The 224,878-nt window shown below is 60.3% G+C and carries 220 protein-coding genes, 1 tRNA gene and 3 riboswitches (2 of these 224 cut by a window edge); of the genes, 126 read left to right on the top strand and 95 right to left on the bottom strand.

Features of this window, described 5'->3' with window-relative positions:
* Positions 1–282 carry the 5' portion of an FdhF/YdeP family oxidoreductase gene (locus ACQY8Q_RS11375; protein ID WP_428426680.1) on the bottom strand. 2,028 nt of this gene lie to the left of the window's left edge, so the window shows 282 of its 2,310 coding nt (coding positions 1–282); the start codon lies at positions 280–282; its stop codon lies beyond the left edge, outside the window.
* A 268-nt stretch (positions 283–550) separates the two neighbouring features.
* On the opposite strand from ACQY8Q_RS11375, the gene ACQY8Q_RS11370 reads away from it, so the two are divergent.
* On the top strand, positions 551–1,465 hold the full coding sequence (locus ACQY8Q_RS11370) for a DMT family transporter (protein WP_428426679.1): 915 nt from the start codon (positions 551–553) through the stop codon (positions 1,463–1,465).
* Between the two features lie 6 nt (positions 1,466–1,471).
* Here the strand turns inward: ACQY8Q_RS11370 and ACQY8Q_RS11365 are convergent, their stop codons facing one another.
* From ACQY8Q_RS11365 to ACQY8Q_RS11345, 5 genes are all read right to left on the bottom strand, one after another.
* Positions 1,472–2,383, bottom strand: a complete 912-nt coding sequence (locus ACQY8Q_RS11365) for an SMP-30/gluconolactonase/LRE family protein (RefSeq protein ID WP_428426678.1) — start codon at positions 2,381–2,383, stop codon at positions 1,472–1,474.
* 154 nt (positions 2,384–2,537) lie between these two features.
* The gene (locus ACQY8Q_RS11360) at positions 2,538–4,139 is read right to left on the bottom strand and encodes an ABC transporter ATP-binding protein (RefSeq protein ID WP_428426677.1); all 1,602 of its coding nucleotides are present in this window, start codon (positions 4,137–4,139) and stop codon (positions 2,538–2,540) included.
* Position 4,140: 1 nt separating this feature from the next.
* The gene (locus tag ACQY8Q_RS11355; RefSeq protein ID WP_428426676.1) at positions 4,141–5,268 is read right to left on the bottom strand and encodes an ABC transporter permease; all 1,128 of its coding nucleotides are present in this window, start codon (positions 5,266–5,268) and stop codon (positions 4,141–4,143) included.
* Complete coding sequence (gene oppB / locus ACQY8Q_RS11350; RefSeq protein ID WP_428426675.1) at positions 5,261–6,184, bottom strand: oligopeptide ABC transporter permease OppB; 924 nt, start codon at positions 6,182–6,184, stop codon at positions 5,261–5,263. The genes ACQY8Q_RS11355 and oppB overlap by 8 nt, the downstream gene beginning before the upstream one ends.
* Before the next feature lie 58 nt (positions 6,185–6,242).
* Positions 6,243–7,841, bottom strand: a complete 1,599-nt coding sequence (locus tag ACQY8Q_RS11345; protein ID WP_428426674.1) for a peptide ABC transporter substrate-binding protein — start codon at positions 7,839–7,841, stop codon at positions 6,243–6,245.
* A 642-nt stretch (positions 7,842–8,483) separates the two neighbouring features.
* On the opposite strand from ACQY8Q_RS11345, the gene fba reads away from it, so the two are divergent.
* The 4 genes from fba to ACQY8Q_RS11325 all read left to right on the top strand — a co-directional run bounded on the left by fba (position 8,484) and on the right by ACQY8Q_RS11325 (position 11,803).
* A complete protein-coding gene (fba, locus tag ACQY8Q_RS11340) occupies positions 8,484–9,530 on the top strand; it encodes a class II fructose-bisphosphate aldolase (RefSeq protein WP_428426673.1) in 1,047 nt (348 codons plus the stop codon).
* Positions 9,531–9,584: 54 nt separating this feature from the next.
* On the top strand, positions 9,585–10,352 hold the full coding sequence (locus ACQY8Q_RS11335; protein ID WP_428426672.1) for an SDR family oxidoreductase: 768 nt from the start codon (positions 9,585–9,587) through the stop codon (positions 10,350–10,352).
* Entirely contained in the window at positions 10,327–10,872 is a 546-nt protein-coding gene (locus tag ACQY8Q_RS11330) for a gluconokinase (RefSeq protein WP_428426671.1), read from the top strand. The genes ACQY8Q_RS11335 and ACQY8Q_RS11330 overlap by 26 nt, the downstream gene beginning before the upstream one ends.
* A gap of 91 nt (positions 10,873–10,963) precedes the next feature.
* Positions 10,964–11,803, top strand: a complete 840-nt coding sequence (locus tag ACQY8Q_RS11325) for a fumarylacetoacetate hydrolase family protein (RefSeq protein ID WP_428426670.1) — start codon at positions 10,964–10,966, stop codon at positions 11,801–11,803.
* A 58-nt stretch (positions 11,804–11,861) separates the two neighbouring features.
* Here ACQY8Q_RS11325 and phnF read toward each other — a convergent pair whose 3' ends face one another.
* Complete coding sequence (gene phnF, locus ACQY8Q_RS11320; protein WP_428426669.1) at positions 11,862–12,599, bottom strand: phosphonate metabolism transcriptional regulator PhnF; 738 nt, start codon at positions 12,597–12,599, stop codon at positions 11,862–11,864.
* 84 nt (positions 12,600–12,683) lie between these two features.
* Here phnF and phnG point away from each other — a divergent pair, with 84 nt between their 5' ends.
* The 15 genes from phnG (at position 12,684) to phnN (ending at position 25,340) form a co-directional block, all read left to right on the top strand.
* Entirely contained in the window at positions 12,684–13,151 is a 468-nt protein-coding gene (gene phnG, locus ACQY8Q_RS11315; protein WP_428426668.1) for a phosphonate C-P lyase system protein PhnG, read from the top strand.
* A complete protein-coding gene (gene phnH, locus ACQY8Q_RS11310) occupies positions 13,151–13,771 on the top strand; it encodes a phosphonate C-P lyase system protein PhnH (protein WP_428426667.1) in 621 nt (206 codons plus the stop codon). The genes phnG and phnH overlap by 1 nt, the downstream gene beginning before the upstream one ends.
* 3 nt (positions 13,772–13,774) lie before the next feature.
* Positions 13,775–14,887: a carbon-phosphorus lyase complex subunit PhnI gene (locus ACQY8Q_RS11305; protein WP_428426666.1), complete on the top strand. Its 1,113-nt coding sequence runs from the start codon at positions 13,775–13,777 to the stop codon at positions 14,885–14,887.
* Positions 14,884–15,303: a FosX/FosE/FosI family fosfomycin resistance hydrolase gene (gene fosX, locus ACQY8Q_RS11300; protein ID WP_428426665.1), complete on the top strand. Its 420-nt coding sequence runs from the start codon at positions 14,884–14,886 to the stop codon at positions 15,301–15,303. The genes ACQY8Q_RS11305 and fosX overlap by 4 nt, the downstream gene beginning before the upstream one ends.
* The gene (locus ACQY8Q_RS11295; protein ID WP_428426664.1) at positions 15,300–16,178 is read left to right on the top strand and encodes an alpha-D-ribose 1-methylphosphonate 5-phosphate C-P-lyase PhnJ; all 879 of its coding nucleotides are present in this window, start codon (positions 15,300–15,302) and stop codon (positions 16,176–16,178) included. The genes fosX and ACQY8Q_RS11295 overlap by 4 nt, the downstream gene beginning before the upstream one ends.
* Positions 16,179–16,359: 181 nt before the next feature.
* Positions 16,360–17,136, top strand: a complete 777-nt coding sequence (gene phnK, locus ACQY8Q_RS11290) for a phosphonate C-P lyase system protein PhnK (protein ID WP_428426663.1) — start codon at positions 16,360–16,362, stop codon at positions 17,134–17,136.
* 2 nt (positions 17,137–17,138) lie between these two features.
* On the top strand, positions 17,139–17,846 hold the full coding sequence (gene phnL / locus ACQY8Q_RS11285; RefSeq protein WP_428426662.1) for a phosphonate C-P lyase system protein PhnL: 708 nt from the start codon (positions 17,139–17,141) through the stop codon (positions 17,844–17,846).
* Positions 17,843–18,460: a DapH/DapD/GlmU-related protein gene (locus ACQY8Q_RS11280; RefSeq protein ID WP_428426661.1), complete on the top strand. Its 618-nt coding sequence runs from the start codon at positions 17,843–17,845 to the stop codon at positions 18,458–18,460. Before phnL ends, ACQY8Q_RS11280 begins: the two co-directional genes overlap by 4 nt.
* A gap of 141 nt (positions 18,461–18,601) precedes the next feature.
* The gene (gene phnC, locus ACQY8Q_RS11275) at positions 18,602–19,438 is read left to right on the top strand and encodes a phosphonate ABC transporter ATP-binding protein (RefSeq protein ID WP_428426660.1); all 837 of its coding nucleotides are present in this window, start codon (positions 18,602–18,604) and stop codon (positions 19,436–19,438) included.
* An 88-nt stretch (positions 19,439–19,526) separates the two neighbouring features.
* Positions 19,527–20,432, top strand: coding sequence for a phosphonate ABC transporter substrate-binding protein (gene phnD, locus ACQY8Q_RS11270; RefSeq protein ID WP_428426659.1), 906 nt, complete (start codon positions 19,527–19,529; stop codon positions 20,430–20,432).
* A gap of 67 nt (positions 20,433–20,499) precedes the next feature.
* Positions 20,500–21,477, top strand: coding sequence for a phosphonate ABC transporter, permease protein PhnE (gene phnE / locus ACQY8Q_RS11265; RefSeq protein WP_428426658.1), 978 nt, complete (start codon positions 20,500–20,502; stop codon positions 21,475–21,477).
* Entirely contained in the window at positions 21,477–22,829 is a 1,353-nt protein-coding gene (gene phnE / locus ACQY8Q_RS11260; RefSeq protein WP_428426657.1) for a phosphonate ABC transporter, permease protein PhnE, read from the top strand. The genes phnE (ACQY8Q_RS11265) and phnE (ACQY8Q_RS11260) overlap by 1 nt, the downstream gene beginning before the upstream one ends.
* A 96-nt stretch (positions 22,830–22,925) precedes the next feature.
* Positions 22,926–23,624 (top strand): DUF1045 domain-containing protein, encoded by a 699-nt coding sequence (locus ACQY8Q_RS11255; RefSeq protein ID WP_428426656.1) that lies wholly within the window; start codon positions 22,926–22,928, stop codon positions 23,622–23,624.
* A 1-nt stretch (position 23,625) separates the two neighbouring features.
* Complete coding sequence (locus ACQY8Q_RS11250; protein WP_428426655.1) at positions 23,626–24,765, top strand: alpha-D-ribose 1-methylphosphonate 5-triphosphate diphosphatase; 1,140 nt, start codon at positions 23,626–23,628, stop codon at positions 24,763–24,765.
* Positions 24,765–25,340: a phosphonate metabolism protein/1,5-bisphosphokinase (PRPP-forming) PhnN gene (gene phnN / locus ACQY8Q_RS11245; RefSeq protein WP_428426654.1), complete on the top strand. Its 576-nt coding sequence runs from the start codon at positions 24,765–24,767 to the stop codon at positions 25,338–25,340. The genes ACQY8Q_RS11250 and phnN overlap by 1 nt, the downstream gene beginning before the upstream one ends.
* 2 nt (positions 25,341–25,342) lie before the next feature.
* Here phnN and ACQY8Q_RS11240 read toward each other — a convergent pair whose 3' ends face one another.
* The 6 genes from ACQY8Q_RS11240 to hglS form a co-directional block, all read right to left on the bottom strand.
* Positions 25,343–26,335 carry a lysophospholipid acyltransferase family protein gene (locus tag ACQY8Q_RS11240; RefSeq protein ID WP_428426653.1) on the bottom strand — a complete coding sequence of 331 codons (993 nt, stop codon included), beginning with the start codon at positions 26,333–26,335 and terminating at the stop codon, positions 25,343–25,345.
* 2 nt (positions 26,336–26,337) lie between these two features.
* Positions 26,338–27,756, bottom strand: coding sequence for a cytochrome P450 (locus ACQY8Q_RS11235; RefSeq protein ID WP_428426652.1), 1,419 nt, complete (start codon positions 27,754–27,756; stop codon positions 26,338–26,340).
* 171 nt (positions 27,757–27,927) lie between these two features.
* Positions 27,928–29,160 carry a pyridoxal phosphate-dependent aminotransferase gene (locus tag ACQY8Q_RS11230; RefSeq protein WP_428426651.1) on the bottom strand — a complete coding sequence of 411 codons (1,233 nt, stop codon included), beginning with the start codon at positions 29,158–29,160 and terminating at the stop codon, positions 27,928–27,930.
* A gap of 15 nt (positions 29,161–29,175) precedes the next feature.
* Entirely contained in the window at positions 29,176–30,708 is a 1,533-nt protein-coding gene (amaB, locus tag ACQY8Q_RS11225; RefSeq protein WP_428426650.1) for an L-piperidine-6-carboxylate dehydrogenase, read from the bottom strand.
* A 33-nt stretch (positions 30,709–30,741) separates the two neighbouring features.
* Positions 30,742–32,163, bottom strand: coding sequence for an FAD-binding oxidoreductase (locus tag ACQY8Q_RS11220; RefSeq protein WP_428426649.1), 1,422 nt, complete (start codon positions 32,161–32,163; stop codon positions 30,742–30,744).
* A gap of 10 nt (positions 32,164–32,173) precedes the next feature.
* Positions 32,174–33,574 carry a 2-oxoadipate dioxygenase/decarboxylase HglS gene (gene hglS / locus ACQY8Q_RS11215; RefSeq protein ID WP_428426648.1) on the bottom strand — a complete coding sequence of 467 codons (1,401 nt, stop codon included), beginning with the start codon at positions 33,572–33,574 and terminating at the stop codon, positions 32,174–32,176.
* A gap of 115 nt (positions 33,575–33,689) precedes the next feature.
* Between hglS and ACQY8Q_RS11210 the strand changes: the two genes are divergently transcribed.
* The 3 genes from ACQY8Q_RS11210 (at position 33,690) to ACQY8Q_RS11200 (ending at position 44,839) form a co-directional block, all read left to right on the top strand.
* On the top strand, positions 33,690–34,583 hold the full coding sequence (locus ACQY8Q_RS11210) for a LysR family transcriptional regulator (protein WP_428426647.1): 894 nt from the start codon (positions 33,690–33,692) through the stop codon (positions 34,581–34,583).
* 475 nt (positions 34,584–35,058) lie between these two features.
* A complete protein-coding gene (locus tag ACQY8Q_RS11205; protein ID WP_428426646.1) occupies positions 35,059–43,548 on the top strand; it encodes a GH36-type glycosyl hydrolase domain-containing protein in 8,490 nt (2,829 codons plus the stop codon).
* Positions 43,549–43,678: 130 nt separating this feature from the next.
* On the top strand, positions 43,679–44,839 hold the full coding sequence (locus ACQY8Q_RS11200) for an OpgC family protein (protein ID WP_428426645.1): 1,161 nt from the start codon (positions 43,679–43,681) through the stop codon (positions 44,837–44,839).
* Between the two features lie 49 nt (positions 44,840–44,888).
* Here ACQY8Q_RS11200 and ACQY8Q_RS11195 read toward each other — a convergent pair whose 3' ends face one another.
* On the bottom strand, positions 44,889–46,646 hold the full coding sequence (locus ACQY8Q_RS11195; RefSeq protein WP_428426644.1) for a glucan ABC transporter ATP-binding protein/ permease: 1,758 nt from the start codon (positions 46,644–46,646) through the stop codon (positions 44,889–44,891).
* A gap of 459 nt (positions 46,647–47,105) precedes the next feature.
* Between ACQY8Q_RS11195 and ACQY8Q_RS11190 the strand changes: the two genes are divergently transcribed.
* Both ACQY8Q_RS11190 and pyc read left to right on the top strand, forming a co-directional pair.
* Positions 47,106–47,846 (top strand): LuxR family transcriptional regulator, encoded by a 741-nt coding sequence (locus ACQY8Q_RS11190; RefSeq protein ID WP_428426643.1) that lies wholly within the window; start codon positions 47,106–47,108, stop codon positions 47,844–47,846.
* 115 nt (positions 47,847–47,961) lie between these two features.
* Positions 47,962–51,420, top strand: coding sequence for a pyruvate carboxylase (pyc, locus tag ACQY8Q_RS11185; protein ID WP_428426642.1), 3,459 nt, complete (start codon positions 47,962–47,964; stop codon positions 51,418–51,420).
* Between the two features lie 99 nt (positions 51,421–51,519).
* Here the strand turns inward: pyc and ACQY8Q_RS11180 are convergent, their stop codons facing one another.
* Positions 51,520–52,536 (bottom strand): MBL fold metallo-hydrolase, encoded by a 1,017-nt coding sequence (locus ACQY8Q_RS11180; RefSeq protein WP_428426641.1) that lies wholly within the window; start codon positions 52,534–52,536, stop codon positions 51,520–51,522.
* Positions 52,537–52,860: 324 nt separating this feature from the next.
* Here ACQY8Q_RS11180 and ffh point away from each other — a divergent pair, with 324 nt between their 5' ends.
* The 5 genes from ffh (at position 52,861) to trmD (ending at position 56,506) form a co-directional block, all read left to right on the top strand.
* Positions 52,861–54,423 (top strand): signal recognition particle protein, encoded by a 1,563-nt coding sequence (gene ffh / locus ACQY8Q_RS11175; protein WP_428426640.1) that lies wholly within the window; start codon positions 52,861–52,863, stop codon positions 54,421–54,423.
* A 13-nt stretch (positions 54,424–54,436) separates the two neighbouring features.
* Positions 54,437–54,739 carry a chorismate mutase gene (locus tag ACQY8Q_RS11170; protein WP_037097220.1) on the top strand — a complete coding sequence of 101 codons (303 nt, stop codon included), beginning with the start codon at positions 54,437–54,439 and terminating at the stop codon, positions 54,737–54,739.
* Between the two features lie 64 nt (positions 54,740–54,803).
* Positions 54,804–55,166 carry a 30S ribosomal protein S16 gene (gene rpsP / locus ACQY8Q_RS11165; RefSeq protein WP_113247035.1) on the top strand — a complete coding sequence of 121 codons (363 nt, stop codon included), beginning with the start codon at positions 54,804–54,806 and terminating at the stop codon, positions 55,164–55,166.
* Positions 55,167–55,258: 92 nt separating this feature from the next.
* On the top strand, positions 55,259–55,822 hold the full coding sequence (gene rimM / locus ACQY8Q_RS11160; RefSeq protein ID WP_428426639.1) for a ribosome maturation factor RimM: 564 nt from the start codon (positions 55,259–55,261) through the stop codon (positions 55,820–55,822).
* Between the two features lie 3 nt (positions 55,823–55,825).
* Positions 55,826–56,506, top strand: a complete 681-nt coding sequence (gene trmD / locus ACQY8Q_RS11155) for a tRNA (guanosine(37)-N1)-methyltransferase TrmD (RefSeq protein ID WP_428426638.1) — start codon at positions 55,826–55,828, stop codon at positions 56,504–56,506.
* A gap of 66 nt (positions 56,507–56,572) precedes the next feature.
* Here trmD and ACQY8Q_RS11150 read toward each other — a convergent pair whose 3' ends face one another.
* Entirely contained in the window at positions 56,573–57,796 is a 1,224-nt protein-coding gene (locus tag ACQY8Q_RS11150; protein WP_428426637.1) for an MFS transporter, read from the bottom strand.
* A 150-nt stretch (positions 57,797–57,946) separates the two neighbouring features.
* Between ACQY8Q_RS11150 and ACQY8Q_RS11145 the strand changes: the two genes are divergently transcribed.
* Positions 57,947–58,534: a TetR/AcrR family transcriptional regulator gene (locus ACQY8Q_RS11145; RefSeq protein WP_428429753.1), complete on the top strand. Its 588-nt coding sequence runs from the start codon at positions 57,947–57,949 to the stop codon at positions 58,532–58,534.
* Positions 58,535–58,542: 8 nt separating this feature from the next.
* Here ACQY8Q_RS11145 and ACQY8Q_RS11140 read toward each other — a convergent pair whose 3' ends face one another.
* Positions 58,543–59,289 (bottom strand): sulfite exporter TauE/SafE family protein, encoded by a 747-nt coding sequence (locus ACQY8Q_RS11140; protein WP_428426636.1) that lies wholly within the window; start codon positions 59,287–59,289, stop codon positions 58,543–58,545.
* A gap of 306 nt (positions 59,290–59,595) precedes the next feature.
* On the opposite strand from ACQY8Q_RS11140, the gene rplS reads away from it, so the two are divergent.
* Both rplS and ACQY8Q_RS11130 read left to right on the top strand, forming a co-directional pair.
* On the top strand, positions 59,596–60,156 hold the full coding sequence (gene rplS, locus ACQY8Q_RS11135) for a 50S ribosomal protein L19 (protein ID WP_113315997.1): 561 nt from the start codon (positions 59,596–59,598) through the stop codon (positions 60,154–60,156).
* A 91-nt stretch (positions 60,157–60,247) separates the two neighbouring features.
* Positions 60,248–61,072, top strand: a complete 825-nt coding sequence (locus ACQY8Q_RS11130; protein WP_428426635.1) for a class I SAM-dependent methyltransferase — start codon at positions 60,248–60,250, stop codon at positions 61,070–61,072.
* On the opposite strand, the gene ACQY8Q_RS11125 is transcribed toward ACQY8Q_RS11130, so the two are convergent.
* Entirely contained in the window at positions 61,073–61,657 is a 585-nt protein-coding gene (locus tag ACQY8Q_RS11125) for a hypothetical protein (protein ID WP_428426634.1), read from the bottom strand. It abuts the gene before it with no gap.
* A 218-nt stretch (positions 61,658–61,875) separates the two neighbouring features.
* Here ACQY8Q_RS11125 and ACQY8Q_RS11120 point away from each other — a divergent pair, with 218 nt between their 5' ends.
* From ACQY8Q_RS11120 to ACQY8Q_RS11105, 4 genes are all read left to right on the top strand, one after another.
* Positions 61,876–62,673, top strand: coding sequence for a transporter substrate-binding domain-containing protein (locus ACQY8Q_RS11120; RefSeq protein WP_428426633.1), 798 nt, complete (start codon positions 61,876–61,878; stop codon positions 62,671–62,673).
* A gap of 10 nt (positions 62,674–62,683) precedes the next feature.
* Positions 62,684–63,499: an amino acid ABC transporter permease gene (locus ACQY8Q_RS11115; protein ID WP_428426632.1), complete on the top strand. Its 816-nt coding sequence runs from the start codon at positions 62,684–62,686 to the stop codon at positions 63,497–63,499.
* A gap of 431 nt (positions 63,500–63,930) precedes the next feature.
* Complete coding sequence (leuC, locus tag ACQY8Q_RS11110; protein WP_428426631.1) at positions 63,931–65,340, top strand: 3-isopropylmalate dehydratase large subunit; 1,410 nt, start codon at positions 63,931–63,933, stop codon at positions 65,338–65,340.
* 134 nt (positions 65,341–65,474) lie between these two features.
* Positions 65,475–66,287, top strand: coding sequence for a class I SAM-dependent methyltransferase (locus ACQY8Q_RS11105; RefSeq protein ID WP_428426630.1), 813 nt, complete (start codon positions 65,475–65,477; stop codon positions 66,285–66,287).
* A gap of 38 nt (positions 66,288–66,325) precedes the next feature.
* Here ACQY8Q_RS11105 and ACQY8Q_RS11100 read toward each other — a convergent pair whose 3' ends face one another.
* Positions 66,326–66,877: a L,D-transpeptidase family protein gene (locus tag ACQY8Q_RS11100; RefSeq protein ID WP_428426629.1), complete on the bottom strand. Its 552-nt coding sequence runs from the start codon at positions 66,875–66,877 to the stop codon at positions 66,326–66,328.
* 142 nt (positions 66,878–67,019) lie between these two features.
* Between ACQY8Q_RS11100 and ACQY8Q_RS11095 the strand changes: the two genes are divergently transcribed.
* From ACQY8Q_RS11095 to ACQY8Q_RS11080, 4 genes are all read left to right on the top strand, one after another.
* A complete protein-coding gene (locus tag ACQY8Q_RS11095; protein ID WP_428426628.1) occupies positions 67,020–67,703 on the top strand; it encodes a response regulator transcription factor in 684 nt (227 codons plus the stop codon).
* 45 nt (positions 67,704–67,748) lie between these two features.
* Positions 67,749–68,204 (top strand): cyclic nucleotide-binding domain-containing protein, encoded by a 456-nt coding sequence (locus tag ACQY8Q_RS11090; protein ID WP_428426627.1) that lies wholly within the window; start codon positions 67,749–67,751, stop codon positions 68,202–68,204.
* Positions 68,205–68,241: 37 nt separating this feature from the next.
* Positions 68,242–68,808, top strand: coding sequence for a GNAT family N-acetyltransferase (locus ACQY8Q_RS11085; RefSeq protein ID WP_428426626.1), 567 nt, complete (start codon positions 68,242–68,244; stop codon positions 68,806–68,808).
* 143 nt (positions 68,809–68,951) lie between these two features.
* The gene (locus ACQY8Q_RS11080) at positions 68,952–69,974 is read left to right on the top strand and encodes an LLM class flavin-dependent oxidoreductase (RefSeq protein WP_428426625.1); all 1,023 of its coding nucleotides are present in this window, start codon (positions 68,952–68,954) and stop codon (positions 69,972–69,974) included.
* Between the two features lie 60 nt (positions 69,975–70,034).
* Here ACQY8Q_RS11080 and ACQY8Q_RS11075 read toward each other — a convergent pair whose 3' ends face one another.
* The gene (locus ACQY8Q_RS11075; protein ID WP_428426624.1) at positions 70,035–70,841 is read right to left on the bottom strand and encodes an exodeoxyribonuclease III; all 807 of its coding nucleotides are present in this window, start codon (positions 70,839–70,841) and stop codon (positions 70,035–70,037) included.
* Positions 70,842–71,207: 366 nt separating this feature from the next.
* On the opposite strand from ACQY8Q_RS11075, the gene ACQY8Q_RS11070 reads away from it, so the two are divergent.
* The 5 genes from ACQY8Q_RS11070 (at position 71,208) to ACQY8Q_RS11050 (ending at position 74,138) form a co-directional block, all read left to right on the top strand.
* Positions 71,208–72,194, top strand: coding sequence for a TerC family protein (locus ACQY8Q_RS11070; RefSeq protein WP_428426623.1), 987 nt, complete (start codon positions 71,208–71,210; stop codon positions 72,192–72,194).
* Between the two features lie 37 nt (positions 72,195–72,231).
* On the top strand, positions 72,232–72,528 hold the full coding sequence (locus tag ACQY8Q_RS11065; RefSeq protein WP_428426622.1) for a hypothetical protein: 297 nt from the start codon (positions 72,232–72,234) through the stop codon (positions 72,526–72,528).
* Entirely contained in the window at positions 72,528–72,878 is a 351-nt protein-coding gene (locus tag ACQY8Q_RS11060; RefSeq protein ID WP_428426621.1) for an ATPase inhibitor subunit zeta, read from the top strand. Before ACQY8Q_RS11065 ends, ACQY8Q_RS11060 begins: the two co-directional genes overlap by 1 nt.
* Positions 72,879–72,882: 4 nt before the next feature.
* Positions 72,883–73,515 carry an exopolysaccharide biosynthesis protein gene (locus ACQY8Q_RS11055; RefSeq protein ID WP_428426620.1) on the top strand — a complete coding sequence of 211 codons (633 nt, stop codon included), beginning with the start codon at positions 72,883–72,885 and terminating at the stop codon, positions 73,513–73,515.
* A gap of 116 nt (positions 73,516–73,631) precedes the next feature.
* A complete protein-coding gene (locus tag ACQY8Q_RS11050) occupies positions 73,632–74,138 on the top strand; it encodes an N-acetyltransferase family protein (protein ID WP_428426619.1) in 507 nt (168 codons plus the stop codon).
* Positions 74,139–74,172: 34 nt separating this feature from the next.
* Here the strand turns inward: ACQY8Q_RS11050 and ACQY8Q_RS11045 are convergent, their stop codons facing one another.
* The 5 genes from ACQY8Q_RS11045 to tesB all read right to left on the bottom strand — a co-directional run bounded on the left by ACQY8Q_RS11045 (position 74,173) and on the right by tesB (position 80,793).
* Entirely contained in the window at positions 74,173–74,841 is a 669-nt protein-coding gene (locus ACQY8Q_RS11045) for an outer membrane lipoprotein carrier protein LolA (protein ID WP_428426618.1), read from the bottom strand.
* Positions 74,842–74,990: 149 nt separating this feature from the next.
* Entirely contained in the window at positions 74,991–77,669 is a 2,679-nt protein-coding gene (locus tag ACQY8Q_RS11040; RefSeq protein ID WP_428426617.1) for a DNA translocase FtsK, read from the bottom strand.
* A 273-nt stretch (positions 77,670–77,942) separates the two neighbouring features.
* Positions 77,943–79,307: an ammonium transporter gene (locus ACQY8Q_RS11035; protein WP_428426616.1), complete on the bottom strand. Its 1,365-nt coding sequence runs from the start codon at positions 79,305–79,307 to the stop codon at positions 77,943–77,945.
* Between the two features lie 29 nt (positions 79,308–79,336).
* Positions 79,337–79,687, bottom strand: coding sequence for a P-II family nitrogen regulator (locus ACQY8Q_RS11030; RefSeq protein WP_162743947.1), 351 nt, complete (start codon positions 79,685–79,687; stop codon positions 79,337–79,339).
* A 221-nt stretch (positions 79,688–79,908) separates the two neighbouring features.
* The gene (tesB, locus tag ACQY8Q_RS11025) at positions 79,909–80,793 is read right to left on the bottom strand and encodes an acyl-CoA thioesterase II (RefSeq protein ID WP_428426615.1); all 885 of its coding nucleotides are present in this window, start codon (positions 80,791–80,793) and stop codon (positions 79,909–79,911) included.
* Positions 80,794–80,895: 102 nt separating this feature from the next.
* On the opposite strand from tesB, the gene ACQY8Q_RS11020 reads away from it, so the two are divergent.
* A complete protein-coding gene (locus ACQY8Q_RS11020; protein ID WP_428426614.1) occupies positions 80,896–82,110 on the top strand; it encodes a ubiquinone biosynthesis hydroxylase in 1,215 nt (404 codons plus the stop codon).
* A 92-nt stretch (positions 82,111–82,202) separates the two neighbouring features.
* Positions 82,203–83,153 carry an IS481 family transposase gene (locus ACQY8Q_RS11015; RefSeq protein ID WP_428426613.1) on the top strand — a complete coding sequence of 317 codons (951 nt, stop codon included), beginning with the start codon at positions 82,203–82,205 and terminating at the stop codon, positions 83,151–83,153.
* Positions 83,154–83,408: 255 nt separating this feature from the next.
* Here ACQY8Q_RS11015 and ACQY8Q_RS11010 read toward each other — a convergent pair whose 3' ends face one another.
* Positions 83,409–83,495, bottom strand: a complete 87-nt coding sequence (locus ACQY8Q_RS11010) for a DUF2180 family protein (protein ID WP_113313656.1) — start codon at positions 83,493–83,495, stop codon at positions 83,409–83,411.
* Between the two features lie 8 nt (positions 83,496–83,503).
* Between ACQY8Q_RS11010 and ACQY8Q_RS11005 the strand changes: the two genes are divergently transcribed.
* Positions 83,504–84,460, top strand: coding sequence for an IS110 family transposase (locus ACQY8Q_RS11005; protein WP_428423744.1), 957 nt, complete (start codon positions 83,504–83,506; stop codon positions 84,458–84,460).
* A 36-nt stretch (positions 84,461–84,496) separates the two neighbouring features.
* Here the strand turns inward: ACQY8Q_RS11005 and ACQY8Q_RS11000 are convergent, their stop codons facing one another.
* From ACQY8Q_RS11000 to ACQY8Q_RS10985, 4 genes are all read right to left on the bottom strand, one after another.
* Entirely contained in the window at positions 84,497–84,685 is a 189-nt protein-coding gene (locus ACQY8Q_RS11000) for a Trm112 family protein (protein WP_037097280.1), read from the bottom strand.
* Between the two features lie 9 nt (positions 84,686–84,694).
* Positions 84,695–85,378: an LON peptidase substrate-binding domain-containing protein gene (locus ACQY8Q_RS10995; RefSeq protein WP_428426612.1), complete on the bottom strand. Its 684-nt coding sequence runs from the start codon at positions 85,376–85,378 to the stop codon at positions 84,695–84,697.
* 129 nt (positions 85,379–85,507) lie between these two features.
* Positions 85,508–86,509, bottom strand: coding sequence for a thioredoxin (gene trxA, locus ACQY8Q_RS10990; RefSeq protein WP_428426611.1), 1,002 nt, complete (start codon positions 86,507–86,509; stop codon positions 85,508–85,510).
* Between the two features lie 58 nt (positions 86,510–86,567).
* Positions 86,568–87,077 (bottom strand): prolyl-tRNA synthetase associated domain-containing protein, encoded by a 510-nt coding sequence (locus tag ACQY8Q_RS10985; RefSeq protein ID WP_428426610.1) that lies wholly within the window; start codon positions 87,075–87,077, stop codon positions 86,568–86,570.
* Positions 87,078–87,329: 252 nt separating this feature from the next.
* Between ACQY8Q_RS10985 and ACQY8Q_RS10980 the strand changes: the two genes are divergently transcribed.
* A tRNA-Gly gene (locus ACQY8Q_RS10980) sits at positions 87,330–87,404 on the top strand.
* A gap of 62 nt (positions 87,405–87,466) precedes the next feature.
* Here ACQY8Q_RS10980 and ACQY8Q_RS10975 read toward each other — a convergent pair.
* The 8 genes from ACQY8Q_RS10975 to ACQY8Q_RS10940 all read right to left on the bottom strand — a co-directional run bounded on the left by ACQY8Q_RS10975 (position 87,467) and on the right by ACQY8Q_RS10940 (position 93,061).
* Positions 87,467–88,234 carry an SDR family oxidoreductase gene (locus ACQY8Q_RS10975; RefSeq protein WP_428426609.1) on the bottom strand — a complete coding sequence of 256 codons (768 nt, stop codon included), beginning with the start codon at positions 88,232–88,234 and terminating at the stop codon, positions 87,467–87,469.
* A 229-nt stretch (positions 88,235–88,463) separates the two neighbouring features.
* Complete coding sequence (locus ACQY8Q_RS10970; RefSeq protein WP_428426608.1) at positions 88,464–89,480, bottom strand: aldose epimerase family protein; 1,017 nt, start codon at positions 89,478–89,480, stop codon at positions 88,464–88,466.
* 139 nt (positions 89,481–89,619) lie between these two features.
* The gene (locus ACQY8Q_RS10965; protein WP_428429752.1) at positions 89,620–90,012 is read right to left on the bottom strand and encodes an N-acetyltransferase family protein; all 393 of its coding nucleotides are present in this window, start codon (positions 90,010–90,012) and stop codon (positions 89,620–89,622) included.
* Positions 90,013–90,068: 56 nt separating this feature from the next.
* Positions 90,069–90,995: a homoserine O-acetyltransferase MetA gene (gene metA, locus ACQY8Q_RS10960; RefSeq protein ID WP_428426607.1), complete on the bottom strand. Its 927-nt coding sequence runs from the start codon at positions 90,993–90,995 to the stop codon at positions 90,069–90,071.
* Between the two features lie 74 nt (positions 90,996–91,069).
* A riboswitch (SAM riboswitch) is annotated at positions 91,070–91,147 on the bottom strand.
* A 75-nt stretch (positions 91,148–91,222) separates the two neighbouring features.
* Positions 91,223–91,693 (bottom strand): SRPBCC family protein, encoded by a 471-nt coding sequence (locus ACQY8Q_RS10955; RefSeq protein ID WP_428426606.1) that lies wholly within the window; start codon positions 91,691–91,693, stop codon positions 91,223–91,225.
* Between the two features lie 23 nt (positions 91,694–91,716).
* Complete coding sequence (locus ACQY8Q_RS10950) at positions 91,717–92,190, bottom strand: SRPBCC family protein (protein WP_428426605.1); 474 nt, start codon at positions 92,188–92,190, stop codon at positions 91,717–91,719.
* Between the two features lie 26 nt (positions 92,191–92,216).
* Entirely contained in the window at positions 92,217–92,690 is a 474-nt protein-coding gene (locus ACQY8Q_RS10945; RefSeq protein ID WP_428426604.1) for an SRPBCC family protein, read from the bottom strand.
* Positions 92,687–93,061, bottom strand: coding sequence for an ArsR/SmtB family transcription factor (locus tag ACQY8Q_RS10940; RefSeq protein WP_428426603.1), 375 nt, complete (start codon positions 93,059–93,061; stop codon positions 92,687–92,689). Before ACQY8Q_RS10940 ends, ACQY8Q_RS10945 begins: the two co-directional genes overlap by 4 nt.
* 143 nt (positions 93,062–93,204) lie before the next feature.
* Here ACQY8Q_RS10940 and ACQY8Q_RS10935 point away from each other — a divergent pair, with 143 nt between their 5' ends.
* From ACQY8Q_RS10935 to ACQY8Q_RS10925, 3 genes are all read left to right on the top strand, one after another.
* Positions 93,205–93,636, top strand: coding sequence for a DUF4345 domain-containing protein (locus ACQY8Q_RS10935; protein WP_428426602.1), 432 nt, complete (start codon positions 93,205–93,207; stop codon positions 93,634–93,636).
* Between the two features lie 485 nt (positions 93,637–94,121).
* Positions 94,122–95,960: a methyl-accepting chemotaxis protein gene (locus tag ACQY8Q_RS10930; protein ID WP_428426601.1), complete on the top strand. Its 1,839-nt coding sequence runs from the start codon at positions 94,122–94,124 to the stop codon at positions 95,958–95,960.
* A gap of 930 nt (positions 95,961–96,890) precedes the next feature.
* On the top strand, positions 96,891–97,118 hold the full coding sequence (locus tag ACQY8Q_RS10925) for a glycine zipper 2TM domain-containing protein (RefSeq protein ID WP_428429751.1): 228 nt from the start codon (positions 96,891–96,893) through the stop codon (positions 97,116–97,118).
* 175 nt (positions 97,119–97,293) lie between these two features.
* Here the strand turns inward: ACQY8Q_RS10925 and ACQY8Q_RS10920 are convergent, their stop codons facing one another.
* A complete protein-coding gene (locus tag ACQY8Q_RS10920) occupies positions 97,294–98,085 on the bottom strand; it encodes an SDR family NAD(P)-dependent oxidoreductase (RefSeq protein WP_428426600.1) in 792 nt (263 codons plus the stop codon).
* Positions 98,086–99,054: 969 nt separating this feature from the next.
* Here ACQY8Q_RS10920 and ACQY8Q_RS10915 point away from each other — a divergent pair.
* Positions 99,055–100,017, top strand: a complete 963-nt coding sequence (locus ACQY8Q_RS10915; RefSeq protein WP_428426599.1) for a sterol desaturase family protein — start codon at positions 99,055–99,057, stop codon at positions 100,015–100,017.
* A 244-nt stretch (positions 100,018–100,261) separates the two neighbouring features.
* Here the strand turns inward: ACQY8Q_RS10915 and ACQY8Q_RS10910 are convergent, their stop codons facing one another.
* Complete coding sequence (locus tag ACQY8Q_RS10910) at positions 100,262–102,088, bottom strand: ABC-F family ATP-binding cassette domain-containing protein (RefSeq protein WP_428426598.1); 1,827 nt, start codon at positions 102,086–102,088, stop codon at positions 100,262–100,264.
* A 2-nt stretch (positions 102,089–102,090) separates the two neighbouring features.
* Positions 102,091–102,741, bottom strand: a complete 651-nt coding sequence (locus ACQY8Q_RS10905; RefSeq protein ID WP_428426597.1) for a thiamine diphosphokinase — start codon at positions 102,739–102,741, stop codon at positions 102,091–102,093.
* Positions 102,742–102,903: 162 nt separating this feature from the next.
* On the opposite strand from ACQY8Q_RS10905, the gene ACQY8Q_RS10900 reads away from it, so the two are divergent.
* From ACQY8Q_RS10900 to ACQY8Q_RS10890, 3 genes are read left to right on the top strand one after another with little or no spacing between them, the layout of a single operon-like run.
* On the top strand, positions 102,904–103,533 hold the full coding sequence (locus ACQY8Q_RS10900) for a TetR/AcrR family transcriptional regulator (protein WP_428426596.1): 630 nt from the start codon (positions 102,904–102,906) through the stop codon (positions 103,531–103,533).
* 8 nt (positions 103,534–103,541) lie between these two features.
* Positions 103,542–104,081 (top strand): GFA family protein, encoded by a 540-nt coding sequence (locus ACQY8Q_RS10895; RefSeq protein WP_428426595.1) that lies wholly within the window; start codon positions 103,542–103,544, stop codon positions 104,079–104,081.
* Complete coding sequence (locus tag ACQY8Q_RS10890) at positions 104,074–104,370, top strand: DUF6958 family protein (protein ID WP_428426594.1); 297 nt, start codon at positions 104,074–104,076, stop codon at positions 104,368–104,370. The genes ACQY8Q_RS10895 and ACQY8Q_RS10890 overlap by 8 nt, the downstream gene beginning before the upstream one ends.
* A gap of 42 nt (positions 104,371–104,412) precedes the next feature.
* On the opposite strand, the gene ACQY8Q_RS10885 is transcribed toward ACQY8Q_RS10890, so the two are convergent.
* The 3 genes from ACQY8Q_RS10885 to ACQY8Q_RS10875 all read right to left on the bottom strand — a co-directional run bounded on the left by ACQY8Q_RS10885 (position 104,413) and on the right by ACQY8Q_RS10875 (position 106,737).
* Complete coding sequence (locus ACQY8Q_RS10885) at positions 104,413–105,174, bottom strand: amino acid ABC transporter ATP-binding protein (RefSeq protein ID WP_428426593.1); 762 nt, start codon at positions 105,172–105,174, stop codon at positions 104,413–104,415.
* Complete coding sequence (locus ACQY8Q_RS10880; protein WP_428426592.1) at positions 105,171–105,851, bottom strand: ABC transporter permease subunit; 681 nt, start codon at positions 105,849–105,851, stop codon at positions 105,171–105,173. Before ACQY8Q_RS10880 ends, ACQY8Q_RS10885 begins: the two co-directional genes overlap by 4 nt.
* 109 nt (positions 105,852–105,960) lie before the next feature.
* On the bottom strand, positions 105,961–106,737 hold the full coding sequence (locus ACQY8Q_RS10875; RefSeq protein WP_428426591.1) for an amino acid ABC transporter substrate-binding protein: 777 nt from the start codon (positions 106,735–106,737) through the stop codon (positions 105,961–105,963).
* Between the two features lie 307 nt (positions 106,738–107,044).
* On the opposite strand from ACQY8Q_RS10875, the gene ACQY8Q_RS10870 reads away from it, so the two are divergent.
* The 4 genes from ACQY8Q_RS10870 to ispG all read left to right on the top strand — a co-directional run bounded on the left by ACQY8Q_RS10870 (position 107,045) and on the right by ispG (position 110,806).
* Complete coding sequence (locus ACQY8Q_RS10870; protein WP_428426590.1) at positions 107,045–107,827, top strand: DeoR/GlpR family DNA-binding transcription regulator; 783 nt, start codon at positions 107,045–107,047, stop codon at positions 107,825–107,827.
* Entirely contained in the window at positions 107,824–108,207 is a 384-nt protein-coding gene (locus ACQY8Q_RS10865; RefSeq protein WP_428426589.1) for a VOC family protein, read from the top strand. The genes ACQY8Q_RS10870 and ACQY8Q_RS10865 overlap by 4 nt, the downstream gene beginning before the upstream one ends.
* Positions 108,208–108,237: 30 nt before the next feature.
* Positions 108,238–109,431, top strand: coding sequence for an MFS transporter (locus ACQY8Q_RS10860; RefSeq protein WP_428426588.1), 1,194 nt, complete (start codon positions 108,238–108,240; stop codon positions 109,429–109,431).
* 121 nt (positions 109,432–109,552) lie between these two features.
* Positions 109,553–110,806, top strand: a complete 1,254-nt coding sequence (ispG, locus tag ACQY8Q_RS10855; RefSeq protein WP_426125753.1) for a flavodoxin-dependent (E)-4-hydroxy-3-methylbut-2-enyl-diphosphate synthase — start codon at positions 109,553–109,555, stop codon at positions 110,804–110,806.
* 1 nt (position 110,807) lies between these two features.
* Here the strand turns inward: ispG and ACQY8Q_RS10850 are convergent, their stop codons facing one another.
* The 3 genes from ACQY8Q_RS10850 to ACQY8Q_RS10840 form a co-directional block, all read right to left on the bottom strand.
* Positions 110,808–111,446: a LysE family translocator gene (locus ACQY8Q_RS10850; protein WP_428426587.1), complete on the bottom strand. Its 639-nt coding sequence runs from the start codon at positions 111,444–111,446 to the stop codon at positions 110,808–110,810.
* 107 nt (positions 111,447–111,553) lie between these two features.
* Positions 111,554–112,111 (bottom strand): manganese efflux pump MntP family protein, encoded by a 558-nt coding sequence (locus tag ACQY8Q_RS10845; RefSeq protein ID WP_428426586.1) that lies wholly within the window; start codon positions 112,109–112,111, stop codon positions 111,554–111,556.
* A gap of 78 nt (positions 112,112–112,189) precedes the next feature.
* Positions 112,190–112,288, bottom strand: a riboswitch (yybP-ykoY riboswitch).
* 210 nt (positions 112,289–112,498) lie between these two features.
* Positions 112,499–113,407, bottom strand: coding sequence for a polyprenyl synthetase family protein (locus ACQY8Q_RS10840; protein WP_428426585.1), 909 nt, complete (start codon positions 113,405–113,407; stop codon positions 112,499–112,501).
* Positions 113,408–113,566: 159 nt separating this feature from the next.
* On the opposite strand from ACQY8Q_RS10840, the gene mtgA reads away from it, so the two are divergent.
* From mtgA to ACQY8Q_RS10815, 5 genes are all read left to right on the top strand, one after another.
* Positions 113,567–114,316: a monofunctional biosynthetic peptidoglycan transglycosylase gene (gene mtgA / locus ACQY8Q_RS10835; protein WP_428429750.1), complete on the top strand. Its 750-nt coding sequence runs from the start codon at positions 113,567–113,569 to the stop codon at positions 114,314–114,316.
* A gap of 106 nt (positions 114,317–114,422) precedes the next feature.
* The gene (locus ACQY8Q_RS10830) at positions 114,423–115,175 is read left to right on the top strand and encodes a DUF1868 domain-containing protein (protein WP_428426584.1); all 753 of its coding nucleotides are present in this window, start codon (positions 114,423–114,425) and stop codon (positions 115,173–115,175) included.
* Complete coding sequence (locus tag ACQY8Q_RS10825) at positions 115,172–115,819, top strand: glutathione S-transferase family protein (RefSeq protein ID WP_428426583.1); 648 nt, start codon at positions 115,172–115,174, stop codon at positions 115,817–115,819. Before ACQY8Q_RS10830 ends, ACQY8Q_RS10825 begins: the two co-directional genes overlap by 4 nt.
* Before the next feature lie 159 nt (positions 115,820–115,978).
* Positions 115,979–116,164: a 50S ribosomal protein L32 gene (rpmF, locus tag ACQY8Q_RS10820; RefSeq protein WP_037097119.1), complete on the top strand. Its 186-nt coding sequence runs from the start codon at positions 115,979–115,981 to the stop codon at positions 116,162–116,164.
* A gap of 232 nt (positions 116,165–116,396) precedes the next feature.
* The gene (locus ACQY8Q_RS10815) at positions 116,397–116,804 is read left to right on the top strand and encodes a hypothetical protein (RefSeq protein WP_428426582.1); all 408 of its coding nucleotides are present in this window, start codon (positions 116,397–116,399) and stop codon (positions 116,802–116,804) included.
* A 54-nt stretch (positions 116,805–116,858) separates the two neighbouring features.
* On the opposite strand, the gene phaR is transcribed toward ACQY8Q_RS10815, so the two are convergent.
* A complete protein-coding gene (phaR, locus tag ACQY8Q_RS10810) occupies positions 116,859–117,440 on the bottom strand; it encodes a polyhydroxyalkanoate synthesis repressor PhaR (protein WP_113241726.1) in 582 nt (193 codons plus the stop codon).
* A gap of 223 nt (positions 117,441–117,663) precedes the next feature.
* Between phaR and ACQY8Q_RS10805 the strand changes: the two genes are divergently transcribed.
* The 7 genes from ACQY8Q_RS10805 (at position 117,664) to gfa (ending at position 126,480) form a co-directional block, all read left to right on the top strand.
* Complete coding sequence (locus ACQY8Q_RS10805) at positions 117,664–118,845, top strand: acetyl-CoA C-acetyltransferase (RefSeq protein ID WP_113241727.1); 1,182 nt, start codon at positions 117,664–117,666, stop codon at positions 118,843–118,845.
* Between the two features lie 118 nt (positions 118,846–118,963).
* On the top strand, positions 118,964–119,689 hold the full coding sequence (locus ACQY8Q_RS10800) for a beta-ketoacyl-ACP reductase (RefSeq protein ID WP_428426581.1): 726 nt from the start codon (positions 118,964–118,966) through the stop codon (positions 119,687–119,689).
* A gap of 915 nt (positions 119,690–120,604) precedes the next feature.
* Positions 120,605–123,736, top strand: coding sequence for a helicase-related protein (locus ACQY8Q_RS10795; RefSeq protein WP_428429749.1), 3,132 nt, complete (start codon positions 120,605–120,607; stop codon positions 123,734–123,736).
* 15 nt (positions 123,737–123,751) lie between these two features.
* The gene (locus ACQY8Q_RS10790) at positions 123,752–124,165 is read left to right on the top strand and encodes an RNA-binding S4 domain-containing protein (protein WP_428426580.1); all 414 of its coding nucleotides are present in this window, start codon (positions 123,752–123,754) and stop codon (positions 124,163–124,165) included.
* A 218-nt stretch (positions 124,166–124,383) separates the two neighbouring features.
* Positions 124,384–124,722, top strand: a complete 339-nt coding sequence (gene fdxA, locus ACQY8Q_RS10785) for a ferredoxin family protein (protein ID WP_428426579.1) — start codon at positions 124,384–124,386, stop codon at positions 124,720–124,722.
* Between the two features lie 407 nt (positions 124,723–125,129).
* On the top strand, positions 125,130–125,699 hold the full coding sequence (locus ACQY8Q_RS10780) for a CarD family transcriptional regulator (RefSeq protein WP_428426578.1): 570 nt from the start codon (positions 125,130–125,132) through the stop codon (positions 125,697–125,699).
* A gap of 205 nt (positions 125,700–125,904) precedes the next feature.
* Complete coding sequence (gfa, locus tag ACQY8Q_RS10775; protein WP_428426577.1) at positions 125,905–126,480, top strand: S-(hydroxymethyl)glutathione synthase; 576 nt, start codon at positions 125,905–125,907, stop codon at positions 126,478–126,480.
* A 99-nt stretch (positions 126,481–126,579) separates the two neighbouring features.
* On the opposite strand, the gene typA is transcribed toward gfa, so the two are convergent.
* A complete protein-coding gene (typA, locus tag ACQY8Q_RS10770; RefSeq protein ID WP_428426576.1) occupies positions 126,580–128,409 on the bottom strand; it encodes a translational GTPase TypA in 1,830 nt (609 codons plus the stop codon).
* A 137-nt stretch (positions 128,410–128,546) separates the two neighbouring features.
* Positions 128,547–130,139, bottom strand: coding sequence for an alkaline phosphatase D family protein (locus ACQY8Q_RS10765; RefSeq protein WP_428426575.1), 1,593 nt, complete (start codon positions 130,137–130,139; stop codon positions 128,547–128,549).
* Between the two features lie 168 nt (positions 130,140–130,307).
* Between ACQY8Q_RS10765 and ACQY8Q_RS10760 the strand changes: the two genes are divergently transcribed.
* Positions 130,308–130,559 (top strand): ribbon-helix-helix domain-containing protein, encoded by a 252-nt coding sequence (locus tag ACQY8Q_RS10760; protein ID WP_428429748.1) that lies wholly within the window; start codon positions 130,308–130,310, stop codon positions 130,557–130,559.
* A gap of 1 nt (position 130,560) precedes the next feature.
* Positions 130,561–130,917 carry a type II toxin-antitoxin system RelE/ParE family toxin gene (locus ACQY8Q_RS10755; protein WP_428426574.1) on the top strand — a complete coding sequence of 119 codons (357 nt, stop codon included), beginning with the start codon at positions 130,561–130,563 and terminating at the stop codon, positions 130,915–130,917.
* Positions 130,918–130,921: 4 nt separating this feature from the next.
* On the opposite strand, the gene ACQY8Q_RS10750 is transcribed toward ACQY8Q_RS10755, so the two are convergent.
* The 3 genes from ACQY8Q_RS10750 to ACQY8Q_RS10740 all read right to left on the bottom strand — a co-directional run bounded on the left by ACQY8Q_RS10750 (position 130,922) and on the right by ACQY8Q_RS10740 (position 134,147).
* The gene (locus ACQY8Q_RS10750) at positions 130,922–133,009 is read right to left on the bottom strand and encodes a M3 family metallopeptidase (protein ID WP_428426573.1); all 2,088 of its coding nucleotides are present in this window, start codon (positions 133,007–133,009) and stop codon (positions 130,922–130,924) included.
* Between the two features lie 114 nt (positions 133,010–133,123).
* The gene (locus tag ACQY8Q_RS10745) at positions 133,124–133,765 is read right to left on the bottom strand and encodes a LysE family translocator (RefSeq protein ID WP_428426572.1); all 642 of its coding nucleotides are present in this window, start codon (positions 133,763–133,765) and stop codon (positions 133,124–133,126) included.
* A 118-nt stretch (positions 133,766–133,883) separates the two neighbouring features.
* Positions 133,884–134,147 (bottom strand): hypothetical protein, encoded by a 264-nt coding sequence (locus tag ACQY8Q_RS10740; RefSeq protein ID WP_428426571.1) that lies wholly within the window; start codon positions 134,145–134,147, stop codon positions 133,884–133,886.
* Positions 134,148–134,391: 244 nt separating this feature from the next.
* Between ACQY8Q_RS10740 and ACQY8Q_RS10735 the strand changes: the two genes are divergently transcribed.
* Both ACQY8Q_RS10735 and ACQY8Q_RS10730 read left to right on the top strand, forming a co-directional pair.
* Complete coding sequence (locus ACQY8Q_RS10735; RefSeq protein ID WP_428426570.1) at positions 134,392–134,871, top strand: MarR family winged helix-turn-helix transcriptional regulator; 480 nt, start codon at positions 134,392–134,394, stop codon at positions 134,869–134,871.
* An 8-nt stretch (positions 134,872–134,879) separates the two neighbouring features.
* A complete protein-coding gene (locus ACQY8Q_RS10730; protein WP_428429747.1) occupies positions 134,880–136,076 on the top strand; it encodes a multidrug effflux MFS transporter in 1,197 nt (398 codons plus the stop codon).
* Positions 136,077–136,333: 257 nt separating this feature from the next.
* On the opposite strand, the gene ACQY8Q_RS10725 is transcribed toward ACQY8Q_RS10730, so the two are convergent.
* The 3 genes from ACQY8Q_RS10725 to ACQY8Q_RS10715 are packed head-to-tail and all read right to left on the bottom strand — an operon-like array spanning position 136,334 to position 138,261.
* Positions 136,334–137,551: an argininosuccinate synthase gene (locus ACQY8Q_RS10725; RefSeq protein WP_428426569.1), complete on the bottom strand. Its 1,218-nt coding sequence runs from the start codon at positions 137,549–137,551 to the stop codon at positions 136,334–136,336.
* Entirely contained in the window at positions 137,536–137,781 is a 246-nt protein-coding gene (locus ACQY8Q_RS10720; protein WP_428426568.1) for a hypothetical protein, read from the bottom strand. Before ACQY8Q_RS10720 ends, ACQY8Q_RS10725 begins: the two co-directional genes overlap by 16 nt.
* A gap of 24 nt (positions 137,782–137,805) precedes the next feature.
* Positions 137,806–138,261 carry a BA14K family protein gene (locus tag ACQY8Q_RS10715; protein ID WP_428426567.1) on the bottom strand — a complete coding sequence of 152 codons (456 nt, stop codon included), beginning with the start codon at positions 138,259–138,261 and terminating at the stop codon, positions 137,806–137,808.
* A gap of 207 nt (positions 138,262–138,468) precedes the next feature.
* Here ACQY8Q_RS10715 and ACQY8Q_RS10710 point away from each other — a divergent pair, with 207 nt between their 5' ends.
* Positions 138,469–139,110: a LysE family translocator gene (locus ACQY8Q_RS10710; protein ID WP_428426566.1), complete on the top strand. Its 642-nt coding sequence runs from the start codon at positions 138,469–138,471 to the stop codon at positions 139,108–139,110.
* Here ACQY8Q_RS10710 and ACQY8Q_RS10705 read toward each other — a convergent pair whose 3' ends face one another.
* The 5 genes from ACQY8Q_RS10705 to ACQY8Q_RS10685 form a co-directional block, all read right to left on the bottom strand.
* Positions 139,111–139,905, bottom strand: coding sequence for an ABC transporter ATP-binding protein (locus ACQY8Q_RS10705; protein WP_428426565.1), 795 nt, complete (start codon positions 139,903–139,905; stop codon positions 139,111–139,113).
* Positions 139,902–140,780, bottom strand: coding sequence for an ABC transporter permease (locus ACQY8Q_RS10700; RefSeq protein ID WP_428426564.1), 879 nt, complete (start codon positions 140,778–140,780; stop codon positions 139,902–139,904). Before ACQY8Q_RS10700 ends, ACQY8Q_RS10705 begins: the two co-directional genes overlap by 4 nt.
* Before the next feature lie 144 nt (positions 140,781–140,924).
* Positions 140,925–141,878, bottom strand: a complete 954-nt coding sequence (locus tag ACQY8Q_RS10695) for an ABC transporter substrate-binding protein (RefSeq protein WP_428426563.1) — start codon at positions 141,876–141,878, stop codon at positions 140,925–140,927.
* Positions 141,879–141,971: 93 nt separating this feature from the next.
* Positions 141,972–143,204 carry a 23S rRNA (adenine(2503)-C(2))-methyltransferase RlmN gene (gene rlmN, locus ACQY8Q_RS10690; RefSeq protein ID WP_428426562.1) on the bottom strand — a complete coding sequence of 411 codons (1,233 nt, stop codon included), beginning with the start codon at positions 143,202–143,204 and terminating at the stop codon, positions 141,972–141,974.
* A gap of 288 nt (positions 143,205–143,492) precedes the next feature.
* The gene (locus ACQY8Q_RS10685; protein ID WP_113241799.1) at positions 143,493–143,996 is read right to left on the bottom strand and encodes an invasion associated locus B family protein; all 504 of its coding nucleotides are present in this window, start codon (positions 143,994–143,996) and stop codon (positions 143,493–143,495) included.
* Positions 143,997–144,430: 434 nt separating this feature from the next.
* Between ACQY8Q_RS10685 and ACQY8Q_RS10680 the strand changes: the two genes are divergently transcribed.
* Positions 144,431–145,003 carry a sigma-70 family RNA polymerase sigma factor gene (locus ACQY8Q_RS10680; protein ID WP_428426561.1) on the top strand — a complete coding sequence of 191 codons (573 nt, stop codon included), beginning with the start codon at positions 144,431–144,433 and terminating at the stop codon, positions 145,001–145,003.
* Between the two features lie 6 nt (positions 145,004–145,009).
* Here ACQY8Q_RS10680 and ACQY8Q_RS10675 read toward each other — a convergent pair whose 3' ends face one another.
* Together ACQY8Q_RS10675 and ACQY8Q_RS10670 are read right to left on the bottom strand one after the other, a co-directional pair.
* Positions 145,010–145,387: a YkvA family protein gene (locus ACQY8Q_RS10675; RefSeq protein ID WP_428426560.1), complete on the bottom strand. Its 378-nt coding sequence runs from the start codon at positions 145,385–145,387 to the stop codon at positions 145,010–145,012.
* A 76-nt stretch (positions 145,388–145,463) separates the two neighbouring features.
* Positions 145,464–145,781, bottom strand: coding sequence for a 4a-hydroxytetrahydrobiopterin dehydratase (locus tag ACQY8Q_RS10670; RefSeq protein ID WP_428426559.1), 318 nt, complete (start codon positions 145,779–145,781; stop codon positions 145,464–145,466).
* 104 nt (positions 145,782–145,885) lie between these two features.
* Between ACQY8Q_RS10670 and ACQY8Q_RS10665 the strand changes: the two genes are divergently transcribed.
* Positions 145,886–146,347, top strand: coding sequence for a low molecular weight protein-tyrosine-phosphatase (locus ACQY8Q_RS10665; RefSeq protein WP_428426558.1), 462 nt, complete (start codon positions 145,886–145,888; stop codon positions 146,345–146,347).
* Here ACQY8Q_RS10665 and thpR read toward each other — a convergent pair.
* Together thpR and ACQY8Q_RS10655 are read right to left on the bottom strand one after the other, a co-directional pair.
* Positions 146,302–146,874, bottom strand: coding sequence for an RNA 2',3'-cyclic phosphodiesterase (thpR, locus tag ACQY8Q_RS10660; RefSeq protein WP_428426557.1), 573 nt, complete (start codon positions 146,872–146,874; stop codon positions 146,302–146,304). The two genes, ACQY8Q_RS10665 and thpR, sit on opposite strands and share 46 nt — an antisense overlap.
* A 140-nt stretch (positions 146,875–147,014) precedes the next feature.
* Positions 147,015–147,656, bottom strand: coding sequence for an arylesterase (locus tag ACQY8Q_RS10655; RefSeq protein WP_428426556.1), 642 nt, complete (start codon positions 147,654–147,656; stop codon positions 147,015–147,017).
* Between the two features lie 72 nt (positions 147,657–147,728).
* Here ACQY8Q_RS10655 and ACQY8Q_RS10650 point away from each other — a divergent pair, with 72 nt between their 5' ends.
* The 4 genes from ACQY8Q_RS10650 to ACQY8Q_RS10635 all read left to right on the top strand — a co-directional run bounded on the left by ACQY8Q_RS10650 (position 147,729) and on the right by ACQY8Q_RS10635 (position 152,661).
* On the top strand, positions 147,729–148,454 hold the full coding sequence (locus tag ACQY8Q_RS10650; protein WP_428426555.1) for an ABC transporter ATP-binding protein: 726 nt from the start codon (positions 147,729–147,731) through the stop codon (positions 148,452–148,454).
* Positions 148,451–151,003, top strand: a complete 2,553-nt coding sequence (locus tag ACQY8Q_RS10645) for an ABC transporter permease (protein WP_428426554.1) — start codon at positions 148,451–148,453, stop codon at positions 151,001–151,003. Before ACQY8Q_RS10650 ends, ACQY8Q_RS10645 begins: the two co-directional genes overlap by 4 nt.
* 224 nt (positions 151,004–151,227) lie before the next feature.
* Positions 151,228–151,971 (top strand): Bax inhibitor-1/YccA family protein, encoded by a 744-nt coding sequence (locus ACQY8Q_RS10640; RefSeq protein WP_113241751.1) that lies wholly within the window; start codon positions 151,228–151,230, stop codon positions 151,969–151,971.
* A 132-nt stretch (positions 151,972–152,103) separates the two neighbouring features.
* The gene (locus ACQY8Q_RS10635; RefSeq protein WP_428426553.1) at positions 152,104–152,661 is read left to right on the top strand and encodes an N-acetyltransferase family protein; all 558 of its coding nucleotides are present in this window, start codon (positions 152,104–152,106) and stop codon (positions 152,659–152,661) included.
* A gap of 1 nt (position 152,662) precedes the next feature.
* On the opposite strand, the gene ACQY8Q_RS10630 is transcribed toward ACQY8Q_RS10635, so the two are convergent.
* The 3 genes from ACQY8Q_RS10630 to acnA all read right to left on the bottom strand — a co-directional run bounded on the left by ACQY8Q_RS10630 (position 152,663) and on the right by acnA (position 157,119).
* Positions 152,663–153,070, bottom strand: a complete 408-nt coding sequence (locus ACQY8Q_RS10630; protein WP_428426552.1) for a DUF2794 domain-containing protein — start codon at positions 153,068–153,070, stop codon at positions 152,663–152,665.
* A gap of 388 nt (positions 153,071–153,458) precedes the next feature.
* Positions 153,459–154,163 (bottom strand): DUF1223 domain-containing protein, encoded by a 705-nt coding sequence (locus ACQY8Q_RS10625; protein ID WP_428429746.1) that lies wholly within the window; start codon positions 154,161–154,163, stop codon positions 153,459–153,461.
* Between the two features lie 262 nt (positions 154,164–154,425).
* Positions 154,426–157,119 (bottom strand): aconitate hydratase AcnA, encoded by a 2,694-nt coding sequence (gene acnA / locus ACQY8Q_RS10620; RefSeq protein ID WP_428426551.1) that lies wholly within the window; start codon positions 157,117–157,119, stop codon positions 154,426–154,428.
* Between the two features lie 269 nt (positions 157,120–157,388).
* Between acnA and ccmA the strand changes: the two genes are divergently transcribed.
* The 5 genes from ccmA to ACQY8Q_RS10595 all read left to right on the top strand — a co-directional run bounded on the left by ccmA (position 157,389) and on the right by ACQY8Q_RS10595 (position 160,548).
* On the top strand, positions 157,389–158,024 hold the full coding sequence (gene ccmA, locus ACQY8Q_RS10615; protein ID WP_428429745.1) for a heme ABC exporter ATP-binding protein CcmA: 636 nt from the start codon (positions 157,389–157,391) through the stop codon (positions 158,022–158,024).
* 211 nt (positions 158,025–158,235) lie between these two features.
* Positions 158,236–158,895 carry a heme exporter protein CcmB gene (gene ccmB / locus ACQY8Q_RS10610; RefSeq protein ID WP_428426550.1) on the top strand — a complete coding sequence of 220 codons (660 nt, stop codon included), beginning with the start codon at positions 158,236–158,238 and terminating at the stop codon, positions 158,893–158,895.
* A gap of 108 nt (positions 158,896–159,003) precedes the next feature.
* On the top strand, positions 159,004–159,765 hold the full coding sequence (locus ACQY8Q_RS10605) for a heme ABC transporter permease (protein ID WP_428426549.1): 762 nt from the start codon (positions 159,004–159,006) through the stop codon (positions 159,763–159,765).
* A 4-nt stretch (positions 159,766–159,769) separates the two neighbouring features.
* Entirely contained in the window at positions 159,770–159,940 is a 171-nt protein-coding gene (gene ccmD, locus ACQY8Q_RS10600; protein ID WP_428426548.1) for a heme exporter protein CcmD, read from the top strand.
* Positions 159,937–160,548, top strand: coding sequence for a DsbE family thiol:disulfide interchange protein (locus tag ACQY8Q_RS10595; protein ID WP_428426547.1), 612 nt, complete (start codon positions 159,937–159,939; stop codon positions 160,546–160,548). The genes ccmD and ACQY8Q_RS10595 overlap by 4 nt, the downstream gene beginning before the upstream one ends.
* A gap of 121 nt (positions 160,549–160,669) precedes the next feature.
* Here the strand turns inward: ACQY8Q_RS10595 and ACQY8Q_RS10590 are convergent, their stop codons facing one another.
* The 7 genes from ACQY8Q_RS10590 to ACQY8Q_RS10560 form a co-directional block, all read right to left on the bottom strand.
* Positions 160,670–161,824 carry an IS4 family transposase gene (locus ACQY8Q_RS10590; RefSeq protein ID WP_428426546.1) on the bottom strand — a complete coding sequence of 385 codons (1,155 nt, stop codon included), beginning with the start codon at positions 161,822–161,824 and terminating at the stop codon, positions 160,670–160,672.
* Positions 161,825–161,981: 157 nt separating this feature from the next.
* Positions 161,982–162,566: a DUF2585 domain-containing protein gene (locus ACQY8Q_RS10585; RefSeq protein ID WP_428429743.1), complete on the bottom strand. Its 585-nt coding sequence runs from the start codon at positions 162,564–162,566 to the stop codon at positions 161,982–161,984.
* A 5-nt stretch (positions 162,567–162,571) separates the two neighbouring features.
* Positions 162,572–163,204: a septation protein A gene (locus ACQY8Q_RS10580; protein ID WP_428426545.1), complete on the bottom strand. Its 633-nt coding sequence runs from the start codon at positions 163,202–163,204 to the stop codon at positions 162,572–162,574.
* Between the two features lie 216 nt (positions 163,205–163,420).
* Positions 163,421–164,995, bottom strand: a complete 1,575-nt coding sequence (gene ftsY / locus ACQY8Q_RS10575) for a signal recognition particle-docking protein FtsY (protein WP_428426544.1) — start codon at positions 164,993–164,995, stop codon at positions 163,421–163,423.
* A 15-nt stretch (positions 164,996–165,010) separates the two neighbouring features.
* Complete coding sequence (mtaB, locus tag ACQY8Q_RS10570; RefSeq protein WP_428426543.1) at positions 165,011–166,285, bottom strand: tRNA (N(6)-L-threonylcarbamoyladenosine(37)-C(2))-methylthiotransferase MtaB; 1,275 nt, start codon at positions 166,283–166,285, stop codon at positions 165,011–165,013.
* Positions 166,282–167,193, bottom strand: coding sequence for a diaminopimelate epimerase (gene dapF, locus ACQY8Q_RS10565; protein WP_428426542.1), 912 nt, complete (start codon positions 167,191–167,193; stop codon positions 166,282–166,284). Before dapF ends, mtaB begins: the two co-directional genes overlap by 4 nt.
* Before the next feature lie 144 nt (positions 167,194–167,337).
* Positions 167,338–167,862, bottom strand: a complete 525-nt coding sequence (locus tag ACQY8Q_RS10560) for a MarR family winged helix-turn-helix transcriptional regulator (RefSeq protein WP_428426541.1) — start codon at positions 167,860–167,862, stop codon at positions 167,338–167,340.
* A 119-nt stretch (positions 167,863–167,981) separates the two neighbouring features.
* Here ACQY8Q_RS10560 and ACQY8Q_RS10555 point away from each other — a divergent pair, with 119 nt between their 5' ends.
* Complete coding sequence (locus ACQY8Q_RS10555; protein ID WP_428426540.1) at positions 167,982–169,484, top strand: MDR family MFS transporter; 1,503 nt, start codon at positions 167,982–167,984, stop codon at positions 169,482–169,484.
* A gap of 18 nt (positions 169,485–169,502) precedes the next feature.
* On the opposite strand, the gene ACQY8Q_RS10550 is transcribed toward ACQY8Q_RS10555, so the two are convergent.
* Positions 169,503–169,838 (bottom strand): hypothetical protein, encoded by a 336-nt coding sequence (locus tag ACQY8Q_RS10550; protein WP_428426539.1) that lies wholly within the window; start codon positions 169,836–169,838, stop codon positions 169,503–169,505.
* 154 nt (positions 169,839–169,992) lie between these two features.
* Positions 169,993–170,113, top strand: a riboswitch (TPP riboswitch).
* Between the two features lie 40 nt (positions 170,114–170,153).
* Here ACQY8Q_RS10550 and thiB point away from each other — a divergent pair.
* The 5 genes from thiB (at position 170,154) to ACQY8Q_RS10525 (ending at position 175,841) form a co-directional block, all read left to right on the top strand.
* The gene (gene thiB / locus ACQY8Q_RS10545; protein ID WP_428426538.1) at positions 170,154–171,164 is read left to right on the top strand and encodes a thiamine ABC transporter substrate binding subunit; all 1,011 of its coding nucleotides are present in this window, start codon (positions 170,154–170,156) and stop codon (positions 171,162–171,164) included.
* Positions 171,165–171,348: 184 nt separating this feature from the next.
* Positions 171,349–172,992 carry a thiamine/thiamine pyrophosphate ABC transporter permease ThiP gene (gene thiP, locus ACQY8Q_RS10540; protein ID WP_428426537.1) on the top strand — a complete coding sequence of 548 codons (1,644 nt, stop codon included), beginning with the start codon at positions 171,349–171,351 and terminating at the stop codon, positions 172,990–172,992.
* Positions 172,979–173,701, top strand: a complete 723-nt coding sequence (locus tag ACQY8Q_RS10535) for an ATP-binding cassette domain-containing protein (protein WP_428426536.1) — start codon at positions 172,979–172,981, stop codon at positions 173,699–173,701. The genes thiP and ACQY8Q_RS10535 overlap by 14 nt, the downstream gene beginning before the upstream one ends.
* Before the next feature lie 283 nt (positions 173,702–173,984).
* Positions 173,985–175,496 (top strand): M48 family metalloprotease, encoded by a 1,512-nt coding sequence (locus tag ACQY8Q_RS10530; RefSeq protein ID WP_428426535.1) that lies wholly within the window; start codon positions 173,985–173,987, stop codon positions 175,494–175,496.
* 12 nt (positions 175,497–175,508) lie between these two features.
* Positions 175,509–175,841, top strand: a complete 333-nt coding sequence (locus tag ACQY8Q_RS10525; protein WP_428426534.1) for a hypothetical protein — start codon at positions 175,509–175,511, stop codon at positions 175,839–175,841.
* A gap of 275 nt (positions 175,842–176,116) precedes the next feature.
* On the opposite strand, the gene ACQY8Q_RS10520 is transcribed toward ACQY8Q_RS10525, so the two are convergent.
* The 4 genes from ACQY8Q_RS10520 to ACQY8Q_RS10505 form a co-directional block, all read right to left on the bottom strand.
* Positions 176,117–177,856 carry a peptidoglycan D,D-transpeptidase FtsI family protein gene (locus tag ACQY8Q_RS10520; protein WP_428426533.1) on the bottom strand — a complete coding sequence of 580 codons (1,740 nt, stop codon included), beginning with the start codon at positions 177,854–177,856 and terminating at the stop codon, positions 176,117–176,119.
* Between the two features lie 246 nt (positions 177,857–178,102).
* On the bottom strand, positions 178,103–179,575 hold the full coding sequence (locus ACQY8Q_RS10515) for a diguanylate cyclase domain-containing protein (RefSeq protein WP_428426532.1): 1,473 nt from the start codon (positions 179,573–179,575) through the stop codon (positions 178,103–178,105).
* Between the two features lie 151 nt (positions 179,576–179,726).
* The gene (locus ACQY8Q_RS10510) at positions 179,727–180,227 is read right to left on the bottom strand and encodes a hypothetical protein (protein ID WP_428426531.1); all 501 of its coding nucleotides are present in this window, start codon (positions 180,225–180,227) and stop codon (positions 179,727–179,729) included.
* A gap of 173 nt (positions 180,228–180,400) precedes the next feature.
* A complete protein-coding gene (locus ACQY8Q_RS10505; protein ID WP_428426530.1) occupies positions 180,401–181,267 on the bottom strand; it encodes an RNA polymerase factor sigma-32 in 867 nt (288 codons plus the stop codon).
* 520 nt (positions 181,268–181,787) lie between these two features.
* Between ACQY8Q_RS10505 and ACQY8Q_RS10500 the strand changes: the two genes are divergently transcribed.
* Positions 181,788–182,294: a GNAT family N-acetyltransferase gene (locus ACQY8Q_RS10500; protein ID WP_113241773.1), complete on the top strand. Its 507-nt coding sequence runs from the start codon at positions 181,788–181,790 to the stop codon at positions 182,292–182,294.
* A gap of 14 nt (positions 182,295–182,308) precedes the next feature.
* On the opposite strand, the gene ACQY8Q_RS10495 is transcribed toward ACQY8Q_RS10500, so the two are convergent.
* The gene (locus tag ACQY8Q_RS10495; protein ID WP_428426529.1) at positions 182,309–182,926 is read right to left on the bottom strand and encodes a hypothetical protein; all 618 of its coding nucleotides are present in this window, start codon (positions 182,924–182,926) and stop codon (positions 182,309–182,311) included.
* Between the two features lie 151 nt (positions 182,927–183,077).
* On the opposite strand from ACQY8Q_RS10495, the gene ppa reads away from it, so the two are divergent.
* Together ppa and ACQY8Q_RS10485 are read left to right on the top strand one after the other, a co-directional pair.
* Positions 183,078–183,611: an inorganic diphosphatase gene (gene ppa, locus ACQY8Q_RS10490; RefSeq protein WP_113318059.1), complete on the top strand. Its 534-nt coding sequence runs from the start codon at positions 183,078–183,080 to the stop codon at positions 183,609–183,611.
* Positions 183,612–183,827: 216 nt separating this feature from the next.
* Positions 183,828–184,730, top strand: a complete 903-nt coding sequence (locus tag ACQY8Q_RS10485) for a hypothetical protein (protein WP_428426528.1) — start codon at positions 183,828–183,830, stop codon at positions 184,728–184,730.
* A 171-nt stretch (positions 184,731–184,901) separates the two neighbouring features.
* On the opposite strand, the gene ACQY8Q_RS10480 is transcribed toward ACQY8Q_RS10485, so the two are convergent.
* The gene (locus tag ACQY8Q_RS10480) at positions 184,902–185,195 is read right to left on the bottom strand and encodes a YggT family protein (RefSeq protein WP_113241811.1); all 294 of its coding nucleotides are present in this window, start codon (positions 185,193–185,195) and stop codon (positions 184,902–184,904) included.
* A 129-nt stretch (positions 185,196–185,324) separates the two neighbouring features.
* On the opposite strand from ACQY8Q_RS10480, the gene ACQY8Q_RS10475 reads away from it, so the two are divergent.
* A complete protein-coding gene (locus tag ACQY8Q_RS10475; RefSeq protein WP_428426527.1) occupies positions 185,325–186,572 on the top strand; it encodes an MFS transporter in 1,248 nt (415 codons plus the stop codon).
* A 153-nt stretch (positions 186,573–186,725) separates the two neighbouring features.
* Here the strand turns inward: ACQY8Q_RS10475 and ACQY8Q_RS10470 are convergent, their stop codons facing one another.
* The 6 genes from ACQY8Q_RS10470 to hemC all read right to left on the bottom strand — a co-directional run bounded on the left by ACQY8Q_RS10470 (position 186,726) and on the right by hemC (position 192,739).
* On the bottom strand, positions 186,726–187,469 hold the full coding sequence (locus tag ACQY8Q_RS10470) for a glutamine amidotransferase (RefSeq protein ID WP_428426526.1): 744 nt from the start codon (positions 187,467–187,469) through the stop codon (positions 186,726–186,728).
* A 1-nt stretch (position 187,470) separates the two neighbouring features.
* Positions 187,471–187,956 carry a TerB family tellurite resistance protein gene (locus ACQY8Q_RS10465; RefSeq protein ID WP_428426525.1) on the bottom strand — a complete coding sequence of 162 codons (486 nt, stop codon included), beginning with the start codon at positions 187,954–187,956 and terminating at the stop codon, positions 187,471–187,473.
* 26 nt (positions 187,957–187,982) lie between these two features.
* Complete coding sequence (locus tag ACQY8Q_RS10460; protein ID WP_428426524.1) at positions 187,983–189,650, bottom strand: heme biosynthesis protein HemY; 1,668 nt, start codon at positions 189,648–189,650, stop codon at positions 187,983–187,985.
* A 10-nt stretch (positions 189,651–189,660) separates the two neighbouring features.
* A complete protein-coding gene (locus tag ACQY8Q_RS10455; protein WP_428426523.1) occupies positions 189,661–190,941 on the bottom strand; it encodes a COG4223 family protein in 1,281 nt (426 codons plus the stop codon).
* Between the two features lie 141 nt (positions 190,942–191,082).
* On the bottom strand, positions 191,083–191,844 hold the full coding sequence (locus ACQY8Q_RS10450; RefSeq protein WP_428426522.1) for a uroporphyrinogen-III synthase: 762 nt from the start codon (positions 191,842–191,844) through the stop codon (positions 191,083–191,085).
* Positions 191,810–192,739, bottom strand: coding sequence for a hydroxymethylbilane synthase (hemC, locus tag ACQY8Q_RS10445; protein WP_428426521.1), 930 nt, complete (start codon positions 192,737–192,739; stop codon positions 191,810–191,812). Before hemC ends, ACQY8Q_RS10450 begins: the two co-directional genes overlap by 35 nt.
* 76 nt (positions 192,740–192,815) lie before the next feature.
* Here hemC and tsaD point away from each other — a divergent pair, with 76 nt between their 5' ends.
* The 5 genes from tsaD (at position 192,816) to ACQY8Q_RS10420 (ending at position 196,554) form a co-directional block, all read left to right on the top strand.
* Positions 192,816–193,913: a tRNA (adenosine(37)-N6)-threonylcarbamoyltransferase complex transferase subunit TsaD gene (gene tsaD, locus ACQY8Q_RS10440; protein ID WP_428426520.1), complete on the top strand. Its 1,098-nt coding sequence runs from the start codon at positions 192,816–192,818 to the stop codon at positions 193,911–193,913.
* Entirely contained in the window at positions 193,913–194,911 is a 999-nt protein-coding gene (locus ACQY8Q_RS10435; RefSeq protein WP_428426519.1) for an NAD(P)H-dependent glycerol-3-phosphate dehydrogenase, read from the top strand. The genes tsaD and ACQY8Q_RS10435 overlap by 1 nt, the downstream gene beginning before the upstream one ends.
* Positions 194,912–194,929: 18 nt before the next feature.
* Positions 194,930–195,223, top strand: coding sequence for a YciI-like protein (locus ACQY8Q_RS10430; RefSeq protein WP_428426518.1), 294 nt, complete (start codon positions 194,930–194,932; stop codon positions 195,221–195,223).
* A 2-nt stretch (positions 195,224–195,225) separates the two neighbouring features.
* Positions 195,226–195,657, top strand: coding sequence for an EVE domain-containing protein (locus ACQY8Q_RS10425; protein ID WP_428426517.1), 432 nt, complete (start codon positions 195,226–195,228; stop codon positions 195,655–195,657).
* Positions 195,658–195,894: 237 nt separating this feature from the next.
* The gene (locus tag ACQY8Q_RS10420) at positions 195,895–196,554 is read left to right on the top strand and encodes a class I SAM-dependent methyltransferase (protein ID WP_428426516.1); all 660 of its coding nucleotides are present in this window, start codon (positions 195,895–195,897) and stop codon (positions 196,552–196,554) included.
* Positions 196,555–196,610: 56 nt separating this feature from the next.
* Here ACQY8Q_RS10420 and ACQY8Q_RS10415 read toward each other — a convergent pair whose 3' ends face one another.
* Positions 196,611–197,009 carry a DUF1801 domain-containing protein gene (locus ACQY8Q_RS10415; protein WP_428426515.1) on the bottom strand — a complete coding sequence of 133 codons (399 nt, stop codon included), beginning with the start codon at positions 197,007–197,009 and terminating at the stop codon, positions 196,611–196,613.
* A complete protein-coding gene (locus tag ACQY8Q_RS10410) occupies positions 196,993–197,610 on the bottom strand; it encodes a hypothetical protein (protein WP_428426514.1) in 618 nt (205 codons plus the stop codon). The genes ACQY8Q_RS10415 and ACQY8Q_RS10410 overlap by 17 nt, the downstream gene beginning before the upstream one ends.
* A 312-nt stretch (positions 197,611–197,922) precedes the next feature.
* On the opposite strand from ACQY8Q_RS10410, the gene sdhC reads away from it, so the two are divergent.
* The 19 genes from sdhC to ACQY8Q_RS10315 all read left to right on the top strand — a co-directional run bounded on the left by sdhC (position 197,923) and on the right by ACQY8Q_RS10315 (position 217,321).
* On the top strand, positions 197,923–198,315 hold the full coding sequence (sdhC, locus tag ACQY8Q_RS10405) for a succinate dehydrogenase, cytochrome b556 subunit (RefSeq protein ID WP_037097347.1): 393 nt from the start codon (positions 197,923–197,925) through the stop codon (positions 198,313–198,315).
* Between the two features lie 15 nt (positions 198,316–198,330).
* Entirely contained in the window at positions 198,331–198,711 is a 381-nt protein-coding gene (gene sdhD, locus ACQY8Q_RS10400; RefSeq protein WP_426233471.1) for a succinate dehydrogenase, hydrophobic membrane anchor protein, read from the top strand.
* 6 nt (positions 198,712–198,717) lie between these two features.
* On the top strand, positions 198,718–200,562 hold the full coding sequence (gene sdhA, locus ACQY8Q_RS10395) for a succinate dehydrogenase flavoprotein subunit (protein WP_428426513.1): 1,845 nt from the start codon (positions 198,718–198,720) through the stop codon (positions 200,560–200,562).
* A 12-nt stretch (positions 200,563–200,574) separates the two neighbouring features.
* Positions 200,575–201,354, top strand: coding sequence for a succinate dehydrogenase iron-sulfur subunit (locus ACQY8Q_RS10390; RefSeq protein WP_428426512.1), 780 nt, complete (start codon positions 200,575–200,577; stop codon positions 201,352–201,354).
* Positions 201,355–201,669: 315 nt separating this feature from the next.
* Positions 201,670–202,215: a protease inhibitor Inh/omp19 family protein gene (locus tag ACQY8Q_RS10385; protein ID WP_428426511.1), complete on the top strand. Its 546-nt coding sequence runs from the start codon at positions 201,670–201,672 to the stop codon at positions 202,213–202,215.
* 65 nt (positions 202,216–202,280) lie between these two features.
* On the top strand, positions 202,281–203,435 hold the full coding sequence (gene zapE / locus ACQY8Q_RS10380) for a cell division protein ZapE (RefSeq protein ID WP_428426510.1): 1,155 nt from the start codon (positions 202,281–202,283) through the stop codon (positions 203,433–203,435).
* A gap of 195 nt (positions 203,436–203,630) precedes the next feature.
* Positions 203,631–204,593 (top strand): malate dehydrogenase, encoded by a 963-nt coding sequence (gene mdh / locus ACQY8Q_RS10375; RefSeq protein WP_428426509.1) that lies wholly within the window; start codon positions 203,631–203,633, stop codon positions 204,591–204,593.
* 46 nt (positions 204,594–204,639) lie between these two features.
* The gene (gene sucC, locus ACQY8Q_RS10370) at positions 204,640–205,833 is read left to right on the top strand and encodes an ADP-forming succinate--CoA ligase subunit beta (RefSeq protein ID WP_428426508.1); all 1,194 of its coding nucleotides are present in this window, start codon (positions 204,640–204,642) and stop codon (positions 205,831–205,833) included.
* Between the two features lie 11 nt (positions 205,834–205,844).
* Positions 205,845–206,156: a hypothetical protein gene (locus ACQY8Q_RS10365; protein WP_428426507.1), complete on the top strand. Its 312-nt coding sequence runs from the start codon at positions 205,845–205,847 to the stop codon at positions 206,154–206,156.
* Entirely contained in the window at positions 206,156–207,058 is a 903-nt protein-coding gene (gene sucD, locus ACQY8Q_RS10360) for a succinate--CoA ligase subunit alpha (protein WP_428426506.1), read from the top strand. Before ACQY8Q_RS10365 ends, sucD begins: the two co-directional genes overlap by 1 nt.
* Positions 207,059–207,226: 168 nt before the next feature.
* Entirely contained in the window at positions 207,227–210,223 is a 2,997-nt protein-coding gene (locus ACQY8Q_RS10355; RefSeq protein ID WP_428426505.1) for a 2-oxoglutarate dehydrogenase E1 component, read from the top strand.
* A 75-nt stretch (positions 210,224–210,298) separates the two neighbouring features.
* Positions 210,299–211,540, top strand: a complete 1,242-nt coding sequence (gene odhB, locus ACQY8Q_RS10350; RefSeq protein WP_428426504.1) for a 2-oxoglutarate dehydrogenase complex dihydrolipoyllysine-residue succinyltransferase — start codon at positions 210,299–210,301, stop codon at positions 211,538–211,540.
* Between the two features lie 12 nt (positions 211,541–211,552).
* Positions 211,553–211,966 (top strand): MAPEG family protein, encoded by a 414-nt coding sequence (locus ACQY8Q_RS10345; RefSeq protein WP_428426503.1) that lies wholly within the window; start codon positions 211,553–211,555, stop codon positions 211,964–211,966.
* Positions 211,967–211,994: 28 nt separating this feature from the next.
* Entirely contained in the window at positions 211,995–212,636 is a 642-nt protein-coding gene (locus tag ACQY8Q_RS10340) for a LysE family translocator (protein WP_428426502.1), read from the top strand.
* Between the two features lie 2 nt (positions 212,637–212,638).
* Positions 212,639–213,133 (top strand): hypothetical protein, encoded by a 495-nt coding sequence (locus ACQY8Q_RS10335; RefSeq protein ID WP_428426501.1) that lies wholly within the window; start codon positions 212,639–212,641, stop codon positions 213,131–213,133.
* Positions 213,130–213,888, top strand: coding sequence for an SDR family oxidoreductase (locus ACQY8Q_RS10330; RefSeq protein ID WP_428426500.1), 759 nt, complete (start codon positions 213,130–213,132; stop codon positions 213,886–213,888). The genes ACQY8Q_RS10335 and ACQY8Q_RS10330 overlap by 4 nt, the downstream gene beginning before the upstream one ends.
* A 23-nt stretch (positions 213,889–213,911) precedes the next feature.
* Complete coding sequence (lpdA, locus tag ACQY8Q_RS10325; RefSeq protein ID WP_428426499.1) at positions 213,912–215,318, top strand: dihydrolipoyl dehydrogenase; 1,407 nt, start codon at positions 213,912–213,914, stop codon at positions 215,316–215,318.
* 119 nt (positions 215,319–215,437) lie between these two features.
* On the top strand, positions 215,438–215,935 hold the full coding sequence (locus ACQY8Q_RS10320) for a DUF2867 domain-containing protein (RefSeq protein ID WP_428426498.1): 498 nt from the start codon (positions 215,438–215,440) through the stop codon (positions 215,933–215,935).
* Between the two features lie 117 nt (positions 215,936–216,052).
* Positions 216,053–217,321 (top strand): CHASE3 domain-containing protein, encoded by a 1,269-nt coding sequence (locus ACQY8Q_RS10315; protein ID WP_428426497.1) that lies wholly within the window; start codon positions 216,053–216,055, stop codon positions 217,319–217,321.
* 41 nt (positions 217,322–217,362) lie between these two features.
* On the opposite strand, the gene ftsZ is transcribed toward ACQY8Q_RS10315, so the two are convergent.
* From ftsZ to ACQY8Q_RS10295, 4 genes are all read right to left on the bottom strand, one after another.
* Positions 217,363–218,388 carry a cell division protein FtsZ gene (gene ftsZ, locus ACQY8Q_RS10310; protein ID WP_428426496.1) on the bottom strand — a complete coding sequence of 342 codons (1,026 nt, stop codon included), beginning with the start codon at positions 218,386–218,388 and terminating at the stop codon, positions 217,363–217,365.
* 334 nt (positions 218,389–218,722) lie between these two features.
* Positions 218,723–219,814, bottom strand: coding sequence for a TraB/GumN family protein (locus tag ACQY8Q_RS10305; RefSeq protein WP_428426495.1), 1,092 nt, complete (start codon positions 219,812–219,814; stop codon positions 218,723–218,725).
* Positions 219,815–219,912: 98 nt separating this feature from the next.
* Entirely contained in the window at positions 219,913–220,968 is a 1,056-nt protein-coding gene (locus ACQY8Q_RS10300) for a TraB/GumN family protein (RefSeq protein WP_428426494.1), read from the bottom strand.
* Between the two features lie 67 nt (positions 220,969–221,035).
* Complete coding sequence (locus tag ACQY8Q_RS10295; protein ID WP_428426493.1) at positions 221,036–221,977, bottom strand: tyrosine recombinase XerC; 942 nt, start codon at positions 221,975–221,977, stop codon at positions 221,036–221,038.
* A 131-nt stretch (positions 221,978–222,108) separates the two neighbouring features.
* On the opposite strand from ACQY8Q_RS10295, the gene ACQY8Q_RS10290 reads away from it, so the two are divergent.
* The 3 genes from ACQY8Q_RS10290 to ACQY8Q_RS10280 all read left to right on the top strand — a co-directional run bounded on the left by ACQY8Q_RS10290 (position 222,109) and on the right by ACQY8Q_RS10280 (position 224,577).
* Positions 222,109–223,035, top strand: a complete 927-nt coding sequence (locus ACQY8Q_RS10290; RefSeq protein WP_428429742.1) for a GNAT family N-acetyltransferase — start codon at positions 222,109–222,111, stop codon at positions 223,033–223,035.
* 8 nt (positions 223,036–223,043) lie between these two features.
* Positions 223,044–224,177, top strand: a complete 1,134-nt coding sequence (locus ACQY8Q_RS10285; RefSeq protein ID WP_428426492.1) for an AAA family ATPase — start codon at positions 223,044–223,046, stop codon at positions 224,175–224,177.
* A gap of 76 nt (positions 224,178–224,253) precedes the next feature.
* Positions 224,254–224,577: a hypothetical protein gene (locus ACQY8Q_RS10280; protein WP_428426491.1), complete on the top strand. Its 324-nt coding sequence runs from the start codon at positions 224,254–224,256 to the stop codon at positions 224,575–224,577.
* Positions 224,578–224,653: 76 nt separating this feature from the next.
* Here the strand turns inward: ACQY8Q_RS10280 and fsa are convergent, their stop codons facing one another.
* Positions 224,654–224,878 carry the 3' end of a fructose-6-phosphate aldolase gene (gene fsa / locus ACQY8Q_RS10275; protein WP_113246442.1) on the bottom strand. Its footprint extends 429 nt past the window's final position, so only the last 225 of its 654 coding nucleotides appear in the window; the start codon falls outside the window, past its right edge; it ends in the stop codon at positions 224,654–224,656.

The following is a 224,878-nucleotide window of genomic DNA, read 5'->3' as shown; positions in this document are numbered from 1 at the left end:
GACGGTGTGGGCGGCAAAGAAATCCGGTGGCGTACGCTTGTCGGTCGCTTCCCAGGCCACGGCCTTGACGCCGTTTTCGCAGAATTCGAACGAGGAGCCGTGCGCGGGGTCACCCCAGGCGCAGCCGGGGCAGTCGAAACCATCGGGCTGATTGGCCTTCAACAGGGCGCGGGCGCCCGAAATCGGTGACCCGCTTTCTAGAAGCCGCTTGCCGCAGCTCTTCAACGCTCCCCAGCCGCCGGCAGCATTGGAGGCTTTGCCGATGAAAACAGTCTTGCCCATGAACGCAGCGATCCCTGGCGCGCAGCCGATAGAAGAAACCCGATCAAAAATGCGGTGTATGGAGGCTTCTGAGCGAATTTCTCTTTCTGTTCAAGGGGGCATGTCGCATGTGGCGATAGAGGATTTCTATCGATCTGACGCGTAGCAGGCCGCCGGATACTGCCGCGCAGGACTGGCATTCCAATTGTTGATGGACCTATGCCTTTTCGCGACTGGATCGTCTGGCCGGAATGTGCGACTGCGACGCATCTCCGCCGGAACCGCCGCAATGACCGCCGAAACCACATCTATTGCCCACTCATCGAACGCCGCGCGCAATGGCGTGCTGATCATGCTGCTTGGCATGCTGATGTTTTCGCTCAACGACGTCATGGGCAAATGGCTGGTCTCGACCTATTCCGTTCCCCAGCTAATGACCATCCGCAGCATCGCGGCGCTTGTCGTGCTGACGCCGTTTTTCATCAAGCGCGGCTGGCGCAGCCTGATCCAGGTCGATCGGCCTTGGCTGCATGCGCTGCGCTCGCTGCTGTTCGCCGTCGATGCGTCGGCCTTTTATTATGCCGTCGCCTATATGCCGCTTGCCGATGCGATGACCTATTGGCTGGCAGCGCCAATCTATGTGGCTGCGGCCTCGCCGTTTCTATTGGGTGAAAAAGTCGGTTGGCGGCGGTGGACCGCGATCCTGATCGGCTTTGCCGGGGTGATCGTGGCGCTGGAACCTTCGGCCAAGAGCTTTTCGCTGCCAGCGCTGATTGCGCTGGTTGGTAGTGCCGCCTTTGCCTTCGCGTTGCTTCTCGGGCGGACCTTACGCTCGACGCCGGATACGACGCTGATCTTCTGGCAGCTGAGCGGCGCGCTGATCTTTTCGCTGGTCGGCGTCGGTGCCAATACCGCCGGCTGGGCACCGATGGATATGCAGGCGCTGTTTGCGCTGTGCCTGCTCGGTATCGTCGCGATGATGGCCCATCTGCTGGTCAGCCGCTCGCTGAAGCTTGCGGATGCAGCAACCGTCGTGCCGCTGCAATATACGCTGCTGTTCTGGGCGGTGGTGTTCGGCTGGATGTTCTTTGGTGATACACCACGCTGGACCGTGATCGTCGGCGCAGGGCTGATCATCGCCTCCGGCCTGTTCATCTTCTTCCGCGAACAGCAGCTGAAGCACCGGGGCGAGATCAAAGAATAGAAATCATCACGGCCGCTGGACGCCGGTCGCCGTCACGTAGATCGAGTAGACCGATTGCGTCGCAGTGATGAACAGCCGGTTGCGGCGCGGGCCGCCGAAGGTAAGGTTGGAAACGCCCTGCGGGATACGGATCTTGCCGAGCAGCGTGCCGTCCGGGGCGAAGCAATGCACGGCATGGCCGCCGCTGGTCCACAGATTGCCGTTGGTATCGAGGCGAAATCCATCCGGGCGGCCTTCATCGAGATGGCAGAAGACACCGGAATTGGTCAGGCGCGTGCCTTCGACATCATAGACCCGGATATGGGCCGGCGCCGTATCGTCGGGATTGGTGCCGCTGTCGGCAACATAGAGCTTGGTTTCACCCGGCGAGAAGGCAAGGCCGTTCGGCTGGAGGAAATCGCTGGCGGCGGCGGTCAGTGCGCCGGTCACAGGGTCGAGCCGGTAGATGCTGCGCTTGTCCTGCTCCGGGGCTGATTTGTAGCCCTCATAGTCTGACAGGATGCCGTAGGTCGGATCGCTGAACCAGATGCTGCCATCGGAGCGCACAACGACGTCATTGGGCGAATTCAGCCGCTTGCCCTCAAAGCTGTCGGCCAACACTGTGATCGAGCCATCCGCCTCGGTGCGGGTGACACGGCGGGTGCCGTGTTCGCAGGAGACCAGCCGCCCCTGCCGGTCGCGCGTGTGGCCATTGGCGAAATTCGAGGGCGCACGAAAGACCGAGACGCCGCCGTCCGGCACCCAGCGCAGCATGCGCTGATTGGGAATGTCGCTCCACAACAGCTGCTGGGCATCATCGAACCAGACCGGACCTTCGGCCCAGCGGCAGCCGGAATACAGTTCTTCGAGGACGGCGCTGCCGACGATCAGCGCGCGAAAGCGGTGATCGTGGATTTCGTAAAGCGATGGGCTGGTCATGGTCCGTCCCCGTATTCCCGTTGTTTCTTACCCGCCCGGCAGCGATCGCTTCGGGAGGCTCCCCTGGTGTGAGCCTAGGCTGTCGAGATTGAAACCACAAGAACGTGCGGTGAAAGCGGTGGGAGCCCGGCGGGTTGGCCGGGCTCTTGAGATGTCACGCCGTGAAGGCAGCGCTCATCAGGGTCTGGGTGTAGTTTTCACGCGGCGCCTCGAAGATCGCGTCGGTATCGCCTTCCTCGACAATCTTGCCGTTCTTCATCACCACCACATAATCCGACATCGCCTTGATCACCGACAGGTCGTGGCTGATGAAAATGTAGGACAGCCCGTGCGCCTTCTGCAGGTCGCGCAGAAGGTCGATGACCTGGCCCTGGACCGAGCGATCAAGCGCCGAGGTCGGTTCGTCGAGGATGACGACCTTGGGCTTCAGGATGATGGCACGGGCGATGGCAATGCGCTGGCGCTGGCCACCGGAGAATTCGTGCGGATAACGGTTACGCGCCGCCGGATCGAGCCGAACCTCCTTCAGCGCCTCGATGGCGCGCTTGTCGCGTTCGGCCCTGCTCAGCTGTGGCTCGTGGACATAGAGGCCCTCGGTGATGATTTCCCCGACCGTCTGGCGCGGCGACAGGGAACCGTATGGATCCTGAAAGACCAGTTGCAATTGCCGGCGCAGCGGTCGCATGGCGGAACGGCCGAAGTCGGAAATATTGGTTGTTCCGAACTGATAGCGGCCGGTACTTGGCACCAACCGCAGCAGTGCGCGGCCGAGTGTCGATTTGCCGGACCCGGATTCACCGACAATGCCAATGGTCTGGCCTTCCTTCAGCCGGATGCTGACCCCATCGACGGCGCGGAAGATGCCTGCCGAACTGCCGAACAGGCCGCCGCCAGTGGCATAGTCAACGGCGACATTCGTACCTTCGAGAATGATCGGTGCCTTGTCGCCGGGAGAAAGCTTGCGGCCATGCGGCTCGGCGGCGAGCAGCATCTTGGTATAATCAGCCTGCGGGCGTTCGAAGATATCCGCCGTCGTTCCCGTCTCGACCACTTCGCCGCGGCGCATGACCGCGACCCGGCTGGCGAAATGCTTGACGATGCCGAGATCGTGGGTGATCAGCACCACCGCCATGCCGAACTTGGCCTGCAGCGAATTGAGCAGGTCGAGGATCTGCGCCTGGATGGTGACGTCGAGCGCCGTCGTCGGTTCGTCGGCGATCAGGATGTCGGGATCGTTGGCAAGCGCCATGGCGATCATCACGCGCTGACGCTGGCCGCCGGACATTTCGTGCGGATAGCTGTCGATGCGGCGTTTGGCATCGGGAATGCCGACCAATTCCAGCAATTCAAGCACGCGGGCGCGGGCCTGTTTAAAATTGCCGCCCCGGTGATGGACTATCGGTTCGGCGATCTGCCGGCCGATCGTGTAGAGCGGATCGAGCGAGGTCATCGGCTCCTGGAAGATCATAGTGATCTTGGCGCCGCGTACTTTATTGAGCGCTTTCAGCGGCAGCCCGACCAGTTCCTGGCCGCGATACTTTGCCGAGCCGGTGACCTGGCCGTTGCCGGCCAGCAGGCCCATGATGCCCATCATCGTCTGGCTCTTGCCGGAGCCGCTCTCGCCCACTACGGCCAGCGTTTCGCCGGCCTTGATGTCGAGATCAATGCCCTTGACTGCCTTCACGTCGCCATCCGGCGTCGTGAAGGTGACCTTGAGGTCGCGGACAGCGAGAATTGTTTCCCGTTTATCATTCATGTCAGCGGTCCTTCGGGTCGAGCGCATCGCGCAGGCCGTCACCGGCGAAATTGAGCGAGAACAGGGTGAGGACGAAGAAGATCGCCGGGAAGATCAAAAGCCAGGGTGCCGACTGGATGTTGTTGGCACCTTCGGCAATCAGCGCGCCCCAGCTGGTCAGCGGCGCCTGAACGCCAAGGCCGAGGAAGGACAGGAAGCTTTCGAGCAGGATGACCTTCGGCACGACGACGGTGACGAAGACCACGACCGGCCCAATCGTATTCGGAATGATGTGGCGGCGGATGATCTGCCAGTCGGTTAGCCCGAGAGCCTGTGCCGCACCGATGAACTCACGCCGCTTCAGGGCCAGCGTCTGGCCGCGCACGATACGGGCCATGTCCAGCCATTCTACCGCGCCGATGACGAGAAAGATCAGGATGAACGAGCGCCCGAAGAACACCACGAGCACGACGACGAGGAAGACGAAAGGCAGTGAATAGAGGATTTCGACAAACCGCATCATCACATTGTCGACGCGGCCGCCAATATAACCCGAGGTCGCGCCGTAGAGGACACCGATGCTGAGCGAAACCAGGCTGGCGAGCAGGCCAACGGCGATCGAAATTTGGCCGCCGAGCATGACGCGGGCCATCAGATCGCGGCCGTTCGAATCCGTGCCGAACAGGAAATACTCCCGCGAGACCTGGCCGGTCAGCTTCAACGTTTTGCCATCGTCTTCAGTAGCGACGACCTGCGTGCTGTCGAATTCGTTAGCCCGGTCGAAATAGCGCGTGGTGCGTGGATCGATCTGCGTGTCGGAGGTCACAGTGGCCGTGAACGTCTGGCCTTCGACGGCAAACTCCTTCAACTGGACGCGGGCGCGTCCGGCAACACCCTCCATGACGTCCTGCAGGCTGGACGCATCCGGCCGTGGCTCCAGGCTGGGCGGCACCGAGACGTAGGACGGGAACACCTGGTCATAGGTGTGGCTGATGAAATAGGGGCCGAGGAACGAAAACAGGGTGATCAGCAGCAGCGTCACGCAGCCGGCCATGGCGGCACGATTGCGCCGAAAGCGCAGGGTGGCAAGCTGGAACAGGCTTCTGCTGGCTGTTTCCGGCGGCAGTTCCGTGGTGACAATATCAGTCATGGCGAACCCTCGGATCGAGAAGGCCGTAGAGAATGTCGACCAGGAGATTGAAAACGATGACGAAGATGGCGATCAGCACGACGGTGCCCATGACCAGCGTGTAATCGCGGTTGATTGCGCCGAGCACGAAATAACGGCCGACGCCGGGAATGGTGAAAATGGTCTCGACCACAGCTGAGCCGGTGAGCAAGGCCGCTGCGGCTGGTGCCAGATACGAAACAACCGGCAACATCGCCGCGCGCATCGCATGGGTGATGACCACCGTGCGCGACGGCAGGCCGTAGGCGCGCGCTGTGCGGATATGGTCGGTGTGCAGCGCCTCGATCATCGAGCCGCGTGTCAGCCGGGCAAAGACCGCCAGCTGCGGCAGCGCAAGGGCAATCATCGGCAGGATCAGGAAGCGCAGCGAACCATCACCCCAGCTACCGGCGGGGAGCCAGGACAGCGTGATAGCAAAGATCAGCGTCAGCACGGGGCCGACGACGAAGTTCGGTATCGTGACGCCCATGGTCGAAACAGACATGATGAGAAAGTCGAGGGCGCTGTTTTGCCGAAGCGCCGCGATTGTACCGGCAAGAACGCCGCCAAACAGTGCAAGCAAGAGGGCATAAAAGCCGAGTTCCATCGAATAAGGCAGGCCCTTGCCGATCAGCTCGGCGACCGTGTTGTCCTTGTAGACATAGCTCGGTCCGAAATCGCCGGTGACGGCATTGCTGATATAGGTGAGGTACTGGTTCCAGAGCGGCTGATCGAGATGGTAGGTGGCCATCAGGTTCGCCATCGTCTGAGGCGGCAGCGGGCGCTCGAGATTGAAGGGACCGCCGGGGGCGAACCGCATCAGGAAGAAGGAAATCGTGACGACGATAAACAGCGTCGGCACGGCGCTCGCAAGGCGGCGCAGGACAAAGGAAATCATGGCTTTACTCTCTGACCGTGATACGCGGCGGCAACGGGCCGCCGCGTATCAGAATCCGTTATTCGGAAACGCTCAGGAAGCGGCTCAGGTGCTGGTTTGCAGCATTGTCCTGCCAACCCTTCACCCTGCTGGACACCAGCCAAAGGTCAGCCTGGGTCAGGAACGGTGCAATCGGCTGTTCCTTCATCAGCAACGCTTCAGCTTCGTGAAGCGTCTTGGAACGGGCAGCCGGATCGGTTTCCTCGTAGGACTTCTTCATCAGAGCGTCGAACTCGGGGTTTTCGAAATGGCTGTAGTTGAAGGTCTTGTTCGAAGAGGCGCTGAGCGCCAGGAAGTTCTCGGCATCCGCATAGTCGGCAACCCAGCCGGCGCGGGCGACGTTGAACTTGCCGCCTTCCTGCAGGTAGGCGTAGTGCGAGGAAACGTCGAGATTGACCAGTGACACCTTGGCGCCGAATGTGTTCTTCCACATGTCGGCAACGGCGGTTGCCACGCGCTCGTGGTTCGGGTTGGTGTTGTAGCGGATTTCGATCGCCAGCGGCTTGCCGCCTTCGCCGTAACCGGCTTCCTTCATCAGCTTCAGCGCTTCGTCTTCGCGGTCGAGCTGAGATTTGTCGGCGAAATCAGCCTTGGATGGATCGCCGTAACTTGCCATGCCCGGAGGTACCATCGAGTAGGCCGGCAGCTGCGAGCCCGAGTAGATTTCCTTGGCGAGGAAGTCGCGATCGACGGCCATGGACAGCGCGCGTCGAACGCGAACGTCGTTATACGGCTCCTGGCGGGTGTCGAAGTTGTAGTAGTAGGTGGCGAGCGTCGGCGAAACGTGAACCTGGTCGCCATGGGCTGTACGCAGGCGCTCCAGCTGGTCGGCCGAGAAGTTGTAGGCCAGGTCCATTTCCTTGGCCTCGAAGCGGCGCACGGAGGCTGCCTGGTCGTCGATCGGGTAGAAGATCACCTTGTCGATCTTGACGTTTGCCGCATCCCAGTAGGACGGGTTCTTTTCGGTTGTCAGGCTGTCGTTTGGCGTATGGGCAACGAGCTTGTAGGCTCCGTTGGAGACCATCACGCCCGGCTTGACGAAATCGGCGCCGTTCTTCTCGACACTGGCCTTGGAAACCGGCAGCGCGGTCTGGTGGGCAAGGAGCTCAAGGAAGAATGGGGTCGGGCGCTCAAGGGTGATTTCCACCGTCTTGTCGTCAACGGCTTTCACACCGAGCTGGTCGAGAGGCAATTCGCCCTTGTTGATCTTCTGGGCATTCTTGATCGGGAAAAGGATATTGGCATAACCGGCCGCAGTCTTCGGGTCTTCGACACGCTGGAGCGAGAAGACGAAGTCGCCAGCGGTAACCGGCGAACCGTCGGACCAGTTGGCACCGGCGCGCAGCTTGAAAGTGTAAACGAGACCGTCGTCAGACAGGGTCCAGCTTTCAGCGGCACCGGGAACGATCTTGCCGGCGGCATCATAGATCGTCAGGCCTTCATAGAGGTCCTTCAGAATGAATTCTTCGATGTTGATCGAGGTGTGGGCCTGGTCGAGCGTCTGTGGCTCGCCGGCATTGCCGCGGTGGAGGACGGTTTCTGCCAGCGCGGGGCTCGCACCGATGAGAATTGATCCAAGCAGCAGCGCTGCGCGGAGGTTGATTTTTGCCAGTGTCATTGTGTTTTCCGTCCCCTTTTTTTGGTTGTGAAGCGGCGATAGAATGCCAAAAATTTTCCAGTGGCAAGGCTCTTTATGTCGTCCATGGCGTCGCCATGTCGCTCGCGGACGGGTAATTATAGCGCCTTGGTTGCATTTCAATCTCGTCATTTTCCAGTCGAGTTGTGTCGTCTTGTACGGTCCTCAGAGGACCGCCCTGACAGTCCGCGCAAGCTTCCTGATTTTTTGCGGCGGTTTACGTAATATGCGTGCGCGAGAGGGCGCCTTGCGAAAGTGATCGTGCACAACGGCCTCGGGAACGTTTCGAAAAGCTGCCAAGATGAGCGCACGTAGGGACCGGGTGATGCGGTTGTATTTCAATTTCAGGTTGTTTTTCGTGCGTCAGCAAAAAAATGCAGGATAATTTGCCAGAACACGCGACCTGTAACGTTTCCGGATGCCCAGTGGCTGCATTTCCGCCGTTGTAGCGGTTGCCAAACCCGGATCATCAATTATGGTGCCCTGGAAAAACCACGCACATTCGCCAGGAGGCCTGGTCGCGATACCAGTTGGCTTTTGTGGAGAGCACTTCTGCTCATGTGGAGAATAAGGTGTGCATCGTGATCAGGAACGATGTGCTGAGATAACGGGAGACTTCTGACGATGGCATTGATCACCTTGCGGCAGCTTTTGGACCATGCCGCTGAAAACAATTACGCGCTGCCCGCGTTCAACGTGAACAATCTGGAATATATCCAGGCTGTCATGCGCGCCGCCGATGCCACGGATTCTCCGGTCATCCTGCAGGCAAGCCGTGGTGCCCGCGCCTATGCAGGCGATGCGTTCCTGCGTCATCTGATCCTCGGTGCCACCGAAGAATATCCGCATATCCCGGTCTGTCTGCATCTCGACCATGGCGACCAGCCCTCGACCTGCATCTCGGCGATCACCAACGGCTTTACCTCCGTCATGATGGACGGGTCGCTTCTGGCTGACGGCAAGTCGATCGCGTCCTATGAGTACAATGTCGGCGTCACCGCCGAAGTGGTGAAGATCGCCCATGCCGCCGGCGTTTCGGTCGAAGGTGAACTTGGCTGTCTCGGCAATCTGGAAACGGGTGCCGGCGAAAAGGAAGACGGCCACGGCTTCGAAGGCAAGCTGTCCCGCGAGGAATTGCTGACCGATCCGGAACAGGCTTTCGATTTTGTCGAAAAGACCGGCGTCGATGCGCTGGCCGTCGCCATCGGCACGAGCCACGGTGCCTACAAGTTTACCCGCGCGCCGGACGGCGAAATCCTGTCGATCGACACCATTGCCCGAATCCACAAGCGCCTGCCGAACACCCATATGGTCATGCACGGCTCGTCCACGGTTCCGCAGGATCTGCAGGACCTGTTCAACGAATTCGGCGGCCAGATGAAGCAGACCTGGGGCGTGCCGCTCGCAGAAATCCAGAAGGCCATTCCGCTGGGGGTCCGCAAGGTCAATATCGATACCGACCTGCGCCTCGCCTTCACCGGTGAAATTCGCAAACATCACCTGCAGAACCCCGATAACTTTGATCCGCGCAACTACCTGAAGCCTGCGACCGCCCGCATGGTCGAAGTCTGCAAGGAGCGTTTCATTGCCTTCAACACAGCCGGCCAGGCATCGAAAATCCGCGTCAAGCGTCTGCCCGATATGGCAAAGGCCTATTCAAAGGCTGGCTGAAGACGCATTGTGGCGGGAGGTTTTTCCGCCACATCCCGCCTCGAGGGCAATCGCATGAGCTTCCCGCTGTTTGATCTGGCCGGCCGGCGCGCGCTGATTACCGGCTCCAGCCAGGGTATCGGTTTTGCCTTGGCGGAGGGCCTCGCTGCCCATGGCGCCGAGATCGTCGTCAATGGCCGTGATGTCGAAAAGGTCGAAGCGGCTGTCTCCGCTCTCAGGGGTAGCGGCCATGTCGCCAATGCTGCTGCATTCGATGTGACCAGCAGGGATGCCGCTGCTGAGGCTGTCGATATCATCGAGAGCGAAATCGGCGCGATCGATATCCTGATCAACAATGCCGGCATGCAGTTCCGCTCGCCGCTGGAAGATTTTCCGGCCGACAAATGGGAGCAATTGCTGGCAACCAACATTTCCAGCGTCTTTTATGTCAGCCAGGCCGTTGCCCGCTTCATGATCGGCCGGGGGCGGGGAAAGATCGTCAATGTCGCCTCGGTTCAGAGCGAGCTCGCCCGTCCCGGGATTGCGCCCTACACCGCGACCAAGGGTGCAGTGCGCAACCTGACGCGCGGTATGTGCGCCGATTGGGCGCGTCACGGATTGCAGATCAACGCGATCGCACCCGGCTATTTCAGGACACCGCTCAATCAGGCGCTGGTCGATAATCCGGAGTTTTCAGGCTGGCTGGAAAAGCGTACACCCGCAGCGCGCTGGGGAAATGTCGAGGAGCTGGTTGGCTCGGCGGTGTTCCTGGCGAGCAACGCTTCTTCTTTCGTGAATGGACACACGCTTTATGTCGATGGCGGTATCACCACCTCTCTCTGAAATTCCGGGCCTGCCGGTGATCGTCATGGGCGTCAGCGGCTGCGGCAAGACTTCGGTCGGTGAGCGTCTGGCGTTAGCGTTGAACTGCCGGTTTATCGAGGGCGACAGCCTGCACCCGGCTGCCAATATCGAGAAAATGTCGGCCGGCATTCCGCTTGGAGACGACGACCGGTGGCCGTGGCTCGATCATATTGGCAGCCTGATCGGTGATAGCGTCGCGCGCGGCGAACGGGTTATCGTCTCCTGTTCGGCGCTGAAGAAAGTTTATCGTGACCGCTTGCGGATTGAGGCCGGTGGCCGTCTGGCCTTCGTTTTCCTGGAGGGATCACGCGCCGTTTTCGACAAACGCATGAAGGCCCGCGCCGGTCATTTCATGCCCGCATCGCTGCTCGACAGTCAGTTCGCGACGCTGGAGCCGCCAACTGGCGAGCGTGATGTCGTGACTGTCGACGTTGATCAGACCGTCGAAGAGATTGCCGGGAAGGCCCTGACCGGACTGCAAGATTTGCCGACGCGCTGAGGTCAGCCCAAGGGCAAAAGCGCTTTACATCGCCGCCCGCCTTTGATCTGTCAGACGGCAAGATTGTCTGGATTTCAAGGGAAGAGGAAAGATGAAACTTTTGCGCTACGGGCCGTTGGGCTCCGAAAAGCCGGGTATTCTCGACAAGGACGGCCAGATCCGCGACTTGAGCGGCATCGTTGCCGATATTGGCGGTGACGCAATCAGCGACATGGGCTGGGCGAGGGGGCTGGATATCGACAGCCTGCCGGTGGTTAGCGGCAGTCCGCGTCTTGGTGCCTGCGTTGCCGGGACCGGGAAATTCATCTGCATCGGCTTGAACTATGCCGACCATGCCGCCGAAACCGGTGCCACGGTGCCGCCGGAGCCGGTCATCTTCATGAAGGCGACCTCGGCTATTGTCGGTCCGAACGACGACGTCCTCATTCCGCGCGGTTCGGAAGCGACCGACTGGGAAGTCGAGCTCGGTGTGATCATCGGCAAGAATGCCAAATATGTTTCCGAAGCGGATGCGCTGGAGCATGTTGCCGGCTATTGCGTCATCAACGACGTCTCCGAGCGCGATTTCCAGACCAAGCGTTCGGGACAGTGGACCAAGGGAAAATCCTGCGACACGTTTGGCCCGACAGGCCCGTGGCTGGTGACCAAGGACGAGGTTGCCGATCCGCAGAACCTCAAGATGTGGCTGACCGTCAATGGTGTCAGCAAGCAGAACGGGTCATCCAAAACCATGGTCTACGGTGTCGCCCATGTGGTCAGCTATCTCAGCCAGTTCATGAGCCTGCATCCCGGTGACATCATTTCGACGGGAACACCGCCCGGCGTCGGCATGGGCTTCAAGCCGCCGCAATATCTGAAAGACGGCGATGTCGTCGAGCTGGGTATCGAGGGCTTGGGCACGCAGAAACAGACCTTCGTCGCCGACATCTGATTGCTGCCGCAAATTCGGGGAGGGCGCGTGTTTTGGCATTGCGCCCTTTTTCGTGCCGTCAGGTTTCGAGCTTCAGCTTGACGCGGTCGGCGGCAAAGCGGGTGCGGGAAAACTGCACAGGAACCCCGTCCGGATCGGCATTGATCGCCGTTGCCGCGATGACGATGGCGCCGGGCGAAAGCCGGAGCAGCACCAGTTCATCGGCATCGGCGTGGCGGGCGACGAGTTCCGTCGATACCCGCACGTAGTCGGCCAGGCCCTGCGCTGCGAAAGCCTTGGTGATCGAGCCGAGCCTTTCGAACTGTTCGGCCATCTGCCCGAACCGTTCCATCGGGAAATAGCTGGTAGAGCAGGATAACGGGCGTCCATCGGCGCTGCTGACAAGGTCCAGCTGAACACAGGCCGTTCCCGGCGCGATCTGCAATCCGCTCGCAACGTCTCCCACGGCTGGCAACGTCGCATGGGCGAGCAATTTGGCTTCGATATCGCGCGCCTGATCGCCAAGCCCCTGTGAAAACCGCGTGCGTCGCGAAATCGGAAAACTCAGCCGCTCCTTCCGTTGGATCATCGTGCCCCGGCCCTGGATGGCTTGAACCAGTCCCTCGTCGGCAAGAGCGGCAAGGGCGCTGCGCACGGTATGGCGGTTGACGCCGAACTGCGCGGCGAGCACAGTTTCGGGCGGAACCATGCCTGTCTGGTCGTGATCGCCATTGCTGATCGACAGCCGTATCAGATCGGCGATCTGCCGCCACAGGGCAACGCCGGTCTGCCGTTCGACTGTCTTTTTCGCATTCATGTCACAAGCCCGTCACGTTGTGGTTCTAGAAGAAAGCATCAGATGTATAGTTGTCTAGCGTAATAGACATTTCGGACGGAAGCAATGGACGCGATCAAACAAAATACCGGCACGGCGGTGAACGGGCGCAAACGGATCATGGGCCTTCTGGCCCGAGCCTCCGGTGAGGAGCTGCAGGCCAGCTGGCTGGCCATCGAGCCCAAACCGGATGTGCATCCGGTCCGTGGTCCCGAAACCGGTCTCGTCATGGTGCGCGGCCGCATCGGTGGCGGTGGCGACCCGTTCAATCTCGGAGAGGCAACCGTCAGCCGCGCTACGGTGCGGCTCGGTTCCGGCGAAATCGGCCATGGCCAACTGCTTGGCAACGACCGGGAAAAGGCGCGTCTCGCCGCCATCTTCGACGCGCTTCACCAGCGGCCGGAACATCGTAGCGCTGTCGATCAGCTGATCGATGCGGTGGAAAGCCGCATCGAAGCGGATGACCGCAAACATGCCGAACAGACTGCGGCAACACGGGTCGATTTCTTCACCATGGTCCGGGGAGACAACTGATGGGTGCTCACACCGAAATCCACGCCAGCGCCTATGCCGGCGCGTTCACCGATCCGGTCTTCCAGTCGCAGTCGGTTTTCCGCGCACTGATGGATGCCACGGCCCGGCCGGGCACGATCCTGCAGCTCGGCGCCTCTGCCACGCCGCCTGCACCGCTTGGGGCCGGTGCTGGTGCGATTGCCCTCACGCTTTGCGATGACGGTACGCCCGTATGGTTGACCAGTGCGCTCGCTCAATCCTCCGTTCCTGCCTGGCTGTCCTTCCACACCAGCGCACCGGTGACCGATATCAAGCCGGACGCCCGTTTTGTCTTCATCGAAGCCGGTGGCATCGTTCCGGGTTTCGACCAGTTCGCTCTCGGCACGCAAGAATACCCTGATCGCTCGTCCACGCTGGTGATCGAGATCGCTTCGCTTAACGGCGGACCAGAATTCGTGGCCGCCGGCCCGGGGATCAGGGACGAGATCATCGTTGCCCCTCAAGGCCTGCCGGACATCTTCCTGACGCTCTGGGCCGAAAACCGGGGTCTGTTTCCCCGTGGCATCGACCTGATCCTCGTTGCCGGCACGGATGTCCTGTGCCTGCCGCGCACCACCAAACTTCGCCGCCGGGAGGTCTGATCCATGTATGTTGCTGTCAAGGGCGGCGAAGCCGCTATCGCCAACGCGCACCAGCTCCTCGCCGACCGCCGCCGTGGTGACCGGTCACTGCCGGCCATTTCGATCGACCAGATCGTTGCCCAGCTGGGCCTCGCGGTCGATCGCGTCATGGCGGAAGCCTCGCTCTATGATCGTGAACTCGCAGCTCTTGCCGTGCGCCAGGCGCGCGGAGACATGATTGAGGCGATCTTCATCCTGCGCGCCTATCGCACCACCCTGCCGCGTTTCGGCATGTCGGTGCCGGTCGATACGGCCAAAATGAAGATCGAGCGCCGTATCTCGGCGACCTACAAGGACCTGCCGGGCGGCCAGCTGCTCGGGCCGACATTCGACTACACCCACCGCCTGCTCGATCCGTCGCTGCTGACCGACGAGCCTGTGGCCGAGCCGCTGCGCCGGACGGCGGATGAGAGCTCGATGATGCGGGTCTCCGACATCCTCGCCGGCGAAGGCCTGATCGAGAGTGACGGCCAGATGCCGGAGGATCATGTTCCAGGCGACCTTACCCGCGAGCCGCTGGAATTTCCGCTGAACCGCGACCTGCGTCTGCAAGCTTTGGCGCGCGGCGATGAAGGCTTCCTGCTGGCACTCGCCTATTCCACCCAGCGCGGCTATGCCCGCACCCATCCCTTCGTCGGCGAAGTGCGTATCGGCGAAGTCGAGGTCGAACTCGATATTCCCGAACTTGGTTTTTCCGTATCGCTTGGCCCGGTGCAGGTGACCGAATGCCAGATGGTCAACCAATTCCAGGGCTCGGCCAAGAACCCGCCGCAGTTCACCCGCGGTTATGGCCTGGTGTTCGGCCAGAGCGAACGCAAGGCGATGGCGATGTCGCTGGTCGACCGGGCGCTGCGTGCCGAGGAGTTCGGCGAGGATATCGTCGCTCCGGCGCAGGACGAAGAATTCGTCATTTCGCATTCCGACAACGTCCAGGCGACCGGTTTCGTCGAGCACCTGAAGCTGCCGCATTATGTCGACTTCCAGGCCGAGCTCGATCTCGTCCGCCGCATGCGCGCCGAATATGATGCACGAAACGGGGTGGAGAAAAACGACCCCATTCGGGATGCGGCCGAATGATCGAGGACCTCTCCCACATCACCTTCGTCGTCAGCGATCTCGAGCGCATGACCGACATTCTGCAGACGGTCTTCGGCGCGAAACAGGTCTATGCCAGCGATGAGATGCAGTTTTCGCGTTCGGCGGAAAAGTTCTTCACGATCGGTGACCTGTGGATCGCCATCATGCAAGGCGAAAGCCTCAGCGAGCGCACCTACAACCACGTCGCGTTCAAGATTCGCGACGAGGATGTCGACATCTATCTGGAGCGCATCCAGTCGCTGGGCCTCGATCTCATGCCGCCGCGTCCGCGCGTCGAAGGCGAGGGCCGCTCGATCTATTTCCACGATGCCGACAACCACCTGTTTGAGCTTCACACCGGCACCCTTGCCGAGCGGCTCTCCACCTATTCCCGTTTGAAGGAGGCAGCCGAATGACGGACCTTGCCACATACAACTTCGCTTACCTCGACGAGCAGACCAAGCGGATGATCCGCCGGGCGATCCTCAAGGCGATTTCGATACCCGGCTATCAGGTTCCGTTCGCATCGCGCGAAATGCCCATGCCTTACGGCTGGGGGACCGGCGGCGTTCAGGTGACGGCGGCGATCCTTGGGCCCAAGGATGTTCTGAAGGTCATCGACCAGGGCGCCGACGACACCACCAATGCCGTGTCGATTCGTGCCTTCTTCCAGAAGGTCGCCAATGTGGCCGTTACAACCAAGACCCGCGAAGCGACGATCATCCAGACGCGCCACCGCATTCCGGAGGAGGCACTGACCGCCGGCCAGACGCTGGTCTACCAGGTTCCGATCCCTGAACCGCTGCGTTTCCTCGAGCCGCGCGAGACCGAAACGCGAAAAATGCACGCGCTGGAAGAATACGGCCTGATGCATGTAAAGCTTTACGAGGATATTGCCCGCAACGGCCATATCGCCACGACTTATGCCTATCCGGTCAAGGTCGAGGGCCGCTACGTCATGGACCCTTCGCCGACGCCAAAATTCGACAATCCGAAAATGCATATGTCGGAAGCCTTGCAGCTGTTCGGTGCCGGCCGCGAAAAGCGCATCTACGCGGTTCCGCCCTATACCGACGTCGTCAGTCTCGATTTTGAGGATCATCCGTTCGAGATCCAGCATTTCGACAAGCCCTGCGCGCTGTGCGGCGCCGAGCAGGTCTATCTCGATGAAGTCGTTCTCGACGACAAGGGCGGGCGCATGTTCGTTTGCTCCGATACCGACCATTGCGAGGATCGCCGCGAACATGGGCATGCGGGCGAGATGCTGGCACGCCAGGAGGCTGCGGAATGAGGCGGTCGGCAGATGACTTTACCCTCCCCTTGAGGGGGAGGGTCGGACCGCAGGTCCGGGGTGGGGTGATCCTTTTTCCGTCCGTGATCATCACCCCCACCCGCCGCTTTGCGGCGACCTCCCCCCTCAAGAGGGAGGTAGATACGAGCCTGCAGCCATTTTCAAACATGGAAACCGCCCCATGACCCAGACACCGCTTCTCAAAGTCAACGACGTGTCAAAATTCTACGGTAGCCGCATCGGATGCCGCAACGTCTCCTTCGAACTTTGGCCCGGTGAAGTTCTTGCCATCGTTGGTGAATCCGGATCCGGCAAGACGACGTTGCTGTCCTGTCTCTCCACCCGGCTGATGCCCAGTTCCGGCATTGTCGAATACCATATGCGCGACGGCCATTACCGCGATCTTGCCCGCATGGGCGAGGCGGAGCGCCGCTTCCTGATGCGCACCGATTGGGGTTTCGTGCATCAGAACCCGGCGGATGGCCTGCGCATGACCGTGTCGGCAGGCGCCAATGTCGGCGAGCGGCTGATGGCGGTCGGCGACCGGCACTATGGCAATATCCGCGCCACGGCGGCTGACTGGCTGCGCCGTGTCGAGATTGAGGAAGACCGCATCGACGATCAGCCCCGCGCCTTTTCCGGCGGCATGCGCCAACGCCTGCAGATCGCCCGTAATCTGGTGACGTCCCCACGTCTCGTGTTCATGGATGAGCCAACCGGTGGTCTCGATGTTTCGGTTCAGGCCCGTCTGCTCGACCTGGTGCGCGGCCTTGTCCATGACCTCGGTCTCTCGGCGATCATCGTCACCCACGACCTTGCCGTCGCCCGTCTTCTCTCGCACCGGATGATGGTGATGAAGGATGGTCTGGTGATCGAGCAGGGGCTGACCGACCGGGTGCTCGACGATCCGCGCGAGCCCTACACCCAGCTTCTCGTATCCTCGATCCTTCAGGTGTAACCATGGCCACTCCCCTCGTTGTTTCCGAAGTCGCCAAGAGCTTCACCATGCACCTGCGCGACGGTATCCGGCTGCCGGTCGTCAATGGCGTGTCGTTTTCCATCAAGAAAGGCGAATGCGTCGTACTCGGCGGTCCGTCCGGCGTCGGCAAGAGTTCGATCCTGAAGATGCTGTATGGCAATTACGGCGTCGATGCCGGCCAGATCCTGATCGAGCATCAGGGTCATCTGGTCGATCTTGCCCAGGCAGCACCGCGTGCTGTGCTGGAAGTCCGGCGCGATACGCTGGGTTATGTCAGCCAGTTCCTGCGGGTTGTTCCGCGCGTGTCGGCACTCGATGTCGTTGCCGAGCCGCTTGTGGCGCGCGGCGTTGATCAGGCTGTCGCGCGTGAAAGAGCGTCCGAACTGCTGGCGAAACTCAACCTGCCGCGCGAACTCTGGCAGTTGCCGCCGGCGACCTTCTCGGGCGGCGAGCAGCAGCGCGTCAACATTGCCCGTGGCTTCATTACCGATCATGCGATCCTTCTGCTCGACGAGCCGACGGCATCGCTCGACGCCACAAACCGTCGTGTCGTCGTCGAGATGATTGCCGCCAAGAAGGCTGAGGGTGTTGCCCTGCTCGGGATCTTCCATGACGAGGAAGTCCGCGACGCCGTCGCCGACCGCATTCTCGATGTCTCCGCGTTCTCGCCGAGGAAGGCTGCCGCATGAGCCAGAAACTCAGCGAAGAGCCGACGATCCATCCAACCGCCACCGTCAATCAATCGACCCTTGGACGGTATACGGAAGTGGGCGATCGTTGCCGCCTCGACGAGGTCGAGTTCGGCGACTACTCCTACATTGAGCGCGACGGGATGATCTGGTGCGCAACGATCGGAAAGTTCGCCAATCTGGCGGCATCCGTTCGTATCAACGCCACCAACCATCCGACCTGGCGGGCAACGCTGCACCATTTCACCTACCGCGCCTCGAACTACTGGCCGGATGCCGATATGGAGCAGGATTTCTTTGCCTGGCGCCGCGAAAACCGTGTCGTCATCGGTCACGACGTCTGGATCGGCCATGGTGCGACGGTGCTGCCCGGTGTGACGATCGGCAACGGTGCGGTTGTCGGTTCGGGGGCCGTCGTCTCCAAGGATGTGGCGCCCTACACCATCGTCGGTGGCGTTCCGGTCAAGCTGATCCGCGAACGCTTCGGCAAGGAGATTGCCGGCCGCTTCGAGAAACTGGCCTGGTGGGACTGGGATCACGCCAAGCTGCGCGATGCCCTCGACGACTTCAGAATGCTGAATGCAGATGCATTCCTTGCCCGTCACAATGCCTGATCTTTAGCCCGCTAATCCCCGCCTTTGCGGGGATTGTGGACTGTAACAAAAACAACATCGAACTGACATTCCCCCTTCATCAACCGCCATTATGGCAAGGGCATACCGGTGACCGGTGCCACTGCCAGAGGACGACTGCTCATGTTTCAGCTGAAGAATGTAACCCGTCAGTTCGGCAAGAAGATTGCCGTCAACTCGGTTACTTTCAACATCCCGCAGGGCCAGATGGTCGGCATCATCGGCCGGTCCGGTGCCGGCAAGTCGACGTTGCTCAGGATGATCAATCGTCTCAACGATGTCTCGTCCGGCTCCATCCATTTCGGTGATCTGGAAGTGTCGTCGCTGCGCGGTGCAGCCCTCCGCAACTGGCAGCGCGATTGCGCCATGATCTTCCAGCAGTTCAATCTTGTGCCGCGCCTTGATGTTTTGACCAATGTCATGCTGGGTCGGCTCAATCACCGCTCGACGCTGTCATCACTTTTTGGTTTGTTTACGCAGGACGAGCGTCTTGCCGCACTGGCAGCCTTGGAACGATTGGGCATCGAGCAGACGGCAATGCAGCCGGCCGGTACGCTGTCCGGCGGCCAGCAGCAGCGCGTGGCTATCGCGCGTGCTCTGATGCAGCAGCCGAAGATGCTGCTCGCGGACGAGCCGATCGCATCGCTCGATCCGCTCAACGCCAAGATCGTGATGGATGCGCTGCGCGATATCAACGAGCGCGAGGGCATCACCGTCGTCACCAACCTTCATACGCTGGATACCGCCCGTTCCTATTGCGAGCGCATCATCGGCATGGCGCATGGACGCGTCGTGTTCGATGGACCGCCGCGCGCGCTGACGGCAGAGGCTGTCGCCGAAATCTACGGCAGCGGCGCCGAAATCGAGGAATCGATGACATCGACCAGCATCAATCTTCCGCCGTCGCAAGACAATCGGAAGGCAACCCATCCTTCACCGGTGGCACTTGCGGGTCTTTGAGGGGCCGCCCGGGGATCGTTGGCCCGCGTCAAGGGCAAAGTATTTCAGAAAAGAACTCCGGCCAGGCCGGAAACCAGGAGACTATCTCATGTTGAAGAAAGCCCTTCTTGCTGCCGTGGCGCTGAGCGTCATCGCAGGGTCCGCAATGGCCCAGGACGTCAAGGTCCTGCGCATCGGTCTCGACGGTTCGGAAAACGAAGCCGACCAGATCCGCAACACGCAGTGCGTCGCTGATGGCCTCAAGGCCGCGACCGGCGTTCCGGAAGTCCAGATCTTCCCGTCGCCCGATTATAACGGCGTCATCCAGGGCCTGCTCGGCGGCACGATCGACATCGCCACGATGGGGGCGTCCTCCTACGCCGCCATCGAGCTGCAGAAGCCAGATGCGGTCGATCCGATCCTCACCTATACCGGTTCGGACGGCTCCAGCGGCTATTACTCGCTCATGGTTGCCCGCAAGGATTCCGGCATCAAGACGCTCGCCGACCTGAAGGGCAAGAAGCTCGGCTTCGCCGATCCGGATTCGACCTCGGGCTATCTTGTTCCGAACGTCTCGTTGCCGGCTGATATCGGCGCTCCGGTGAAGGAATATTTCTCCGAAACCGGCTTCGGCGGCGGTCATGAAAACCTTGTTCTCGCCGTTCTCGACGGCAAGTTCGATGCCGGCACGACCTTCGGTTCGGGCGTTGGCAAGTGGGAAGAGGGCTATACCGGCGGCAACCTCCATCAGATGGTCAACAAGGGCAATCTGGACATGGACGATATCGTCGAAATCTGGCGCTCGCCGCTGATCCCGAACGGCCCGCTGATGGTCAACAACGCTGTTCCGGCTGACATGAAGGCCAAGGTCAAGGCCTATTTCCTGGAACTGCCGAAGAAGGACCTCGCTTGCTTCCAGGCCTACACGCAGGGCCAGAACAAGGACTATATCGAAGTCAACAAGGCCTTCTACCAGACGATCATCGACGCTCGTAAGTCGGTCATCGGCGGCTGATCTCCTCTTGACCTCATTTCGCGGCGGCGCCTTTTAGGCGCCGCCGTTCTGCAGCGAGAACAGGCACATGACGGCGATCAGCAAACAGAATAATGGCGGGCTCGGTCCGGCCGCATCCCTGGTGATGCAGCATTATCAGCAGCAGTTGCGCACCCGCCGCATCTATACGATCATTTCGGTCGTGGTGTTTTTCATCGTGCTGTGCGCATCGCTGAAATTCGCCAATGACGCGAATGCCGGCAAGTTTTTCGATCGCCTGCCGTATTTCTTCGATTTCATCCTTAATTTCGTGCCGAACAGCCCGCTGGAAATCATCCGCGCGATGTTCGATCTGCCGTCGCCCTATGCCGACGGATCGCTGAAATACAATTATACTGCCGACCGGGTCTATCTGACCGATGGCTTCTATATTCCCCATTTCTTCTATCAGCTGGCGATCACCATCAATATCGCGCTGGTTTCGACCATAGTCGGCGCGGCGCTAGCATTCCTTCTGTGTTTCTTCGCCTCGACGAACCTCATCGGCTCCGGCGTGACGCGCTGGTTCGTGCGGCGCGTCATGGAAGTGATGCGCGCCTTTCCTGAAATCGTGATTGCCGGATTGCTGACCGCCATTCTCTCGATCGGGCCGATCGCCGCCATCATCGCGATCACGGTCCATACGATCGGCGCGCTCGGCAAGCTGTTCTTCGAAGTGGTCGAGAATGCCGACATGAAGCCGGAAGAGGGGCTGCGTGCCACCGGCGCCAACTGGTTCGAGCGGGTGCGTTTTGCCATCGTGCCGCAGGTCATGCCAAATTTCGTGTCCTATGCGCTGTTGCGCGCCGAAATCAACGTGCGCGCCTCGACCATCATCGGCGCTGTCGGCGGCGGTGGCATCGGCGAAGTCTTCCGGCTGGCGATCGGCCGTGATCATGCGGCCCAGACCTATGCGATCATCATTCTTCTCTTGATCAGCATTATCATCATCGACCAGTTCTCGGGTTGGCTGCGCCACCGGCTTACCGGTCAACAGTCTTTTGAATTCGGCAGAGGAGCGGCCTGATGTCCTTGGTTCCCTCGATCAATCCGTCCGAACGCGCGCGCCTGCTCACCACCTATCCGCAGGCCTTCCACCGCAGCTTCATGCAGCGCTATGGTCTGGCGCTCATCGCCGGCGGTATCCTTCTCTATCTCGTCGCCTGCTTCTTTGCCTTTCAGATCGGTCCGGCTTTTGCCAATGGCCGCTGGGATCGCGCCTCGCTGTACTTGCAGGACTGGTATTCCTGGCGTGCCCAGCCGCGCTTGCGTTTCGAGGACGGGGGCACGGTGCGCCCGCAATGGTCGAGCCGGGGCCAATACCCGGCCGGCGCCAATATCGACTGGCTGCAGCCTGCAGCTAACGGCGGCTATAGCGTGACCTATGGCAGCCGCGACGACCGCCTTGAGATCACGCCTTCGAAGGTCGATGTCTATCTTGGCGGCACGGTCTATCCTGTTACCATCACCGCAGAGGCCGTTACCGCGCCAGCCGATGCACCGGCCGCCATCCAGCAGGACGGGACAAAAGTCATCGTCAGCTACGGCTTCGAGGGCCAAGCGGAAATCCGCACCGGCCAGGTGTTTGTTCAGCGCCGTTTCCTCGGCTGGTCCAACTTCTTCTTCGACACAAAATCACAGTTTTGGGGCAGGAGCTGGGGTGACCTCATTCATCTCGTGATCTTCGGCGATCGCCTCGATCCGGCCCGGTCCAACCTGTCCCACATGCGTGACGACTTTCTTGGCAACGGCGTCTGGCAGCATGCGGATATCCTGTCGAAACTGATGCAGACGCTGGTCATGGCGTTTGTCGGCACGCTGCTCGGGACCATCTTCGCTTTTCCGCTGGCCTTCATAGCGGCGCGCAACATCACGCGCAATCGTGCTGCCAACTGGGGCATGAAGCGGACATTTGACTTCCTGCGTTCGATCGACATGCTGATCTGGGCGCTATTCTTTACCCGGTCCTTCGGCCCCGGCCCGATCCCCGGTATCGCCGCTATTTTCTTCACCGATGCCGGAGCGCTCGGCAAAGTCTATGCGGAGGCTTTGGAGAACGTTGACGACAAGCAGCGCGAAGGGGTGAAATCCGTTGGCGCCAGCCCGATCGCGGTCAATCGCTTTGGCGTCGTACCGCAAGTCCTGCCGGTGTTCATTTCGCAGTCGCTCTATTTCTGGGAATCCAACACCCGTTCGGCCACAGTCATTGGTGCCGTCGGCGCCGGCGGCATTGGGTTGAAGCTGTTGGAAGCCATGGGCACCAATGCGGATTGGGACAAGGTTGCCTATATGGTGCTGTTGATCCTCATCGTGGTCTTCCTGTTCGACAATCTCTCAACCTTCCTTCGTCAGCGTCTGATCGGAGAAAGGGCTCATTGATTTTTGTGACCGGGAGAGGGGATTTCACGTTATGGTCACGATGAATCGCTAAGCCTTGCGGCTCTCCCGTTTTTTTACTGCCCTCATGGAATGAACATGCGTTACACCTTCTATTTCACCCCTCCCGCAGACGACCCGCTGACGGACGCTGCGGCGCGCTGGCTGGGCCGGGATGCCTTTACCGGCACGGTGCTGGCGCCGGACGGCCAAAGACCAGATGGGTGGGAGAGCCTCGTCGCCGAACCGGCGCGCTATGGGTTTCATGCGACACTGAAGGCACCGTTTCATCTTGCCGGCGGCCGCACGGAGGCGAACCTTCTCAGCGCGCTCGACGTTTTTGCCGCCGAAACGCCGGCCTTCACCATTCCGCGTCTGAAAATCGGCCGGCTCGGTTCGTTTTTCGCTCTCGTTCCCGATGGGGATGCTGATGCGCTCGATAGCTTCGCTGCCGATGTTGTACGCGCCTTCGAGCCATTCCGCGCGCCGCTTTCGGCTGCGGATATCGCCCGGCGCAAGCCCGAAACGCTGCCCGAACCGGAACGGACCTATCTCCACGATTGGGGATATCCTTACGTCTTCGATGCCTTCCGCTTCCACATGACGCTGACCGGGCCCGTGCCGGCCGAGCGGCAGGACGAGGTCGTCGCCCATCTGGATGCGCGCTTTTCATCGCTAATCGGCGGCGCGCTGCCGGTGCGTGGCCTTGCGCTGTTCACCGAGCCCGAACGCGGCGCGCCTTTCACAATCCACTCGCTTTTGCCGCTCGGCGGCACGTCCAAACGAAAGATGGCATGACATGACCGTTGAAACCGTTCTCTCCAACGCCCGCATCGTCCTTGAGGACCAGATTCTCAACGGCTCGGTCCTCATCCGTGACGGCAAGATTGCCGATATCTCGGAAGGTGCCAGCCGCACCGGCGAGGATTTCGAATGCGACTATCTGATCCCCGGGCTGGTCGAGCTGCACACCGACCATCTGGAAGCCCATTACTCACCGCGCCCCGGTGTCCGCTGGCTGAAAATGGCGGCGATCCAGGCGCATGACGCCCAGATCGTCACATCCGGCATCACCACTGTGTTTGACTGCCTGCGCATGGGCTCGGACGAGGATGGCGGCTTCGAGCAGGGCGAGATGCGCGACATGGCAAATGCTTTGGCACAGGCCGCAAAGGAAAATCGCCTGCGCGCCGACCACCGTATTCACCTGCGCTGCGAGGTCTCGACCGACAATGTGATGGCACATTTCGTGGAATTCGAGAACGATCCGCAGGTCGGTCTCGTTTCGCTGATGGATCACGCCCCAGGGCAGCGTCAGTTCCAGACGATGGAGCAGTACACGCTCTACTACAAGAACAAGCGCGGCCTTTCCGACGAGGCTTTCGCGGCGTTCTGCGCCCGCCAGCAGGCGTTATCGGCCAAATACGCTGGCCCACATCGCACCGAGATCGCCAAGGCCTGCGCCGAGCGCGGCATCGCCATTGCCAGCCATGACGACGCTACCCTGGCTCATGTCGAGGAATCGGTCGGCTTTGGTATTCGCCTTGCGGAATTCCCGACCAGCTTCGAGGCAGCCGAAGCCTCGCATGCGGCTGGCCTGAGCGTCCTCATGGGGGCGCCGAACATCGTGCGCGGCAAATCGCATTCGGGCAATATCGCCGCAAAGGACCTCGCCGAGCGGGGCGTCCTCGACGTGCTGTCGTCCGATTATGTGCCGTTCAGCCTGATCCAGGCACCGTTCGTTCTGTCCGATGAACTGGAAGGCGTCAGCCTGCCGCAGGCGCTCGCCATGGTCACCGCGACCCCGGCCCGCACCGTCGGTCTCGATGACCGTGGCCGCATTGCCACCGGCCTGCGTGCCGATATCGTCCGGGTTCAGCGCCAGGAAGGCATTCCGATCGTTCGCTCTGTCTGGCGCGAAGGCAGGCGGGTCGCCTGATGCACGGACAGGGCCAGACGGGCGCGATCATCGTCGTGGTCGGCCCCAGCGGTGCCGGCAAGGACAGCGTCATCGGTTTCGTGGCGCAGCACTTTGCCGATCGCGAAGATATCGACTTCGTCCGCCGGGTCATCACCCGACCTTCCGATGCGGGCGGTGAGGATCACGAGAGTATTTCCGGCGATGTTTTCGATAGCCGGTTATCGGCCGGCGATTTCGCGGTTGCCTGGCAGGCGCACGGGTTGAAATACGGAATTCCCAAGGATGCGCTTGAAAAGGTGCGGGCCGGCCGGATTCTGATCGCCAACGGTAGCCGGGCGGTGCTCGGCCAGTTCCGGCAGGCCTTTCCAAGGGTGGCGATCGTCAACATCACGGCCTCGCCGCAGGTACTGGCAAGCCGGCTCGTGGCGCGGGGACGGGAGAGCGAGCAGGATATCCTCAACCGGCTGAAGCGGCAGGTACCGGATATTTTCGATGAACCAGACGTGACGACGATCGACAATAGCGGTCCGCTTGAGATTGCGGGCTCGCGATTTGCCGCGCTGGTCACTGAGCTGCATGGCTCTGCGAGCTGACCTCAAAGTGCGTTGTCGATAAAATACCATTGGTCGAGATGGGCGCGGATGACCGGCTCGATCACCGAGTTGAGCAGCAAAACATCGTCGATCAGGCGTTCGCCATGTTTGGCCTCCGGCGGCAGGATGACCGGCGGAAGTGCAAAACCGTCAAACGACGCGCCATCGCGCCGCACCGCATAACACGGGCAGATGGTTGCCCCGGTTAAACGGGCAAGCCGGGCGACGACAGCAAGATTGCCTTCTAGATGGGGCGGGCGGCCAAAAAACGGCCCGCGGATTTTTCCGGCAAAACCCTCGTCGCAAAAGACCGAGATCGCACCGCCTTCTTTCAGGATGTTCAGCGCTGGCCGTATGCCGTCCTTGCCGGGGGGCAGTAGGCCATATCCGAGCTTCAATCGCACCCGTCTGGCGATCCAGGCGCGTGCCCTGCCGGCGGGCGGGGTATAGTTGGCGGACGGGGAAAGCCCGAGCTCAACCAGTTTGGGCGCGAATATCTCCCAGTTTCCGAGATGCATGCAGACGACGATCACCGGTCCTTTTGCGTAGGCATCAGTAAAGTGATGCAGATCGTGCCAGCTTGCGTGGCGCCACAGGCGCCCGATGATGGAAAACTCCGTCATGATGCGGCCCTGGTTCTGCCAGCTCCGCTTCATAACCTTGTCGCGCTCCTCTTCGGTCGCGTCCGGCAGAAGACGCTTCAGGTTCCTCTGCGTTTTCTTGACGGATGAAGTGTGCCAGCGCGGAATGACGAAGGCCCCAAGCCGGGCGCCTGCCGCCGAGCAGATACTGGCCGGTACGGCTTTCAAACCGAAGTGAACGGCCAGGTCGAGCAGGCTCTTGATATTGCCGGTCACGTGATAGCGAAAGGCCGCCTTGTGCCGGTCGCTATCCTTGAATAGGTCTCCGAGCGGCGGCCTCGCGGGCGTGCGGTAAACCCAGGCAGACCTTTTCGCTGGACCGTTTTTGGAGCTGTTTTCTGGCTTGGCCGTCAAGGCTAAACCCTTTCGCGCCGATGCAGCGTCACGGGCAGGCCGCCGCGCGGGCGCAGCGTCAGGCGGCACTGCGGCTCGACCTTTGCGTTTTCCGCCACCCGTACCGTGAACTTCTGCGCAAGGATTGCCAAGCACAGGATCGCTTCCTGGAGACCGAATTGCAGGCCGGGGCAGACACGCGGGCCGCTGGCGAAGGGAATGTAGCTATAGGGAATGGCCTTGCCACCATTCATGAAGCGCTCCGGCTTGAAGAGATGCGCGTGCTTGTAGAAGGCTTCCGTCCGGTGCAGCAGCCACGGCACGATCAGGACCAGAGATGCCGGCTTGACGTCGATATCGCCAATCCTGTCGGCCTCTTTTGCCTGGCGGGCAAGAATTGGTACCGGCGGATAGAGCCGCAGCGTTTCTTCGATGATCGCTCGGCACCAGTCGAGTTGCGGGATGTCGTCGAGCGTTGGGGTGCGATTACCGCAGACGCGGGCAATTTCCTCATGCAGTGATTTTTCGACCCATTGTGCCCGCGACAACAGATACCAGGCCCAGGTCAATGTTGCAGCCGTCGTCTCGTGGCCGGCCATGAAGATGGTCGCGGCTTCGTTGCGAAGCGCCACCACGTCAAGCTTCAGTTCCGGATTGCGCTTCTGCCGCCTTACCAGCAATTCCACCATCGAATTGTCGTCGCCGCGTCCGGCCAGATGGTCTTCGACCACCTTGTCGATGATCCCGTGAATGCGGGACACGGACCGGCGCAGCTTGGGCGTTCGCAGCACCGGAAGACCCTCGTCGAAGCCGAGGAAATAGCCGATGTTGACGGAATCGATCAGCGACTGGTAGCTCTCGAAACCCTCGCTGACGGCCTTCGCGCCGTCTTCCCCGAGGTCATTGCCGAAGACGGCGCGGGAAATGATTTCCGCTGTCAGTCCAGCCATTTCGAACAGCGCATTGACGGACGCGCCGTCGGGAAGGGATTCCCAGCGATGCACCAGTTCGCTTGTGGTATTTTCCATGATCTTGCCGAAGGCCGGCACGCGGTTCTTGTGGACGATATCGTTGACCAGTGGCCGCCGCTGCTTCCAGGTCTCGCCATCGGAAATGAACAGCCCGTCGCCGAGCAGGAACTCCAGCGCGCGCCGCATCTGCGGCGTCTTGCGCTCGAAATTCTCGTGACGCTTGGCGACGACATAGCGGATCGCGTCCGGCGAATTGACGACGACGATCTGCCGTCCGAGGACGTTCATCGTCGTTACGCGGTCGGTGTAGTCGCCCTTGCGCCAGACCGAGAGAAAGTCATGGCGGGCCTTGAGAATGAGATTGAGCGGGCGGCCGGGCTTGCCTCGGTAATAATCGGCATGCGCGGGCTCGAACGAATTCTTCCGCAGCTTTTCAATGATGTCGGTCGATTGCCGTAAACTGGAGAACATGCTCCGGTTGCCCCTGTCTGTGTCCGGTGCCGGCACTATGCGTGCTGATGGTCGCGACTACCGGATAGCAGCAATTTCCGGTGGTGCAAAATTCTTTCGACAGAGAAAACCCTGCCGTTTGGAACGGCAGGGTTGATCGTGTTTCGCGATTGCGACGCTGGCTGGTCCGGCTTAACGCAGGCCCGCGCAGGCCTTGGTGATCCGCTCCAGCGCTTCGCGCAATTCTGCTTCCGAAGTGGCGTAGGAGATGCGGAAAAACGGCGAGAGGCCGAAGGCCGAACCCGGCACGACGGCGACATGGACATCATCGAGCAGGTAGGCGCAGAAATCTGCGTCCGTCTCGATACGCTTGCCACCGGGCGTGGTCTTGCCGAGCATGCCGGCACATCCCGAGAAGGTGTAGAACGCGCCTTCCGGCGTGCGGCAATCCAGGCCCTCGATGGCATTGAGGGTCGAAACGACCAGATCGCGGCGGCGCTGGAAGCTCTCGGTGCGTTCCTTTAGGAAATCCTGCGTACCGTTCAGCGCGGCGACCGAGGCGGCCTGGCTGATCGAGGAGGGGCAGGAGGTTGCCTGGCTCTGCACCACTGCCATCGCCTTGATCAGCTCGCTTGGGCCACCGGCATAGCCGATGCGCCAGCCGGTCATGGCATAGGCCTTGGAGACACCGTTGACGGTCAGCGTCCGGCTTTTCAGGGCCGGTTCAAGAGCGGCCGGAGTGACGAACTTGAAGCTGTCATAGACGATATGTTCATACATGTCGTCGACCAGTAGCCAGACATGCGGATGTTTCAGCAACACGTCGAGCAGCGGGCGATAATCTTCGGCGCTGTAGGCGGCACCTGACGGGTTGGACGGCGAATTGAGCATCACCCAGCGTGTCTTCGGCGTGATCGCTGCTTCGAGCTGTGCAGCCTTCAGCCGGAAGCCGGCTTCTGCATCGCAGGCGATCAGGACAGGCTTGCCCTCAGCGATTTCGACGATATCGGAATAGGAGGTCCAATAGGGTGTCGGGATGATCACTTCGTCGCCGGGGTTCAGCGTCGCCATCATGGCGTTGAAGAGAATCTGTTTGGCGCCGGTCGCCACCGTGATCTCGTCGAGCTCGTAGGAGACGCCGTTTTCGCGGGAGAACTTGTCCCGGATCGCCTGTTTCAGCTCCGGCGTGCCGTCGAGCGCGGTGTATTTGGTCTTGCCGCTCTGGATGGCATCGCAGGCAGCCTGCTTGACGTGATCGGGCGTATCGAAATCCGGTTCGCCGGCGCCTAGAATGATCACCGGCTTGCCGTCTCGTTTCATGGCTTGCGCCCGAGCACCGATCTTCAGGATCTGCGAGACGCCGATCGTGGAGATCCGCGAGGCGGGCGCGAAGCCCGCCTCCTCAACCTTGGTATTGATGGTCATGACCGATCCTATCGATTATTCGATGTCGAACGAGACGCCCTGTGCCAGCGGCAGGGCCTTCGAATAGTTGATGGTGTTGGTGGCGCGGCGCATGTAGGCGCGCCATGCGTCCGAGCCGGATTCACGGCCGCCGCCGGTTTCCTTCTCGCCGCCGAACGCGCCGCCGATTTCAGCACCGGATGTGCCGATGTTGACATTGGCAATGCCGCAATCGGAACCGTCAGGCGACAGGAAGCGCTCGGCTTCCTGCAGGTCGAGGGTGAAGATCGACGAGGAAAGGCCGGCGCCGACAGCGTTGTGATCGGCAACGGCAGCGTCGAAATCGCTGTACTTCATGACGTAGAGGATCGGTGCGAAGGTTTCTTCGGTAACCGGGCCGTCCTGCTTCGGCATTTCGACGAGTGCCGGCTTGACGTAGTAGCTGTTGGCATGGCCGAGATCGACGCGTTCGCCACCGGTGACGGAGCCGCCGTGGGCTTTAGCCTCGCCAAGTGCCTTCTGCATGTTGTCGAAGGCCGGCTTGTCGACCAGCGGGCCGACGAGGGCTGCCGATTCCAGCGGGTTGCCGACCGAAACGCTGGTGTATGCCTTCTTCAGGCGCGGAACGAGCTGGTCGTAGACGCTTTCATGGACGAACAGGCGGCGCAGTGTCGTGCAGCGCTGGCCGGCCGTGCCCATGGCGCCGAAGGCGATGGCGCGTAGCGCCATGTCGAGATCGGCCGAGGGGCAGACGATGCCGCCATTGTTGCCGCCGAGTTCGAGGATGGCGCGGGCAAAACGCTTGGCAAGGCGCGGACCGACGTCGCGGCCCATGCGGGTCGAACCGGTGGCCGAAACCAATGGCACCTTCGGGTGATCGACCATGACTTCACCAATGGTGCGGTCGCCGATCAGGACGTGTGTCAGGCCTTCCGGCGCGTCGCCGAAGCGGGCGATGGCACGATCAAGGATAGCCTGGCTTGCAAGGGCAGTGAGCGGGGTCTTTTCCGACGGCTTCCAGACGACGGCATTGCCGCAGACCAGAGCAAGCGCCGAGTTCCAGGCCCAGACGGCGACCGGGAAGTTGAAAGCGGAGATGACGCCGATGACACCGAGCGGATGCCAGGTTTCCATCATGCGGTGGCCGGGACGCTCGGTGGCGATCGTCAGGCCATAGAGCTGGCGGGAAAGACCGACGGCGAAATCGCAGATGTCGATCATTTCCTGAACTTCGCCGAGGCCTTCCGAGGTGATCTTGCCGGCTTCGATCGAAACCAGACGGCCGAGATCGGCCTTGCTGGCGCGCAGCTCTTCGCCGAGCAGGCGGATCAGTTCGCCGCGCTTCGGGGCAGGGACCAGGCGCCAGGCGCGAAACGCTGCATCGGCCTTTTCGATCTTGGCTGCTGCTTCAGCGGCAGAAACCGTCTTCAGGCTGGCAATCTGTTCGCCGGTGACCGGCGAGAAGGAGGCCATGTCGCCGCCCGTGTAGAGGTCCTTGGAGACGCCGAGCTTCTCCAGAAGGGCGGCCGTTTCCTGAACGATATTTACCGACTTCGTTGCAATGTTCATGATGAGCAAACTCCCGTTTTCTTGGTCGAAGGACTATCCAAAGTGCACCGCACCGAGATCTCCCGGCGAGGTGATGGCTTTGAGGCCCTGGGCCATGTCCTTGATCTTCTGTTGCGTATAAAGGTCGTAATAGGCTTGGTTCTTGCGGCCGATGGCATGTTCGGCACTGAAACTGCCATGGAAATCCTGAACAGCGATGGCAAACACCCAGTCGCGCAGCCGCCGCTCGAAATTCGCGTCGGATGCCGAAACGCTGTCCTTCGGCACCACGAGATTGAAATGCACGCCGCCATCGCCGATATGGCCGAAATCGCAGATCGTCACCTCCGGAAAGGCTTGCGGCATATCGGCCTTCATGCGGTCGCAGAAGGCCATGATATCACCTCTGCGGAAGGAAAGGTCAAAGGCGATCAGTTTTCCCGAGTGCTTGACGCCTTCCGACAGGGCATGGCGCAGCGACCACATTTCATGGGCCGGGCCAACGAAGGCATCGGCGAGAGGCGCTTCGTCCGTTTCCCAAATCTCGGCAAGCACCGCTTCCAAGACCGCATCGAGCGATTGTTCACCCTCGCGCGGTTCCCAGGTACGGGAAATTTCCGCGAGGATCACATAGTCGGGGACGTTGCCGCCCTGAAAGGGGTTTTTCAGCGATGGCACGTGATCGAGCGCCGCCGTCACCGAGTTTTTCGAGATGCCCTCGAAGGCGGAGAGATAGGCGCCGAGCCGGTTTTCCATCGCCCTCAGCAGCGGCATGACATGGGCGCCGGTGGTGGGCACTAGATAGGCGGTCGCCACCTGTTTCGGCAGTTGTTCTAGGTTGACGACGCATTCGGTGATAACGCCGAAAGCGCCGGACGTGCCGATGAAGACCTGCTTCCAGTCGATGCCGGTGTTATTCTTGCGCAGCTCCGAGGTCAGATCGAGGATCGTGCCGTCTTCATCGGCCAGGACCACCTTGATGCCGAGCGTGTTGCGGCGGACGTCACCGTATTTCAGGAAGCGCGAACCGCCGGTATTGGTGGCCAGCATGCCGCCCAAACGCGGATCGGCGCCAAGATCGATCGGGAAGAAAAGGCCATGTTTTTCGAGCTTCTGGTTTACGTCGGAGAGCCGGAAACCGGCATCGGCACGGAGCGATCGGTTGTCGAGATCAAGCTCGAAGCGCTGGGTCATCCGGTCGAGGCTGAGAACAGCCTGAGCGCCGGTCGAATCCGGCGTCGAACCGGACACAAGACCGGTGTTGCCGGATTGCGGAATGAGAACGATGCCGTTCTTCACGCAATAGGAAACCGCCGCCGACACTTCTTGTGTAGTCTGCGGACGCAGGACGATCGCGGCGCGGCCCTGATCGTAGCGCGCGCCGGTCTGGTAAGACGCCACATCGCTGCCTTCGGTGACAATGCCCTTGTCACCGAGGAGTGCGGTCAGTGCTGTGACGTGGTTCTGGTCGATCATCGTTTCAGCTTTACTCCGCTGCCTGCGCAGACGAAAGCATCTGTCTGATATCGGCGATCGAAGCCTGTTCGATACCGGCATAATGATCGAACTCGTTCAGCACCTTGGCGCCGAGATCAAGCTCGAAGCGCTGCTGGTTCGGGCTTGCCACGAATTCCTGAGCGGCATCATCGCCGAGATTGGACTGGAATATGCCGGCGGCGCTGACGGGCAGGAAGTCTTCGTAAACGATCGGGTCGAACCGCACGAGGCCATCAGCAATCAGGACGTCGAGGCTCCTGGAAATATCGGCCTTGGCCTTGCGGCCCTTGGCAGTCAGCGAATAGGCGAAATAGCCGAGGCCTTCAGCGCGGATACCGGCCCAGGTGTCGGGGAACGGAGTGAAGGCATCCGAAAGTGCTTTTTCATATTCCGCCGCATTCGAACCGTCAGCAGCCGGGCGGACGATCTTGCGCGATGCGTTGAGCAGGTCGTCATACAGCGTCCGGCCCTTCGGGGTCAGTGCAATGCCACGCTGCTCGATCTCGCCAAAGCGGGCGGTGTGCGACCCTTCATGCCAGCTGCCATCTGCAGCCTGGAAGGAAACCGGTTCTTCCAGCGCCTTGAACGACGTCTGACGCAGAAGGATCGCGCATTTGCGGGTCGGCGGGCCTTCGATCGTCGCCTTTGGGGCGATCTTGTAGTCGGGCATGCGTGCCTGGACGGCATCGATATCCAGCGTGCGCGGCGTCAGGTGGTTGATATGGGGGCCCTTGAACGAAACGACATCGGCGATCAGCCGGTGGGCGTCGTGCAGGCGGCGGTACATGTCGGGGCTGACATTGGCCCTGTCGTGCCAGCGGAAGGTTTCCAGCGCCTCGGCAACGAAGCGCTCGGCATCCGCCTTGTCGAGACCGCCCCGCTTCTCTGCCTCTTCCGTCAGCGCGATCGCGCGATCGGTGAAGATCTGGCGCTTGGACAGGATCTGCTCGGCTTCATCGCGCAAAGCTTCGTCTGCAATCAGGTCGAGCCGCAGCAGCGAGGTGAAAACGCGAAACGGGTTTTTCTTCAAGGCCGCATCGCCGACCGGGCGGAAGGCCGTCGAATGAACCGGGACGCCGGCAGTCGACAGATCGTAGTAGCCGACCGGCAGCATGCCCATGACGGCAAAGACGCGGCGCATCATCGACAGCTCGGCAGGCGTGCCGAGCCGGATGGCGCCGTGGCGCTCTTCGGAGATGCGTACCAGCGAATCCGTGTCTTCCAGACGCGCCTGCAGTTCCGGGTCGGCGGCGAGGGTTTCGGCGTTCACCTTGCCCACCAGTTCCATCAATGTGCCATAGGCTGGCACCTCGGTACGGTACATGGCCGACATCGCTGCGGAAAAGGCCGAGCGGATAAGGTCGGTGGATACGAAACTATTCTCTTTCACGGCAACGCGCCTCGCAGTATGGAAGGGATAACGGTGATCATTCTCAATTCGTATCATATATGGTGCGAACGGGCATTGATTGCGACGGTTATGACTATGATCATGCGAGGCTGGAATGAAGTTGAGCAGAAGACTGGTCCCGGATGTCACCACGCTGCAGGCATTCGAATGTGCTGCGCGTCATGGCAGCTTCACGCAGGCCGCCGCCGAGCTGAACCTGACCCAGAGTGCTGTCAGCCGCCAGATCAAGGACCTCGAAAGCCAGATCGGCGTGCTGCTGTTCGAGCGCATCCGCCAGCGGGTCATTCTGTCCGATGCCGGCCAGAAGTTTTTGCCCGAGGTGCGCCGGCTTCTGACCCAGTCGGAGGAGTTGATGGTTCGCGCCATGGCATCGGCGCGTTCGGAATCAACGCTCTCCGTTGCTTCGCTGCCGACCTTCGGCAGCCGCTGGCTGACGCCGCGCCTACCGGACTTTCTCAATCAGCATCCCGGCACGGTCATCAACATCGCCTCGCGGTCGCAGCCGTTTGACTTTGAAGAGCAGAATTTCGATCTTGCCATTCATTACGGCCAACCGGTCTGGGCGCATGCCACCTGTAGCTACCTCTGCAGCGAGATCATCGTGCCCGTGGCAAGCCCGGCCCTTCTGGCCCTCAACCCGATGAAGGATCCGGGCGAACTGGAGCACAAGCCGCTGCTGCACCTCGCCACGCGTCCGAAAATGTGGGCGCAATGGTTCGAAAGCAATGGTGGCGAGATGAAGTCGGCCTATCGCGGCAACCGGTTCGACCAGTTTTCAATGGTCATCGAGGCCGCCATCGTCGGTCTCGGTTTTGCACTGTTGCCGCGCTATCTGATCGAGCAGGAACTTGCGGCCGACCGGCTACGTGTCGTCTTCGACCGGCCGATGCAGACGGAAAACAGTTATTATCTCGTCGTGCCGGAGGGCAAGCTGGAAAATCCGGTCAGCCAAGCGTTTCGGGAGTGGATCGTCAAGCAGGTAGGGTGATCGCACGCGTGCGCCCTAAGTTATTGTTGCGATGCGATATCAAGGGTGGAACCTTTTTCATCCAGGCGCGTTCCGGTCTGGATGAACAGCCTCAAAGATGCAGTTGCGCACCATTTCCCGGGATTGGTTGAGACGAAAAAAGTGTATGCTGCGCTTTCTTTTGCGCGGCACACGCGAATTCGCCCCGAACGTTGGCCGCGCTTCTTGCAACATATTGGCACTACGGCTAAAAAATGCCAATTTCTTGCACCACGCAGCCTTGTTAGCGAAGCGACTGTCGTTTTCACACCTTCCAAAGCCCGTCCGGGCAATGCCAAACTTTTCGGTTTCCCGTTTGCGAGAGACATGATGGCTTTCGGCAGAGCGCAGACGGACAGCTAGGATCGTGGAAGCGCAGAACCAAAAATCAGGGCAGCCGCCCATCCGGCACGACCACCGGACCCTTCAACACCGCCTGGATCCAGAACCCGTACCCATGCCCCTTCATAACACGCCGTCCACGCCGCAACGCGAAGCCGAGATCGAGCCGATCGATTACAACGATTCGATCCGCTCGACCTATTTCACCATCGACGAGCTTCATGAATGCGGTGCAGCGCTCGCCCGCGACAGCGTTTCGTCCCTTCCAGGGTTCTTTCCCTTCGAGTTCCGTCCCCGCCATCGCGAGAACGAAGACGAGATTTTCCGCGTCTACAAGGTAACGGCGACCGATGTCGAGGCTGGTGCTTCGATCACGCCTGCCGCCGAATGGCTGCTCGACAATCACTATCTGGTCGAGGAATCGATCCAGGAAGTGCGGCGCGATTTTCCGCGGAAATTCTATCGTCAGCTGCCCACCCTGTCCGTGGCGGGGACGACCATCCCGCGCACCATGGCGCTTGCCTGGCTCTATATCGCCCACACCCACAGCACTGTTTCACGCGAAAGCCTGACGGCGATGGTCGCCGGCTTCCAGGAGCATGAGACCTTCAAGATCGGCGAATTGTGGGCGCTGCCGTCCATCGTCCGGTTCGTGCTGATCGAAAATCTGCGGCGCATCGCCATTCGCGTCGACCGGTCGCGCAATATGCGCAACAAGGCAAATGACGTCGCCGACCAGATCGTCCGTCTGGGCACGCCCGAGAAATTCAAGTCGGTGCTGGCGGAAGCCGAGCAGCTCTGTGCGGATAATACCTTCGCCGCCCAGCTGCTCTACCGGCTGCGGGACGGATCGCAGACCTCCGGCTTTGTCATTACCTGGCTGGAAGAACAGCTGGAAAAGCGCGGCAGCGACGTCGAGGAAGCTCTGGTTGCCGAGCAGAACCGGCTGTCGTCGGGCAATGCGACAATGAGCAATATCGTCCGCAGCCTGCGTGAAATCGACGACAACGACTGGGCCGTCTGGTTCGAAAGCGTCAGCAAGCTCGATGACGCTCTTCGTGAGGGCTCGGACTACTCCTCCCTCGATTTCGGGTCACGAAACAAGTACCGCAACACCATCGAACGCTTGGCGCGCCGTTCCGGTAGCTCCGAGCTTGAAGTCACCAAGATCGCCCTTGCCATGGTCAAGGCCGATGCTAGCACCATCGATATGCCACACGAGCCGAATGTCGGCGGTTTCCTCGTCGGCAAGCAGCGCCGGCTATTGGAGGAGAAGATCGGCTATCGTCCGTCCATCCTCCAGACCATCATCCGGCTCGGCCGGAAGCTGGACTGGTTTGCCATTGCCGGACCGAATATCTTCCTGACCATTCTGGCGATGATCGCGGTTTATGTCTTCGTCAGTCCGATGGAAATCCCGACCGGCGCCAAGCTGATCATGCTTTTGCTGTTTGCGCTGCCGGCTTCAGAAGGTGCGGCCGGTCTCTTCAACACGCTGGTCACGCTCTTCGTCACGCCATCGCGGCTGGTCGGATACGAATTCCTTGAAGGGATTCCGGAGGATGCGCGAACCCTCGTGGTCGTCCCCTGTCTGATCGCCAAGCGCGATCATGTCGATGAGCTGGTGCGCAATCTCGAAGTTCACTACCTCGCCAACCCCAAGGGCGAAATCTATTTCGCGCTGGTCAGCGACTGGGTCGATAGCGCTGAAGAGGAAACAGCTGCCGATATCGATGTGCTGGAATATGCCAAGGCCGAGATCGAAACGCTGAGCGCCCGCTACGCCCATGACGGCCGCACCCGCTTCTACCTGCTGCATCGTCGCCGTCTCTACAACGAGGCTGAAGGCGCTTGGATGGGCTGGGAGCGCAAGCGTGGCAAACTGCACGAGCTGAACCTGCTTCTGCGCGGTGACAGCGACACCAGCTTCCTTGCCGGCGCCAACACCGTCCCTGAAAACGTTCAGTATGTCATGACGCTCGATTCCGACACGCGCCTGATGCGCGATGCGGTGACCAAGCTGGTCGGCAAGCTCTATCACCCGATTAATCGCCCGGTCGTCGATCCGGTCACCCAGAAGGTCACGGCCGGTTACGGCATCCTGCAGCCGCGCGTCACCCCGTCGTTGACAACCGGCAGCGATGCGTCGGCATTCCAGCGCATCTTCTCGGTTAACCGTGGTATCGACCCCTATGTCTTCACGGTGTCCGACGTCTATCAGGACGTCGCCGGCGAAGGCACGTTTACCGGCAAGGGCCTCTATCACGTCGATGCCTTCGAGGCAGCGCTGAAGGGCAAGATCGAGGAGAATGCGGTTCTCAGCCACGATCTGCTTGAAGGTTCGCTGGCGCATTGCGCGCTGGTCAGCGATGTCGAGCTGGTCGAGGATTTCCCGATCCGCTACGAGGTCGAGATGTCGCGCCAGCATCGCTGGGCACGTGGCGACTGGCAGCTCCTGCCGTATATGTTCAATCTGTCCAACGGCGTCAGCATGCTCGGCCGCTGGAAGATGTACGATAACCTGCGCCGTTCGCTGATCCCCTGTGCCTGGCTGATCGCCTCGGTCATGGGTTGGTATTACATGGAGCCGACGCAGGCGCTGGTCTGGCAGTTTGTGCTGATCTTCAGCCTGTTCGTTGCCCCCACCCTGTCGCTGATTTCCGGCATCATGCCCCGCCGCAACGATATCGTCGCGCGCGCCCATCTGCACGCCGTTCTCTCTGAAATCCAGGCCGCCAACGCGCAGGTCGCCTTGCGTATCGTCTTCATCGCCCATTCGGCTGCGATGATGATAGACGCGATCGTGCGTTCGATCTACCGGACCTTCGTCAGCGGCAAGCTGATGCTGGAATGGCGCACGGCCGCACAGGTCCAAAGTTCGGCCGGTGGCAGCATTCTCGATTATTACCGGTCAATGTGGATCGCACCGGTCCTGTCGGTCATTTCGCTGCTGCTGGCGGCAATTTCCGATACCGGTCTTCCCTTCATCGGTATTCCGTTCGCCCTGCTCTGGGCCCTGTCACCAGCCATCGCCTGGTTTGTCAGCCAGTCGGCCGAAACCGAAGACCAGCTGGTCGTGCCGGATGAGGTCGTCGAGGAATTGCGCAAGATCGCGCGGCGGACCTGGCTCTATTTCGAACAGTTCGTCACCGCCGAGCAGCATTTCCTGCCGCCGGACAACTTTCAGGAAATTCCGCATCCGATCCTCGCCGAGCGCACCTCGCCGACGAATATCGGCGTCTATCTCCTCTCGGTCATGTCCGCCCGTGATTTCGGCTGGATCGGCTTTGAGGAAACCATCCGCCGGCTGGAAGAAACGGTCGCCACGGTCGACCGCATGCCGAAATATCGCGGCCATCTGTTCAACTGGTACAAGACCGATACGCTGGAAACGATGGAGCCGAAATACGTCTCCGCCGTCGATAGCGGCAATCTTGCCGGCCACCTGATCGCAGTATCCTCGATGTGCCGTGACTGGGCTGAAGCCCCATCCGCGCATGTGCAGGGAAATCTGGACGGTATCGGCGACGTGGCCTCGATCCTGTCGGAAATTCTGGCCGATCTGCCGGATGACCGTAAGACCGTGCGGCCGCTGCGCCGCCTGATGGAAGAGCGGATCACCGGCTTCCAGAACGCGCTTGCTGCCGTCAAGCGTGAGCATGAATTCGCCTCCATCCGGGTGATCAACCTCGCCGTTTTGGCGCGCGACATTCACAAGCTGACCGTCAATCTCGATCATGAGGTGAAGAGCGCGCAGAGCGGCGAAGTGACGAAATGGGCAACCATGCTCGTCAACACCTGTGAAGCGCACATTGCCGACGGCGTCTTTGATCTCGGCGCTATCGAAACGTTGCGCCAGCGCCTGATCGTCATCCGCGACCGGGCCCGCGATATCGCGTTTACGATGGATTTCAGCTTCCTGTTCCGTCCGGAACGGCGCCTGTTGTCGATCGGCTATCGTGTCAACGCCAACGAACTGGACGAAGCCTGCTACGACCTTCTGGCATCCGAAGCCCGTCTCACCAGCCTGTTTGCCATCGCCAAGGGCGACCTGCCGACCGAGCACTGGTACAAGCTTGGCCGTCCGATCGTGCCGATCGGTGCGCGTGGCGCGCTGATCTCCTGGTCCGGTTCGATGTTCGAATACCTGATGCCGCCACTGGTCATGCAGGAGCGTCAGGGCGGTATTCTCAATCAGACCAACAACCTGATCGTTCAGGAGCAGATGAACCACGGCCGCCGCCTCGGCACGCCGTGGGGGATTTCGGAAGCGGCTTTCAATGCGCGCGACCATGAACTGACCTATCAGTACACCAACTTCGGGGTTCCGACGCTGGGCCTGAAGCGCGGTCTCGGCCAGAACGCCGTCATCGCCCCCTACGCTTCGATCCTCGCCAGCATGTACGATCCGAAGGCGGCCATCGCCAATCTGGAGCGTCTGCGTGGTCTAGGCGCGCTCGGCGTCTATGGCTTCCATGATGCCGTCGACTTCACCCCGACTCGCGTGCCGGAGGGCAAGACCTGCGCCGTTGTGCGCAACTACTATGCACACCATCATGGCATGTCGATCGCGGCCGTCGCCAACGTCGTCTTCAATGGACGTCTGCGCGAATGGTTCCACGCCGACCCGGTCATCGAAGCCGCCGAACTGCTGCTGCAGGAAAAGGCACCGCGCGACATCCCGATCATCAACACCAAGAAGGAACCGGAATCGCTCGGCAAGGGCCAGGAAGATCTGCTGCGTCCCGAAGTTCGCGTCATCACCAACCCGCTGGCCAAGGACCGCGAGACGGTGTTCCTGTCGAACGGCCACTATGCGGTGATGCTGACGGCGACCGGTTCGGGCTATTCCCGCTGGAATGGCCAGACCGTTGCCCGCTGGAAGGCCGATCCGACCGAGGACCGCTCCGGCACGTTCATCTTCCTGCGCGACACGACCACAGGCGACTGGTGGTCGGCGACAGCGGAACCGCGCCGTGCCGAAGGTGAAAAAACCACGACCCGCTTCGGCGACGACAAGGCCGAGTTCATCAAGACCGTCGGGGATCTCACCAGCGAAGTCGAATGCATCGTTGCCACCGAGCACGATGCCGAAGGCCGCCGGGTGATCCTGCTCAACACCGGCGCCGAGGATCGCTTCATCGAAGTGACATCCTACGCCGAACCGGTTTTGACCACGGATGATACCGACAGCGCCCACCCTCTGTTTGCCAAGATGTTCCTGAAGACGGAAGTCGATCCGAAGGGCGACGTCATCCGCGTCACGCGCAACAAGCGCAGCCCCGGCGAACCGGATATGCAGGTTGCGCATCTGATCGTCGATAATGCCGCCAGCACCCGCCATACCGAGGCGGAGACGGACCGCCGCCGCTTCATCGGCACGGGCCGTACGCTTGCCGAAGCGCAGGCCTTCGATACCGATGCCAAGCTTTCCGGCTCGGACGGCTATACGCTCGACCCGATTGTGTCGCTGCGCCGTGTCGTGCGCGTTCCGGCGGGCAAGAAGGTCAGCGTGATCTTCTGGACCATTGCTGCGCCAAACCGTCAGGATATCGACAAGGCTGTCGATCGCTATCGCCATCCCGACAGTTTCAACCATGAGCTCATCCACGCCTGGACCCGTTCGCAGGTACAGATGCGCCATGTCGGCGTGACCTCGCAGGAAGCCGCAAGCTTCCAGATGCTTGGCCGCTACCTTGTCTATCCCGACATGCAGCTGCGCGCCGATACTGCCACGGTGCAGGCCGGTCTTGCGCCGCAATCGGCGCTCTGGCCGCTGTCGATCTCGGGCGATTTCCCGATCTTCGCCGTCCGCATCAATGACGACATCGATCTCGGCATCGCGCGGGAAGCCTTGAGGGCGCAGGAATACCTGCGCTCGCGTGGCGTCACCGCCGATCTGGTGATTATCAACGAGCGTGCCTCGTCCTATGCACAGGACATGCAGCACACGCTGGATGCGATGGCGGAAAACCTGCGCCTGCGGGGTCTGTCAGACGGCCCGCGCCAGCATATCTTTGCAGTTCGCCGCGATATCATGGAGCCGCAGACCTGGTCGGCGCTTTTGTCGGCGTCGCGTGCCGTGTTTCATGCCCGCAATGGCAAGATCTCGGACCAGATTTCGCGCGCCGAAAATCTTTTGGCGAAACCGTCACCCAAGGAAGACATTCCCGCAGCTCCATTGCTGGCGGTCATCCCTGAAGATAGCGGCGCCAAGACTGTCGAGATCAACGGCGATGGGCTGGACTTCTGGAACGGCTATGGTGGCTTCTCCGCCGATGGCCGTGAATATGTCACCCGCCTGCGCGGCGGCGAAGCGACGCCGCAGCCCTGGATCAACGTGATTTCCAATGAGGCTTTTGGTTTCCACGTTGCCGCGGAAGGCGCCGCCTTCACCTGGGGCCGCAATTCTCGCGACTATCAGCTGACACCCTGGACCAACGATCCGGTCATCAACCGTCCCGGTGAAGCCATCTTCATCCGCGACATGGACAGCGGTGCCGTCCTGTCGCCCTATGCTGCCCTGTCCCGCCGCAAGTCGGTCCAGTTCGAAACGCGGCATGGCCTCGGTTATTCCGTCTTCCAGAGTGTTCAGGACGGGCTGGAGATCGAAGTTGGCCAGGCGGTACATCGCACTGCGCCGGTCAAGTATCTGCGGCTGCGGTTGAACAACACCACCAGCGAAGCCCGTAGCCTGAAAATCTACGGCTATGCGGAATGGGTGCTCGGCAACAACCGGGCAAAGACGGCGCCGTTCATCCTGTCGCATCAGGATGAAGCGAGCGGTGCGGTGCTGGCGACCAATCCATACAGCATCGACTATTCCGGCCGTACCGCCTTCCTTGCGGCCAGCGACATGCCGTCGGGGTTCACCTCCAGCCGCCGCGAGTTCCTCGGCCAAGGAGGCAGCATCTACGCACCACAGGCTGTGCTTGATGGCGGCGTATTGTCGGGAGCGATTGAGGCCGATGGCGACCCTTGTGCCGCGATTGTTGTCGATGTGACGCTGGAGCCGGGTGCTGCCCGTGAACTGACTTTCTATATCGGCGATTCCGACAATGCCGGACAGGCGCTCGAGCATCTGGCGGAGGCTCGCAAGAGTACGTTCGAAACGGTTCTCGAAGCCTCCAACAGCTACTGGCAGGACTTTACCGGTGTGCTGCAGATCGAAACGCCCGACAAGGCGTTCGATAACATGGTCAATGCCTGGCTCCCCTATCAGAGCCTTGGCTGCCGGATATTGGCACGCTCGGCCTTCTATCAGGCCAGCGGCGCCTTCGGCTTCCGTGACCAGTTGCAGGATACGCTTGCCTTCATCGTGCACCGTCCGGAGCTTGCCTGGTCGCAGATCCTCAATGCTGCCGCACGGCAGTTTATCGAGGGCGACGTGCTGCATTGGTGGTTGCCGAATACTGGCGCTGGCGTTCGCACGCTGATTTCCGATGACGTCGTCTGGCTAGGTCATGCCGTCCAGCACTATTGTTCGGTCACTGGAAACAAGGACATTCTCGACGAGCAGATCGCCTTCATCGAAGGGGCTGCTCTCGAGCCCGGCCAGCACGACAGCTTCTACCAGCCAACCGTGTCGGAGCATCGTGCCAGCCTCTATGAGCATTGCGCCATCGCACTTGACCTCGCAATTGCCCGCAAGGGCGAAAACGACCTGCCGCTGATCCTCGGCGGCGACTGGAACGACGGCATGAACCGTGTCGGTATCGAAGGGCGCGGTACCAGCGTCTGGCTCGGCTGGTTCCTCGCATCGACGCTGCGCTCCTTCCTCGTCATTGCGCGTGAACGTGGCGATACCAAGCGGGTTTCCGTCTGGGAGGCACATCTTGTCAGCCTGAAGAAGGCGCTCGAAACAGCCGGCTGGGATGGCAATCACTATCGCCGCGGCTACTATGACGACGGCACGCCGCTGGGTTCTGCCGAAAGCAGCGAGTGCCGGATCGATTCGATTGCCCAGTCGTGGAGCGTGCTTTCCGGCGAAGGTGACGCTGCCCGTTCGGCCGAGGCCATGGATGCGGTGCTGGCGGAACTGGCTGACGGCGATCACCAGATCATCCGCCTGTTCACCCCGCCGCTATCGGGCACCGCGCAGGACCCGGGCTATATCAAGGCCTATCCGCCCGGTGTTCGCGAAAATGGCGGACAGTATACCCACGCGGCAACCTGGGTGGTGCTGGCGCTGGCGGCACAAAACCGCACGGAAGACGCCTGGCGTGCCTTCGAGATGCTCAATCCGGTCAATCATTCCAAGGACCGCGAAAGTGCCGATCACTACCGGGTCGAGCCCTATGTGGTCGCCGCCGATATCTACGGCGACGGCACCCTGACAGGACGTGGCGGCTGGACCTGGTACACCGGGTCTGCGGCCTGGCTTTACCGTGCTGCGGTCGAGGGTATTCTCGGTATCCGCCGGCAGGGAGACAAACTGATCGTCCAGCCGGTCCTGCCGAAGGACTGGGATGGGTTCTCGGCCACGTTGACCATCGACGGCAAGGCACACGTCATTTCCGTGACAAAAAACGCGGAAAACGGCGAGCCGATCGTCAGCGTCAATAATACTGTCACAAAAAACGCGCATGAAGGCGTTTTGCTATAACTGCCGGCGACTGATCACGAATGAAACCGGCTTTGCACCCAAAGGCGCAAAGCCGGTTTTGTTTTGATCGGCGGCATCCATATCGCGTCAATGGGGGCAGGGGCACTGAACCCGGACGAGACCATTCTGAATGCTTCAAAAACTGCAACTCCAGTCTCCCGGTGATGGGCAGATGGGAGAGACCCAGACTGTACCCGCCCAGCGTGACACCCGCCTCGACGTCTTTCGGGCGCTCTGTTTGCTGACGATCTTCGTCAATCACGTGCCGGGACAATATCTCGAATACCTGACCACCAAGAATTTTGGCTTCTCGGACTCGGCCGAGGCGTTCGTGCTGATCTCGGGTCTATCGGCGGGTCTTGCCTATGGAGGGAAGTTCACGATCGGCAACCGCCTGGCGCTCAGCCTGAAAATCTGGCGGCGAGCGTTCACCCTCTACATCGCCCACATCATGACCAGTATCATCACGCTGGCGATCTTTGCCGGTGGGGCACTCTATTTCGGCCGCCAGGACCTGATCAGCGAGATCAATATCCGCCCGCTGGTCGATCGTACCGAACAGGGTTTTGTCGCCATGGTTCTGCTCGGGCACCAGCTGGGTTACAACAACATCCTGTCGATGTATGCCGTCGTCTTTCTGCTGTTACCCGGAATGCTCTGGCTGCACGGGCGCAGTCCCTTCCTGCTGTTCATGGCATCGGCGGCACTGTGGCTTGCTGCCGGCATCTTCACCATTGTGCCGATCAACTTCCTCGATGAGGGCTACTGGTTCCTCAATCCGTGGTCCTGGCAATTCCTGTTCGTTATCGGGATGATCTGTATGATTCGGTCGCGCGCCGGAAAGCCGATCGCGCGTCATCCGGCACTTGTAGCGATATCGGCTGGCTATGTGACGCTGTCATTGTTCTGGGTGCTTCTGTCGTGGTGGAACCTCGACTTCTCCTATGGGCTGCCGTCGGTCCTGACGGGTTTCGACAAGACCTTCCTCTCGCTGACGCGCTTGCTGCATGTTCTGGCGCTCGGTTACCTGTTGACTGTCTTTCCGATGTTCAGCCGCATCACACGCCTGCGCATCGATCACCCGCTTGTTCTGATCGGCCGGCATTCGCTACCGGTGTTCATCTTCGGCACGATCCTGGCGATGGTCGGGCAGGTGCTGCTGTTCGTGACGGGTCGCGATCCGCTCTGGGGTTCGCTGTTTGTACTTGCCGGCATCGGTCTGCACTTCGCCTATGCCCGTTACCTCGACTGGGTCAGCGGCCTCTCCCGGTCCGCTCCGGCGAAGGCATAAAAAAGGCCCCGGAGCGGGGCCTTTTCTCGTTCGTTTGGTTGGTCTGCTATCAGGCTGCGGCGTGGCTCATGCGGACGTCTTCGTCCGTCAGGATGCCGCTTGCGCGCAGGAGCGAGGCAAACCGGCCGTTGCTCTGGCTCAGCTCGTTGAAGCCACCCATCTCGACGATCCGGCCGTGATCCATGAAGATCACCAGATCGGCCTCACGTACCGTCGACAGGCGGTGGGCGATAATGAAGGTGGTGCGATCCTTGCGTAGATTGTCGATCGCAGCCTTCACCCGGTTCTCGGTTTCCACGTCGAGCGCACTGGTCGCTTCGTCAAGCACGAGGATCGGAGCATTCTTCAGGATCGCCCGGGCAATGGCGATACGCTGGCGTTCGCCACCGGACAACCGGTTGCCACGTTCGCCAACGCGGGTATCGTAGCCACCCTGGCGGCCTTCGATGAAGTCGGCAGCAGCGGCAGCTTCGGCAGCGGCCATGACTTCGTCCAGCGATGCATCTTCACGGCCGAGGCGGATGTTCTCGCAGATCGACCGGTTGAGCAGGCCCGCATCCTGGAACACGGTAGCGATCGAGCGGCGCAGCGACTTGCGGGTGACGGTCGAGATATCGACGCCATCGACAAGGATCTGGCCACCAGCCGGCTCATGGACGCGCTGCAGGAGGTTGACCAGCGTCGTCTTGCCAGCACCGGTCGGGCCGACGATGGCAATCGTCTGGCCGGCCTTGGCGGTGAACGACACGTTGCGCATACCTTCGGTCGAATTGGCAAAGTTGAAGGATACGTCGCGGAATTCGACTTCGCCGCGTACATTGTTCAACTCGCCGGCATCGGCAGGCTCTTCACGTTCACGGACCGAGTCTTCCAGCACGAAGAAGTCTTCAAGCTTGGCGCGGGCTTCGAAAATCTGCGTCACAAAGGCTTTCATCTGGTCGAGGCGGCCGATCAGCAGGCCGGCAAAGCCGATGAAGGCAATGACGTCGCCGATACCAAGTTCGCCCCTCTGTACCAGTACGGTGCCGATGACGAGGATAGCCATCATCGAGATGGTCGAGGCCATGCGGTTCAGCGCGCTGGCCAGCGCCCACCAGTCAAGGACCGGCAGCTGGGCAGAGATCAGCTTCTGGGTAAAGTTCTTCAGTTCGCGGGTTTCAGCCTCGATGCGGTTGTAGCTGTGAACGACCGAAACGTTGCTGATCGAGTCGGAGACGTGCGAGAAAACTGTGTGGTAATGGTCTTCGACCGAAGCTTGGCCTTCCTTGGTGCGGGTCATGACGAACTTGCCGACAACGACATAGAGCACGCCGAGGACGACGAGAACGAGCGACAGGCGAACGTCCATGGCAAAGGCTGTCGGGATCAGCAGCGTCAGCGCAACGGCGGTTGCCAGATGCTGGCGCATGAATTCGAGCCAGAGGCCAAACAGCGTTTCACAAGCGCGCAGCAGGGTGTGCAGCGCATTGGAGGTGCCGCGCTGGGTGTGCCAGGACAGGGGCATCGAGATGATACGGCCGAAGGCTTCGGTGATCAGCGTCGAACGGCGCGTATGCGCCAGCCGGTCTGCCTCACGGGCAACCAGAACGAAGGCGACCGTATTGAAGACACCAAGGCCGGCCCACATCAACAAAAGGGGCGTAACGGTCTGTTTGGTGGTGATCGCGTCGATGATGCGGCCGAACAGAATGGGCTCGGCAATCGTGATGACAGCCAAGACCACGTTGGCGACAACGATGGCGGAAACACGGAGCTTATGGACCGCAAGATACTGAAGCGCTCTTACATAGACCTGGAACAATGACACTGTCTTATCCCTCTTGGGCAGTTGGTTTGCGGTGCAATGAAAAAGCAACTGAGCATTTGCATCGCGGGGAATGGTCCGGGAAGAAAAGAACCGAGTGGAAAGTATTCATTCTCTCATCTTTGGTTGATGGAATGAAAATTCCAAAACTGAGCGTCTTCTTCCCTCCATCGTAATTCTCTTGAACCACAGACGCGGAACACCATCTTTTTAACTTCGCCGCACAAACCTGATTATGATAAACCGGCGGGGTGATTGGAAATTCCAGACACCGTAAGTTGACCATTCATAGCTTGCTATTTTTCGCGCCTTGCAGTTCGTAGATGATGCGGTGTTAGGTGGTTTCACGACTGATGCAGCGATTATCGCGATTGCAACATGAATGGGTGCTGAACGGCACATTCATGTTGCGCCGCAATGGGCGCGGTCGGAGACTGAAAGCAATTTTTTGAAGGGGTGTTTATGAATATTACTTTGCTGGTGCAATTTTTGGCACTGATTGACGAGATGCGAAGCAGGGACGAGATCGTTCAGGAATTTGAACGGCTTCTGGACCGCTACGGTTTCGACTTTTACGGGATTGTCCGCCAGCCGAAGCCCGACGAAAATCCGCTGAGCCTTCTGCTTGCCGGGCGGTGGCCGGACGGCTGGCCGCAGATCTATATCAAGAAAAAATACGTCATCATCGATCCGACCATCCGTTATCTTGGTCACGCGCAACGTGGCTTCCGCTGGCGCGATACGCTGGTCGCCTTCCGATCCGATCCGCATCGCAAGCGTATGGAACGCATGATGGTCGATGCGCGCGGGCATGGCCTCCATGACGGTTATATTTTCCCTATCCACGGACGGCGCGGGCTGCTTGGCAATATGACCCTGGGTGGGCGTGTCGTTGATCTCAGCTCTGTCGAAATGAGCCTCTTCGACGGCATTGCCAAGAAGTTGTTCTGGCGCCTTCTGGAGCTTTCCGATCCGACCGTGCTTGCCGACATGGTTTCCAATGTCGACGTGCAGATGACCCGCCGCGAGATGGAAGCCCTGCATTACCTTGCAGATGGCATGACCTCCAATGAGATCAGCAAGATTCTCGAAATCTCCACCCACACCGTCGATTGGTACATGAATGGTATCCAGGACAAACTGAACGCGAAAAATCGCCATCACGCCGTGGCTCTGTCCTTCCGTCTGGGGCTGATTTCCTGATGGGAAAATGAATCTTTGCCCGGCGTCACTCTGAAATTGAACTTCAAGTCATGAAACGCTAATAATTCTTTTCGCGGTGCAGCATTACCGTGTTTCAAGTCTTGAGGAGTCCGACTTGCCCATTTCCAAAATCCTTGTCGCCAACCGGTCTGAAATTGCCATTCGCGTCTTTCGCGCTGCAAACGAACTGGGAATAAAAACGGTTGCGATATGGGCGGAAGAGGACAAGCTGGCGCTCCACCGGTTCAAGGCGGATGAGAGCTATCAGGTCGGGCGTGGGCCGCATCTGGCTCGCGACCTCGGGCCGATCGAAAGCTATCTGTCGATCGAGGAAGTCATCCGGGTCGCCAAGCTCTCGGGCGCCGACGCCATCCATCCCGGTTACGGCCTTCTGTCTGAAAGCCCGGAATTCGTCGATGCCTGCAAGGCTGCCGGTATCATCTTTATCGGGCCGACCGGTGATACGATGCGCCGGCTTGGCAATAAGGTTGCTGCCCGCAATTTGGCTATCGAAATCGGCGTTCCCGTCGTTCCGGCAACCGAACCGCTTCCGGACGACATGGCTGTGGTGGCAAAGATGGCCGAGGAGATCGGCTATCCGATCATGCTCAAGGCCTCGTGGGGCGGCGGCGGCCGCGGTATGCGGGCGATCCGCGACCCGAAGGATCTGGCGCGTGAAGTGACGGAAGCCAAGCGCGAGGCGATGGCCGCCTTCGGCAAGGATGAAGTCTATCTCGAAAAACTGGTCGAGCGCGCCCGTCACGTTGAAAGCCAGGTTCTCGGCGATACCCATGGCAATGTCGTGCACCTGTTCGAGCGCGACTGTTCAGTGCAGCGCCGCAACCAGAAAGTCGTGGAGCGTGCCCCGGCACCGTATCTGACGGAAGACCAGCGCCAGGAGCTTGCCAACTATTCGACGAGCATTGCCAGGGCGACGAACTATATCGGTGCAGGCACCGTCGAATATCTGATGGATATGGACTCGGGCAAGTTCTACTTCATCGAAGTCAATCCGCGTATCCAGGTCGAGCACACGGTCACCGAAGTCGTCACCGGTATCGACATCGTCAAGGCGCAGATCCATATTCTCGACGGCTTTGCCATCGGCACGCCGGAATCGGGGGTGCCCAGGCAGGAAGATATCCGGCTCAACGGCCATGCGCTGCAGTGCCGCATCACCACGGAAGATCCGGAGCACAACTTCATTCCCGATTATGGCCGTATCACCGGCTATCGTTCGGCATCGGGCTTCGGTATCCGCCTGGATGGCGGCACGGCCTATCCGGGCGCGGTCATCACCCGCTACTACGATCCGCTGCTGGTCAAGGTTACGGCCTGGTCGCCGAGCCCGCAGGAGACCATCGCCCGCATGGACCGCGCGCTGCGAGAGTTCCGTATCCGCGGCGTCGCCACCAACCTGACCTTCCTTGAAGCGATCATCACCCATCCGAAATTCAAGGATAACACCTATACGACCCGGTTCATCGATACGACGCCGGAACTGTTCCAGCAGGTCAAGCGCCAGGACCGCGCCACCAAGCTGCTCACCTATCTCGCCGACGTCACCGTCAACGGCCATCCGGAAGCGAAGGGCCGCCCGAAGCCGAGCGCCGATGCCGCAAAACCGGTCATTCCGCGTCTGCAGCGCGAGATCGTTGATGGTACCAAACAGAAACTCGATGCGCTCGGCCCGAAGAAGTTTGCCGAATGGGTACGCGCCGAAAAGCGGGTGCTTCTGACCGACACGACTATGCGCGACGGCCATCAGTCGCTGCTTGCCACGCGCGTGCGCACCTATGATATCGCCCGCATCGCCGGAACCTACGCCCGCGCCCTGCCGAACCTGTTTTCGCTCGAATGCTGGGGTGGTGCGACATTCGACGTGTCGATGCGCTTCCTCACCGAAGACCCGTGGGAGCGCCTCGCCAAGGTGCGCGAAGATGCGCCGAACCTGCTGCTGCAGATGCTTCTGCGCGGCGCCAATGGCGTCGGCTACAAGAACTATCCCGACAATGTCGTCAAATACTTCGTCCGCCAGGCGGCCAAGGGCGGCATCGACGTCTTCCGCGTGTTCGATTGCCTCAACTGGGTCGACAACATGCGGGTCTCGATGGACGCGGTAGCCGAAGAGAACAAGATCTGCGAAGCGGCGATCTGCTATACCGGCGATATCCTCAACTCCGCCCGTCCGAAATACGACCTGAAATACTATACCGCGCTGGCTGCCGAACTGGAGCGCGCCGGTGCCCACATGATCGCGCTGAAGGATATGGCCGGTCTGTTGAAGCCGGCTGCGGCAACGGTGCTGTTCAAGGCTCTGCGCGAGGCAACCGATCTGCCAATCCATTTCCACACACATGATACGTCGGGCATCTCTGCGGCGACCGTTCTTGCTGCTGTCGATGCCGGCGTCGATGTCATCGATGCGGCGATGGACGCATTTTCCGGCAACACGTCGCAGCCCTGCCTCGGTTCGATCGTCGAAGCCTTGCGCGGTTCGGAACGCGATCCGGGCCTCGATCCTGAATGGATCCGCCGTATCTCGTTCTACTGGGAAGCCGTGCGCAACCAGTACGCTGCCTTCGAAAGCGATCTCAAGGGACCGGCATCCGAAGTCTACCTGCATGAAATGCCGGGCGGCCAGTTCACCAACCTCAAGGAACAGGCCCGGTCTCTCGGCCTCGAGACCCGCTGGCACCAGGTGGCGCAGGCCTATGCCGATGCCAACCAGATGTTCGGCGATATCGTCAAGGTGACGCCGTCGTCCAAGGTGGTCGGCGACATGGCGCTGATGATGGTCTCCCAGGACCTGACGGTTGCCGATGTCAAAAACCCGGCCAAGGATGTCTCCTTCCCGGAATCGGTCGTATCGATGCTGAAGGGCGATCTAGGCCAGCCTCCGGGCGGATGGCCGAAGGCACTGCAGGAGAAGGCGCTGAAAGGCGAAAAGGCCTACACGGAACGTCCGGGTTCGCTGCTTGCCGACGCCGACCTCGATGCCGAGCGCAAGGTGATCGAGGAGAAGATCGAACGCGCCGTCAGCGACTACGAGTTCGCCTCGTATCTGATGTATCCGAAGGTCTTCACCGACTACGCGCTGGCCGCCGATACATACGGTCCCGTCAGCGTGCTGCCGACGCCTGCCTATTTCTACGGGCTTTCGGCCGGTGAGGAACTGTTGCCGGAGCTCGAAAAAGGCGTCTCGCTGGTGGTTCAGCATCAGGCCATGAGCGAGCCGGACGAACAGGCGATGGTCAAGGTGTTCTTCGAGATCAACGGCCAGCCGCGCCTGATCAAGGTTCCGGATCGTAATCGTGCGGCCTCCAGCACCGCCCGCCGCAAGGCCGATCTCGGCAATGCCGCCCATCTCGGCGCCCCGATGCCCGGCGTCATCTCGACGGTCACGGTATCAGCCGGCCAGACGGTAAAGTCCGGCGACGTGCTGCTCTCGATCGAAGCGATGAAGATGGAAACGGCGCTGCACGCGGAAAAGGACGGCAAGATTGCCGAAGTCCTGGTGAAAACCGGCGACCAGATCGACACCAAGGATCTGCTGATCGTCTACGAGGCTTGATAAGCTCTTGGGCGAGGCGGTCAGCTACAAAGCTGGCCGCCTCGTGCGCGCAAACCTTTGCGCTGCCACTACATAGGCCGCCTCTTAACGTGACCCACATCAGCCAACCGGCACGTCGAATACCTCGCCCGCCCGCAATGCGCGAAACCGCTCCGGCGTAACTCCCTGATCCTTCAAGGCAACCTCCAGCGCCCGAACCGGTGCTTCGATCGCCTCATCGGTTAGCTGCACCGTGCCGAAATGGTGGCCGGCGGCATAGGATGCATTGCAGAGCTGCAGGCCCTCAACGGCTTCCTGCGGATTCTGGTGCTGGGCCTTCATGAACCAGCGCGGCTCGTAGGCGCCAATCGGCAGGTTGGCGAGGCGGAAAGCGCCGTGTTTTGCTGCGGCCGCCTTGTAGTTGATGCCATCGTGGAAGCCGGTGTCGCCGATATGGTAGATCTTTCCCGCTGGCGTCGAGATCACGAAGGCTGCCCAGAGTGCCATGCGGCGATCGCGGGCGTTGCGGGCCGACCAGTGATGGCACGGTTCGCAATCGATAGTGATATCGTCCCAGAAGGAGATCTTCTCACCCCAATCCATGTCGGAGATTTTTGCGTCGGGGAGGGCGCGGTGGATGATCGTATCGTTGCCGAGCGGGGTGATGATGTGGGGACCATGTTCCTCGTGAAGCCGCTTCAGCGTGGCGAGATCGAGATGGTCGTAGTGGTTGTGGGTGACCAGCACGATATCGATCGGCGGCAGATCGTCGAAGGCTATTCCCGGCGCGACCACGCGCTTGGGGCCAATGAAGGAAAACGGGCTGGTGCGCAGTGACCAGACGGGATCGGTGAGGATATTGAGCCCGGCGACCTGGATCAGCAGCGTGGCATGGCCAACCATCGTGATACGCAACCCGTCGCCATCGACGTGGTCATCGGGCTTTGCCGGCGGGAACGGGCTTGGGGCACTCTTTGGCCAACCGATGCGGCCGCCGCCGAACTGCCAGCGCATGAACTCACGAAAGCCAAGCGGCGCTTCGCCTTCGGGATTGAAGAAGACGGTGCCGTCGAAGTGATCGGAGATGGGGCCGGTATAATACGGATTGCGGGGCTTTCGGGGCGGCGTCTGGGGCATGGGGAACCGATCGGTGGGGGGCGTTCGTATGATCTGGGATCATCTGGTGCTTTTTGGAAGGGCTTCCGGCCGGCAATCCGGCAAAATCCGCCGCTATCCTTGACTTTCCCGCCCATATCGTGTTTACCGCCCGCAATCTGCGACAAGAACAAGACTTGTAGCCACCGACCCGGACCCATTGCGGAGATCCCGGAGGTCAACACCCGACAGCGCGCTGCGCCCTCGGGTGCTTTTTGGCTTTGCGTCTTGTTTTCGTCAAGGAAAAGCACAACGTTTCGGGCATCCGGGTAAAACCAGACGCCATGAAACGACAAGGATGAAGCAATGTTTGAAAGTCTCCAGGACCGCCTTGGGTCAATCCTGAATGGATTGACCGGCCGTGGCGCGCTGTCGGAAGCCGATGTGGCTGCCGCCCTGCGCGAGGTTCGCCGTGCGCTCCTGGAAGCCGACGTCGCGCTCGAAGTCGTGCGTTCTTTCACCGACAAGGTGCGTGAAAAGGCCGTCGGCGCCGAAATCCTGAAGTCGATCAAGCCTGGCCAGATGGTCGTCAAGATCGTCCATGACGAGCTGATCAATATGCTTGGCTCCGAAGGCGTGCCGATCGATCTGAATGCCGCAGCCCCCGTCGTCATCATGATGGTCGGCCTGCAGGGCTCGGGCAAGACCACGACGACGGGCAAGATCGCCCTTCGTTTGAAGACGCGGGACAAGAAGAAGGTCCTGATGGCGTCGCTCGACACGCGCCGTCCGGCAGCGCAGGAGCAGTTGCGCCAGCTCGGTGTCCAGGCCGGCGTCGATACGCTGGCGATCATTGCCGGCCAGTCGCCGACCGATATCGCCGCGCGCGCAGTCCAGGCTGCCAAGCTCGGCGGCCATGACATCGTCATTCTCGACACAGCCGGCCGCACCCATATCGACGAGCCGCTGATGCTCGAGATGGCCGAGATCAAGCGCCGTTCCAATCCGCATGAAATCCTGCTCGTCGCCGATGCGCTGACCGGTCAGGACGCCGTCAACCTTGCCCGAAATTTCGATGAGCGCGTCGGCATTACCGGCCTCGTCCTGACCCGTATGGACGGCGATGGCCGCGGCGGTGCAGCGCTTTCGATGCGCGCTGTCACCGGCAAGCCGATCAAGCTGATCGGTGTCGGCGAAAAGATGGCGGAGCTGGAAGAGTTCCACCCGCGCCGCGTCGCCGACCGTATCCTCGGAATGGGCGATATTGTTTCGCTGGTTGAGAAGGCTGCCGAAAACATCGATGCCGAAAAGGCAGCGGCCATGGCCGCCAAGATGAAGACCGGCAAGTTCGATCTCAACGATCTCGCCGATCAACTCGGTCAGATGCAGAAGATGGGCGGCATGGGCGGCATCATGGGGATGATGCCCGGCATGGCCGGCATGAAGGACAAGATGGCTTCGGCTGGTCTCGACGACAAGATGTTCGGCCGCCAGATGGCGATCATTTCGTCGATGACCAAGGCCGAGCGCGCCAACCCGGATATTCTCAAGCATTCCCGCAAGAAGCGCATCGCGGCCGGTTCCGGTACCGATGCGGCCGAAATCAACAAGCTTCTGAAAATGCACCGTTCCATGGCCGACATGATGAAAATGATGGGCGGCAAGGGCAAGGGCGGCATGATGAAGCAGATGATGGGCGGCCTTGCTGGCAAGATGGGCCTTGGTGGCATGGGCGGCGGAATGGGCGGCATGCCTGATCTGTCGAAGATGGACCCCAAGCAGCTCGAAGCCCTGCAGAAGCAGGCTGAGGCCGCTGGCCTCGGCAAGGGTATGGGCGGCGGTTTGCCCGGTTTGGGCGGTGGCGGCCTGAAGCTGCCTGGTCTCGGTGGCGGATTCCCGGGGCTTCCCGGCCTGCCGAAGAAGAAGTGAGGACTGGACGGGTATGATTGATCCAGCAGTCAAACAGGAACTTTCGGGCTATCGCCAGTCGATCGACAATATCGACGCGGCGCTCGTGCACATGCTGGCCGAGCGCTTCCGCTGCACCAAGGCAGTGGGCGTGCTGAAAGCCAAATACAATTTGCCGCCGGCGGACCCGGCGCGCGAGGAATACCAGATCGAACGCCTTCGCCATCTGGCGCGGGATGCCAATCTGGATCCGGATTTCGCGGAGAAGTTCCTGAACTTCATCATCCACGAAGTCATCCGGCATCATGAAGCCATTGCTGCCGATCTCAAGGATTGATCAGCTTTAACGCATACACAAAAACACCGTCCCAGACGGTTTGATATCTCAAGGAGTACAAAACATGGCACTGAAAATTCGTCTCGCCCGCGGTGGTTCCAAGAAGCGCCCGTTCTACCAGATCGTTATCGCTGACGTGCGTTCGCCGCGCGACGGCCGTTTCCTGGAAAAGGTCGGCTCGTGGAACCCGATGCTCAAGAAGGAAGACGCAAAGCGCGTTGAACTGAACCTCGAGCGTATCCAGTATTGGATGTCGAATGGCGCGCTGCCGACAGACCGCGTCTTGCGCTTCCTCAACGAAGCCGGCGTTGCAACCCGCGAAGCACGTGTCAACCCGACCAAGGGCCTGCCGGGCAAGAAGGCTGTCGAGCGTATCGCCGAAGCCAAGCAGAAGGCTGAAGACGCAGCCGCTGCTGCTGCCGAATAAGCCAGGCAATAGCCTATTTTTGAAGCGGGCGGCGTTTTCATGCCGCCCGTTTTCGTTTATGCGAGTGGCATGATCTGGAGAGTGACCCGGCAATGAGCAAACTCAAAAACCCTGTCCTGATGGGGACGATCGGCGGCGCGCAAGGGTTGCGCGGCGAAGTTCGCGTCAAATCCTTTGCCGAGGAACCGACCGCGATCGGCGATTACGGCCATTTGCATGCCGAGGACGGACGCACGTTCGAGGTTCTGGAAGTGCGCGAGATGAAGAACGTCGTCGTCGTGCGGTTTCGCGGCGTCAACGACCGCAATGCCGCCGAAGCGTTGAACGGGCTGGAACTTTATGTCGAGCGTGACAACCTGCCGGATGACGATCTCGACGAAGATGAATTTTTCTATGCCGATCTCGAAGGCCTTGAAGCGCTCGACGCTGGCGGCAAGAGCTATGGCACCGTCACCGGTGTATTCGATTTTGGTGCGGGCGATCTGCTCGAGCTGAAAGGTCCCGGCAAGCGGCCGGTGCTGATTCCGTTTACCGAATGGTCGGTGCTGGAAATCGATCTGGAAGCCGGCACCATGCTGGTCGATCCGCTCGCCGCTGGTTTGACCGACGACAAGGATGAGGACCCGACCAGCCAGTTCAAGCCGAAGGCGAAGTAATCCTTGCCCTTCCGCGCCACCATCCTGACGCTCTATCCGGACATGTTTCCGGGGCATCTCGGCCATTCGCTGTCCGGCAAGGCACTGGAGCGTGGCCAGTGGGCGATCGATACGCTGCAGATCCGCGACTTTGCCGAGGACAAGCACCGCACCGTCGATGATACCCCAGCCGGCGGCGGAGCCGGCATGGTGCTGCGGGCCGATATTCTGGCCAAGGCCATCGACCATGCGTCTGATGGCGACGATCGTCCACGCCTATTGATGAGCCCCCGCGGCAAACCGTTGACGCAGGAGCGGGTGCGCGAACTGGCTGATGGTCCGGGCGCAATCATCGTCTGCGGACGGTTCGAAGGTGTCGACCAGCGGGTGATCGACGGGCGGAGGCTCGAAGAGGTTTCGATCGGCGATTATATTCTCTCCGGCGGGGAGCCTGCGGCGCTGATCCTGCTCGACGCTATCGTGCGCATCCTGCCCGGGGTCATGGGCAATGATCTTTCCGGCGTGCATGAAAGTTTCGAAGGCGGACTGCTTGAGCATCCGCACTATACGCGGCCGCCGGTGTTCGAAGGACGGGAAATCCCGGCCGTGCTGACCTCCGGCCATCACGGCGACATCGCCAAATGGCGTGAGGCGGAGGCAAAGCGGCTGACAGTTGAACGCAGACCGGACCTTTTGAAGAAATAAGTCATGCTCTGAGCCGCATCCTAGAGGGCATGGCGCGCAGGTTCAGCGCGCCATGCTGTTTCCGGTTTACTCCGCCGCCTGGGGCAGCGCGTCGCCGGTTGTGTCCGGTCTGCCACCGGCAAGGGTCTTCTGGCCAAGGGCGATGGTGACGACCACTGCGACACCGGCCGCCACGGACAGCCAGAAGCCGTTCTGCGCGCCGAAATTATCCACGACCCATCCGGCCAGAAACGCGCCCAGAGCCATGCCGATGCCGATACCGGTGGTGACCCAGGTAATGCCTTCCGTCAGCATCGATTCCGGAACCCGGCGCTCGATCAGGCCAAAGGCCGTGATGAAGGTGGGCGAGATGGCGATGCCGCTGACGAAGACGGCGAGAGCCAGAAACGGAACTGTCCCGGCGATCAGCAACGGCAAGGCAGTGATAGCCAGGACACTGACGGCGATCAGCAGCTGCTTTTGCAGCGGCGTGCGCAGGTTCAAGGCGCCCAGCACAAGGCCAACGACGAAGGATCCGATCGCGTAGACGCCGATGACCAAGCTGGCGGCGCCCGGTTGGCCGAGTTCTTTGGTCATGGCAACGGTGGTGACCTCGGCTGTCGCAAACATAGATCCGACGAAGATCAGCGCCAGTGTAATGATCTGCACGGACCGCAGGCGAATGGCCGATGTCCGGACTGTTCCGGCTACGCCCGGACGCACAGCCGGTTCGGTCGAGCGTTGCAAGGCAAAGGCGGCAGTTCCAATAGCCAGGAAAACCGTTGAGATCAGCATGCCGGCTTCGGGAAACAACGAGACTGCCAGCCCGACCGACAGCGAGGCACCGGCGATATACACCAGTTCATCGGCTGCGGATTCAAACGCAAAGGCAGTGTTCAGCTCGGGGCGGCCGCGAAAAATCTCCGTCCAGCGTGCGCGCAGCATGGCCGGCATGCTGGGCATGGCTGCAGCAAGAAGGGCTGCGGCGAACAAGGTCCATTCCGGCCAGTTCTGATTTGCCGACAAGATGAGCAGGGCAAACGCGATCACCGAGACAATCGTGCTTGGCACAATGATGGCGGTTTGCCCGAACCGATCCACCAGGCGCGAGACCTGCGGCGCGACGAGAGCGTTGGTGAGGGCAAAGGTTGCCGAAACCGCGCCGGCGATCCAGTACTCGCCGCGTGTCTGCGACAGCATCGCGACAATGCCGATCGGCGCCATGGCAATCGGCAGGCGGGCGAAGAAGCCGGCGGCGGAGAAGGCCTTGGCCCCCGGCACGCTGAATATTTCCTTGTAAGGGTTGGACATGGAATGCTCCTACAATCACGCTGAGAAACCACTTACATACGTGGCGTATGAAATAACATGGTTGCGTACGCGGCGTATGTCAATTAAAATACGGTGCGTATGTAAAAATAAATACGCTGCGTATGCGAACCAGGAGCTCTGTCGATGAGGATAATCAGGCCTCGCCCGGAAATGATCGCCGAAACGCGTGCCAAACTGCTGGCCGCTGCCCGCCATGCCTTCGGCACGGTCGGCTATGCGGAATCGTCGATGGATGATTTCACGGCGGCGGCGGGGCTAACGCGCGGCGCGCTGTACCACCATTTCGGCGACAAGAAGGGCTTGCTGCAGGCGGTCATCCAGGAAATCGACGCGGAGATGACGACGCGATTGCAGGTGGTTTCGGCTGGCGCCCCGACACGATGGCAGGGGTTTGTCGATGAGTGCTCGACCTATATCGAGATGGCGCTGGAGCCGGAAATTCAAAGAATCATGTTCCGCGATGGTCCAGCCGTACTGGGCGATATCTCGCAATGGCCGACCACAAACGGTTGCGTCGCCGCGCTGAAGCAGAGTCTGAGCCAGCTCAAGCAGGATGGCGTCATCATCGATATCGACGAAGAAGTGACCGCACGCCTGATCAATGGCGCCAGCAGCAATGCCGCCCTGTGGATCGCCAACTCCGATGACCCGCAGGCGACGTCCAGACGCGCGGTGCAGGGCTTTCGTACCTTGCTGGAAGGATTGCGGGTGAAATAGGGGGTGCCTTACCCCGTGACGAAATAATAGACCGCCAGAAGCAGGCCAACGGCGACGACCAGGCCGCGGATCAGCGCTTGCGGTACACGGCGGGCAAGCCAGACGCCGGCGTAGCCACCGAGCGCGCCGCCGGGGATCATCACGGCGGCCTGCAGCCAGCCGACGACATTGCCACCGGCAAAGACGACGATGGCGACGGCGGCGATGACCATGGCAAGAAAGTTCTTGAGCGCGTTCAGCCGGTGATAATCGCCGCCCTTGGAGAGGCCGAGCACGGCGAGCATCATGATGCCCATGCCGGCACCGAAGAAGCCGCCGTAGATGGCGGTGGCAAACTGGCCGAGCAGTCCGAACGGACCCATCGGGGCGTCGTCATCGGCTGATTTCGGCCGCAACAGCGGTCCGGCGGCAAAGATCACCGTTGCGGCAATCAGCAGCCAGGGGACCATAGCCCGGAAGGACGGGTTGGACAGCGACAGAAGGATCAGCGCACCAGCCAGGCCGCCGATGAGCGACAATGCGCCGAGGATGGCCGCCTCGCGGCGGTCCGCCCAGATCTCTTTGCGATAGGCGAGTGCCGAGGTGACATAACCCGGAAACTGGACGATGGAGGAGGTGGCATTGGCGACGATCGGCGGCAGGCCCGCCAGCGTCATGGCGCCGAAGGTCAGAAAGGTGCCGCCACCGGCCACCGCGTTGACGGCGCTCGACAGGAAACCTGCGACAAACAGCATGATGGCAGTCGATATGGACATGACGCTCCTCCAGCGGTAGAATCGGACATAGCCTGCAGGTTCACTGGCGGCAAGGCGTGGAAATGATCCTCCGCAGGCTTGCTGCATGGAGAATTTTTGCCGTCCGGGGATGACAAACGCTGTGCTTTGGTGTATTCGCCCGACCGGTTCGGGAAAAATCCCGTCAGCCGAAAACAAAGAATGGTGAATTCGCTCCTGTTTTTCTTCACGAGAAACAAAACCTTGAGGCGCCTCATCTGAGGATTGGTCCAACAGGTTCGATCGAGCGCTCTGGCTGTTGCAGAAGAACTTGAGAAGGTTAGACCCATGAACATCATCCAGCAGCTGGAAGCCGAACAGGCCGCCAAGATTGCCGCCAAGCGTACGCTTCCGGAATTTTCGGCAGGCGACACCCTCCGCGTCAACGTTCGCGTGACGGAAGGTACCCGTACCCGTATCCAGGCCTATGAAGGCGTTTGCATTGCCCGTTCCGGCGGCGGCATCAACGAAAGCTTCACAGTTCGCAAGATTTCCTACGGTGAAGGCGTCGAGCGCGTATTCCCGGTTTACTCGCCGATGGTCGAAGGCGTCGAGATCGTTCGCCGCGGTAAGGTTCGTCGCGCCAAGCTGTACTACCTGCGCGATCGTCGCGGTAAGTCGGCTCGTATCGTTGAAGACACCGGCGTTCGCGCCCGCAAGCTGAACGATGCCGAGCGCGCCGCTGTTGCCGAAGAAAAGGCACGTCTGGAAGCTGAAAAGGTCGCAGCAGCACAGGCTCTGGCCGCCGAAAAGGCAGCAGCCGAAGCAGCAGCAGCTGAAGCCGCCGCAGCAAAGGCCGCTGAAGAAGCCGCCGCTGCAGCCGCAGCCGCTGAGCCGGCAGCAGAATAAGCTTCGATCTCCCGGGATTGCTTGGAAAAGGCGGCCTTCGGGCCGCCTTTTTCTGTTTGAGGGCAACGGAATTCTTTGGGGGGAGAAGACGATGAACGACTATATCGAAACCAACCGGCTGAACTGGGACGACCGGGCGGGGCTGCATGCGACGGACACGACGGGCAGCTACCGGATCGGCCGGGTGATTGCGGGTGGCTCGTCGCTGCATGCGCTGGAGGCCGGCGAGATCGGCGATATCGCCGGTAAGGACATCGTCCATCTGCAATGCCATATCGGGCTGGATACGCTGAGCCTCAAGCATCTGGGCGCGCGCTCGGTCACTGGACTGGATTTTTCCCCGGTTGCCATCGCTGCTGCGCGGGATTTTGCCGAAAGAGCTGGGACGGAGGCAATCTTCGTCGAGGCCTCGGTCTATGATGCGGCAGCGGCGCTGGAACACCGCACCTATGACATCGTCTTCGTCACCTGGGGCGCCATCCACTGGCTGCCGGATATCTTTAAGTGGGCCGAAGTCATTGCCAGCCTGCTGCGCCCCGGTGGCCGGCTCTACCTGCTCGACGGGCATCCGCAGATGTATCAATACGAAGGCACTGAGCATGGCAGCCTGTCGCTCGCCTATGGCTGGCGCACGCCGGTCGATGCGCCGCTTCTGTTTGAAGAAACCCATACCTATACCGGCGACGAGCGGCCGCTGACCCACCAGCGCATGTACGAATGGCTGCACCCGGTCAGCGATACCGTCAACGCGCTGCTGAAGGCCGGGTTGACACTCGATTTCCTCAACGAGCACGAAATCCTCGTCTGGCGGCATTATCCGGGCATGATCGAGACCGGCGAGGACCAGTTCGAACAGGCGTGGGGCCTGCCGCGCATTCCGTTGTCGTTCTCGATCGGGGCGACGAAGGCGGGGTGATCAGCTATGGGCAGCAACGCGATCGGCGCCTATTTTTCTGTACATCATCATACCGGCCCATAACCACATATAAAGTGAAGCCTGCAGGCCGCCAATCAATCCGAGTGTTTGTAAAAATTGTTGTTTCGCTTCGTTTGCGGTCTCGACTTCCCTGAACCACGAACAATTTGGCCCTGTTGCCGAACTGTTTGGCAAGATCGATAAGGCAACGAAACTCCCGATTGCCATGAAGAGGAGGAGCAGCACCCTCAAGTTTGTATGGGAGGGCATCGGTTGGTTGTGAATTTTCGTTCCGGAAAATGCGCTCCATGGAACAAATAGCAAGGCTAAGGCAAAGGGGATTGAAAGGAGCAGCGCTGCCATGCCCGAAAAATACGCTGTCGCATAAAGCAATGGGTCGACTGCCAGATGCGTTTCGATGAATGTTAGATCGCACTCGAGCCTTGCGAACAGAGCGCCTCTCACCGGCAACGGTATCGTGGAAAGAGGAATCACGAAGCCCAGCATATAGGATGCGAAGGGTGTTATCGCGATAAGAAACAATGGGAGGCAGAGGCGGTCAAACAGAAAAACGTACAGCCGCATATGCACTCCTCACTTGCGACTTGCATGTCGCTTCTATCGTTTCACCGCAGTTAGAAGCTAGTCCGGATCTAAGCCAAGGTGGAAGCTGAAACGGTTTTGCTGAAAAACCTCCTGCAGGGTACCATCTTTTCTGGAATTGCGCGGTGGATGCCACGGTCGCCCTTGCCACCCCCTCTTGAGATGTGACAGGTTCGGTCGCCACAATTCAGGAGCCACCCATGTTTTCCCGCCGCACCCTTCTCGCCGGTCTGACCGCCCTTGTTCTTGCCCCTTTGAGCGTTGCCGCTGCGGATCTGCCGGATCTTGGCGGGCGATCTGTCATTGTGGTCACTGAGAACGCTTATCCGCCGCTGCAGTTCGTCGATCCGAAGAGCGGCAAGGCGATCGGCTGGGAATATGACGCGATGGAGGAAATCGCCAAGCGGCTGAATTTCAAGCTGGAAATCCAGAACACCTCTTGGGACGCGATGATCCAGTCGGTTTCCGACGGCCAGTACGATATCGGCATGACCGGCATCACCATCAAGGACGAGCGCAAGGCGAAGGTGGATTTCTCCGATCCTTACATGCGCTCGCAGCAGTTCATGCTGGTGCGCAGCGACGAGACCCGCTTTGCCGACGCCAAGACATTTGGCGCCTTTGCCGATGGCCTGGTTGGCGCCCAGCCCGGAACCTCGCCGTTCTACACGGCAGTCTATGAAATGCTCGACGGCAATGAGCAGAACCCGCGGGTAAAGCTGTTCGAAACATTTGGCGCGACGGTGCAGGCCCTAAAGGCGGGTGATGTCGATGTTGTTTTGACCGACAGCGTCGCCGCGAAGGGTTATGTCGATTCGTCGGCCGGTGGCCTGAAGGTTGTTGGGGGAGCGCTCGGCACCGAGGATTTCGGCTTCATCTTCAAGAAGGGCTCCGATCTGGCCGCCCCGGTCAATGCCGCGATTGCGGCACTGAAGGCAGACGGCACGCTCGACAAGCTGAACCAGAAGTGGTTCGTCGATTACAAGATGGGCGAATGATCGCCACCCGATGACGCCTGCGCACGACACTTCTCAAAAGGGCGACTATCCCTGGTGGCTGGTCGCCCTTGCCGTGATCGCCGTGGCGCTGGCCGTGGTGATCACTTCGAGCGGTGTCTACCGTCAGGTCTTCAGCATCGTTTCGGCAGGTATCGGCATCACCATTTTCGTGACGCTGGTCGGCTTCTTCTTTGCCACAGCTTTGGGGCTCGGCATTGCGCTGATGGCGCTGTCGGACCGGGCACCACTACGCCAGATCGCCCGTTTCTATACCGAGGTGATCCGCGGCATTCCGATCCTGGTTCTGTTGTTCTACATCGCCTTTGCCGGAGCCCCGGCGCTGGTCGTCGCGATCAACTTCCTGCTGTCGCCGCTGATTTCGGCTGGCGTCATCGAACCGATGGTGGTGCGCGACCTCTCCTTGATGTGGCGGGCAATTATCGCGCTGTCGATCGGCTATTCCGCCTTCATCGCCGAGGTTTTTCGCGCCGGCATCCTGTCGGTCGACAAGGGGCAGATCGAGGCGGCCAAGGCGCTTGGCCTGTCGCGCACTCAACGCTTCCGGCTGGTGGTTTTCCCGCAAGCCATCCGCGTCATCCTGCCGCCGCTCGGCAATGATTTCGTCGCGATGGTGAAGGACTCATCCCTCGTATCGGTACTCGGCGTCGCCGATATCACCCAGGCCGGCAAGATCTATGCCTCCGGCTCGTTCCGGTTCTTCGAGACCTATTCGATTGTTGCCTATATTTATCTGATTTTGACGGTCGGGCTGTCGCTGGGTCTGCGGCGGCTGGAACTGAGGTTAAGGCAGGGGCAGAGGGCATAGGTTGACTGCGGCTCCCTCTTCTCCCCCGGCGGGGAGAAGGTGGCCCAAAGGGGCCGGATGAGGGGGCGGTACGCTTCGGGTTCGCGGAAAGACCCCCTCATCGCCTAACTCCGTTCGGCACTTCTCCCCGCTGGGGAGAAGAGGGAGGTCGCGGCGTCGCCGTCGCCGCCCATCTCGCCAATTGCCGAACCTTCACAAAACTGCTATATCCCCGCTCATGGAATCCAAATTCGGATGTTTTGAGCAGAAAATCGTCGTGCTGCAGGACCACAAGCGTCTGCCGGCACGGTTTTTCGCGTGCGTTTCCGGCGCCCTCAGCAGCCGGCTTATCTGATCGTCGGGGCTCGATCCCCGACCCGGTCACCGGCGCCTTTGCCGGACTTTTTTCCTAAGCTTTTCATATCGCCCGAACTTCAAATGGATGCACAGCCATGAGCGCACCGCGTACCCTCTACGACAAGATCTGGGACGACCATCTGGTCGATCAACAGGATGACGGAACCTGTCTTCTCTATATCGATCGCCATCTCGTTCACGAAGTGACGAGCCCGCAGGCGTTCGAAGGCCTTCGCTTGACGAACCGTCAGGTCCGGGCTCCGCAGAAGACCCTTGCCGTCGTCGATCACAACGTGCCGACCTCGCCGGATCGCCATCTTGGCATCAAGAACGAGGAAAGCCGCATCCAGGTTGAAGCGCTCGCCCAGAATGCTGCCGATTTCGGCGTCGAATATTATTCGGCCAGCGATATCCGCCAGGGCATCGTCCATATCGTCGGGCCGGAACAGGGCTTTACCCTGCCGGGCATGACCATCGTCTGCGGCGATAGCCACACCTCCACGCACGGCGCTTTCGGCGCGCTTGCGCACGGTATCGGCACGTCCGAGGTCGAGCACGTGCTCGCCACCCAGACGCTGATCCAGAAGAAGGCCAAGAACATGCTGGTGCGTGTCGATGGTATTCTGCCGGAGCATGTCACCGCCAAGGACATCATTTTGGCCATCATCGGCGAGATCGGCACGGCCGGCGGTACCGGTAGCGTCATCGAGTTTGCCGGCGAAGCCATCCGCGCGCTGTCGATGGAAGGCCGCATGACGGTCTGCAACATGACGATCGAAGGCGGCGCCCGTGCCGGCCTGATCGCGCCGGACGAAAAGACCTTCGAATATATCAAGGGCAAGCCGCGCGCGCCGAAGGGCGAAGACCTCGAAAAAGCAATCGCCTACTGGAAGACGCTGCAGACCGACGAAGGCGCGCATTATGACCGCGTCGTCGTGCTGAATGCCGCCGACCTGCCGCCGATCGTCTCCTGGGGTTCCTCGCCGGAAGATGTCATCTCGGTTCAGGGCATCGTGCCGAACCCTGATGAAATTGCCGACGAGAACAAGCGCACCTCCAAGTGGCGCGCACTCGATTATATGGGCCTGAAGCCGGGCACGAAGATCACCGATATCAATATCGATCGTGTCTTCATCGGCTCCTGCACCAATGGCCGCATCGAGGACCTGCGCGAAGTCGCCAAGGTCGTCGAAGGCCGCACGGTTGCCTCAACAGTCTCGGCGATGATCGTTCCGGGCTCCGGTCTCGTCAAGGAACAGGCGGAAGCCGAAGGTCTTGACGTGATCTTCAAGGCGGCCGGTTTCGACTGGCGCGAGCCGGGCTGCTCGATGTGCCTGGCCATGAACGACGACCGCCTGAAGCCAGGCGAACGCTGCGCCTCGACCTCCAACCGCAACTTCGAAGGCCGCCAGGGTTTTAAGGGCCGCACCCATCTGGTGTCGCCGGCCATGGCCGCTGCGGCAGCAGTCTCCGGACACTTCGTCGATATCCGCGATTGGAAGTAGGCTTCGGCGGGGACCTCGTGGCCCCGGCGTCCTTGCGATCCGATCTCAGATCCAGCTAAGGCGGAAGCAGTGCTTCCGCCTTTTCGTTTGGGCGCGTATACTCGACCGTGGCCTCGCGGTTTGGGAGTTTCATCATGACCGGTGCGGACAAAGTCTTTGCTGGCGGCATGCCGGCGATCTACGAGAAACTTTTCGTGCCGATGATCTTCGAACCGTATGCACAAGAGATGGCGCAGCGGATTGCGGCGTTGGCGCCGCGCGACGTGCTCGAGATCGCCGCTGGCACCGGCGTGTTGACTCGCGCCATGGCGTCCCGGCTCGGTGCCGGAGCGCGGATCGTCGCCACGGATCTCAACCAGCCGATGCTCGACCTGGCGATAGCCAATCAGGGCGTGGACAACCGCATCACCTGGAAGCAGGCAGACGGCCAAGCGTTGCCATTCGATGACCAGACCTTCGACGTTGTGGCCTGTCAGTTCGGCGTGATGTTCTTCCCAGACAGGATCGCGGGCTATCGCGAAGCCCGGCGTGTTCTGAAGCCCACCGGGCGCTATCTCTTCAACGTCTGGGATGCCATCCAGAACAACGCGTTCGTGATGACTGTCGCGCGAACGCTGACAGAGATGTTTCCGAACGATCCGCCGCGTTTCATGGAGCGGACGCCGCATGGGTACCATGATCTTTCGGCGATCACGGCGGATGTGAGGGGCGCCGGATTTTCATCGGCGCAGACCGAGACGGTCGACCGTGTCAGCCGCGCCAGATCAGCACTCGATGCGGCGACGGCCTATTGTCAGGGCAACCCGCTGGCAGTCGAGATTGAGACACGTGCGCCCGGAAAACTGCAGGACGTCACCGAAACTGTTGCTGAGGCGCTGAGGCGACAGTTCGGTGACGGAGCCATCGAAGGTTCCATTCGGGCGTATGTCGTCACCGCACTGCCCTAACCAGTCTGCCCCTGGTGATGTAGAAATTCGCCCACACCTCAACGGACCACCCGCACCACCGTTCCCCGCCGCATGAACCGCAGCAACCGCTTTATCGCTGGCAGGCTCACTGCGACGCAGCCTTCTGTTGGCGGGTAGCCCGGTTTGGCGAGGTGGAAGAAGATCGCCGAGCCGCCATAGCGCTTCCGGCTGCGCAGATTCCAGTCCATCACCAGGCAGACATCGTAGAGGCCGTCATCACGCCGCATCTTTTCGTGGCTCGGCTTGAACGGCGCGTGGACGGGGCGATTGTAGAGCGCGTGGCGAGGCTCGTCGCACCAGAGCAGCTTTTCCGGCGTGAAGCGCAGCGGCAGCGCGGTTGGTGGCTGGGTGACGCGATCCTGGCGGACATAACCGCCGATCAGCCGCATAGCAGCGATCGGGGTGGCGCCATCGCCTTCGCGCTTGCGTGCGGTGATGCCGCTGCGGCCGATGGCGGCCTCCTCGGTGCGTCCGGAAAAGCTCACCAGCGCCCGGGTTCGGCTGCCGGGCTTTGGCCTGACGGTGATGATGCCGGCTGGAATTGCAGCCTTGCGGAGTTTCAATCGCATTTTGCTCACAGTTTTTTGCGTTGTGCGTGATCTGAAACATAACAATAGCACTACACAATATGTAACAACCGGGTGAGTGCTGCACAGCTTGTTTAAGGCAGCGATTGCGCTAGTTTAAGACCGCAAGCAAGGAGAGAATACCATGTCGGCCCGCACCATTCTTCTCGTCGATGACGACAACGACCTGCGTGAAACACTGGTGGAGCAACTTGCCCTCTATGAAGAGTTCACCATTCTCCAGGAATCGACGGCCGCCAAGGGCATCAACACTGCCCGCAACAACCAAATAGCCCTTCTGGTGATGGATGTCGGCCTGCCGGACATGGATGGCCGCGAGGCTGTCAAGCTCTTGCGCAAGGGCGGTTTCAAGTCGCCGATCATCATGCTGACCGGCCATGATACCGATTCGGATACGATCCTCGGTCTCGAAGCCGGCGCCAACGATTATGTCACCAAGCCGTTCCGTTTCGCGGTGCTTCTCGCCCGCATCCGGGCGCAGTTGCGCCAGCATGAGCAGAGCGAGGACGCCACCTTCACCGTCGGTCCCTACACGTTCAAGCCGGGCCAGAAGCTTTTGACGCTGGAAAACGGCCAGAAGATTAGGCTGACCGAAAAGGAAGCGGCGATCATCCGCTATCTCTACCGCGCCGACCAGAAGGTCGTGACCCGGGATGTGCTGCTGGAAGAGGTCTGGGGCTACAATTCCGGCGTCACCACCCATACGCTCGAGACCCACGTTTATCGCCTGCGTCAGAAAATCGAACGCGACCCTTCCAATGCGGAGATTTTGGTGACAGAGAATGGCGGCTACAAGATAGTTCCCTAACGACATGGGGCGTGACCGGGGTCATGCCCGCTCAGAGGTATCCCTTTGTCGCTGAACGACGATATCGCCCTTCTGTCCCTCGTGCCGCTGTTTGCGGATATCGATGACGACAAATTGCGGCTGATCGCATTTGGTGCCGAGCGCCGCCGGCTGAACAAGGGACAGCAGCTGTTTCGCGAGGGCGCGCCAGCCGATTGCGCCTTTGCCATTGCCAGCGGCTCCGTCACGCTGACGCGCAATCTCGTCGATGGCAGTGTCGAGGTGGTGGATACCGTCGGGCGCGGCACGCTTCTGTCCGAACTGGCGATGATCTCCTTCGTCGAGCGCAAATTTACCGCAACCGCCGAGGAAGACAGCGAAGTCATCCGCATCAATCGACCGCTGTTCCGCCGCATGCTGGAGGAATATCCGGAAGTGGCCGTCGTCGTCGAAGGCCGGATCAAGGCAAACCTGCAGGCGATGATCAGCGCCATGCAGAGGCTGGCGCCGAAATTCGGGTAGCCGCCGCCACTTTTTTCTTTCTCCAAAGGGACCGTTCATGTCTGCAACGTCTGTTCTAAAGGCTGGAGATATCGTGCTCCGGCCCGCAACAGAGGCCGATATCGACGCCCGCCTTGCGTTCGGCAACGATGCTGATATCGCTGAAATGTACGGGAAGAACAGGTCCGATATCCGGCCATTGACCCGCGACGGTGTCCAGGATTGGGTTGGTTGGCTGATGTCGCACCCCCATGCTTGGATTATCGAAAAAGATGGATCGCCGATTGGCGAGATCCGGCTCGACAACATGAATAAGACCGATCGGCGCACCTTGCTGGCACTTGGTATTTTCGACCCCTCGAGGCTCGGGCAGGGCATCGGTCCAGTGGCGATCGCGCTGGTTCTCGCCCATGCCTTTGGGACCCTCAACTTGCATCGTGTCAGCCTACGGGTGCTCGCCTACAACAGCCGCGCTATCCGGGCCTACGAGAAATGCGGGTTTCGGGTGGAGGGGCGCGAACGTGAAACGGCATTCGTCAACGATGTCTGGCACGACGACCTGATGATGGGAATTCTGTGTCATGAGTTCGCCGATCCTTTCAGGCTGAAAAGCGGGCCAGATTGAGTCGTCAACTTCGGATCGACGTTTCTCCCTGGAGACAGTGTGTTTCGAACACAGGAGGACTGCGGCTGATCTCCGCTCTTTCCTGTAGCGTGTTTTTTCCCCATCTATGCTGCAACACATCGCCATCATCGGGATAGAAAACAATGAAAAAAATCGGCTTCCTTTCGTTCGGACATTGGACACCTTCGCCGCAATCGGGGACCCGGTCGGCCGGAGACGCGCTTCTGCAATCGATCGATCTGGCCGTTGCCGCCGAAGAGCTTGGCGCCGACGGCGCCTATTTCCGCGTCCACCACTTTGCCCGGCAACTCGCCGCTCCCTTTCCGCTTCTGGCCGCCATCGGCGCCCGTACCAAGAAGATCGAGATCGGCACGGCGGTTATCGACATGCGCTACGAGAACCCGCTCTACATGGCTGAGGATGCCGGTAGCGCCGATCTCATCTCGAATGGACGCTTGCAGCTTGGCATCAGCCGCGGCTCGCCCGAACAGGTGATCGATGGCTGGCGCTATTTCGGTTACGCGCCGCAGGAAGGCTTGAGCGATGCGGACATGGCGCGCAAGCACACCGAAGTCTTTCTCGAAACGTTGAAAGGTGAGGGCTTTGCCCAGCCGAACCCGCGCCCGATGTTTCCCAATCCGCCGGGCCTGCTGCGGCTTGAGCCGCATTCGGAAGGCTTGCGCGAACGCATCTGGTGGGGCGCCAGCTCGAACGCCACAGCCGTCTGGGCAGCCAAGCTCGGCATGAACCTGCAGAGTTCGACGCTGAAGAACGACGAAACCGGCGAGCCCTTCCACGTTCAGCAGGCCGCGCAGATCCGCCTCTACCGGGATGCCTGGAAGGAAGCCGGCCATGCGCGCACGGCACGTGTGTCGGTCAGCCGCAGCATCTTTCCGCTCGTCGATGACCGTGACCACGCCTATTTCGGCGGCGGCAGCAAGGAAAGTGACTCGATCGGCTATATCGATGACCAGACACGGGCGATTTTCGGCCGCTCCTATGCCGCAGAGCCTGACGTCCTCATCCGGCAACTGGCCGAGGACGAGGCGATTGCCGAGGCCGATACCCTGCTCCTGACCGTGCCGAACCAGCTGGGTGTGGACTACAACGCCCATGTGATCGAAGCGGTTCTGAAGCATGTCGCGCCAGCGCTCGGCTGGCGATAAATTCGACGTTGATCAGGTGCGGCGTATCCAGCCGGAAGGCCGCGCCAGCTTCAGTCGCCCTTAGATATCGAAATGGGCGATGACGGGGACGTGGTCTGACGGACGTTCCCAGCCGCGGGCTTCCTTGAGGATTTCGACGCGGGTGAGGTGCGGCGAGAGGTCGGCGGATGACCAGACATGGTCGAGGCGGCGGCCCTTGTTGGCACCTTCCCAATCCTTGGCGCGGTAGCTCCACCAAGTGTAGAGCTTTTCCGGCGACGGCGTGTGCTGGCGCATCAGGTCGACCCAAGCGCCGCCGTTCAGTACAGCGGTCAGGCCCTCCGTCTCGACCGGCGTGTGGCTGACGATCTTCAAGAGTTGTTTGTGCGACCAGACGTCGTGCTCCAGCGGTGCGATGTTGAGATCGCCGACCAGCACCGATGAAATGCCGGCCTCACTTTCGGCATGCAGCATTTTCATCTCGTCGATGAAATCGAGCTTGTGGCCGAATTTCTGGTTGATCGTCCGGTCCGGCTCGTCGCCGCCGGCGGGCACATAGAAATTGTGCAGGCGGATCTTCTTGCCGGATTTTTCAAAGACGACCGAGAGATGGCGGGCATCGCCGACGCCGCAATAGTCGCGCCGGTCGCTCAGCTCATGCAGCGGCAGGCGGGAGATGGTGGCGACGCCGTGATAACCCTTCTGGCCATGGATGGCGATATGCTCGTAGCCCAGCGCCTTCAGCGGCGAAAAGGGGAAGAGATCGTTGGCAACCTTGGTTTCCTGCAGGCAGAGAATATCCGGCGCCCAGGTCTTCAGTAGGTGCTCGACCAGCGGCATGCGCAGGCGCACCGAGTTGATGTTCCAGGTCGCGATCGACAATGCCATGCAGAGGGTTCTTTCATGAAAACTGGTTGGGGCGGACGCAGCCCGTACATTTCGTCATAAGGGCTTTTTATTGGCTTGGCCATTGGATTTGCGGCGATATTGCCAGCCTTGTGCGCCGCCTTCCGGGCTCATTCGCGGCGGCCTCGGGCCCTCATGACAGACAACGGCGCTGCCGTGTTGCACATGCCAAAACGACCCCATCATCAGAGATTTCAAAATCGAAAATAAATGCGCTCGCCCCTTGAACGGCCCGGCGTGCACCTCCACTTGGGGCGAGACCCGTGGTCCGGGCCCCTCTGGTAGAGCCGCCGGCGCTCTACGATGTCGGACCTTCTTCGACATTGTATGCCGGCGAAGGAGAAGGCTTTGGACCTTTCGTTTATGCTCGTCCACTGGATGGGATCCCCACTCTGGATGTGGGCTGCGTTCATTACGCTGGTCGCGACCATTCTGACATTTGACCTCGGTGTCCTGCACAAGGAAAACCGGGAAATCGGCGTCAAGGAAAGCCTCAAGCTTTCGGCGCTCTACATCTCGCTCGGCCTCGCCTTCGGTGCCTGGGTGTGGTGGTATCTCGGCGCTGAAGCCGGGATGAACTATGTCACCGGCTTTGTCGTTGAAAAGACGCTGGCTCTCGACAACGTCTTCGTTATCGCCCTGATCTTTTCCTTCTTTGCCGTCCCGCGTATCTATCAGCACCGCGTGCTGTTCTGGGGTATTCTCGGCGTTATCGTCCTTCGCGCCATCATGATCGGCCTTGGCGCAACGCTCGTCACCGAGTTCTCCTGGGTGCTCTATATCTTCGCGGCCTTCCTGGTCTTTACCGGCCTGAAGATGCTGTTTGTCGGGGAATCCGATCCGGATATCGCTGGCAATCCGCTGGTGTCGTTCATGCGCCGCAAGTTCAACGTCACGGACACGCATCACGGCGAGCGGTTCTTCGTCAAGTTGCCACATCCGCAGACCGGAAAAATGGTGTTGTTCATCACGCCGCTGTTCATGGCGCTGGTGCTGATCGAAATTGCTGACGTGATCTTTGCTGTCGACTCGGTTCCTGCGATCTTCGCAATCACCACCGACCCGTTCATCGTCTACACCTCGAACATCTTCGCGATCCTGGGCCTGCGCGCGCTGTACTTTGCGCTGGATGCGATGATCCACCGCTTCAAATATCTGAAACCGGCCCTTGCCATCGTGCTGGTGTTCATCGGTTCCAAGGTCTTTGTCGCCGACCTGCTTGGCCTCGAGAAATTCCCGGCTGCCCTGTCCTTGTCGATGACCTTTCTGATCATCGCGAGCGGCGTGGTCTGGAGCCTCATAAAGACCCGCAAGAGCGATACGGCTGCCCATTAAGGGCAGCCCCACCCCTCACTCAATATGGATGTAAAAAATGCTTCTCGAACTCATGTCCTCTGTTATTGCTTCAATGGTCGTCGAACCCGCCAAGGCCGACCTGCGTGAAGCGCTTGCCGGTGCACAGGCATCACCTGCAATCGTCGAACAGGCCGAAACCTGCCTGCGTGAAGGTGCACCGCTTCTCCTCACCAAGGCGGGTGAGCGGCCTGCCTGGGCCTTGACCTCTGCGATGGGTGTCACGATTGGCTGGTATCAGCCGGAAGACTTTCTGCAGGGCATCCATCCGGCCTGCGATGCCACTTTGGCTCAGCTTCGGAAAGAAGAGTCCTGATGTCCTCCATCGGGAAGGAACAGAAAATGAGTGCGGTGATGAAAAACAACAGCGGGACAGAAACCAACGAGCCGTTCGACTCGGCGCCACTTGATGAAATCCGCGCGAGACGCAACCGTCTCGCCGGTTACTGGGCGGGGCAGAAGCTCAACCTCTCGGGCGATGCCTTGTCCACCTACGCAACGGAAGTGCACGAGAGCGATTATAAGATTGCTGGCGATGCCGATATCATCGCCAAATTGACCCACGACCTCGAAGCCCACGGCATCATCGTCAGCGAGGGAGAGTTGAGCAAAATGCTCAAGTCGTTCCACCGTCAATCATTGCTCGACAGTCATTCGACGGATTGATGGTTTGAGTACGGATAGTAGCGAAAACCGGATCGAGGAAGAAACGACCAAGGGGTCAGAGTTCCTGCTGGAACTTCTCGATCGGGCCAGACAGGACAACGGGCTGGAATTGAAATGTGTTCTGGGACGCGAGGGCCGGATCGGTGCGGCGTTCACGCTTCTCATTCTGGCCCTGCCAACCATCATTCCGATGCCGGGCCCGTTTGGCTTCTTTCTTGGAACCTGCCTTGCCTTTGTTGCCGTTCAGATGCTGGCGGGAGCAGATCGGTTGTGGTTGCCCAATTTCATCGGGCGCCGCGTTCTGCCGCTGAAAGTTGTCGAGGCAACCATTTCTGCGACACGGCCGTGGGTGTTGCGATTCGAGGCTTGGTTGACCCCGGGGCGGCTTGGCGCGTTGACCGGGCGCAAGGCGCGGATCGTGCTGGCTCTACCCATCTTGCTGCTTGCGATCCTGATTGCTCTGCCAATCCCGTTCGGAAACACACTTCCGGCGCTGGCGATCGTCTTGATCGCGATCTCGCTGGCCGAAAGGGATGGACTGATGGTGATCGTGGCGATGGCGGCATTCGTCGTCGCTTGCATTGTCTCTTATCATCTCGCTATCGCTGCCGGATCAGCTTTTGCGTCGCTGATCTGAGTCGGAGCGAAGACGTGCTGAATCCGATTCCCATGCGCTTGGCCATTGGATCGATTGCCTTGTAGATAGCTGAGTGGCAGCAGCTTGTAATTTTGTTGCTGATAGGAGATCGACACATGATCCGGCATCTTGGCCCAGACGATACGCAAGTGTTTCGCCAGATTCGGCTTGAAGCCCTGCGCAGTGAGCCGGCGAATTTTGCCAGCAGCGCTGCGGATTGGGAAGCCTTGCTAGATGCGGAGTGGACACGGCGATTGACCGTCAATGCCGTTTTCGTGGATTTTCATGAAGGCGAGCCGGTCGCCATCATGGGCCTGATGCCGCAGACTGCCAGCAAGATGGCGCATCGCGGCACGGTGATCATGGTCTATGTGCGCAAGGACCGGCGCGGTGGCGGGCATGCAAAGGCAATCCTCGATGTGCTGGTCGCTCATGCCCGGCAGGCCGGTATCCGGCAGCTGGAGCTTGCCGTCAGCGCTGAGAACCCGGCAGCTATCCGGTTTTACCAGCGCGAGGGATTTGAACAGGCCGGCCGTATTCCCGGCGGAACCATTCACGAGGGTAGGGAGATCGACGAAGTCCTGATGACGCGCCGCATTGATCGCGGCGCGGTGGCTCAGTGACCGCAGCGGCGTTCAATCTGCCGCCGGTGGGGCCTTACTTGCCGCGATTGTTGATATCGTCGTAGGGGATCTGGAAGACCTTGTCGTCCATCGGCACGCCGTTCTTGACGTTGAAGATCATCACCGACGTGTCCTTCTTCTGCGCATCGGTGATTGTCCACTGGCGCAGGTCGTAGGTCTTGGGGTCGAACATCAGGGTGATCGTCGCATCACCGAACACGGTGCGGTCGCCCAGCACGATGGTGGTGAGATCAGCCTCTTCCTTGACGCTGCGCACCATCTTGCCTGTCAGGTCGATATTGTCTGATAACAGCAGCTTCAGCGGTGTCTTCGACAAGGGATAGATATCCCATGTCTTCATTTTCTGGTTGCCGATGACAACGGACTTGCCGTCGGCGATCACCCGCATCGGTGACGGCGCTTCATAGTTGAAGCGGATCTTGCCGGGGCGGCTGATGAAGAACTTGCCACCGGTCTGTTCGCCCCGCGGGCCGAACTGGACGAACTCGCCGCTCATGGTCTTGACCGAGGCGAAATGGTCGGCGATTTTCTGGGCAATGGCCGTCTGGGCCTGGGCATGCTCAAGGGGCAGGCCGATGAAGGTCAGGGCAGCGAAAACAGCAAGACCGCCGACGAAGGCACGGCGCGACAGGGACGGAAATTTCGTATCCTGTTCAAAATGGCCGGTTTCGGTGTCTGTCATCGTTATCTCCTTCATTTCCAGTCTCATGTGGAGCGCAAGTGCGGCGCCTTCAAGGCCTGTCCTGCGCCCGTCTTCAATTCCCCGTGAAGGGCGCCCGGGCCATATTCATCCGGGATTCTGGAGCCTGCCGCTAACGGCTTTCTCAAGGGTTATCTGCCGGTGATGTCGCTTTCGGTCGGCACCAGGATTTCGCGTTTGCCGGCGTGGTTGGCAGCACCGATGATGCCCTCCTGCTCCATGCGCTCGATCAGCGAAGCGGCACGGTTGTAGCCGATGCCGAGGCGGCGCTGGACATAGGATGTCGAGGCCTTGCCGTCGCGCAGCACGATGGCAACCGCCTGGTCGTAAGGGTCCTCGGATTCGGCGAGATTGGAGGTGCCGGCCGGGCCGCTGCCGCCTTCATCATCCTCGTCGTCATCTTCGGTGATGGCATCGAGATATTGCGGCGAGCCCTGGGTTTTCAGATATTTGACGACATCCTCGACCTCGGAGTCGGAGACGAATGGGCCGTGCACACGCTGGATGCGGCCACCGCCGGCCATGTAGAGCATATCGCCCATGCCGAGCAGCTGTTCAGCGCCCTGTTCACCCAGAATGGTGCGGCTGTCGATCTTCGAGGTCACTTGGAATGAGATACGGGTCGGGAAGTTGGCCTTGATCGTACCGGTGATGACATCGACGGACGGACGCTGCGTTGCCATGATGACGTGGATGCCGGCGGCGCGGGCCATCTGGGCGAGGCGCTGGACGGCACCTTCGATATCCTTGCCGGCCACCATCATCAGGTCGGCCATTTCGTCGATGATGACGACGATATAGGGCATCGGCTGCAGGTCGAACTCTTCCGTCTCGTAGACGGCCTCGCCGGTCTGGCGGTCAAATCCGGTCTGGACGGTGCGGCTGATCTGCTCGCCCTTGGCCATCGCCTGCTCGACGCGCGAATTGAAGCCGTCGATGTTGCGCACACCGATCTTCGACATCTTCTTGTAGCGCTCTTCCATCTCGCGCACGGTCCATTTCAGCGCAACAACGGCCTTCTTCGGATCGGTGACCACGGGTGAGAGCAGATGCGGAATGCCGTCATAGACGGAGAGTTCGAGCATCTTCGGGTCGATCATGATCAGGCGGCACTGTTCCGGCTTCAGCCGGTAGAGGATCGACAGGATCATGGTGTTGATGGCGACGGATTTACCCGAGCCGGTGGTGCCGGCAACGAGCAGATGTGGCATCTTGGCGATATCAACGATGACGGGTTCGCCGCCGATCGTCTTGCCGAGCGCCATGGCAAGCTTGGTCTTGCTGGTCTCGAAATCCCTCGAGCCGATCAGTTCACGCAGATAGACGGTTTCGCGGCGCTGGTTGGGCAGTTCGATGCCGATGGCGTTACGGCCGGGCACGACGGCGACGCGGGCAGCGATCGCCGACATCGAGCGGGCGATATCGTCGGCAAGGCCGATGACGCGCGAAGACTTGATGCCGGGTGCCGGCTCCAGTTCGTACATGGTGACCACAGGGCCAGGCCGGACATGAATGATCTCGCCCTTGACGCCAAAGTCCTCCAGCACGCCTTCCAGCATGCGCGCGTTCTGTTCGAGCGCATCGGCAGACAGTGTTGTGTCGCGGGCAACGTTTTTCGGCTCGGCGAGGAAATGCAGCGGCGGCAGAGTGAAGCCGTCATCGTCGGACACAAGAGATGTCTGCGCTTCGCGGTCGATGCGCTGGCCGGTCTTTGGACGCGGCGCTGCAGGCACAACGCGTGCGGTGGCCGACGGTATAGCCTGCTTGCGCGGGGCCGGGACCGGAGCCCAATCGGCAGCCGGGTCGATGTCGTCCTCGTCATCGCCGGGCAGAATGTCGGTGGACGCACGACGGTTGTCGACGGCGGGGAAATCGCCGTCTTCGTCGTCCATCGACATCGGTGGCGCTGCGACAGTGCGGCGTTCGCTGCGGTCCAGCGACGGCTCGACGCGCTCGGAGCGGGCAACGGCTTTGGGGCGTGACGGTTCGTTCAGCGTGCCGAATTCGTCACCGTTGAAATCATAGGGCTCGTCATAATCGCGCGATACCAGCTTGCGGCGGCCTGTGAGGCCGAACAGGCGGCGGATACGGGCCTGCGCGGTAAAGCGCATGTGGGTCAGTGCGCCGGCCATCACCATGATGATGCCTTCGGATTCGTCGTCTTCGGATTCGTCGCTGACAGTGCGGGCCTTGCTCGGTGCCGGTACAGGCACGTCGGTATCGTCCTCAGGGTCGGATACGCCGATCAGCCCGGCGCTGTAGATCAGGAAATAGGCGGCGGGAAGCGTGAACAACACGGCAAGCACGGTGCCGAACGTGCCGGTCGGGTAGGTGCCGGTGAACAGGGCTGGAAAGCGCAGGATCATGTCGCCGAAGACGCCGCCAAGGCCGTTGGGCAGCGGCCAGGTGACGGGGGCGGGAATGCAGCTCAGCGCAGCCGAGGCCAGCACCGAACCGAGGAACCAGGCTCCGGCGCGCTTGACGATGTGATCGAAGGGTTTTCCGATGATCAGCACCAGGCCCCAGGCAACGACCGGAAGAAGCGCCACGACGCTGGCAATGCCGAAGAACTGCATGAAGATATCGGCGAAGGCAGCACCGGTGTAGCCGAGCAGGTTGGTCGGGGCATCGGCGGTCGCGTATGAGAAGCTGGGGTCGGCGACGTTCCAGCTCGACAAGGCGGCTATCGCGAAACCGAGAGCAACGAATACCGCAAACCCGCCCAGAGCGGCGATCTGTTTCCAGACGAATGTGGAAAGCACAAACCGGTTGGAACGGTTGTCGTATACCGCCTGATTGCTTCTGCTCATGATGACCTGCTGCCTGTTATTCCCGGAAAACGCCATGCGCGCATGCTTGGAAGGTAAGCAGAGGAGGGTTAAAGCCCTATTAACCTTGACGCTTCCTTTACGCGAAACGGCTCTGTAAGGCCGGTTTTCCCCATTGAAAGTGCTTTTGCGGCAGTCAAAGGCATACGAAAGCGCAAAAAAGACCCGGACGAATCCGGGTCAAAAGCGGTTCCGCACGAGGCAAAACCGCGACGGGACTGGATGCGGAGCCGGTTTTCCGGCTCCGCAAGTTCCTTATGAGTGGTAGGCGGCTTCGCCGTGCGAGGAGAGGTCGAGACCTTCGCGTTCAGCTTCGACGGGCACACGCAGACCGACGATGACATCAACGATCTTGTAGAGGATCGCCGAGCCGATGCCGCACCACAGAATGGTGATGATGACAGCGGTGACCTGGGTGGTGAACTGGCCGCTCATGGTGACGCCTTCGGCATAACCGATGCCGCCGAGCGAGGCGCTGGCGAAGATGCCGGTCGCCAGGGCGCCGAAGATACCACCAACGCAGTGAACGCCGAACACGTCAGCCGTGTCGTCATAGCCGAACTTGTTCTTCACCACGGAGACGAAGAAGTAGCAAAGAGGCGAGACGATGAGGCCGAGAACGATCGCACCCATCGGGCCGACGATACCGGCTGCAGGCGTGACGGCAACGAGGCCGGCAACCATGCCGGATGCGCCGCCGAGCATGGAAGCCTTGCCGCGGGTGAAGGTTTCAACCAGCGACCAGGAAACGATGGCAGCAGCCGTTGCAATGAAGGTGTTGACGGTTGCGAGCATCGCGCCGCCCGAAGCTTCAAGGTTGGAACCGGCGTTGAAGCCGAACCAGCCAACCCAGAGCATCGATGCGCCGACCATGGTCAGCGTCATTGAATGCGGAGCCATCATGTCCTTGCCGAAGCCGGTACGCTTGCCGACCATGATTGCGCCGACGATGCCAGCAATACCGGCATTGATGTGCACGACCGTGCCACCGGCAAAGTCCAGCGCGCCCATCTTGAAGAGCAGGCCGTTTGCATCCCAGACCATGTGGGCAACCGGGAAGTAGACGAAGGTGACCCAGAGTGCGCAGAACAGAACGGCTGCCGAAAACTTGATGCGTTCGGCAAAGGCGCCGACGATCAGGGCAGGGGTGATGGCTGCAAAGGTCATCTGGAACATCACGAAGATGTATTCCGGAATAACGACGCCGGCCGAGAAGGTTGCTGCGGTCGTATCCTTGCTCACGCCGGAGAGAAAGAGCTTGGCAGTGCCGCCCCAATAAGCGCTATCCGAGCCGCCGAAGGCGAAGGAATAGCCGTAGACGACCCAGATCAGCATGACGACGGCGCCGATGACCGTGCACTGCATCAGGACCGAGAGCATGTTCTTGGCGCGGACGAGGCCGCCGTAGAACAGGGCAAGACCCGGAACCAGCATGAACAGGACGAGAATGGTGCAGATGAACATGAAGGCGGTATCGCCCTTGTCCGGCACCGGTGCGGCGGCAACGGCTTCGGCTGCTGCCGGGGCTGTTTCCTGCGCAAAGGCGATGGCCGGTGCAAGAAGGGCTGCGGCTGCAGCGCCCACGCGTCCGAGAGAGGTAGAAAGTTTAAATGAAGACATTGACATGTAGCTCCCTGAACGGCCGTAACTTACAGCGCTTCTGTGTCGGTTTCGCCGGTACGAATGCGCACCGCATGGTCGATCGAGTAGACGAAGATCTTGCCGTCACCGATCTGGCCGGTCTTGGCTGACGTGGCGATCGCTTCGACGGTCTTGTCGACGATCTCCGTGGCAACAGCGATTTCGATCTTCAGTTTCGGCAGGAAGCTCACGGCGTATTCGGTGCCGCGGTAGATTTCCGTATGTCCCTTCTGACGTCCGTAACCCTTCACTTCGGTCACGGTCAGGCCTTGGATGCCAACAGCAGTGAGGGCTTCGCGAACCTCATCGAGCTTGAACGGCTTGATAATGGCCATCACAATTTTCATCTGGTTTCCCATCCTTGTTCATCTTCGGCTCGGGGCCGTCTCCTTGCCGCCGAGCACAATCCCCCAACGACTGCTCCTAGCTATTCAAGGGGCGTGCCAGTTTGAGACCGAACGGATAAGTCCATGAAAAGACACGGAAATGCCATATTCCGCCGAATTGAAACGACGGAATGGCAAAAAATTACGGATTTAAATGATGAAAAATTAAGCAGAATACAAAAAGCGGCGTTTTTTTATTCAGATGCCCTTTTCCGGATCAGGCCTTCCTGGGCAACGGAGGCGATGAGGGTACCAGAGCGATCAAACAGGCTGCCGCGCGTCATGCCGCGTGCACCAAAGGCGCTGGGGCTGTCCTGGGTATAAAGCAGCCAGTCGTCCATGCGGCAGGGGCGATGGAACCACATGGCGTGATCGAGGCTTGCCACCTGCAGGTCGCGGTCGAACACCGAGGTGCCGTGCGCATAGAGCGCTGTGTCGAGCAGGGTCATATCGGAAATATAGGCGAGGACCGCCGCCTGGATGTGGCGCTCGTCCGGAACAGCGCCGACGGCCTTGACCCAGACGTCCTGCGACGGCTCCAGCTTGTCGCGTGAAAAGTAGTGTTTGAGCGAAACCGGGCGGATCTCGATCGGCCGGGGGCGCTCCCAGTAACGGCGGATCGCTTCCGGCGCATTGACCAGGAATTTCTCCTTGATGTCCTGCTCGCCCATCAGTGTTTCGGGGGCTGCGACATCCGGCATGGTGATCTGGTGGTCAAAGCCTTCCTCGTCGAACTGGAAGGAGGCCGACAGCGAAAAGATCGCCTTGCCGTGCTGGATGGCGACGACGCGGCGGGTGGCAAAGCTTGCGCCGTCGCGGATACGGTCGACATCGTAGATGATCGGCACGGACGGATCGCCCGGCCGCATGAAATAGGCGTGCAGCGAATGCACGTAGCGGCCTTCGCTGACGGTGCGCTGGGCTGCCACCAGCGCCTGTCCGATGACTTGCCCGCCGAACACGCGTTGCCAGCCGACCTGCGGCGAGCGGCCGCGAAACAGGTTCTCTTCCAGCTTCTCCAGATCCAGCGTCTGCAGCAGCACATCCATCGGGGCGGGGTTTTCAGCGGGGCGCGACATTTCGGCAATCTCCTGAGGTCGAACGCTCAAGCGGTAGGAACGAGCGCATCAATGATCTATATAGGCCATAAGCAATGCTCAAGAGCGACGGGAGAATGAGAGATGATCGATGTGCTGATTGCGGGCGGCGGTTATGTCGGGCTGTCGCTGGCCGTATCTATTAAGAAAGCCGCGCCGCACCTTGCCGTGAGCCTAATCGACGGCGCTCCGGACACTGCCTGGAAAAAGGACGAGCGGGCTTCGGCAATCATCGCCGCCGCTTCGCAGATGCTCGATGTGCTTGGCGTGTGGAGCGAGATCGAGCCGGAGGCCGAGCCGATCAAGCGCATGGTCATCACCGATTCCAAGACCGCCGATCCGGTGCGCCCTGTGTTTTTGACGTTCGAGGATGAAAAGGTCGAAGGCCGTCCGTTTGCCCATATGGTGCCGAATGTCGCTTTGGTCGGTGCGCTGCGCAAGGCAGCCGGTGAACTTGGCGTCGAGATCCGGCAATCGACGGCAGCGGCCGATTTCAAGAGCGGCGATCATTCGGTTTCCGTCGCTTTGGCCAATGGCGAGACGATCGAGGCGCGGCTGTTGATCGCCTGCGATGGCGTGCGCTCGAAACTGCGCGATGCCGCCGGCATCAAGACCGTCGATTTCGATTATGGCCAGTCCGGGATCGTCACCACCGTCGAGCATGAACGGCCGCATGACGGCACGGCGGAAGAACATTTCCTGCCCGCTGGCCCGTTCGCAACGCTGCCGCTCAAGAACAACCGCTCCTCGCTGGTCTGGACGGAGCGGACACGCGATGCCGACCGGCTGATCGCCATCGACGATCTGGTGTTCGAGGAAGAACTGGAGCGCCGCTTCGGCCACAAGCTCGGCACGCTGAAGGTTGTCGGTGGACGCCGCGCCTTTCCGCTGGGGCTGACGCTGGCACGCGATTTCATCGCGCCGCGTTTTGCCCTTGCCGGTGACGCTGCCCATGGCATTCACCCGATTTCCGGCCAGGGCCTCAATCTCGGCTTCAAGGACGTGGCGGCGCTGGCAGAAACCATCGTCGATGCCGACCGCCTCGGCCTCGATATCGGCTCGCTCGCCGTACTCGAACGCTACCAGAGCTGGCGCCGCTTCGACACGTTCCGTATGGGCGTGACCACCGATGTGCTGAACCGGCTGTTTTCCAACGACGTCACGCCGGTCCGGGCATTGCGCGATTTCGGGCTGGGCATCGTCGATCGGATGCCTTCGGTGAAGTCATTCTTCATCCGCCAGGCATCGGGTCTTGGCGGCCAGAGCGAGCCGAAGATGCTGGGCGGGCAGGCGATTTGATTTAAGAGCCGACCGCGCACGTGGCGAACTGCTAGCTGTTTGATCCCGGGTTTTGATGGTGCATTATTTTCCCATGCCTGGAGGGATGCACTATGGGACAGATTTTACACGGCAGCGCCACGACGACTGAGGCAGTCCGTCGAGCAATACAAAATAGTCAAGAGAGCCTGAGGGCGCTTTCGAAGCACTACGGGATCAATCAGAAGACTGTTGCGAAGTGGAAGAAACGGACTTTTGTTTCCGATCTGGCCACGGGCCCCAAAGAGCCGAAGTCGACAGTCTTGTCACGTGAGGAAGAGGCCGTGATTGTCGCGTTCCGCAGACATACTCTGCTGCCACTCGACGATTGCCTCTATTCTCTTCAGCCGACCATTCCTCACCTGACGCGCTCATCGCTGCACCGATGTCTGCAACGGCACGAGATTTCCAGACTGCCAGAGGTCGAGGGTGACAAGCCGGCCAAGAAGAAATTCAAGTCCTATCCCATCGGCTATTTTCACATTGATATTGCTGAGGTTCAGACCGCCGAGGGCAAACTCTACCTCTTCGTCGCCATCGACCGGACGTCCAAGTTTACCTACGTCGAACTGCACGGGAAGGCAGGCAAGATGGCCGCAGCCCAGTTCCTGCGCAATCTGGTCAAAGCCGTTCCTTATGCAATCCATACCGTGCTGACAGACAACGGAATTCAGTTCACCAATCGCACCCGTGACATCTACGATTTCGGCCACATCTTTAATCGGGTCTGCGACGAAAACGGTATCGAGCATCGGTTGACCAAGGTGAAACACCCCTGGACGAATGGTCAGGTCGAGCGGATGAACCGCACCATCAAGGACGCAACCGTAAAACGCTTCCACTACGATGACCATGCCCAACTGAGAACGCACCTCAAAGACTTCGTCGCAGCCTACAATTTCGGGCGCCGCCTCAAGACACTCGAAGGCCTCACTCCATACGAATTCATCTGCAAATGCTGGACAATGGAACCCGAACGTTTCAGGTCAAGTCCGATCCATCAAATGCCGGGACTGAACAGCTAGCCTCCGTCATCCCGGCCTTGTGCCGGGATCCAGCCGTCGCGCGTCCGCGCGACGAGAGGACTCTTCACCCATAGTGCTTTGAGTCTTTCACGCGACGGACGTCGCGTGGCTGGATTCCTGTGACAGGCACAGGAATTGTCTGTGACTTTCGTGCTTTACTGCTCTTGAGGTTGGCGATGCGATCCCCGGGATGGCCATCCCGGGGATCGCCGCGGCAGGCGCCCGTACAGGAATAGGTCCTTGCGACCGCCGTCATCAGGGGACACTGCCGCTCCAGCCTCGCATCGCTTGCTGACTTGAATGGGCCATCGCGACGATGCGCCCGCAGACAATGCAAAGCATGGAGCATCATGATGACAGACGATGACAAAATCCAGTCCGTTCTCGGTCTCGACGTGTCCTGTGACAGCGTCACCCTGTTCGACAGCCTGACTGGCCACCCCCTGACGATCGGCAATACCCGCGACGCCCTGCATTCTGCCCTTCAGGCCTATGGCGGACGGACAGACATTCTGGCGGTCTGCGAGGCAACCGGGGGATATGAGGACCAGGTACTTGCCGTGCTGATGGCGCTTGGAATTTCCGCCCACCGCGCCGACGCCGCCAAGGTCAAGGCCTATATCCGTTCCTTCGGCAAGCGGGCCAAGACGGATGCCATCGATGCGCGCTGGCTGGCGCAGTATGGCCTCGACCGCAGTCAAACCCTGGTCCGCTGGCAGCCGCCGCAGGCCAGCCAGAGCCAGGTGCGGCTGTTGAGTGCCCGCCGCACCGATCTCGTTGCCATGCGGGTTCAGGAAAAAAACCGGCTCAAGGCGCCCCGCAGTGCCATGATCGCAGCCGATATCGAAGACCATATCGCCGAGCTCGACCGACGCATTGCTCTCATCGAGGCGCAGATCGAAACTCTCATCCGCGATGACACCGGGCTGCGGCGCCGTGAAAAGGCTTTGCGCTCCGTGCCCGGCATCGGCGCCACCATCGCAGCACTTCTGATCGCCGCCATGCCAGAACTCGGCAGCATCAACCGCCGGCAGGCGGCCAGTCTGGCCGGATGCGCGCCGCATCCCAGAGACAGTGGAAAGCTGAATGGCTATCGGGCAGTTTGCGGCGGACGCCGGCATCTCCGGCCAGCACTGTTCATCGCAGCCCTCACTGCCATCCGTGGCGACAACCCGCTCGCCACCGCATACAAGGCCTTCCTGTCCGCCGGAAAACCAAAGCGCCTGGCGCTCGGCGCCATCATGCGGAAGATCATCACTATCGCAAATGCAAGAATACGTGACGCCCAAGCGGCCCCCGACAACTGACTTGATGACGGAGAGATTATGCGATTTATCGCAGCCTCAATCCTCGATCTTGCGCGCCTCGGAGATCAGCATGATCGGGATGCCGTCGCGGATCGGGTAGGCGAGGCGGGCCTTTTCCGAGATCAGTTCGTTTTCCGCCGCATGGTAGCTGAGGCGGCCCTTGGTGAGCGGGCAGACCAGCAGTTCAAGCAGTTTGGGATCGACCCGGCTGGTTCTGTCTTCCATCTTTTCCGCCTATTGCAGCATGGTTTCGATATCGCCGAACGTGCGGGCGAGGACGATTTCGGTAATCGCGATCAGTGTCTCGGCGCGGGTCTTCAGGTCCGGTGCCTCAAGGAGCGCCTGCTTTTCCGCCGGTCCATAGGGCGACATCATCGCCATCGAATTGACCAGCGTGACGTTGCTGGCGCGCTCGACGCTCTCCCAGTCGGCTTCCAGCTTGTTGGCGTCGAGATAAGCCTTGAAGGCGGCAAGCAAAGCTTGGCGATCGACCTGCGCCTCATCGTCTGGCCCGGTGAGGTCGGTGGCGAAGGGGGCGATCCTGAAGGAGCGATAACCCTTTTTTGTGAGATGCACTTCGTCGAACAGACGGAACCGGCAGATGCCGGTCAAAGAGACGATATAGCGGCCATCCTCCATCTCGGCGAACGAGGTAATGCGGCCGACACAGCCGACCTGACAGAGCGCCTGCACATGCGCCTGACCTGCCTCCTCGCGAATTTCGCCGAACGACGGTTGGATCATGCCGATCAGGCGGTTCCCGGCCAACGCATCGTCGAACATCGAGAGATAACGCGGCTCGAAGATGTTGAGCGGCAGCTGCGAACCTGGAAGCAGCAGCACGCCCGTCAGCGGGAATACCGGAAGCGTTTCCGGCAGGTCCTGAGGCCTCAGATAACGTGCATTACCAACTTGCATGTCTCAATTCACCCCGTCGCTGTAGGCGTTTTTGGCAGCCGCTGTGGCGCCGCGCCGCTTATCGACAAGAAATGGGGCACCAACGGCAAATCTCAAGGGAGATTGTCACAAAGGCGCCCCGTGAAAGTATCACGAAAACAGGATCGATGACAGTTTGCGCCGCGCCGACAGCGTTGCCGGGTCCATCGGACCCCAGACATCGAAGAACTGCAGCAGCTCGCGCCGCGCGCCGTCATCCTCGAACGTCCGGTCGCGCTTCATCACCTTGAGCAGGTGATCGGCCGCCGCCTCGCGGTCGCCCTCGACATTGCGAATCTTGGCGAGCTTGATGCGGGCGCCGTGATCGTCGGGATCGGCAGCAAGGATCTGTTCCAGCGCATTCGGGTCGCCGAGCTTGCGGGCTTCCTCGATCTGGTCGAGTCTCTTCACAACGGCGGCGATGCCGGTATCCTTGGCCAGTTCTTCCGAGAGATCGGCCAGCACTTCGCGCGCCTGCTCCAGTTCGCCGGCGGTGACCAGGCAATTGGCGAGCCCAGCCAACGCGATAGCATTGTCCGGGTCCGCCTGCAGCACGGCGCCGAAAAGGCCGGCGGCGTTCTCGATGTCGCCTTGCTCAACCAGGGCTTTTGCGTCTGCGAGCGCCGCATCGATCCCGGCCTGCTGGTCATCGACCATCGGACCGGCGACCTTGTCGATGAACTCGCGGATCTGGCTTTCGGGCACGGCGCCCATGAAACCATCGACCGGCTTGCCGGCGACAAAGGCGATGACGGCCGGGATGGACTGGATGCCGAGTTGGCCGGCAATCGAGGGGTGATCGTCGATATTCATTTTGACCAGCCTGACGCGGCCCTGTGCCTCGGTCACGACCTTTTCGATCACCGGGGTCAGCTGCTTGCACGGGCCGCACCAGGGCGCCCAGAAATCGACCAGCACCGGTTGTTCACGGGAGGCTTCGAGCACGTCGCGGGTAAAATTGGCGGTCGTGGTTTCCTTGATCAGCTCGCCGGCCGGCGCGAGTGCTGGCGCTGTCGCCGGAACTTGCGCCTGTGCTGGGGCGCCGCCATAGCTGGCAGTTGCCGTCATCTGGTTGCCGTAGGATGCTGCATAGGGATTGTCGTTGCCGCTCATCGTGTCTCCTCGCGGACATCCTCGTCCGTCTGACTGTCTTCCCGTCAAAGATCGTATGTCAGGACGTCACTTTCAAGACAAGGGCTTCATGTCCCGTCGCCTCGATAAAGCGCAGCAGGTCCTTCGACGCGATGGATGTCGTTGCATCATTGGAGAGCGGATGACAGTTGATGATCTCGTCCTTCATCAGGTCCTTGTCGATGATGATCTTCACGTTCCGCCCCATATCGTTGATTACGCCGAAAGCGGTGACGGCGCCGGGAATGACGCCCAGATATTCCATCAGCTTCTCCGGGCGGCCAAACGAGACCTTGCTGGCGCCGCCGATGAGCGTGTGCACTGTCTTCAGGTCCACCGTGGCGTTCTCTTCGACGGTGAGCAGGAAATAATTGTCCTTCTTGTCTTTCACGAACAGGTTCTTGGTGTGCCCACCGGCAATGGCGTCGCGCAGCGCCACCGATTCGGCGACGGTGAAAACCGGCTCGTGCCGCATGGTCTTGTGGACGATGCCGAGGCTGTCGAGAAACTGAAATAATTCATCCGGCGTTTTCGGCTGCATTTCACTCATGACGGCTTCCTTGGCTTGAAAATGATGGTCTTCCTTAAGGCGAAGGGCAAAAAACCGCAATCTTCCACGGAATGCAGGCTGCAAAACGCCTTGTTTTCAGGGGGTTGCGACATTTCTTCAAAAAATTATTGGGTCAGCCGTCATTTCCCTGTTGCATTTGAAAATCGTCTGGGCCATATAGCCGTCGTCGCAGCAAACAACAAACGCAGCGGCGCCACGGTCCACCGACTACCCCCGGACCTTGGATGATGAGCGGGTGTAGCTCAGGGGTAGAGCACAACCTTGCCAAGGTTGGGGTCGAGCGTTCGAATCGCTTCACCCGCTCCATTTTCTCTCTACTGAGATTAAAAGTTGAAAGTCGCCTAGGCGGCTTTTCTTTGCGTTTTTCCCTATCCTCTTCCCACATACGGCATCTGCGTTGCCATCACGGTCATCGTCAGCACATTGGCGTCGAGCGGCAGTCCCGCCATGTAGACGACGGCGTCAGCGACGAGGTTTGCCGGGATGGTTGGTTCGGATGCGATTTCGCCATTGGCCTGCAGGACGCCTCCGCTCATTTTCGATGTCATTTCAGTGGAGGCATTGCCGATATCGATCTGGCCGCAGGCGATGTCAAAGTGGCGGCCGTCGAGGGCTGTCGATTTGGTGAGGCCGGCAATGGCGTGTTTGGTGGCCGTATACGGCGCTGACATCGGCCGCGGCGTGGAGGCGGAGATCGAGCCATTGTTGATGATTCGCCCACCACGCGGCGTCTGTGCCTTCATCAGCTTCATCGCCTGCTGGGTACAGAGGAAGGCGCCGGTCAGGTTGGCGCTGACGATGGCGTTCCACTGTTCGAAGGTGATGTTTTCCATCGGAACGGCGGGCAGGCCCATGCCCGCATTGTTGACGAGCAGGTCGAGGCGGTCGAAATCGTGGCGGATGGTCGAAAACAGGGTGGCGACCGCCTGCGGATCGCCGACATCGGCAGCGAACGCCCGTGCCGTGCCGCCGGTCTCGGCGGACAGCTCCTTTGCGGCGTGCTGGAGAATATCAAAGCGCCGGCCTGAAAGGACGACCGTGTAGCCGTTTTTCAATAGCGCCTCGGCAATGGCGCGGCCGATACCGGTACCGCCGCCTGTGACCAGGGCAATCTTCGATCCGCTTGTTTCAGCCATGCCCAAGTCCTCCTCGTGCCGCATCCTTGATAGGGCATCAAATCCGGTTTTGCTGCAAAAGCCCAGCGGATTTGCTTTCGGTTTTTTGGGATCAGCCAATCGGCGATGACGAGGGAGCGGCTTGCGCCGCGCCAACGTTGGATGAGCATTTTAAGGTGGATTCGTCCTATATCGTGCCTGTGCTGCCGGGAGGCGTTGTATTGGCGTGGGCGAGGAAGGCCGGCGCCGATCAGCTCCGGGTAAAGACGTAATCGGTTTCCTGCCGCAGCGTTTCACCGGGCCGCAAGACGGCTTGCGGGAAATTGGCGTGATTGATCGCATCCGGCCAGATCTGAGTTTCCAGGCAGAAGCCGGCGAAAGGCCCGTATTGGCGGCCTTCGAGGCCGGGTGCTGCTATATTCATCTTGAAGCCGGTGTAGAACTGTACGCCGGGCTCGGTGGTGCGCACTTCCAGCGAGATGCCGGAATTGATGCTGCGCACCAGGGCAACGGACTGTTTGGGGCCACGAGCCTCTGCCAGGCAGAAATTGTGGTCATAACCGATCTTGTCGCCTTCCAGCTGACGGCGCAGCGGCGTCATGGCGCGCAGATCGAAGGCGGTGCCCTCGACGGAGCGGATCTCGCCGGTCGGGACCTGCAGATCGTTGGTCGGCAGATAGCTGTTGGCGGCGATCATCGCATCGTGGCCAAGCGCATCGGCAGTGCCATCGAGGTTGAAATAGCTGTGCTGGCAGACATTGCAGATTGTCGCGCGGTCAGTCGTGCTCTCATAGAGGACATTAAGGACACCGCCGTCGCTGACCGTATAGGTGCAGGTGATGGTGCAATTGCCGGGATAGCCGGCGCGGCCATCGGGATCGACAATCTGCAGCACGACGCGGTTCTCCGCCGTCTCGATCAGCCTCCACAGGCGCTTGGCAATGCCGTCGCTGCCACCGTGCAGGTGGGTTACGCCCTTTTCGTTGCATTCGAGCTGGTAGGGCACGCCATCGATGGCAAACCGCCCACCGCCGATGCGATTGGCGTTGCGGCCGGGCGTTGCGCCGAAATAGGGGGAATGCGAGAGATAGTCGGAAAAATTCTCGAAGCCGAGAACCAGTGGCGCCGCATGGCCATCAAGGCGCAGGTCCTGGATGACGGAGCCCCAGGTGAGGATATGTGCGGTCAGCCCGCCGCCCTTTATGACGATGCGATGAACGGGTTCGCCGGACGGCATATGGCCGAACACTTCAGTCTCTGTCTGCACGATTACTCTTCCTCCACTCTTTCGGCGGCAAACTGCGTCATTTCGCGGATGGCAGCAACCGAAAAGTCATACAATTTAAGGCGCCCGGACGCTCCAGCCGTTCAGGCACCTTCCTCAGTAAAGACAGAACAGATTCGCCTTAAAACGTCTTCTGATAGATGATGAAAGGCGTCTTATCGGCGATCCGGTCGTAAAGCTTGCGGGCATTGGCGTTGAAGTCCTGAGTCATCCAGTAGACTTCCTCTGCCTTTTCCGCATTGGCCCGGGCATAGACAGCTTCGATCAGCGCCCGGCCGATTCCCTGTCCGCGCACCTCCGGATCGGCAAACAGGTCCTGCAGGTAGCAGATGGAATTCTTGTGCCAGCAGGACCGGTGAAAGAGGAAATGCGCAAGACCGACCGGTTTGCCGTCCAGCACGGCGAGAAATCCCGCATATTCATGCGCCGCGCCGCTCAAGAGCCGCGAGAAGGTGAGGGCGTAGATGTCCTCTGGCAGAGTGGTCTCGTAGAAGGCGAGATACGCCTTCCACAGGCGGCGCCAATCCTGCTCGTCGCCGGGCTCGATGGGGCGGATGGTGAGGGTTGCGGTCAGCGTCTGTCCTTCCCGATATCGGCGAGATCATAGGATGTCGTCTGATAGATATCGTTGATCCAGTTGCCGAACAACAGGTGCGCGTGGCTGCGCCAGCGGTTCTGTGGCGTCAACGTCGGATCATTGTGGGGAAAATGGTTGTGCGGCATCTTGATCGGCACGCCGGCATCGACATCGCGGAAATATTCATCCGACAGCGATGTCGAATCATATTCGACATGGTTGAAGACATAGAGCCGGTTGCCGGCCTTCTCATGCACGAAGCACACACCCATTTCCTCGGATTCCATCAGGATTTCCAGCGCGGGTTTTTGCTCGATATCGGCGCGGCGCACCTCGGTCCAGCGCGATACCGGTATCTGGAAATCATCGGAAAAACCGCTGAGATAGGGCGAGGACGGGTTGAGATTATGGTGGCGATAGACGCCGAACGCCTTTTCCTTCAGCGTGTATTTCGGCACGCCGTGGAAATGGTAGATCGCCGCCATCGCACCCCAGCAGATGTTCAGCGTCGAATGGACATTGGTGTGGGTCCAGTCAAGAATCTGCTGCATCTCGTTCCAGTAGGTGACGTCTTCATAATCCAGCGTCTCGACAGGGGCGCCAGTGATGATCAGGCCGTCGAACTTGCGGTGCTTGACCTCTTCCCAAGTCTCGTAGAAGGCCAGCAGATGCTCTTCCGGCGTATTCTTGGCCTTGTGGCCGCCCAGCCGGATCAACGAGAATTCGACCTGCAGCGGCGAGGCGCCGACAAGGCGCGCCATCTGCACTTCGGTTTTGATCTTGTTCGGCATGAGATTGAGCAGGCCGATCTGCAGCGGCCGGATGTCCTGGCGGATTGCGGCAGTTTCGGTCATCATCCGCACCCCCTCTTTGACGAGGGTTTCATAGGCGGGCAGCGTATCAGGAATCTTGATTGGCATGGGACAACACTCGGCTCAACGAACACGCCGGTACAAAAAAACCGGCAACGATAGAATCGCAACCGGCCCCGCTTGCTTGCGCATGCACGGCCCTTTAGCGACTTATTTAACGTGGCTGCAAGCCGGCCGGCCAAATCACCACGAGTGCTTAAATAGCGCCTGTTGGCGCGCGAATCAATATGCTGCGCCCGTGTGCGTAAAACGGTCGCCACGACTGGTTGCTATCGTCAGGCAGGCTCTCCTTTTGCCAGAAAGGCTGCCACACTGTCGAGCAGGGAACGCGTTCCCGTTTCGCGCTGGCTGACAGTGTCATGGCCGTCAAGAAAGGCGTCCTGTTCGGTGAAGACCAGCTTCGTTCCAGCGCCGTCTGCCTTGAGTTCAACCGTGGTCAGCGAGACGGAGATCCGCGTGCGATCCAGGTGGATGTCGTAGCTATAGATGATGCGCTCGTTTGGCACGATGTCCTGATATTGCCCATCGAAGGTATGCACTACCCTATCGGGGGAGGTGATCGACAGGTGCTCGCGGCCGCCGATGCGGAAATCAATAGTGAAGTCCTGCGATGTCCAGCCGGCATGGCTGGCGTACCACCGGGCCTTGTTATCCTTCTTGGCCCATGCGGCAAAGACACGGGACGGAGAGGCATCGTAGTGGCGGACGATGGTGAAAGCGGCATGGGTTACCGAATGCTGGGTCATGGCGGTTCCTCTCCGGTGTTTCGTTAGGTGGCGGCCTGATCGCGGTTGAGTTCCGTTCCAAGATTGTCGAGCATCTGGTCCCACCCGGCCTCATGGTTTTCCGGCCTGTCATGGCCGTCGAGGAAGACGCCCTGCTCGGTGAGAATAACGCGGCAGCCGTGGCTTGCTGCGATGAACTCGACGGTCAGAAGTCCGGCGAAAAGCCGTTTGCCTTCCGAGGTCATGTTGCCCGCTGAGATGATGCGCACATTGGGCACGATGTCCTGATAGGTGGTTTCGTTGATGAAAACCGGACCGCCCTTCGGCCCGAAGCGGCTGACATCGCTGCCGCCGGTTCGGAAGTCGAAGCGTTCATAGGCCACGTCCCATCCCTCGCCCGGCGATCCCCAGCGCAGAAGGGCATCCGGATCGGACCAGGCGGCAAAGACGCGCGGCGGTGCTGCCGCGTACGTGCGTTCAAGGACGATGGTGGAGTGCCTCGTGGATCGTTCGGTCATCACACTCTCCTTGTTTGCCTGTGGGGTCAGGCGACGGCGGCACTGCGTTCGAGTTCGATGGCCAGTTGTTCGTAGAGGTCGCGGCAGCCTTTTTCGCGATCGGCGACCTTGTCGAGGCCGTCGAGAAAGGCGCCCTGTTCGGTGTAAAACAGCCGGGTCTTTGCGCCTTCGGCCTTTAGTTCCACCGTGGCGAGCGACGAGGAAATGCGTTTGTCGCCGATCAGCATCGAATAGGCGAAAATCATCCGGTTGTCCGGTACGATGTCGTGGTAAATGGTTTCGTTATAGACCATCATCGTGCCATCCGGGCTGAAGCGGCCGGTCTCGCGGCCACCAACGCGGAAGTCGAAGGTGTATTCGGCAATCGGCCAGTTGTCGGCCTTGACGAACCAGCGGTTACGGGCAGCCGGGTCGGAAAAGGCCTTGAAGACGCGGGCCGGCGAAGCGTCGTAAACGCGCTCGATGACGAAAGTGGCATGGGTCACGCTGCGGTCGGTCATTGTTCACCCCCTTGAGATGTTTCGGTTTGAATGGTGTCGGGCTCTTCCGGGTTGTCGGCGAGATAGTCGCCCAGCGCGTCGAGGCGGCGGCCCCACAGAGCGCGGCGATCGGAGATCCATTGTTCTGCAAGGCTCAGCACCTCCCGGTCGATGGTGCAGGTGCGCACCCGCCCGACCTTCTGCGACTGGACGAGGCCGCTCAGTTCCAGCACCTGCAGGTGTTGCATGACGGAGGGCAGGGACATGGTGAGTGGGCCGGCCAGTTCGCTGACAGAGGCCGGTCCATGGCAAAGCCTGTTCACCATCATGCGCCGTGCCGGATCAGCGAGCGCCTGGAACATGAGATCGAGCTGGTTTGATTGGTTAAGCATATGCCTAACTATCATGGCATGGCGACGAGCGCAAGAGATAGTTAAGTAAATTGCTAAGTGTTGTGTTCACGCCGATGTGTTCGAAAACCTGAAACTCGCCCGTTCCGGCACGCGTACCCCTGATGACTTCAGGAGGAAACGCGATGCCCAGTCTTGCCTACCAGATCAGCCCGGCCGATTTCCGCCAGCGGCGCCTGTTGCAGGCAACCATCGCTATCCTGGCGATGCTGCCGGTGTTTGCCGGGCTGGCGGGTGTGGTGATGGGACCCGGCTTTCTCGGCGAGACGACACCGCCTGTGGATCTCAGCAGTCATGTGCGGTTCCTGTCGGGTCTGTTCCTTGCTTTTGGCATCGGCTGGTACAGCTGCATTCCAGCGATCGAGAAGAAGACCGAACGCATCCGGCTTCTGGCGATCCTGACATTCAGCGGTGGGCTGGCGCGGCTGTATTCGCTGGTTATCGATGGTGTGCCTTCGGCTGGGCATCTGCTCGGGCTTGGCATGGAACTGGTCGTCGTGCCGTGTCTGGTTCTCTGGCACGGACAGGTTGCGGCCCTGAGCCAAAGCCGGAGTTGAGCGAGGTCGCGCAGCAATCGGCGTCTTCCGCCCGATCAGCAAACGGGTGGAGGCGATTGCCGCAAGCGGCGGGTGGGGCGATCCTAGGCGTGGCTGGGAGGATCGTCTCACCCTTCTGTCCTTCCGGCATTGGCCCGAGGCTGTGCCGAGGTTTCGCGCCGTAACCTGGTGTTTTGCGAATTCCGTCGCACCGTTTCGTCCGTCTCGCAAAGCATGCCGGTTTGAAAAGCCAGCCAAGCAGAGTGTTTTGCGTCTCCATCGCGAGGAAAATGGAACAATCCAAGATATTCGGGATTGCAAAAAACAATCCTGAGATGTGAATATCTTTTTATTTCAAGGGTTTGCGCGTCACATTATGGAATCCTTAATTACATTGCGCGCTAAATTCTCGCTAACTCCGAGATGCCCGTCGGATGGTCTGCCACCGGAGCTGACATGATGTCGCGGTACGGTTGCATGTTGATCGACCCCATCAGGAGGCCATCGTGTCCCGCCCAAAGATCAAGACTGCATTGACCGCCGTGTTAATGCTTATCGGTGTCGTGTTCCTATCCTTTGCCGGCTTTGCCATTCAAAGCATGAACACGTTGAATAAGAACGTCGCTGAAATGGCGACGGACTGGTTGCCGGGCGTCTCCGTCGCCAAGGAAATGAACCTGGCGCTGTCTTCGATGCGCCGCAATTATCTTAATCATGTGATGGCCCTGGATGACGCCAGCCGCAAGACCGTCGAGCAGGCGCTGGATGCGGATGCCACTCATTTTCGCGAGCAGTTGAAATTGAACGAGGCTGCCAGCGACGATGCGTCCGAGCAAGCTGTGGCGAAGGACATCGAAACGAAGTTTGCCGCCCTCCAGCAATTGGCACAGCCGATGCTCGCCCTTTCGCGTGCGGGCAAGACAGAGGAGGCGAAAGTCGCCCAGCAGACGCAGATCCGCCCGGCCGCTGCCGAGCTGACGGATATCGTCGACAAGATCGTCCGGATTAAAACGGAGGGATCGCAGCACTCTTACGAGATCAGCAAACAGGTCTTCCAGACGACGATGACCATTGCGATGGTGGCCGTCGCTGTTGGCCTTTCGGTGATTGCAGGCGGCATCTATTTTGCCCTTTCCGGGATCGCCAGGCCGATCGAGGCCATCACCGGCTCGATGAAGGCGCTGGCAGCAGGCGACACGACAGCGGCCATTCCGTTCCAGGGTCGCGCCGACGAAATCGGCGCCATGGCAGCGGCGGTTGCGGTGTTCAAGGCCAATGCGCTGGCCAACATCCAGCTGGAAGCCGAGGCCGCAAGCGAGCGCAACATGACCGAGAGCGAGCGGCGGCAGAATGCGCAAACTGCGCGGATCAAGGCGGATGAAATGGAGCTGGCGACGGCTGGGCTGGCGGATGGCCTTTCGCATCTGGCTGCAGGCGATCTTTCCTTTCAGCTCAACCAGACTTTTGCGCCCGACTTCGAAACGCTGCGGAAGAATTTCAATGCGTCCGTTCTTCAACTGGCACAGACGCTGCAGTCCGTGACCACGGCGGCACAGTCGATCGACAGCGGATCGCGGGAAATCAGCCAGAGTTCCGACGATCTCTCCAAGCGCACCGAACATCAGGCCGCATCGCTGGAAGAAACGGCCGCCGCCCTCGATCAGATCACCGCGAACGTCGCCAACTCCTCGCAGCGGGCCGAAGAGGCACGGCAGATTGCCATCCAGGCCAATGCCAGCGCCACCCAGTCGGGCTCGGTCGTCGCCAATGCGGTCAATGCCATGGAGCGCATCGAGCAGTCGTCGGGGCAAATTTCCAGCATCATCTCGGTGATCGACGAAATCGCCTTCCAGACCAATCTGCTGGCGTTGAATGCCGGTGTCGAAGCGGCGCGTGCCGGTGAGGCCGGCAAGGGGTTTGCGGTGGTCGCACAGGAAGTGCGCGAACTCGCCCAGCGCTCTGCCAAGGCGGCTAAGGAAATCAAGGAGCTGATCCGAAATTCGAGCGTGGAAGTCGACAGCGGAGTCAAGCTGGTACGCGACACCGGCAATGCGCTGAAAGTCATTGGCGACTATGTGGTGACGATCAACCAGCACATGGACGCGATCGCGCTTTCATCGCGGGAGCAATCCGTCGGGCTTGCCGAGGTCAACACGGCGGTCAACCAGATGGATCAGGTGACGCAGCAGAATGCGGCAATGGTCGAGGAGATGAATGCGGCGGGCGCCACCCTTGCGCAGGAATCCAACCAGCTCCGGGAGCTGATCTCGCAGTTCATGCTGGCCGCCGACAACCGATCGGCTGTACGGGACGGCGCGGCCCACAAGTCCCGCCGGGCGGCATAGGTTTTGCCGGATAAGGGCCTCGCCGAAAGGCGGGGCCTTTTTGTTTGTGACGCGCCTGTGCAACGCATGGGCTCTACAGGACAATCCCCGCGAGCGGCTGTCTTCCGATCAATGCCAGAGAGACACGTGGCACGCATGGGCGCTGACGTTTGGCAATTGCATCCGCCCACGCGCGAAAAATTCGCCGTGGTTTTCAAAGGACAGAGTCGGCCGGGGCACATCGGGTGCCGCAGTAAGTAGTAATAGGTGACACGCGATGTGCCCCGTTTCAGTGTCTTTTGCCGCGCTTCTCAGGTTCTTCTGCGCCTCTCCCTTGTGAGGAGAAGCCTCCAATGCCCCAGCCCGGCCGCTTATCCGCTGGGCTTTTCAATGCGGCGGGGTTTAGCCCTGGGCCGTCCAAAGACGGCGTGGCCACCCGGCACGCCCGGTCCGCTTTCGCAAACCGGAGGAGAACCGCCTTTCACGCAGCCCCGGGGATTTTGCGCGCGTTCCGCCAAACCATCCGGGCACCGGCCCCACCTCGCCGGCAACGCAAACCGGTGTATCCGTGGTGGGACGAGGTGAGTATGGCACGGGTTTTGAGGGCGGGGATTTGCGGGGATAATTTTTTTTGGGGGAGCCACTATTAGCCCAAAGCTGGCATGGAACGTTTGCCTATTCAGAGGCGGCTTTGCGCCTTCCTTCCGGCCGTTTGTACCGCTTGCTGGAATTGCTGAAAATTATCCTTTCAGCCACGCAGGTCACCTTTGAAAGCGGGCAAAAGCAGACCTGCCACCGTCACCACACATGGAACAAAACCCAATTCTCTGAGTTTTAGGCTATTCGACCAACGCGGTGGTGGCCTTGGCGATGTCTGCGCTGGTCGAACTTTCAGGACGAAGCAAAATTCCAAACCAACGATAGGAGGAAGAAATGTCTTATTATTCCACTATGGTCGTCGTCGCGGCATCATGCGTTGCATTGGCCGGATGTCAAACAGCGGGCATGAATTCCGGCGGTGGCCCGGCGACACCCGGCTGTGTGGCCGGGACGGTTGGAGGCGCAGTCGTGGGCGGTGTGGCGGGGTCGGCAATCGGGTCCGGTACCGGCCAGCTCTGGGCCGTTGGCGCCGGAGCAACGTTGGGCGGCGCTGCCGGTTCTGCAATAGCTTGCCGCTAATTGTTGACGACAAGGCAGGTGGCGAAATACAGGCGTCACTTGCCTGACAAACAATCTGATTTGTCCATTTACTAATTACGACCTCGAAGGCCCTCGGCGTGTAAAGGCTTGTCGCACCGAGGGCTTTTCTGCGTCATTTGGCAGGGCCATTTCCCCAAATGATGCTGCGCTCGCCTCAGAGCGTGTCGATCAGTCCTCCGTCCACGCGCATGGAAGCCCCGGTGGTCGCGGATGCCAAAGGCGAGGCGAGATAGGTGACGAGGTTGGCAACCTCTTCGACGCTTGCCGCGCGCTGAATAATCGAACTGGCGCGATGCGTCTTGACGAAGTCGGCGGCAAGCTCCTCGATCGGCTTGCCGGTCTTCGCCCGCTCGTCGGCAAGCATCGCCTCGACCCCTTCCGACAATGTTGGACCGGGCAGGACCGAGTTCACGGTCACGCCCGTGCCCGCCATGCGCTTGGCAAGTCCGCGGGCAACCGCGATATCTGCGGTCTTGCTGACGCCGTAGTGGATCATTTCCACCGGAATATTAAAGCCGGATTCCGAGGCGATGAAGATCACGCGGCCCCAGTCGACCTTCTGCATGCCGGGAAGGTAGGCGCGCGAAAGCCGGACGGCCGACATGACGTTGACCTGCCAGTGGCGATCCCACACCTCGTCGCTCGCCTCGAAAAAGTCGAGCGGCTGAAAAATGCCCGCGTTGTTGATGAGGATGTCCACATGAGGAACCTTGGCGACGAGAGCGTCACAGCCTTCAGCGGTCGCGACATCGGCAGCGACGGCAGCAACTGTGCCCCGCGCACCTTCGCCTCTCAAGCGTTCGGCGGCCTTTGCGGTCTTGTCTTCGGACCGCCCATTGATCACCACATCCGCGCCAGCTCGCGCGAGCTGGCGGGCGATCGCGTAGCCGATGCCTTCGGTAGATCCAGTAATCAGAGCGGTTTTGCCTGTAAGGTCGATCTGCATCTGCTGCTCCTTGTGAGGGTGAACACGCAAGGTATGGCCTTGCGGCCGGTCTCGCAACAGCTGGCGCCGTCGCGTTCGATCTGCGCGCCATTGATCACGTCCGAAAAGCGCCGTCATGCCGGTCTTGGATTGAGCCGCGCGATGTGCCCCGTTTCGGTGTCTTTTGCCGCGCCTCTCTTGTCAGGAGAAGCCTCCAATGCCCCTAGCCCCACTGCCTATCCGCGAGGCCTTCCAATAGGGCGGGGTTCAGCCCTGGGCTGTCCAAAGACGGCGTGGCCACCCCGCACTCCCGGCCCACTTTCACGAACCGGAGGGGAACCGCCTTTCACGCAGCCCAGGGGATTTTGCGCGCGTTTCGCATAACCATCCGGGCACCGGCCCCACCTCGCCGGCAACGCAAACCGGTGTATCCGTGGTGGGACGAAGTGAGTATGGCACGGGCTTCAAGGGCGGAGATTTGCGGGGATGAAATTTTTTGGAAGCCACTATTGGCCCAAAGCCGACATGTAACGTTCGCATACTCAGCGGCGGCTTCGCGCCGTCAATATCGCCCGTCCGAGAGGGTATGCTTATCGGCTTTATAGCCGATCTCCCGGTTCGCCGATCAGCGCGGCCAGCCGTCCCGGATATCGAACACCAACTTTCGCAAGAAACCGGCGTAGGAGAAAGTGCCGTACCATTCGCGCTCATCGTTGCTTTGCGTGACAAGCTCTCACGGCTACTGCGCTGCGGATCGTCACGGTCGCATTTGCTGTCGCCTTTCGAAGCCCCACGGCCATGCTCCGACGCGGGTGGACGCTGCGTTCAGTAGTGTGCACCTTGTTCACAAGACGATTGATCGGCGGTCGATGGCTCTACGCTTCCACCGCCGGTAATAGATCAAAAGGATGCCCCGATCGTCCTTGAGCAATCTGGTAAGAGCGCATCGTCAGGACTAAGCTGCACGGGTTCGTGTTTTGGAGCAGTGCCATGGAGCTGGTCGAATACTGCCTGCACAAGCTTGGAGGCTTTTTTTACAACACTTACTATCTGAATGGTGGGGCAATGGCGCTCAGTTTCGCCATTTCCATTGGCCTGGTTCTGACGGTTTTCGCGGTGGAACTCACCTATGTGGGGTTCGGCAATTCCGGGTTCCGTCGGGTTTTCTTCGAACGCAGCAAATCCACAATCACCGACATCGTCTATTTCCTCCTTCATGCGACGGGAATGATTACGCTATTCGCGGCGCTCTCATCATTTGGTCTGTCCTATGCCATCACCCGCGCGGCTCAGGATGCCCCGCACCTGGACCTTGCCGGGAGGCTGCCAGGCTGGGCACATGTTCTCTTGTTCCTGGTGCTGTCAGACTTCTTGAGCTACTGGCAGCATCGGTTGATGCACCGGCTGCCCGTACTATGGCGGCTGCACGAATTTCACCACGCAGCCGAAGAGTTCAACGCGCTGACTGCGACGCGGGAGCATCCGCTCGAGAGGGCCATAAACATGGCCATCATGGTCGTTCCGGCGCTGCTTATCGGCCTGCCAACGGCCGAATTCGCCCTCGTGATGATCACCTTTGGCGCCATTGGTCTGGTCAAGCACAGTGCCATTCCCTGGCATGGCTGGTTTGGCAAATACGTGATCCAGTCACCACGCGACCACTTCATCCATCACTCCCGGGTGCGGGAACATCACGACAAGAATTTCGCCAATTATTTCCCGATCTGGGATCATTTGTTCGGCACTTATTACGAGGGCGATGTAGACGGTGCAAAGCTCGGTCTGGACCGCGACTACTTCAACCAAACCGATCCGTTCCGCGAAAGCATCGCCACAGAAATCCGTTTCTTCCAACGCGCGGGGCAAGCTGTTAAGGCCACCTGCGGCATAAGCCCCATAAGCGGAAAATCTGCCTCGCCGCAGGGGCTGTCGGGCCCGGAGAGGCGCCGGTAGCGCGAAGCTGGCATCGCTCTGTTGTGATAAGCGGCGGCTTTCGGGAATCCACGAACTAGCTCCGAATGACAGAAATGGGTCGGGAGCTACCTGCCTCTGATCGGTTGATGAATGGCCGCTATCGCAGTTTGGGCCTTGAAAGCGGACAGACCGCTCTCGGCCGAAATCGGCCACTTCTCACAATCGAACCGACGTCCACCAACGGCGCAAAGCGATCGCTCTGCGGGCTCCGTTACCGCGTGCCTCACCCCTCAATTTCTTCCCGCAGCATTTCCAGCTCCAGCCATTCCTCTTCCATCTTCGTGATCGAAGCCCGCAGTTTTTCCAGCTCGGTGGCCAGCGCCGAGAACCGGGACGGGTTCTTGGAAAACAGGTTGGGGTCGGCCATTTCCCTTTCGTGTTTGGCGATCTGGGCTTCGGCTTTTTCCATCTCCTTCGGCAGGTTTTCCAGCGCGAATTTCTGTTTGAAGGAGAGTTTGCCCTTGCCGGTCTTTTGGGCCGAGGAGGAGCCGCTATCGCCCGCGGATTTGGCTTTTTCGGCTTTTTCCGCGCGCTTCCTTTCGTCGGCAACGCCCTTGCGCTGCGCCATCATGTCGGAATAGCCGCCGGCATATTCGATCCAGCGGCCGTCGGGCGCGTCGGGGTTGGCAGGCGCTATGGTCGAGGTGACGGTGCGGTCGAGGAAGTCGCGGTCGTGGCTGACGAGGATGACGGTGCCGGGGAAGCCGGCGACGATTTCCTGCAACAGGTCGAGCGTTTCGATATCGAGATCGTTGGTCGGCTCGTCGAGGATCAAAAGGTTGGTCGGGCGCGACAGGATGCGGGCGAGCATCAACCGGGCGCGCTCGCCGCCGGAGAGGTTCTTGATCGGAGTGCGGGCCTGTTCGGGCTGGAACAGGAATTCTTTCATATAGCCGGTGACATGGCGCTGCTCGCCATTGACGAGCAGGTTATCGCCGCGGCCGTCGGTGAGGTAATGCGCCAGCGTATCCTCAAGGTTCAGGTCCTCGCGGCGCTGGTCGAGCGTGGCGATTTCGAGGTTGGTGCCGAGCTTCACCCAGCCGCTGTCAGGCTTGATCTGGCCGGTGAGCATCTTCAGGAGCGTGGTTTTGCCGGCACCATTCGGGCCGACGAGGCCGATGCAATCGCTGCGGTGAACGCGGATCGAGAAGGGGGCGACGATGGTGCGGTCGCCATAGGTCTTGGTGATCTGGTCGGCCTCGATCACCAGCTTGCCGGATTCACGGGCGTCGGAGACGGTGGCCTGAACCGAGCCTTGCGGGCCGTTATGGCCGCGATGTTTTGCGCGCAGGTCCTGCAGCGCGCCGAGACGGCGCATGTTGCGCTTGCGCCTTGCGGTGACGCCATAGCGCAGCCAGTGTTCCTCGCGTTCGATTTCCTTGCCGAGTTTGTGCTGTTCGAGCTCTTCTTCCTCCAGCACCTTGTCGCGCCAGGCCTCGAAGAAGGCAAAACCCTGGTTGAGACGGCGCGACTGGCCGCGATCGAGCCAGACGGTGGAATTGGAGACCTTTTCGAGGAAGCGCCTGTCGTGGGAGATGACCACGAGGGCCGAGCGGCTCTTGACCAGCTCGCCTTCCAGCCATTCGATGGTCGGCAGGTCGAGATGGTTGGTCGGCTCGTCGAGAAGCAGGATGTCCGGCTCCGGCGCCATGACGCGGGCGAGCGCCGCACGGCGGGATTCACCGCCCGAAAGCTGGTTGGGGTCCTCGTGGCCGGTCAGGCCCAGATGTTCGAGCAGGTAGGCGACCCGGTAGGGATCGTCGCTGGGGCCAAGGCCGGCTTCGGCATAGGCCTGCACGGTGTCGAAGCCTTCGAAATCGGGGGCCTGATTGAGGTAGCGGATGGTGACGGACGGGTGGCGGAAGATTTCGCCCGACTGTGGCTCGGCAAGACCGGCCGCCATCTTCATCAGGGTCGACTTGCCCGAGCCGTTGCGGCCGACGAGGCAGATGCGGTCGCCCGGCTCCACCTGCAGATTGGCACCGGCCAACAACGGCGTGCCGCCGAAGGAGAGGAAGATATCGTCGAGTTTCAGAATGGGTGGCGCCATGGTCAGGCTCCCGAAAGGTCTTGCGGACGGGCAAGGATGAGCGCCCGGCCGGAGGAAAGGGTAAAGCGGACGGTGCCTTCGGCGACATTGGAAACAGTGCGCGAGGAGCCGAACGGCAGATGAAAATTGGTGAGTGGATACCGGGCGTTGGCGATCGACAGGCCGGTCAGCGTATCGAGCCCGAGGATGGAAAACAGGCTGCCCTTCGGCAGGTCGATCTCGACCGTGCCGGGCAGGAGCGGATAGGCTTCCTCCTCGCCGGAGGTGAGCAGCAGCTCGACGCCCTGTTCGGCAAGTTTGGCGGCATAGAGTAGGTGCATGAAGGCATGGTCGCTGCGTTCGCCGCCCAAGGCGCCTGCCAGCACGAGTTTTTTCGCGCCACGCTCAAGCGCTGTGGCAACGGCGATTTCGCCGTCGGTCTCGTTTTTGGCTGAGGGATAGGGCTCGCGGTGGACATCCGGCCATTCGGCGATCAGGGCATCGGGCGTGGAATCGAAATCGCCGACCCAAAGCTCTGGCGTCAGGCCAAGCGGCCTGGCATGCCGCATGCCGCCATCGGCCGCGATGACGCGGGCGCCGGACAGCTGGGCCAAAAGCCTGTCCGTCGGCGTCAGCGGCCCGCCCATCAAGATTACAAAAGCCTGTTTGCTCATGGCGCAAGGCCATAGCGTAAACAGGGGGAGGAGGGGAAGGGGCGGGCGCGCAATTGCTGCGATGGGTCGTGGCGTTGGGCAAACGGATGGGCAGGCGATGGTCATAGCGTTCCGCGCCGGTTTTATCTTGAATACATACCGTACGTACGGTATCTTACTTCTATGTCGAGAACAACGAAGCACAATCCGGAACGGGGCGATGCCAGGACACGGCTCTTGGATGCAGCACTCTGCGTCATCCGTGCCAAGGGCTTTGCGGGCACGTCGGTGGATGACCTGTGCCGGGCTGCTGGGGTGACAAAGGGCGCCTATTTCCATCATTTCAAAAGCAAGGACGCACTGGGCGTTGCCGCCGCGCAGCATTGGGCGGAGACGACGACGGCTTTTTTCGCCGGGGCGCCCTATCATGCGGCGGAGGATGCGCTTGACCGGGTGCTTGCCTATGTCGCCTTTCGCCGGTCGATCATTGCGGGAGAGCTGGCGGACTTCACCTGCCTTGTCGGAACGATGGTGCAGGAAGTCTATGCTACCTCTCCCACTATTCGCGATGCCTGCGGTGCCAGTATTTTTGGTCACGCTGAGACGCTTGAAGCCGATATCGCTGCGGCAATGCGGGATCGTGGCATTTCCGCGGATTGGACCGCCGCGAGTTTGGCGCGGCATATGCAGACTGTGACCCAAGGCGCGTTCGTGCTGGCCAAGGCGGGAAACGATCCGGCACTGGCGCACGAGGCGCTCGATCATCTCGACCGCTATACCCGTCTTCTCTTCGATTGCACCCACAAGGAGTGAGCGCCTTCATGACACAGAATGTCCGTCTGGCCTGTTCGTGCGGCAAGGTCCATATCGAGGTCGAGAAAGAGCCAATCATCAGCACGGAATGCCATTGCAACAGCTGCCGGACGGCCGGTGCCCGGTTGCAGTCCCTTGGTACCGGGTCAGCGGTTCTGGCTGAAAACGGCGGAACGCGCTTTGTCCTTTATCGCAAGGATCGCGTCCGTTTCGTGGAAGGCACCGAGTATCTCCGCGAATTCCGCCTGAAGCCCACAGCCGGCACCCGCCGCGTTGTTGCCACGTGCTGCAATACACCGGTTTTCCTCGAATTCGAAAACGGCCATTGGCTCAGCCTTTATGCCGGCCTTTGGCCTGACGATGCACTGCCGCCGCTTGATCTGCGCACGATGACAGGCGACCGTGCCGATCGCGCCGCACTTTCCGGCGATGTCCCGAGCGGGACGATGGCAACGGTGTCGTTTTATGCCCGGCTGCTGACCGCCTGGATTGCGATGGGTTTCAAGAGCCCGAAGATCACCGTCGTCAAGGGAGTGATCCATGCCTGATACCGATGACAAGATCACCATCGAAAGCGTGACGTCGTCGCATGTCCAGCGCGTCGACCGTCGGAAATATACCGCGATGCGCGACGCGCTGCTGAAGGTCCTGCCCGCCGGAGCGCCGGGGATCACCATCGCCGAGGCCAAGGCGAAACTGCTGCCGCATCTGCCCGAAGACATGTTTCCGGGCGGTGACAAGGCCGGGTGGTGGCTCAAGGCGGCGCAACTCGATCTGGAAGCAAAGCGCGTGATTGGCCGCACCGCAGACAAGCCGCTGCGGCTTTTCAAGCTTTAGGTTCAGCGGAAGGGAAACCGTCCTCCCTTCCGAAACTCGCTATCAAATATCGTAATTGTTGCCGGCGCTCAGCGACGAGATGAATTTCTTCGTCCGCTCCCGCTCCGGCGTCTGGAAGATGTTTTTCGGGGCGCCGCTTTCGACGATCAGGCCGCCGTCGAGGAACAGGACCTGATCGGCGACTTTCGACGCCAGCCGCAGGTCGTGGGTGGCCATGATCATCGTCGTGCCTTCGCCGGCAAGCCGGTTCAGCACTTCAACGACTTCTTCAGCCAGTTCCGGGTCGAGCGCCGAGGTCGGTTCGTCGCAGAGCAATACGCGGGGCGAGGGGGCAAGGGCGCGGGCGATGGCGACGCGTTGCTGCTGGCCGCCCGAGAGCGTTGATGGCCAGGCGTCGGCCTTGTGCGACATGCCGACCTTTTCAAGCAATTCCTGCGCCTGGGTTTTGGCCCTTTCTTTGGGCCATTTCAGGACCGTGACCAGTCCTTCCATAACGTTTTCAATGGCGGTCTGGTGTGGGAAGAGCTGGAAGTTCTGGAACACCATGCCGGTCTGACGGCGCAGGCGCTGGATGGCGTCCCAGCCGGTCTTCTTGTTGGGCTCGAAGGTTATCTCTTCCTCGCCCAGCCGGATCGTGCCAGCCGTCGGGATTTCCAGGAGGTTGACGCAGCGCAAGAGCGTGCTCTTGCCGCCACCGGAGGGGCCGACCAGCGCGGTCACCGTGCCTTCGGCGATGCGCACGCTGATATCCTTCAGGACGACATTGTCGCCGAAGCGTTTTTCGATATGGGTGAGCTCGATCATGTGCGCGCCTCCAGGAAGCCGCCATAGCGGGCGAAGCGTTTTTCGAGCCGCACCTGCAGCGAGGAGAGAACTGAACTCAGCGCCAGATAGAGCAGTGCTGCCTCGATATAGAGGATCAGCGGTTCATAGGTGGTGGCAACGATGCGCTGCGCGGTCTGGAACAGCTCCGGCACCGTGATGGCGGCGGCAAGCGAGGTGTCCTTCACCAGCGAAATGAACGTGTTCGACAGGGGCGGCACGGCAACGCGGGCTGCCTGTGGCAGTATGGTGCGGCGCATTGCCTGACTCCAGCTCATGCCGATCGAATAGGCAGCTTCCCACTGGCCGCGCGGCACCGAGGAGATGACGGCGCGGATGATCTCGGACGTATAGGCGCCGATGTTGAGTGTGAAACCGATCAGGGCTGCCGGGAAGGCGTCAAGCAGGATGCCGAGGCTCGGCAGGCCGTAGAAGATGACGAACAGCTGGACGAGCAGCGGCGTGCCACGAATGACCCAGACATAGAACCGCGCCACGGCGACCAATGGCTTTGGCCCAAACAGCCGCGCCACGGCGGTCAGGAGACCCAGACCCAGGCCCAGCGTGAAGGAGAGTAGCGTCAGCGGAATCGTGAAAATCAGCCCGGCCCGCACGAGCGGCCAGAGCGAATCGAGCATCAATTGAAGCCAAGGGGGCACGGGCGGGGCCTTTCAAACGGCATGATCCGCCCCGGATGCCGGAACGGATCATGCCTTATAGTTCAGAGAACGGCGCGGCGAAACCTGTCCGGCCGTGCTGTTTCAAAGGTTATTTCGAAACGTCTGCGCCGAAATACTTCTGCGAGATCGCGTCATAGGTGCCGTCGGTCTTGATCTCGGTCAGCGCCTTGTTGATGGCGTCAAGAAGTTCAGGCTCGCCCTTGCGCACGATGATACCGGAATAGTCGGCATTGGCCTGCTCGGCAGCGATCTTGACCGGCGCATCTGGCTTCTTCTTCTTGAAGTCGAGGAAGGACAGGCTGTCGTTGATCGTGGCATCGGCGCGGCCGGTGAGAACCAGCTGGATCGACTGGTCGAAGCCATCTGTGCCGATCAATTCAGCGCCGGAAGCCTGTGCGAGCTTGCCGAAATTGCTGGTCAGCGACTGGGCAGCGTTCTTGCCCTTCAGGTCCGGAAAATCCTTGATATCGGCATTATCCGACTTGATGATCAGGACGGCCTTCGAGGCGATGTAGGGCTCGGAGAAATCATACTTCTTCTTGCGCTCTTCGGTGATGCCGACCTGATTGATCACGGCATCGTACCGGTTGGCGTCGAGGCCAGCGATCAGGCCATCCCACTTGCCTTCGAGGAACTCGGCCTTGACGCCCAGCTTCTTGGCCACGGCTTCACCGATTTCAACGTCGAAGCCGACGAGCTTGCCGCTTTCATCGTGATAGGTGAACGGGGCGTAGGTGCCTTCCGTGCCGATCTTCAGCGCGCCAGCCGACTTGACGGCTTCGAGGTTTTCACCGGCTACGGCCGAGCCGAACGATACCAGCTGGGCAAAGGCGGCAGCGGCGAGAAGTGTGGGAACCCATTTCATTTTGTTTTTCCATCTTTTTTGGTCCGGCCCGTCTGCCGGTGTGAGGACACAATCGCATAACGCTCGACGCATGGCAGCGCACAAAACTTCAATTGCGCACCGCAACAGCGAAGGTTTTTCTCAAATTCCTGCCATTTCAATGCAAAATTGTCGCCGGACGGCTAAAATCAAGGCGGAGTGCTGATTTTTACGGCAATTCGGGTGCCATTTTCAATAATCACTACATAAATCGATTGAAATTGCCATTGAAACGGTTTATGCACGTTTATGCCGATTTGCACCCATTCATGCGTGATCTGATTTTCCGATGCAGACAGAACTCCTTCTACGACAGAGACAAAGCCTGATTCAGGAGCGCCTGCGGACGTCCGGCCGCGTGCTTGCGGTCGATCTGGCGCAAGAATTCAATGTTTCCGAGGACACGGTCCGCAGGGACTTGCGCGAACTGGCGGCGGCGGGCCTGTGCGAGCGGGTCTATGGGGGCGCGCTACCGATTGCCCCCGGCCGCACGACGCTCTCCCAGCGTGTCGGCGAAGCGCCCGAGCGCAAGGCAGCGCTTGCCGCCGCAGCCCTGCCCTTCATTACGCCGGGCATGACTGTCTTCTTCGATGCCAGCTCGACCAATCTCGCGATCGCACAGGCGCTTCCTGCCGGGCTGGAGCTGACGGCGGTGACCAATACGCCGCTGATTGCCTCCGCATTGATGGAAAAGCCGGGTGTCGATATCATCCTGATCGGCGGCAAGATCGACCGGCTGGTCGGGGCTGCCATCGGCGCCAAGGCACAGCGCGATGTTTCCGTGCTGCGGCCGGATCTCTGTATTCTCGGGGTTTGCGGCGTCGATCTCGATGCCGGACTGACAGCCATTGAATATGAGGACGCGGAGTTCAAGCGGCTTGTCGCCCGCAACAGCGCCTCCGTTCTGGCGGCGGTGACCAACGACAAGCTGGGCACATCGGCACCGCATGCGGTCATTGCGGCGCGGGAATGCACGACGCTGATCGTCGAGCATGATGCGGCCCGCAACACCGCCGATCTCTATAGTACCCAAGGCATCACAGTCGTTTACGCAGGAGGAACAAGAGCATGAGGATCGCCCATGTCGCACTCTGGACCACGGACCTCGATCGCCTCTGCCGCTTCTGGGCGGATATCTTTGGCGCTACCGTGGGCGATCTTTATGAAAGTGCCCGGCGCCCCGGGTTTTCTTCGCGGTTTCTGTATTTGAAGGACGGCCCCTCGATCGAGGTCATGCAGGGGCCGTGGATCGATGCGCAGGGTGAGCAATCCGAGCGCCGGGGTTACGCGCATCTCGCCTTGTCTCTCGGTAGCCGCGAGGCTGTCGATGCCTTGGCAACGAAGGCCGTCGCGTTGAGCATTCTTCTGTCACCCGCCCGCATGACGGGCGACGGCTTCTACGAGGCGGTCCTCAGCGACCCCGACGGCAACCCCATCGAAATCACGGCCTGACGCCGCCACCGAATTCTACAGGAAAAAACCATGGATCAGCATACCATAACCCCGCCGCAAGCCGCCGTCCGGCAAGGCTATATGCCCAAAAGCCGGCTCGCCGTTTCGCTGCTCTTCCTGATGAACGGCTTCGTCACCGGCAGCTGGGCGCCAAAAATCCCGGAATTCAAGGACAGGCTCGGTATCAGCGAAAGCGTGCTGGGTCTGCTGATCCTCGCCTTCGGCCTCGGCTCGCTGATCCTGATGCCGATTGCCGGTGGTTTCATCGCCCGGATGGGGTCGCAGAAGGTGGTAAAAGTGACGGCGATCCTGCTGTCGCCGATGCTTCTGCTGTTGACGCTTCTTCCCAATGTCTGGACGGCCGTGATCGGTATGCTGCTGCTTGGTGGTTTCGTCGGCGCCATGGACGTGGCGATGAACGCCAATGCGGTTGAAGTCGAAAAATCGATGCGCCGGGCGATCATGTCGTCCTGCCATGCCTATTGGAGCCTCGGTGGCCTGATCGGTGCTGCGAGCGGTGGTCTGATCATGGCGCATTTCGGCGTCTATGTGCATGTCATACTCGTCACGCTGGTCTGCCTTTCTGTGCTGGCCGTTGCCTGGCCGATGATCCTTGCCGATCAGCCGCATCCGGATACCGCCAAGCAGAAGCTGCGGCTGCCGTCCAATCCGCTGCCCTGGCTGATCGGCCTGGTGGCGCTGTTCTCGATGGTGCCGGAAGGCACGGTGCTGGATTGGGGCGCTCTTTACCTGCGCAACGAACTCGGTGCTTCTGTAGCGATGTCTGGGTTCGGCTTTGCCGCCTTCTCGGCCACGATGGCGATCATGCGCTTTGCCGGCGACCACGTCCGCGACCGCTTCGGTGGCGTGAGAACCCTGCGTGTCTGCACGCTGACCGCACTGGTCGGCCTCGTGCTTGCCGGTATGGCGCCGAATGCGCCGCTGGCCATTCTGGGTTTTGCGCTTGCCGGTGTCGGCATTTCCAACATGGTGCCGATTGCTTTCTCCGCCGCCGGCAACATGCCGGGCCTGGCACCCGGCATCGGGCTGTCTGTCGCCACCTTCATGGGCTATTCCGGCATGCTGTTTGCACCGTCATTGATCGGTTTTGTCGCGGAGCATACCGGTTTCTCGATCATCTTCACCTGCGTGCCGATCCTGTTCATCGTCGTTCTGGCGCTGTCGCATCACGCCGTGCATGCCGATCCGAAGGGGCACGACTGAGCTGCGTTGACGGCGACCTGTCATCAATTCGCCGTCAAACCATGAATGTTGCCGTTGACAAGGCGGCTTTCCTCATCCACCTCAGGGAAAGTCGCCGCAACAGCACGTGCAAGGGGCTTTCATGTCTTCCGCCTTCGATTACGAACCGCAACCCCGCAGGGCCTCCGTTGCCGTCGATGTTGGCGGGGTGATCGTCGGGGGATCCGCGCCCGTGGTCGTCCAGTCGATGACCAATACCGATACGGCCGATATTGATGCGACCGTTGCACAGGTTGCCGCCCTCCACCGGGCAGGCTCGGAGCTGGTGCGCATCACTGTCGATCGCGATGAAAGCGCTGCCGCCGTGCCGAAGATCCGCGAGCGTCTCGAACGCCTCGGTCTCGATGTTCCGTTGATCGGCGATTTCCATTATATTGGCCACAAGCTTTTGGCCGACCATCCGGCCTGCGCCGAGGCGTTGGCGAAATACCGCATCAATCCCGGCAATGTCGGCTTCAAGGCGAAGAAGGACAAGCAGTTCGTCGAGATCATCGAACGGGCTATCCAGTTCGACAAGCCGGTGCGCATCGGCGTCAACTGGGGTTCGCTCGACCAGGAACTGTTGACCCGCCTGATGGATGACAATCAGGCCAAGGGGTTTCCGCTGACGGCACAACAAGTGATGCGCGAAACCATCGTCCAGTCGGCGCTGATTTCGGCTGAGCTCGCCGAAGAAGCCGGTCTGCCACGCAACCGCATCATCCTGTCGGCCAAGGTTTCCAACGTGCAGGATCTGATCGCCTGCTATGCGATGCTGTCTGTCCGCTCCAACCACGCCCTGCATCTGGGGCTGACCGAAGCCGGCATGGGCTCGAAGGGCATCGTCTCGTCCGCCGCCTCACTCGGTATCCTCATGCAGCAGGGCATCGGCGATACCATTCGTATTTCGCTGACGCCCGAGCCCGGCGGCGACCGAACCCGCGAAGTGCAGGTGGCGCAGGAACTGCTGCAGGTCATGGGTTTCCGCCAGTTCATTCCGGTCGTTGCCGCCTGTCCGGGCTGCGGGCGCACCACCTCGACGGTGTTCCAGGAACTGGCGCAGAAGATCGAGGCCGATATCCGCCGCAATATGCCGGTCTGGCGCGAAAAATATCCGGGTGTCGAAGGCCTGAAGGTCGCGGTGATGGGCTGCATCGTCAATGGCCCCGGCGAAAGCAAACATGCCGATATCGGCATTTCGCTGCCAGGTACCGGCGAGCTTCCGGCCGCCCCGGTCTATATCGATGGCAAGAAAGCGCTGACCATTCGCGGCACCAATATTGCCGGGGATTTCGAGACGCTTGTCGGCGAATATATCGAAAGACGCTTCGGCCAGGGCCAGGCTGCGGCCGAATAGGCTAGAGCTTCACCGTCAGCAGCTTGAGGCCTGCGAAGGCGAAGAAGCCCGCCATGGCGCCTTCGATCCAGCGGCGGGCTTTCCTGTAACCGCGGTGCACGGGCTCGATGGAGAACAGCAACGCAAAGCCCATGAAGATGATGATGCCGAGCAGCATGCAGCCGCCGATCAGGACGGGCATGACCTGCGGCGCATCCTGCGGCGTGCCGAGCGACACCAGCGTCAGCCAGGAAAAGATCGCCTTCGGGTTGGTCAGGTGGATGCCGAGCCCCTTGAAGTAGAGACGGCGCAGGGAGGGCGGCTGCTTGTCAAGCAGCACTACGGCTTCGGGTTCCTTCCGCATCGCCGATTTCAGCGCCTTGAACGCCAGCCAGAGCAGATAGAGCCCGCCGGCAATCTTTAGAATGAACAGTGCGTTGCCATAGGTCCTGATCAGCGCCGACAGCCCAGCAGCGGCCAACATCGCCCAGGTGTAGGATCCCGTCAGGACGCCAAAGGCCAGCGCCAGCCCGGCATTGCGGCCACGGCTGATCGACGTGGAGATGATCGCGACCACAGCTGGCCCCGGCGAGGCGGTGGCGATGATATAGGCGCCCCAGGCGACCATCAGCTGCGGCAGGTAGGGTAGAAGGGTCGACATGCGCAATCTCCGATGCGGCACTGTCACGTGCCGCTGGCGCCATCATGCCGGGCGCGAATGGAAAGAGAATGCGCATTCTTGTTGCGGTGACAATTTTGGCCGGATGATCAAGCCGAAAGATGCTCGATCAGGATGGAGATCCCGAGCCCGACCAATGCCACGCCCGCCACGGCCTCGGCGATGCGCCCAAAACGCTCGCCGATCAGACGGCCGATCAGCATGCCGCCCGAGGACATCAGGAAGGTCGCGATGCCGATGGCTGCCGCGATCACGAAGATATTGACGTCGAGAAACGCCAGCGAAACCCCGACGGCCATGGCGTCGAGGCTGGTTCCGATCGCCGTTGCCATCAAAAGCGGCAGCGACAGTTGCGCCGATCCCGACGTCTCGCTCTTCTGCGTTGCGGCGTACATCATGTGAATGCCGACAGTACCCAGCAGTCCAAAGGCGATCCAGTGGTCGATCGCCTGGACAAACTGGCTGGCGGCGACGCCAGCAGCCCAACCGATGATCGGGGTGATCGCCTCGATGATGCCGAAGACGAGACCGGTGCGCATGGTTTCGCGGAATTTTGGCCGGCCGATCGCAGCGCCTCTGCCCACAGCAACAGCAAAAGCATCGACGGACATGCTGAATGCCAGCACGAGAATGGTAAACGGGGACATGATTTGGCTTTCGAAACGGACGTGGGAAACCGGGCGTTGATTGCCTGTCCGACAGGGCATCTTCGCCACGGTCTTGCCGGGCCGATTGTCTCGGCCGATCGTACCATGCGCATGGGCGCAAGCATGTTGATACGATCCTGCAGGGATATGCAGTGGCTACTCCCCGATGCCGGTGGAGATAGTCGACACCGCTTAATCTGTCAACAAGGACAAGTTAAAATACCTTTTATTACAGCAGGTTAAAATATTCATGCGTGCATAAATCCAAGACTGTTGATGCAATATCAGGCGCATCTATGCCGCCCGGCGGGCAAGCGGTTTCAGCGCATTCCTGCGTCTCTTTTGAACAAAAAAATGCGATAAAAGACCGCGCGCTGCCCGCTGATATCAGTGGCTGCGGTTGGCGATAAAGCGGGCGGTCTGGTTGAGAATATCGGCGCGTGAGCCAAATGGTTCGAGCAGCGCGGCTGCATCTGCAACCAGCGCTGCCAGCCGGGTTTCCGCCCAGGCCTGCCCATGCAGTGACACCAGCGTGCCTTTGCCTCGGGCTGCATCCTTGCCGGTCGCCTTGCCCATTGTCTCGGCGTCCGCCGTCAGGTCGAGCAGATCGTCGGCCAGCTGGAAGGCAAGGCCGATGGTTTCGCCATATTGGCGCATCAACTGCCGGTCACTGGTGCTGCCGCCGGCGATGATGGCGCCGGCTTCGCAGGCAAAGCGGATCAGCGCGCCGGTCTTCATTGCCTGCAGCGTGACGATTGCCGCCTCGTCCGGTGCCGAGGTTTCGGCTGCCAGATCCAGCGCCTGCCCGCCGGCCATGCCGCCGATGCCGGAGGCGCGTGCAAGGGCCAGCACCAATTCGGTTTTCTGACGATCGGAAAGGTTGGTTTCCGGGGCGGCGATAATGTCGAAGGCGAGCGTCAAAAGGCTGTCGCCGGCAAGGATCGCATTGGCCTCGCCATAGGCGATATGCACCGTCGGCTGGCCGCGCCTGAGATCATCGTCGTCCATGGCCGGAAGGTCGTCATGCACCAGCGAGTAGCTGTGCACGCATTCAAGCGCTGCACCGACCCGCAGGGCCGCCTGCCGGTCACCACCGAGGAAGGCTGTGCTTTCCATGACCAGGAAGGGGCGCAGGCGCTTGCCGCCATTCAGGAGGCCGTGGCGCATCGCAGCGATGAGGGATGCCGGCCGTGCGATCTCGTCTGCCTGCGGTTGTTCGTGGAGAATACCGATGAGGCAGGCCTCGATCTCTGTGGCGCTGCTCTTCAGGCGAATTTCGAAGGATGTCTCGCTCATGCGGCGTTGTTTGGCATGACTGCGCGCCCGCTGGCAACGGGATTTTACCATATCGGCAGTCGTGCCCATGGCTTGCTGTGGAGCCTTGAGAAAACCATTCAAATTTATTCGCGCTTGCTCTATGAAAATCGGATGGATCATCAGGCGGGCGTTTCAGGCGTGGACATCGTACCGGAAACTCGTGGGGAGGAAGCAGATGTGTCTTCCAGCCGTTCGCGAGGATGGGGTCAGGCCTTGCGGCGGCGCTGGCGGCAGATCGCATTGATCGCGATCGTCATCGTCGCATTGCCCTATGTCCTGATCGTCCTTTATGCACCCAGCTTCATCCATCCGATTTCGACACTGATGCTGCGCGATCTCCTGCTTTTTCGCGGCTATGACCGCCAGTGGGTCGCCTTCGAGGATATATCGCCCAATCTGGTGCGATCGGTGATGATGTCGGAGGATGGCCAGTTCTGTATTCATGACGGCGTCGACTGGGTGCAGATGCGTGGCGTCGTCACCGATGCACTGGAAGGGGAAGCAACCCGTGGCGCCTCGACGATCCCGATGCAGACAGCCAAGAACCTGTTCCTGTGGAATGGCCGCTCGTTCATTCGCAAGGGAATGGAGCTGCCTCTGGCGCTAGCGGCGGATTTCGTCTGGAGCAAACAGCGGATGATGGAGCTCTATCTCAACGTCGCCGAGTGGGGTCCCGGCATCTATGGCGCAGAAGCGGCAGCAAAACACCATTTCGGCGTTCCGGCCGCAAAACTGACCCGGCGGCAGGCAGCTCTTCTTGCCGTATCCCTGCCCAATCCGATCGATCGCAATGCCGGAAAACCGGGCCGTGGCCTGCGCAGCCTGGCTTCGCTGATCGAGCGCCGCGCCAGCCGGTCGGGCGAATATATCAAATGTCTTTATGAGTGAGATCAGGCCTTTTCATTGGAGCCTCTCTGGGAACGGTGTCATTCTGTCGTTGTGAAACTCTGCCATCCGGGCCTCATTCCTATTCTTGAAAAGGCTCGATTGTCCCATGGTCCCGATTGATTCATCCCTTATCGCGTTTGCGCGGAGTGCCAACGATGTGCCCCCACGGCATTTGGGAACCCGCTACGATGCCGATGGCCGTTTTCTGAAGGAGCCCGGCAACACCATCGTTTCCCACGTTGCTGCAGGGACGTCTTCGCATGATGCCATCCTGACGGTACGCGATCGTTTGATGGCGATGCCGGAAGCCGGTCAGTTCGCCTTCACACATGCGTCCAGCCTGCACATGACCATCTTCCAGGGTATCATCGAATATCGCCGCAGCCCGCCCTATTGGCCAGCCGATATGGCTTTTGATACGCCAATCGATGTGATGACGGATCACTATCGTGAAAAGCTGAAGAATTTCGCGGGGCTCTCGCCTTTCCGTGCACGCATTACCGCGGTGACGCCGCTTGGGCTGACGCTTGAAGGTGATAGCGCGGATGACCGGCGGTGCCTGCGGGAATGGCGGGACGCCTTTGCCGGAGTTTTTGGCTATCGGCATTCGGACCATGACGATTACGTGTTCCACATCACTTTCGCGTATATCATCGACTGGCTCACTGACGCGGCGCTGCCACGTTGGCAGGAGATGCTGACGCAGCAACTGGCCTATCTCAAGGAACATTCGCCTGTCGTCGATCTCGATCCGCCGGCCTTCTGCTCGTTTGAGGACATGAACCATTTCGAAGAACTCGTTGTCTTCGGATACCAATCAGAGACAGTCCAATCCAAGACAGCAAGGAACGCGCCATGACCAAGCTGACGCTCTATGTCGGTAACAAGAACTACTCGTCGTGGTCGCTTCGGGCCTGGCTGGCGCTGGAAGCGTGCGGCATACCGTTCGAGGATGTTCTCATCCCGTTCGATTTTCCGGCTGGCAATCCGAAGTTCAAGGATATTTCCCCGACAGGGCAGGTTCCCGTTTTGCATCATGGCGATGTCCGCGTCTGGCAGTCGTTGGCGATCATTGAATATGTCGCAGAACTTTTTCCCGAAGCCGGGTTGTGGCCGGAAGACCCGGCTGAGCGCGCTGCGGCACGGTCTTACTCGATGGAAATGCTCTCCGGCTTTCGGGCATTGCGCAATGCCTGCCCGATGAACATTCGCCGCGACAAGCGGGCGATCGATCTGCCGGATGGGGTGATGGACGATGTCGAGCGGATCGAGACGATCTGGCGCGAGGCGGTGGCCCGCTCCGGCGGTCCGTTCCTGTTCGGTAGTTTTACGGCTGCCGATGCGATGTTTGCCCCGGTGGTCAATCGTTTCGAGATCTACGACCTCACCCGCAATCCCGGCTCGCTGGAATACATGGATGCGGTGAAGACCCATCCGGCCTTCCGCAAATGGCAGGAGGCGGCATTGAGCGAACCCTGGATCGTGCCGGAAGACGAGGCCTGATGCTTTTCCCGGATGAGCGTTGCGAAAAAATGCCCGCAGGGACTGGTCAAACGCCTGTGGGGCATGTATAAGCCCGGCAAATTCCGAGATTGACATCTGTTTTTCCCGGCCAACGGTCTGGCCGCGAAACAGAGTTTCGCCCGATAAGTGGAGTATGAAATGGCTGTACCTAAAAGAAAAACAAGCCCGTCCAAGCGTGGCATGCGCCGCTCCGCTGATGCGCTGAAGACACCGACCTACATCGAAGACAAGAACTCCGGCGAACTGCGCCGCCCGCACCACATCGACCTGAAGACAGGCATGTACCGCGGCCGTCAGGTTCTGACCCCGAAGGCTTCCGCTTAATCAGCGGGCCGTCAGGCTGTTATTGGAAGGGCTGGCTTTTCGCCGGCCCTTTTTCTGTTGTCCGCTTCTATGCGGCGCGGTGAGTTTGCCTTTTCCCACCGCTATGGTTTCCCCAGATTTCTGCCCTATCTGCCAGCCACAGCCGTTTTGTTGACGCTTGCCGCGCCGTAAGGCACATATCGATCAATGCCCGGCCGGAAAGGCTGGCGCGAGAAATTTGGAGCCGTTGCTGATGATTGCCGCCATTCCATTGCTGATCCTGCCGTTCATTCTCTACAATCTCGGAATGATGGGCGTTTTGGGAAGCGGCGGTGTCGGAGTTTTCGAAAACACCGTTTTCTCGATGACCATGCTGTCCGGTGCCGTCTGGACAATGAGCATGGGCGACCTGATGATCGTCATCGCGCTGGTGTTGCTCTTCGTCGAAATTCTCAAGGCAACCCGCATCAGCTCCAAGGCGCTGATGGATCACCTTTTGTCGATGGTTCTGTTCATCGTCTTCCTGGTGGAATTCCTGCTGGTCGCCAATGCCGCGACTCACGTCTTCTTCATCCTGATGACGATCTGCTTCATCGACGTCATCGCCGGTTTCTCCGTGTCAATGCGCACGGCCGGGCGGGATGTCTCTATCGGTCTCTGACAAATCCTGAGTGGTGCCGCAGGCCGTTCAAAACGGCGCGCGGCACAAGGCTTGTCAGCCGAGATTTTCCAGCTTCGTCTGCAGGGCGCGCAGCTGTTCCTTCAGTTCATCGATGTCCTTGGCTTCCGCCTTGCGCGGTTCCTTGACAGCGGGTGTTGCCGCCATGAAGGGCGAAAACATCTGCATGGCCTGATGGAAGAGGTCGGTATTGCGCTTGACCTGTTCTTCCACCAGTTGCAGCGGAACAGACAGGTTCTTGCCGAGCGGCGTATCGCCGAAGGCCTTGTTGATCTGCTCGCGCATCGTCACCTGCTGGTCGGTGAAGGCCTGCATCGAATGCTCGAGATAGCTCGGGACCACCATCTGCATCTGGTCACCGTAGAACGAGATCAGCTGGCGCAGGAACGAGATCGGCAAAAGCGTGTTACCGGTCTTGGATTCCTGCTCGAAAATGATCTGGGTGAGCACTGAATGGGTGATGTCGTCGCCTGACTTCGCGTCCTGAACGGTGAACTCTTCTCCCTTTTTCACCATGACCGCGAGATCGTCGAGCGTCACATAGGTGCTTGTTCCGGTATTGTAGAGCCTCCGGTTGGCATATTTTTTGATTACGATCTGACCGTCGTGTTTAGCCATCAGGGTCTCCTCCCATGCTCCCGTCTTTATTATGTTTTTCAGAGTACCCGCAAAAAACGGGTTCTGACAATCTCTTTGTGCGTTGCGTGGACGCAGGTGCAAAATTTAGTGGCATGTTTCGATTGTCCCGCGAAAGGACGGCCGCCGCATCAAGGCGTTTGACTTGCGCGGTGACCTTTGCCAGTCTTTAGCAATTGCGAGAAGAAGAATGAGGAAACATCTGATGAGCACTCCCTCCATTGTCATCGCCAGCGCCGGCCGCACTGCGGTTGGATCGTTCAATGGCTCCTTTGCCAACACGCCTGCCCATGAGCTTGGCGCTGCGGTTATCAAGGGCGTGCTTGAGCGCGCTGGCGTCGCGGCGGCTGAAGTTGATGAGGTGATCCTCGGTCAAGTTCTGTCGGCCGGCGAAGGCCAGAACCCGGCGCGTCAGGCGGCGATGAAGGCGGGTATCCCGCAGGAAGCGACGGCCTGGGGCATGAACCAGCTCTGCGGCTCGGGCCTGCGCGCTGTCGCGCTCGGCATGCAGCAGATTGCAACCGGCGATGCCAAGATCATCGTTGCCGGTGGCATGGAATCGATGTCAATGGCCCCGCACTGCGCGCACCTGCGCGGCGGCGTCAAGATGGGCGATTTCAAGATGATCGACACCATGATCAAGGACGGCCTGACCGACGCTTTCTACGGCTATCACATGGGAACGACCGCCGAAAACGTTGCCAAGAAGTGGCAGCTTTCTCGTGAGGACCAGGACGTGTTTGCGCTCGGGTCGCAGAACAAGGCCGAAGCCGCCCAGAAGGCCGGACGTTTTGCCGACGAGATCATTCCCTTCATCGTCAAGGGCCGCAAGGGCGATGTCACCGTCGATCAGGACGAGTATATCCGCCACGGCGCAACGCTGGAATCGATGACGAAGCTCCGCCCGGCCTTCGATAAGGAAGGCACGGTTACCGCTGCCAACGCGTCGGGCCTGAATGATGGCGCTGCCGCAACGCTTTTGATGACCGAAGCGGAAGCCGGACGCCGGGGCATCCAGCCGCTTGCCCGCATCGTCTCCTGGGCAACAGCGGGTGTCGATCCGCAGATCATGGGCACCGGCCCGATCCCGGCTTCGCGCAAGGCCCTGGAAAAGGCTGGCTGGTCGGTCGCCGATCTCGAGCTTGTCGAAGCCAACGAGGCTTTCGCTGCCCAAGCTTGTGCCGTCAACAAGGACCTCGGCTGGGATACCTCGATCGTCAACGTCAATGGCGGCGCGATTGCCATCGGCCACCCGATCGGCGCGTCGGGCGCTCGCGTGCTGAATACGCTTCTGTTCGAAATGAAGCGTCGCGGCGTCTCCAAGGGGCTGGCAACGCTCTGCATCGGCGGCGGCATGGGTGTCGCCATGTGTGTCGAACGGCTGTAACCGTCGCACGAAAAATCGTTCCGGCTCGCGGGCCGGGACCAACTCCACGGCAACAGCCTGAGCTATGTTTGCATCTCAGGGCGCAGGCGAAAAGACAAAACGGAAAATGGGGGAAACCATGAGCAGAGTAGCATTGGTCACTGGTGGTTCACGCGGTATTGGCGCCGCGATATCCATCGCCTTGAAGACGGCCGGTTACAAGGTCGCTGCAAATTATGCTGGCAATGACGAGAAGGCCAAGGCCTTCACCGAAGTCACCGGTATTCCGACCTACAAATGGGACGTTTCCGACTACTCAGAATGCACCAAGGGTATTGCCCGGGTGGTGGATGAACTGGGACCTGTGGAAGTGCTGGTCAACAATGCCGGCATCACCCGCGACGCCATGTTCCACAAGATGACGCCGGAGAGCTGGGGCGCGGTTATCGACACCAACCTCACCGGTCTTTTCAATATGACCCATCCTATCTGGACCGGCATGCGCGACCGCAATTTTGGCCGGGTGATCAACATTTCGTCGATCAACGGGCAGAAGGGACAGATGGGGCAGGTCAATTATTCGGCGGCCAAGGCAGGCGATCTCGGCTTCACCAAGGCTTTGGCCCAGGAAGGTGCTGCCAAGGGCATCACCGTCAATGCCATCTGCCCCGGCTATATCGGCACGGAAATGGTGCGGGCGATCCCGGAAAAAGTGCTGACTGAGCGGATCATTCCGCAGATTCCCGTTGGCCGCCTCGGTGAGCCGGAAGAAATCGCGCGCTGCGTGGTATTTCTTGCTTCAGATGATGCCGGGTTCATTACCGGCTCGACGATTTCCGCCAATGGCGGTCAGTTCGTCGTCTGATACTCTGTCTGTTTTGTCACCAGCGGCGCCTTCACGGGCGCCGTTTTGCGTTCGGGGAAAGATTAACGCGGCGGATGCAGTTTGGTGCGGCGCATCAGGTTATCCACCGTTTCATATGGTTAACAATTTGTTTTTACACAATATATTGCGGTGAACAAACCGGGAAATCATCTGCGTCCGTGATTCGTCTCCGATTCGTTCTCGCTTTGGTTGAGTCGTTAACGGCTGACGCAAAAAGGGTGCAAAAGACAGTTGGTGGCGGGCGGTATCTGGTTTCTGGAACTCGTTGAAGGCCAGATAGCGAAAGGCAAGCAGCCAATGCGGATACAGGTCCGAATCTGGCGAAGGGTATCGGATCTTGAATCGACACAAGAGGTCGATCACTACTATATGTTGTGCGACCTCGGCGACCGGAAATAGTTGCCTTGGAACTCGTACCGGTTTCATTTTGTCCATTATTTCGTTTATTGCTAATATTATGGACTGTTCTACAGCATCGAGGAACCAGTCGATTTTTCCTCAATATTCAGTTGTTTGGATTCTGAATCTCAAAACGGCCCGGATTGCTGTGCTGCTCGATACGTTCATTTTTCGGCAAAATCCGCCGGGAAAAACGCGATTCAGCATCTGGTGAGAATCCGGCTCAGAAAATCAATATCTAGCAGTGAACAAAGCCTGAATCCATGCGAGTCAGCGATTCGTCGCTGATTCGTTCCACCGCTGTTCCGGATTCTGGCGATGGAGGGTGGAAGTCTAGGCCGAAAGCCCCATTTGCACGTTTCATGACCTTACGCCCCTTGCGTTTGGGCTTTGGCGTGGGCATGTGTTGTCCGCCGGTTGAAACGGCTTTGAAACGCCGTGAATGGCCTTCACAGACTGAAAGTGCGCAGGATCCATATAGTGCCTGACCAACCGATGATCTTGAGCGGCCGCGGCGTGATCGCGGTGCTCGGCCCCACCAATACCGGCAAGACGCATTACGCGATCGAGCGCATGATTGCGCACGAAAGCGGCGTCATCGGGCTGCCGCTGCGCCTTTTGGCGCGCGAGGTCTATACGCGTGTCGTCGAAAAGGTCGGCGCCCACAATGTCGCGCTGATCACCGGCGAGGAAAAGATCACTCCGCATATGGCGCGCTTCTCGGTCTGTACCGTCGAAGCCATGCCGCGCGAGACCAAGGCCGCCTTCGTGGCGATCGACGAGGTGCAGCTGGCTGGCGATCTGGAGCGCGGCCACATCTTCACAGACCGGCTGATGCATCTACGTGGCCGCGTCGAGACGTTGCTGCTGGGTGCCGCGACCATGCGGCCGATCCTCGAACATCTGCTGCCGGGCATCACCGTCGTCGAGCGTCCGCGGCTGTCGCAGCTTCTTTATGCCGGCTCCAAGAAGATCACCCGTCTGCCGCAACGTACCGCCATCGTCGCCTTCTCGGCCGAGGAAGTCTATGCGATTGCCGAACTGATCCGCCGCCAGCGCGGCGGGGCCGCTGTCGTGCTCGGTGCCCTGTCGCCGCGCACGCGCAATGCCCAGGTGGCGCTCTATCAGGCCGGCGATGTCGAATATCTGGTGGCGACCGATGCGATCGGCATGGGGCTCAACCTCGATGTCGATCACGTCGCCTTTGCGCAGGGCCGCAAATATGACGGTTACCAGTTCCGCGATCTCAATCCCGGCGAGCTGGCGCAGATTGCCGGACGCGCCGGACGTCACCTGCGCGACGGCACCTTCGGTGTCACCTCGCGGGTCGAGCCGTTCGACAACGAGCTGGTGCACCGGATCGAATCGCATCATTTCGATCCGGTTCGCGTCCTGCAATGGCGCTCCAAGTCGCTCAACTACGCCTCGATCCAGGCCCTGAAGAAGAGTTTGGATGCTGCACCCGCCGTTCATGGGCTCACACGGGCCCTGCCGGCGGTGGATCAGCAGGCTTTGGACTATCTTTCGCGCTATCCGGAGGTTACCAGTGTCGCAACGACACCGGAGCGTGTAGAAAAACTCTGGGAGGCCTGTGCGCTTCCCGACTACCGGCGTATAACGCCGGCGCAACATGCCGATCTGATTTCGACAATCTATGCCGATCTCGTCCGGCGTGGCACAGTGAATGAAGATTTCATGGCCGAACAGGTTCGCCGCGCGGACCATACGGATGGTGAAATCGACACACTGTCCGCGAGAATTGCACAAATTAGGACATGGACCTATGTGTCCAACCGTCCGGGATGGCTTGCCGATCCGACACACTGGCAAGAAAAGACGCGGGAAATCGAAGATCGATTGTCTGACGCGTTACATGAAAGGTTGACGAAACGCTTTGTTGATCGCAGGACATCTGTGCTCATGAAGCGCCTGAGAGAGAATGCGATGTTGGAAGCTGAAATCAGTGTAAATGGCGATGTCTTCGTTGAAGGTCATCATGTGGGACAATTGGCCGGGTTCCGTTTCACGCTGGCAACAGTGGCAGATGGTCTTGACGCGCGCGCCGCTCAAGGGGCAGCGCAAAAGGCGTTGGCTCTCGAGTTTGAAGCGCGTGCCGCACGATTGCATGCGGCGGGCAATGCCGATCTGGCCTTGTCGTCGGATGGTCTCGTGCGCTGGCTGGGCGATCCCGTGGCCAAGCTGACAGCCAGCGATCACATCATGCGTCCGCGCGTGCTGTTGCTCGCCGACGAGCAGCTGCAGGGCAATGCCCGCGAGCATGTGCTCGCCCGCATCGAGCGCTTCGTCAATCATCACATCTCGACGGTGCTGAAGCCGCTCGACGATCTGTCGCGCGCCGAAGACCTCGAAGGTCTCGCCAAGGGCCTGGCTTTCCAGCTGGTGGAAAACCTTGGCGTGATGTTCCGTCGCGATGTTGCCGATGACGTCAAGTCGCTGGATCAGGAGGCGCGCGCCTCCATCCGCCGCCACGGCATCCGTTTCGGCGCCTATCATATTTTCATGCCGGCGCTTTTGAAGCCTGCTCCGGCAGAACTCATCACGCTGCTCTGGGCGCTGAAGAACGACGGTCTCGACAAGCCAGGCTACGGCGATCTGATCCCGGTTCTGGCCGCTGGCCGCACCTCGGTGGTCACCGATCCGACCTATGAGCGTACCTTTTACAAGCTGGCCGGTTTCCGGTTCCTGGGAAAGCGTGCCGTCCGTATCGACATTCTCGAGCGTCTGGCCGACCTGATCCGTCCGCTGCTGCAGTGGAAGCCGGGTACGACGGCGCGTCCGGACGGTGCCTATGATGGCCGCCGCTTTACCGCGACGACAGCGATGCTGTCGATTCTCGGCGCGACGCCGGATGATATGGAAGAGATCCTCAAGGGTCTCGGTTACCGTGCCGATGCCGTGAAGGTCGAGGAAGCTGCGGCTTTCCTCGCTGCACAGTCCGGATCTGCCGCACCGGCAACCGACGCTGCAGCGTCCGACGCACCGGCTGAAACCGCCGATCACGATGACGCGGATGCAGCGGGCGAAGAGCCGCATGCTGCTGAAGCGGCACCGGAACAGGCAGCAGAGCCTGCTGCCGTTGTTGCGGAAGTCGAGGCCCCCACAGACGTCGATACCCCCGTAGAAGCCGATGCGACGGCGACCGAACAGGTTGTCATCGCCGAGCAGGTTGGCGAACTGGCCGAGCCTGTCGAAGCCAAGCCTGTTCTTCTGTGGCGCCCAGGCAGCCGCAACGACAATCAGCGTTCGGGTGGACGCCCGCAGGGCGATCGCCGTGGTGGCAACAATCGTGCGCCGCAGGGTGAAGCCCGCCGCGAAGGTGGCGAGCCGCGCCGTGAGGGCGAAGGCCGGCGCGAAGGCCGCGATGACAATCGCAAGCCGGGTGGCGGTGGCAGGCCGGACCGCAATCGCGGCCGTGACGGTGGCAAGCCCCAGGGCGGCCAGCGGAATGAGAAGGGCGACCGCCAGGATCGTCCCGATCGCAACGACCGCGGCGGAAAGCCGCAGGCGGCCAAGTTCGAAGCCCGTCCTCCGCGCAAGGAAAAGCCGATGGATCCGGATTCGCCTTTCGCCAAGCTCGCTGCTCTCAAGGAGCAGATGAAGAAGTAAGGCCAAGGTATCAGTATGGGTGGAAAACAGCCTCAGCCCCTGCCGGTTCTCCGCCAGCGTCTCGACAAATGGCTGTTCTTCACCCGTCTGCAAAAGTCCCGCTCGATCGCCCAGAAGGCGATCGAGTCCGGCGATATCCGGGTCAACGATGCCCGCATCACCCAACCATCCTACGCGTTGAAAGCCGGCGATGTCGTCGTCGTTTCGTTCGACCGGCGCGACACCGTTGTGCGTGTTTTGCTTCCCGGTGTCCGTCGCGGCCCCTATGAGGAAGCCTGCCTTCTTTATGAGGACATCACGCCTGCGGTTGTTCCCGGAGAAAAGCCGAATGCCTTTGACCAGGCCACACGCGAGCGTGGCAGTGGACGGCCGACCAAGAAGGAGCGTCGCGACGTCGACAGGTTCAAGCAGGGTTGGCATCAGGAATAGAAAACAGGATTAGAAAACTGTCCCGCCGGACGCCCGTTTTGCGCATGGAATATTCTTGCAAAGCCCCCGCAAAGCCTTTACCTCACGGGGTAAATGAGCAGCCGTGTTGCGTCACGAGAGACGTTGGCGAGCTGGTATCCCCGAACGGATGCGGATAAGCGGACCTCTCTCTTCCGGTCCCTATTCGTTGTCAACGTGAGAAATCGCTGGAGTACCTCATGACGTATGTCGTGACCGACAATTGCATACGCTGCAAATATACCGATTGCGTTGAAGTGTGCCCGGTGGACTGCTTCTATGAAGGCGAGAACTTTCTGGTCATTCATCCAGACGAGTGCATCGACTGCGGTGTCTGCGAGCCGGAATGTCCGGCCGGGGCCATCAAGCCGGATACCGAGCCGGGTCTCGACATGTGGCTGAAGGTCAATGCAGACTTCGCCACACAATGGCCCAACATCACCGTCAAGCGTGACGAGATGCCGGAAGCCAAGGAAATGGACGGCGAGGAAGGCAAGTACGAAAAATACTTTTCGCCGAAGCCCGGTCAGGGCGACTGACGCAGGCAAGCGTCTGGCAACCGGTTGATTCCCGGTTGCAAAAGATGGCGGAATTTGGAGAATCATGGCTTAACCATGTCCGTGACGGGCTGGTTGACCTTGATGGCCGTTGTAAAGCAAATTATTGATTTCCGCAGTTTTTTATGATAGGGTCTAAAAACTGATCCACATCGTGGCACTTGCGTGTGCCCGAAAAACCATCACGAAAGCAAAAAAATCCCACTGCGCGGCTGACCCCAAATACGCAACGCGAGTTGCTTGTGTGTGATCGCCCCGCAGAAGATCGATTTGATGACCGTTGGAACGGATCAGCATGGAGTCACCCGACGGTGCCCCCGTCCATCCCGGGCCTGACTGACCCGGCCCCGGCTCTTTGCCGGGAGCGTAACAGGGAGTTTTTGAAACGAATGACGACCCAGCAGAAAAAACCTTCAACACGCCATGGATTCAAGACCGGTGAATCGATCGTTTACCCGGCCCACGGCGTTGGACAAATTGTAGCAATTGAAGACCAGGTGGTTGCGGGCATGTCGCTCGAACTGTTTGTCATCGATTTCGAAAAGGACAAGATGCGTCTCAAGGTGCCGGTAGCAAAGGCCGTCTCCATTGGCATGCGCAAGCTCTCTGAGACCGATTTCGTCGAACGTGCATTGAAGGTCGTCCAGGGCAGGGCACGCGTCAAGCGGACCATGTGGTCGCGCCGTGCGCAGGAATATGATGCCAAGATCAATTCCGGTGACCTGATCTCGATCGCCGAAGTTGTTCGCGACCTCTATCGTGCTGAAAACCAGCCGGAGCAGTCCTATTCCGAACGTCAGCTTTACGAAGCTGCGCTTGACCGCATGGCGCGCGAAATCGCAGCCGTGAACAAGATGTCGGAAACCGAAGCTGTCCGTCTTGTCGAAACGAACCTCAACAAGGGTCCGAAGCGTGGCAAGGCTATCGAAGAAGACGAAGCGCAGGAAGAAGCTGCGTAAGCATTCTTCAGCACTGCTTTCATCTCAAAAGCCCTGTCAGCAATGACGGGGCTTTTTTGTGTCTGCTGTTTGGATCGCGGGTACACCCGGATGAGACGGTGCGAGGAGACTCTGTCCGTCATCGTGATATGCTGCCGCTTGAGGCGCCTTGCCGCGATCTGCCGGCACGGGGAGGCGAAGGAGATAACCGGCACGGGAGGAGAATATGCCTGTTACCGTTTCTCTACATCCATTGCTCGACAAGGGCGCGCTGAAGGGCTCGCCCGGCTTCACTGGCGGTGTTCTGGTCTGCGCCTGTGCCGACAGGCCTGTGCGGGTCAAAGTCGAGGGTGACGTCGCCCATAACCACGCCTGTGGCTGCACCAAATGCTGGAAACCGGCCGGAGCGACGTTTTCGATTGTTGCCGTTGCTGCGCATGACAAGATTGCCGTGCTGGAGAATGGCGACAAGCTCGAAGTCGTCGACAAGACTGCCCTGATCCAGCGCCATGCCTGCAAGGGCTGTGGCGTCCACATGTATGGCCCGGTGGAGCGGGAGCATCCTTTTCAGGGTCTGGATTTCATTCATCCCGAACGCTTTGATAAGGATGGCTGGTCGCCGCCTGGTTTCGCCGCTTTCGTGTCCTCGGTCATTGAAGCTGGAACGGATCCCGCCGACATGCCGGCCATCCGCGCCCGGTTGACCGAACTTGGCCTGACACCATCAGATTGCCTGAACAATGCGCTGATGGACTACATGGCCACCTGGACGGCGAAGAAGAGTGGTGTGCTGAAATCCTGAAGCAGATGACTGTAAACCGATAAACACATCGGTCAGAATCAAAAAGGGCGCAGCGATCGATATCGCTGCGCCCTTGTCTATCTGTCCTGAACGGTCTGCTTATGCAGCGCCGCGCGACTTTTCGAAACGCTTGCGGTCGTTGCTATCGAGGTACATCTTGCGCAGGCGGATGTTCTTCGGCGTCACTTCGACCAGCTCGTCGTCCTGGATCCAGGACAGCGCACGGTCGAGCGTCATGCGGATCGGCGGCGTCAGCTTGACGGCTTCGTCCTTGCCGGAGGCTCGCATGTTGGTGAGCTTCTTGCCCTTCAGCACGTTGACTTCGAGATCGTTGTCACGCGTGTGGATGCCGATGATCATGCCGGCATAGACCTTCTCGCCGACGTCGATGATCATCGGGCCGCGGTCTTCCAGGTTGAACATCGCGTAGGCAACGGATTCGCCAGCGTCGTTGGAGAGCAGAACGCCCTGAACGCGGCCGCCGATATCGCCCTTGTAAGGCTGATATTCATGGAACAGACGGTTCATGATCGCCGTGCCGCGCGTGTCGGTCATCAGTTCCGACTGGTAGCCGATCAGGCCGCGGGTCGGAGCGAAGAACTTCAGGCGAACGCGGTTGCCGCCGGACGGACGAAGCTCGGCCATTTCAGCCTTGCGCTCGGACATCTTCTGGACGACGACGCCGGAATATTCTTCATCAACGTCGATGACGACTTCTTCGACCGGTTCCAGCATCTGACCGGTTGCTTCGTCCTTGTGCATGACGACGCGCGGACGCGATACGGCAAGCTCAAAACCTTCGCGGCGCATGGTTTCGATGAGAACGGCGAGCTGCAATTCGCCACGGCCGGACACGTAGAACGAGTCCTTGCCTTCGGCTTCTTCGATCTTCAGCGCGACGTTGCCTTCGGCTTCCTTGAACAGGCGGTCACGAATGACGCGGCTTGTTACCTTGTCGCCTTCAGTGCCGGCAAGCGGGCTGTCGTTGACGATGAAGGACATGGTGACGGTCGGCGGGTCGATCGGCTGGGCATGCAGCGCCTCGGTGACCGACGGATCGCAGAACGTGTCGGCGACCGTGCCCTTGGATAGGCCGGCGATCGCGACGATGTCGCCTGCATGGGCTTCGTCGATCGGCGTACGCTCGATGCCGCGGAAAGCGAGGATCTTCGAGATACGGCCGTTCTCGATCAGCTTGCCGTCTTGACCCAGAACCTTGACGGCCTGGTTCGGCTTGATCGAGCCGGAATGAATGCGGCCGGTGATGATGCGGCCGAGGAAGGGGTTGGCTTCCAGGATCGTGCCGATCATGCGGAACGCGCCGTCTTCTTCGCCGACGCTTGGCTCCGGAACGTGCTTGAGAACGAGGTCGAGAAGCGGCGCGAGGCCTTCTTCCTTCGGACCTTCCGGGTTGAGGTTCATCCAGCCGTTACGGCCCGAACCGTAGAGGATCGGGAAATCGAGCTGCTCGTCGGTCGCGTCAAGGTTTGCGAAGAGGTCGAAGACTTCGTTGATGACTTCTTCATGGCGGCCGTCCGGACGGTCGATCTTGTTGATCGCGACGATCGGGCGAAGGCCAACCTTCAGCGCCTTGGAGACGACGAACTTGGTCTGCGGCATCGGGCCTTCAGACGAGTCGACCAGAACGATCGCGCCGTCCACCATCGACAGGATACGCTCGACTTCGCCGCCGAAGTCGGCGTGGCCGGGGGTGTCGACGATGTTGATGCGGACGCCCTTCCACTCGATCGAGGTAGCCTTCGCCAGAATGGTGATGCCGCGCTCTTTTTCGAGGTCGTTCGAATCCATCATGCGCTCGGTCGTGCGCTGGTTGTCGCGGAAAGAACCCGACTGCTTCAGAAGTTCGTCGACAAGCGTGGTTTTCCCATGGTCAACGTGTGCGATGATCGCGATGTTGCGCATTTTCATGTGTGAATACTCGGAGGTTTCGGGGCGTATGTGAGGGACGCCGCATCTTCAATTGCGCGGCTCATACAGGTTTTTTTGCATTTGCGAAAGGGGGGAGGGCGGCAAAGTCTTGAGAGAGAGTGAATCCGGCAGCTGTTTCATACGGAATTTCCAGCGGGGTCGAGGGTGATCTGCCACAACTCGCGGTCGTCCCGATCCATCAGCCGGACGGTCATCTGCTCGGTCTGGCCGTTGATATCGACAAGGCCGAAGAATTGCAGGCCGGCAGACGGCGGCAGGTTCTGGTCGATGCCGGTGCCCGCGGCCTTTATGAAGCGCACATCCGGCCCGAAGGTCATGTCCAGCTCTTTCGGGCCATAGGTACCGGAATGCAGCGGTCCGGAGACGAACTCCCAGAACGGCAGGAAATCCTTGAAGGCGGCGCGGGCCGGATCATAGTGGTGGGCGGCGGTATAATGGACGTCCGCCGTCAGCCAGATGGTGTTCTGGATGGCGTTGTCACGGATGAAGGTGAGGATATCGGCAAATTCGGTCTCGCGGCCTGCCGGCGGGCCATTGTCGCCATTGGCAATCGCATCGGAGCCGCGCCTGTTGGCGAAATCATCCCAGACGACGAGGCCGATCGGCATGTCGCAGGCAATCACCTTCCAGGTGGCTTTCGAGGCCGCCAGTTCGCGCTTCAGCCAATCCGCCTGCCGCCAGCCGAACAGCTCGTTGCCGCCACCCTGATTGGCTTCGCGGTAGGAGCGCAGATCGACGAAGAACACGTCGAGCAGCCGGCCATAGGGGATCTTGCGGAAGATGCGGCCAGGCTGGGCCGGAATGGCGCGGATCGGCGTCATCTCCTGGAAGGCTTGCATGGCGCGGGCCGCATAGACCGCGACGTCCTTGTCCGGATAGCGGTTGTCTTCGCGCAGATCGGTTGAGGGTGACCAGTTGTTCAGAACCTCGTGGTCGTCCCACTGGTAGAAGGTGGGACACGTGGCATTCAGGGCGCGAACATGATCGTCGAGAAGATTGTATTTCCACTGGCCGCGATATTCATCGAGCGTGCGCGCCACCTCGCGTTTTTCCGGCGTGACGATCCTGTTTTTCCAGACGGTGCCATCCAGGAGCGGAATTTCATCGGGGATCGGGTTGTCGGCATAGATCGTATCGCCGGAATGGATAAAGAAATCCGGTTCGTGCAGTTGCATGGTCGAATAGGTCTTCATGCCGGTATCGTCGATGCCCCAGCCTTGGCCGGCGGTGTCGCCCGACCAGACGAACCGCACCGAGCGGCGTCGCAAGGGTGCCGTGCGGAAGCGGCCGATGATAGGCTCGGAAATGCTGTTGCTGTCGTAGAGATCGGTCGCGGTGAAGCGATAGAAAATGTCCTGATCGGGCAGCAGGTTGTCGAGCGCACATTTCACCGTGAAGTCACGGCCGGGCAGCGCATCGATCGACGGCAGCCGTACGGGGGAAGAAAAACTCTCGGTCGTCGAATATTCCACCGCAATACGCGACGGGCGATCCGCCCGTGTCCAGATCATCCCGGATTTGGTGTCGACATCGCCGGACTGGACGCCGTGAGTGAAGGACGGTCTGCCGGAGCTTCGGGAATAAAACGGCGTGGCCAGAACGGATGTGGCGGCAAACCCGGCGGCACCTGCCGACAGCAGGAAGGAGCGGCGGGTCAGCGTATCCTGAATATCGACCAAATCGGCCTCCGGTACCGTCTCGGGAATCATGTGAAACCCGAGGCGGACCTTTGGCGAAAGCGATGTCAGTTCGTTTACAGTTGGATGAATCTATTCCAACGGTTTGGCGACAGTTCCGTGACGCAGCGCCATTCCGTGGTGAATATTGACAATATTCCTCACAAGTTTCATTTTGAAAGCTGTAATTGGGAGATCAGCATGGCATCGGAGAGCATTCACGTCCGGGTCACAGGCCCCTTGCAGGATCATGTCCAGCAACAGATCGGTCAGGATGGCCTCTATGAAAACGCCAGTGAATATATTCGCGCCCTGATCCGCCGCGACCTTCAAGGCCGGACTGAGGCATGGGAATGGCTTCAAAAGAAGCTGGAACCCGGCTTGAGAGCGGACGAGAGCGAGTTTGTCGCGGTTTCCGCCGAAGACGTCATTCGCCGCAATACAAGCCGATAGGATGAGCGGATATCTCTTCTATCGTCCTGCCGACGTGGCACAGGACCGTATCTGGAAGGACACTGTCGTGCAGTGGGGCGAAGCCCAGGCGGTCACCTATATCACGGTCCTTCACGTGCATCTGCAGACGCTATCGGAAACCAAAGCCCTCTGGCGCCGGTTACCGAGCGATCTTGCTATACCTGCCGATCTGAAAGTGCACGCCTACTTCAGCCGCTACGAGCGGCATTATCTGTTCTTTCGAGCGCTCCCGAGCGGCAAGATCGGGGTGATGGCGATCCTTCACGAGCGAATGGATATCCCCGTGCGGCTGCACGAGGATTTGAGTGCTATCGCTGACAAGTTCGAAGACTTGTAGCTGGTCAGGCGTCGGAACCCGAAAGTTCTTCCGTGACCGCCAGCCCTTTCTTGGCCAGCATCGCATCCGGGCTTGGCAGTTTGCCACGGAACGCCTTGTAGGCGTCTTCCGGGTCGATCGAGCCGCCAACGGAATAGATGTGGTCCTTCAACTTGCCTGCCATCGCCGTATCGAAGGCGTCGCCGGTTTCCTCGAAGGCGGCGAAGGCGTCGGCGTCGAGCACTTCCGACCACATGTAGGAATAGTAGCCGGCCGAATAGCCTCCGGCGAAGATGTGCTGGAAGTGCGGCGAGGCGTGGCGCATGACCAGCGATTTCGGGATGTCGAGTTCGCTGAGGATTTCCGCTTGTACCGCCATCGGATCGTCGATCGGGCCACGGGTGTGGAATTCCATGTCAACGATTGCCGAGGAGGTGAATTCCACCGTGTTGAACCCGGCGTTGAAGGTGCGGGCGGCCAGAACCTTGTCGAGCAGGGCCTGCGGCATCGGTTCGCCGGTTTGGAAATGCACGGCATATTGCTTGAGAATCGCCGGAACCGTCAGCCAGTGTTCGTAGAGCTGCGAGGGCAGTTCGACAAAATCGCGGGAAACTGCGGTGCCGGAGACGGAGGGATAGGTTACATTAGACAGCATGCCATGCAGCGCGTGGCCGAATTCGTGGAACAGGGTGCGGGCATCGTCGAGCGACAGCAGCGCCGGCTTACCTTCAGCGGGCTTTGCGAAGTTGCAGACATTGTAGATGATCGGCATTTCGCCGGTCTTGCCGTTCTTCAGCGGCAGCTTGTGCTGCGACTGGAACGCGCTCATCCAGGCGCCGGAGCGTTTCGAGCTGCGGGCAAAATAGTCACCGAGGAAAAGGGCGACAAGCTTGTCATCACCATCGCGGATTTCGAAGACGCGAACGTCCGGGTGATAGGCGGTAATGCCTTTCTTCTCGACCGCCCGGATGCCGAACAGCCGGTTGGCGACGTCAAAACAAGCCTCGATGATCTTTTCGAGTTGCAGGTAAGGCTTCAGTTCGGCTTCGGAGAAATTGAATTTTTGGGCGCGGATGCGCTCCGAATAGAAGCGCCAATCCCAGGGCATGACGTCGTGGTTCTTGCCATCGTCAGCGATCATGCTTGCGATGTCGGCTTCTTCCTCGCGGGCGCGTTTCAGGGCTTTTGTCCAGACCGTGCGCAACAGTTCGTTCACGGCAGCCGGTGTCTTCGCCATGGTGTTGTCGAGCTTCATTTCGGCGAAGTTGCCGTAGCCAAGCAGTTTGGCAACTTCGCTGCGCAGCGCAAGCGTCTCGCGGATGATGCCGCGATTGTCGGTCTCGCCCGGATTTTCACCACGGGCAACCCAGGCCTTGAAAGCCTGTTCGCGCAGATCGCGGCGTTCGGAGAAGGTCAAAAAGGGCTCGATGATTGAGCGCGACAACGTGACGGCAAACTTGCCGTCCTCGCCGCGTTCACGCGCCGCCGATGCCATGGCGTCCTTGAGGAAATCCGGGAGGCCGTTGAGTTCCGGACCGTCGGCGAGAATGAGCGACCATCCTTTTTCGTCGGCAAGGACGTTCTGGCCGAATTGGGTGCTGAGACCGGCGAGATTTTCGTTGATTCCAGCGAGGGTTTCCTGCTCGGGCTTCGGCAGCTTGGCACCGGATTTGACGAAACCCTTCCAGTGACGTTCCAGCACGCGCAACTGCTCGAGCGAGAGGCCGAGAGCCTCGCGCTTCTCCCACAGCTGGTCGATCCGCTGAAACAGCACGGCGTTCATGCCGATCTTTGAATAATGGCGCGACATCTTTGGCGATATATCCCGCTCCAATGCCTGGATGGCGTCATTGGTGTGGGCACCGGCGCGGTTCCAGAACAGCGACGAGACACGCGATAGCGCCTCGCCAGCGGTCTCAAGGGTTACGATAGTGTTTTCGAAGGTGGCAGGCTGTGGATTGTTGGCGATGGCGTCGATTTCGGTTTCGTGTTCGGCCAGGGCCGCCTCGAAGGATGCCGCAAAATCGCTGTCGCTGACCGCCTCGAAGCGCGGCAGCCCGTCCGGGCCGTTCCAATCGGTGATGGCAGGGTTCAGCGCGGGGTTCGACGTCATAAGGCAGTCCTTTCGCATTCCGGTATGTCCCGCTTACAGCGGGTGCTGCCAAGCGTTGTCGGCAGCGATTGTGGAAATATCAAGATTGTCAGGTGGGCGCTTGCAGGCCGCCCGTCAAGGCTTGCGCAATCCCAAAAGTCCGGGTGCGGCATGCCAGATGGCCTGGACGGCAAAACCCATGAAAAGCACGCCGGACAACCGCACGATCGCCAGTTCATGGCGGCGGTAAAAGCGCCGCACCACCGATGCGCCGATAATGCCGATGAGGATGATGTCGGCGACCAGGAATCCAAGGAAGGAAACTGCGAGAAGCGCGGGAAGTGCATGGAAATCGAGCGCGTTGGAGGATCCGGCGAGCAGCGCGGTAAACGTCGCCAGCGCCACCGGATAGCCCTTCGGGTTGGTGAGGCCGAAGATCAGGCCGCGGCGATACGGCCGCTCCACGGTCATCAATGGCTGGTTTTCGCCGCGTGGCTTGGCCCGCAGCGCATTCCAGCCGATCCAGGCGAGATAGAAGCCGCAGAGCAGGCCGAGAACGTCGAACACCGTGCTGCCGATGGTCTTTGCGCCGACGATCGCGACGAGCGCCAGTGCCGACCAAAGCAGGTCGCCAGCCAGATGTCCGCCCATGAACATCGCGCCTGCCTTGCGGCCTTGCCCTGCACCGATGCCGAGAAGCGCGAGGAAAGCCGGGCCGGGAATGAGGACATAGAGAAGGGCGGCCAGGAAGGCGCCGAAAAGCAGGGTCTGCGTCATGGAATCTCCTTGCGCGTGAAGGCTCATTCGACCTTGCGCAGGTGATTCCGTCAAGATGCGGCGGGCGGGACGCGGACAGGGCCAGGCAAAGCTCCGCCCGCGCGAAAAGCGACGAAGTTTACTTCGCTTCGGTTGCCTTCATGGCGTTGTCGAGATGCATTGAGCAGGCTTCGGTCTTGCCGTCCTTCATCGCCATCTTGGCGCTGTCGACTTCCTTCATGGCCATCATCATTGAATCCTTCTTCATCGGATCTGTCATGCCCTTGGCCATTGCTTCTGTCTTCATGATGGATGCGTCGTCACAGGCCATCATGCCGGCGGCGAAAGCTGGAACCGAAAGGCTGGCAATAAGGGCTGTGGCGGCGAAAATTGTCTTGAACATGGTCTCTCTCCCAGTGAGCCGGGAACGTGATTGCTCCCGCTACGAACTCTGCTCCCAGGTTATGGACACGTTCAATTCACGCATTCGCGATGCACGCCGTTGTCATAACGCGTGTTTTTCATTGCTATTTTCGTGATCGGTTTATTACCAATTTTGAATATTTTAAATCAGTCCCGGGTGAAACTTGCCGGTGCCGCCGGCTCTTGGTAAGTAAAACTTACGATTACCTCAAAGGCGAACTTCCATGCCGGTCAGACTGGAAACCGATACGATCGGCATGTTGCTCACCGATGTGTCGCGGTTGCTGCGCGGTGCATTCGATCGCCGCATTATCACATCGGCTCTGGGCGTGACGCCGGGCGAGGCCCGGGCGCTGATCCAGGTGGCGGCGACAGAGAGCATCAAGCAGGCCGAGATCGCCATCAGGATGGGCATCGAGCCAATGACGCTCTCCACCTATCTCGACCGTCTGGAAGGACTGGGCCTCGTCGAGCGTGTTCCCGACCCTTGCGACCGTCGGGCGAAAAATGTCGTGGTGACCGACAAGGCCGATACGCTGCTTCTCGACATTCGCAGGGAGGTTCGCGACCTGATGGATGAGGTGACGTCGGGGCTCGATGCGGAAGGCCGCGAGGCGCTACGGGCAAGCCTTAAGGGCCTGCGTGAAAATCTGCAGCAGCTGGACCGCAGCGTTTCCTCCGACAAGAAAAGTGTCTCCGAATGAACCTGCGGATGAGCGAACGGCGCACCAGCATGCTCGGTGCCTTGCTGGCAACTCTCGGGCCGATCTCCATGTCGATCTACACGCCGGCCATGCCCGACCTGGTTCAGGCTTTTGCCACCACGGAATCGATGATCAAGCTGACGCTGTCGGTCTATTTCGGCGGTTTCTCGGTGGCGCAGCTGATTGCCGGTCCAATGTCGGATGCGTTCGGCCGTAAGAGGGCGACGCTTGCCTTCGTCGGCATCAATCTTCTGGGCAGCCTCGTCTGCGCCTTTGCGCCGACGGTCGACTGGCTGCTGGCCGGGCGGCTGATCCAGGGCATCGGCGCTTCCGTTGGGATTACTGTGGCGCGGGCTATCGTGCGCGACCAGTTCACCGGTGCTGAGGCATCGCGGATCATGAATCTGATCGGCATCATGCTGGCCATCGGCCCGGCCATGGCGCCGACGCTCGGCGGGCTGGCGCTGGCGGCCTTTGGTTGGCAATCGATCTTCTTCGTGCTGGTCGGTTTCGGATTGCTCGCCATTTTTGCCGTCATCGTCTTCATGCGCGAAACCACGGTGCCGGATCGCTGCCGCGCCAGGCCGGGGCCGCTTGTGGCAGCCTATGGCGAACTCATCCGCGATCCACGCTTTGTGGCCGCCGCCATCGTGCTCGGCGGCTCGGTCGGCGCGCTCTATGCGCAGTCGACCATGCTGTCCTTTATCCTGATTGATAACGTCGGCATGACGCCAACCGCCTTCGGGATCGGCATGCTGATGCAGAGTGGGTCCTATTTTGCAGGCTCGGTCTGTCTGAGGTTGATGGCAGCAAAACTGGGCGGCGAAGGCTCGGTTCGTGTCGGGCTCGCTCTTTGCGCCACCGGCGGGTTGCTGATCGCCCTTTCCGTTCTTTTCGTCGAGCCAACCTATCTGTCGGTGATGCTGCCGGTCGCATTTTCCAGCTTCGGCATCGCCTTCCTGACACCGCATATGACGACGGCAGCGCTGCATTCCTTCCCGCATATTGCCGGTTCGGCTTCGGCGATGATGGGGTTCATCCAGATGGCCGGCGGCTTTCTCGGTGGTCTTGCGGCAGCACTTCTCGGCACGCCCTTCACCGCCTTCGGCGTGATCATTCCGGTGATGCTGTTTGCCTCGGTGGCCAGCTATGTCTGGTTTCAGCATTCGACGCGGCGGCTGGTGCTGGAAGTGACTGGCGAATAGCCGGCGTAGTTTCCGAAGGACCGCGAGCTATCACCCGCCGTCATGCTCGCCCTCGTGGCGGGCATCCAGCGACCCGACGTCTGTCGGGTCAAAGACTCTTATCGCCCAATGACTTGGGCGGCTGGATTCCTGTGACGGACACAGGAATGACGGAGATTTGGGTTGCCGCGCAGTTTCCCAAATGGTCTGTCGAAAAGAATAAACGAAAAAGCCCGCCTCCGTGCGGAAACGGGCTTACTCCATCGCTATCGATGTCTTTACTTGTCGCGGTTGCGGGCGGCCAGAGTGCGCAGGCGCAGGGCGTTGAGCTTGATGAAGCCGGCGGCGTCCTTCTGGTCGTAGGCGCCCTGGTCGTCCTCGAAGGTCACCAGCTTGTCGGAATAGAGAGACTTGTTGCTCTCGCGGCCGGTGACCATGACATTGCCCTTGTAGAGCTTCAGCGACACTTCGCCTTCGACATGCTCCTGGCTCTTGTCGATCAGTGCCTGCAGCATTTCGCGTTCCGGCGAGAACCAGAAGCCGTAATAGATCAGCTCGGCGTAGCGCGGCATGATGTCGTCCTTGAGGTGGGCTGCACCCCGGTCGAGCGTGATCGATTCGATGGCGCGGTGGGCGGCCAGAAGGATGGTGCCGCCTGGGGTCTCGTAGACCCCGCGCGACTTCATGCCGACGAAGCGGTTCTCGACGAGATCGAGACGGCCGATGCCGTTGTCGCGGCCAAGCGCGTTGAGCGCAGTCAGGATCGAGGCTGGGCTCATGTCCTTGCCGTCGATCGAAACGGCGTCACCCTTGCGGAAGCCGATCTTGACGGTGGTTGCCACATCCGGTGCTTCTTCCGGAGAAATTGTGCGCATGTAGACGTAATTCGGAGCTTCGACGGCTGGATCTTCGAGAACCTTGCCCTCGGACGACGAGTGCAGCAGGTTGGCATCGACCGAGAACGGCGCTTCACCCATCTTGTCCTTGGCAACCGGAATCTGGTGCTCCTCGGCAAAGGCGAGCAGGTCGGTGCGGCTCTTGAACGACCAGTCGCGCCAAGGCGCGATGATCTTGATGTCGGGGTTCAGGGCATAGGCGGAAAGCTCGAAGCGAACCTGGTCGTTACCCTTGCCGGTGGCGCCATGGGCGATGGCATCAGCGCCGGTTTCGCGGGCGATCTCGATCAGGTGCTTGGAAATCAGCGGACGGGCGATCGAGGTTCCGAGCAGGTAGACGCCTTCGTAAACGGCATTGGCGCGGAACATCGGGAAAACGAAATCCTTGACGAACTCTTCGCGCACATCGCGGATGTAGATATCCTTGATGCCCATCATCTCCGCCTTCTTGCGGGCCGGCTCGAGCTCTTCGCCCTGGCCGAGATCGGCGGTGAAGGTGACGACTTCAGCGCCGAGTTCGGTCTGTAGCCATTTCAGGATGATCGACGTGTCGAGACCGCCGGAATAGGCGAGAACGACCTTTTTCACTTGCTTTGCCATGTTTGTCTGTCCGTCTTGTCAGAGAAAACGCGGGCTTGTCCGAGAAAATGCGGGATCGCGCCCAAGAAAAATTCTGCGGCACTTTTAGCGAGATTGCCGGGTCGCGCAACCCTTTCGGCCAGAGAATAGCGCACTTGCTGACTTGGTAAGGTTTGAAGCTCAGGCAATCTGGACTGGAAACGGAAAGCCCGCCGTCCCTTGCGGGCGGCGGGCTTGATGGCAGTTGTCATGACGGGTGGTTGACCCGTTATCGCCTAGTTGCACTGGCGACGTGGTCCGTAATTCGGCTGGTATGTGTTGTCGGACGCCCGGTATGAGCGATAACGCGCATAGCAAGCCTGGGTGTGGGAATTGCCATTGGAATAACGCGGCTGCGATGCGATGGCACCACCGATGATGGCGCCGGCAGCCAAGCCGCCAATGATGGCGCCAGCATTGTTGTTCCTGTAGCGGCGATCGTTCCGGTAATAGCCATGACGATCATTGCGGCGGTCGCGATCCCACCGGTCGCGACGGTGGTTGTTCCGGTTACGGTCCCAACCGTTGCCGCGATGATTCTTGCGGATGATCTGACGACCGGCATGGTCGCCAACCTGGACAATATCGGATTGTGTGGTCTGTGTTCTCACCACGGTCGGAAACGCCTGGGCGGGAACAAAGCTGGTCAGCGCAGTGACGGCTGAAATGAAGAAGACGGCAATTTTTCTCATGAATTCTTTCCTTGTGTCATGGCGAAAACGGTTCAATCGCGCATTCGTTCCAGCCGGGCGTCATCACCATTTGGTGATGCTTGTATTCGGGTGTCATTTCCCATCAGGGGGCTGGCGAAATGCCGAATTGCTTTCAGCCGGCATTTGGGACATTCAATAGGCGGGCATCGAACGGATGCGCGGCCTCACCTTCCATAGGATCGAACAATGGATTTCCTGCCGAGCCTGCCAACACTTCTGGCTTTCACCGCAGCGACGCTGCTTTTGGCGGCAACGCCGGGTCCCGATATGACGCTGTCGATCAGCCGGGCGCTGTCGCAGGGCAAGGCGGCCGCTTTCTTCGTCGTTGTCGGAACCAGCCTTGGCTGCGTCGTGCACACGCTGCTCGTCGCCTTCGGCATCTCGGCGCTGATCACGGCCTCGCCGACAGCCTTCATGATTTTGAAGACCGGTGGTGCCGCCTATCTGTTCTGGCTGGCCGTGCAGGCGATCCGCTATGGATCGACGCTGACCGTCAAGAAGGTCGATGATACGAACGCCTCGGCACTGGCAAATATTTCGACGGGGCTGGGGGTTAATTTGCTCAATCCGAAGGTCATCATCTTCTTCATGACCTTCCTGCCGCAGTTCGTCACCGCCAACGACCCGGCCGTGACGCAGAAACTGTTGTTCCTCGGCTTCTTCTTCATCGTCGCGTCGATACCCGTCAGCGTGCTCGTGATCCTCACCGCCGACGGCCTTTCCGGTTGGCTGCAGCGGCGCAAGGGCGTCATGCGCGGCATCGACTATACGTTTGCCGGCGTGTTTTCGATCTTTGCGGTGAAGATCCTGTTCACGCAGACGCGCTGATCAGCCGATCAGCAGTGCGTCGTCATCCAGCGTCTGGCCGCGAATCTTGCGGAACATGGCGATGAGGTCTTCGACCTGCAGTGTCTTGCGGCTATCGCCGGAGACGTCGAGTACCACTTCGCCGCCATGCAGCATAATGGTGCGGTGACCGAAATCGAGCGCCTGGCGCATTGAATGGGTGACCATCAGCGCCGTCAGCTTGCGCTCGGACACGATCTTCTGGGTCAGGTTCATGATGAATTCGGCCATGCCGGGATCGAGCGCTGCCGTATGTTCGTCGAGCAGCAGCACTTCGGAACCGGCAAGCGTCGCCATGACCAGCGAGACAGCCTGCCGCTGGCCGCCTGACAGCAGGTCCATCCGGTCTTTCATGCGGTTTTCGAGGCCGAGGTTGAGTTCGGCGATGCGACCGCGAAAATGCTCGCGGCGCTTGGGGCCGAGCGCGGGTGTCAGTCCCCGGCTTTCGCCGCGCCGTGCGGCAAGGGCAAGATTTTCCTCGATGGACAGCGCACCACAACTTCCGGCCAGCGGGTCCTGGAAGACGCGGGCGACGAGCCCGGCGCGGGCGGCTGTGCCCTTGCGGGTGACGTCGGTATTGCCGATCATCACCTGGCCTGCGGTCGGGATGACGTCGCCGGCGAGCACGCCGAGCACGGTGGATTTTCCGGCACCGTTGGAGCCGATGACGGTGACGAAGGTGCCTTCCTCGATGGTCAGGCTGACCCCGTTTAGCGCCTGCTTCTGCAGCGGCGTTCCCTTGCCGAAGATGACCTGGATATTGTCGAGCTTGATCATGCGGCACCTCCGCGGCGCAGGCGGGGAAGAACGAGGGCGACCGTGACCAAGGCTGCGGTAACCAGATTGAGATCGGAAGCCTGCAGGCCGAGTATATCGGTCGAGAGCGCCAGCTGGATGGCGATGCGGTAGAGGATCGAGCCGAGGACGCAGCCGATCAATGCAATGAGGATGCCGCGCGCGCCGAGCAGGGTTTCACCGATGATGACGGCTGCGAGACCGACGACGATGGTGCCGACACCGGAGGTGACATCGGCAAAGCCGTTGGTCTGGGCAAACAGCGCACCGCCAAGGGCAACCAGTGCATTGGACAGTGCCATGCCGAGGTAGATCTGGCGGCTGGTGTCGACGCCTTGCGCCCGTGCCATGCGCGCATTGGCGCCGGTTGCCCGCATCGCCAGACCGGCGTCGCTTTCAAGGAAGCGCCAGACGGCGATAACCGCGACGACGACGAGAAGCCCAATGAACAGCGGGCGAACGTAAAAGTCCCGGAGACCTAGACCGAAGAAGGGCGACAGCATCGTATCAGCATTGATCAGGGCGACGTTCGGCTTGCCCATGACGCGCAGGTTGACCGAGAACAGCGCGATCATCGTCAGGATCGATGCCAGAAGATTGAGGATGCGGAAGCGGACGTTGAGGATGGCGGTGACGATGCCGGCGGCAGCGCCAGCGATCACGGCGACGCCCGAGGCGATCCATGGATTGAAGCCGGCTATGATCAGCACCGCGGCAACGGCTGCACCCAGCGGAAAGGAGCCGTCAACGGTCAGATCCGGAAAATCGAGCACGCGGAAGGCAAGGAATACGCCGATGGCGACGAAGGCATACACGAGCCCAAGCTCGACTGCTCCCCAGAAGGCAATTTGGCTCACCGCTGTCGGTCCTCTTCTCAAATTCGTCAAGCCCGGTCCGGCTTAGCCGGTAAAGCGAGGCTTGTTTTACAGATGAACCGCCCCCGTATGAAAGGAGGGCGGTTCAAAATCAATCAGATTGTGCAAATATAAGGCGGCTTGGCGTTATTCGATGACGCGGGTGGCGCGGCTCAGAACGCTTTCCGGGAAGGTGACGCCCATCTTGACGGCAGAGCCCTTGTTGATGACCAGATCGGTACCGGCAGCAACCTTGACGGCGATATCGCCCGGCTTTTCGCCCTTCAGGATGCGAACGACGATGTCGCCGGTCTGCTTGCCGACATCATGATAGTTGAAGCCGAGAGCGGCAACGGCGCCACGCGAAACGGAATCCGTGTCGGCGGTGAACAGCGGCAGCTTGGCTTCGACGGCTACGGCAACAGCGCCTTCCAGCGCCGAAATGATGGTGTTGTCGGTGGGCACGTAGATAACGTCGGCGCGGCCGACCAACGCGCGGGCAGCACCCTGGACTTCGGCAGACTTGGTGGCGGCGGATTCAACAACGGTCAGGCCGGCCTTTTCGGCTTCGACCTTCAGGACGGCGAGCAGCGATACGGAGTTTGCCTCGCCGGAATTGTAGAGATAGCCGATCGACTTCACGTTCGGCAGGATTTCCTTGATCAGCGCCACATGTTCGGCAACCGGCGACAGGTCGGAAAGGCCGGTGACGTTGCCGCCTGGCTTGTCCATATCCTTGATCAGTTGGGCGCCGAGCGGGTCGGAGACTGCGGTGAAAACAACCGGAATGTCGCGGGTCGAAGAGACGACGGCCTGGGCCGACGGTGTCGAGATCGGAACGATGACGTTCGGGGCTTCGCCGGCGAACTGGCGAGCGATCTGGGCTGCCGTTGCCGGGTTGCCTTGCGCGGATTCGTAGAGGAACTTGAGGTTCTCGCCTTCCTTGTAGCCAGCAGCGGCCAAGGTTTCCTTGACGCCGTCACGCACGGCATCCAGTGCCGGATGTTCGACGATCGCGGTGACCGCAACCGTGACATTTTCCGCCCGGGCGGGCAGGGTGAGGGCGACGGTTGCCGCAAGAGCGATAAGAACTGAACGCATGAGTGTCCTCCAAGACTGATTTTTAGGCAGTCTTAGGAAGGCTCGACACTTAAATCAATCCAATTGCAGACCAGCATCCATCAAATTTGCTGATCAATCCTCGCCGTGATTGGCAATCATCATCGCTTCAAACGCCATGCGGTCGACTTTGCGCATGCGCTCGGAGTCCGATTTCAGCTGGCCGCAGGCGGCGAGAATGTCGCGGCCGCGTGGGGTGCGGATCGGCGAAGCATAGCCGGCCGCATTGATGAAATCGGCAAATTTCTCGATCTGTTCCCATTTCGAACACTGGTAGTTCGTGCCCGGCCAGGGATTGAACGGGATCAGGTTGATCTTCGCCGGAATGCCCTTCAACAGGCGAACCAGCTCCTTGGCATCTTCCAGCGTGTCGTTGATGCCTTCGAGCATGACATATTCGAAGGTGATGCGGCGGGCATTCGACAGGCCGGGATAGTTGCGGCAGGCGTCGAGCAGGTCCTTCAGCGGATATTTCTTGTTGATCGGCACCAGCATGTCGCGCAGATCGTCCTTCACCGCATGCAGCGAGATCGCCAGCATGACGCCGATTTCGTCGCCAGTGCGGAAGATTTCCGGAACGATGCCGGAGGTCGACAGGGTGACGCGGCGCTTCGACAGCGACAGGCCGTCGCCGTCGGTTGCGATCAGAAGCGCCGTCTTGACGTTCTCGAAATTGTAGAGCGGCTCGCCCATGCCCATCATCACCATGTTGGTGACCTTGCGGCCCTCATTCGGGACGACGGCGCCGACCGGCGTGTCGCGGTCGGGGAAATCGCCGAGCCGGTCGCGGGCAAGCAGCAGCTGCGAAAGGATTTCTTCAGCCGTCAGGTTGCGCACCAGCTTCTGGGTGCCGGTATGACAGAAGGAACAGGTGAGCGTGCAGCCGACCTGGCTGGAAACGCAGAGCGTGCCGCGGCCTTCCTCGGGAATATAGACGGTTTCGATCTCGACGGGGCGGCCGGCGCCGCGCGGCGGAAAGCGCAGCAGCCATTTGCGGGTGCCGTCGGTGGAGACCTGTTCTTCGACGATTTCCGGGCGGGCGATGGTGAAATGCTTCTTCAGCAGTTCGCGCATGTCCTTCGACACATTGGTCATGTGGTCGAAATCGGAAACGCCGCGCACATAGAGCCAGTTCCAGAGCTGGCTGGAGCGCATCTTGACCTGTTTTAAGGGAACGCCGACTTCGGCCAGCGCCTTGCCCATGTCTTCGCGCGAAAGGCCGATCAGCGTCGGCTTTTCTGCCATCATAGCCGGGCGGACGGGCGCCTTGACGGGGCGGTCCAGATCGAGTGCTTCAGTCGCGGCCATTCTCGCCATTTCCCATGTTTGCGATACGCAAGGTCTGTTCAAGCGCTTTTGCCTGCAGCCGGTCGCGTAAATGCTGAGATCAGAGTTCGTTTGCCGCGCATGGGGATCACCAGCAATCCCGGGATCGTCAACGATCCACGCGGCTATCGTTGAGCGGGCCTTTAGCACGGTTTTCGCCCGGCGTCACCCTCCGGTGCTTCAGGGCAGATCTGCAAAAAGACGCAGGGCTCGAACGCCAAAAGGCCGGACGAACCGGCCTTTTGAAATAGTAGTGAAGCGGAGGACTGCTTATTTGCAGTTTTCGATCTGCTTCAGCGCGGCCGAAATGCCAGACAGCGAATAGGAATAGGCCGTTGGCGTGCCCTTGCGCGACTTGGCGGCAACGGACATTGCCTTGCCGGTCTTCATCGCAGCTACGAGTGCCGGCTCTTCAGCGGCGTTCTCCACCCAGGCCGAGTTGCCCTTGGTGAACATCGTGAAGTTCTTGGCATCGATGGTGACGACGACTTTCGAGCTTTCCTGCAGCGGATAGCCCATCATCGCCTGCGGTTCATAGGAGATGTTCTGGCCGGGGCGCTGCGACACGAGGAAAAAGACATCGCCGTGATCAACATTGGCCGGGCTCTTGTCCTTCGGGACGGAGAGCACATAGCAGACCTTGCCAGCGCCGGCCTGATAGGAATAGGCGCCCCAGGCATTGAACTGCTGAATGCGGGTCGGCGACTGAGCCGAAGCAACGCCGGCGAATGCCAGCACGAGTGCGATTGCGAGGTTAAGCTTTCTTACAAACATCTTGTCCTGCCGGTTTCTTGCTGCCAAAGCCCGATCAGCATCAGCCGGGCCACGCATGGTCATGATTTCATTGATTTTGACTTAATTCAGGTTACCAAACCGTCAACATTCCCGGAATTCTCTGCGTTTCCGCTTTAATACGGAACAGAGTACGGCGCAAACGGGGCTCGAGTTTCAGGTTGGCGGTGAAGCGCCTGAACGAAACAAGCTTGGTCTGTCCATCGTGTGCGAAAACCCAGGAACGGTGCGTCGGATGCTGCCGAATTCCGTCTGCCCTGCACGTTTCGCTTGCCGGGCCACCGCCCGATCCGCCGACACGTGCCCGGCGCCGTTTTATGTCACAAAGAATCAGGCAAGAGTTTGACCTTTGACAAAAGCGCTGTACCTGTTGTGAAATACTGCGAAAATCAGGCGGGGAGGCGATCAAAAGCGGAATGAATGTTGAAGTCAGACAGCATTTCGCCACCCTTGCCGTGGCCGTCGCACGCAATCGTGACCAGGCCGCCTTTTCGGAACTCTTCGACTTTTTCGCGCCCCGGCTCAAATCCTTCTTGATGCGGCAGAATGCCAGTGTCGCGGAAGCGGAAGAGGTCGTGCAGGAGGTGATGGTCATTCTCTGGCAGAAGGCCCATCTCTACAACCCGCAAAAATCCTCGCTTTCGACCTGGCTGTTCCGTATCGCCCGCAATCGCCGCATCGATGCGGCCCGCAGGCATCGCAACGGAACGCTCGATGCGCATGAGCCACTGCTCCTGCCGGTTGCGCCACAGGCGCCGGATGCTGTGATTGAAAGCGAGAATCGCGAACAGATCGTCCGGATCGCGCTGACACAACTGCCTGTCGAGCAGGTTACCCTGATCCAGATGGCATTTTTCTTGGGTCAGTCGCACTCGGAGATTTCCGCCGCCACCGGCCTGCCGCTCGGAACCGTCAAGTCCCGCATCCGCCTCGCCTTCGGCAAGTTGCGGACGCTGCTTGAAGCGGGTGGTGTGGACAGTGCGTATTGACGTTGCTTAATCGGGAAGCTTGTCCTTCAAGGTCTCGTCTGCCTTGATATAATGTTTTTCCTTGATCTGGCCGCTGATGGCGGCAAAAGCGGCCGTCAAAACGGCGATGTCGTCGGAAAAGCCGACCATGGCCAGAACATCCGGGATGAGATCGAACGGCATGACGAAATAGGCGAGCGCCCCGAGCAGGATGCCGCGCGTGCGCAGCGGCGTCGTGGGGTCCATGGCGCAGTAATAGGCGGCAACGACGTCGCGGCTGAACGGCACCTGCCGCATCGCCCGCTTCAGGGTCGGCCAGAACCGGCGCTGCACCTTGCGGGCCTTCGCCTCCTGCTCGCTTTCCTCGCCTGGCAGCAAAATCTCGCCGATCTTGATGTCATCCATCTTGTTTGTCCCATCCGTCATGGAAAATCATATGGTGAGCAGGGCGCGGATTTCAAATGGCGCTCTTTCAAAAGCCCTATTTAAGGTGGTCGGGCATCCGGCCCGCCGCTGCCCTGTCCATCCTGGCGGCAAGCTTGAAGTCCAGCTCGGTCAGCCCTTGTGAATCATGGGTGGTGAGCGTGACGTCCACCTTGTTGTAGACATTGAACCATTCCGGGTGATGGTTCAGTTTTTCGGCCGAGATCGCGCTTTCGGTCATGAAACTGAAGGCTTCGACGAAGGTCTTGAAGCGGAAGGCTTTCCAGATCGACAGCCCATCGTCGGAAAGCACCCAGCCCTCCATTTTCGAAAGGTTTTCGGCAACGGCCTCCTTGGCGAGCTTTTCCTGTTTCATGGCACAATCCCTCCAGTTCTTTTGACAGCGGCAACCGGTATTTCCAGTTCCACAACGCGGCAGCCGGATATAGGTTCAACCTTTTCCCGGGCCTGTTGGATAGCATGAAACCTGTCAGAATTCTGTTCGTCTGTCTCGGCAATATCTGCCGCTCACCCTTGGCCGAGGGTATTTTGCGGCATGTCGCAGGGGATGGTCTGGTGGATGTTGATTCGGCCGGTACCGGTGGCTGGCATACCGGCGATCCGCCGGATCGCCGCTCGATCGCCGTTGCACGCAAACATGGGATCGATATTGCCGGTCAGCGCTGCCGGAAGGTCCAAGCCGGTGATTTCGAAGCCTTCGATCTGATCTTTGCGATGGACCGCAGCAATCTGGCCAATCTTCGCGCGCTGGCTCCGCCCGAGGCACAACACAAGCTGCACCTGTTTCTCGACTATACGCTGGGGACTGCCCGCGATGTGCCCGACCCCTATTATGAGGGGCCGGAAGGCTTCGAGACCGTCTACGAGATGCTTCTTCAGGGATGCAGGTCGCTGACCGGCAAGCTGGAAGAACGCTCGTAGAGCGGAAAGACTTCTTCGGTGACATACGGGCCGCCACCGACGGAATCGCGGGACGATAGAAGCACGAAGCGCGAGACGGTGAACGGGTTGGTGTAGAAGCCACCGCGGCCGGAGAGATAGCCGACCACATCCTCGACCCGCGAAGACCGCAACCGCCCAAGCGTCACATGCGGGGTGAATTTGCGGGGATCGGCGGGCAGACCGAGCCGCTGGCAGATGCGCTCGATTTCGGCCTGGAGGGCATAGAGTTCCGGCGGGTTGCTGACACCAGCCCAGACAGAATGCGGTTTTTTCGAACCGAAGGCGCCGGTGCCGGTCAGTTGCAGCTGGAACTCCGGGCGTTCGATGCGGTCGAGCCGGTCGACGATTTCGTCGGCTGTGCGGTTTTCGACGTCCCCGATGAAGCGAAGAGTGATGTGGTAATTCTCCACATCGATCCAACGGGCACCGGGAAGACCACCACGCAACAATGAAAGGCTCATTGCGGCATTACGCGGTATCTCGAGGGCGGTGAAAAGTCTCGGCATAACGAGCTCCCCGAATCTCTTGAAGATAACCCAGCGAATCATGCTTGCCATCTGGAAGCAATTATAATTTCGCACCTGCAATATTTATCCAACGCCATTAACAGATGCTGAACAAGACAATCGTTCCTGGTTGGTTGGCGTCAGCCTCCTGTCGACAGTGATTGAAGGAAGCGTTCCGCGGATGGCAGGAAGCGTTCGACCATGACGCCGATGCCGTCACCGTTCGGGTGCATGCCGTCCTCGATTTTCAGCTTGGCGTCCTCGACAACGCCGTCGAGGAAGAACGGATAAAGCTCAAGGCCGTTGGTCTTGGCAAGTTCCGGATAGATCGGATTGAACCGCGCGGCATAGTCGGCGCCCATGTTCGGCGGCGCCATCATGCCGACCAAAAGCACGGCAATGCCGCGCGACTTCAGCTTTTCAATCATGGCGACAAGGTTCTTGCGGCTTTCCTCGGGCGCGATACCGCGCAGGGCATCGTTGGCGCCAAGTTCGAGAATGACGCCCTTGGTGCCATCCGGAACCGACCAATCGATCCGCGCCAGACCGCCGGATGTCGTGTCGCCGGAGACGCCTGCATTGCTGATCGTCACGTCGTGGCCCTTTGCACGCAAGGCTTTTTCCAACCGGGCCGGGAAGGCATCTTCGGCCGGAAGCTGGTAGCCGGCCATCAGGCTATCGCCGAAGCCGACGAGGTTAATCGGTTCGGCGCGGCTGATTGCCGGCACGATCACAATCGCCGTGATCGCCAACAAAAATGTACAGAAACCTTTTATTCGCATGAACGTGCCCTTAAATCGGTAAAAGTCAGCCGCTCCGGCAACCTTCATATTGTACATATAGGACAGTTTCCTTTGGCAAAAACCATGATCGAACTGAAAAATGCGGATCTGACCCTCGGCCAGGCCGCTGCGTCCGTTCATGTGCTCAAGGGTATGGATCTCGTCATCGATGCGGGAGAATCTGTCGGGATCGTCGGTCCGTCCGGATCCGGAAAGTCGACCTTGCTGATGGTTTTGGCGGGGCTGGAACGCCTCGACAGCGGCGAGATCGTTATCGACGGCACGCCTTTGCATGGCCTGAGCGAAGACCGGGTGGCGGAGTTTCGCGGCCGCAATATCGGTATCGTCTTCCAGTCCTTCCATCTTATCCCCAACATGACGGCGCTGGAAAACGTTGCCGTGCCACTTGAACTTGCCAATGTCCGCGATGCGTTCGAGATCGCCCGGCAGGAACTGATCTCCGTCGGCCTGGGCGAGCGGCTGTCGCATTATCCCGGCCAACTATCGGGTGGCGAGCAGCAGCGCGTTGCCATTGCCCGGGCGCTTGCACCATCGCCAAAACTTCTGATCGCCGACGAGCCGACAGGCAATCTCGATGCCGAAACCGGCAAGCAGGTCGCCGATCTGATCTTCTCCAAGCAGGCCGAGCGCGACATGACCCTGGTTCTGGTCACCCATGACACGTCGCTTGCGGCCCGCTGCTCGCGCCAGGTGCGCGTCCGTTCCGGCGAGATCGTGTCCGGCTCCGGTCATGAGCCATCCGCTTCCGCTTCGCTGTCCAAGGTCGCGTCCGCATGAGGGCCGCTGCTTTCGGCGGTTTCCGTCTTGGACTGGCCTTCCGCTTAGCGCTGCGCGAAATGCGCGGCGGTCTGCGGGGGTTCTATATCTTTCTCGCCTGCGTGGCGCTGGGAACGGCGGCGATCGCCGGGGTCAACTCGCTGTCGCAGTCGATCACCGGCTCGATTGCCAGCCAGGGCCGCGAGCTTCTGGCGGGCGATATCCGCTTCGAACTCAACAACCGCGTCGCAACCGACGAGGAAAAAGCGTTCATCGATAGCCTTGGCGCGGTCTCCGTCTCGTCTGGCCTGCGCTCGATGGCCCGGCTTCCGGATGGCTCAAACCAGGCGCTGGTCGAGCTGAAAGCCGTTGACGGTGCCTACCCGCTTTACGGCACGTTTGACAGCGAACCGGCGGCACCGCTTGGCGATATGATCGCTGAAGACAATGGCGTTTACAAAGCACTTGCCGCGCCGCTTCTGCTTGAGCGTCTTGGCATCCAGACAGGCGATGAGATCCTGCTCGGGACCGCGCGCGTCCGTGTCACTGGCACCATTGTGCGCGAACCGGATGCCCTTTCGGACGGTTTCGGGTTTGCGCCGCGCCTGCTGATCTCCAAGCAGGCCCTTGACGCCTCCGGTCTCGTACAGACGGGCAGCCTGGTCGAGCATACCTACAAGGTGAAGGTCGCCGACAGCTCCAGCGTGCCGGCCTTGCGCAGGCAGGCGGAGGAAAAGTTTCCGCAGGCCGGATGGTCTGTTCGTACCAGCCAGAACGCCGCCCCTGCACTGACTGCCAACATCACCCGCTTTTCGCAATTTCTCACCCTTGTCGGGTTGACAGCTCTGATCGTCGGCGGCGTCGGTGTCGCCAATGCCGTGCGCTCCTATCTCGATTCCAAGCGCGGCGTCATCGCCACGTTCAAATGTGTCGGCGCCCCGGCCTCGATGGTCACGACCATCTATCTTATCCAGATCCTGCTGATTGCCTTTATCGGCATCGCTATCGGGCTGATACTTGGCGCGCTCATTCCGTTCATCGCGGCGCAATTCCTTGCGGGTGTGCTACCGGTATCGACGGCGTTTGAGCTCTATCCGGGCGCACTTGGTCTTGCCGCCGTGTTCGGCCTTTTGACGTCGCTCGCCTTCGCCATCCTGCCGCTCGGCCATGCGCGCGAAGTGCCGGCGACCGCACTGTTTCGTGAACAGGGGTTCGAGCGCGCGCGTCTGCCGTCCTGGCCCTATCTGGTGGCTGCTGCTCTTTGCCTCGGGGCTTTGGCAGGCCTTGCGATCTTTACGGCCTATGACCGCAAGATTTCGCTGACCTTCCTGGGTGCCATCGCCTTTTCGTTCGTCGTGCTGCGCGGTGTCGCCATTCTGGTCGCCATGCTTGCCCGCCGCGCGCCGCGCGTCAGTTCGCCGGCCCTTCGGCTTGCCATCGGCAACATTCATCGCCCCGGCGCGCTGACACCCTCGGTGGTGCTGTCGCTCGGCCTTGGCCTGGCGCTTCTGGTGACACTGGCGCTGATCGACGGCAATCTACGCCGCGAACTGACAGGCAATCTGCCGGAACGGGCACCGAATTTCTTCTTCGTCGATATCCAGAGCGCCGAGGTCGAGGGTTTCCGCTCCCTGCTGCAGACAAGCCTGCCGGAGGGCAAGGTCATCGAAGTGCCGATGCTACGCGGTCGTATCCTCGCCTTCAACGGCCAGGACGTGACCAAGATGAACGTTCCGGCTGCCGGTCAATGGGTGCTGCGCGGCGACCGAGGCATCACCTATGCCAAAAACAAGCCCGAAAATTCGACATTGACCGAGGGCGAATGGTGGGCACCGGATTATACCGGCGAGCCGCTGGTGTCGTTTTCGTCGGAAGAGGCCGGTGAACTCGGCCTGAAGATCGGCGATACCGTCACCGTCAATGTACTTGGCCGCAGCCTGACGGCCCGGATCGCCAACTTCCGCAAGGTCGAGTGGGAATCCCTGTCGATCAACTTCGTCATGGTGTTCTCGCCCAACACCTTTGCCGGTGCGCCGCATGCCTGGCTTGCCACCGTGATCGATCCGGGTGCGACAGCGCAGGAGGAGGCAGCCACTCTGAAGGCCGTCACCAATGCTTATCCGACGATCACCAGTGTCCGGGTCAAGGATGCGCTTGATATCATCAACGTGCTGGTCGGCCAGCTGGCGACAGCCATCCGCGCTGCCGCTGCTGTCGCCCTCGTCGCGTCGATCCTGGTGCTTGCCGGGGCGCTTGCGGCCGGCAACCGGGCACGCACTCACGATGCCGTGGTCTTGAAAACACTGGGTGCCACACGCTCGACACTGATCCGCGCGTTCTGCTACGAATATGCCATCCTCGGGCTGTCGACGGCGATCTTTGCGCTGTTTGCCGGCGGGGTCGCGGCATGGTTTGTGGTTAGCAAAATCATGAGCTTGCCGTCGTCCTTCCTGCCGGATGTGGCGCTGATCACCATGGCTGTCGCCTTGATCGTCACGGTCGGTTTCGGCCTTGCAGGCACCTGGCGGGTGCTCGGGCAGAAGGCCGCACCCGTGCTGCGCGAGCTCTGATTGCCCAGTTAACCGTTAACGCTAACCCCCGAAAGCCCTGAGAATCCGCTTTTCGACGGATTCTCAGGCACGTCGGTCTTGTGCAAGTCGTATTTCGACATCATATTCACCACAGGCATGCTGGAGCCCCGCAGCGGCGCCTGGGTTAAGTGGCTGGCACCCTCGAGGATGCGCCTTTACCGCCCGACACCGTAAACTTAACCGGGGCTTTTAAAGAGGAAACAATGGCTGATCTTAGAAACTACCAAACCCGAATGTCGCCTGCCGGCGCACAGGCGGGGGCCGTAATCGACGAAGGTCTGCGCACCTATATGCTCAAGGTGTACAACCTGATGGCCCTCGGTCTGGCAATCACCGGTATCGCTGCCTATGCTGCGTTCCAGTTCGCGTTTGCGGACGGGCAACTGACAGCGTTCGGCCAGGCGATCTATGTGAGCCCGCTGAAGTGGGTCGTCATGCTCGCACCGCTGGCTCTGGTGTTCTACATGAGCTTCCGCATTAACTCGATGAGCGTATCCGCCGCGCGGACGACCTTCTGGGTCTATGCCGGCCTGATGGGTCTCTCGCTGTCGTCGATCTTCCTGATCTACACCGGCCAGAGCATCACCCAGACGTTCTTCATCACCGCCGCTTCGTTCGGCGCTCTGTCGCTCTACGGCTACACCACCAAGCGTAGCCTGTCGGGCATGGGTTCGTTCCTGATGATGGGCCTGTTCGGCCTGATCATCGCCTCGATCGTCAATATTTTCCTCGCCTCCTCGGCGCTGAACTTTGCGATCTCGGCTATCGGTGTTCTGATCTTCGCAGGCCTCACCGCCTACGATACCCAGAAGATCAAGGAAATGTACTTCGAAGCAGACAGTGAAGATGCTGCTGGCCGCAAGGCCATCATGGGCGCGCTGACGCTGTACCTCGACTTTATCAACCTGTTCCTGTTCATGCTGCGCTTCCTCGGAAACCGCAATTAATCGGGAACTAGGTACTTCTGAAAAGGCGGCTTCGGCCGCCTTTTTTGTTGCCTGCATTTTGGCAAAGCCGCACGCTTGAATGGCTGAATGCGATATGGCAGAGGAGGGACACTCTTCCAGACAGGTCTGCCCATGTCCTTTATCCTGCGCGATGCGACCCTATCGGACATCCAGGCCATCACCGCGATCTATCAGGACTCCGTCCTGAACGGAGTCGCCTCCTATGAGATGACGCCGCCGGGCGAAGCCGAAATGGCCTCGCGCTTTTCTGTCATCACCGGCAATGGTTATCCTTATATCGCTGCGGTCGATGCGGACGGCATCCTCCTGGGTTACGCCTATGCCTCGGCATTCCGGACCCGCACCGCCTACCGGTTCATGGTCGAGGATTCGATCTATTTGGCGCCTGATGCACGCGGCCGTGGCGTGGGCAGAGCCTTGCTTGCCGACCTGATCCGGCGCTGCACGATGCTTGGTTTCCGGCAGATGGTCGCCGTCATCGGCGGCGCGCATCCGGCATCGGTCGCGGTCCATCGTGCAGCCGGTTTCGAGCATGGCGGGTTGATGAAGGGTACGGGTTTCAAGCACGACCGCTGGCTGGATACGATCATCATGCAATTGCCGCTCGGCGAGGGGCTGACGACCGATCCTGAGCCGGGCGTCTACCCCGATACGCTCTACCGGGGCTAACTCAGGTCTTGATAACCTTCAGCATCTTGTCGAAAACTTTGAGGACCTGCTGCAGGTCGTGGCCACGCTTCAAGATCATGCCGTGCGTATTGGCGACGCTGAAGGCGCCTTGCTTGGCTGAAAGTTTCGGGTTCTTTTCGATCCGGAACAGCGGCATTTCACCCGAGCGCTTGAATACCGAGAAGACCGCCTTGTCGCGCAGATGGTCCATCGCATAGTCGCGCCATTCGCCTTCGCCGACCATGCGGCCATAGACCCTGAGGATCATATCCAGCTCGCGGCGGTGGAAAGTGATGGGAAGTGTGTCCTGATTGCTGCTGCGATATTCGTGCAGATTAACAACCACATCGGACGATTTCTGCCTTTCGGAACGGGTCTCGCCTTGCGGCAAATCCGGCTGATCAGTCATCGGTACTCCGGCCTTTTATTGTGACAGGACGGTTACAGTTTGCCTGACCTTGGCTGAAATGCAAGCAGCAGGCCGGGCGAAATAGGGGATGGCTTTTTTCACCGTGCCGCATTTCAAACAAACCGACGCCCCATTTGACAAGGAAACTCGCGCTTGCTGGCACGAGGGAGTCCTTCCGAGTGTCGGCCTGCATGTCTGTTTGGGATTTTCTGTCTCGAGCGTGTGCAGCAATGGAGCGGCTAGCCAAAGCGTCCTTCGGGCGCGGTTGCTCCGGACGCCATGTCGATCGGGTGCTGTCTGCGCCTGCAAAACATGGCCGGTTCGGTCCGGCATCTTCGAACCCTCAGCCCCAGCCCCTCGATGCTGCCGGGCCGAACCAGATTATCCGTCAGTTGGCGGTTTTATCCGCCATGACGGTCGTGGCGCCGACGATGGCGCCGGGCGTTTCACTGTCCTTCATCTTCTGCAGCAGCACGGCACAGCCGCCGTTTTCGCCCTCATTGAGGATGGAAGCGGGCAGTACGAAACTGGCAGGCTTGCCGTCCCACATGCCGATCGTCTGGATGTCTCGGACGGAGTGCCAGTAGGAAATCTTCTTGCCGCTGTTTTCGCCCTTCTTGACGTCGACAAGCTGCTGCCGGTTGAAATAGACGACGACGACATTGGCCTTGCCCTCGCCCGCGCCTATCTTGATGTCGATCTCGTCCTTGCGGACGCTGGCGGAGACCGGAACGGCGAGACCTTTTCCTGCATCATTCATCGCCGAAAGGCGATTGTTGATGCCGTCTATATCGGCGCCATTGATGTGGTCGCGGCCGTTGAGCACCGCCTGTGGCGTATAGACACCGCTGCGGCCGAGCATTTTCGCATAGGCATATTGCCGGGCTGTGTTGTCCTTAGAAGCCAGCGTATCGGTCCAGCCGAGATAATTCCAGTAATCGACGTGATAGGACAGCGCCACGACCTTGCCGTCGTCGATCAGCGTCTTCAATGCCGCGTCCGCCGGCGGGCAGGAGGAGCAGCCCTGGCTGGTGAACAGTTCCACGACGCCTGCCGGCTTCACCATATCTTCGGCCACAGCTGGCATCGCCATGAGGCCAAGGCCACAGGCGAGCATGATGCGGCGAACGGTGCTTGATCCAGACATCGGGACTTCCATTTCAAGGGTGTAGCATTTCAACGGGCGGTATCTCAGCGGTGTTGTACATCTGTACAGTCTCTGTTGGCATCCTTCATACGCCGCTCCCCTTTCAACGGAAAATCACGTTGGAGTGAGGCTTGCGGCTCCGGTAATCACAAAAAAAGCCGGGGCTTGTGAAAGCCCCGGCTCCATTCATGCCTGCATCAAAGATGCATCAAGCAGCAGCCAGGTCGCGCAGAACAGTCTGCAGGATGCCGCCATTGTTCATGTAGGTGACCTCATCGAGCGTATCGATGCGGCAGACCAGCGGAACATCCTTCACCGTGCCATCGGCATAGGTGATCCTGGCGACGCGCTTTTCGCGCGGCTGGACATTGGCGAGACCGTCGATCGTGACGCTCTCGTCGCCCTTCAGGCCGAGCGATTCCCAGGTCGTGCCTTCCTCGAAGACGAAGGGTACGATGCCCATGCCGACCAGGTTGGAGCGGTGGATACGCTCGAAGGACTGGGCGATCACGGCCTTGACGCCGAGCAGGTTGGTGCCCTTGGCGGCCCAGTCACGCGACGAGCCGTTGCCGTATTCGACACCGGCGAAGATGACCAGCGGCACACCTTCGGCCTTGTACTGCATGGCGGCGTCGTAGATCGACATCTCTTCCTTCGAAGGATAGTGGATCGTGTAGCCGCCTTCCTTGCCGTTCGGTCCCATCATGTGGTTGCGGATGCGGATATTGGCAAAGGTGCCGCGCATCATCACTTCATGGTTGCCACGGCGCGTGCCGTACTGGTTGAAGTCGGCAATGCCGACGCCATGGTTGATCAGGTAAGCACCGGCAGGCGACGCTGCCTTGATCGATCCAGCCGGCGAGATGTGGTCGGTGGTGATCTTGTCGCCGAACAGGCCAAGGACGCGGGCGCCCTTGATGTCGGAGATGCCCGAACCGGTCTTGCCCATGCCGACGAAGTAGGGCGGGTTCTGGACGTAGGTCGAGTTGTCATCCCAGGCGTAGGTCTGGCCTTCGGGAATCTGGACGGCCTGCCAGTTGGCGTCGCCCTTGAACACGTCGGCATATTTCGATGCGTAGAGTGCGCGGGTGACGTATTTCAGGATGTATTCCTGGATTTCCTGCGATGTCGGCCAGACGTCCTTGAGGAACACCGGCTGTCCATCGCTGCCGATGCCGAGCGGCTCGGTGGTCAGGTCCTTCTGGACCGTACCGGCGAGCGCATAGGCAACGACCAGCGGCGGCGAAGCGAGGTAGTTCGCCTGAACGTCCGGCGAGATACGGCCTTCGAAGTTGCGGTTGCCCGAGAGAACGCCGGACATGATCAGGCCCTTCTCGTTGATCGTCTTCGAGATCGGCGCCGGCAGCGGGCCGGAATTGCCGATGCAGGTCGTGCAGCCGAAACCGACGAGGTTGAAGCCCAAGGCATCCAGCGAATCCTGCAGGCCGGACTTGGACAGATACTCGCCGACAACCTGGGATCCAGGTGCGAGCGATGTCTTGACCCAAGGTGCTGTCTTCAGGCCCTTGGCAACGGCGTTGCGGGCGAGAAGGCCGGCAGCGATGAGAACGCTAGGGTTGGACGTGTTGGTGCAGGACGTGATGGCGGCAATCGCCACGTCGCCGTGACCGATATCGTAATCCGCGCCTTCGACGGCATAGCGCATGTCGAGCTGGCCCGGCTTCTTGTATTCGCCTTCGAGCGAACCGGCGAAACCGGACGCGATGTTTTCGAGCGGAATGCGGCCTTCCGGACGCTTCGGGCCGGCCATGGCCGGAACGACCTGACCGAGATCAAGCTCGAGCGTGTCGGTGAAGACGAGGTCGGCACCGTCATTGTCACGCCACATCCCTTGCGCCTTGGAATAGGCTTCGACCAGCGCGATGCGCTGTTCTTCGCGGCCGGACATGGTGAGGTAGTTGATGGTTTCCGAATCAACCGGGAAGAAGCCGCAGGTTGCGCCATATTCCGGACCCATGTTGCCGATCGTCGCACGGTCGGCCAGCGTCATGTTGTCGAGGCCGGAACCGAAGAATTCGACGAACTTGGAAACGACGCCCTTCTTGCGCAGCATCTGCACGACCATCAGCACGAGGTCGGTCGCGGTGACGCCTTCCTTGAGCTTGCCGGTCAGCTTGAAGCCGATGACTTCAGGCAGGAGCATGGAGACGGGCTGGCCGAGCATGGCCGCTTCCGCCTCGATACCACCGACGCCCCAGCCGAGAACGCCCAGGCCATTGATCATAGTCGTGTGGCTGTCTGTGCCGACGCAGGTATCCGGATAGGCGGTGATCTCGCCGTCTTCTTCCTTCGTCCAGACGGTCTGGCCGAGATACTCAAGATTCACCTGGTGACAGATACCGGTGCCCGGAGGAACCACGCGGAAATTCTTGAAGGCCTGCTGGCCCCATTTCAGAAAGCGGTAGCGCTCGCCGTTGCGCTCGTATTCGAGCTCGACATTGCGGGCAAAGGCCGTTGGCGTGCCGAATTCGTCGACGATGACCGAGTGGTCGATGACGAGGTCGACAGGAACCAGCGGGTTGATCTTTTCCGGATCACCACCGAGCGAAACCATGGCGTCGCGCATCGCGGCCAGATCGACAACGGCGGGAACGCCGGTGAAGTCCTGCATCAGCACGCGGGCCGGGCGGTAGGCGATTTCATTTTCTTCGCGGCCCTTGTTGTTCAGCCACTCGGCAACGGCCAGGATGTTCTCCTTGGTGACCGTTCGGCCGTCTTCGAAGCGCAGCAGGTTCTCAAGCAGAACCTTCATCGAATAGGGAAGCTTTGAAACGCCGGCGAGGCCGTTTTCTTCCGCCTTTGGCAGGCTGTAATAGACATAGTCTACGCCGTTGACGGAAAGCGTCGAACGACAATTAAAACTGTCTAGGGATTTGGACACTGGAATACCCCGTTCCGTTAGATCGCCAAAACGTGACGCACGAACGCCCGAACGCATTTAAAGCGCGATATGGGATGCGGGTACGGCCATTTCCGCTGTCCGTACGTGGAAATCATTCCAAGTTCGGCGCTAGGATGAAATTCACGCCGACCGCTGGCGTGTTGGGGCGGTTATAGATAATTTCTCCGGAACGTGCCAGACCATCCGTCCTCAATTTGAGACAATTTTTTTGCGCTGCGACGAACGTCGTAAAGGGAATGTGAATGCCGATCCGCTTGCGTGTCGAAGGCCTCAGTGCGAAACGCGGTGAGGACCTGATTTTCCACGATATTTCGTTCGTTCTTGCGGCCGGAGAAGCGTTGATTGTCACCGGTCCGAACGGGTCGGGCAAGTCGACATTGCTGCGCGTTCTGGCGGGGCTTCTGGCGCCCGAATCCGGCGCTGTGCGGCTGGATGATACAGCCGCCGATATCGGTCATCCGCGCGAGCTTTGCCACTATCTCGGTCACCGCAATGCAATGAAGCACGAGCTGACCGTTGAAGAAAATCTCTCCTTCTGGAAATCCTTCATGGGTGATTCGGCAGGTGGCTCCGGCATCGGCATTGAGGAGGCCACCGAAGCACTCGGCCTTGGCGGAATTTCGCATCTTCCCTTCGGTTACCTCTCGGCCGGACAACAGCGGCGCATGGCGATGGCCAAGCTGCTGGTCGCCTACCGGCCGGTCTGGATCCTCGACGAGCCGACGGCCGCACTCGACGCGGCGGCGGACCGGCTGTTTGCGGGCCTGGTGGAGCGGCATCTGGAGGCAGGCGGTCTTGTCGTTGCCGCGACGCATCAGCCGCTGGGGGTGACTGCGCGGGAGTTGCGGATGACGGGGTTTGCGGGTGTGGGGGAATTGGTTTGAGTATGGTTTGCCTGATGAAGACCCCTCCCCAACCCCTCCCCACAAGGGGGAGGGGTTCCTGCGCTGAAACCCCTCGCTCAAATTTGTGGGCTTTCGCCGCAAATGTGCGCGATTGTCTGGCGAGGCCGGTGCTCCGGGTTAGTCCCTCCCCCTTGTGGGGAGGGGTTGGGGAGGGGCCTTTGCCACGCGCACGATCCGAACAGGCCGCATTATGATCGCCCTCTTCCTCCGTGACCTCAAACTCTCCATGCGCGCCGGTGGCGGTGCGCTGATCGGCGTCCTGTTCTTCATGACGGTCGTTGCCGTGGTACCTTTTGCCGTCGGTCCCGATCTCAATCTTCTGTCCCGCATCGGCCCGGCAATCCTCTGGATCGGTGCGCTGCTTGCCTCGCTGCTGGGCCTCGACCGGCTGTTTCAGGCGGAACGCGAGGATGGGTCGCTGGACCTGATGCTGATGCAGGAAACGCCGCTGGTGCTGACGGTGCTGGTGAAGTGCCTGGCGCACTGGACGGCGAGCGGGTTGCCGCTGGTGATTGCTGCACCGCTACTCGGGCTGTTCATGAATATGAGCGAGGTGGCCATCGGCGCAACCATGCTGACGCTGCTGGTGGGCACGCCTGCCATCACGTTCATCGGCGCGACTGGCGCTGCCGTCGCTGTAACCTTGCCGCGTGGCGGGCTGCTGGTGTCGATCCTGGTTCTGCCGCTGGCGATCCCGGTGCTGATCTTCGGCGTCAGTGCCGCCTATGCCGCCGTTCAAGACCCGGCGCCATTTCTGCCGCCGCTGCTGATCCTGATCGCCATTACGCTGTTCTTTGCTGTCATCGGGCCCTTAGCGGCTGCCTTGGCGCTGCGGTCTGCATCGGACTAGGTGGACGCCGGTGCGACCTGCGCGCCCTTTGAACGCGCGGCGCTCTGACGCAAATGTGATTGATACCCCTTTATTGAAGAGAAGCCCGTTGCACGCTAAAGAACCATCATGAGCGAAAACAGTCTGGCCATTCGAAAATTCAGCGATCTTGCCAACCCGACCCGGTTTCTGGCCTTGGCGGCCCGTCTCCTGCCGTGGTTTGCCGGTTTGACGGTGCTGCTGTTTGCCGCTGGGCTCTATCTGTCCTTCACCACCGAAGGCGATTACCAGCAGGGCGAGACGGTGCGCATCATGTATGTGCATGTGCCGGCCGCCTGGCTGTCGATGATGTGTTATTCGGTGATGGCGCTTTCGGCACTCGGCACGCTGGTTTGGCGCCATCCGCTGGCTGACGTTGCCGCCCGGGCTGCGGCTCCGATCGGCGCGTCCTTCACCTTTCTGGCGCTGGTCACCGGTTCGCTCTGGGGCAAGCCGATGTGGGGCACCTGGTGGGTCTGGGATGCGCGGCTGACCTCGGTCTTCGTGCTATTCCTGATGTATCTCGGGCTGATGGCGCTCAACCGTGCGATGGACGAGCCCGGCAAGGCCGCCAAGGTTTCGGCCGTCTTGATCCTCGTTGGCTTCGTCAATATCCCGATCATCAAGTTCTCGGTCGAATGGTGGAACACGCTGCACCAGCCGGCAAGCGTTCTGAGGCTCGGCGGCTCGGCGATCGATCCGGAGTTCCTGCGGCCGCTTTTGGTGATGGCGGTTGCCTTCACCATGCTGTTCTTCACGCTGCACATCGCCGCCATGCGCAACGAGATCTGGCGCCGCCGGGTGACCTCGATGCGCCGTCAGGCCGCCCGCGGCGCCGGCCGGGAGGTTTGAGCCGATGATGACCCACACCACCTATGTTCTTGCCAGCTATGGCATCGCCACCGTTACCGTGCTTGCCCTGATCCTCTGGGTCTGGACCGACGGGCGGGCGCGGCGCCGCGAATTGCAGGCGCTTGAAGCCGCCGGTATCCGCCGCCGCTCAGCGCAAGCCGGAGACCTACAATGAGTATCGAGACCCCCGCCACGCCCGAAGCCACCCGGCCGGGCAAGTTGCGTATCGTCTTTGCGCTGTTGCCGCTGTTGATCTTTGCCGGGCTTGCCGTGATTTTCTGGAGCCAGCTCGATTCCGGCCGGAGCATCAGTGAAATTCCGTCTGCGCTGATCGGCACCAAGGCGCCATCGCTCGATATGCCGCCGCTCGAGGGCGCGACGTTCAAGGGCGCGCCGATGCCGCCGCTCACCGATGCGGCGATCAAGGGCAAGCTGACGCTGGTCAATGTCTGGGCATCTTGGTGCGTGCCCTGCCGCGAGGAAAATCCGATCATCCTCGAACTGGCCAAGGATTCCAGACTGACGGTGGTCGGGATCAACTACAAGGACCAGACCGAGAATGCGCTGCGGTTCCTGGGCGAACTCGGCAACCCCTTTTCCGCCGTCGGCGTCGACCCACGCGGCAAGGCGGCTATCGACTGGGGTGTCTACGGTATTCCGGAATCCTACCTCGTCGATGTGTCGGGAGCGATCGTCTATAAACGGGTGGGGCCGTTCGATGAGCGAAGCCTGAAGGAAGGCCTTTATCCGGCGATCGAGAAGGCTACGGCTGAGAATAAGTAAATAGGGTTCTGTTCCCCAGTCTCCGTCATGCTCGGGCTTGACCCGAGCATCCATTCGCCAAAGATGTTCAACGTGAATGGTTGAAGTATGGATCCTCGGCTCAAGGCCACTGCTGTCCGGTTTAAAATCCCAACCCGCTCAAGGTCATCTGTCCTGTGTCGTTTGATGGGCTGGGTGGTGGCTTTGTGAGGCTGTCGGTTCGGCGGCGATGCATGAGATTGGCGCGCACGAGGCGGGCGAAGGCGAGCGGACTCTGGACGTTTGTCTGATCGGCCTGGGCCATGCGCAACAGCAGATAGGCGATGAGGGCGGCGGCAATCTGGATACGGACCGCGTTCTCGCTATTGCCGAGAAAATGCCGGATCTTTAGCGTCTGCTTGACCCAGCGGAAGAACAGTTCGATCGCCCAACGGCGCTTGTAGAGATCGGCGATCTCGTCCGCTGGCGCATCGAGATCGTTGGTGAGCAACCGCAAAACCTTGCCTGTTTGTGTCCTGACACTGATCTCGCGCACGGGATCGCCAAACGGGTTCTTGCGGTTTTTCGCCTGGCGGGCTGGCAACAGGCCGATGCGGTCGGACAGGATGGTGCCGTTGCTGTTGAGCGGTTGTTCGCGCGTTACGGCCAGCGGCGTATGCGACTTGAACCGCGTGACGATCCGGCATCCGGCCTTGTCCATTCTGGCCCACCAGCCGAAATCATAATAGCCGAGATCGAAGACATGGGTGGCGCCCGCTTCGATCGGCATGACCTTGGCTGCGGTGATGTCATTGACATTGGCAGGCGTCACCGCCGCGTAGATCGGCCGTTCGGCCAGCGCATCATAGACGATATGGACCTTGGCACCGCAGGCCTGATGGGAAAACTGCGCCCAGTCGCTTCCCGCTCCACTCAGGCGGACCCCAGTCGCGTCGATCAGATAGGTGGCCTCACCGGCCGCCCGGCGCAGGCCGCGTCCTGCCCTTGCCACCAGTTCAGCAAACAGGCCGGCAAACACCGCGCTTGAACGCTTCGCATTGGCGTCGGCAAGCGTCGAGCGCGAGGCCGGACGCGCACCGAGATGGTAAAGACGCGCCGCATGACTTTCCAAACCGCCGGCGATCTCGCGCAAACTCACCGCACCGGCCAATTGGCCGTACAAAAGGGCGATCAACTGTGTCCGCGTCGAGAGCCGCCGAACATGTTTGTCGGCCCCATGTTCCTCCACAAGCCTGTCAAAAGCCGACCATGGAACGCGCTTCAAAAGATCATGAAAGACGCTATTGTGATGCCGCACGGGGTTGCTCCTCCTTCGTGTTCGAGATCGTCGCCAAACGCTCGAATACGAGTAGAATCAACACCGTGCACTATGTCTACAAAATTTAAACCGGACAGCAGTGGCTCAAGGCCGAGGATGACATGAGCGTGTTGTCGGTCTCAGCCGGGCGATAACATCAAAGCGCGCCTTGCCACGCCTTCACCGCGTCCAGCGGATAGACCAGCATTAGCACGTTGAGCGTCAAATTATCGCGGATCAGCCAGCCGGTGAAAATCTCGAAGAAGATGGCGATGGCGACCGTGACTGCGACCGGTGCACGGCGGGCGAAGAAGAAGCCGAGCGCCATGAACACCGTGTCCATCGCCGAGTTCAGAATGCTGTCGCCGTAATAATCGAGCGAGATGGTCGCGGTGCGGTAGCGGTCGATGATAACAGGGGAGTTTTCGAGAAGCTCCCAGCCGGATTCGATCACCAGCGCCAAAAGCAGCTTTGCCGCCAGTGGTTTGCCGCGCAGGGTCAGATGGGCAAGCCCGTAGAACAGGAAGCCGTGGATAATGTGCGACGGCGTGTACCAGTCGGCCAGGTGCTGCGAATTGCCCGGGCCGTTGGCATTGGGCTCGAACAGCTTGATATAGCCGCATTCGCAGATCGGCGTGCGGCCCATCCAGTATTCGATGACGATCTGGAGGATGAGGACGCCAGCGCAGGCGGCAAGCCAAAAGGTGGCGGCACGCGGCGAACGGTTTTCGGCCGGTACCAGGGTGGTCACTTCGGCGTATCCTGATCCAGCGAGTGCTTCATGATGATCGGCATCTGCGACAGGGTGAACAGCACTGTGATCGGCATCGTGCCCCAGACCTTGAAGGCGACCCAGAAATCAGTCGAGAAATTGCGCCAGACGACTTCATTGAGGACGGCGAGAACCAGAAAGAAGATGCCCCAGCGAATGGTCAGCTTGCGCCAGCCTTCCTCGTCGAGCTTGAAGGCGGAATGGAAGACATAGCCGAGCAGCGACTTTCCAAACAGCAGGCCGCCGAGCAGAATGACGCCGAACAGGGTATTGATGATGGTCGGCTTGATCTTGATGAATGTGTCGTTCTGCAGCCAGAGAGTGAACGCGCCCATGATGAAGACGACAATGCCGGAAATCAGCGGCATCATCGGCAGGGTGCGGGTCAAAATCCAGGACGCGGTGAGCGCAATCGCGGTCGCCGCCATGAACAGGCCGGTGGCGATGAAGATCGGGCCGCCCAGTTCCGTCAGCGCCGGAAATTCCCGCGCCAGCCACTCGCCGCGCGAATTGGCAAAGAAAAAGACCACCAGCGGCCCCAGCTCCAGCACCATTTTCAGAAGCGGGCTGATTTCCTTGCGCGGCTTGACCGCCTCGATCGATGACATAGTGACGTCCTTAAAGCGGTTATCGTGCATGCCCGGTATGCGGGCTATTCGTCTCTCTCGTCGTCATCCTCGGGCTTGACCCGAGGATCTACCCGCAGTGCGACGCATGATCGTCGGCATTTCAGCCCAGCGTTTTGGTCCTCGGGTCAAGCCCGAGGATGACGGAGTGCTGGGTGGCCCCTATAACATCAGCAAAAAGGCAAAATGATATCCGGGTCAATGGGGAATCCCGGCGATGGCCTCGGCAAAGTCCTTGGCCTCGAACGGTTCCAGATCGTCCACGCCTTCGCCGACGCCGATGAAATAGACCGGCAGCTTATGCTTGGCGGAGATCGCGACGAGGATGCCGCCGCGCGCTGTGCCGTCGAGCTTGGTCATGATCAGGCCGTTGACGCCGGCAATATTGCGGAAAATCTCGACCTGGTTCAATGCGTTCTGGCCGGTGGTGGCGTCCAGCGTCTGCAGCACCGTGTGCGGCGCATCGGGATCGAGCTTGCCGAGCACACGGACAATCTTTTCCAGCTCCGCCATCAGTTCCGTGCGGTTCTGCAGGCGGCCGGCGGTATCGATAATGAGCACGTCGCTCTTCTTCAGCCGTGCCTGTTCGAATGCCTCATAGGCAAGACCTGCGGCATCCGCGCCGAGTTTCGAGGAAACGATGTCGGACTTGGTGCGCTCGGCCCAGATTTTCAGTTGCTCGATGGCGGCGGCCCGGAACGTGTCGCCGGCCGCGAGCATGACTTTGAGCCCGGCGCCCGAAAGTTTGGCCGCGAGCTTGCCGATGGTGGTGGTTTTGCCGGTGCCGTTGACGCCGACGACGAGGATGACGTGTGGCTTATGCGACAGATCGAGCTGCAGCGGCTTAGCGACAGGCGCCAGAACCTTGGTGATTTCGGCAGCCATGATGCGGGAAACGTCCTCGCCGCTCACATCCTTGCCATAACGCTCGGAGGCCAATGTGTCGGTGATGCGCAGGGCCGTTTCGACACCAAGGTCGGCCTGGATCAGCAGGTCTTCCAGATCCTGCAACGTCTCGTCGTCGAGCTTGCGCTTGGTGAAGAGCGCGGTGATCTGGCCGGTCAACTGCGACGAGGTGCGGGAAAGACCCTGGCGCAGGCGCTGGAACCAGGTGAGTTTCTGCTTGGGCGCTTCCGGCGCTGGCTCGACCGCGCGGCCGGTGGCAAAGCCCTTGGGGAGGATGGGGGCTGCAACCGGTGTTTCGGAGATCGGCTGTGACGTGGTTTCGGTGAGGTCAGCGGCTCCCGAGAGCGCGGAAAGTTCCTGCATTTCATCAGCCGCATCAGGCTGCAGTGGCGGAGCATCAGCCTCCATCTGATCTCCCCCCTTGTGGGGGAGATGTCCCGAAGGGACAGAGGGGGGTGTCACGTTTTCCTCAGTCGCAGACGCTTCGGCTTCCGCCTCCAGCAAAGACAGCGGGATCAGGCCGATATCGCCGATCTCTTCGACAGCAGGAAGAATCGCCGGTGTGTCGTCCACGTTCTCGGCAGAGGTAACCGTCTCATCCACGAATTCAGGCGCATCGTGGGTATCAGCAGACGGCCCTCCCGCCGTATCCATTTCTTCCGGCAGGACGGGATCTTCGGCGACCGGCAGATCTTCGGTGCGGGAATGCGGTTCCAGTTCGGCTTCGATCGCCCGGGTTTCTGCGGGGCTGAACGTCGATTCCGCCTGGTCCATGACCGCATCTGCCGCTGGCGTCGCAGTTGGCTCGCCTTCGACCGGCTTGTCCTTGCCGAACGTGAAGACCTTTTTCAGAAAGCTGAGCGCCATTTGAATTCCGTAAACTCAGGCCGCGTTGGCAGCCGTCAGTTGCATGTCGAGATACTTGCCGTTGTGACCGGTGATCTCAGCCTGCACGATAGCGCGCGGGGTGAGGCCGGGGACGGCGACAAGCGTGAAATTTTCCGTATGCGCCAAGCCGTTGTTCTCGACGAGCAGGCTTTGCTGCGTTCCGATCATGCTGTCAAGATGGGCCTGATGGAGCGCAAGTCCAGTGGCGCGCAGCCGGGCGGCCCGTTCCTTGACCAGCGCCCGGTCGAGTTGCGGCATGCGGGCGGCGGGCGTTCCCTCACGCGGCGAATAGGGGAAGACATGCAGATGGGCGATATTGGCCTCTTCGGTCAACCCAATCGCATTGGCAAACATCTCTTCTGTCTCGGTCGGGAAACCGGCGATCATGTCGGCGCCAAAACTGGTTTCCGGCCGCAGGCGGCGTACATCCGCAATGAATGCCAGGGCGTCTGCGCGGGAATGACGGCGTTTCATCCGCTTCAAAATCATGTCGTCGCCATGCTGCAGCGACAGGTGCAGATGCGGCATGAAGCGTGGCTCATCGGCGATCAGATCCATCAGATGGCTGTCGGCTTCGATGCTGTCGATCGAGGAAAGGCGCAGGCGCAGGATTTCGGGAACCTGTTTCAGAAGCGTTTTTGCCAGCAGGCCAAGCGTCGGGGCTCCCGGCAGATCGCTGCCATAGCTGGTTGCATCGACACCGGTCAGTACGATCTCGCGGTAACCGCTGTCAGTCAGTTTACGCGCCTGATCGACGACAGCGCCCATCGGCACCGAGCGGGAATTGCCGCGGCCATAAGGGATGATGCAGAAGGTGCAGCGGTGGTCGCAGCCGTTCTGCACCTGGATGAAGGCGCGCACATGGCCCTCGATCAGCTTGACCATCTGCGGCGCCGTTTCGCGCACGCTCATGATGTCGTTGACACGCAGCTTTTCTTCCGCCGAGACGCCAAAATCCGGCAGCGACCGGTAGAAGGCGCTTTTCAGCTTTTCCTCGTTGCCAAGCACGGCATCGACCTCGGGCATTGCGGCAAAGGTCTGCGTTTCGGTCTGGGCGGCACAGCCGGTGACGATGATGCGGGCATGCGGGTTTTCGCGCCGGGCGCGGCGGATCGCCTGGCGGGCCTGGCGCACGGCCTCGCCGGTGACGGCGCAGGTGTTGACGAGGATGGCGTTGTTCAGCCCGGCCTTCTCGGCCTGCGCCCGCATCACTTCGGATTCGTAAGTATTGAGCCGGCAGCCGAAGGTTATGACATCGACGCCACTCAAAGCGCAGCGCTTTCCGTCTGCGGTTCGTCCTCGCGTGACCAGAGGCCAGTGGTGGGATCGACGGTTCCGGACCATTCCCATTCGGCAGGGCCGGTCATGACGACATGATCGTCGCTTTCGCGCCATTCGATGGCGAGAATGCCTGGCGGGGTGGCGCTGGCGACCTTGATCGCCACGTTGCGGCCGGTGCGGCCGGTGCGGGCAGCCGAGACGGCGGCGGAACAGGCGGCGGAACCGCAGGCGAGCGTCAGGCCGGCGCCGCGTTCCCAGGTACGGGTGGTCAGCGACGAGGGCGAGGTGACCTGAGCCAGCGTGATATTGGCGCGCTCGGGAAACATCGGGTGGTTTTCCAAGAGCGGGCCGAAACGTTCGAGATCGAATGACATGACGTCGCGGTTGACCCAGAAGATCGCATGCGGATTGCCCATGGACATGACGGAGGGCGAGTGCAGGATCGGGTCGTCGATCGGACCGATCTGCAACTCGATGCGGCTTGTATCGTAGAATTCTTCAGAGAGCGGGATCTTGTCCCATTCGAACACGGGTGTACCCATATCGACGGAGATCGTTCCATCCGCATGTTCCTGCGCATTCAGGATGCCGGCGACGGTCTGGAAGGTGAACACCTTCTTGCCGGTCTCGGCCGCCAGTGCCTGGACGACACAGCGGGTGCCGTTGCCGCAGGCCTGCGCCTTCGAGCCGTCGGAATTGAGGATGTCGATCCAGGCATCGGTGCCTTCGGCCCTCGGATCGTGGATGGCCATGATCTGGTCGAATTGGGTGTCCGGATGCGCATTCAGCGCAATTGCGGCTTGCGGCGTCACCTTGTCCGTGCGGCCGCGCATATCGACGACCAGGATCTTGTTGCCAAGCCCGTTCATTCTCGCGAATTCGACCGTTGTGTTCATGACGTCTAGTTCCATCGTTTGTTGGGCTGTATATGGCGGAAATGGGTTGAAATTACCAGTGGGGCGATGGTCCTCCGCGTGAGGGAGGGGTTGGGCTTCTTTCCCGGGATCTTGCCGCTTCCCGAGGAGAAGTGAGGCCGCAGCTCAACCTGTATCCTTGTCGCGGGTGGTGCAGACCTGTTCGAACGAGGTGACGAACCTGTCGAAGAGGTGGGAGAAGGCGGCGACGTCTTCTTCCGGCCACTCAGTCAGCACGCTTTCGATGACGTCACGCTTGACCGCCTGGATCTTGGTCATCAACTGCTGGCCAAGCTCGGTCATGACAACGATAATTCGGCGGGCATCGGCCTGCGAAGCCTCGCGGCGCAGGGCACCGCGCGTCACCATCTCGCCGACGATGCGGCTGGCGCGCGACGGGTCGATGCGCATCATCTCGGCAATGGTGCCGACGGTCACTTCGCCCCCCGGCGCGGCGCGGCGGACGGCATCGAGGACGTCGAGATGGGTGATTTCCAGGCTGGGAGCGACACTGCTGATCGCCAGACGTGCGAGCACCCGCCGACCGATCATCGTCCGCCAGCGGCCCATCGAATTGCTGATCAAGGCGCGGTGGTTCTCCGGCTCTCCGGTTTCAGCGATGTCTTCCAAGGGTAAATGTGCGTGATCCATGGCTTATCCTAGCAAAACGGGCGCGTTCCATAAAGCATGAATATGCCATCGGCATAAATATGCTGTTGACAATTATATGCTAATGGCACATAAATTGGCCAACGCAATTGGAATTCCCCATGGATATGCAGGTCACCCCGGCGCCGCTGGTTTCAAACCCGGCGCTCCGCCTTACGCTTTTCCTTTTCCTGATGACGGCCTTGTTCATGGCGACGCTGGATAACCAGATCGTTGCCACCGCGTTGCCGACGATTGTTGGCGAGTTTGGTCAGATGGAGCGTTTCGGCTGGATCGGTTCGGCCTATCTGCTTGCCACCTGCGCCGTCATGCCGCTCTACGGCAAGCTCGGCGATCTGTTCGGCCGCAAATATGTGATGATTACGGCGGTGACGATCTTCACAATGGGGTCGATCGCCTGTGGGCTGGCGGTGTCGATGAACACGCTGATTGCGGCCCGCGTGCTGCAGGGCCTTGGCGGCGGCGGCATCATGGTATCGATCTTTTCGATCACTGCCGACCTGTTCGAACCGCGCGAACGGGCGCGATACCAGAGCTATTCCAGTCTTGTGCTGATGGCATCCGGCGCTGTCGGCCCTGTCATCGGCGGCGCGATGAGCGATCATTTCGGCTGGCGCTCGATCTTTCTCATCAATATCCCGATCGGCATCGCGGTACTGATCGGTCTGTTCGTCTTTCTGCCGTTCCGCCGTCCGACGCGCCGCCCGACGATCGATTATGCCGGGGCGCTGCTTCTCGCCGCCACTGTGACCTGCGTCGTGCTTCTGGGCGATGGTGCCGAACTGTTCGGCTCGCTGTTTTCGCTCGGCAGCTTGGCGATTGTCGTGCTTGGCGCTGTTTGCGCCACGGCATGGGTGTTTGTCGAGCGCCGCGCGCCGGAGCCGATCGTGCCTTTGACGCTGTTTCGCAATCCGACTTTCAGTCTTATGCTGGTGATTTCGCTGGCGAGCGGTGCTGTCGGCATCGGCATGGTCAACTATTTCGCACTGTATCTGCAGACGACGACGGGGCTGACGCCGTCGCTCGCCGGGCTGCTGTTCATCATGTTGACCGGCGGCATCGTCTGCGGCGCGCTGACGGCGGGACGGCTGATTTCACGCTCGGGCCGCTACAAGCCGTTTGCGATCGTCAGCGCCAGCCTGACGGTTCTGGCCCTGTTTATCTTCACGCAGATCCAGCCGGGTACGCCGCTCTTTGTTATTTGCGCGATCATGGCGCTGCATGGCATCGGCATCGGTTTTGGTCAGCAGGTGCCGATCGTCGCCGTGCAGAATATCGCCTCGCGCGGCGATGTCGGCGCGGCCACCGGCGCGGTCACCTTGTCACGCATGGGCGGCGCCTCGATCGCCATTTCGATCTACGGCGCCATCATCGCGGCAGGCCTCGCACGCGGCACCACCGCGATCCCGGGCATTGCCGATATCGAAAAGCTAACGCCACTGGTGCTGTCGACCCTGCCGGAAGCAACGCGCCAGCTGGTGGCGCAGAGTTATACGGCCGCCTTCCTGCCGCTGTTTCTGACGGCCGGCGGCATCTCGCTGATCGCGCTGACGGCAGCCATCAGCCTGAAGGCGGTGCGGTTGCCACAGAAGCCGGCGGCGTGAAGGGGCAGGCCGTTACCTTCAGGCCGGCACTTCAGCCTTCTTGCTCCAGTAGTGGTCGGATATGTTTTGATTGTTGTTGATGATCTGGGCGGCGACTTCGGGATCTCCGCCCTCAAACGTTTCAGGGTTGGCGCCGCATAGCGACAGAAAGAGTTGCTGGTGTGCGGTGGCAGCAAAGTAGCCATATGGTGGGGGCTCGGCCTGCGCGCCGATTGAATGCAGCTCTTCGGCAGTCTGCCGGGTGGCATCCTCAACAGCTTTGTAAATGGCCGCCATCATTGCTTGCTCGGATTGTTCCATGATGTCGCTGATTTTCTGTTCGGTGGGCGTAAGGATGCGGCAGCTCTCAGTCATCGGGGTATCTCCAATATAAATTCAAATTGCTCAATCAATTGGCCCGATGTCATGGAATTATGTCCGCTTTAGGTCAATCGGGCGCGGCGATAGGGCGGCATCCCCACGTCCTCTTGCCCCCTTGCCAAGTATTTCCCTCAGGTCTAAACCTCCTCCTGCTCTAACGGGGTGCCGGGCGTTCTTTTTTGGAACGTTTGGCTGAGAGGCTTTTGAAAAGCCAACCCGAAGAACCTGATCCGGTTTGTACCGGCGGAGGGATTAGACGGCACATTCCAGCGCCCTATTCCCAATTTTTGGATTTATAAGGAGGCGCGGATGCGCAAGGCAATCATTCCATTTTTCGCGGCAGTTGCTGCATTCACCATCGCGTTTTCCGCCTCGGCTGAAGACAAGGTGCTGACGGTCTATACTTACGAGAGCTTTACCAGCGAATGGGGCCCCGGCGCCAAGGTCGCGGAAGCGTTTGAAAAGACCTGCGCCTGCAAGGTCTCCTATGTCAGCGTCGCCGATGGGGTCGAACTTCTGACCCGGCTGAAGCTCGAGGGCGCGTCTTCCAAGGCCGACATCGTGCTTGGCCTCGATACCAATCTCGTCTCTGAAGCCAAGGCGACCGGTTTCTTTGCGCCGCACGGCGTCGATACCTCGGCCGTCAAGGTTCCCGGCGGTTTTACCGATGATACGTTCGTTCCCTATGACTACGGCCATTTTGCCGTGATCTATGACACGCAGGTGATGAAGGAACCGCCGAAGAGCCTGAAGGAGCTGGTCGAGGGTGACCCGAAACAGAAGATCGTCATCGAGGACCCGCGCACATCGACGCCGGGGCTCGGGCTGCTGCTCTGGATGAAGTCGGTCTATGGCGATGAAGCGCCTGCCGCCTGGGCAAAACTCAAGGATCGCGTGCTGACCGTCACCCCCGGTTGGTCGGAAGCCTACGGCCTGTTCACCAAGGGCGAAGCGCCGATGGTTTTGTCCTACACGACCTCGCCGGCCTATCACATGGTCGCCGAAAATACCGACCGTTATCAGGCGGCGTCCTTCTCCGAAGGCCATTATATCCAGATCGAAGTGGCTGGGATGACCAAGGCTGCCAAGGATCCGGCGCTCGCCAAGGAGTTTCTGTCCTTCGTCACCGGGCCTGAGTTCCAGTCGATCATCCCGACCACCAACTGGATGATGCCGGTTGCGGCTACCAAGGAACCGTTGCCGGAGGCTTTCGGCAAGCTGGTGACGCCGGAAAAGACGTTTCTGATGTCATCGGACGAGGTTGCCGCCAATCGTAAGGCCTGGATCGACGAGTGGCTGGCTGCGATGAGCAAGAACTGATCGGGCTGGGACGATTGTTTCCTCTCCTCCCCGGCGGGGAGAAGTGCCGAGCGACTGCGAGGCGATGAGGGGGCGGTTCGGCACAGTCTGAGTGTTTGGCCCCTCATCCGGCCCTGCGGGCCACCTTCTCCCCGCTGGGGAGAAGAGGGGACGGGGCGACGCCCGTAAACGAGACAAGGGCATCATGATCAACCGCATGGAACGTCGTCTGACGCTGACCGCCGGGGCGCTTTGCCTTGGCGGCATTGTGCTGTTCGTCTGTCTGGCGGCTGCTGCTCTTCTTGCCTTCGACGAGCCGGGCTCTGCCAATGACGGCGTGGTGTTTGATGCCTATGTCTGGCGGGTTGCCCGTTTCACCCTGCTGCAGGCGTCGCTTTCGACAGCTCTTTCCATCGCCTTTGCCATCCCCGTTGCCCGGGCGCTGGCGCGGCAGGCTGCCTTTCCCGGCCGAGTTTGGATCATCCGGTTGATGGCGTTGCCGCTCGGGCTGCCGGCGCTGGTCGCGGCGCTCGGGCTGATTGGCATCTGGGGGCGGCAGGGGATGCTGAATACCGCGCTGGTGGCCATCGGCCTCGACCAGCCGGTTAGTATCTATGGCCTGTCGGGCATTCTTGTCGCTCATGTTTTCTTCAACATGCCGTTGGCCGCACGGCTGATGCTGGGCGGGCTGGAGCGTATTCCCGGCGAATACTGGCTGGTCGGGGCCAATCTCGGCATGCGGCCGGTTTCGTTTTTCCGCTTTATCGAATGGCCGGCGATCCGGGGGCTTCTGCCGGGGATCGCCGGGCTGATCTTCATGCTCTGCGCCACCAGTTTTACCCTGGTCCTGACGCTCGGTGGCGGGCCGGCGGCCAGCACGATCGAGGTGGCGATCTATCAGGCGCTGCGTTTCGATTTCGATCCGCCGCGGGCCATCGCGCTGTCGCTGCTGCAGATTTCGGTGACAGCAGCGCTGCTGATTGCGACCCGGCTGCTGACGCCCACGGCAGACGACGGCCATGGCGGTGGGCGCAGGGTGCGCCGGTTCGATGGCCGCAGCCGGTTTGGCCGGGCAGGAGACGGATTGGTGATTTCGCTCGCGGTTCTGTTCTTGGCCCTGCCGCTCGGCTCCGTTGTGTCCTCCGGCCTTCGCGCCGATCTCGTCAAGCTTGCCTTCGATCCGATGGTGCAGCGGGCCTTGCTTACCAGTGTCGTTATCGCGCTGGTTTCGGGGCTGCTTTGTGTTTTCTCTGCCTCCGTGATGATCCGCGCGCGGCAGGCAGCGCTTTCGCCAAGGCGGCCTGCGATGGTTCAGCGCGGGCTGGCGGCGGGCATCTTTGCCAGTTCGTCGCTGGTGCTGTTGGTCCCGCCGGTCGTTCTGGGGGCAGGCTGGTTTCTGTTGTTGCGGCCGCTCGGCGATGTCGCCCGTTTTGCGCCGCTGCTGGTGATCCTGATCAATACGCTGATGGCGCTGCCTTTCGTCTACCGCGTGCTGGAACCCGCAATAGCCACCCATACCGCCCGCACGGCGAGGCTTGCGGTGAGCCTCGGTCTCAGCAGCTGGCATCGTTGGCGGCTGATCGACTGGCCGGGGTTGCGCAGGCCGTTGCTGATGGCGCTGTCTTTTGCCTGTGCGTTGTCGCTTGGCGATCTCGGTGCCGTGGCGCTGTTCGGTTCGCAGGATATGGTGACGCTGCCCTGGCTGCTCTACAGCCGCATGGCCGGTTACCGTTCGACAGATGCGGCGGGGCTGGCGCTGTTTCTCGGCCTTGTCTGCCTGGTGCTGACGATCGCCGGTACGCCGCAGACACGGACCGATGATACAAGGAGTAAAGATGTCACCGCCTGAAACGGATATTGCGGTTCGCCTCAGTGGTGTGCACGTGCAGTTCGGCCAGACCCAACTGCATTTCGATTGCGCCATCGGTAAGGGGCAGATCGTCGCTGTGACCGGCGCATCCGGCTCCGGCAAATCAACGCTGCTCAATGTGATTGCCGGGTTCGAGACGCCGGATGCGGGCACGGTCGAGATTCTCGGGGCCGATGTTGCCGGGCGCGATCCCGCCGAGCGGCCGGTCTCGGTGATCTTTCAGGAGCACAATCTGTTTGCGCATCTCGACGTCGCTACCAATATCGGTCTCGGTATCGATCCGGCGTTGAAGCTGGGCGTTCCGGAGAAGGCGAAAATCGATAGCGCGCTGTTGCGCGTCGGGCTGGAGGGTTTTGGCAAGCGCCTGCCGCCGACCTTGTCCGGTGGCGAACGCCAGCGGGTGGCGCTCGCCCGGGCGCTGGTGCGCCGCAAGCCGGTCCTTTTGCTCGACGAGCCGTTTGCCGCGCTCGATCCGGGCCTGCGCGCCGGCATGAGCAGCCTCATTCTCGATCTGCACTGCCAGGAAGGCAATACGATCCTGATCATCACTCATCATCCCGACGATGTCCGGACGCTGGCCGACAGCGTGCTCTTTCTCGACGAGGGCCGCATTCTCCTGCACAAGCCAACGGCGCAGTTTCTTGAGCATACCGATCTTCCGGCTGTCGCCCGGTTTCTCGGCCGGTGAGGATCGCCTGCGATGCTTTTGCCACAATTTGAACGACAGCCTATGCGACGGCGCTTTTGCTGTCCGGTGGCGTGCGTTCTCGTATGCGTTGCCGGGATATCACGGGGCAACTATTTCTATCGGTATAAGCTAGGCACGCATGGCGCGAATAGGCTACAGCAGGTCATTGCCGTAAACTCTGTCTGACCTATTTATACGGCTGTAAAGAATACTGAATTTGCACGCGTGTTATCACCGGAATGGTTTACACGGCTGGCCTGAAGACTGGAAATGAGCTGAGGCGATGAGCACGACGACAGGCACGCAGAGGCGGGTTTCACGAACAGGCTCCGGCGTGTCCGTGCGTGCTGTCGCGGCGCTGGCTGTCAGTCTGTTTCTGTCCAGCTGTCAGTCGGTGATCGAGCAGACCTACGAGCCCAAGGTCTCGCCGTCGTCCAATCCGCAGATCGTCGAGGAAGTCCAGAAGAATGACCCGCGCGCCCAGGTCGGTGCCCGCGAACATCCGCGTATCGTTGCAAGCTATGGCGGCGAATATCAGGACGAAAAGACCGAACGGCTGGTCGCCCGCATCACCGGCGCGCTGACGGCGGTTTCGGAAAATCCGAACCAGTCCTATCGCATCACCATTCTCAATTCGCCCGCCATCAACGCCTTTGCGCTGCCGGGCGGCTATCTCTATGTGACACGCGGCCTGCTGGCGCTGGCCAACGATGCCTCGGAAGTGGCAGCCGTGCTCTCCCATGAAATGGCGCACGTCACCGCCAACCACGGCATCGAGCGGCAGCAGCGCGAAGAGGCAGAGGTCATCGCCAGCCGCGTCGTGTCAGAGGTGCTGTCGAGCGATATTGCCGGCAAGCAGGCCCTGGCACGTGGCAAGCTGCGCCTGGCGGCGTTCTCGCGCAATCAGGAATTGCAGGCCGACGTCATCGGCGTGCGCATGCTCGGCGAAGCCGGCTATGACCCCTATGCGGCAGCGCGCTTCCTCGATTCGATGGCGGCCTATAGCCGTTTCTCCTCGGTCGATCCCGACAGCGACCAGAGCCTGGACTTCCTGTCGAGCCATCCGAGCGCGCCGCAGCGCGTCGATCTCGCCCGCCGCCATGCCCGCGCATTCGGCGCGGAAGGGTCCGTCGGCGATCGTGGCCGTGACTATTATCTGGCCGGTATCGACGGTCTGCTCTATGGTGACAGCCCGCAGGAGGGCTATGTCCGTGGCCAGACGTTCCTGCATGGCAAACTCGGCATCCGCTTCGATGTGCCCAACGGTTTCCAGATCGACAACAAGGCCGAGGCAGTGCTTGCGACCGGGCCGAACGAGACCGCGATCCGCTTCGACGGCGTCGCCGATGCCCAGAAGCGCAGCCTGACCGACTATATCGGCAGCGGCTGGGTCACCGGCCTGCAGCCGGACACGATCCATGCCGTGACGATCAACGGGCTCGAGGCCGCAACGGCCCGCGCATCAGCCGAGCGCTGGGATTTCGATGTGACCGTGATCCGCATCGACACGCAGATCTACCGCTTCCTGACCGCTGTGCCGAAGGGCGCGCCGAGCCTGGAACCGACCGCCGATGTGCTGCGCTCCTCGTTCCGCCGCATGACGCCGCAGGAGGCCGCTGCTCTCAAGCCGTTGCGTGTCCGCGTCGTCACCGCCAAGCCGGGCGATACACTGGCTACGCTCTCGGCCCGGATGATGGGCACTGACCGCAAGCTCGATCTGTTCCGCCTGATCAATGCGATGCAGGTGACCTCGACGGTGAAGCCGGGCGACAAGGTGAAGATCATTTCGGAGTAGGAGGCGAACGTCTTGGACGTCTCGAGTTGGAAGCGTATTGGCGATGATGAGTTCGCCAGTTTTGGAAAGCGCACGATTTCCTTTTCATCACCTGCAGGGAATTATGCAATTTTCATAGATGAAGATGATCAAGGTTCCGTGTATGCCCTCATGGGAGACGAAACCCTTCGCTGGGGAGTTGACGTCAAGATGGAATACAACGGCGTCTTTTTACTTTCGGGAATGACGTTTGGGACAAATGTATTTCTCGCAGATTGGTATTGGTACGAAATAATTCTCTCTTCGCCGGCCGTTATAAGCTATTGGGGGGATCGGATTTTGTTTCGCAAAGATTATGAAATTTAGCGGGGCTTAGGCGATTTCATTTACACGAGTGAAATCAGATGCAGGCTATGTGTCTCATTTCAATGAGGTGGTATCTCCAGCGCGTTTGTCTCTGCTCTCGGCGCAACCCTCGGCATTCGCCTGCCGTCACGACGTTCGGCGAGCCATACGCTGGCAACGCTCTCGGCCCGGATCGATCTCTTCCGCCTGATCAAAGTCAGCAGATCACCTCAACGGTGAGGCCGGGCGACAAGGTGAAGATCATTTCGGAGTAGGCTGCGGCGATCTGCCGTTCGTCAGTAGTCGGCAAGCGTTAAGGCCCCATCTTCCCCGAAACGCGGCTGGACGCCGAGCAAGGCGCCGGCGCGGCTGATGATCTCCTTGATCATTGGGGCTGCGGTGGATCCTGCCGTGCGGCCGCCATTCACGCCGGTCCGGGGCGCATCGACAATCGTGAGAACAATGTATCTCGGCTTGTCCATCGGGAAGGCTGCGACAAAGGCGTTGAAGTTGATATCGCTGGCATATCGGCCGTTGATGACCTTGTCGGCCGTTCCAGTCTTGCCGCCGACATTGAAACCGGCGACCTGGGCATTGCGTCCGGAGCCCTTCATTCCATTCCAGTCAAACAGGTAGCGCATATCGGCGCTGGTCTTTTCCGCCACGACAGTGCGGGCGATCGATTGTGCCTCGTCGCGCGACCGGGGAAGAAACGTCGGCGGGATCAGATTTCCACCATTGATGAGCGATGCGGCGGCGACTGCGGTCTGCAACGGCGTGGTCGCGACCCCGTGGCCGAAGGAGATAGTCACCGAATTGATTTTCTTCCAGGCTCTCGGCTGCGTTGGTGTCGCCACGCCCGGCATTTCGGTTTCCATTTTGGACAATAGCCCCAACCGGGTCAGGAATTCCTGGTGCCCTTCGATGCCGACCATGTCTGCGACTGCTGCGGTGCCGATGTTCGATGAATATTGGAACACCTCGATTATGGAGAGAGGCCGGTTCTTGCCTTTGAAATCCTTGATCGTGAACCCGCCCATGCGGATCGGGCGGGAGGCGTCGACAACCGAATTGAGGTTGATCTTTCCGGCGTCGAAACCCATGGCGAGGGTAAAGCTCTTGAATGTCGACCCCATCTCGAACGTGGCGTTGCTGATACGGTTGAACCAGCCCTTTTCATATTCCTTGTCGACGCTGCCGTCCGGCAGTGTGCGGGATGGCTGATTGGGGTCGTAGTCAGGCACCGAGGCCATGGCGAGAACCTCGCCAGTTTCCATGTCCAGAACCACCGCGCCTGCGGCTTCCGCCTGATAGTCCGTCATTGCCCGTGCGGCGACCTCGCGGACGATATGCTGAACACGAAGGTCGATCGACAGCTTGACGGGCTCCAGCGGCACATCGGCGGTCAAGCCGGCGGCGCGCAGATCAGCCAGCCCCTGCTGGTCAATATACCGCTCCATGCCGGCAAGGCCCTGATTGTCGACGTTCACATGGCCGAGAATATGCGATGCGGTGGGGCCGCCGGGATAGAAGCGCCGTTTCTCCGGCCGAAAGCCGATGCCGGGTATGCCGAGCGCCAGAATATCCGACTGCTGGCGCGGCGTCAGCTGCCGCCGCAGCCACTGAAACGCAGAGCCGGATTGCAGTTTCTTGTGAGTGTCGCTCCAGTCGAGGTTGGGAATGACGGTCGCGAGTTTTTCGACCGCCTCATCGGCATCGACGATCCTGCGCGGCTCGGCATAGAGCGACATGGTTCGAAGATCCGTTGCCAGCAGTTGTCCGTTGCGATCGATGATATCCGGCCGGGAGGCGATTGCGCCAGTGATGTCGTTGATCGATGCAAGTGCGATGGGATCGGAAAGCCCATACTGGACAAGGCGGCCAAGGGTCACAAGAAAGACAATGGCAAACCCGGCGATGATAACACCGAGCCGCTGCCTGGCGTCCATTCTGCGTTGCGCGGTGCCAATGAAGGCTCTGTTCTTGCAGGTGCTGAAATGTGTTCGGCTGCGGAGCCGCATGACAAAAGCAATCATTCCGAACGGCCCCTCCGTACGCCGGAGAGCGCGCCCTGAACAAGCTTTTCCGGTCACCAAGATGGCAAATTGCACGCAGTTGGAGGGGAAGCCAACGGGAGAGTGGGTGGAGGGTCGTGTATGATTAAAATTGGATTAATATACACTTAAAGTTGAGAGTATTACTTGAATCTTCATTAACTTTTGCTTTCAATGCCGGTCCCGATCGCTTTCGTGGCCATCGCAACGCCCAGCATTTGCCCCAAGTCACGATGTCCTGCGGGCAATGCGGCCGCCGGTCACCCCCATCGTGCCCTTGGCTTCGTAGAATGCTCTCTTATGCTCGTACATCAGAGTGTCGGCGCGCTGGACGAGGGATTCCATGGATTCGCCCTTTTCACTGGTCGCGACGCCGAAGGACATGGTGAGGGGCGCGCTCGAGTAGAACTGGTTGTTGATCTTCAGAAGTTCGTTGATGGTTTCCATCATGGCGCCGGCCGCCTTGTTGTCTGCACCGGGCATCAGAACGGCGAACTCGTCGCCCCCGATCCGGGCTGCGTGGTTGGGCTGCGAGACGGCACCATTGAGGATTTCGCCGAAGCGCCGCAACAGGGCATCGCCGGCGTCGTGGCCGAGTTGGTCATTGGCCTCCTTGAGACCGTTCAGATCGATGATGATTGCCGAAATAGGGCGCAGCGACTTCCGCTCCAGCCGGTTGATTTCTTCGGCGTAGAAGGCGCGATTGTAGAGTTTCGTCAGGACATCATGCTTGCCGAGATATTCCAGATACGCTTCGGCTTTTTTGCGTGCCGTGATATCGGCCAGGGCAACCTGAACGCGGGACCAATCGTTTTCGTGCCCGGGAAAGACCGAAAAATGCAGAAGGATGTGGCGTTCAGAGCCATCCAGCGCGTAATTGACGACTTCGCGGTGGTGGAACAGGTTTCCATTCCATAGCTCGATGAGCTGCTCGCGAAACGGCTTCTCCATATCGCCGCGGAAGATATCGCTGATACGCTGCAGCAGCGTCATGCGATCCGGAGCGCAGAAGAGGTCAAGCGTCGCCTGGTTGACGTCGATGACACGGATTTCGCTCATACACTGGGTGACGAACTCCGGATGAACATCCATGAATGTTCGAAAGTCGCTGATGCCGCGTGCGCGGATATCCTCGATCAAGACCTTGATGCGGCTGAAATCCTCGATCCAGAGCGACACGGGCGAATGCTCGAAAATGCCTTCGGCATACTTTCTCTGTGTGATCTCCGCCCGGCGTGCATCCTCGCGCGTGGTGATGTCTTCCGTCGTCAGAAGCACTTTGGCGAGAGTGCCTTCATGGCCCGGCATGACTGCACCGCGCAGCTGGATATCGAGGCGCCTGCCGGAGAGCGTGTAGTTGACGGTGGTGCTGAAGAACGCCAGCTTGCCGTCGAAAAGATCGGCCAGCTCATTGACGTGCGTTTCGAGCATGTCGTCCCGAAAGATCTGCGCGACGCCGGCCCGAAGCTGCTCGACGTCGTCGGCCTCAAAAAGCTCAAGCGTCTTCCTGTTGACGTCCAGCACCCGGATTCGCCTGGAGCATTCGGCGATGCGCGAGACGTCATCCCGCAGGAATGCGCGAATGTCGGTGATACCCTGTGCGCGCCAGATGTCGAAAAGCGCTTTGACCTCACTGAAATCCTCGATCCACATGGCAATTGGCGCAAGGTTGAAGACGCTGGAATCGAATGTCTCTTGCATTATGTCACCTGAAAAGGAGCTGAGACCAAGATGCGCCACTGGCGCAGATTTCGCATATCCTGAGTATTAACTCCGAAAGGTAAACCACGCATGACCGCCGCTGGACAGCTGCGGGAAATGGAGGGCGCTCGGCGCAAAGCTATCAACAGTTTCAGTGCGTCCCGCTTGACCCGCGAAGATCCCATTCCGCCGTTACGTCGATTCGCTGATCAATAGATGTTTTGATAGCCGACATCACGCAGAGCATCGTATCTCGATCGTGAAAGCCACTTTCATCTTTAGTGAGTGCTATGAAGCTCTGCTGCTGTTGAGCAGAGAGGCCTTCTGCTTCTTTGATGATGAAAGATATCAGTTCGCTGGATGTTCGTTCAGGTGATCTGTTTTCTGCCATCAGCGTCATCGATTTCATGAAGGTCTTTGCCCCCAGGTTCAGAACCGCTGGGTCGGTCACATACATATGGGCATTTTCGGGGAGACATGACGGCATGATCCCTGCGATATGCCGGGCTATCGTATCCGGATCACGATGCGCCGCGGATAAAAACCGTGCGGGAAATGTGTCATCGGATATGTCAGGAGATATGGCATAATGTGCACCAATGCCTCCGCCCGCTATCAGGACAATTGTAGCTAGAATGATGGCTGATCGCATGCATCCACTCCCGTGATCCAGGAAGATCATACGGCAAGGGTGATAAAATCCATTTAAGGGTAACGGATCGAACCGCGCTTTCGCAGTGGTGCGATGATGCAACGCGTTTGAAGGAATAGAAAAACCCGCACGAAGCGGGTCTTTCCTGTCTGCAGTTCAGTGTTTCGGCATGCTCAATGCCGCATTGCCAGCACAGGAGCTTCTGCGACAAGCGCGATCTTCAGCTTTTCCAGCGCCCGGGTTTCGATCTGACGGACGCGTTCCTTGGAGATGCCGAGGTCGGCACCGAGTTCTTCAAGGGTGGCGCTGTCTTCGCAGAGGCGGCGGGCGCGGATGATCTTCATTTCGCGCTCGTTCAGCTGGCAGAGCGCGTGGTTGAGCCAGGTGCGGCGGCGCTCGCTGTCGATCATTTCGGAGACCTGTTCGTCGGGCAGGGGGGCGTCGCAGGCAAGAAGGTCGAGGCGCTCGCCGCCATCGGATTCGCCCGACGAGGAAATCGGGGCTTGCAGCGAGGCGTCGTTGCCGGACAGGCGGGCATCCATTGTCTGCACATCGGCAAGGCTGACGCCGAGCGCCACGGCGATTTCCTCATGCACGGCGCGGGCCGTCAGCTGGCGGTCGCCCTGGGCGAGTTTGGCGCGCAGGCGGCGCAGATTGAAGAACAGCGCTTTTTGGGCTGACGATGTGCCGCCGCGCACGATCGACCAGTTGCGCAGCACGTAATCCTGCATCGAGGCGCGGATCCACCAGCTGGCATAGGTCGAGAAACGGACGTCGCGGTTCGGCTCGAAGCGAGCTGCAGCTTCCAGCAGGCCAATGTGACCTTCCTGAACCAGATCGCTCATCGGCAGGCCGAAATTGCGAAACTTGGAGGCCATGGAAATCACCAGCCGCATATGGGCCATGGCAATCTTGTTGCGGGCGTCCTGGTCCTGATGGTCCTTCCACGCCAGCGCCAGCGCGTGCTCTTCATCCCGTGCGAGATAGGGAGCCGCCATGGCGATCTTGATCATGCGCCTGTCTGCTGAGAGATTTTTCATCGGCTACTCCATGACGGGCACAAGGGCGTGCCGCTGAACGATAGGTCGATAGGGTATTTCGGGATTTCCGCTGCCTGGAGCTTGACCAGAATTCGAACCGCCCTACTTCCCATTCAGATCCGGGGCCGGAAGATGTGGCCGCGGCAGTCTGGATTTGCGCAACAGCGCTCAGCCAGACATTCTCAAACGCGCGACCGATCAAAAGGTTCCCTGCTGCGTCGCCATATTCTGCGGCGGTGGCTGAAGATTTGCGTTTGAGGCCTTGTTTGCGATCTACAAGGCGGCTGGAGAGCGATATCCGCCGGGTCGAATCAGCACAGTGACTAGAAAAGAGAAAGTTACCCGCGTGTTAGGTTTGCTGCGGGCGCCAAATCCTGTGTGCCGCGATGAAAGCCGCTTGCCGGAAAAGTTAAAAAAGCGTTAACTTTGGGTGGTTGTCCCCATAAGTTGCCTGTGAGTTAGTTAAAGACAGGGCTTGGACGGGATTCCTGTTTGCCCGGCACGAGTCTAGAGTCGCGTTATGAAAACACTATCAATCGAGGTGCGTCCGGGCGAGCCGAGGGACGCCATGTCCATCTCGGATGTGCACCGCGTCTCGTGGCTGCAGGCCTATGGTGGCCTCATTCCGCACAAGCCGTTGACCCAGATGGTTCACCGGCGGGATCATGCGTGGTGGCGCAAAGCCACGCGCGGACCCTCGACATTGCTGGTCGTCGAAGTTGCCGGTGTGATCGCCGGCTACGCGACGCTTGGCCTCAACCGGTCTCGATCGCTACCGCAGGAAGGCGAGGTCTATGAGATCTACCTGCGCCCGGAATACCAGGGTATCGGCCTTGGCCGCATCCTGTTCGGCGAAGCCAAGAGCCTGCTGAAATCGCTGGGCTGCCAAGGCCTGGTCGTCTGGTGCCTGGAAGACAGCCACCATGCCGACCGCTTCTTCCGTATGGCCGGCGGCCGCGATCTCTGCGAGGGCATGGAAGATTTCGGCGAAAAGAACCTCAAGAAAATCGGCTATATTTGGGATTGATATCCCGATTGCCTTCAGCGCTGCGGGAAGGAATGGGTGGGGTCGGTTGCAAGCGGGCCGCGCACCCCATGAAAAACCGCCTTATCCGCCGCGCAGACGAACCCAGCAGGTCTCGTATCGGCGACCTGACGTGCCAGGCGATTAGGCTCTGGATTTGACAGGGCATCGACATAGCCGGCAACACAACCCTTCCCATCACTTCCGGCGACTTTCGAAATGACGAGAACCTGGCCCGTATCGGCCGGGGCAGGCCCCGGCTCCATGGCGCCGGAGTTGGAGATGAACCAGCGTTGGATGGCCGCCACCGGCCTGCCGGCATCGTCGAGCCGCCATTCGATCTTGCCGCCGGTATAGTTGAACGCGCCGAAGGTCTCGAAAGTCCCTTCGATATAGGCCGCATTGACCTTGCCATAGAGAATGGCCTGCCGTAGGTCGCCTTCCTTGTAATAGACCGGATGATCCCTGTAGCCTTTGCACATCAAAACGATGCCGCCGCCCGGTTCGTCCCCGGTCGACAGCTTTTTGCAATGGTCGGTATTGAGGTCTGTATAGGCACTGTTATTGGCCAGCGCCGGGCCGGTCCCCATCGATAAGGGGATCAGAAAGCGTATGGCGTAGGCGAACGGTTTCATCGGGCTCCTCCTCCAGATAAACGTTGCAAAATACGCGAATAACCGTTCGAACGTCGCATTTTTCGGGCCGAAACGAAAGTAATGTTGCGCCGCGTCATGTTTCCCGTTATCGGACTTGCCATCCGAAAAACTGGCCCCTGGGGGAAAACTCATGCGTATTGATGCAATTTCGATTGGAAAGAATCCGCCGGAAGATATCAACGTGATCGTCGAGGTTCCGGTTGGCGGGCATCCGATCAAGTATGAAATGGACAAGGAAGCCGGGACGCTGGTCGTCGACCGCTTCCTCTACACCCCGATGACCTATCCGGGCAATTACGGCTTCGTGCCGCACACCCTGTCGGAAGACGGCGATCCGATCGACGTGCTGATCGCCTCGACCCGTCCGCTCGTTCCGGGCTGCGTTATCAACGTGCGCCCGATCGGCGTCTTGATGATGGAAGACAATTCCGGCAAGGACGAAAAGATCGTCGCCGTGCCGAACTATCACCTGACCAAGCGCTACGACAAGGTGAAGGAGTATACCGACCTGCCGGAAATCACCCTGCAGCAGATCGAGCACTTCTTCGAGCACTACAAGGATCTGGAGCCCGGCAAATGGGTGAAGATCTACGGCTGGAAGGATACCGCCGTTGCGCAGCAACTGATCCTCGAAGCCATCGAGCGCGCTAAGGCTGAGAAGTAAAAACCGGCGGTGATTGCCTCTTCTCTCCAGTGGGGAGAAGAGGGCCGGATGAGAGTAGCCGCCACCATCAACTTTGTCCGGGTCGGGCTCCATCAAGTGCAGGAGCAGAACACGGGAAAAAGGATGTCGGGGTGGGTGAAGGCGGGTTGTGGCCGAAAATTTATCAACGCATAGATACCGCAAGAATGACTGTGACATTCTTTGTAAGGATAATGAATGCCGAGCGATAAACCATCAGCGCCCCGTCGAAAACACTCCCGGTTTTCCTGTCTGAAAATTTGGCTAACGACTGCGGCAACTGTCCTGTCGAGCAGCTATGGCGGCGAACTGCGGGATTCCTTTCAGCGTAGCCTAAAAGGAAAAATGCCAACCGGGTCAGACACTGAAGATCTGATTTTGGCTGCGTGCGATGATGTCTATTTCGGGAAATTTGCGAACTCTCTCATCAATTCGATAAATCTCGCACCGAACAAGCATTCCTTGCATTTTCATCTGCTCAAGCCGTCCCCGGAAACGCTCCAAAAAGTCGAAAAACTAAAAAATTCGATCAGCAATGTGCGGCTGACATATACTTATGATCCGTGCGAGCATGTGAATCCTAAAAATAGTATCGGTATATACTATACGGCTGCGCGCTTTATTCTTGCTCCTCTTCTGCTCGAGCAGGGAATTAAACGAATTCTTCTGATAGATGTAGACGCCATAATGCGGAAATCGCCATGGCCTATAATTGACACCATGCCCGAAGACATGTCGGCTGCCTTTATTTTTCGCCGCAATATGAGGCGGCCTTGGCAGCAGATTTTGGCCGGCGCCGTTCTACTTAAAGGCAGCGAACAGGGAAAACTGTTTGCAGATCGCTTGGCAAGATCGCTGCTGGTTAATCTTTCTCGCCTGCAAAGTTATCATTTGGACCAGATTGTCCCTTACTATCTATCACTGCGGGGTGGCAGTTCTCGAGGATATATAAAGGACATTCCCCCAAATATCCTGTCGCTTGAATATTCAGAAGATGCGGCGTTCTGGATGCCAAAGGGCAAAGGCAAACACGAAGAGAAATTCCTTAATATCCAAAGCTCTTATTTGAGCGAAGAAAATACTGCCGATAAGAATATCTGACGCGTAATTCAGTCGTGGGTATGCTGCGCGGTGAACGGTATCCGCTTTTGCGAAAACTGTAATAGCAGCCAAAAACATTTAGGTAACTTTACAAAAAACCTCCGGATCAGGCCGATCCGGAGGTTTTTTGTTGTTGGTGGTTCAAGCCTTGGGTCCAAAGGCCTTAATCGTTTAGCTGAGCAAGGCAGCAGCGACCGTCGTGTTGAGGAAATACCAGAGGAAATAGAGGATGACCAAGACGACCAGCGGCGATAGGTCGACGCCGCCCATGTTGGGCAGGACGTTGCGGATCGGCCGGTAGAGCGGTTCGGTCAACTGGTAGAGCGAACGGCCGATCATGTTGATGGCGTTGTTGTTCACGTTGATGACGTTGAAGGCGTAGAGCCAGGAAAAAATGGCCGAGGCGATGACCAGGAACCACGCAATGTTGATGATGAAATTCAGGGTCGCAATGACAGCAAGCATGCCGGTCTCCAATTCGTTGTTGACAGACATGTAGACATTGACGACTAAACCGGCAAGTCCACGCTTCGCGATGGGCCAAACATGTTTAATGCGGCGGGACAGCCTGCCGTTGTTCGGAAAGATTGCCGCATGTCCGTCCTTCAAGGTGCAGACCGGTTCGCCGCATTCCGGCATGTCTCCTACGCCCGTTTCTTCTTCGCCCGCTTCCTTGCGTCCTTCGCCATCCAGATCATCAGCGTCTCGGTGGGATGGCAGATGTACGAGCAGACGCAGAACACGCTCTATCTCGGCCTGATCGGCCTTTTCCAGTTCCTGCCATCGCTGCTGCTCATCCTGATCACCGGTTCGGTGGCCGACCGTCATTCGCGGCGGATGATCGTTTCGGTCTGCATGATCATCAGCGCTGTTTGTGCGGCAGCGCTGCTTGGGTTGACGATCGCAGACGCCTTTTCGCCCTGGCCGGTGTTTGCCATCCTGATCGTCTTCGGCATCGAGCGCGCCTTCATGGCGCCGGCCGTGCAATCGCTGGCGCCAAACCTCGTTCCGACCAAGGACCTCGCGAACGCCATCGCCTGGAATTCATCCTCCTGGCAGACAGCTGCGATTCTCGGTCCGGTGGCAGGTGGTCTGCTTTACGGTGTCAGCGCCATCGTCGCCTATTCTGTGGCGCTGGTCTTTTTGATCCTGTCGGCAATCCTCATCTTCATGATCGAGAAGCCGGCGCAGCATAGCCTCAGCGAACCGCGTGACTGGACCTCGGTTCTGGCCGGGTTCAGGTTCATCCGCACGGAAAAGATCGTGCTCGGCGCAATCTCGCTCGATCTGTTTGCGGTGCTGCTTGGCGGCGCCGTGGCGCTGATGCCGGTGTTTGCCAAGGAAATCCTCGTCTTGGGTCCGCTCGGTCTTGGCCTGTTGCGCGCAGCACCCGGTATCGGCGCGATCCTCGTTGCCGTTACGCTGGCCGCCTACCCGATCCGCCACAATGCCGGCCGGCTGATGTTTGCCGGTGTGGCGCTGTTCGGTCTTGGCACGGTGATCTTCGGCCTGTCGCAGGTTGCCTGGCTGTCGATCATGGCGCTGATGCTGATGGGCGCATCGGACATGATCTCGGTCTATGTGCGCGAAACGCTGATCGCGCTGTGGACGCCAGATGCCGTGCGCGGCCGGGTCAATGCCGTCAACATGGTGTTTGTCGGTGCTTCCAACGAACTCGGTGAATTCCGGGCAGGCACGATGGCGCATTTTATCGGCGCAGTTCCGGCCGTGGTGATTGGTGGCGTCGGTACGCTGGCGGTCGCGGTGATCTGGGCACTGGGCTTTCCGCAGTTGCGCAAGATCGATTCGCTCGATGCGCCGGATCGTTCTGTTTCGGGGTGATTGCTGGCCTTCCCTTCTCCCAAGCGGGGAGAAGGTGGCCCGTAGGGCCGGATGAGGGCCGGATGAGGGGCGGCTAGCTCCGAAGTTGCGGGGAGACCCCCTCATCGCCTCGCTACGCTCGGCACTTCTCCCCGCTGGGGAGAAGAGGGAGCTTCAGACTTTGACCTTCTCGCCCTGGCGCTGGAAGATATGGGTGAGGAACCGGTCCATCCAGGCGCGCAGCGGGGCGTCATGGTCCATGCGGCCTTCCAGATGGGCGCGGCCAACCTGGGCGCCCGGCAGCTCGAACCGGTGGGCGCCGTGCACGACCCAGCGGTGCATCATGACTCGCGTTAGTTCTCCATGGAACTGGATGCCCCATGCGTTTTCTCCATAGCGGAAGGCCTGGTTTGGATAGGTGCTGCCGGACGCGAGCAGTTCGGCACCTGCCGGCAGGTCAAAACCTTCGCGGTGAAACTGGTAGACCATCGGCGGCCAGTCCATCAGGGCGCGGCCTTTTTCGGTGGCGTGCAGCGGATACCAGCCGATTTCCGTCTGCCCCTCATGGTGCGGGCCGACCACGCCGCCGAGATGGCGCACCAGCATCTGGGCGCCGAGGCAGATGCCGAGGAAGGGCTTGTTTTCAGTCAGCGGTACGGAGAGCCAGTCGATTTCGCGGCGGATATGGTCCTCGTCGTCATTAGCGCTCATCGGCCCGCCGAAGACGACGGCACCGGCATGCCCATCCAGCGTTGCGGGTAGGGGATCGCCCAGCACCGGGCGGCGGATATCGAGGCTCAGCCCCTTTTCCAGCAGGAGATGCCCGACACGGCCGGGGCTGGAGCGTTCCTGATGCAGGACGATCAGGACCGGCTTATCGGTATTGCGTTTGGAATAGCTACGGTCGTCGAAAAGCATGTCACTTTTCCTGGTGCGCGGTTGCCTCCTCCACGACGTCCAATTTGGCGGCCACCTCCTGCCGCTTGATGATCCTGTCCCTGCCGGACACGCCCAGGAGATCGGCGATCCGCCAGATCACGTGATCTTCCATCTCGCTGCGCTTGCCATCGGCATAGACAATCTCCCACAGCATGCCGATCAGGTCTATCCGCTGCTCCTCGGAAAAATGCCGCTTGATGTCGGAGGTGAAGCGGAAGAAATCGATGGCCTGGCTTTCAGCGGTCTCGCCGGCGGCAATCAGGGCGTCGAGTGACGCATCATCCAGCTGATAGTGATCCTTGACCATCGAGCGAATTTTCTTGCGCTCCTTTTCATGGACCTCGCCATCGGCCTCCATCACCTGAATGCAGAGTGCGGCGATGGCGATGCGGGGATCACCGGGCTCGATGACAGGCGTTCCACTGCCGGTCAGGCCGTCGAGGAAAGTTCGAAAACGTTCAAACATGGCTTTCCGTTAAAGATCGGGGTTTCTCAAAACAGGCGAAATGTGGTCTTTTCCAAAGGCTTGCTGGCGTCTTCGCGAACGCCGGGATCATCCGGCGGGCGGCCGAAGAAAGGCTCGACGACCGTCTCAACAGGCTTGCCGTCCGCAGTCTTGCCCGGCTCCGTCTTAACCGTCTGCGAGACGATGACCGATTCGCTCGGAGCCGGAACGGCGATGGTCTTAACCACCGGCTCCTCCGGTTTTTCCTCGACTTCGATAACGTGGCGAGGGGCGTCGCTGGGTAGGGCAGCGGGCACAACCCGTTGCGGCTGCGGCTCCGGACGCTGATGGACAATGGCCACCGGCGGCAGGCTGCGGATTGCGGCGTCGGCAGCATCCGGCGTACCGTCCTCGATGGGTCCGGCGATCTGGGCGACCGGCTGTTTCCATTCAAACGCATCGAGACGGCCGCTGATGGGCGAGACCGGCAGCCATTCGGGCGCCGTCACGCCATCTGCGGTCCAGGCAGGATCGCGCGGGCTTTTCAGCGCCTGGTTCATCCAATGGCGGATACGGCCGTCATCATTGGTATCGGCCTCCTCGATATCGGCGAGCAGCAGAAAAATGCTTTCGCTCGGTTGGATACGGGTGGCGGCTTCCGCCTTGGAGCGGGCGAGCGGCAACTGGCGGGCTTCGAGTGCGGCTTCGGCAACGGTGGCAAGCGCAATCGGATTGTTGGGGCGGATCGCCTCAAGCTTGTTGGCACGCTTCAGCCGGTCGCTTGCAGAATCGCCGCTGCGGGCACGGACATAGAGCTTGGCCACCTCGGGATGCGGATCCTGCTTCCAGAGCTTTTCCAGAATGGCGGCGCCCTTGCGCAGGTTATCCTCGCGAAACAGCGCTTTGGCGGCGATCAGACCGGCGGGCACCAGATCTTCGGCAAGCTTCAAGGCCGCCTGCGCATCGTCGCGGGCGCCCTTCGAATCGGCCTCCAGCTTTTCGGCGGCACGTGCGGTCAACAGCACGGCCTTCTTACGGTCGGCTTCCTTGCGTTCGATGACATGCGCCGTGCGGCTCTGATCGATCAGGCGGATCGCCTCATCCCATTGGCCGGTCTGGCTGCGGTAATCGAGGGCGGCCAGCGTTGCCCAGGGTAGATGCGGTGCCTTGTCGGCGGCACGTTCGGCATATTGGCGGGCGGCTTCGTTGGCGCCCAGCCGCTTGGCTTCGAGATAGAGACCGCGCAGGCCGAGTTCGCGGGTTTCCGGATCGTCGGCCATCAGTTCGAACTTCTTGCGGGCGTCGTCGTATTTGCCTTCGATCAGCGCCGTCTGGGCTTCGAGCAGGTGGATTAGCGGCTCCTGGTCGGCGCTCAACAGGCCATGGGTGCGGGCGGTCATCTTGCGGGCAAGGACACTGTCGCCGGCACCGGCGGCGATCAGGCCGGTCGAGAGTGCCTGATAACCCCGATCACGCTTGCGGGCGCGGAAATAGCGGGAGATCGAATGGGGCGAGAGCCAGACGACGCGGATGAACCAGACGACGATCAGGATAGCTGATATCAGCGAGGCCAGCAGCGTTGCCGCCACCATTAGGCTCATCTCGATGCGTTGGCCCTGCCAGATCAGTGATAGTTCGCCCGGGCGATCGGCGAGCCAGGCAAAGCCCGCGCCAAGGGCAAGGACGATGAGAACATAGAACAGAATACGGATCATGAACTCTTCCTTAGCCCTGGTTGGCCGTCATGGCGCCGGCAACGGTGGCGTCGATCAGACCCTCGACGCGGACGCGCTGGTCCAGTTTGGTCTTGAAATCGGCACCGGCGCCCTTGGCCGGTTCCGGCAGAGTGTCCCATTCGAGGCTTGCACCCTTGAGGTCGCCATTGGTCAGCTTGTCTTCGATCCGGGCGACGACGGCTTCCGGGCCTTCACCCTCGACGCTACCGACTGGACGGACGCGAATGGCCGAGGAGGCGCTGTCCATCAGGCGGGAGAAAACGCCTTGATTGGGATCGCTGTGCTGGGTTGCCTCCAGCATCGTATCAGCAACGGCCGGGAAGTCGCGGACCAGATCGGCGCGCGGGGCAATGCCCGTCTTGGCATCGTCTGCAAGGCCGGTGACAGCCGGGTCAGTGGCAGCGATGCTCTTCAGCGCGTCCAATTCGGCCAGGAATGGTCCGCCACGATCGATCGCCGTCTTCAGCGCGGTGACGGCGACCGCACGGGCCAGCTGTACATCGCTTGCCGGTTCGTCGATCTTCTTTTCGGCGGCATCTAGACGGGTCGAAAGTTCGGATTTTGCCGCTTCGGTCGATTGCTGGGCATCGGCCAGCGCCGATTTCAGCGTGGCGATCTCGCCGGTCAAGTTGGTGATCTGGGCGTCAAGGCCGGAGACATCGGCGGCTGCGCCGTTGCCTGCTTCGGCGCTCTTCTTCTCCAGCTCGGCGATGCGGGTTTCAAGCGGCCCAAGGTCGGCGGTCGCCTGCGGTGCCGGGGCTGCGGCAAGCTGCGCCTTGAGGGCTTCGATATCGCTGGCAAGGCCCTGTTCGATCGCGGTGTTGCCAGCTGTCGGGCTGAGCGAGGGCATGACACCGGCATATTGCAGGCCGCCGGCGCCGAGAAGCGCGATCAGGCCGCCGAGGATACCGGCGGCAAAGGCGCCGGAATTGGAGGTACGGTGCTGGGCGGGGTAGATCGGCCTTACCGGTTCTTCGGCGGCGGTTGCAGCCGAGATTGGCTCCTCGGCAAAGGCTGCAGCGCCGGTTTCGGCGCGCGCATCTTCCGCTTCCGATTCTGACTTGCCGGTATCCCCGTCAGCAATATCGGCGCGCACCGTTTCATCGATTTCACCGGCACGGATTTCGGTTGTCTCGTTGATAGCTGCCACGCGCTCCACGGCAGCGGCACTTTCATCGGAAGCTTCCCGTGCCACTGCGGTGGCATCCAGGTCGATCGTCAACGGCTCCTGATCGGATTTCGAGCGGCGCGGAGGGTTTTCCGGTCCCATGATGATCTCTTTCCGTTATCGCATGAACTTGACGTACTGTCTTAAACCTAGACATGCGACAGGGATAGGGAAAGCCCCCAAGCGACAATTCCTTGATTGCACTTGGACGGGTCTATGTTCCGTTGCCTGTGGTGCAAGCGGTCAGAGCAGGGCGAGAAGCGCTTCTTCAGAAGGCTCCGCGGCAATGGCGACCGGCCCGAAACCGGGGGGGATGGCATTTGCGACGTGCTGGCTCAAGCACAGGAGGCGCATGTCGGACATCCTGTGTGCCGTTTGTGGAGACAGCAGCGCGAAAAAATGCCGCGCGGTTTCGTGCGAATACAGCAGGACGAGGTCGGGGATGGGCGGATGCAGCAGCTGTTCGACGGCTTCAGGCGAGTGGGGGATGGCGGACATCCGGTAAGTTTCGGCGGTGCGGCAGGCGATGCCTGCTGCCTGCAACCCCGCCTCGAAAGCCGGAGACCGCGGCCAGCCGGCGAGATAGACCAGGCCGTCGGCGAGATCTGCCGATGCGTCTGCGGCAATCTTCGCCAAGGAGACGCCGGTGCCGCTGCCCGTGATCACCGATTGGAAGCCCATGTACCGCGCCGCCTGCGCCGTGGCCGGGCCGACGCAATAAGCGGTTGTCTGGAAATGCGGCGCCAGTTGCTCCCTATACGGCGCAAGGGCGCGAAACGCCTCGGCGCTGGTTATGGCAATAGCGCTGTGGGGATGGGTAAGCGCTTCCAGTGCGGCCAATGGCTGATGGACGGCTTCCATGACCGGCAAAAGAACGACCTCATGCCCCATTGCCGCCAGCCTTGCCGCCGTTGCCGCCGCCGAAAGCTGAGGCCGGGTGACAAGAATGCGCAAGGAGACAGGCATGGGCTCAGGTCCAGCTCGAAAAGAAATCCGGTCCAGCATCGAGGCGGATATCGTCGCCGGCCTTGGCGCCGAGCTGTTCGGCATCGGATGCCTTGCCCTCGGTCGTCACGCGAAAATACTCGCTGCCGTCCGGGGTCAGAACCATGCCGGAGAAGCGAACGGTATCGCCATCCGATACTGCATAGCCGGCGATCGGCGTGCGGCAGGAGCCGTCAAGCGTTGCGAGAAACGCCCGTTCGCAGGTCACGGCCTCATGGGTTTTGATATCATTGACCGCTTCGAGCAATGCATTGACCTTGGCATCGCCAAGGCGGCTCTCGATACAGATGGCGCCTTGCGCCGGTGCCGGCGGGAAGGTTTCGGGATCGAGAAGCTCGGTCGCTACATCGTCCTTGCCGAGACGCTTGAGGCCCGCGAAGGCGAGCAGGGTCGCGTCGACCTGGCCTTCCGCCAATTTCCGGAGCCTTGTATCGACAAGGCCGCGATAGGTGATGACGTTGATATCCGGGCGCAGGCGCTTGATCAGCGCCTGACGGCGCAGCGACGAGGAACCGATGGTGGCGCCCTTCGGCAGGTCGAGCAGTTTTGCGGCGGTACGGCCGACAAAGGCGTCGCGGGCGTCTTCGCGCGGCAGATAGGCGGAGAGGAACAGGCCGGTTGGCAGCTTGGTCGGCATGTCCTTGGAGGAATGCACGGCAAAATCCAGCCCGCCGGAGGTGAGCATATCCTCGAGTTCCTGGGTGAAAAGGCCCTTGCCGCCGATCTCCGACAGCGACCGGTCGGTGATCCGGTCGCCCATCGTCGACAGCACGACGATCTCGAACATTTCGGCCGGCAGGCCATGCGCCGCCATAAGCCGGTCCCGTGTTTCATGGGCCTGCGCCAGCGCCAGGGGACTGCCCCGCGTGCCGATCCGGAAAGGTTTTGTTTGCATCCACTGCGATCCGTTGTTACCGGAGTTCCGTGTAACCGCCTTTCCCCGCGACCGCAATATTCGAGTAAACCAGCCCATGTCCGCCCGCCTGCGCATCCTCGGTATCGAAACAAGCTGCGACGAGACCGCCGCGTCCGTCGTCCTGCGCGATGAGAATGGCTATGGCGAGATTCTGGGCGATGTGGTTTTGAGCCAATTGGAAGAGCACAGCGCCTATGGCGGCGTCGTACCGGAGATTGCTGCGCGCGCCCATGTCGAGGCACTCGATACGCTGATCGAGGAAGCGCTTTTGCGCGCCGGCGTCACGTTGTCGAATATCGACGCGATCGCGGCCACCAGCGGCCCCGGCCTGATTGGCGGCCTTCTGGTCGGCCTGATGACCGGCAAGGCGATGGCGCGCGCCTCGGGAAAACCACTCTATGCCGTCAACCATCTCGAAGGCCATGCGCTGACGGCGCGGCTGACCGATGGACTGGCCTTTCCCTATTTGATGCTGCTGGTTTCCGGTGGCCATACGCAGCTGATCCTCGTCAAGGGTGTCGGCGTCTATGAGCGCTGGGGCACGACGATCGACGATGCGCTGGGCGAAGCCTTCGACAAGACGGCGAAGCTCCTGGGCCTACCCTATCCGGGTGGCCCGGCGGTTGAACGTGCGGCAAAAGGTGGCAACCCGGAGCGATTTTCCTTTCCGCGTCCGCTGGTCGGCGAAGCGCGGCTCGATTTCTCATTCTCCGGCCTGAAGACCGCCGTTCGCCAGGCCGCGCAGTCGATCGCACCAGTGACAGAGCAGGATATCGCCGACATCTGTGCCTCCTTCCAGAGGGCGATCTCGCGCACGCTGAAGGATCGCATCGGCCGGGGGCTCGCCCGGTTCAAAGAGGAATTTTCCGGCACGGTCGTGCATCCGGCGCTGGTGGTCGCCGGTGGGGTTGCGGCCAACCAGACACTGCGGGCAACGCTGCAGGAACTCTGCGACAAGAACGGCTTCCGTTTCATCGCGCCGCCTTTGCAGTTGTGCACCGACAATGCGGCAATGATTGCCTGGGCAGGCGCCGAGCGCATGGCGGCGGGATTGCCGGCAGATGACCTCGATGTAGCGCCGCGTTCGCGCTGGCCGCTGGATGCGGATGCAAAGGCCCTGATCGGGTTCGGCAAGCGGGGAGCAAAGGCGTGATGGCGGACGGGGTGCGGACGGATCGTATTGTCGTTGTCGGGTCCGGTGCTTTCGGAACGGCGCTGGCGGCCGTTGCTGCTGCATCCGGCAAGGTGCCGGTGACGCTGCTCACCCGCCGCGAAAGCATTGTCGAGGACTTCAAGCAAACCGGACGCAACGACAGCGCGCTGCCGGGCATCGACCTGCCGCAAACGCTTGATGTTTCCGATGATCCGACCGTGCTCGAGGGTGCCGGCATTGTTCTCTTCGCCATGCCGTCACAGGCACAGCGCGAAGCTGGGCGCTCGCTGCATGGGTTTATCGGCAAGGGTGCCGACGTGGTGATTTGTGCCAAGGGCATGGAGCGTTCCAGCGGCCGGTTGCTCACCGATGTCGTCGAGGAAGAACTGCACCTGCAGAATGTCGCGGTGCTCTCGGGTCCCGGGTTTGCCGCCGATATCGCCAAGGGCCTGCCGACGGCGATGGTGATTGCGGCGAATGGTATGGAGCGTGCTGCGATTTTGGCCGAAGCCTTGTCGGGTGCTACCTTCCGTCTCTATCCCTCATCCGACCGCATCGGTGTCCAGCTGGGCGGTGCGCTGAAGAACGTACTGGCGATTGCCTGCGGTATTGTCGAAGGCGCAGGGCTTGGCGATTCGGCCCGGGCGGCGCTGATTTCGCGCGGACTGGCCGAAATGTCGCGCTTCGTCGCAGCGCGGGGTGGCGAGGCCGATACGGTGCGCGGCCTGTCGGGTCTGGGTGATCTGGTACTGACGGCAACCAGCCATCAGTCGCGCAATCTGCGCTACGGCATCGCGCTTGGCCAAAGCGGCAGTGCCAAGGGGCACTCGGGTGAGCTGGTCGAAGGCGCGTTTGCAGCCTCGGTCGCTGCCGATGTGGCCCGGCAGCTTGGCGTCGATATGCCGGTGACCGAAGCGGTGGCGGCGATTATCGATGGAAAGATGGATGTGAGAACGGCGCTGGAACAGCTGATGTCCCGGCCGATCACGCAGGAATAGTCACTCAAGGAGAAAACCATGCTGTTTGCAGTTCTGTGCACGGACAAGCCGAATGCCCTGCAGGTGCGGATGGACGCCCGTCCCGAGCACGTCACGTTTCTGAACGATCTCAATGCCAAGGGTACGCTGGCCTTCGCCGGCCCGTTCCTCGACGATGCCGGCAAGCCGAACGGCAGTCTGGTGGTTATCCAGGCGGAGACGATCGACGATGCGCGGGCGATCGCGGACGCAGATCCCTATGCCAAGGCCGGCCTGTTTGCCAATGTCGATATTAAGCCCTGGAACTGGGTCTTCAACAAGCCGGAGGCTTGAGCGTGGGGTACTGGCTTTACAAGTCCGAACCGTTCAAATGGTCCTGGGCCATGCAGAAGGATGCGGGCGAAAAGGGAACCGAATGGACAGGCGTGCGCAACTACCTGGCGCGCAACAACATGCGGGCGATGCAGATCGGCGACAAGGGCTTCTTCTACCACTCGAACGAGGGGCTGGAGATTGTCGGGATCACCGAAGTCTGTGCGCTGTCGCACCCGGATTCGACTGCTGAGGGCGATCCGAAGTGGGACTGCGTCGATATCCGCGCCGTCTGCGACCTGCCGAACCCGATTTCGCTGAAGGACATCAAGGCCAATCCGAAATTCGAGAAGATGGCTCTGGTGACGTCGATGCGGTTGTCGGTGCAGCCGGTCACCGAGGAGGAATATCTGGAGGTCTGCCGGCTCGGTGGGTTAGATAATCCGCCGCGGTGATTTCGGCCGGTGCCGGCATTTTGATGCTGGCATCTTGACGAGGCTCCCAGATTTTCCGTCATTCCTGTGCTTGTCACAGGAATCCAGCCACGCGACGTCGGTCGCGTGAAAAGAGTCCTTTAGCGGCGCAGACGCGCCGCTGCTGGATCCCCGCCACAAGGGCGAGGATGACGGGAGGGTGGGGAGTGCCGCCCTCGCAACCCATCATCCTGCCAATCACCGAAAACCTTGCTGCTCGTGAAAACCGATCCCGAAACCTTCATCCGCGCCAATACGGACATCATGGCGCCGCCGCATGTGCCGGAGATCCGGCTCTATCTGGCGAGCGAAGCCCATGATCTGTGGCTGAAGACGGAGGAGGAGCTGGAGGAGATCGGGTTGCCGCCGCCGTTCTGGGCGTTTGCCTGGGCGGGCGGGCAGGGGCTGGCGCGGCATGTGCTCGATCATCCCGAACTGGTGGCTGGCAAGCGGGTGATCGATTTTGCTTCGGGCTCGGGCCTCGTGGCGATCGCGGCGATGAAGGCGGGCGCGGCCTCGGTTGTGGCTATCGATATCGACCCCTGGACCGAAACGGCTATCCGGCTCAATGCTGCACTCAATGGCGTCGATGTCTTGTCGGCGGCGTCGGATGTGATCGGTGCGGGGCGGGATGCGGATGTCTACCTGGCCGGCGACGTCTTTTATGACAAGGCGTTTGCTGACCGGATCGTTCCGTGGTTGAGCATGCTTGCCGAAAGCGGTGCCGATGTTCTCGTCGGCGATCCCGGCCGCGCCTATTGTCCGCGTGAGCGTATGGAGATGCTGGCAACCTATCAGGTGCCGGTGACCCGGGCGCTGGAGGACAGCGAAGTCAAGAAGACCACCGTCTGGCGGTTTCTGAGCAGCGAACTCGACTAAGGGCAGTCACAGGAGTGGGCGGGCAGTGTTGCGGCGGCGCGTACAATGCAAGATCGTCAGCTATTCGCTGCTGCATGTGCCTGCGCAACATAATCCGCGACGCGCCGCGTCTCGATATCCTGCATAGACTCCAGTTTGATATGGCGACGGAACTTGCCGTTGCCGGACAGGAAACCGTGGGGATCGGTTAGCGTCGCGCCTTGGCTGAATTCCAGCGTCACGTGGGTCTTGTAGGGAAAAACACCACAGAAGCTTTGGCCGGATGAGAACAGCAATCCGCCATATTTCACCTCTTCGGTAACGGATGGACCGGCGGCCAGAGCGATGTCGCGCATGCACGCGACAACCGGAAAGATATTGCCGCGATACTCTCTCACCTCTTGCAGGAAGGTGTTCACTTTATCTTCGCTCATGCAGCAATAGTCCCGATCGGTGGCGTCAGCGGCGAATGACACAGACGCCGGATTCCCAGGAGCAGGCACGGCCGGCGCTGGAAGGAGTGACGCGAATGATTTTTGGGCGCGCGGCGGGGTAGTTCATGCCGGTGTCGTCGGAATAGAAACCGTAACCGTTGCGCTCCGAGCGGAAGTAGGTACCGTTGCCGGGATCTGTCCAGGCGGAGAGGCCGCCGAAATAGGTGCCGCCATTGGCATGCGACGGGAAACCGTCCCCGCCATAGGACTGGCCCCAATCGTTTCGACGCTCACCACGATATTCCCGCACCGGAATGGTGGGGTCAAAGCGGTCCCGTCCATATCTCGGTTCGAAATGGCCGCGATTGGCCTGACGCCTGTCGAACTGGAACCTGTCATGCCGGCGGTCGTAGCGATATCCGCGATCTCGCCAGTCGCGCCGGTAATAATGGCGATCGGCCGTCACGCCGGAAATGGCTTCCTGCCGGTTACGGTGCGGGCGCTGGTCATGCGACCGTTCGAAATGCGGGCGGCGGATTTGGTTTCTTTCGCCGTTGCGATCACGCGCCTCGGCGAAACTGGCGAACGAAAGGATCACGGCCAGGGCCGCGATCAGGACTTTCGTCGCATTCTGTATGCTCATTGGACGCATTTTGTGCAGCCCTCCGGATAACTCTTAACAAATCCTTAAAAGGCAATGTGGGGCAGAAACCGGTAAAAGTCACGGATGGTGCTGAATTTTCATGGCTTATCGTTAACGCGGCGGTGAAATCGATTCGCCACGGCGCCACATTTTCGTCTAATCGATTAAAATGATTTTGCAGTGCAAACACACTTGTCGTTAATCAATATGGTGATTAAACGTCGGCTTACTGAATTGCGCACAATCAGGTGCAATACCGGATGAAAATAGTCCAGTTTTTGGGCATCTTTCCGGATCTTCCGTGAGGTTCAGATGACGAATGTCACCAAAAGCCGGCCGCTCTCGCCGCATCTACAAATCTATAAGCCCATTCCCACGATGGTTATGTCCATTGTGCACCGCATCACAGGGTGTGCCTTGTACTTTGGCACGGTCCTCGTCGCCTGGTGGCTGATCGCCGCCGCGAGCGGTCCTGAATACTACGACTGGGCCATGTGGGCCTTCGGCACGATCATCGGCCAGCTCATTCTGTTTGGTTATACCTGGGCGCTGGTGCATCATCTGTTCGGCGGTCTCAGGCACTTCGTCTGGGATCTGGGCTACGGCTACGAAAAGCATTTTGCGACCAAGCTTGCCATTGCCAACCTGATCGGTTCGGTCGCCGTGACGGCGCTGATCTGGATCGTCGGCTACGCGGTTCGCTGAGAGGACAAGAATTCCATGGATATGCGTACTCCCCTCGGTAAGGTTCGCGGCCTCGGTTCAGCCAAGGAAGGCACCGATCATTTCTGGCGCCAGCGGCTGACGGCCGTTGCCAATGTGCCGCTGATCATCTTCTTCGTGCTGTTCCTGATCAAATATGCCGGCGCCCCTTATGCAGAGGTCGTCGTTGCCTTGTCGAACCCCTTCGTGGCGGTGGTCATGGGGCTGGTGGTGATCTCCGGCCTGATCCACATGAAGCTCGGCATGCAGATCGTCATCGAGGACTATGTCCACAACGAAGGCGCCAAGATCGTCCTCGTCATGCTCAATACGTTTTTTGCGATCGCAGTTGGCGGGCTCTGTCTTTTCGCCATCCTGAAGATCGCGTTTGCAGGGTAATTCAAAATGGCACCCACTTCCTCGCCGCTCATCAACGGTCACGCCTATGACTATGTCGACCATGCTTATGACGTGATCGTCGTCGGCGCTGGCGGCGCCGGACTGCGCGCCACGCTCGGCATGGCCGAACAGGGCTTCAAGACGGCCTGCATCACCAAGGTTTTCCCGACGCGCTCGCACACGGTCGCAGCCCAGGGCGGCATTGCCGCATCGCTGACCAACATGACGCCGGATAGCTGGCAGTGGCACCTCTACGATACGGTCAAGGGTTCCGACTGGCTCGGCGATGTCGATGCCATGCAGTATCTGACCATGGAAGCCCCGAAAGCGGTTTACGAGCTGGAACATTACGGCGTTCCCTTCTCCCGCAATGCCGAGGGCAAGATCTACCAGCGGCCGTTCGGCGGCCACATGCAGAATTATGGCGAAGGGCCGCCGGTGCAGCGCACCTGCGCCGTCGCCGACCGCACCGGCCACGCCATCCTGCACACGCTGTATGGCCAGTCGCTAAAGCACAATGCCGAATTCTTCATCGAGTATTTCGCGCTCGACCTGATCATGTCGGATGACGGCAGCCGCTGCACCGGCGTTGTTGCCTGGAACCTCGACGACGGCACGATCCATCGTTTTTCCGCCAAGATGGTCGTTCTGGCCACGGGTGGTTATGGCCGCTCCTATTTTTCGGCCACCTCCGCCCATACCTGCACCGGCGACGGTGGCGGCATGGTGGCGCGCGCCGGCCTGCCGCTGCAGGACATGGAGTTCGTCCAGTTCCACCCGACCGGCATCTACGGCTCGGGTTGCCTGATCACTGAAGGTGCACGCGGCGAAGGCGGTTATCTGGTCAATTCCGAAGGCGAGCGCTTCATGGAGCGTTACGCACCCTCGGCCAAGGACCTTGCCTCGCGTGACGTGGTTTCCCGCTGCATGACGCTGGAAATCCGCGAAGGCCGCGGCGTCGGCAAGAACAAGGACCATATCTACCTGCATCTCGACCATCTCGATCCGGCCGTTCTGCACGAGCGCCTGCCGGGCATTTCCGAGAGCGCCAAGATCTTTGCCGGTGTCGATGTAACGCGCGAGCCGATCCCGGTTCTGCCGACCGTTCATTACAACATGGGTGGCATTCCGACCAACTATTGGGGCGAAGTGCTGAACGCCGACGGTGCAAATCCCGAGCGCGTCCTGCCGGGCCTGATGGCCGTTGGCGAAGCCGGTTGCGCCTCGGTGCACGGGGCAAACCGCCTCGGCTCCAACTCGCTGATCGATTTGGTGGTCTTCGGCCGCGCTGCCGCGATCCGCGCCGGCGAAGTCATCGACCGCGCTTCGCCGATCCCGGCGATCAACGAAAAGGCCTGCGAAAAGATCATAACGCGCTTCGACAAGCTGCGTTATGCCGATGGCTCGACGCCGACTGCCGTGCTGCGCGAAAAGATGCAGCGCACCATGCAGGACGACGCCGCCGTGTTCCGCACGCAGGAATCGCTTGAGAGCGGCTGCAAGCGGATGAGCGCGATCTGGAATGAACTGAGCGACGTCAAGGTCACGGACCGTTCGATGATCTGGAATTCCGATCTGGTGGAAACGCTGGAACTGGAAAATCTGATGGCCAACGCCATCGTCACGGTCTATGGCGCCGAAGCCCGCAAGGAAAGCCGTGGCAGCCATGCGCGCGAGGATTTTGTCGATGGCCCGTTTGCCGGCCGCGACGACGTCAACTGGCGTAAGCATACGCTGTCCTGGGTGAACGAGGCCGGCGAAGTCCGCCTCGACTACCGCCCGGTTCACACCGAACTTCTGCAGCCGGGCATCGATCCGAAAAAGATCGAGCCCAAGGCACGCGTGTACTGAGGAGAATGATCCATGGTTGAACTCGCTCTCCCCAAAAACTCGACGATGACGGAAGGCAAGGTCTGGCCGAAGCCGGCCGGTGCCACCAACACCCGCGAGCTCCGCATCTATCGCTGGAGCCCGGACGACGGCAAGAACCCGTCGATCGACACGTTCACTATCGATGCTGACGATTGTGGGCCGATGGTTCTCGATGCACTGCTTTATATCAAGAACAAGATCGACCCGACGCTGACGCTGCGCCGCTCCTGCCGCGAAGGCATTTGCGGCTCCTGCGCCATGAACATCGACGGCACCAACACGCTGGCCTGCACCAAGGGCATGGACGAGGTGAAGGGCACGGTCAAAGTCTACCCGCTGCCGCATATGCCTGTCGTCAAGGATCTGGTGCCGGACCTCACCAACTTCTACGCCCAGCACCGTTCGATCGAGCCGTGGCTGAAGACGGTTTCGCCGACACCGGCGAAGGAATGGAAGCAGAGCCACGAGGACCGCCAGAAGCTTGACGGTCTCTACGAGTGCATCTTGTGCGCTTGCTGTTCCGCCTCCTGCCCCAGCTACTGGTGGAATGGCGACCGGTATCTCGGTCCGGCCGTGCTGTTGCAGGCCTATCGCTGGCTGATCGACAGTCGCGATGAAGCCAAGGGCGAACGCCTCGACAATCTGGAAGACCCCTTCCGCCTCTATCGTTGCCACACCATCATGAACTGCGCCCAGACCTGTCCGAAAGGTTTGAACCCCGCCAAGGCCATTGGCGAGATCAAGAAGATGATGGTCGAACGCCGCGTCTAATGGATTGAGAGATTTTATCTTTTGAAAACGCCGGGCTTGCCCGGCGTTTTCATTTCCCCGGCTCGCGAAAATACAGGCGATGGAAATTGAAACTTTCGCACTGCGGCATAACTTCGGTATCGGCATTCGCCGGTGATTGGTATCTGGAGCGCCATTGGTACCAACGGTCAACCTGACGGGGCAGGACGGGAACCGTTTCAATCATGCCACAGTCTCAAAGAATCAGCGCCATCTTGATTTTAAAGTTAGTTTTAAGCTAATTCCGCCTATATTCCCCAGGACAACGCGATAGCAGAGATGATCGGGAGCAAAAACATGCGGACAATACATGCGGTGGCGGGACTGGCCGTGGTGCTGGCGCTGGCTGGATGTCAGAGGACGTCCATGACCGATTTCGGTAGCAACAACACCATGTCTCCGGCTCCGGTGCAGGCGCAGCCTGTGCCGACTGTCTCGTCCGGCCAGCTTGCAGCACCCGGCGATACCTCGCAGTTTCCGGCAGCCCCTGTCAGTGGCACGGCCGCAGTTGGCGGCGTTACGGCGCCTGGCGGTACTGAGGTTGCAGCAGCGACCAATGCGCTTGACGTCACCAAGGAATCAATGGTCGGCAACTGGCGTGTTTCGAATGCCGGTGCCTCCTGCGACATGTTCCTGACGCTCACCAATCTCGGCAGTGGCTCGCGCGGCGGTACACGCGGTTGCGCCGGCGAACTGACGGCGATGGGCTCCTGGGAAGTGGCCGGCAAGCAGGTCGTGCTCAAGGATCGCAACGGCAATCCGCTCGCCCGCCTGTTCAAGACAGCCGATTCGCGTTTCGACGGCTCGACCAATGGCGGCCAGTCGGTCAGCCTCAGCCGCTAATCATCAGCCCGGCATCAGCCGGGTTTTTTCTTGCCGTCGTTTCCGACACCAGACCGGTAAAGCGCGTGCCCAATCCACAAGACAGTATTTCGCGAAAACTCGAAGCCATGATCGTGGCGGGAACGCTGTCGCGTGACCCGGCGCAACTGGTCATCGCCAAGCGCCTCGATCATCTTTCCTCGGAACTGGCGGCCAGCCGCGCCCAGCGCAAGTCGAATGCGCTCGGCTGGCTGTTTGCCTCGCGCAAGAACGAGCATCCGCCGCTGAAGGGGCTTTATCTCTATGGCGGTGTCGGGCGTGGCAAGACCATGCTGATGGACCTGTTCTTCGAGACGGTGCCGATCCAGCGCAAGCGCCGCGCGCATTTCCACGAATTCATGGCCGATGTGCATGAGCGCATCTTCAAGCACCGGCAGAAGCTGAAGAACGGCGAGACGCGCCAGGCCGATCCGATGCCGCCGGTGGCGGCGGAGATTTTTGCCGAAGCCCGTCTGCTGTGCTTCGACGAATTTTCCGTGACCGATATTGCCGATGCGATGATCCTGTCGCGGCTGTTCGGCGAGCTGTTTTCCAAGGGCTGCGTGCTGGTGGCGACATCGAATGTCGAGCCGGGCAATCTCTACAAGGATGGTCTCAATCGCGGCCTGTTCCTGCCGTTCGTCGATCTGTTGAAAGCGCATACTGATGTCGTGCCGCTGGATACCACGACGGATTATCGGCTGGCGAAGATCGAAGGCCTGCCGGTCTGGTCGTCGCCGCTGGGACCGCAAGCCGATGCCGAACTCGACAATGCCTGGAAATTGGCAACAGCGGGTTTGACGGTCAATTCTTCAGAGGTAGCCTTCAAGGGGCGCAAGATCGTCGTGCCCATGGCTGCCGGTGAATGCGCACGGTTCCCGTTTGCCGACCTGTGCGAAAAACCGCTTGGTGCTGCCGATTATCTCGCCATTCTCTCGCATTACCGGACGATCTTCGTTGAGCATATTCCGCATCTTGGGCCTGAGCGGCGCAACGAGACCAAGCGTTTCATCATGCTGATCGACACGATCTACGATCACGGCGCCCGGCTGTTTGCCTCGGCGGCATCCGCACCGATTGATCTGCTGACGGCGAAAAAAGGCACCGAGGGCTTTGAGTTCGACCGTACGGTGTCGCGCCTGATCGAGCTGCAGAGCAAGGAATATGCCGCAAACCACCACGCAAATTCCGCTGTTTCATGACACATTGACGACGTATTATCTTACGTTTACGTAAGAATTTTATGATCTAACCGATTGAAATTGCTCTATGCAAAAGTATCAGTTGATATTTTAGTTTTTGAAGTTTAATTCCTTGCGCCGAAGGTTTGCCATCGCTCGCGCTTGGATGCGCCACGTCAGGCCTTGTCAGATTTGGATCGCAAAGGAAGCACTTTCATGGCGCGCAACAAGATCGCACTTATTGGTTCTGGAATGATTGGTGGCACGCTGGCGCATCTCGCCGGCCTGAAGGAACTGGGCGACATCGTCCTGTTCGACATTGCCGACGGCATTCCGCAGGGCAAGGGTCTCGATATCGCTCAGTCCTCTCCCGTCGAAGGCTTCAACGCCAACCTGACGGGTGCCAGCGACTATTCCGCAATCGAAGGCGCCGATGTCTGCATCGTCACCGCCGGTGTTGCCCGCAAGCCGGGCATGAGCCGCGACGATCTGCTCGGCATCAACCTCAAGGTCATGGAACAGGTCGGCGCCGGCATCAAGAAGTATGCCCCGAACGCCTTCGTCATTTGCATCACCAACCCGCTCGACGCGATGGTCTGGGCGCTGCAGAAGTTCTCAGGCCTGCCGAAGAACATGGTCGTCGGCATGGCCGGCGTGCTCGATAGCTCGCGCTTCCGCCTGTTCCTGTCTCAGGAATTCAACGTTTCCGTCCAGGACGTCACCGCGTTCGTTCTCGGCGGCCATGGCGACACTATGGTGCCGCTTGCCCGTTACTCGACCGTTGGCGGCATTCCGCTGACCGATCTGGTCAAGATGGGCTGGGTCACCAAGGAGCGCCTCGAAGAAATCATCCAGCGCACCCGCGACGGCGGCGCCGAAATCGTGGGTCTGCTGAAGACCGGTTCGGCTTACTACGCCCCGGCTGCCTCGGCGATCGAAATGGCTGAATCCTTCCTCAAGGACAAGAAGCGCGTGCTTCCGGCTGCCGCCTATCTGTCCGGCCAGTACGGCGTCAAGGACATGTATGTCGGCGTTCCGACGATTATCGGTGCCGGCGGCATCGAGCGCATCATCGAGATCGACCTCAACAAGGCCGAGCAGGAAGCCTTCGAAAAGTCCGTCGCTTCGGTGGCGAGCCTTTGCGAAGCCTGCATCGCCATCGCACCGAGCCTCAAGTAAGAGCGCCTCCCGGTATTGCCATCAGGCTTAAACAGGAAATTTCCCGATGAACATTCATGAATATCAAGCCAAGGCTCTGTTGAAGACCTTTGGCGCACCGGTTGCGGAAGGTGTTGCCATCTTCTCCGCCGATGAAGCCGAAGCGGCGGCAAAGTCGCTTCCGGGCCCACTCTATGTCGTCAAGAGCCAGATCCATGCTGGCGGCCGCGGCAAGGGCAAGTTCAAGGAACTCGGCCCGGATGCCAAGGGCGGTGTTCGCCTGGCTTTCTCGATCGAAGAAGCCAAGGCACATGCCAAGGAAATGCTCGGTAACACGCTGGTGACCAAGCAGACCGGCGACGCCGGCAAGCAGGTCAACCGTCTCTACATCGAAGACGGCGCCGACATCGAGCGCGAGCTTTACCTTTCGCTGCTGGTCGACCGTGCCGTTGGCCAGGTCTCCTTCGTGGTTTCCACTGAAGGCGGCATGGACATCGAAACCGTTGCGCATGACACGCCGGAAAAGATCATCAACGTCGCGATCGATCCGGTCGAAGGCGTCACGGCTGCAAACCTTGCTGCCCTGACCTCGGCGCTGAAGCTCGAAGGCGAAGCCAAGGCCGATGCCGAAAAGCTGTTTCCGATCCTCTACAAGGCGTTTGTCGAAAAGGACATGGCGCTGCTTGAGATCAACCCACTGATCGTCATGAAGGACGGCCGCGTGCGCGTTCTCGACGCCAAGGTCTCGTTCGACGGTAACGCGCTGTTCCGTCATGAAGACATTGTTGCCCTGCGCGACACCTCGGAAGAAGACGCCAAGGAAATCGAAGCGTCCAAGTATGACCTCGCTTACGTTGCCCTCGACGGCAATATCGGCTGCATGGTCAACGGTGCCGGCCTTGCCATGGCAACCATGGACATCATCAAGCTCTACGGCGCAGAGCCGGCGAACTTCCTCGATGTCGGCGGTGGCGCTTCCAAGGAAAAGGTCACGGCTGCCTTCAAGATCATCACTGCCGATCCGGCCGTGAAGGGCATCCTGGTCAACATCTTCGGCGGCATCATGAAATGTGATGTCATTGCCGAAGGCGTGATTGCAGCCGTCAAGGAAGTCGGTCTGCAGGTTCCGCTCGTCGTTCGCCTCGAAGGCACCAATGTCGAGCTGGGCAAGAAAATCATCAATGAATCGGGTCTCAATGTCATTTCCGCAGACGACCTCGATGATGCCGCCCAGAAAATCGTCAAAGCTGTGAAGGGCTGAGAACTGTGACCGTGGCCGATCTCCCGTTCTGGCTTGTTATCGTCGCGCCCCCGGCGTTGATGATTGGCATTGCCGTGGCGGAGAGATTCGGGCTCGGTCGCGCATTCTCGATCAGCTTGTCAGCGTTCGCTTTGGCTGGTGGCGTCTGGGTACTAACGCATAGCGTTAACGCTTCATGCGTCGTCAACGAAAGCGAATGTATCGGCGCTACTGGAACAGCTTATTTGATCGGCTTTTTTTGGCTTATGGCCGCTACCTTGAGCGTCGCATCGATCTTGCGCGCCGGTGTTGCGGGAAAACTCGGATCGGAGTCCACACACTAATGTCCATTCTCATCAACAAAGACACGAAGATCCTGGTTCAGGGTCTGACCGGCAAGACCGGCACCTTCCATACCGAGCAGGCGCTTGCTTACCACGGCACCAAGATGGTCGGCGGTATCCACCCTTCCAAGGGCGGCACCAACTGGACGGGTTCAAAGGGCGAAAGCCTGCCGATCTTTGCAACCGTTGCCGAAGGCAAGGAGCAGACCGGCGCCGACGCATCGGTGATCTACGTGCCACCGGCGGGTGCTGCGGCTGCGATCCTCGAAGCCATCGAAGCTGAAATCGGCCTGATCGTCTGCATCACCGAGGGTATCCCGGTTGCCGACATGATCAAGGTCAAGGCCCGCCTCGACAAGTCTAAGTCGCGCCTGATCGGCCCGAACTGCCCGGGCGTCATGACGCCGGACGAATGCAAGATCGGCATCATGCCAGGCTCCATCTTCAAGAAGGGCTCGGTCGGCGTTCTCTCGCGCTCCGGCACCCTCACCTATGAAGCCGTGTTCCAGACGACCAACGAAGGCCTCGGCCAGACGACGGCTGTCGGCATCGGCGGCGACCCGGTCAAGGGCACCGAGTTCATCGACATGCTGGAAATGTTCCTGGCAGACGACGAAACCAAGTCGATCATCATGATCGGCGAAATCGGCGGCTCGGCGGAAGAAGACGCGGCGCAGTTCCTCAAGGACGAAGCCAAGCGCGGCCGCAAGAAGCCAATGGTCGGCTTCATCGCTGGCCGCACGGCTCCTGAAGGCCGCACCATGGGTCATGCCGGTGCCGTCATTTCCGGTGGCAAGGGTGGTGCTGAAGACAAGATCGCGGCCATGGAATCGGCCGGTATCCGGGTCTCGCCGTCGCCGGCACGCCTCGGCAAGACGCTGGTCGAAGTCCTCAAGGGCTGAGACGGTACACACCGATAACGTGACCGGGCTTGCCATTGCGGTTGGCCCGGTCCGCACCATCTGATGACGTGAAGGCGCGTCTAGCGCTTTTGAAAATGCGGTTTACCGGGGCCCACACCCGGCAGAGTTAACAAGTCAGGAGGCGGACGGACAGGTCCGCAGAACACCATGGCACGGCAAGAAGCCAACGAGCAATTTCAGCTGACCTCGTTCCTCGACGGAGCGAATGCCGGCTATATCGATCAGCTCTATGCGCGCTACGAAAACGATCCGTCGTCGGTCTCCGGCGAATGGCAGTCGTTCTTCAAGGCGCTGCAGGAGCAGCCTGAAGACGTGATCAAGGCCGCCAAGGGCGCGTCCTGGAAGAAGCCGCATTGGCCGATCCAAGCCAGCGGCGATCTGGTTTCGGCGCTGGACGGCGACTGGGGCACGGTCGAAAAGGTCATCGAAAAGAAGGTTCAGGCGAAGGCCGAGGCACAGGCCGTCGTCACCGGCGTGGCCGCAGCGCCAGCCGACGTTCACCGGTCGACCCGCGATAGCGTGCGCGCCATCATGCTGATCCGCGCCTACCGCATGCGCGGCCACCTGCATGCCAAGCTCGACCCGCTGGCGATTGCAGCACCTGTCGATGATTATCACGAGCTGTCGCCATCGAACTACGGCTTCGGCCCGGAAGACATGGACCGCCCGATCTTCATCGATAACGTGCTGGGCCTGGAATATGCCACCCTGCGCGAAATCGTCGATATCCTCGAGCGCACCTATTGCTCGACGCTGGGTGTCGAGTTCATGCACATCTCCGATCCGGAGATCAAAGGCTGGATCCAGGAGCGCATCGAGGGTGCGGACAAGGGCGTCGATTTTACGCCGGAAGGCAAGAAGGCCATCCTGCAGAAGCTGATCGAGGCTGAAGGCTTCGAGCAGTTCATCGACGTCAAGTACAAGGGCACCAAGCGTTTCGGCCTCGACGGTGGTGAATCGCTGATCCCTGCACTCGAACAGATCATCAAGCGCGGCGGCCAGGAAGGCCTGAAGGAAATCATCCTCGGCATGGCCCATCGCGGCCGTCTGAACGTCTTGACCAACGTCATGGGCAAGCCGCACCGCGCGGTGTTCCATGAGTTCAAGGGCGGCTCTGCCGCTCCGGACGATGTCGAAGGCTCCGGCGATGTGAAGTATCACCTGGGTGCTTCTTCTGACCGGGAGTTCGACGGCAACAAGGTACACTTGTCGCTGACAGCCAACCCGTCGCATCTGGAAATCGTCAATCCTGTCGTCATGGGCAAGGCCCGCGCCAAGCAGGACCAGATGGCGAAGATCTTCGAAGGCGACGTCATTCCGTTGTCCGAGCGGGCGCAGGTCATGCCGCTTTTGCTGCATGGCGATGCTGCTTTTGCCGGCCAGGGCGTCACCGCTGAAATCCTCGGCCTGTCGGGCCTGCGCGGTCACCGCGTTGCCGGCACCGTGCATTTCATCATCAACAACCAGATCGGCTTCACCACCAATCCGGCTTTCTCGCGCTCGTCGCCCTATCCGTCCGACGTTGCCAAGATGATCGAAGCGCCAATCTTCCACGTCAACGGCGACGATCCGGAAGCGGTCGTCTACGCCGCCAAGATCGCCACCGAATTCCGGATGAAGTTCCACAAGCCGGTCGTTGTCGACATGTTCTGCTATCGCCGCTTTGGCCATAACGAAGGCGATGAGCCATCGTTCACGCAGCCGAAGATGTACAAGGTCATCCGCGCCCACAAGACGGTCGTTCAGGTCTATGGCGAACGCCTGATCGCCGAGGGCCTGATCTCCGAAGGCGAACTGGAAAAGATGCGCGCCGACTGGCGCGCGCGCCTGGAGCAGGAGTTCGAGGCGGGGCAGTCCTACAAGCCGAACAAGGCCGACTGGCTGGACGGCGTCTGGTCGGGGCTTCGCGCTGCCGACAACCAGGATGAGCAGCGCCGCGGCAAGACCTCGGTGCCGATGAAGGTGCTGAAGGATGTTGGCCGCAAGCTGTCCGAAGTTCCGGCTGGCTTCAACGCCCACAAGACCATCCAGCGCTTCATGGACGGCCGGGCCAACATGGTCCAGACCGGTGAAGGCATCGACTGGGCGATGGCGGAAGCGCTGGCTTTCGGCACGCTCTGCGTCGAAGGCACCAAGATCCGCCTGTCGGGCCAGGATTGCGAACGCGGTACGTTCTCGCAGCGCCATTCGGTTCTCTACGATCAGGAGACCGAAGACCGCTACATTCCGCTTGCCAATCTGGCGCCGACCCAGGCCCGTTACGAAGTCATCAACTCGATGCTGTCGGAAGAAGCGGTGCTTGGTTTCGAATACGGCTATTCGCTGGCCCGTCCGAATGCGCTGACGCTCTGGGAAGCCCAGTTCGGGGACTTCGCCAACGGTGCACAGGTCATCTTCGACCAGTTCATCTCGTCGGGCGAACGCAAGTGGCTGCGCATGTCTGGTCTCGTCTGCCTGCTGCCGCATGGCTATGAAGGTCAGGGTCCGGAGCACTCCTCGGCCCGCCTCGAGCGCTGGCTGCAGATGTGCGCCGAAGACAATATGCAGGTCGCCAACGTCACGACACCGGCGAACTATTTCCACATCCTGCGCCGGCAGACGAAGCGCGACTTCCGCAAGCCGCTGATCATGATGACGCCGAAGTCGCTGCTGCGCCACAAGCGCGCCGTCTCTTCGCTGTCGGAAATGGCTGGCGAAACCTCGTTCCACCGTCTGCTGTGGGACGATGCCGAGGTCATCAAGGACGGTCCGATCAAGCTGCAGAAGGACGCCAAGATCCGTCGCGTCGTGCTCTGCACCGGCAAGGTCTATTACGATCTGCTGGAAGAGCGCGAAAAGCGCGGCATCGACGATGTCTATCTGCTGCGCGTCGAACAGCTCTATCCGTTCCCGGCCAAGGCGCTGATCAACGAACTCTCGCGCTTCCGCCATGCCGAAATGGTCTGGTGCCAGGAAGAGCCGAAGAACATGGGCGCCTGGTCGTTCATCGACCCGTATCTGGAATGGGTGCTTGCCCATATCGATGCGAAGTACCAGCGGGTGCGCTACACCGGCCGTCCGGCTGCCGCCTCTCCGGCGACGGGCCTGATGTCCAAGCATCTCGCGCAGCTTGCCGCATTCCTCGAAGACGCCCTCGGGGGCTGAAACATGGGAGGCTGAAAGGCCTCCCTCTTTTGCCTCACTAGAAACAGACACCCGATCAACGGACGACAAAATATCATGGCCACAGAAATCCGCGTTCCCACTCTGGGCGAATCCGTCAGCGAAGCCACTATCGGTACCTGGTTCAAGAAGGTTGGCGATACCGTCAAGATCGACGAACCCTTGCTTGAGCTTGAAACCGACAAGGTGACGATCGAAGTGCCGTCTCCTGCTGCCGGCGTCCTGTCGGAAATCGTTGCTGCTGCGGGCGAGACCGTCGGTCTCGGCGCGCTGCTCGGCAACATCGCTGCTGGCGCTGCAGGAGCAGCCGTTGCTGCTGCACCAGTTGCTGCTGAAAAGAAGGCCGCCGAACCGGCCCCTGCCGCCGTCGCTGCTGCACCGGCCGCAACGCCGGTCGCCTCCGCCATGCCGGCAGCACCTGCCGCTGCCAAGATGCTGGCTGAAAACAACCTCTCGGCCGAACAGGTCGATGGCTCCGGCAAGCGCGGCCAGGTTCTCAAGGGCGATGTCATCGCTGCTGTTGCCAAGGGCATTTCGGCACCGGCCGTATCCGAGCCGGTCAAGGCCGTGTCGCGCGGTCCGTCATCGACCGAGGATGCGCCGCGCGAAGAGCGCGTCAAGATGACCCGCCTGCGCCAGACGATCGCCAGGCGCCTCAAGGATGCGCAGAACACGGCAGCCATGCTCACCACCTACAACGAGGTGGACATGAGCGCGGTGATGGCGCTGCGCACCAAATACAAGGACATCTTTGAGAAGAAGCACGGCGTCAAGCTCGGCTTCATGGGCTTCTTCACCAAGGCGGTAACGCATGCCCTGAAGGAAATTCCTTCGGTCAACGCCGAGATTGATGGCACCGACATCATCTACAAGAACTTCTGCCACATCGGCATGGCTGTCGGTACCGACAAGGGTCTGGTCGTTCCGGTTATCCGTGACGCCGACGAGATGTCGATCGCCGAAGTCGAGAAAGATCTCGGCCGTCTCGCCAAGCTTGCCCGCGATGGAGCGCTCTCCATGGCCGACATGCAGGGTGGTACGTTCACGATCACCAATGGCGGTGTCTACGGTTCGCTGATGTCTTCGCCGATCCTGAATGCACCGCAGTCGGGCATTCTCGGCATGCACAAGATCCAGGACCGTCCGGTTGTCGTCGGCGGCCAGATCGTCATCCGTCCGATGATGTATCTGGCGCTCTCCTATGACCACCGCATCGTCGATGGCAAGGAAGCGGTGACCTTCCTCGTGCGCGTCAAGGAAAGCCTGGAAGATCCGGAACGCCTCGTTCTCGATCTGTAAGGAACAGTAAGCATGGACACGGCAGCACTGGCGGTATCGCCCTTCGTTACGCTCCTCGCATGGAGCGTGGCGCTGCTCGTGTTCCACGTCGGGCTGCAGGGTTTTTCCGCGACACTCGAACTTGGATCGGCATGGAATGCCGGTCCGCGCGACCAGGAAAAGAAACCCTCCGGCACGCTGGCCGGACGGGCGGCACGGGCATCGGCCAATTTCCGCGAGACCTATCCGGCCTTCGTCGGGTTGACGCTGGCATTGGCGATCACCGGTGACCTCACCGGCTGGGGCCTGGTCGGCGCATGGACTTGGCTTGTCTGCCGGATCATCTATATTCCGCTGTATCTGGCGGGTATTCCCTATGTCCGCTCGCTCATCTGGCTCGGTTCGCTTGCCGGGCTCCTCATCATGGTTGCGACGCTGGTTTTCTGACGTCCCACAGCGATAAACGGAGAGTGCCGTGCATCCCTATCTGTTCGAACTCGCCTCCCTGATGGCCATTTTTTCCTTCGCCATCGTTTCGCCCGGGGCAGACCTTGCCATGGTCATGCGCCAGTCGATCGTCAATGGCCGCCGCTCGGCCGTCATCACGTCGTTTGGCGTCGGCACCTCGCTGATGTTCCATGTGACCTATACGATCCTTGGCCTCGGCCTGTTGATTTCGCAGTCGATCTACCTGTTCAATATCGTCAAATGGTGCGGTGTCGCTTACCTTCTCTATATCGGCATCAAGTCTCTGCGGGCTGGCAAGACCGACATGACGGCGCAGGCTGAAGGCATGCAGACCGGTGAAAAGCGTCAGTCGGGGTTGAAGGCGTTTGGGCTCGGTTTTGCCGCCAATGCCTTGAACCCGAAGCCGGTGTTCTTCTTCCTGTCGATCTTCTCGACTGTGGTCAGCGCCCACACGCCGATCATGGTCAAGTTCGGTTATGGCCTGGTGATGGCCGGCTGCCTGATCCTCTGGTTTGTCGGTGTCAGCCTGTTCATGACGACGCCGAAGATGCGCGCCGCCTTTTCGCGCGCCAGCCAGTGGATCGACCGCGCCAGCGGCCTGGTCTTCATTGCGCTTGGCCTGAAGCTCGCCACCGAAAAGGCTGCCTGAGCATGCGTCTTGCCGTTACCATATCGGCCTTAAGCGCATTGCTGACGGTATCGCCGGCAGTTGCTGCCAGTTGTCTTCAAGAACGGGCAATCTATGGCGATGCCGACGGGGCCTATGAACTGCATTTCGAGCCGGTGGGCTCGGCCAGTGCTGCCACCAGCAATCATTTCAAGGTGAAGATCGCCAAGACAGATCTGGTGCTTGACGGCATCGTCATGCAATCGGACGAGCCCGTGCGTGCCAATGGCATGATCATGAACAATTGCCCCGAAGGCGACGTCACCGGCGACGACATCGCCGCCTGCACCGTCTGGCAGGGCGTGATCTATTCCGTCGGGGCTGACGGCAAGGTGGCTTCACTGCCGGTGGAAGGTCTGGAAGCCGCTTCGCAGGTATTGCTCCCCGATTTTGGCCCGGCGATCCGCAATTCATCGATCTGGGGCAAGGCGACAGTCGCCCCCTGGGATGCTCTGACTTTCAAGGGATGCGGCCAATGACGCACAATGACAGGCCCGTTCTGCTGGTTACTGGCGGCAGCCGCGGCATCGGTGCCGCCATCTGCCGGTCGGCGGGTGAACAGGGTTGGGCGGTTGCCGTCAACTATGCCTCCAACCGCCCTGCCGCCGACGCAGTCGTGGCCGCGATTGAAGCAGAGGGCGGCACGGCCATTGCGGTTGAAGGCGATGTCGGCAGCGCGGCCGGGATTACGGCCATTTTTGCGGCGGTGGACAAGGCGTTCGGCCGCCTCGACGGTCTGGTCAACAATGCCGGCATCGTCGGACCGCCAACACGGATCGATGAGGTCACGCCGGATCGGCTGGAGCGCATGTTGCGCGTCAATGTTTCCGGTTCGATCCTCTGCGCTGCTGCGGCGGTCCGGCGTATGTCGGTGCGTCACGGCGGCAAGGGCGGTGTCATCGTCAATGTTTCCTCGATGGCGGCCGTGCTCGGTGCGGCTGGGCAATATGTCGATTATGCCGCTTCCAAAGGGGCGATCGATACCTTCACCGTTGGCCTGGCACGCGAAGTCGTCTCGGACGGCATCCGCGTTAACGCGGTGCGCCCCGGCGTCATCGATACGGATATCCACGCGTCCGGCGGGCTTCCCGACCGCGCCCGCGAACTCGGACCCACCATTCCCATGAAACGGCCGGGCACCGCGCAAGAGGTCGCCGATGCCGTTCTCTATCTGCTTTCCCCTTCGTCGTCCTATGTAACGGGCGCCATTCTCAACGTCAGCGGCGGACGCTAGCCGCTCTCAGGAAGGACTTTTCCATGGCTTATGATCTCATCGTTATCGGTACCGGCCCCGGCGGCTATGTCTGCGCCATCAAGGCAGCGCAACTCGGCCTCAAGGTCGGTGTTATCGAAAAGCGCGCCACCTACGGCGGCACCTGCCTCAACATCGGCTGCATTCCTTCCAAGGCGCTGCTGCATGCGTCGGAAGTGTTCCATCAGACCGGCCACGGCATCGATGCGCTCGGCGTTGAAGTTTCCGCCCCCAAGCTGAACCTCTCCAAAATGCTTGCCCACAAGGACGCGACGGTCAAATCCAACGTTGATGGCGTCGCCTTCCTGTTCAAGAAGAACAAGATCGATGCCTTCCAGGGCACCGGCAAGGTGCTCGGCGAAGGCAAGGTTTCCGTCACCAACGACAAGGGTGAAGAGCAGATCATCGAGACCAAGAACGTGGTCATTGCCACCGGTTCCGATGTTGCCGGCATTCCGGGTGTCGAGGTCGCAATCGACGAGACGATCATCATCTCGTCCACCGGCGGTCTGGCGCTGGAAAAGGTTCCGGCGACCATGGTCGTGGTCGGCGGCGGCGTCATCGGGCTTGAGCTCGGCTCTGTCTGGTCGCGTCTCGGCGCCAAGGTCACAGTCGTCGAGTATCTCGACACCATTCTGGGCGGCATGGACGGCGAAGTCTCCAAGCAGTTCCAGCGCATGCTGGCCAAGCAGGGCATCGATTTCAAACTCGGCGCCAAGGTGACCGGCGTTGAAAAGTCCGGCAAGGGCGCCAAGGTGACGTACGAGCCGGTCAAGGGTGGCGATGTTGCGACCATCGACGCCGATGTCGTTCTGATCGCCACCGGCCGCAAGCCGTTCACTGATGGCCTCGGCCTTGACAAGGCCGGCGTGGTGATGGACAAGCGCGGCCGCGTCGAGATCGACGGTCATTTCCTCACCAGCGTTCCCGGCATCTATGCCATCGGTGACGTCGTGCGCGGCCCGATGCTGGCCCATAAAGCAGAAGACGAAGGTGTTGCCGTCGCCGAGATCATCGCCGGCCAGGCTGGTCACGTGAACTATGACGTCATCCCGAGCGTCGTCTACACTCAGCCGGAAGTCGCTTCCGTCGGCAAGACCGAGGAAGAGCTGAGGGCTGCAGGCATCGCTTACAAGGTCGGCAAGTTCCCGTTCACTGCCAATGGCCGGGCCCGCGCCATGCTGCAGACCGACGGTTTCGTGAAGATCCTTGCCGACAAGGAAACAGACCGGGTTCTCGGTGGTCACATCGTCGGCTTCGGCGCCGGCGAAATGATCCACGAAATCACCGTTCTGATGGAATTTGGCGGCTCTTCGGAAGATCTCGGCCGCACCTGCCATGCGCATCCGACCATGTCGGAAGCGGTGAAGGAAGCGGCACTCGCCACCTTCTTCAAGCCGATCCATATGTAAGAAGCCTGTAATACCAAGTCTCGATGAGAGAGACTTGGTATGAGGGGGCCGTGACAATCGGCCCCTTTGCGGCTCCTGAGCGCACGGTCTAGGATCGGCGCATTCAAGGAGTGCCGTCTATGCCCCAACGCCCCCACACAGTTCCGGTCACCCTGCCGCATCCGGCACTGCCTCTGGCCGATTGGGCGGATTGCTACGAACTTTTGGTGCCCGGTCAGGCGACCACCGCCATCTCTGCGGCCAAGAGGGCATTGGGTGATTTTCCGGCCTGGGTGCGCGCTCTGATGTGGGTGCGAAATGCCATTGTTAGCCCCTTCGGCCTCAAGGGCTCAGGTGCCAGTCCGGGCGGAAAGGCGGAGATGATCGGCTTTTTTCCCGTCATTTCGCAGTCGAGCGAACGGGCTGTGCTCGGCTTTGACGATACCCATCTGGATTTCCGCATTGTCGTCGACGTTCGCCAGGCGGGCGAGCTTGCCCAAAGGGTCAGTGTGACGACGCTGGTGCACCGCAAAATCCTGATGGGCAAGATCTACATCGCCGTCATAACACCGTTTCACCGGCTGATCGTCAAGACGATGCTGGCGCGGCTTGCCCGTCCGGGGATGGCGATGCGCTGACGTTTCCGGCTGCAGGATATTCTCATATTGCCTGTTACCCTGCCCTTGTAAAACCGCTGTCGCGCGCCATTATTCCTTGGCGGCGCAACCGGTGCCGGTGGCCCAAGGCAGGTATTCGTGGCATCCGATTTCAGCGCGCCCAAACTCTCCGGCCGAAAAACCTCGACGGTCATCCGGCGTATCAGCTACGAGGCGGGGCAGAACCTGCGGCTGATAACGGTTGGTGTTGCGGTGTTCATTATCCTGCTCCTTGGCGCGTCCTTCTGGGTGTCCAAGAAGGGGCAGGAGGCCGACGAGGCCGTCGCGCGCACGGTTCACAACGAACGCCTGATCTCCGTCGTGCAATCCCAGCTTCAAGATGCGGAAATCGGCCAGCGCGGCTACCTTTTGACCGGCGATCCCTTCTATCTGGAGCCCTATGACAAGGCCGTCAGCGCGATCGGTGCCAGCGTCGAAAGCCTCGCAACCGGGGTTTCTGACAATCGCCGCCAGGACGGCAATATCGCCGTGCTGCGATCCTTGACCACGCAAAAACTGTCAGAGCTGCGCCAGACCGTCGAGCGGCGCCGTGCCGGCGATGAGGCGGCGGCCATCTCCGTGCTGCGTAACGGTCAGGGCAAAGTCCTGATGGACGGGGTGCGCGACGTTCTGGAGCGCATGCGCAGGGAAGAAGAGGGTCTGATGACCGTGCGGGCCAATCAGGCGCGGCGCGCCGGGTTTGTGCTGGAGATGATGGTGATCGGGCTGGCGCTGTTGACCGCCCTCATGGGCGTGATCGCGGTGCGTGCCACATTGCGGCGTGCCCGATCGGCGGAAGCGTCGCGCGATGAACTGCTGCAGCAGCTTGATCGCAAACTGCTCGCGATCATGGCGGCCGATGTTGTCGGATACAGCCGGATGATGGAGGGCGATGAGGCGCAGACCCTGTCGCGGCTGAAAGAGGTGCGCGATCGCATCGATCCGATCATTGCCAGCCACAGCGGCAGTATCGTCACCACGGCGGGCGACAGCGTGCTTGTCGCCTTTGCCAGCGCCCTGTCGGCTATCGATTGTGCGGTGGAAATCCAGGGGGCGATCGCGGCCGATAATGGCGACCTGCCGGAGGAACAGCACCTGATGTTCCGCATCGGCATCAATGTTGGCGATGTCATCGTACAGGATGGGGATGTGTTCGGCGATACGGTCAATGTGGCGGCCCGGCTGGAGCCGATGGCGGATCCCGGCGGCATCTGCATTTCACGCGCGGTGCGCGATCATATCCGCAAGCAGCGGCACCTGAGTTTCGATGACCTAGGATTTCTCAAGGTCAAGAATATCGCCCATCCGGTCAGCGCCTTCCGGGTGCGGTTTGATCCGGCAGCCGAAGTTGCCGGGATACTGACGTGAGGGACGCGACGCCGGGTGACCGGCGTCGCGCCTGAATGCGCTTATTGCAGTGTGCGCATCTGTGCCAGTTGAGCGGCGATTGCGCCGGTATCGGCGCCCGCAGCCTGGCCGTCGAGGCCGGTGGCAACGACGGAAACGCGGAATACACCATCAAGGCTCTTGTCGAAGATCGCACCAACAACGATGTCGGCGTCTTCATAGACTTCCTCGCGGATGCGGGTCGCTGCCTCGTCGACTTCGAACAGCGTCATGTCGGAACCGCCTGAGATCGAGATCAGCACGCCCTTGGCACCTTTCATCGACACTTCGCTGAGCAGCGGATTGGCGATTGCCGCTTCGGCGGCCTTCGAGGCACGGCCGTCGCCGCTGGCTTCGCCGGTGCCCATCATCGCACGGCCCATGCCCTTCATCACCGATTTGACGTCGGCGAAGTCGAGGTTGATCAGGCCTTCCTTGACGATCAGGTCGGTGATGCAGCCGACGCCGGAATAGAGAACGCGGTCGGCAATGACGAAGGCATCGGCAAAGGTGGTCTTGGCATCGGCAATGCGGAAGAGATTCTGGTTGGGAATGACGATGACGGTGTCGGCGGCTTCACGCAGCCGCTCGATGCCTTCCTCGGCCGACTGCATGCGGCGCTTGCCCTCGAAGCTGAACGGCTTGGTGACGACGGCAACCGTCAGGATGCCGGCATTGCGGGCGGCCTGTGCAATGACGGGGGCTGCACCGGTACCGGTGCCGCCGCCCATGCCGGCGGTGACGAAACACATATGCGTGCCGCCGAGATGATCCATGATCTCGTCAATCGATTCTTCGGCTGCGGCGCGGCCGACGTCCGGCAGCGATCCGGCGCCGAGACCTTCGGTCACCTGTGCGCCGAGCTGGATCAGGCGGGTCGCCTTCGACATGGTCAGCGCCTGTGCGTCGGTGTTGGCAGCGACGAATTCTGCGCCCGCGAGGCCCTCGGTGATCATGTTGTTGATGGCATTGCCGCCGCCGCCGCCGACGCCGATGACAGTGATCTTCGGTCTCATTTCCGAAATCACGGGTTTCTTGATTTCTGTCATCTCGTCGTCTCCTTGGACTGAACTGCGGCCCCGGCTGTGGAAGCGCGTTCCGGGAGCTGCATCGAATACGAAGCGGAGCGGGCGCGAATCAGGCCGCCGCAGGTTATGCTGGCAAAAAGGCAGAGAGACGGCGCGGGTGCAAGAGTCACAGCTAAAATTGCTGTGCCGGCGAAGTTTCTGGAGGGAGCGCACTTCCTCTTCTCCCAGCGGGGAGAAGGTGGCCTGTAAGGCCGGATGAGGGGGACCGCAGGTGTGGAATATGCCGGGCCGCCCCCTCATCGCCTCACTGCGTTCGGCACTTCTCCCCGCGGGGGAGAAGGGAGAAGAGCGGGGCTCAGTTGGCAGCCGACATGCTGGTGACGGTAAAACCGTCCTTGCGCAGAAGCGCGATCACACCTTCGTCTCCGGGCAGATGCAGGGCGCCAATGGCCATGAAGACGGCGCCGCCGTCGAGCATCGGCTTGGCGCGGGTTGCCATCGTCTTGTTGCGGTCGGTGATGATGCGCTGTTCGAAATCGGCGTAGCCTGCATCGTCAGTGGTGGATGTCTCTTCCGAAACGGCTTTCATCATCGGCATGATCAGGCCGGTATCGCCGGACAGATAGAGTTCCGTGGTCGTCTCCATAACGTCGGTGATCGTATCGCCTAGCGCCAATGTCTCGATCAGTGCTTCCAGATGAAACTGCACCGGCAGCGCATCCATGGCCTGCAATTGCTCGACCAGGGTCTCCAGCCCTTTCAGGCTCTTGCCCTGTTTCAGGGCATCTTCGGCGAGCTTCTTGTCGAGGAAGGCGGCACCGGCGGCCTTGCGGCTCATTTCGCAGGCGGGCAGGGCGACGAAGCTGGCGATCATCCACGGCTTCATCTTGGCCACCAGCGTCAGCGGGATACCGCGTGCCTTCAGCCCGGCCGACAGCTTTTCGATCTCTTCGGGTTTCAGGAAATCGTTGATCGTCTTGCCGTCGGCAAACATCGTCAATCCAGGCTGCATCATGATAGCAGCCGCCGCCTTGCGGTCATCGACGATCTCGTCGGATTCGACAACGACGGTCTTGGCGGCGTCATAGGCTTGAGTGGCGCCTGCCGGCATGGCCAGCACGCGCGGGTCGGTCACGTGCATGGTGCCGAGCAGATAGGACGGCGCAATGCCTGCTTTCTCGATCTTCCAGAAGGTGCCCTTGCCGTTTGGAATGGCGGCAGCCTCCTTTTCCAGCGCCGCGAACTTGGCCGGGTCGGAGGTCTTCATCTCGGCAATCAGGTTCTTGCCGCCACAGGACGCGTCCTGCGCGCGGGCCGGCGAGATCGACAGGAGCGTGGCGATCAGGCTCATCGCAAACAGAACGTGCAGCGTGGCGATCAGGGCAAGGACATTGTCGGTGAGGCGACCGGCGATGGAAAAACGGATCGATCGGATGAGGCGGTTCATAGCGGCATGCTCTCCAAGACGTTGCCGCAACCATAACCGCGCCGATTTCCCAATCCGTTAACGGTGCACCGAATCCTGTTGGCAATCCGGTGCTTCGGTCAATGCAGGCGGGTCACGGTATATCCCTGTTTGCGAAAGAGCTCGACCAGCCCCTGTTCGCCGAGCAGATGCAAGGCGCCGACTGCGATGAAGGCATTGCCTTTCTCCAGAAGGGGAGCCGCACGTTCGGCCATGCGGATATTGCGGTCATTGACGACGTGCTTCATGAAACCGACGTAGCTAGGATCTTTCGCAGCCGTCGTGCCGAGTACCCGGTAGCTCAAGGGAATGAACATCCCGATATCGCCGTTGATGTACATGTCGGTCATGGTCGCGAACATGTCGTTCAGCTTGTCGCCCGCTTCCATTTGCTGAAGAATACCGCGAAGCAGTGGCGCAGAATCGACTGCATTCATGGATTCTATCTGCTCCACTGCGGTTTCAAGGCCGACCACTGTTTTTCCGTGGTCATGTGCTTCGCGGATTAACTCCTGGTCCAAAGGCGCCATCCCCGCCGCTGCCCGTTTCTTCTCGCAAGCCGACACGCTGATATGCATGAGCAGCATCCATGGCTTCATTCTAGCAACCGCAAAAAGGGGAATACCGCGCGCTTTCAACATTGCTTCCAACCGGCTGACTTCCTGCGGATTGAGCAGAGTCTTCACCGAGGTACCATCGGTAAACATCGTCAGTTCAGGATAGGCAAACAGGGCTCGCCCGATATCCATCGGCTCAAGGCTTTCCAGCTCCAGTGCCACGGTATCTGCATCCTCGAAAGGGAGCCATGCTTCTTCCGGCATTTCAACGACGCGAGGATCGCTGACATGCATGGTGCCAAGTAAATGCGAGGGCTCAGCTCCCGCCCGCTCGATCTTCCAGAAGATGCCCTTGCCGTTTGGCGTTTCCGAAGCCTGCTTTCGCAAATCTGCCAATGCCTGCGGGTCGCTTCGTTCCAGTTCAGATAGCAGGTTTTTGCCGGTGCAGACCGGCGGCTCGCTGGCGTGTGCTGGAAGGCTCTGAGCCAGCAGCAGGAGCAGGAATGCGGATAGAAACCTGGCGGTGCTCGCCGGTTCAAATAGCTGGCGGACGTGGAAGAAGGTGGTAACGCGATGCATCAGGGGTACTCGCAGGCAATTGATCTGGAATTGACGCCTGCACTTATGGGTTGTTTGGCGGCAGGCTTCAAGCGCGGGGATGCGCCCGGTCGTAGATTTCGAGCAGCCTCGCCGAATCGACGCCGGTATAGACCTGCGTCGTCGACAGGCTGGCATGGCCGAGCAGTTCCTGGATGGTTCTCAGGTCGCCGCCACCGGCAAGCAGATGGGTGGCGAAGGAATGGCGCAGGGCATGAGGCGTTGCCGTATCCGGTAGGCCGAGCGCGCCGCGCAGCTTTTGCATTTCGCGCTGGATGATCGCTGGCTGCAGCTTGCCGCCCTTGGCGCCGCGAAACAGCGGACCGTCTGTTGGCAGATGATAGGGGCAGAGTTTTTCGTAGGCACGCACGGCATCGATCGCTGCCGAAATCAACGGTACGATGCGGGTCTTGCCGCCCTTGCCGTGGATGCGAAGCGCGGTCGGCGCTCCGGTAAAATCGTCAGGCGTCAGGTCCAGCGCTTCGGAAATGCGCAGGCCACAGCCGTAAAGCAGCGTCAGCACGGCGGCATTGCGGGTGGCGATCCAGGGTTCTTCGGCAAGCTGCGCATCGCTGGTGACGACCATCAAAGCATCCACCGCCGTCAGCGGCTTCGGCAGCGATTTCGGCTGTTTTGGCGAGCGCACGGCGGAGGCACCAGCGGCATTGGCAAGGCCCTTCTTTTCCAGATAGCGCAGAAAGGAACGAAGGCCTGCCAGTCCACGGCCAAGGGTTCTGGCGCCGGCACCATCCCGTCGACGCGAAGCCAGAAAGCCGCGCAGGTCACCGGGACGCAGTGCGCTGATATCGCTCAACCGGGCAGGGCCACTCAGATGGCCGGTAAGGAAATGCAGGAATTGCCGCGTGTCGCGCTCATAGGCTTCGACGGTCTTGTCGGCCAGCCGCCGCTCTTCGCCAAGGCCGGAAAGCCAGCGATGGCGCTCGGCCATCAGCTCGGGATGACCTATGATCAGCAGTTCGTTCACAGCCATGCTCCGAGATTTCAGATGAGCGCACACTGCGCGCCAGCCGGTTATGTTTTTCCTAACGGCCCTTGGAATTTGTCATGCCCGGATCATATTCAACTGCGATAGCTCAAGCGGCAGGCAAGGCGGAAGAAGCGATGGCGCGACGGGATTCGGCAAGCAGTTTCACCTATTTCGCGGAGACGGTCGCGCTGGTGTCGCACGGCCAGCCCGGTCATATTGTCGATACGCTGATTGCCGAGCGCGGCCAGCGCATCGTCCAGCATCCGCTCTGGCCGGTTCTGCGGCCGTTTCTCTATACGGTGCTGAACTACCGCAAGGCGATCGAGTTTGCCGATGCCGTGGCCAACGGGCCGGGCTTCCAGGCCTTCGAACATCTGAGCCAGACGTTGTCGCTGGATATCCGCGTGCGTCATGAAGACCGTATTCCGGAAAAGGGCGGCTTTCTTCTGGTGAGCAATCACCCGACCGGCATTGCCGATGGCATTGCCGTGTTCGATCTTTTGAAAAACCGCCGACCTGACATGATGTTCTTTGCCAATCGCGATGCCATCCGGGTCAATCCGCGCTTTGCCGAAATGGTCATCCCGGTCGAGTGGCGCGAGGATTACAAGAGCAAGCTGAAAGCGCGCGAAACGCTGCAGATTACCAACCGGGCGATCTCTGAAGGCAAGGCGACGGTGCTGTTTCCCTCCGGCCGCATAGCGTACTGGGCTAATGGGCGGCTCAACGAACGGCCATGGAAGACCTCGGCCGTCGGCTTTGCCCGAAAATACAATCTGCCGATCCTGCCGGTGCATATGTCGGCGCGCAATTCCGGGCTGTTTTACTGGCTGGCCAAATGGTCGACGGAATTACGCGACATGACGGTGTTCCACGAGCTTTTGAACAAGAAGGGCGACCTGTTCGATTTCACCATCGGTTCCCTGATCCAGCCGGATGCGCTGGATGGCGATCCGATCGAGGTGACGCGGGCGCTGGAGCGGCACACGGTGGTCGATCTGGCGCATGATGCCGATGCCCCGTTTCGCAACCCAGTTTCGTGCGTGGAAGCGATCGGGTAATCTGCGTCATGCAGATTCGCTCCATGTTCGCCGCCAATTACCGTTCGCTGAAATCCATTCGCATGGATATGGCAGGCGTCAACCTGTTCATCGGCGAAAACGGCGTCGGCAAATCCAATCTTTATCGGGCCCTGCAACTGATCCAGGCCGCGGTGCGTGGACGGCTGGCCCACGAGATCGCCCGCGAAGGCGGCATGGCCTCGGCGCTGTGGAGCGGCAAACGCCGAAGCGGCGATCCGGTGCGCATCAAGCTTGAGGTCGAATTGCTCGACGACGTCCAGGCGCTAAGTTTTCTCTATCGCGTCGAGGCCGGGTTACGCCCGGCGAAGGCTGCTGCCGGGTTCATGTTCGAGCCGCAGGTGAAGGAGGAGGAACTGAAGGTCGATGCCGGCCGGCCGGTCACCGTGATGAAGCGGGCAGGGCCGGGTATCTTCGTCAGAAATTCTGCAGGCCGTATGGAGGAACATCCGGAACAGGCGCTGACCTCGGAAACGGCGATCGCGCTCTTGGGTGACGCCGGGCATTATCCGGAGATCGGCACGTTCCGGCGGGCGATCGACGGCTGGCGCTTTTTCCACGGGTTCCGTACCGACCGCGATTCGCCGCTGCGCTCGCCCTGCCTTGCCGTCACCGCGCCGATGCTGGATGAGGATGGCTCCAACCTCGCAGCGGTCTTTGCAACGCTGTTTCACACCCGTCAGGATACGGTCGATCTCGACCGCGCCATTGCCGATGCCTTTGGTGGCGCCCGGCTTGTCGTGCCCGAGCCGGAAGAGTTTGCCGAGTTCGCGCTGGTCTTTCCGGATTTTCCGCAACGCCAGTTTTCGCCGCGTGAACTGTCGGACGGACAGATGCGGTTCCTGGCGCTGGCTGGCGCGTTGCTCTCTTACCGCAAGCCGCGCTTCATCGCGCTTAACGAGCCGGAAACAAGCCTGCATCCCGACATGCTGCCCGCCCTTGCCGAGATGATCGCCCAAGCCTCCGCCGACAGCCAGATCTGGATCGTCACCCATTCGGAACTGCTGGCAGCGGAAATCCACAAGCGCTGCGGCACGCGCCCGAAACGCGTGATCCGCAACGATGGCGCAACCTGGATCGAGGGTATGCGGCTGACGGGCGTGATCGATGAGGATGATGATTGAATGATTAGCTCTGTTTTAATTGTGCTTTATGAAGAGCGAAATTGAGGGGGCTTTTCTTATGCCAAGACCAACAAACGTGACGATTGTCGAAAGTGAACGTGTCTTAGTCGAAGTGAGTGAAGAAGATACGGCTGCGCGTTTCGTTGCGCTGGGATTTGAAAAAAGCGAGAACTATGACGCAGTCTATGGTTTGCGTTCGCAAAACCCAGACGTAATTTACCGGCTGTGCGAAAGCCTGCGTGATTTGGGCATACCCTACTCAACGCATCGTCATATGGGCGCAGACTATCAACTACAGTTGTTGCGCGAACAAGGCCATGTCCACGGCCCGTTCAAAAGGATCAATTTCTTCGGCAACGATTGGAATGACGAGGCGCCGTTCGTACTTGAGGATTTTTAGCTCGAAACGATCCTTCAGCAAACAAAAAGCCCCGCGATTATCTCGCAGGGCTTTCGTTCATTCCATACCTAAAAAATTAGGCGATCTTCTGGCCGGTCTTGGCCCAGTCGGCCAGGAAGGTTTCGAGGCCCTTGTCGGTCAGCGGGTGCTTGACGAGAGCCTTGAGGGTTGCCGGCGGCGCGGTGATGACGTCGGCGCCGATGAGGGCAGCTTCCTTGACGTGGTTGACCGTGCGGATCGACGCGGCGAGGATTTCGGTCTCGTAGCCGTAGTTGTCAAAAATCTGGCGGATTTCGCGAAT

Source organism: Pararhizobium sp., from assembly GCF_965279435.1.
Taxonomy (GTDB): Bacteria; Pseudomonadota; Alphaproteobacteria; order Rhizobiales; family Rhizobiaceae; genus Pararhizobium.
The sequence above is the reverse complement of the archived record's forward strand: the minus strand, read 5'-3'. Positions and strand labels throughout refer to the sequence as shown.

Excerpts from the sequence above, each read along its gene's own strand:
- ccmB (WP_428426550.1), top strand. The coding sequence starts at position 158,236 with ATGATCGCCCTCTTCCTCCGTGACCTCAAACTCTCCATGCGCGCCGGT.
- ACQY8Q_RS11100 (WP_428426629.1), bottom strand. The coding sequence starts at position 66,877 with ATGCGATTGAAACTCCGCAAGGCTGCAATTCCAGCCGGCATCATCACC.
- ACQY8Q_RS10655 (WP_428426556.1), bottom strand. The coding sequence starts at position 147,656 with ATGCGAATAAAAGGTTTCTGTACATTTTTGTTGGCGATCACGGCGATT.
- ACQY8Q_RS10355 (WP_428426505.1), top strand. The coding sequence starts at position 207,227 with ATGGCACGGCAAGAAGCCAACGAGCAATTTCAGCTGACCTCGTTCCTC.
- gfa (WP_428426577.1), top strand. The coding sequence starts at position 125,905 with ATGCCTGTTACCGTTTCTCTACATCCATTGCTCGACAAGGGCGCGCTG.
- ACQY8Q_RS10725 (WP_428426569.1), bottom strand. The coding sequence starts at position 137,551 with ATGGCAAAGCAAGTGAAAAAGGTCGTTCTCGCCTATTCCGGCGGTCTC.
- ACQY8Q_RS10670 (WP_428426559.1), bottom strand. The coding sequence starts at position 145,781 with ATGAAACAGGAAAAGCTCGCCAAGGAGGCCGTTGCCGAAAACCTTTCG.
- sdhD (WP_426233471.1), top strand. The coding sequence starts at position 198,331 with ATGGATATGCGTACTCCCCTCGGTAAGGTTCGCGGCCTCGGTTCAGCC.
- ACQY8Q_RS10645 (WP_428426554.1), top strand. The coding sequence starts at position 148,451 with ATGAGGGCCGCTGCTTTCGGCGGTTTCCGTCTTGGACTGGCCTTCCGC.
- ACQY8Q_RS10795 (WP_428429749.1), top strand. The coding sequence starts at position 120,605 with ATGATCTTGAGCGGCCGCGGCGTGATCGCGGTGCTCGGCCCCACCAAT.
- oppB (WP_428426675.1), bottom strand. The coding sequence starts at position 6,184 with ATGATTTCCTTTGTCCTGCGCCGCCTTGCGAGCGCCGTGCCGACGCTG.
- phnE (WP_428426657.1), top strand. The coding sequence starts at position 21,477 with ATGTCCTTGGTTCCCTCGATCAATCCGTCCGAACGCGCGCGCCTGCTC.
- ACQY8Q_RS10320 (WP_428426498.1), top strand. The coding sequence starts at position 215,438 with ATGCCCCAACGCCCCCACACAGTTCCGGTCACCCTGCCGCATCCGGCA.
- ACQY8Q_RS10450 (WP_428426522.1), bottom strand. The coding sequence starts at position 191,844 with ATGCTGGACCGGATTTCTTTTCGAGCTGGACCTGAGCCCATGCCTGTC.
- sucD (WP_428426506.1), top strand. The coding sequence starts at position 206,156 with ATGTCCATTCTCATCAACAAAGACACGAAGATCCTGGTTCAGGGTCTG.
- ACQY8Q_RS11360 (WP_428426677.1), bottom strand. The coding sequence starts at position 4,139 with ATGAATGATAAACGGGAAACAATTCTCGCTGTCCGCGACCTCAAGGTC.
- typA (WP_428426576.1), bottom strand. The coding sequence starts at position 128,409 with ATGAAAATGCGCAACATCGCGATCATCGCACACGTTGACCATGGGAAA.
- ACQY8Q_RS11235 (WP_428426652.1), bottom strand. The coding sequence starts at position 27,756 with ATGTTCTCCAGTTTACGGCAATCGACCGACATCATTGAAAAGCTGCGG.
- ACQY8Q_RS11060 (WP_428426621.1), top strand. The coding sequence starts at position 72,528 with ATGTCCTCCATCGGGAAGGAACAGAAAATGAGTGCGGTGATGAAAAAC.
- ACQY8Q_RS10945 (WP_428426604.1), bottom strand. The coding sequence starts at position 92,690 with ATGACCGACCGCAGCGTGACCCATGCCACTTTCGTCATCGAGCGCGTT.
- ACQY8Q_RS11050 (WP_428426619.1), top strand. The coding sequence starts at position 73,632 with ATGATCCGGCATCTTGGCCCAGACGATACGCAAGTGTTTCGCCAGATT.
- ACQY8Q_RS11330 (WP_428426671.1), top strand. The coding sequence starts at position 10,327 with ATGGCGGTATCACCACCTCTCTCTGAAATTCCGGGCCTGCCGGTGATC.
- trxA (WP_428426611.1), bottom strand. The coding sequence starts at position 86,509 with ATGAGCGGCAACGACAATCCCTATGCAGCATCCTACGGCAACCAGATG.
- ccmD (WP_428426548.1), top strand. The coding sequence starts at position 159,770 with ATGATGACCCACACCACCTATGTTCTTGCCAGCTATGGCATCGCCACC.
- ffh (WP_428426640.1), top strand. The coding sequence starts at position 52,861 with ATGTTTGAAAGTCTCCAGGACCGCCTTGGGTCAATCCTGAATGGATTG.
- ACQY8Q_RS10675 (WP_428426560.1), bottom strand. The coding sequence starts at position 145,387 with ATGGATGACATCAAGATCGGCGAGATTTTGCTGCCAGGCGAGGAAAGC.
- ACQY8Q_RS10625 (WP_428429746.1), bottom strand. The coding sequence starts at position 154,163 with ATGGCGATGCCAGCTGTGGCCGAAGATATGGTGAAGCCGGCAGGCGTC.
- ACQY8Q_RS10580 (WP_428426545.1), bottom strand. The coding sequence starts at position 163,204 with ATGTCATCGATCGAGGCGGTCAAGCCGCGCAAGGAAATCAGCCCGCTT.
- ACQY8Q_RS10390 (WP_428426512.1), top strand. The coding sequence starts at position 200,575 with ATGGTTGAACTCGCTCTCCCCAAAAACTCGACGATGACGGAAGGCAAG.
- ACQY8Q_RS10985 (WP_428426610.1), bottom strand. The coding sequence starts at position 87,077 with ATGAGTGAAATGCAGCCGAAAACGCCGGATGAATTATTTCAGTTTCTC.
- ispG (WP_426125753.1), top strand. The coding sequence starts at position 109,553 with ATGTCTTCCGCCTTCGATTACGAACCGCAACCCCGCAGGGCCTCCGTT.
- ACQY8Q_RS10705 (WP_428426565.1), bottom strand. The coding sequence starts at position 139,905 with ATGATCAAGCTCGACAATATCCAGGTCATCTTCGGCAAGGGAACGCCG.
- ppa (WP_113318059.1), top strand. The coding sequence starts at position 183,078 with ATGCGTATTGATGCAATTTCGATTGGAAAGAATCCGCCGGAAGATATC.
- ACQY8Q_RS10435 (WP_428426519.1), top strand. The coding sequence starts at position 193,913 with ATGGCGGACGGGGTGCGGACGGATCGTATTGTCGTTGTCGGGTCCGGT.
- phnK (WP_428426663.1), top strand. The coding sequence starts at position 16,360 with ATGACCCAGACACCGCTTCTCAAAGTCAACGACGTGTCAAAATTCTAC.
- ACQY8Q_RS11355 (WP_428426676.1), bottom strand. The coding sequence starts at position 5,268 with ATGACTGATATTGTCACCACGGAACTGCCGCCGGAAACAGCCAGCAGA.
- ACQY8Q_RS10825 (WP_428426583.1), top strand. The coding sequence starts at position 115,172 with ATGACCAAGCTGACGCTCTATGTCGGTAACAAGAACTACTCGTCGTGG.
- ACQY8Q_RS10815 (WP_428426582.1), top strand. The coding sequence starts at position 116,397 with ATGATTGCCGCCATTCCATTGCTGATCCTGCCGTTCATTCTCTACAAT.
- ACQY8Q_RS10680 (WP_428426561.1), top strand. The coding sequence starts at position 144,431 with ATGAATGTTGAAGTCAGACAGCATTTCGCCACCCTTGCCGTGGCCGTC.
- ACQY8Q_RS10760 (WP_428429748.1), top strand. The coding sequence starts at position 130,308 with ATGGCATCGGAGAGCATTCACGTCCGGGTCACAGGCCCCTTGCAGGAT.
- leuC (WP_428426631.1), top strand. The coding sequence starts at position 63,931 with ATGAGCGCACCGCGTACCCTCTACGACAAGATCTGGGACGACCATCTG.
- ACQY8Q_RS10765 (WP_428426575.1), bottom strand. The coding sequence starts at position 130,139 with ATGATTCCCGAGACGGTACCGGAGGCCGATTTGGTCGATATTCAGGAT.
- ACQY8Q_RS11220 (WP_428426649.1), bottom strand. The coding sequence starts at position 32,163 with ATGATCGACCAGAACCACGTCACAGCACTGACCGCACTCCTCGGTGAC.
- ACQY8Q_RS11295 (WP_428426664.1), top strand. The coding sequence starts at position 15,300 with ATGACGGACCTTGCCACATACAACTTCGCTTACCTCGACGAGCAGACC.
- ACQY8Q_RS11150 (WP_428426637.1), bottom strand. The coding sequence starts at position 57,796 with ATGTCCAACCCTTACAAGGAAATATTCAGCGTGCCGGGGGCCAAGGCC.
- ACQY8Q_RS10530 (WP_428426535.1), top strand. The coding sequence starts at position 173,985 with ATGAGCACGACGACAGGCACGCAGAGGCGGGTTTCACGAACAGGCTCC.
- ACQY8Q_RS10800 (WP_428426581.1), top strand. The coding sequence starts at position 118,964 with ATGAGCAGAGTAGCATTGGTCACTGGTGGTTCACGCGGTATTGGCGCC.
- ACQY8Q_RS10430 (WP_428426518.1), top strand. The coding sequence starts at position 194,930 with ATGCTGTTTGCAGTTCTGTGCACGGACAAGCCGAATGCCCTGCAGGTG.
- rimM (WP_428426639.1), top strand. The coding sequence starts at position 55,259 with ATGAGCAAACTCAAAAACCCTGTCCTGATGGGGACGATCGGCGGCGCG.
- ACQY8Q_RS11125 (WP_428426634.1), bottom strand. The coding sequence starts at position 61,657 with ATGCGGCTGTACGTTTTTCTGTTTGACCGCCTCTGCCTCCCATTGTTT.
- ACQY8Q_RS10875 (WP_428426591.1), bottom strand. The coding sequence starts at position 106,737 with ATGAAATGGGTTCCCACACTTCTCGCCGCTGCCGCCTTTGCCCAGCTG.
- ACQY8Q_RS10455 (WP_428426523.1), bottom strand. The coding sequence starts at position 190,941 with ATGGGACCGGAAAACCCTCCGCGCCGCTCGAAATCCGATCAGGAGCCG.
- ACQY8Q_RS11200 (WP_428426645.1), top strand. The coding sequence starts at position 43,679 with ATGCTTCAAAAACTGCAACTCCAGTCTCCCGGTGATGGGCAGATGGGA.
- ACQY8Q_RS10780 (WP_428426578.1), top strand. The coding sequence starts at position 125,130 with ATGACGACCCAGCAGAAAAAACCTTCAACACGCCATGGATTCAAGACC.
- ACQY8Q_RS10995 (WP_428426612.1), bottom strand. The coding sequence starts at position 85,378 with ATGCAAGTTGGTAATGCACGTTATCTGAGGCCTCAGGACCTGCCGGAA.
- rpsP (WP_113247035.1), top strand. The coding sequence starts at position 54,804 with ATGGCACTGAAAATTCGTCTCGCCCGCGGTGGTTCCAAGAAGCGCCCG.
- ACQY8Q_RS11020 (WP_428426614.1), top strand. The coding sequence starts at position 80,896 with ATGATCGATGTGCTGATTGCGGGCGGCGGTTATGTCGGGCTGTCGCTG.
- fba (WP_428426673.1), top strand. The coding sequence starts at position 8,484 with ATGGCATTGATCACCTTGCGGCAGCTTTTGGACCATGCCGCTGAAAAC.
- phnL (WP_428426662.1), top strand. The coding sequence starts at position 17,139 with ATGGCCACTCCCCTCGTTGTTTCCGAAGTCGCCAAGAGCTTCACCATG.
- hemC (WP_428426521.1), bottom strand. The coding sequence starts at position 192,739 with ATGCAAACAAAACCTTTCCGGATCGGCACGCGGGGCAGTCCCCTGGCG.
- ACQY8Q_RS10595 (WP_428426547.1), top strand. The coding sequence starts at position 159,937 with ATGAGTATCGAGACCCCCGCCACGCCCGAAGCCACCCGGCCGGGCAAG.
- ACQY8Q_RS11005 (WP_428423744.1), top strand. The coding sequence starts at position 83,504 with ATGATGACAGACGATGACAAAATCCAGTCCGTTCTCGGTCTCGACGTG.
- ACQY8Q_RS10515 (WP_428426532.1), bottom strand. The coding sequence starts at position 179,575 with ATGCAAGAGACATTCGATTCCAGCGTCTTCAACCTTGCGCCAATTGCC.
- ACQY8Q_RS10830 (WP_428426584.1), top strand. The coding sequence starts at position 114,423 with ATGGTCCCGATTGATTCATCCCTTATCGCGTTTGCGCGGAGTGCCAAC.
- ACQY8Q_RS11370 (WP_428426679.1), top strand. The coding sequence starts at position 551 with ATGACCGCCGAAACCACATCTATTGCCCACTCATCGAACGCCGCGCGC.
- ACQY8Q_RS10940 (WP_428426603.1), bottom strand. The coding sequence starts at position 93,061 with ATGCTTAACCAATCAAACCAGCTCGATCTCATGTTCCAGGCGCTCGCT.
- ACQY8Q_RS11345 (WP_428426674.1), bottom strand. The coding sequence starts at position 7,841 with ATGACACTGGCAAAAATCAACCTCCGCGCAGCGCTGCTGCTTGGATCA.
- ACQY8Q_RS10730 (WP_428429747.1), top strand. The coding sequence starts at position 134,880 with ATGAGCGAACGGCGCACCAGCATGCTCGGTGCCTTGCTGGCAACTCTC.
- ACQY8Q_RS10870 (WP_428426590.1), top strand. The coding sequence starts at position 107,045 with ATGCAGACAGAACTCCTTCTACGACAGAGACAAAGCCTGATTCAGGAG.
- thiP (WP_428426537.1), top strand. The coding sequence starts at position 171,349 with ATGATCAACCGCATGGAACGTCGTCTGACGCTGACCGCCGGGGCGCTT.
- ACQY8Q_RS10805 (WP_113241727.1), top strand. The coding sequence starts at position 117,664 with ATGAGCACTCCCTCCATTGTCATCGCCAGCGCCGGCCGCACTGCGGTT.
- ACQY8Q_RS10665 (WP_428426558.1), top strand. The coding sequence starts at position 145,886 with ATGAAACCTGTCAGAATTCTGTTCGTCTGTCTCGGCAATATCTGCCGC.
- ACQY8Q_RS11205 (WP_428426646.1), top strand. The coding sequence starts at position 35,059 with ATGCCCCTTCATAACACGCCGTCCACGCCGCAACGCGAAGCCGAGATC.
- ACQY8Q_RS10335 (WP_428426501.1), top strand. The coding sequence starts at position 212,639 with ATGCGTCTTGCCGTTACCATATCGGCCTTAAGCGCATTGCTGACGGTA.
- ACQY8Q_RS10560 (WP_428426541.1), bottom strand. The coding sequence starts at position 167,862 with ATGGATCACGCACATTTACCCTTGGAAGACATCGCTGAAACCGGAGAG.
- ACQY8Q_RS10345 (WP_428426503.1), top strand. The coding sequence starts at position 211,553 with ATGGACACGGCAGCACTGGCGGTATCGCCCTTCGTTACGCTCCTCGCA.
- ACQY8Q_RS11280 (WP_428426661.1), top strand. The coding sequence starts at position 17,843 with ATGAGCCAGAAACTCAGCGAAGAGCCGACGATCCATCCAACCGCCACC.
- ACQY8Q_RS10755 (WP_428426574.1), top strand. The coding sequence starts at position 130,561 with ATGAGCGGATATCTCTTCTATCGTCCTGCCGACGTGGCACAGGACCGT.
- ACQY8Q_RS10300 (WP_428426494.1), bottom strand. The coding sequence starts at position 220,968 with ATGCATCGCGTTACCACCTTCTTCCACGTCCGCCAGCTATTTGAACCG.
- ACQY8Q_RS11255 (WP_428426656.1), top strand. The coding sequence starts at position 22,926 with ATGCGTTACACCTTCTATTTCACCCCTCCCGCAGACGACCCGCTGACG.
- ACQY8Q_RS10905 (WP_428426597.1), bottom strand. The coding sequence starts at position 102,741 with ATGAGCAAACAGGCTTTTGTAATCTTGATGGGCGGGCCGCTGACGCCG.
- rpmF (WP_037097119.1), top strand. The coding sequence starts at position 115,979 with ATGGCTGTACCTAAAAGAAAAACAAGCCCGTCCAAGCGTGGCATGCGC.
- fosX (WP_428426665.1), top strand. The coding sequence starts at position 14,884 with ATGATCGAGGACCTCTCCCACATCACCTTCGTCGTCAGCGATCTCGAG.
- ACQY8Q_RS10750 (WP_428426573.1), bottom strand. The coding sequence starts at position 133,009 with ATGACGTCGAACCCCGCGCTGAACCCTGCCATCACCGATTGGAACGGC.
- ACQY8Q_RS11085 (WP_428426626.1), top strand. The coding sequence starts at position 68,242 with ATGTCTGCAACGTCTGTTCTAAAGGCTGGAGATATCGTGCTCCGGCCC.
- ACQY8Q_RS10635 (WP_428426553.1), top strand. The coding sequence starts at position 152,104 with ATGTCCTTTATCCTGCGCGATGCGACCCTATCGGACATCCAGGCCATC.
- dapF (WP_428426542.1), bottom strand. The coding sequence starts at position 167,193 with ATGAACACAACGGTCGAATTCGCGAGAATGAACGGGCTTGGCAACAAG.
- lpdA (WP_428426499.1), top strand. The coding sequence starts at position 213,912 with ATGGCTTATGATCTCATCGTTATCGGTACCGGCCCCGGCGGCTATGTC.
- ACQY8Q_RS11190 (WP_428426643.1), top strand. The coding sequence starts at position 47,106 with ATGAATATTACTTTGCTGGTGCAATTTTTGGCACTGATTGACGAGATG.
- odhB (WP_428426504.1), top strand. The coding sequence starts at position 210,299 with ATGGCCACAGAAATCCGCGTTCCCACTCTGGGCGAATCCGTCAGCGAA.
- ACQY8Q_RS10865 (WP_428426589.1), top strand. The coding sequence starts at position 107,824 with ATGAGGATCGCCCATGTCGCACTCTGGACCACGGACCTCGATCGCCTC.
- ACQY8Q_RS10900 (WP_428426596.1), top strand. The coding sequence starts at position 102,904 with ATGTCGAGAACAACGAAGCACAATCCGGAACGGGGCGATGCCAGGACA.
- ACQY8Q_RS11045 (WP_428426618.1), bottom strand. The coding sequence starts at position 74,841 with ATGACAGACACCGAAACCGGCCATTTTGAACAGGATACGAAATTTCCG.
- sdhC (WP_037097347.1), top strand. The coding sequence starts at position 197,923 with ATGACGAATGTCACCAAAAGCCGGCCGCTCTCGCCGCATCTACAAATC.
- ACQY8Q_RS11075 (WP_428426624.1), bottom strand. The coding sequence starts at position 70,841 with ATGGCATTGTCGATCGCGACCTGGAACATCAACTCGGTGCGCCTGCGC.
- ACQY8Q_RS10910 (WP_428426598.1), bottom strand. The coding sequence starts at position 102,088 with ATGGCGCCACCCATTCTGAAACTCGACGATATCTTCCTCTCCTTCGGC.
- ACQY8Q_RS11010 (WP_113313656.1), bottom strand. The coding sequence starts at position 83,495 with ATGCTTTGCATTGTCTGCGGGCGCATCGTCGCGATGGCCCATTCAAGT.
- ACQY8Q_RS10460 (WP_428426524.1), bottom strand. The coding sequence starts at position 189,650 with ATGATCCGTATTCTGTTCTATGTTCTCATCGTCCTTGCCCTTGGCGCG.
- ACQY8Q_RS10520 (WP_428426533.1), bottom strand. The coding sequence starts at position 177,856 with ATGATTGCTTTTGTCATGCGGCTCCGCAGCCGAACACATTTCAGCACC.
- tsaD (WP_428426520.1), top strand. The coding sequence starts at position 192,816 with ATGTCCGCCCGCCTGCGCATCCTCGGTATCGAAACAAGCTGCGACGAG.
- ACQY8Q_RS11000 (WP_037097280.1), bottom strand. The coding sequence starts at position 84,685 with ATGGAAGACAGAACCAGCCGGGTCGATCCCAAACTGCTTGAACTGCTG.
- ACQY8Q_RS11230 (WP_428426651.1), bottom strand. The coding sequence starts at position 29,160 with ATGACCATCAATACCAAGGTTGAGGAGGCGGGCTTCGCGCCCGCCTCG.
- ACQY8Q_RS10485 (WP_428426528.1), top strand. The coding sequence starts at position 183,828 with ATGCCGAGCGATAAACCATCAGCGCCCCGTCGAAAACACTCCCGGTTT.
- ACQY8Q_RS10465 (WP_428426525.1), bottom strand. The coding sequence starts at position 187,956 with ATGTTTGAACGTTTTCGAACTTTCCTCGACGGCCTGACCGGCAGTGGA.
- ACQY8Q_RS11095 (WP_428426628.1), top strand. The coding sequence starts at position 67,020 with ATGTCGGCCCGCACCATTCTTCTCGTCGATGACGACAACGACCTGCGT.
- ACQY8Q_RS10685 (WP_113241799.1), bottom strand. The coding sequence starts at position 143,996 with ATGTTTGTAAGAAAGCTTAACCTCGCAATCGCACTCGTGCTGGCATTC.
- ACQY8Q_RS10330 (WP_428426500.1), top strand. The coding sequence starts at position 213,130 with ATGACGCACAATGACAGGCCCGTTCTGCTGGTTACTGGCGGCAGCCGC.
- ACQY8Q_RS10920 (WP_428426600.1), bottom strand. The coding sequence starts at position 98,085 with ATGCAGATCGACCTTACAGGCAAAACCGCTCTGATTACTGGATCTACC.
- ACQY8Q_RS10480 (WP_113241811.1), bottom strand. The coding sequence starts at position 185,195 with ATGCTTGCTGTCATTGCGACCCTGAATTTCATCATCAACATTGCGTGG.
- ACQY8Q_RS10915 (WP_428426599.1), top strand. The coding sequence starts at position 99,055 with ATGGAGCTGGTCGAATACTGCCTGCACAAGCTTGGAGGCTTTTTTTAC.
- ACQY8Q_RS10695 (WP_428426563.1), bottom strand. The coding sequence starts at position 141,878 with ATGCGTTCAGTTCTTATCGCTCTTGCGGCAACCGTCGCCCTCACCCTG.
- ftsY (WP_428426544.1), bottom strand. The coding sequence starts at position 164,995 with ATGGCGCTCAGCTTTCTGAAAAAGGTCTTCACGTTCGGCAAGGACAAG.
- ACQY8Q_RS10495 (WP_428426529.1), bottom strand. The coding sequence starts at position 182,926 with ATGAAACCGTTCGCCTACGCCATACGCTTTCTGATCCCCTTATCGATG.
- ACQY8Q_RS10640 (WP_113241751.1), top strand. The coding sequence starts at position 151,228 with ATGGCTGATCTTAGAAACTACCAAACCCGAATGTCGCCTGCCGGCGCA.
- ACQY8Q_RS10845 (WP_428426586.1), bottom strand. The coding sequence starts at position 112,111 with ATGTCCCCGTTTACCATTCTCGTGCTGGCATTCAGCATGTCCGTCGAT.
- phnH (WP_428426667.1), top strand. The coding sequence starts at position 13,151 with ATGGGTGCTCACACCGAAATCCACGCCAGCGCCTATGCCGGCGCGTTC.
- ACQY8Q_RS10385 (WP_428426511.1), top strand. The coding sequence starts at position 201,670 with ATGCGGACAATACATGCGGTGGCGGGACTGGCCGTGGTGCTGGCGCTG.
- rlmN (WP_428426562.1), bottom strand. The coding sequence starts at position 143,204 with ATGGCCGCGACTGAAGCACTCGATCTGGACCGCCCCGTCAAGGCGCCC.
- ACQY8Q_RS10630 (WP_428426552.1), bottom strand. The coding sequence starts at position 153,070 with ATGACTGATCAGCCGGATTTGCCGCAAGGCGAGACCCGTTCCGAAAGG.
- phaR (WP_113241726.1), bottom strand. The coding sequence starts at position 117,440 with ATGGCTAAACACGACGGTCAGATCGTAATCAAAAAATATGCCAACCGG.
- ftsZ (WP_428426496.1), bottom strand. The coding sequence starts at position 218,388 with ATGACAGAAATCAAGAAACCCGTGATTTCGGAAATGAGACCGAAGATC.
- tesB (WP_428426615.1), bottom strand. The coding sequence starts at position 80,793 with ATGTCGCGCCCCGCTGAAAACCCCGCCCCGATGGATGTGCTGCTGCAG.
- ACQY8Q_RS10885 (WP_428426593.1), bottom strand. The coding sequence starts at position 105,174 with ATGATCGAGCTCACCCATATCGAAAAACGCTTCGGCGACAATGTCGTC.
- phnF (WP_428426669.1), bottom strand. The coding sequence starts at position 12,599 with ATGAATGCGAAAAAGACAGTCGAACGGCAGACCGGCGTTGCCCTGTGG.
- ACQY8Q_RS10715 (WP_428426567.1), bottom strand. The coding sequence starts at position 138,261 with ATGAGAAAAATTGCCGTCTTCTTCATTTCAGCCGTCACTGCGCTGACC.
- sucC (WP_428426508.1), top strand. The coding sequence starts at position 204,640 with ATGAACATTCATGAATATCAAGCCAAGGCTCTGTTGAAGACCTTTGGC.
- ACQY8Q_RS10890 (WP_428426594.1), top strand. The coding sequence starts at position 104,074 with ATGCCTGATACCGATGACAAGATCACCATCGAAAGCGTGACGTCGTCG.
- ACQY8Q_RS11120 (WP_428426633.1), top strand. The coding sequence starts at position 61,876 with ATGTTTTCCCGCCGCACCCTTCTCGCCGGTCTGACCGCCCTTGTTCTT.
- ACQY8Q_RS11305 (WP_428426666.1), top strand. The coding sequence starts at position 13,775 with ATGTATGTTGCTGTCAAGGGCGGCGAAGCCGCTATCGCCAACGCGCAC.
- ACQY8Q_RS10735 (WP_428426570.1), top strand. The coding sequence starts at position 134,392 with ATGCCGGTCAGACTGGAAACCGATACGATCGGCATGTTGCTCACCGAT.
- ACQY8Q_RS10935 (WP_428426602.1), top strand. The coding sequence starts at position 93,205 with ATGCCCAGTCTTGCCTACCAGATCAGCCCGGCCGATTTCCGCCAGCGG.
- ACQY8Q_RS11030 (WP_162743947.1), bottom strand. The coding sequence starts at position 79,687 with ATGGGAAACCAGATGAAAATTGTGATGGCCATTATCAAGCCGTTCAAG.
- ACQY8Q_RS10550 (WP_428426539.1), bottom strand. The coding sequence starts at position 169,838 with ATGACTGAGAGCTGCCGCATCCTTACGCCCACCGAACAGAAAATCAGC.
- ACQY8Q_RS11335 (WP_428426672.1), top strand. The coding sequence starts at position 9,585 with ATGAGCTTCCCGCTGTTTGATCTGGCCGGCCGGCGCGCGCTGATTACC.
- ACQY8Q_RS10470 (WP_428426526.1), bottom strand. The coding sequence starts at position 187,469 with ATGCTTTTCGACGACCGTAGCTATTCCAAACGCAATACCGATAAGCCG.
- ACQY8Q_RS11365 (WP_428426678.1), bottom strand. The coding sequence starts at position 2,383 with ATGACCAGCCCATCGCTTTACGAAATCCACGATCACCGCTTTCGCGCG.
- ACQY8Q_RS11115 (WP_428426632.1), top strand. The coding sequence starts at position 62,684 with ATGACGCCTGCGCACGACACTTCTCAAAAGGGCGACTATCCCTGGTGG.
- ACQY8Q_RS11105 (WP_428426630.1), top strand. The coding sequence starts at position 65,475 with ATGACCGGTGCGGACAAAGTCTTTGCTGGCGGCATGCCGGCGATCTAC.
- ACQY8Q_RS10955 (WP_428426606.1), bottom strand. The coding sequence starts at position 91,693 with ATGACCCAGCATTCGGTAACCCATGCCGCTTTCACCATCGTCCGCCAC.
- ACQY8Q_RS10860 (WP_428426588.1), top strand. The coding sequence starts at position 108,238 with ATGGATCAGCATACCATAACCCCGCCGCAAGCCGCCGTCCGGCAAGGC.
- ACQY8Q_RS10555 (WP_428426540.1), top strand. The coding sequence starts at position 167,982 with ATGGATATGCAGGTCACCCCGGCGCCGCTGGTTTCAAACCCGGCGCTC.
- ACQY8Q_RS11065 (WP_428426622.1), top strand. The coding sequence starts at position 72,232 with ATGCTTCTCGAACTCATGTCCTCTGTTATTGCTTCAATGGTCGTCGAA.
- ACQY8Q_RS10475 (WP_428426527.1), top strand. The coding sequence starts at position 185,325 with ATGTCCGTCCTTCAAGGTGCAGACCGGTTCGCCGCATTCCGGCATGTC.
- ACQY8Q_RS11210 (WP_428426647.1), top strand. The coding sequence starts at position 33,690 with ATGAAGTTGAGCAGAAGACTGGTCCCGGATGTCACCACGCTGCAGGCA.
- ACQY8Q_RS10925 (WP_428429751.1), top strand. The coding sequence starts at position 96,891 with ATGGTCGTCGTCGCGGCATCATGCGTTGCATTGGCCGGATGTCAAACA.
- ACQY8Q_RS11250 (WP_428426655.1), top strand. The coding sequence starts at position 23,626 with ATGACCGTTGAAACCGTTCTCTCCAACGCCCGCATCGTCCTTGAGGAC.
- phnC (WP_428426660.1), top strand. The coding sequence starts at position 18,602 with ATGTTTCAGCTGAAGAATGTAACCCGTCAGTTCGGCAAGAAGATTGCC.
- rplS (WP_113315997.1), top strand. The coding sequence starts at position 59,596 with ATGAACATCATCCAGCAGCTGGAAGCCGAACAGGCCGCCAAGATTGCC.
- ACQY8Q_RS10285 (WP_428426492.1), top strand. The coding sequence starts at position 223,044 with ATGCAGATTCGCTCCATGTTCGCCGCCAATTACCGTTCGCTGAAATCC.
- ACQY8Q_RS11035 (WP_428426616.1), bottom strand. The coding sequence starts at position 79,307 with ATGTCTTCATTTAAACTTTCTACCTCTCTCGGACGCGTGGGCGCTGCA.
- ACQY8Q_RS10410 (WP_428426514.1), bottom strand. The coding sequence starts at position 197,610 with ATGAGCATACAGAATGCGACGAAAGTCCTGATCGCGGCCCTGGCCGTG.
- ACQY8Q_RS10295 (WP_428426493.1), bottom strand. The coding sequence starts at position 221,977 with ATGGCTGTGAACGAACTGCTGATCATAGGTCATCCCGAGCTGATGGCC.
- thiB (WP_428426538.1), top strand. The coding sequence starts at position 170,154 with ATGCGCAAGGCAATCATTCCATTTTTCGCGGCAGTTGCTGCATTCACC.
- mdh (WP_428426509.1), top strand. The coding sequence starts at position 203,631 with ATGGCGCGCAACAAGATCGCACTTATTGGTTCTGGAATGATTGGTGGC.
- ACQY8Q_RS10950 (WP_428426605.1), bottom strand. The coding sequence starts at position 92,190 with ATGACCGAACGATCCACGAGGCACTCCACCATCGTCCTTGAACGCACG.
- ACQY8Q_RS10505 (WP_428426530.1), bottom strand. The coding sequence starts at position 181,267 with ATGAAAAATCTCTCAGCAGACAGGCGCATGATCAAGATCGCCATGGCG.
- ACQY8Q_RS10500 (WP_113241773.1), top strand. The coding sequence starts at position 181,788 with ATGAAAACACTATCAATCGAGGTGCGTCCGGGCGAGCCGAGGGACGCC.
- ACQY8Q_RS10740 (WP_428426571.1), bottom strand. The coding sequence starts at position 134,147 with ATGTTCAAGACAATTTTCGCCGCCACAGCCCTTATTGCCAGCCTTTCG.
- sdhA (WP_428426513.1), top strand. The coding sequence starts at position 198,718 with ATGGCACCCACTTCCTCGCCGCTCATCAACGGTCACGCCTATGACTAT.
- phnG (WP_428426668.1), top strand. The coding sequence starts at position 12,684 with ATGGACGCGATCAAACAAAATACCGGCACGGCGGTGAACGGGCGCAAA.
- ACQY8Q_RS11080 (WP_428426625.1), top strand. The coding sequence starts at position 68,952 with ATGAAAAAAATCGGCTTCCTTTCGTTCGGACATTGGACACCTTCGCCG.
- ACQY8Q_RS11140 (WP_428426636.1), bottom strand. The coding sequence starts at position 59,289 with ATGTCCATATCGACTGCCATCATGCTGTTTGTCGCAGGTTTCCTGTCG.
- ACQY8Q_RS10745 (WP_428426572.1), bottom strand. The coding sequence starts at position 133,765 with ATGACGCAGACCCTGCTTTTCGGCGCCTTCCTGGCCGCCCTTCTCTAT.
- ACQY8Q_RS10290 (WP_428429742.1), top strand. The coding sequence starts at position 222,109 with ATGGCGCGACGGGATTCGGCAAGCAGTTTCACCTATTTCGCGGAGACG.
- ACQY8Q_RS10710 (WP_428426566.1), top strand. The coding sequence starts at position 138,469 with ATGGATTTCCTGCCGAGCCTGCCAACACTTCTGGCTTTCACCGCAGCG.
- phnD (WP_428426659.1), top strand. The coding sequence starts at position 19,527 with ATGTTGAAGAAAGCCCTTCTTGCTGCCGTGGCGCTGAGCGTCATCGCA.
- phnN (WP_428426654.1), top strand. The coding sequence starts at position 24,765 with ATGCACGGACAGGGCCAGACGGGCGCGATCATCGTCGTGGTCGGCCCC.
- ACQY8Q_RS10510 (WP_428426531.1), bottom strand. The coding sequence starts at position 180,227 with ATGCGATCAGCCATCATTCTAGCTACAATTGTCCTGATAGCGGGCGGA.
- ACQY8Q_RS11180 (WP_428426641.1), bottom strand. The coding sequence starts at position 52,536 with ATGCCCCAGACGCCGCCCCGAAAGCCCCGCAATCCGTATTATACCGGC.
- thpR (WP_428426557.1), bottom strand. The coding sequence starts at position 146,874 with ATGCCGAGACTTTTCACCGCCCTCGAGATACCGCGTAATGCCGCAATG.
- ACQY8Q_RS10305 (WP_428426495.1), bottom strand. The coding sequence starts at position 219,814 with ATGAACCGCCTCATCCGATCGATCCGTTTTTCCATCGCCGGTCGCCTC.
- ACQY8Q_RS10790 (WP_428426580.1), top strand. The coding sequence starts at position 123,752 with ATGGGTGGAAAACAGCCTCAGCCCCTGCCGGTTCTCCGCCAGCGTCTC.
- ACQY8Q_RS11325 (WP_428426670.1), top strand. The coding sequence starts at position 10,964 with ATGAAACTTTTGCGCTACGGGCCGTTGGGCTCCGAAAAGCCGGGTATT.
- ACQY8Q_RS10605 (WP_428426549.1), top strand. The coding sequence starts at position 159,004 with ATGAGCGAAAACAGTCTGGCCATTCGAAAATTCAGCGATCTTGCCAAC.
- ACQY8Q_RS10535 (WP_428426536.1), top strand. The coding sequence starts at position 172,979 with ATGTCACCGCCTGAAACGGATATTGCGGTTCGCCTCAGTGGTGTGCAC.
- ACQY8Q_RS11130 (WP_428426635.1), top strand. The coding sequence starts at position 60,248 with ATGAACGACTATATCGAAACCAACCGGCTGAACTGGGACGACCGGGCG.
- phnE (WP_428426658.1), top strand. The coding sequence starts at position 20,500 with ATGACGGCGATCAGCAAACAGAATAATGGCGGGCTCGGTCCGGCCGCA.
- fdxA (WP_428426579.1), top strand. The coding sequence starts at position 124,384 with ATGACGTATGTCGTGACCGACAATTGCATACGCTGCAAATATACCGAT.
- ACQY8Q_RS10850 (WP_428426587.1), bottom strand. The coding sequence starts at position 111,446 with ATGTCGACCCTTCTACCCTACCTGCCGCAGCTGATGGTCGCCTGGGGC.
- ACQY8Q_RS10895 (WP_428426595.1), top strand. The coding sequence starts at position 103,542 with ATGACACAGAATGTCCGTCTGGCCTGTTCGTGCGGCAAGGTCCATATC.
- ACQY8Q_RS10975 (WP_428426609.1), bottom strand. The coding sequence starts at position 88,234 with ATGGCTGAAACAAGCGGATCGAAGATTGCCCTGGTCACAGGCGGCGGT.
- ACQY8Q_RS10720 (WP_428426568.1), bottom strand. The coding sequence starts at position 137,781 with ATGACAACTGCCATCAAGCCCGCCGCCCGCAAGGGACGGCGGGCTTTC.
- ACQY8Q_RS10840 (WP_428426585.1), bottom strand. The coding sequence starts at position 113,407 with ATGAGCGAGACATCCTTCGAAATTCGCCTGAAGAGCAGCGCCACAGAG.
- ACQY8Q_RS11015 (WP_428426613.1), top strand. The coding sequence starts at position 82,203 with ATGGGACAGATTTTACACGGCAGCGCCACGACGACTGAGGCAGTCCGT.
- amaB (WP_428426650.1), bottom strand. The coding sequence starts at position 30,708 with ATGAACATTGCAACGAAGTCGGTAAATATCGTTCAGGAAACGGCCGCC.
- metA (WP_428426607.1), bottom strand. The coding sequence starts at position 90,995 with ATGCCAATCAAGATTCCTGATACGCTGCCCGCCTATGAAACCCTCGTC.
- ACQY8Q_RS11040 (WP_428426617.1), bottom strand. The coding sequence starts at position 77,669 with ATGAGCAGAAGCAATCAGGCGGTATACGACAACCGTTCCAACCGGTTT.
- ACQY8Q_RS11170 (WP_037097220.1), top strand. The coding sequence starts at position 54,437 with ATGATTGATCCAGCAGTCAAACAGGAACTTTCGGGCTATCGCCAGTCG.